At 65.9% G+C, this 226,127-nt stretch carries 219 protein-coding genes and 6 tRNA genes (1 of these 225 running past the window's edge); 112 read left to right on the top strand and 113 right to left on the bottom strand.

Annotated features, from left to right (window positions below; translation table 11 throughout):
* Window positions 1–1,381 carry the 3' portion of a 2-oxoacid:acceptor oxidoreductase subunit alpha gene (locus C447_RS01990; protein WP_007690359.1) on the top strand. 386 nt of this gene lie to the left of the window's left edge, so only the last 1,381 of its 1,767 coding nucleotides appear in the window; its start codon lies beyond the left edge, outside the window; it ends in the stop codon at window positions 1,379–1,381.
* Window positions 1,378–2,241, top strand: a complete 864-nt coding sequence (locus C447_RS01985; RefSeq protein ID WP_007690357.1) for a 2-oxoacid:ferredoxin oxidoreductase subunit beta — start codon at window positions 1,378–1,380, stop codon at window positions 2,239–2,241. The genes C447_RS01990 and C447_RS01985 overlap by 4 nt, the downstream gene beginning before the upstream one ends.
* A 363-nt stretch (window positions 2,242–2,604) precedes the next feature.
* On the opposite strand, the gene C447_RS01980 is transcribed toward C447_RS01985, so the two are convergent.
* Window positions 2,605–4,128, bottom strand: a complete 1,524-nt coding sequence (locus tag C447_RS01980) for a hypothetical protein (protein WP_007690355.1) — start codon at window positions 4,126–4,128, stop codon at window positions 2,605–2,607.
* 578 nt (window positions 4,129–4,706) lie between these two features.
* Between C447_RS01980 and C447_RS01975 the strand changes: the two genes are divergently transcribed.
* Complete coding sequence (locus C447_RS01975) at window positions 4,707–5,108, top strand: DUF4145 domain-containing protein (protein WP_007690353.1); 402 nt, start codon at window positions 4,707–4,709, stop codon at window positions 5,106–5,108.
* A 244-nt stretch (window positions 5,109–5,352) separates the two neighbouring features.
* Here the strand turns inward: C447_RS01975 and C447_RS01970 are convergent, their stop codons facing one another.
* Together C447_RS01970 and C447_RS01965 are read right to left on the bottom strand one after the other, a co-directional pair.
* Complete coding sequence (locus tag C447_RS01970; RefSeq protein ID WP_007690351.1) at window positions 5,353–6,453, bottom strand: DNA topoisomerase IV subunit A; 1,101 nt, start codon at window positions 6,451–6,453, stop codon at window positions 5,353–5,355.
* 24 nt (window positions 6,454–6,477) lie between these two features.
* Complete coding sequence (locus C447_RS01965; RefSeq protein WP_007690349.1) at window positions 6,478–8,850, bottom strand: DNA topoisomerase VI subunit B; 2,373 nt, start codon at window positions 8,848–8,850, stop codon at window positions 6,478–6,480.
* Window positions 8,851–9,048: 198 nt separating this feature from the next.
* On the opposite strand from C447_RS01965, the gene gyrB reads away from it, so the two are divergent.
* Window positions 9,049–10,977, top strand: coding sequence for a DNA topoisomerase (ATP-hydrolyzing) subunit B (gene gyrB / locus C447_RS01960; protein ID WP_029601923.1), 1,929 nt, complete (start codon window positions 9,049–9,051; stop codon window positions 10,975–10,977).
* A gap of 318 nt (window positions 10,978–11,295) precedes the next feature.
* Entirely contained in the window at window positions 11,296–13,737 is a 2,442-nt protein-coding gene (gene gyrA / locus C447_RS01955; protein ID WP_029601922.1) for a DNA gyrase subunit A, read from the top strand.
* A gap of 280 nt (window positions 13,738–14,017) precedes the next feature.
* On the opposite strand, the gene C447_RS01950 is transcribed toward gyrA, so the two are convergent.
* Window positions 14,018–14,752 (bottom strand): proteasome assembly chaperone family protein, encoded by a 735-nt coding sequence (locus C447_RS01950; protein ID WP_007690342.1) that lies wholly within the window; start codon window positions 14,750–14,752, stop codon window positions 14,018–14,020.
* An 81-nt stretch (window positions 14,753–14,833) separates the two neighbouring features.
* Here C447_RS01950 and C447_RS01945 point away from each other — a divergent pair, with 81 nt between their 5' ends.
* Together C447_RS01945 and C447_RS01940 are read left to right on the top strand one after the other, a co-directional pair.
* Window positions 14,834–15,742 carry an RsmB/NOP family class I SAM-dependent RNA methyltransferase gene (locus C447_RS01945; protein WP_007690340.1) on the top strand — a complete coding sequence of 303 codons (909 nt, stop codon included), beginning with the start codon at window positions 14,834–14,836 and terminating at the stop codon, window positions 15,740–15,742.
* Window positions 15,739–16,251 carry a DUF7122 family protein gene (locus tag C447_RS01940; RefSeq protein ID WP_007690339.1) on the top strand — a complete coding sequence of 171 codons (513 nt, stop codon included), beginning with the start codon at window positions 15,739–15,741 and terminating at the stop codon, window positions 16,249–16,251. The genes C447_RS01945 and C447_RS01940 overlap by 4 nt, the downstream gene beginning before the upstream one ends.
* 102 nt (window positions 16,252–16,353) lie before the next feature.
* Here the strand turns inward: C447_RS01940 and C447_RS01935 are convergent, their stop codons facing one another.
* Window positions 16,354–17,874: a DUF790 family protein gene (locus tag C447_RS01935; RefSeq protein WP_007690338.1), complete on the bottom strand. Its 1,521-nt coding sequence runs from the start codon at window positions 17,872–17,874 to the stop codon at window positions 16,354–16,356.
* A 41-nt stretch (window positions 17,875–17,915) separates the two neighbouring features.
* Window positions 17,916–19,493 (bottom strand): DEAD/DEAH box helicase, encoded by a 1,578-nt coding sequence (locus C447_RS01930; RefSeq protein ID WP_007690337.1) that lies wholly within the window; start codon window positions 19,491–19,493, stop codon window positions 17,916–17,918.
* On the opposite strand from C447_RS01930, the gene C447_RS01925 reads away from it, so the two are divergent.
* Window positions 19,492–20,112 carry a nucleotide exchange factor GrpE gene (locus C447_RS01925; RefSeq protein WP_007690335.1) on the top strand — a complete coding sequence of 207 codons (621 nt, stop codon included), beginning with the start codon at window positions 19,492–19,494 and terminating at the stop codon, window positions 20,110–20,112. The two genes, C447_RS01930 and C447_RS01925, sit on opposite strands and share 2 nt — an antisense overlap.
* A gap of 5 nt (window positions 20,113–20,117) precedes the next feature.
* Here the strand turns inward: C447_RS01925 and C447_RS01920 are convergent, their stop codons facing one another.
* Window positions 20,118–20,807 carry a YqjF family protein gene (locus C447_RS01920; protein ID WP_029601920.1) on the bottom strand — a complete coding sequence of 230 codons (690 nt, stop codon included), beginning with the start codon at window positions 20,805–20,807 and terminating at the stop codon, window positions 20,118–20,120.
* Between the two features lie 198 nt (window positions 20,808–21,005).
* On the opposite strand from C447_RS01920, the gene dnaK reads away from it, so the two are divergent.
* The 4 genes from dnaK (at window position 21,006) to C447_RS01900 (ending at window position 24,656) form a co-directional block, all read left to right on the top strand.
* Window positions 21,006–22,907 (top strand): molecular chaperone DnaK, encoded by a 1,902-nt coding sequence (gene dnaK, locus C447_RS01915; protein WP_007690330.1) that lies wholly within the window; start codon window positions 21,006–21,008, stop codon window positions 22,905–22,907.
* 98 nt (window positions 22,908–23,005) lie between these two features.
* Window positions 23,006–23,293 carry a DUF211 domain-containing protein gene (locus tag C447_RS01910; protein ID WP_007690326.1) on the top strand — a complete coding sequence of 96 codons (288 nt, stop codon included), beginning with the start codon at window positions 23,006–23,008 and terminating at the stop codon, window positions 23,291–23,293.
* Window positions 23,293–23,886: a VIT1/CCC1 transporter family protein gene (locus C447_RS01905; protein ID WP_007690324.1), complete on the top strand. Its 594-nt coding sequence runs from the start codon at window positions 23,293–23,295 to the stop codon at window positions 23,884–23,886. Before C447_RS01910 ends, C447_RS01905 begins: the two co-directional genes overlap by 1 nt.
* A gap of 353 nt (window positions 23,887–24,239) precedes the next feature.
* Window positions 24,240–24,656: a hypothetical protein gene (locus tag C447_RS01900; protein WP_007690322.1), complete on the top strand. Its 417-nt coding sequence runs from the start codon at window positions 24,240–24,242 to the stop codon at window positions 24,654–24,656.
* A 3-nt stretch (window positions 24,657–24,659) separates the two neighbouring features.
* On the opposite strand, the gene C447_RS01895 is transcribed toward C447_RS01900, so the two are convergent.
* Together C447_RS01895 and npdG are read right to left on the bottom strand one after the other, a co-directional pair.
* The gene (locus tag C447_RS01895) at window positions 24,660–26,522 is read right to left on the bottom strand and encodes a Rieske (2Fe-2S) protein (RefSeq protein WP_007690320.1); all 1,863 of its coding nucleotides are present in this window, start codon (window positions 26,520–26,522) and stop codon (window positions 24,660–24,662) included.
* Between the two features lie 382 nt (window positions 26,523–26,904).
* Window positions 26,905–27,567 carry an NADPH-dependent F420 reductase gene (gene npdG / locus C447_RS01890; protein ID WP_007690317.1) on the bottom strand — a complete coding sequence of 221 codons (663 nt, stop codon included), beginning with the start codon at window positions 27,565–27,567 and terminating at the stop codon, window positions 26,905–26,907.
* A 208-nt stretch (window positions 27,568–27,775) separates the two neighbouring features.
* Between npdG and C447_RS01885 the strand changes: the two genes are divergently transcribed.
* A complete protein-coding gene (locus C447_RS01885; RefSeq protein ID WP_007690315.1) occupies window positions 27,776–28,201 on the top strand; it encodes a universal stress protein in 426 nt (141 codons plus the stop codon).
* 47 nt (window positions 28,202–28,248) lie between these two features.
* Here C447_RS01885 and C447_RS01880 read toward each other — a convergent pair whose 3' ends face one another.
* Together C447_RS01880 and C447_RS01875 are read right to left on the bottom strand one after the other, a co-directional pair.
* Window positions 28,249–29,136 (bottom strand): TIGR01548 family HAD-type hydrolase, encoded by an 888-nt coding sequence (locus C447_RS01880; protein WP_007690314.1) that lies wholly within the window; start codon window positions 29,134–29,136, stop codon window positions 28,249–28,251.
* A complete protein-coding gene (locus tag C447_RS01875) occupies window positions 29,133–29,555 on the bottom strand; it encodes a UPF0146 family protein (protein ID WP_007690312.1) in 423 nt (140 codons plus the stop codon). The genes C447_RS01880 and C447_RS01875 overlap by 4 nt, the downstream gene beginning before the upstream one ends.
* 39 nt (window positions 29,556–29,594) lie before the next feature.
* Here C447_RS01875 and C447_RS01870 point away from each other — a divergent pair, with 39 nt between their 5' ends.
* Complete coding sequence (locus C447_RS01870; RefSeq protein ID WP_007690311.1) at window positions 29,595–30,113, top strand: archaemetzincin family Zn-dependent metalloprotease; 519 nt, start codon at window positions 29,595–29,597, stop codon at window positions 30,111–30,113.
* 47 nt (window positions 30,114–30,160) lie between these two features.
* On the opposite strand, the gene C447_RS01865 is transcribed toward C447_RS01870, so the two are convergent.
* From C447_RS01865 to C447_RS01845, 5 genes are all read right to left on the bottom strand, one after another.
* Window positions 30,161–31,444: an NHL repeat-containing protein gene (locus tag C447_RS01865; protein WP_007690309.1), complete on the bottom strand. Its 1,284-nt coding sequence runs from the start codon at window positions 31,442–31,444 to the stop codon at window positions 30,161–30,163.
* Between the two features lie 17 nt (window positions 31,445–31,461).
* Complete coding sequence (locus C447_RS01860; RefSeq protein ID WP_007690307.1) at window positions 31,462–33,297, bottom strand: ribosome biogenesis/translation initiation ATPase RLI; 1,836 nt, start codon at window positions 33,295–33,297, stop codon at window positions 31,462–31,464.
* Entirely contained in the window at window positions 33,297–33,605 is a 309-nt protein-coding gene (locus C447_RS01855; RefSeq protein WP_007690306.1) for an EMC6-like membrane protein, read from the bottom strand. Before C447_RS01855 ends, C447_RS01860 begins: the two co-directional genes overlap by 1 nt.
* Before the next feature lie 215 nt (window positions 33,606–33,820).
* Window positions 33,821–34,162: a type II toxin-antitoxin system PemK/MazF family toxin gene (locus tag C447_RS01850; protein WP_007690304.1), complete on the bottom strand. Its 342-nt coding sequence runs from the start codon at window positions 34,160–34,162 to the stop codon at window positions 33,821–33,823.
* A complete protein-coding gene (locus tag C447_RS01845) occupies window positions 34,159–34,530 on the bottom strand; it encodes a MarR family transcriptional regulator (protein WP_007690302.1) in 372 nt (123 codons plus the stop codon). Before C447_RS01845 ends, C447_RS01850 begins: the two co-directional genes overlap by 4 nt.
* A gap of 365 nt (window positions 34,531–34,895) precedes the next feature.
* Between C447_RS01845 and C447_RS01840 the strand changes: the two genes are divergently transcribed.
* Entirely contained in the window at window positions 34,896–35,165 is a 270-nt protein-coding gene (locus C447_RS01840) for a hypothetical protein (RefSeq protein ID WP_007690300.1), read from the top strand.
* Window positions 35,166–35,211: 46 nt separating this feature from the next.
* Here the strand turns inward: C447_RS01840 and C447_RS01835 are convergent, their stop codons facing one another.
* From C447_RS01835 to C447_RS01825, 3 genes are read right to left on the bottom strand one after another with little or no spacing between them, the layout of a single operon-like run.
* Window positions 35,212–36,168, bottom strand: a complete 957-nt coding sequence (locus tag C447_RS01835) for a mechanosensitive ion channel family protein (protein ID WP_007690298.1) — start codon at window positions 36,166–36,168, stop codon at window positions 35,212–35,214.
* A complete protein-coding gene (locus C447_RS01830; RefSeq protein WP_007690296.1) occupies window positions 36,168–36,419 on the bottom strand; it encodes a YhbY family RNA-binding protein in 252 nt (83 codons plus the stop codon). Before C447_RS01830 ends, C447_RS01835 begins: the two co-directional genes overlap by 1 nt.
* 31 nt (window positions 36,420–36,450) lie before the next feature.
* Window positions 36,451–36,726 (bottom strand): ribonuclease P protein component 4, encoded by a 276-nt coding sequence (locus C447_RS01825; RefSeq protein ID WP_007690294.1) that lies wholly within the window; start codon window positions 36,724–36,726, stop codon window positions 36,451–36,453.
* An 82-nt stretch (window positions 36,727–36,808) separates the two neighbouring features.
* On the opposite strand from C447_RS01825, the gene C447_RS01820 reads away from it, so the two are divergent.
* The 7 genes from C447_RS01820 to C447_RS01790 all read left to right on the top strand — a co-directional run bounded on the left by C447_RS01820 (window position 36,809) and on the right by C447_RS01790 (window position 48,895).
* Entirely contained in the window at window positions 36,809–37,861 is a 1,053-nt protein-coding gene (locus C447_RS01820) for a glycosyltransferase family 4 protein (protein WP_007690287.1), read from the top strand.
* Window positions 37,862–37,886: 25 nt separating this feature from the next.
* On the top strand, window positions 37,887–38,987 hold the full coding sequence (locus C447_RS01815; protein WP_007690285.1) for a glycosyltransferase: 1,101 nt from the start codon (window positions 37,887–37,889) through the stop codon (window positions 38,985–38,987).
* Between the two features lie 82 nt (window positions 38,988–39,069).
* The gene (locus C447_RS01810; protein ID WP_007690282.1) at window positions 39,070–40,092 is read left to right on the top strand and encodes an NADP-dependent oxidoreductase; all 1,023 of its coding nucleotides are present in this window, start codon (window positions 39,070–39,072) and stop codon (window positions 40,090–40,092) included.
* On the top strand, window positions 40,089–40,397 hold the full coding sequence (locus C447_RS01805; RefSeq protein WP_007690281.1) for a cupin domain-containing protein: 309 nt from the start codon (window positions 40,089–40,091) through the stop codon (window positions 40,395–40,397). The genes C447_RS01810 and C447_RS01805 overlap by 4 nt, the downstream gene beginning before the upstream one ends.
* A 248-nt stretch (window positions 40,398–40,645) precedes the next feature.
* Complete coding sequence (locus C447_RS01800) at window positions 40,646–42,361, top strand: L-lactate permease (protein WP_007690279.1); 1,716 nt, start codon at window positions 40,646–40,648, stop codon at window positions 42,359–42,361.
* Between the two features lie 100 nt (window positions 42,362–42,461).
* Entirely contained in the window at window positions 42,462–45,719 is a 3,258-nt protein-coding gene (locus tag C447_RS01795) for an FAD-binding and (Fe-S)-binding domain-containing protein (RefSeq protein ID WP_007690276.1), read from the top strand.
* A gap of 185 nt (window positions 45,720–45,904) precedes the next feature.
* Window positions 45,905–48,895, top strand: coding sequence for an FAD-binding and (Fe-S)-binding domain-containing protein (locus C447_RS01790; protein WP_007690274.1), 2,991 nt, complete (start codon window positions 45,905–45,907; stop codon window positions 48,893–48,895).
* Window positions 48,896–48,923: 28 nt separating this feature from the next.
* Here the strand turns inward: C447_RS01790 and dgoD are convergent, their stop codons facing one another.
* The gene (gene dgoD, locus C447_RS01785) at window positions 48,924–50,078 is read right to left on the bottom strand and encodes a galactonate dehydratase (protein ID WP_007690272.1); all 1,155 of its coding nucleotides are present in this window, start codon (window positions 50,076–50,078) and stop codon (window positions 48,924–48,926) included.
* A gap of 136 nt (window positions 50,079–50,214) precedes the next feature.
* On the opposite strand from dgoD, the gene C447_RS01780 reads away from it, so the two are divergent.
* The 3 genes from C447_RS01780 to C447_RS01770 are packed head-to-tail and all read left to right on the top strand — an operon-like array spanning window position 50,215 to window position 53,141.
* Window positions 50,215–51,384 (top strand): enolase C-terminal domain-like protein, encoded by a 1,170-nt coding sequence (locus C447_RS01780; protein WP_007690271.1) that lies wholly within the window; start codon window positions 50,215–50,217, stop codon window positions 51,382–51,384.
* Window positions 51,385–51,439: 55 nt separating this feature from the next.
* On the top strand, window positions 51,440–52,321 hold the full coding sequence (locus C447_RS01775; RefSeq protein ID WP_007690269.1) for an MBL fold metallo-hydrolase: 882 nt from the start codon (window positions 51,440–51,442) through the stop codon (window positions 52,319–52,321).
* 25 nt (window positions 52,322–52,346) lie between these two features.
* Window positions 52,347–53,141 (top strand): SDR family NAD(P)-dependent oxidoreductase, encoded by a 795-nt coding sequence (locus C447_RS01770; protein ID WP_007690267.1) that lies wholly within the window; start codon window positions 52,347–52,349, stop codon window positions 53,139–53,141.
* Between the two features lie 397 nt (window positions 53,142–53,538).
* Here the strand turns inward: C447_RS01770 and xacF are convergent, their stop codons facing one another.
* The gene (gene xacF, locus C447_RS01765; RefSeq protein WP_029601952.1) at window positions 53,539–55,002 is read right to left on the bottom strand and encodes a 2,5-dioxovalerate dehydrogenase; all 1,464 of its coding nucleotides are present in this window, start codon (window positions 55,000–55,002) and stop codon (window positions 53,539–53,541) included.
* 125 nt (window positions 55,003–55,127) lie between these two features.
* Between xacF and C447_RS01760 the strand changes: the two genes are divergently transcribed.
* From C447_RS01760 to C447_RS01750, 3 genes are all read left to right on the top strand, one after another.
* Entirely contained in the window at window positions 55,128–55,994 is an 867-nt protein-coding gene (locus tag C447_RS01760) for a fumarylacetoacetate hydrolase family protein (protein ID WP_007690265.1), read from the top strand.
* Window positions 55,995–56,098: 104 nt separating this feature from the next.
* On the top strand, window positions 56,099–56,500 hold the full coding sequence (locus tag C447_RS01755; protein ID WP_007690264.1) for a DUF7694 domain-containing protein: 402 nt from the start codon (window positions 56,099–56,101) through the stop codon (window positions 56,498–56,500).
* A gap of 66 nt (window positions 56,501–56,566) precedes the next feature.
* A complete protein-coding gene (locus tag C447_RS01750) occupies window positions 56,567–57,370 on the top strand; it encodes an alpha/beta fold hydrolase (RefSeq protein WP_007690263.1) in 804 nt (267 codons plus the stop codon).
* Window positions 57,371–57,430: 60 nt separating this feature from the next.
* Here C447_RS01750 and rpiA read toward each other — a convergent pair whose 3' ends face one another.
* The 3 genes from rpiA to C447_RS01735 all read right to left on the bottom strand — a co-directional run bounded on the left by rpiA (window position 57,431) and on the right by C447_RS01735 (window position 60,493).
* Window positions 57,431–58,300, bottom strand: a complete 870-nt coding sequence (gene rpiA / locus C447_RS01745) for a ribose-5-phosphate isomerase RpiA (protein WP_007690256.1) — start codon at window positions 58,298–58,300, stop codon at window positions 57,431–57,433.
* A gap of 7 nt (window positions 58,301–58,307) precedes the next feature.
* A complete protein-coding gene (locus tag C447_RS01740) occupies window positions 58,308–59,375 on the bottom strand; it encodes an NADP-dependent phosphogluconate dehydrogenase (RefSeq protein ID WP_338034815.1) in 1,068 nt (355 codons plus the stop codon).
* Between the two features lie 104 nt (window positions 59,376–59,479).
* Window positions 59,480–60,493: an AIR synthase family protein gene (locus C447_RS01735; protein WP_007690252.1), complete on the bottom strand. Its 1,014-nt coding sequence runs from the start codon at window positions 60,491–60,493 to the stop codon at window positions 59,480–59,482.
* 128 nt (window positions 60,494–60,621) lie between these two features.
* Between C447_RS01735 and C447_RS01730 the strand changes: the two genes are divergently transcribed.
* Window positions 60,622–60,882 (top strand): MarR family winged helix-turn-helix transcriptional regulator, encoded by a 261-nt coding sequence (locus tag C447_RS01730; RefSeq protein WP_007690250.1) that lies wholly within the window; start codon window positions 60,622–60,624, stop codon window positions 60,880–60,882.
* A gap of 52 nt (window positions 60,883–60,934) precedes the next feature.
* Here the strand turns inward: C447_RS01730 and C447_RS01725 are convergent, their stop codons facing one another.
* The 7 genes from C447_RS01725 to dnaJ form a co-directional block, all read right to left on the bottom strand.
* On the bottom strand, window positions 60,935–62,734 hold the full coding sequence (locus tag C447_RS01725) for a right-handed parallel beta-helix repeat-containing protein (RefSeq protein ID WP_007690248.1): 1,800 nt from the start codon (window positions 62,732–62,734) through the stop codon (window positions 60,935–60,937).
* 76 nt (window positions 62,735–62,810) lie between these two features.
* The gene (locus C447_RS01720; protein ID WP_007690247.1) at window positions 62,811–63,053 is read right to left on the bottom strand and encodes a hypothetical protein; all 243 of its coding nucleotides are present in this window, start codon (window positions 63,051–63,053) and stop codon (window positions 62,811–62,813) included.
* Window positions 63,054–63,173: 120 nt separating this feature from the next.
* Complete coding sequence (gene aceB, locus C447_RS01715; protein WP_007690246.1) at window positions 63,174–64,475, bottom strand: malate synthase AceB; 1,302 nt, start codon at window positions 64,473–64,475, stop codon at window positions 63,174–63,176.
* A 117-nt stretch (window positions 64,476–64,592) separates the two neighbouring features.
* Window positions 64,593–65,648, bottom strand: a complete 1,056-nt coding sequence (gene aceA / locus C447_RS01710) for an isocitrate lyase (RefSeq protein ID WP_007690244.1) — start codon at window positions 65,646–65,648, stop codon at window positions 64,593–64,595.
* A 233-nt stretch (window positions 65,649–65,881) separates the two neighbouring features.
* On the bottom strand, window positions 65,882–66,994 hold the full coding sequence (locus C447_RS01705) for a hypothetical protein (RefSeq protein WP_007690243.1): 1,113 nt from the start codon (window positions 66,992–66,994) through the stop codon (window positions 65,882–65,884).
* Between the two features lie 62 nt (window positions 66,995–67,056).
* Window positions 67,057–67,884 carry an MBL fold metallo-hydrolase gene (locus C447_RS01700; protein ID WP_007690242.1) on the bottom strand — a complete coding sequence of 276 codons (828 nt, stop codon included), beginning with the start codon at window positions 67,882–67,884 and terminating at the stop codon, window positions 67,057–67,059.
* Window positions 67,885–68,360: 476 nt separating this feature from the next.
* A complete protein-coding gene (gene dnaJ, locus C447_RS01695; RefSeq protein WP_007690241.1) occupies window positions 68,361–69,557 on the bottom strand; it encodes a molecular chaperone DnaJ in 1,197 nt (398 codons plus the stop codon).
* 107 nt (window positions 69,558–69,664) lie between these two features.
* On the opposite strand from dnaJ, the gene C447_RS01690 reads away from it, so the two are divergent.
* The gene (locus C447_RS01690; protein ID WP_007690237.1) at window positions 69,665–70,348 is read left to right on the top strand and encodes a helix-turn-helix domain-containing protein; all 684 of its coding nucleotides are present in this window, start codon (window positions 69,665–69,667) and stop codon (window positions 70,346–70,348) included.
* Window positions 70,349–70,382: 34 nt separating this feature from the next.
* Here C447_RS01690 and C447_RS01685 read toward each other — a convergent pair whose 3' ends face one another.
* The 4 genes from C447_RS01685 to C447_RS01670 form a co-directional block, all read right to left on the bottom strand.
* The gene (locus C447_RS01685; RefSeq protein ID WP_007690235.1) at window positions 70,383–71,114 is read right to left on the bottom strand and encodes an RNA methyltransferase; all 732 of its coding nucleotides are present in this window, start codon (window positions 71,112–71,114) and stop codon (window positions 70,383–70,385) included.
* Window positions 71,114–71,605, bottom strand: a complete 492-nt coding sequence (locus C447_RS01680) for a hypothetical protein (RefSeq protein ID WP_007690232.1) — start codon at window positions 71,603–71,605, stop codon at window positions 71,114–71,116. The genes C447_RS01685 and C447_RS01680 overlap by 1 nt, the downstream gene beginning before the upstream one ends.
* A 140-nt stretch (window positions 71,606–71,745) precedes the next feature.
* Window positions 71,746–72,390, bottom strand: a complete 645-nt coding sequence (locus C447_RS01675) for a hypothetical protein (protein WP_007690230.1) — start codon at window positions 72,388–72,390, stop codon at window positions 71,746–71,748.
* A gap of 98 nt (window positions 72,391–72,488) precedes the next feature.
* Window positions 72,489–73,511 (bottom strand): M48 family metalloprotease, encoded by a 1,023-nt coding sequence (locus tag C447_RS01670; RefSeq protein WP_237713449.1) that lies wholly within the window; start codon window positions 73,509–73,511, stop codon window positions 72,489–72,491.
* Window positions 73,512–73,676: 165 nt separating this feature from the next.
* Here C447_RS01670 and C447_RS17830 point away from each other — a divergent pair, with 165 nt between their 5' ends.
* From C447_RS17830 to C447_RS01660, 3 genes are read left to right on the top strand one after another with little or no spacing between them, the layout of a single operon-like run.
* On the top strand, window positions 73,677–73,835 hold the full coding sequence (locus C447_RS17830) for a hypothetical protein (RefSeq protein ID WP_153300719.1): 159 nt from the start codon (window positions 73,677–73,679) through the stop codon (window positions 73,833–73,835).
* A gap of 37 nt (window positions 73,836–73,872) precedes the next feature.
* Window positions 73,873–74,706, top strand: coding sequence for a dihydropteroate synthase (gene folP, locus C447_RS01665; protein WP_007690227.1), 834 nt, complete (start codon window positions 73,873–73,875; stop codon window positions 74,704–74,706).
* Complete coding sequence (locus tag C447_RS01660; protein WP_007690223.1) at window positions 74,703–75,392, top strand: 6-hydroxymethylpterin diphosphokinase MptE-like protein; 690 nt, start codon at window positions 74,703–74,705, stop codon at window positions 75,390–75,392. Before folP ends, C447_RS01660 begins: the two co-directional genes overlap by 4 nt.
* Here the strand turns inward: C447_RS01660 and C447_RS01655 are convergent.
* From C447_RS01655 to C447_RS01645, 3 genes are read right to left on the bottom strand one after another with little or no spacing between them, the layout of a single operon-like run.
* Window positions 75,389–76,357 (bottom strand): quinone oxidoreductase family protein, encoded by a 969-nt coding sequence (locus C447_RS01655; protein WP_007690221.1) that lies wholly within the window; start codon window positions 76,355–76,357, stop codon window positions 75,389–75,391. The two genes, C447_RS01660 and C447_RS01655, sit on opposite strands and share 4 nt — an antisense overlap.
* 40 nt (window positions 76,358–76,397) lie before the next feature.
* Complete coding sequence (locus tag C447_RS01650; RefSeq protein ID WP_007690219.1) at window positions 76,398–77,687, bottom strand: AI-2E family transporter; 1,290 nt, start codon at window positions 77,685–77,687, stop codon at window positions 76,398–76,400.
* A 59-nt stretch (window positions 77,688–77,746) separates the two neighbouring features.
* Complete coding sequence (locus C447_RS01645; protein ID WP_007690217.1) at window positions 77,747–78,790, bottom strand: mechanosensitive ion channel family protein; 1,044 nt, start codon at window positions 78,788–78,790, stop codon at window positions 77,747–77,749.
* A 233-nt stretch (window positions 78,791–79,023) separates the two neighbouring features.
* Between C447_RS01645 and C447_RS01640 the strand changes: the two genes are divergently transcribed.
* Entirely contained in the window at window positions 79,024–79,686 is a 663-nt protein-coding gene (locus C447_RS01640) for a helix-turn-helix domain-containing protein (protein WP_007690215.1), read from the top strand.
* 122 nt (window positions 79,687–79,808) lie between these two features.
* The gene (locus C447_RS01635; RefSeq protein WP_007690214.1) at window positions 79,809–80,255 is read left to right on the top strand and encodes an amphi-Trp domain-containing protein; all 447 of its coding nucleotides are present in this window, start codon (window positions 79,809–79,811) and stop codon (window positions 80,253–80,255) included.
* 16 nt (window positions 80,256–80,271) lie between these two features.
* On the opposite strand, the gene C447_RS01630 is transcribed toward C447_RS01635, so the two are convergent.
* Entirely contained in the window at window positions 80,272–81,645 is a 1,374-nt protein-coding gene (locus tag C447_RS01630; RefSeq protein WP_007690213.1) for an NAD(P)/FAD-dependent oxidoreductase, read from the bottom strand.
* 39 nt (window positions 81,646–81,684) lie between these two features.
* Window positions 81,685–82,554, bottom strand: coding sequence for an alpha/beta fold hydrolase (locus C447_RS01625; protein ID WP_007690212.1), 870 nt, complete (start codon window positions 82,552–82,554; stop codon window positions 81,685–81,687).
* A gap of 73 nt (window positions 82,555–82,627) precedes the next feature.
* On the opposite strand from C447_RS01625, the gene C447_RS01620 reads away from it, so the two are divergent.
* Window positions 82,628–82,942 (top strand): thiamine-binding protein, encoded by a 315-nt coding sequence (locus C447_RS01620; protein WP_007690211.1) that lies wholly within the window; start codon window positions 82,628–82,630, stop codon window positions 82,940–82,942.
* Window positions 82,943–82,979: 37 nt separating this feature from the next.
* Here C447_RS01620 and C447_RS01615 read toward each other — a convergent pair whose 3' ends face one another.
* Complete coding sequence (locus C447_RS01615; protein ID WP_007690210.1) at window positions 82,980–83,177, bottom strand: hypothetical protein; 198 nt, start codon at window positions 83,175–83,177, stop codon at window positions 82,980–82,982.
* A 72-nt stretch (window positions 83,178–83,249) separates the two neighbouring features.
* Complete coding sequence (locus tag C447_RS01610) at window positions 83,250–84,203, bottom strand: M48 family metallopeptidase (protein ID WP_007690209.1); 954 nt, start codon at window positions 84,201–84,203, stop codon at window positions 83,250–83,252.
* Between the two features lie 82 nt (window positions 84,204–84,285).
* Here C447_RS01610 and mch point away from each other — a divergent pair, with 82 nt between their 5' ends.
* The 3 genes from mch to C447_RS01595 are packed head-to-tail and all read left to right on the top strand — an operon-like array spanning window position 84,286 to window position 86,400.
* Window positions 84,286–85,218 (top strand): methenyltetrahydromethanopterin cyclohydrolase, encoded by a 933-nt coding sequence (gene mch, locus C447_RS01605; RefSeq protein ID WP_007690208.1) that lies wholly within the window; start codon window positions 84,286–84,288, stop codon window positions 85,216–85,218.
* On the top strand, window positions 85,215–85,694 hold the full coding sequence (locus C447_RS01600) for a hypothetical protein (RefSeq protein WP_007690207.1): 480 nt from the start codon (window positions 85,215–85,217) through the stop codon (window positions 85,692–85,694). Before mch ends, C447_RS01600 begins: the two co-directional genes overlap by 4 nt.
* A gap of 31 nt (window positions 85,695–85,725) precedes the next feature.
* The gene (locus C447_RS01595) at window positions 85,726–86,400 is read left to right on the top strand and encodes an HAD family hydrolase (protein ID WP_007690204.1); all 675 of its coding nucleotides are present in this window, start codon (window positions 85,726–85,728) and stop codon (window positions 86,398–86,400) included.
* Between the two features lie 59 nt (window positions 86,401–86,459).
* Here the strand turns inward: C447_RS01595 and C447_RS01590 are convergent, their stop codons facing one another.
* The 7 genes from C447_RS01590 to C447_RS01570 all read right to left on the bottom strand — a co-directional run bounded on the left by C447_RS01590 (window position 86,460) and on the right by C447_RS01570 (window position 93,252).
* On the bottom strand, window positions 86,460–88,280 hold the full coding sequence (locus C447_RS01590; RefSeq protein ID WP_007690202.1) for a hypothetical protein: 1,821 nt from the start codon (window positions 88,278–88,280) through the stop codon (window positions 86,460–86,462).
* Between the two features lie 135 nt (window positions 88,281–88,415).
* Window positions 88,416–90,014 (bottom strand): GTPBP1 family GTP-binding protein, encoded by a 1,599-nt coding sequence (locus tag C447_RS01585; RefSeq protein WP_007690200.1) that lies wholly within the window; start codon window positions 90,012–90,014, stop codon window positions 88,416–88,418.
* Between the two features lie 98 nt (window positions 90,015–90,112).
* Complete coding sequence (locus C447_RS17090) at window positions 90,113–90,325, bottom strand: KTSC domain-containing protein (RefSeq protein WP_079255001.1); 213 nt, start codon at window positions 90,323–90,325, stop codon at window positions 90,113–90,115.
* A gap of 430 nt (window positions 90,326–90,755) precedes the next feature.
* On the bottom strand, window positions 90,756–90,884 hold the full coding sequence (locus C447_RS18705) for a cupin domain-containing protein (protein WP_007690198.1): 129 nt from the start codon (window positions 90,882–90,884) through the stop codon (window positions 90,756–90,758).
* Window positions 90,881–91,807, bottom strand: coding sequence for a DMT family transporter (locus tag C447_RS01580; protein WP_237713329.1), 927 nt, complete (start codon window positions 91,805–91,807; stop codon window positions 90,881–90,883). The genes C447_RS18705 and C447_RS01580 overlap by 4 nt, the downstream gene beginning before the upstream one ends.
* A gap of 209 nt (window positions 91,808–92,016) precedes the next feature.
* A complete protein-coding gene (locus tag C447_RS01575) occupies window positions 92,017–92,715 on the bottom strand; it encodes a phosphoglycolate phosphatase (protein ID WP_007690194.1) in 699 nt (232 codons plus the stop codon).
* Window positions 92,716–92,739: 24 nt separating this feature from the next.
* Window positions 92,740–93,252, bottom strand: coding sequence for a J domain-containing protein (locus tag C447_RS01570; protein ID WP_007690192.1), 513 nt, complete (start codon window positions 93,250–93,252; stop codon window positions 92,740–92,742).
* A 72-nt stretch (window positions 93,253–93,324) separates the two neighbouring features.
* Here C447_RS01570 and C447_RS01565 point away from each other — a divergent pair, with 72 nt between their 5' ends.
* Both C447_RS01565 and C447_RS01560 read left to right on the top strand, forming a co-directional pair.
* Window positions 93,325–93,537 carry a hypothetical protein gene (locus C447_RS01565; RefSeq protein ID WP_007690191.1) on the top strand — a complete coding sequence of 71 codons (213 nt, stop codon included), beginning with the start codon at window positions 93,325–93,327 and terminating at the stop codon, window positions 93,535–93,537.
* 106 nt (window positions 93,538–93,643) lie between these two features.
* Complete coding sequence (locus C447_RS01560) at window positions 93,644–94,207, top strand: metal-dependent hydrolase (protein WP_007690189.1); 564 nt, start codon at window positions 93,644–93,646, stop codon at window positions 94,205–94,207.
* Between the two features lie 6 nt (window positions 94,208–94,213).
* Here C447_RS01560 and pyrF read toward each other — a convergent pair whose 3' ends face one another.
* A complete protein-coding gene (pyrF, locus tag C447_RS01555; protein WP_007690187.1) occupies window positions 94,214–95,002 on the bottom strand; it encodes an orotidine-5'-phosphate decarboxylase in 789 nt (262 codons plus the stop codon).
* 79 nt (window positions 95,003–95,081) lie between these two features.
* On the opposite strand from pyrF, the gene C447_RS01550 reads away from it, so the two are divergent.
* Window positions 95,082–95,732, top strand: a complete 651-nt coding sequence (locus C447_RS01550) for an HAD family hydrolase (protein WP_007690185.1) — start codon at window positions 95,082–95,084, stop codon at window positions 95,730–95,732.
* Between the two features lie 21 nt (window positions 95,733–95,753).
* On the opposite strand, the gene C447_RS01545 is transcribed toward C447_RS01550, so the two are convergent.
* Entirely contained in the window at window positions 95,754–96,203 is a 450-nt protein-coding gene (locus tag C447_RS01545) for a DUF2240 family protein (RefSeq protein ID WP_007690182.1), read from the bottom strand.
* A gap of 85 nt (window positions 96,204–96,288) precedes the next feature.
* On the opposite strand from C447_RS01545, the gene C447_RS01540 reads away from it, so the two are divergent.
* Window positions 96,289–96,660: a 30S ribosomal protein S8e gene (locus tag C447_RS01540; RefSeq protein ID WP_007690180.1), complete on the top strand. Its 372-nt coding sequence runs from the start codon at window positions 96,289–96,291 to the stop codon at window positions 96,658–96,660.
* Between the two features lie 352 nt (window positions 96,661–97,012).
* Here C447_RS01540 and C447_RS01535 read toward each other — a convergent pair whose 3' ends face one another.
* A complete protein-coding gene (locus tag C447_RS01535; protein WP_007690178.1) occupies window positions 97,013–97,606 on the bottom strand; it encodes a helix-turn-helix domain-containing protein in 594 nt (197 codons plus the stop codon).
* Window positions 97,607–97,713: 107 nt separating this feature from the next.
* Here C447_RS01535 and C447_RS01530 point away from each other — a divergent pair, with 107 nt between their 5' ends.
* From C447_RS01530 to C447_RS01510, 5 genes are all read left to right on the top strand, one after another.
* Entirely contained in the window at window positions 97,714–98,292 is a 579-nt protein-coding gene (locus tag C447_RS01530; protein WP_007690176.1) for a biotin transporter BioY, read from the top strand.
* Entirely contained in the window at window positions 98,289–99,023 is a 735-nt protein-coding gene (locus tag C447_RS01525) for an energy-coupling factor ABC transporter ATP-binding protein (protein WP_007690174.1), read from the top strand. The genes C447_RS01530 and C447_RS01525 overlap by 4 nt, the downstream gene beginning before the upstream one ends.
* Entirely contained in the window at window positions 99,020–99,727 is a 708-nt protein-coding gene (locus C447_RS01520; protein WP_007690170.1) for an energy-coupling factor transporter transmembrane component T family protein, read from the top strand. The genes C447_RS01525 and C447_RS01520 overlap by 4 nt, the downstream gene beginning before the upstream one ends.
* A gap of 40 nt (window positions 99,728–99,767) precedes the next feature.
* Entirely contained in the window at window positions 99,768–100,079 is a 312-nt protein-coding gene (locus tag C447_RS01515; protein ID WP_007690169.1) for a hypothetical protein, read from the top strand.
* A gap of 73 nt (window positions 100,080–100,152) precedes the next feature.
* On the top strand, window positions 100,153–102,321 hold the full coding sequence (locus C447_RS01510) for a (Fe-S)-binding protein (protein ID WP_007690167.1): 2,169 nt from the start codon (window positions 100,153–100,155) through the stop codon (window positions 102,319–102,321).
* A gap of 9 nt (window positions 102,322–102,330) precedes the next feature.
* Here C447_RS01510 and C447_RS01505 read toward each other — a convergent pair whose 3' ends face one another.
* Complete coding sequence (locus C447_RS01505; RefSeq protein ID WP_007690165.1) at window positions 102,331–102,858, bottom strand: DedA family protein; 528 nt, start codon at window positions 102,856–102,858, stop codon at window positions 102,331–102,333.
* Window positions 102,859–102,937: 79 nt separating this feature from the next.
* Between C447_RS01505 and hemB the strand changes: the two genes are divergently transcribed.
* Window positions 102,938–103,966 carry a porphobilinogen synthase gene (hemB, locus tag C447_RS01500; RefSeq protein ID WP_007690163.1) on the top strand — a complete coding sequence of 343 codons (1,029 nt, stop codon included), beginning with the start codon at window positions 102,938–102,940 and terminating at the stop codon, window positions 103,964–103,966.
* Between the two features lie 340 nt (window positions 103,967–104,306).
* Entirely contained in the window at window positions 104,307–106,028 is a 1,722-nt protein-coding gene (locus tag C447_RS01495) for an ammonium transporter (RefSeq protein WP_007690162.1), read from the top strand.
* 424 nt (window positions 106,029–106,452) lie between these two features.
* Here C447_RS01495 and hemL read toward each other — a convergent pair whose 3' ends face one another.
* Entirely contained in the window at window positions 106,453–107,793 is a 1,341-nt protein-coding gene (hemL, locus tag C447_RS01490) for a glutamate-1-semialdehyde 2,1-aminomutase (protein WP_007690161.1), read from the bottom strand.
* 145 nt (window positions 107,794–107,938) lie between these two features.
* Between hemL and C447_RS01485 the strand changes: the two genes are divergently transcribed.
* The gene (locus tag C447_RS01485) at window positions 107,939–108,991 is read left to right on the top strand and encodes an aldo/keto reductase (protein ID WP_007690160.1); all 1,053 of its coding nucleotides are present in this window, start codon (window positions 107,939–107,941) and stop codon (window positions 108,989–108,991) included.
* A 335-nt stretch (window positions 108,992–109,326) separates the two neighbouring features.
* Here the strand turns inward: C447_RS01485 and fer are convergent, their stop codons facing one another.
* The gene (fer, locus tag C447_RS01480; RefSeq protein WP_007690159.1) at window positions 109,327–109,716 is read right to left on the bottom strand and encodes a ferredoxin Fer; all 390 of its coding nucleotides are present in this window, start codon (window positions 109,714–109,716) and stop codon (window positions 109,327–109,329) included.
* Between the two features lie 206 nt (window positions 109,717–109,922).
* On the opposite strand from fer, the gene hisA reads away from it, so the two are divergent.
* The 5 genes from hisA to C447_RS01455 all read left to right on the top strand — a co-directional run bounded on the left by hisA (window position 109,923) and on the right by C447_RS01455 (window position 112,973).
* On the top strand, window positions 109,923–110,651 hold the full coding sequence (hisA, locus tag C447_RS01475) for a 1-(5-phosphoribosyl)-5-[(5-phosphoribosylamino)methylideneamino]imidazole-4-carboxamide isomerase (protein ID WP_007690157.1): 729 nt from the start codon (window positions 109,923–109,925) through the stop codon (window positions 110,649–110,651).
* 54 nt (window positions 110,652–110,705) lie between these two features.
* Complete coding sequence (hisB, locus tag C447_RS01470) at window positions 110,706–111,296, top strand: imidazoleglycerol-phosphate dehydratase HisB (protein ID WP_007690155.1); 591 nt, start codon at window positions 110,706–110,708, stop codon at window positions 111,294–111,296.
* 83 nt (window positions 111,297–111,379) lie between these two features.
* Window positions 111,380–111,835 carry an SHOCT domain-containing protein gene (locus C447_RS01465; RefSeq protein WP_007690153.1) on the top strand — a complete coding sequence of 152 codons (456 nt, stop codon included), beginning with the start codon at window positions 111,380–111,382 and terminating at the stop codon, window positions 111,833–111,835.
* A 32-nt stretch (window positions 111,836–111,867) separates the two neighbouring features.
* On the top strand, window positions 111,868–112,371 hold the full coding sequence (locus tag C447_RS01460) for a hypothetical protein (RefSeq protein ID WP_007690152.1): 504 nt from the start codon (window positions 111,868–111,870) through the stop codon (window positions 112,369–112,371).
* Window positions 112,368–112,973 carry an IMPACT family protein gene (locus C447_RS01455; RefSeq protein WP_007690151.1) on the top strand — a complete coding sequence of 202 codons (606 nt, stop codon included), beginning with the start codon at window positions 112,368–112,370 and terminating at the stop codon, window positions 112,971–112,973. Before C447_RS01460 ends, C447_RS01455 begins: the two co-directional genes overlap by 4 nt.
* An 80-nt stretch (window positions 112,974–113,053) precedes the next feature.
* Here C447_RS01455 and C447_RS01450 read toward each other — a convergent pair whose 3' ends face one another.
* The 4 genes from C447_RS01450 to C447_RS01435 all read right to left on the bottom strand — a co-directional run bounded on the left by C447_RS01450 (window position 113,054) and on the right by C447_RS01435 (window position 118,220).
* Window positions 113,054–114,490, bottom strand: a complete 1,437-nt coding sequence (locus C447_RS01450) for a dihydrolipoamide acetyltransferase family protein (RefSeq protein WP_007690147.1) — start codon at window positions 114,488–114,490, stop codon at window positions 113,054–113,056.
* 63 nt (window positions 114,491–114,553) lie between these two features.
* Window positions 114,554–115,579, bottom strand: a complete 1,026-nt coding sequence (locus C447_RS01445; RefSeq protein WP_007690145.1) for an alpha-ketoacid dehydrogenase subunit beta — start codon at window positions 115,577–115,579, stop codon at window positions 114,554–114,556.
* On the bottom strand, window positions 115,572–116,705 hold the full coding sequence (locus tag C447_RS01440; protein ID WP_007690142.1) for a thiamine pyrophosphate-dependent dehydrogenase E1 component subunit alpha: 1,134 nt from the start codon (window positions 116,703–116,705) through the stop codon (window positions 115,572–115,574). Before C447_RS01440 ends, C447_RS01445 begins: the two co-directional genes overlap by 8 nt.
* Window positions 116,706–116,867: 162 nt before the next feature.
* Window positions 116,868–118,220, bottom strand: coding sequence for an MmgE/PrpD family protein (locus tag C447_RS01435; RefSeq protein ID WP_007690138.1), 1,353 nt, complete (start codon window positions 118,218–118,220; stop codon window positions 116,868–116,870).
* Window positions 118,221–118,340: 120 nt separating this feature from the next.
* On the opposite strand from C447_RS01435, the gene C447_RS01430 reads away from it, so the two are divergent.
* Window positions 118,341–119,921, top strand: a complete 1,581-nt coding sequence (locus C447_RS01430; RefSeq protein WP_007690136.1) for an acetolactate synthase large subunit — start codon at window positions 118,341–118,343, stop codon at window positions 119,919–119,921.
* Window positions 119,922–120,290: 369 nt separating this feature from the next.
* Here C447_RS01430 and C447_RS01425 read toward each other — a convergent pair whose 3' ends face one another.
* A complete protein-coding gene (locus tag C447_RS01425) occupies window positions 120,291–120,578 on the bottom strand; it encodes a hypothetical protein (RefSeq protein ID WP_010612507.1) in 288 nt (95 codons plus the stop codon).
* A 116-nt stretch (window positions 120,579–120,694) separates the two neighbouring features.
* Between C447_RS01425 and C447_RS01420 the strand changes: the two genes are divergently transcribed.
* The gene (locus C447_RS01420; protein WP_007690133.1) at window positions 120,695–121,309 is read left to right on the top strand and encodes a MogA/MoaB family molybdenum cofactor biosynthesis protein; all 615 of its coding nucleotides are present in this window, start codon (window positions 120,695–120,697) and stop codon (window positions 121,307–121,309) included.
* A 1-nt stretch (window position 121,310) separates the two neighbouring features.
* Here C447_RS01420 and C447_RS01415 read toward each other — a convergent pair whose 3' ends face one another.
* Window positions 121,311–121,625, bottom strand: a complete 315-nt coding sequence (locus C447_RS01415) for a cupin domain-containing protein (protein WP_007690131.1) — start codon at window positions 121,623–121,625, stop codon at window positions 121,311–121,313.
* Between the two features lie 97 nt (window positions 121,626–121,722).
* Here C447_RS01415 and C447_RS01410 point away from each other — a divergent pair, with 97 nt between their 5' ends.
* Genes C447_RS01410 through C447_RS01400 form a run of 3 tightly spaced genes read left to right on the top strand, consistent with a single transcriptional unit; the run spans window position 121,723 to window position 123,619 of the window.
* Window positions 121,723–122,541, top strand: a complete 819-nt coding sequence (locus tag C447_RS01410) for an aldo/keto reductase (protein WP_007690130.1) — start codon at window positions 121,723–121,725, stop codon at window positions 122,539–122,541.
* Between the two features lie 37 nt (window positions 122,542–122,578).
* On the top strand, window positions 122,579–123,250 hold the full coding sequence (locus C447_RS01405; protein ID WP_007690129.1) for an MBL fold metallo-hydrolase: 672 nt from the start codon (window positions 122,579–122,581) through the stop codon (window positions 123,248–123,250).
* 42 nt (window positions 123,251–123,292) lie between these two features.
* Complete coding sequence (locus C447_RS01400; RefSeq protein ID WP_007690128.1) at window positions 123,293–123,619, top strand: hypothetical protein; 327 nt, start codon at window positions 123,293–123,295, stop codon at window positions 123,617–123,619.
* Here C447_RS01400 and C447_RS01395 read toward each other — a convergent pair.
* The 4 genes from C447_RS01395 to C447_RS01380 all read right to left on the bottom strand — a co-directional run bounded on the left by C447_RS01395 (window position 123,616) and on the right by C447_RS01380 (window position 127,348).
* Window positions 123,616–123,954: a DUF7126 family protein gene (locus C447_RS01395; RefSeq protein WP_007690127.1), complete on the bottom strand. Its 339-nt coding sequence runs from the start codon at window positions 123,952–123,954 to the stop codon at window positions 123,616–123,618. The two genes, C447_RS01400 and C447_RS01395, sit on opposite strands and share 4 nt — an antisense overlap.
* Complete coding sequence (gene guaA / locus C447_RS01390; RefSeq protein ID WP_007690126.1) at window positions 123,954–124,871, bottom strand: glutamine-hydrolyzing GMP synthase; 918 nt, start codon at window positions 124,869–124,871, stop codon at window positions 123,954–123,956. Before guaA ends, C447_RS01395 begins: the two co-directional genes overlap by 1 nt.
* A complete protein-coding gene (locus tag C447_RS01385; RefSeq protein WP_007690124.1) occupies window positions 124,871–126,511 on the bottom strand; it encodes a CTP synthase in 1,641 nt (546 codons plus the stop codon). The genes guaA and C447_RS01385 overlap by 1 nt, the downstream gene beginning before the upstream one ends.
* A 105-nt stretch (window positions 126,512–126,616) precedes the next feature.
* The gene (locus C447_RS01380) at window positions 126,617–127,348 is read right to left on the bottom strand and encodes a helix-turn-helix domain-containing protein (protein ID WP_007690123.1); all 732 of its coding nucleotides are present in this window, start codon (window positions 127,346–127,348) and stop codon (window positions 126,617–126,619) included.
* Window positions 127,349–127,482: 134 nt separating this feature from the next.
* Between C447_RS01380 and C447_RS01375 the strand changes: the two genes are divergently transcribed.
* Both C447_RS01375 and C447_RS01370 read left to right on the top strand, forming a co-directional pair.
* Window positions 127,483–128,235, top strand: coding sequence for an AzlC family ABC transporter permease (locus tag C447_RS01375; RefSeq protein WP_044956135.1), 753 nt, complete (start codon window positions 127,483–127,485; stop codon window positions 128,233–128,235).
* Entirely contained in the window at window positions 128,235–128,576 is a 342-nt protein-coding gene (locus tag C447_RS01370; protein ID WP_007690119.1) for an AzlD domain-containing protein, read from the top strand. Before C447_RS01375 ends, C447_RS01370 begins: the two co-directional genes overlap by 1 nt.
* Before the next feature lie 43 nt (window positions 128,577–128,619).
* Here the strand turns inward: C447_RS01370 and C447_RS01365 are convergent, their stop codons facing one another.
* Window positions 128,620–129,879 (bottom strand): MFS transporter, encoded by a 1,260-nt coding sequence (locus tag C447_RS01365; RefSeq protein WP_007690118.1) that lies wholly within the window; start codon window positions 129,877–129,879, stop codon window positions 128,620–128,622.
* A 119-nt stretch (window positions 129,880–129,998) separates the two neighbouring features.
* On the opposite strand from C447_RS01365, the gene C447_RS01360 reads away from it, so the two are divergent.
* Both C447_RS01360 and C447_RS01355 read left to right on the top strand, forming a co-directional pair.
* On the top strand, window positions 129,999–130,991 hold the full coding sequence (locus C447_RS01360; protein WP_007690117.1) for an ABC transporter ATP-binding protein: 993 nt from the start codon (window positions 129,999–130,001) through the stop codon (window positions 130,989–130,991).
* Complete coding sequence (locus C447_RS01355) at window positions 130,988–131,776, top strand: ABC transporter permease (RefSeq protein ID WP_007690116.1); 789 nt, start codon at window positions 130,988–130,990, stop codon at window positions 131,774–131,776. Before C447_RS01360 ends, C447_RS01355 begins: the two co-directional genes overlap by 4 nt.
* A gap of 19 nt (window positions 131,777–131,795) precedes the next feature.
* Here the strand turns inward: C447_RS01355 and C447_RS01350 are convergent, their stop codons facing one another.
* On the bottom strand, window positions 131,796–132,395 hold the full coding sequence (locus tag C447_RS01350; protein ID WP_007690113.1) for an alpha/beta hydrolase: 600 nt from the start codon (window positions 132,393–132,395) through the stop codon (window positions 131,796–131,798).
* A gap of 55 nt (window positions 132,396–132,450) precedes the next feature.
* Between C447_RS01350 and C447_RS01345 the strand changes: the two genes are divergently transcribed.
* Complete coding sequence (locus tag C447_RS01345) at window positions 132,451–133,305, top strand: PspA/IM30 family protein (RefSeq protein WP_007690111.1); 855 nt, start codon at window positions 132,451–132,453, stop codon at window positions 133,303–133,305.
* Between the two features lie 42 nt (window positions 133,306–133,347).
* Here the strand turns inward: C447_RS01345 and C447_RS01340 are convergent, their stop codons facing one another.
* Complete coding sequence (locus C447_RS01340) at window positions 133,348–133,842, bottom strand: deoxyuridine 5'-triphosphate nucleotidohydrolase (protein ID WP_007690110.1); 495 nt, start codon at window positions 133,840–133,842, stop codon at window positions 133,348–133,350.
* Window positions 133,843–133,984: 142 nt separating this feature from the next.
* Between C447_RS01340 and C447_RS01335 the strand changes: the two genes are divergently transcribed.
* Window positions 133,985–135,946, top strand: a complete 1,962-nt coding sequence (locus C447_RS01335) for an aconitate hydratase (protein WP_007690108.1) — start codon at window positions 133,985–133,987, stop codon at window positions 135,944–135,946.
* A gap of 151 nt (window positions 135,947–136,097) precedes the next feature.
* On the opposite strand, the gene C447_RS01330 is transcribed toward C447_RS01335, so the two are convergent.
* The 3 genes from C447_RS01330 to C447_RS01320 form a co-directional block, all read right to left on the bottom strand.
* Entirely contained in the window at window positions 136,098–136,967 is an 870-nt protein-coding gene (locus C447_RS01330; RefSeq protein ID WP_007690106.1) for a DUF7847 domain-containing protein, read from the bottom strand.
* A gap of 77 nt (window positions 136,968–137,044) precedes the next feature.
* Entirely contained in the window at window positions 137,045–137,338 is a 294-nt protein-coding gene (locus C447_RS01325) for a hypothetical protein (RefSeq protein WP_007690104.1), read from the bottom strand.
* A gap of 23 nt (window positions 137,339–137,361) precedes the next feature.
* Window positions 137,362–137,970, bottom strand: a complete 609-nt coding sequence (locus C447_RS01320; protein ID WP_007690103.1) for a DUF6663 family protein — start codon at window positions 137,968–137,970, stop codon at window positions 137,362–137,364.
* A gap of 74 nt (window positions 137,971–138,044) precedes the next feature.
* Here C447_RS01320 and C447_RS01315 point away from each other — a divergent pair, with 74 nt between their 5' ends.
* The gene (locus tag C447_RS01315) at window positions 138,045–138,962 is read left to right on the top strand and encodes a cobalamin-binding protein (protein WP_007690101.1); all 918 of its coding nucleotides are present in this window, start codon (window positions 138,045–138,047) and stop codon (window positions 138,960–138,962) included.
* A gap of 3 nt (window positions 138,963–138,965) precedes the next feature.
* On the opposite strand, the gene ubaA is transcribed toward C447_RS01315, so the two are convergent.
* Window positions 138,966–139,778: an SAMP-activating enzyme E1 gene (ubaA, locus tag C447_RS01310; protein WP_007690098.1), complete on the bottom strand. Its 813-nt coding sequence runs from the start codon at window positions 139,776–139,778 to the stop codon at window positions 138,966–138,968.
* A gap of 188 nt (window positions 139,779–139,966) precedes the next feature.
* Here ubaA and C447_RS01305 point away from each other — a divergent pair, with 188 nt between their 5' ends.
* The gene (locus tag C447_RS01305) at window positions 139,967–140,755 is read left to right on the top strand and encodes a DUF7282 domain-containing protein (RefSeq protein ID WP_007690091.1); all 789 of its coding nucleotides are present in this window, start codon (window positions 139,967–139,969) and stop codon (window positions 140,753–140,755) included.
* A 38-nt stretch (window positions 140,756–140,793) separates the two neighbouring features.
* Here C447_RS01305 and C447_RS01300 read toward each other — a convergent pair whose 3' ends face one another.
* Window positions 140,794–141,333: a hypothetical protein gene (locus C447_RS01300; RefSeq protein ID WP_007690090.1), complete on the bottom strand. Its 540-nt coding sequence runs from the start codon at window positions 141,331–141,333 to the stop codon at window positions 140,794–140,796.
* A 586-nt stretch (window positions 141,334–141,919) separates the two neighbouring features.
* Between C447_RS01300 and C447_RS17080 the strand changes: the two genes are divergently transcribed.
* From C447_RS17080 to C447_RS18015, 3 genes are all read left to right on the top strand, one after another.
* Window positions 141,920–142,927: a tyrosine-type recombinase/integrase gene (locus C447_RS17080; protein WP_007690088.1), complete on the top strand. Its 1,008-nt coding sequence runs from the start codon at window positions 141,920–141,922 to the stop codon at window positions 142,925–142,927.
* Window positions 142,928–143,333: 406 nt separating this feature from the next.
* On the top strand, window positions 143,334–143,654 hold the full coding sequence (locus C447_RS01295; RefSeq protein ID WP_237713420.1) for an SWIM zinc finger family protein: 321 nt from the start codon (window positions 143,334–143,336) through the stop codon (window positions 143,652–143,654).
* Window positions 143,651–143,824 carry a hypothetical protein gene (locus tag C447_RS18015; protein WP_007690080.1) on the top strand — a complete coding sequence of 58 codons (174 nt, stop codon included), beginning with the start codon at window positions 143,651–143,653 and terminating at the stop codon, window positions 143,822–143,824. The genes C447_RS01295 and C447_RS18015 overlap by 4 nt, the downstream gene beginning before the upstream one ends.
* A gap of 578 nt (window positions 143,825–144,402) precedes the next feature.
* Here the strand turns inward: C447_RS18015 and C447_RS01290 are convergent.
* Entirely contained in the window at window positions 144,403–144,636 is a 234-nt protein-coding gene (locus C447_RS01290; RefSeq protein ID WP_007690079.1) for a PadR family transcriptional regulator, read from the bottom strand.
* 113 nt (window positions 144,637–144,749) lie between these two features.
* Here C447_RS01290 and C447_RS17575 point away from each other — a divergent pair, with 113 nt between their 5' ends.
* Complete coding sequence (locus C447_RS17575; RefSeq protein ID WP_152416125.1) at window positions 144,750–145,400, top strand: hypothetical protein; 651 nt, start codon at window positions 144,750–144,752, stop codon at window positions 145,398–145,400.
* A gap of 201 nt (window positions 145,401–145,601) precedes the next feature.
* On the opposite strand, the gene C447_RS01285 is transcribed toward C447_RS17575, so the two are convergent.
* From C447_RS01285 to C447_RS18305, 3 genes are all read right to left on the bottom strand, one after another.
* Complete coding sequence (locus C447_RS01285; RefSeq protein ID WP_080505368.1) at window positions 145,602–146,963, bottom strand: phage terminase large subunit family protein; 1,362 nt, start codon at window positions 146,961–146,963, stop codon at window positions 145,602–145,604.
* 10 nt (window positions 146,964–146,973) lie between these two features.
* On the bottom strand, window positions 146,974–147,489 hold the full coding sequence (locus C447_RS01280) for a hypothetical protein (RefSeq protein ID WP_152416124.1): 516 nt from the start codon (window positions 147,487–147,489) through the stop codon (window positions 146,974–146,976).
* A gap of 284 nt (window positions 147,490–147,773) precedes the next feature.
* The gene (locus C447_RS18305) at window positions 147,774–148,112 is read right to left on the bottom strand and encodes a hypothetical protein (protein WP_193363176.1); all 339 of its coding nucleotides are present in this window, start codon (window positions 148,110–148,112) and stop codon (window positions 147,774–147,776) included.
* Between the two features lie 94 nt (window positions 148,113–148,206).
* On the opposite strand from C447_RS18305, the gene C447_RS17570 reads away from it, so the two are divergent.
* Both C447_RS17570 and C447_RS17565 read left to right on the top strand, forming a co-directional pair.
* Window positions 148,207–148,692, top strand: a complete 486-nt coding sequence (locus C447_RS17570; RefSeq protein WP_152416123.1) for a hypothetical protein — start codon at window positions 148,207–148,209, stop codon at window positions 148,690–148,692.
* Window positions 148,693–148,697: 5 nt separating this feature from the next.
* Window positions 148,698–149,333 carry a hypothetical protein gene (locus C447_RS17565; protein ID WP_152416122.1) on the top strand — a complete coding sequence of 212 codons (636 nt, stop codon included), beginning with the start codon at window positions 148,698–148,700 and terminating at the stop codon, window positions 149,331–149,333.
* Window positions 149,334–149,792: 459 nt separating this feature from the next.
* On the opposite strand, the gene C447_RS17560 is transcribed toward C447_RS17565, so the two are convergent.
* The 3 genes from C447_RS17560 to C447_RS01255 form a co-directional block, all read right to left on the bottom strand.
* The gene (locus tag C447_RS17560) at window positions 149,793–150,161 is read right to left on the bottom strand and encodes a hypothetical protein (RefSeq protein ID WP_152416121.1); all 369 of its coding nucleotides are present in this window, start codon (window positions 150,159–150,161) and stop codon (window positions 149,793–149,795) included.
* Window positions 150,162–150,452: 291 nt separating this feature from the next.
* Window positions 150,453–152,372 (bottom strand): hypothetical protein, encoded by a 1,920-nt coding sequence (locus tag C447_RS01265; RefSeq protein ID WP_193363175.1) that lies wholly within the window; start codon window positions 152,370–152,372, stop codon window positions 150,453–150,455.
* 1,349 nt (window positions 152,373–153,721) lie between these two features.
* Window positions 153,722–153,795, bottom strand: a tRNA-Val gene (locus C447_RS01255).
* A gap of 83 nt (window positions 153,796–153,878) precedes the next feature.
* On the opposite strand from C447_RS01255, the gene C447_RS01250 reads away from it, so the two are divergent.
* Together C447_RS01250 and C447_RS01245 are read left to right on the top strand one after the other, a co-directional pair.
* On the top strand, window positions 153,879–154,394 hold the full coding sequence (locus C447_RS01250; RefSeq protein WP_007690071.1) for a DUF192 domain-containing protein: 516 nt from the start codon (window positions 153,879–153,881) through the stop codon (window positions 154,392–154,394).
* A 100-nt stretch (window positions 154,395–154,494) separates the two neighbouring features.
* The gene (locus C447_RS01245; protein ID WP_007690070.1) at window positions 154,495–156,453 is read left to right on the top strand and encodes an ABC transporter ATP-binding protein; all 1,959 of its coding nucleotides are present in this window, start codon (window positions 154,495–154,497) and stop codon (window positions 156,451–156,453) included.
* On the opposite strand, the gene C447_RS01240 is transcribed toward C447_RS01245, so the two are convergent.
* A complete protein-coding gene (locus C447_RS01240) occupies window positions 156,454–156,798 on the bottom strand; it encodes a DUF5789 family protein (RefSeq protein WP_007690069.1) in 345 nt (114 codons plus the stop codon).
* 71 nt (window positions 156,799–156,869) lie between these two features.
* Here C447_RS01240 and C447_RS01235 point away from each other — a divergent pair, with 71 nt between their 5' ends.
* On the top strand, window positions 156,870–157,613 hold the full coding sequence (locus C447_RS01235) for a creatininase family protein (RefSeq protein ID WP_007690068.1): 744 nt from the start codon (window positions 156,870–156,872) through the stop codon (window positions 157,611–157,613).
* Between the two features lie 28 nt (window positions 157,614–157,641).
* Here C447_RS01235 and C447_RS01230 read toward each other — a convergent pair whose 3' ends face one another.
* Window positions 157,642–158,121 (bottom strand): DUF5790 family protein, encoded by a 480-nt coding sequence (locus C447_RS01230; protein WP_007690067.1) that lies wholly within the window; start codon window positions 158,119–158,121, stop codon window positions 157,642–157,644.
* A gap of 79 nt (window positions 158,122–158,200) precedes the next feature.
* Between C447_RS01230 and C447_RS01225 the strand changes: the two genes are divergently transcribed.
* Complete coding sequence (locus C447_RS01225) at window positions 158,201–158,506, top strand: MazG nucleotide pyrophosphohydrolase domain-containing protein (RefSeq protein ID WP_007690065.1); 306 nt, start codon at window positions 158,201–158,203, stop codon at window positions 158,504–158,506.
* A 5-nt stretch (window positions 158,507–158,511) separates the two neighbouring features.
* On the opposite strand, the gene C447_RS01220 is transcribed toward C447_RS01225, so the two are convergent.
* Window positions 158,512–158,913 (bottom strand): dihydroneopterin aldolase family protein, encoded by a 402-nt coding sequence (locus C447_RS01220; protein ID WP_007690063.1) that lies wholly within the window; start codon window positions 158,911–158,913, stop codon window positions 158,512–158,514.
* Window positions 158,914–159,321: 408 nt separating this feature from the next.
* Between C447_RS01220 and C447_RS01215 the strand changes: the two genes are divergently transcribed.
* Together C447_RS01215 and azf are read left to right on the top strand one after the other, a co-directional pair.
* Window positions 159,322–159,930: a translation initiation factor IF-2 subunit beta gene (locus C447_RS01215; protein ID WP_007690061.1), complete on the top strand. Its 609-nt coding sequence runs from the start codon at window positions 159,322–159,324 to the stop codon at window positions 159,928–159,930.
* A gap of 53 nt (window positions 159,931–159,983) precedes the next feature.
* A complete protein-coding gene (gene azf, locus C447_RS01210; RefSeq protein WP_007690059.1) occupies window positions 159,984–160,748 on the top strand; it encodes an NAD-dependent glucose-6-phosphate dehydrogenase Azf in 765 nt (254 codons plus the stop codon).
* A gap of 94 nt (window positions 160,749–160,842) precedes the next feature.
* On the opposite strand, the gene C447_RS01205 is transcribed toward azf, so the two are convergent.
* The 3 genes from C447_RS01205 to C447_RS01195 are packed head-to-tail and all read right to left on the bottom strand — an operon-like array spanning window position 160,843 to window position 162,399.
* Window positions 160,843–161,331 (bottom strand): SHOCT domain-containing protein, encoded by a 489-nt coding sequence (locus tag C447_RS01205; RefSeq protein WP_010612183.1) that lies wholly within the window; start codon window positions 161,329–161,331, stop codon window positions 160,843–160,845.
* 38 nt (window positions 161,332–161,369) lie between these two features.
* Window positions 161,370–162,023, bottom strand: a complete 654-nt coding sequence (locus C447_RS01200; protein ID WP_007690055.1) for a DUF309 domain-containing protein — start codon at window positions 162,021–162,023, stop codon at window positions 161,370–161,372.
* A 4-nt stretch (window positions 162,024–162,027) separates the two neighbouring features.
* Window positions 162,028–162,399, bottom strand: coding sequence for a DUF4112 domain-containing protein (locus C447_RS01195; RefSeq protein WP_007690053.1), 372 nt, complete (start codon window positions 162,397–162,399; stop codon window positions 162,028–162,030).
* Window positions 162,400–162,536: 137 nt separating this feature from the next.
* Here C447_RS01195 and C447_RS01190 point away from each other — a divergent pair, with 137 nt between their 5' ends.
* Window positions 162,537–162,980, top strand: a complete 444-nt coding sequence (locus C447_RS01190; RefSeq protein ID WP_007690052.1) for a MaoC family dehydratase — start codon at window positions 162,537–162,539, stop codon at window positions 162,978–162,980.
* A gap of 1 nt (window position 162,981) precedes the next feature.
* Here C447_RS01190 and C447_RS17070 read toward each other — a convergent pair whose 3' ends face one another.
* A complete protein-coding gene (locus C447_RS17070) occupies window positions 162,982–163,200 on the bottom strand; it encodes a hypothetical protein (protein WP_237713364.1) in 219 nt (72 codons plus the stop codon).
* Between the two features lie 72 nt (window positions 163,201–163,272).
* Between C447_RS17070 and C447_RS01185 the strand changes: the two genes are divergently transcribed.
* A complete protein-coding gene (locus C447_RS01185) occupies window positions 163,273–163,887 on the top strand; it encodes a YegP family protein (RefSeq protein WP_007690050.1) in 615 nt (204 codons plus the stop codon).
* A gap of 238 nt (window positions 163,888–164,125) precedes the next feature.
* Here the strand turns inward: C447_RS01185 and C447_RS17065 are convergent, their stop codons facing one another.
* Window positions 164,126–165,940 carry a DUF4209 domain-containing protein gene (locus C447_RS17065; protein ID WP_080505367.1) on the bottom strand — a complete coding sequence of 605 codons (1,815 nt, stop codon included), beginning with the start codon at window positions 165,938–165,940 and terminating at the stop codon, window positions 164,126–164,128.
* A gap of 219 nt (window positions 165,941–166,159) precedes the next feature.
* On the opposite strand from C447_RS17065, the gene C447_RS17060 reads away from it, so the two are divergent.
* Window positions 166,160–166,447, top strand: coding sequence for an SWIM zinc finger family protein (locus tag C447_RS17060; protein ID WP_079255048.1), 288 nt, complete (start codon window positions 166,160–166,162; stop codon window positions 166,445–166,447).
* A 482-nt stretch (window positions 166,448–166,929) separates the two neighbouring features.
* Here C447_RS17060 and C447_RS17555 read toward each other — a convergent pair whose 3' ends face one another.
* From C447_RS17555 to C447_RS01160, 5 genes are all read right to left on the bottom strand, one after another.
* A complete protein-coding gene (locus C447_RS17555; protein ID WP_152416120.1) occupies window positions 166,930–168,327 on the bottom strand; it encodes an ApeA N-terminal domain 1-containing protein in 1,398 nt (465 codons plus the stop codon).
* Between the two features lie 28 nt (window positions 168,328–168,355).
* Window positions 168,356–168,694 (bottom strand): hypothetical protein, encoded by a 339-nt coding sequence (locus C447_RS17550; RefSeq protein ID WP_152416119.1) that lies wholly within the window; start codon window positions 168,692–168,694, stop codon window positions 168,356–168,358.
* Between the two features lie 429 nt (window positions 168,695–169,123).
* Window positions 169,124–169,429 carry a hypothetical protein gene (locus C447_RS01170; protein ID WP_007690042.1) on the bottom strand — a complete coding sequence of 102 codons (306 nt, stop codon included), beginning with the start codon at window positions 169,427–169,429 and terminating at the stop codon, window positions 169,124–169,126.
* A gap of 522 nt (window positions 169,430–169,951) precedes the next feature.
* Entirely contained in the window at window positions 169,952–170,881 is a 930-nt protein-coding gene (locus C447_RS01165; RefSeq protein WP_007690039.1) for a hypothetical protein, read from the bottom strand.
* Window positions 170,882–171,149: 268 nt separating this feature from the next.
* Window positions 171,150–171,222: transfer RNA gene (locus C447_RS01160), tRNA-Arg, on the bottom strand.
* Window positions 171,223–171,306: 84 nt separating this feature from the next.
* Here C447_RS01160 and C447_RS01155 point away from each other — a divergent pair.
* The 4 genes from C447_RS01155 (at window position 171,307) to C447_RS01140 (ending at window position 175,028) form a co-directional block, all read left to right on the top strand.
* A complete protein-coding gene (locus tag C447_RS01155) occupies window positions 171,307–171,990 on the top strand; it encodes a hypothetical protein (RefSeq protein ID WP_007690037.1) in 684 nt (227 codons plus the stop codon).
* Between the two features lie 120 nt (window positions 171,991–172,110).
* Window positions 172,111–173,529, top strand: coding sequence for a single-stranded DNA binding protein (locus tag C447_RS01150; RefSeq protein ID WP_007690035.1), 1,419 nt, complete (start codon window positions 172,111–172,113; stop codon window positions 173,527–173,529).
* A gap of 42 nt (window positions 173,530–173,571) precedes the next feature.
* The gene (locus C447_RS01145; protein WP_007690033.1) at window positions 173,572–174,021 is read left to right on the top strand and encodes a histone; all 450 of its coding nucleotides are present in this window, start codon (window positions 173,572–173,574) and stop codon (window positions 174,019–174,021) included.
* On the top strand, window positions 174,018–175,028 hold the full coding sequence (locus C447_RS01140) for a histone deacetylase family protein (RefSeq protein ID WP_007690032.1): 1,011 nt from the start codon (window positions 174,018–174,020) through the stop codon (window positions 175,026–175,028). Before C447_RS01145 ends, C447_RS01140 begins: the two co-directional genes overlap by 4 nt.
* Here C447_RS01140 and cca read toward each other — a convergent pair.
* Window positions 175,007–176,359 carry a CCA tRNA nucleotidyltransferase gene (cca, locus tag C447_RS01135; protein ID WP_007690029.1) on the bottom strand — a complete coding sequence of 451 codons (1,353 nt, stop codon included), beginning with the start codon at window positions 176,357–176,359 and terminating at the stop codon, window positions 175,007–175,009. The genes C447_RS01140 and cca overlap by 22 nt on opposite strands.
* Before the next feature lie 84 nt (window positions 176,360–176,443).
* On the opposite strand from cca, the gene C447_RS01130 reads away from it, so the two are divergent.
* A tRNA-Asn gene (locus C447_RS01130) sits at window positions 176,444–176,516 on the top strand.
* Between the two features lie 93 nt (window positions 176,517–176,609).
* Window positions 176,610–176,682, top strand: a tRNA-Ile gene (locus C447_RS01125).
* An 89-nt stretch (window positions 176,683–176,771) separates the two neighbouring features.
* On the opposite strand, the gene C447_RS01120 is transcribed toward C447_RS01125, so the two are convergent.
* From C447_RS01120 to dapA, 3 genes are all read right to left on the bottom strand, one after another.
* Window positions 176,772–177,290 carry an FxLYD domain-containing protein gene (locus C447_RS01120; protein ID WP_007690028.1) on the bottom strand — a complete coding sequence of 173 codons (519 nt, stop codon included), beginning with the start codon at window positions 177,288–177,290 and terminating at the stop codon, window positions 176,772–176,774.
* A complete protein-coding gene (locus C447_RS01115; RefSeq protein ID WP_007690027.1) occupies window positions 177,287–178,324 on the bottom strand; it encodes a hypothetical protein in 1,038 nt (345 codons plus the stop codon). The genes C447_RS01120 and C447_RS01115 overlap by 4 nt, the downstream gene beginning before the upstream one ends.
* A gap of 314 nt (window positions 178,325–178,638) precedes the next feature.
* Window positions 178,639–179,553, bottom strand: a complete 915-nt coding sequence (dapA, locus tag C447_RS01110; RefSeq protein ID WP_007690026.1) for a 4-hydroxy-tetrahydrodipicolinate synthase — start codon at window positions 179,551–179,553, stop codon at window positions 178,639–178,641.
* 186 nt (window positions 179,554–179,739) lie between these two features.
* Between dapA and C447_RS01105 the strand changes: the two genes are divergently transcribed.
* The 3 genes from C447_RS01105 (at window position 179,740) to C447_RS01095 (ending at window position 181,363) form a co-directional block, all read left to right on the top strand.
* Window positions 179,740–180,264, top strand: coding sequence for an HTH domain-containing protein (locus C447_RS01105; protein WP_007690025.1), 525 nt, complete (start codon window positions 179,740–179,742; stop codon window positions 180,262–180,264).
* A gap of 70 nt (window positions 180,265–180,334) precedes the next feature.
* Window positions 180,335–180,958, top strand: coding sequence for a MaoC family dehydratase (locus C447_RS01100; RefSeq protein ID WP_007690023.1), 624 nt, complete (start codon window positions 180,335–180,337; stop codon window positions 180,956–180,958).
* Window positions 180,959–181,289: 331 nt separating this feature from the next.
* Window positions 181,290–181,363, top strand: a tRNA-Phe gene (locus tag C447_RS01095).
* 389 nt (window positions 181,364–181,752) lie between these two features.
* On the opposite strand, the gene C447_RS01090 is transcribed toward C447_RS01095, so the two are convergent.
* Window positions 181,753–181,824, bottom strand: a tRNA-Ala gene (locus C447_RS01090).
* Between the two features lie 185 nt (window positions 181,825–182,009).
* Here C447_RS01090 and C447_RS01085 point away from each other — a divergent pair.
* Genes C447_RS01085 through C447_RS01070 form a run of 4 tightly spaced genes read left to right on the top strand, consistent with a single transcriptional unit; the run spans window position 182,010 to window position 184,486 of the window.
* Window positions 182,010–182,471 carry a 30S ribosomal protein S15 gene (locus tag C447_RS01085; RefSeq protein ID WP_007690021.1) on the top strand — a complete coding sequence of 154 codons (462 nt, stop codon included), beginning with the start codon at window positions 182,010–182,012 and terminating at the stop codon, window positions 182,469–182,471.
* A gap of 1 nt (window position 182,472) precedes the next feature.
* A complete protein-coding gene (locus C447_RS01080; protein ID WP_007690019.1) occupies window positions 182,473–183,606 on the top strand; it encodes a hypothetical protein in 1,134 nt (377 codons plus the stop codon).
* Entirely contained in the window at window positions 183,603–183,854 is a 252-nt protein-coding gene (locus C447_RS01075) for a KEOPS complex subunit Pcc1 (RefSeq protein ID WP_007690017.1), read from the top strand. Before C447_RS01080 ends, C447_RS01075 begins: the two co-directional genes overlap by 4 nt.
* On the top strand, window positions 183,851–184,486 hold the full coding sequence (locus C447_RS01070) for a 30S ribosomal protein S3ae (protein ID WP_007690015.1): 636 nt from the start codon (window positions 183,851–183,853) through the stop codon (window positions 184,484–184,486). Before C447_RS01075 ends, C447_RS01070 begins: the two co-directional genes overlap by 4 nt.
* A gap of 21 nt (window positions 184,487–184,507) precedes the next feature.
* On the opposite strand, the gene C447_RS01065 is transcribed toward C447_RS01070, so the two are convergent.
* Entirely contained in the window at window positions 184,508–184,924 is a 417-nt protein-coding gene (locus C447_RS01065; protein WP_007690013.1) for a plastocyanin/azurin family copper-binding protein, read from the bottom strand.
* Window positions 184,925–185,025: 101 nt separating this feature from the next.
* On the opposite strand from C447_RS01065, the gene C447_RS01060 reads away from it, so the two are divergent.
* From C447_RS01060 to C447_RS01050, 3 genes are all read left to right on the top strand, one after another.
* On the top strand, window positions 185,026–185,736 hold the full coding sequence (locus tag C447_RS01060) for a protein sorting system archaetidylserine synthase (protein WP_007690011.1): 711 nt from the start codon (window positions 185,026–185,028) through the stop codon (window positions 185,734–185,736).
* A 623-nt stretch (window positions 185,737–186,359) separates the two neighbouring features.
* Window positions 186,360–187,562, top strand: a complete 1,203-nt coding sequence (locus C447_RS01055; protein WP_237713325.1) for a HEAT repeat domain-containing protein — start codon at window positions 186,360–186,362, stop codon at window positions 187,560–187,562.
* Window positions 187,563–187,604: 42 nt separating this feature from the next.
* On the top strand, window positions 187,605–189,251 hold the full coding sequence (locus tag C447_RS01050; protein ID WP_007690007.1) for a phospholipase D-like domain-containing protein: 1,647 nt from the start codon (window positions 187,605–187,607) through the stop codon (window positions 189,249–189,251).
* Between the two features lie 17 nt (window positions 189,252–189,268).
* Here C447_RS01050 and C447_RS01045 read toward each other — a convergent pair whose 3' ends face one another.
* Window positions 189,269–191,155, bottom strand: coding sequence for a DHH family phosphoesterase (locus C447_RS01045; RefSeq protein WP_007690005.1), 1,887 nt, complete (start codon window positions 191,153–191,155; stop codon window positions 189,269–189,271).
* A gap of 102 nt (window positions 191,156–191,257) precedes the next feature.
* Between C447_RS01045 and C447_RS01040 the strand changes: the two genes are divergently transcribed.
* On the top strand, window positions 191,258–191,740 hold the full coding sequence (locus tag C447_RS01040) for a Mov34/MPN/PAD-1 family protein (protein ID WP_029601709.1): 483 nt from the start codon (window positions 191,258–191,260) through the stop codon (window positions 191,738–191,740).
* The gene (locus C447_RS01035) at window positions 191,737–192,165 is read left to right on the top strand and encodes an adenylyltransferase/cytidyltransferase family protein (RefSeq protein WP_007690000.1); all 429 of its coding nucleotides are present in this window, start codon (window positions 191,737–191,739) and stop codon (window positions 192,163–192,165) included. The genes C447_RS01040 and C447_RS01035 overlap by 4 nt, the downstream gene beginning before the upstream one ends.
* A gap of 185 nt (window positions 192,166–192,350) precedes the next feature.
* On the opposite strand, the gene C447_RS01030 is transcribed toward C447_RS01035, so the two are convergent.
* Genes C447_RS01030 through C447_RS01020 form a run of 3 tightly spaced genes read right to left on the bottom strand, consistent with a single transcriptional unit; the run spans window position 192,351 to window position 198,310 of the window.
* Complete coding sequence (locus tag C447_RS01030; RefSeq protein ID WP_007689998.1) at window positions 192,351–194,159, bottom strand: hypothetical protein; 1,809 nt, start codon at window positions 194,157–194,159, stop codon at window positions 192,351–192,353.
* A 3-nt stretch (window positions 194,160–194,162) separates the two neighbouring features.
* A complete protein-coding gene (locus C447_RS01025) occupies window positions 194,163–196,178 on the bottom strand; it encodes a type II secretion system F family protein (protein WP_007689996.1) in 2,016 nt (671 codons plus the stop codon).
* A complete protein-coding gene (locus C447_RS01020) occupies window positions 196,175–198,310 on the bottom strand; it encodes a type II/IV secretion system ATPase subunit (RefSeq protein ID WP_007689995.1) in 2,136 nt (711 codons plus the stop codon). The genes C447_RS01025 and C447_RS01020 overlap by 4 nt, the downstream gene beginning before the upstream one ends.
* A 127-nt stretch (window positions 198,311–198,437) precedes the next feature.
* Between C447_RS01020 and C447_RS01015 the strand changes: the two genes are divergently transcribed.
* Both C447_RS01015 and C447_RS01010 read left to right on the top strand, forming a co-directional pair.
* A complete protein-coding gene (locus C447_RS01015; protein WP_007689994.1) occupies window positions 198,438–199,667 on the top strand; it encodes an inorganic phosphate transporter in 1,230 nt (409 codons plus the stop codon).
* Between the two features lie 106 nt (window positions 199,668–199,773).
* A complete protein-coding gene (locus tag C447_RS01010; protein WP_007689993.1) occupies window positions 199,774–202,476 on the top strand; it encodes an AAA domain-containing protein in 2,703 nt (900 codons plus the stop codon).
* Here the strand turns inward: C447_RS01010 and C447_RS01005 are convergent, their stop codons facing one another.
* Entirely contained in the window at window positions 202,477–203,937 is a 1,461-nt protein-coding gene (locus C447_RS01005) for a hypothetical protein (RefSeq protein WP_007689992.1), read from the bottom strand.
* 92 nt (window positions 203,938–204,029) lie between these two features.
* Here C447_RS01005 and C447_RS01000 point away from each other — a divergent pair, with 92 nt between their 5' ends.
* On the top strand, window positions 204,030–204,782 hold the full coding sequence (locus C447_RS01000; RefSeq protein WP_007689990.1) for an MBL fold metallo-hydrolase: 753 nt from the start codon (window positions 204,030–204,032) through the stop codon (window positions 204,780–204,782).
* 39 nt (window positions 204,783–204,821) lie between these two features.
* Here the strand turns inward: C447_RS01000 and C447_RS00995 are convergent, their stop codons facing one another.
* The 3 genes from C447_RS00995 to C447_RS00985 are packed head-to-tail and all read right to left on the bottom strand — an operon-like array spanning window position 204,822 to window position 207,905.
* Complete coding sequence (locus C447_RS00995; protein ID WP_007689989.1) at window positions 204,822–205,316, bottom strand: macro domain-containing protein; 495 nt, start codon at window positions 205,314–205,316, stop codon at window positions 204,822–204,824.
* 39 nt (window positions 205,317–205,355) lie between these two features.
* The gene (locus tag C447_RS00990) at window positions 205,356–206,237 is read right to left on the bottom strand and encodes a DUF4349 domain-containing protein (RefSeq protein WP_237713324.1); all 882 of its coding nucleotides are present in this window, start codon (window positions 206,235–206,237) and stop codon (window positions 205,356–205,358) included.
* A 48-nt stretch (window positions 206,238–206,285) separates the two neighbouring features.
* Window positions 206,286–207,905 (bottom strand): potassium channel family protein, encoded by a 1,620-nt coding sequence (locus tag C447_RS00985; RefSeq protein ID WP_007689985.1) that lies wholly within the window; start codon window positions 207,903–207,905, stop codon window positions 206,286–206,288.
* A gap of 3,091 nt (window positions 207,906–210,996) precedes the next feature.
* On the opposite strand from C447_RS00985, the gene C447_RS17050 reads away from it, so the two are divergent.
* On the top strand, window positions 210,997–212,211 hold the full coding sequence (locus C447_RS17050) for a glycosyltransferase (RefSeq protein WP_010612738.1): 1,215 nt from the start codon (window positions 210,997–210,999) through the stop codon (window positions 212,209–212,211).
* A 168-nt stretch (window positions 212,212–212,379) separates the two neighbouring features.
* On the opposite strand, the gene C447_RS00965 is transcribed toward C447_RS17050, so the two are convergent.
* The gene (locus C447_RS00965; RefSeq protein ID WP_237713490.1) at window positions 212,380–214,641 is read right to left on the bottom strand and encodes a hypothetical protein; all 2,262 of its coding nucleotides are present in this window, start codon (window positions 214,639–214,641) and stop codon (window positions 212,380–212,382) included.
* A 145-nt stretch (window positions 214,642–214,786) separates the two neighbouring features.
* Here C447_RS00965 and C447_RS00960 point away from each other — a divergent pair, with 145 nt between their 5' ends.
* The 3 genes from C447_RS00960 (at window position 214,787) to C447_RS00950 (ending at window position 218,450) form a co-directional block, all read left to right on the top strand.
* Complete coding sequence (locus tag C447_RS00960; protein ID WP_007689976.1) at window positions 214,787–215,707, top strand: glycosyltransferase; 921 nt, start codon at window positions 214,787–214,789, stop codon at window positions 215,705–215,707.
* A 185-nt stretch (window positions 215,708–215,892) separates the two neighbouring features.
* Window positions 215,893–217,107 carry an inositol-3-phosphate synthase gene (locus C447_RS00955; protein WP_007689974.1) on the top strand — a complete coding sequence of 405 codons (1,215 nt, stop codon included), beginning with the start codon at window positions 215,893–215,895 and terminating at the stop codon, window positions 217,105–217,107.
* Window positions 217,104–218,450, top strand: a complete 1,347-nt coding sequence (locus tag C447_RS00950; RefSeq protein WP_007689972.1) for an alkaline phosphatase family protein — start codon at window positions 217,104–217,106, stop codon at window positions 218,448–218,450. The genes C447_RS00955 and C447_RS00950 overlap by 4 nt, the downstream gene beginning before the upstream one ends.
* A 16-nt stretch (window positions 218,451–218,466) precedes the next feature.
* Here C447_RS00950 and C447_RS00945 read toward each other — a convergent pair whose 3' ends face one another.
* Together C447_RS00945 and C447_RS00940 are read right to left on the bottom strand one after the other, a co-directional pair.
* Window positions 218,467–219,183 (bottom strand): fumarylacetoacetate hydrolase family protein, encoded by a 717-nt coding sequence (locus tag C447_RS00945; protein ID WP_007689971.1) that lies wholly within the window; start codon window positions 219,181–219,183, stop codon window positions 218,467–218,469.
* A 71-nt stretch (window positions 219,184–219,254) separates the two neighbouring features.
* The gene (locus C447_RS00940; protein WP_007689968.1) at window positions 219,255–219,950 is read right to left on the bottom strand and encodes an SOS response-associated peptidase; all 696 of its coding nucleotides are present in this window, start codon (window positions 219,948–219,950) and stop codon (window positions 219,255–219,257) included.
* Between the two features lie 88 nt (window positions 219,951–220,038).
* Between C447_RS00940 and C447_RS00935 the strand changes: the two genes are divergently transcribed.
* The 3 genes from C447_RS00935 to C447_RS00925 all read left to right on the top strand — a co-directional run bounded on the left by C447_RS00935 (window position 220,039) and on the right by C447_RS00925 (window position 222,838).
* The gene (locus tag C447_RS00935) at window positions 220,039–220,419 is read left to right on the top strand and encodes a hypothetical protein (protein WP_007689966.1); all 381 of its coding nucleotides are present in this window, start codon (window positions 220,039–220,041) and stop codon (window positions 220,417–220,419) included.
* Between the two features lie 43 nt (window positions 220,420–220,462).
* A complete protein-coding gene (locus C447_RS00930; protein ID WP_007689965.1) occupies window positions 220,463–221,755 on the top strand; it encodes an ornithine cyclodeaminase family domain in 1,293 nt (430 codons plus the stop codon).
* A 138-nt stretch (window positions 221,756–221,893) separates the two neighbouring features.
* Complete coding sequence (locus C447_RS00925) at window positions 221,894–222,838, top strand: phytoene/squalene synthase family protein (RefSeq protein ID WP_007689963.1); 945 nt, start codon at window positions 221,894–221,896, stop codon at window positions 222,836–222,838.
* A gap of 17 nt (window positions 222,839–222,855) precedes the next feature.
* Here C447_RS00925 and cruF read toward each other — a convergent pair whose 3' ends face one another.
* The 3 genes from cruF to C447_RS00910 are packed head-to-tail and all read right to left on the bottom strand — an operon-like array spanning window position 222,856 to window position 226,104.
* The gene (gene cruF / locus C447_RS00920; protein ID WP_007689962.1) at window positions 222,856–223,704 is read right to left on the bottom strand and encodes a bisanhydrobacterioruberin hydratase; all 849 of its coding nucleotides are present in this window, start codon (window positions 223,702–223,704) and stop codon (window positions 222,856–222,858) included.
* Window positions 223,697–224,593, bottom strand: coding sequence for a prenyltransferase (locus C447_RS00915; protein ID WP_007689960.1), 897 nt, complete (start codon window positions 224,591–224,593; stop codon window positions 223,697–223,699). Before C447_RS00915 ends, cruF begins: the two co-directional genes overlap by 8 nt.
* A complete protein-coding gene (locus C447_RS00910) occupies window positions 224,590–226,104 on the bottom strand; it encodes a phytoene desaturase family protein (protein WP_010612143.1) in 1,515 nt (504 codons plus the stop codon). Before C447_RS00910 ends, C447_RS00915 begins: the two co-directional genes overlap by 4 nt.
* Window positions 226,105–226,127 lie beyond the last annotated feature (23 nt).

Below are 226,127 nucleotides of genomic sequence, written 5' to 3'. Positions count from 1 at the left end.
GCAGAACATCGTGGCGCTCGGGGCCGCGTGCGAGGTGGCGAACTTCCCGATCGAGAACCTCGACGAGGCGCTCGAAAAGCGCTTCGGCAACAAGGGCCAGTCGATCGTCGAGAACAACAAGGAGGCCGCTCGGCTCGGTGAGGAACACGTCCAGGAGGAGTACGACCGCGACGACTTCGGCTACGACGTCGAGACCACCGACAGCGACTACGTCCTCCTGAACGGCGACGAGGCCATCGGCATGGGTGCGATCGCCGCTGGCTGTCGATTCTACTCGGGCTATCCCATCACGCCCGCGACGGACGTGATGGAGTACCTCAAGGGCAAGATCGAACGCTACGGCGGCCACGTGATGCAGGCCGAGGACGAGCTCTCGGCGATCAACATGGCGCTCGGCGCGGCGCGGGCCGGCGCGCGTTCGATGACCGCTACTTCGGGACCGGGGATCGACCTGATGGCCGAGACCTTCGGCCTCGTCGCGACCAGCGAGACCCCGCTCGTGATCTGTGACGTGATGCGCTCGGGTCCCTCGACCGGGATGCCGACCAAACAGGAACAGGGCGACCTCGACATGCTGCTCTATGGCGGCCACGGCGAGATCCCCCGGTTCGTGGTCTCGGCGACCACGGTCGCCGAGTGTTTCCACAAAACCGTGGAAGCGTTCAACCTCGCGGAGAAGTACCAGACGCCGGTGTACCTGGTCGCGGACCTGGCGCTCTCGGTCACCGAACAGACCTACGAGCCGGAGGAGTTCGACATGGACGCGGTCGAGGTCGACCGCGGGAAACTCGTCGAGGAGAGCGACATCGACACGTGGCTCAACGACAAGGACCAGTTCCAGCCACACTTCCCCGCCGCCGACGGCGTCAGTCCCCGCACCCTCCCCGGAACCTCGGGCGGTGCGCACATGACGACCGGGCTCGAACACGACGAACTCGGTCGGCGGACCGAGGACACCGACGTCCGTATCGAGCAGGTCGACAAGCGAAACCAGAAGGTTCGGACCGCTCAGGAGGAAGAGGAGTGGGACTACCGCGAGTTCGGGGACGAGGACGCCGACACCCTCGTGGTCTCGTGGGGCTCGAACGAGGGCGCGATGCGCGAGGCGATCGGTTTCCTCGAAGAGGCCGACGTCTCCGTTCGGTTCCTCTCGGTGCCCTACCTCTTCCCGCGGCCCGACCTCTCCGAGGAGTTCGAGGAGGCAGAAGAGGTCATCGTGGTCGAGTGTAACGCGACCGGTCAGTTCGCGGACGTGCTCGAACACGACACCCTTACCCGCGTCAAACGCATCAACAAGTACAACGGCGTGCAGTTCAAGGCCGACGAACTCGCCGAGCGGATCACCGAGAAACTCGACACGCCACAGGAGGTCCCCACATGAGCTCAGACGTTAGATTCACGGATTTCAAATCCGACAAGCAGCCGACGTGGTGTCCCGGATGCGGCGACTTCGGGACGATGAACGGCATGATGAAAGCCCTCGCGAACACCGGCAACGACCCCGACAACACCTTCGTGGTCGCCGGTATCGGCTGTTCGGGCAAGATTGGCACCTACATGCACAGCTACGCGCTCCACGGTGTCCACGGCCGTGCCCTGCCGGTGGGCATCGGCGTCAAGAGCGCGAACCCCGACCTCGAAGTCATGGTCTCGGGCGGCGACGGCGACGGCTACTCCATCGGCGCGGGCCACTTCGTCCACGCGGTTCGCCGCAACATGGACATGACCTACGTCGTGATGGACAACCGGATCTACGGCCTCACGAAGGGCCAGTTCTCGCCGACCAGCCGCGAGGACTTCGAGACGGCGACCTCGCCCGACGGGCCGAAACAGGAGCCGGTCAACCCGAAGGCGCTCGCGATGGCCGCCGGCGGGAGCTTCGTCGCCCAGTCGTTCTCCTCGGACGCCCAGCGCCACGCCGAACTCGTCCAGCAGGCGATCGAACACGACGGCTTCGGCTACGTCAACGTCTACAGCCCGTGCGTGACGTTCAACGACGTCGACACCTACGACTACTTCCGGGACACGATCGTCGACCTCGACGAGACCGACCACGACTCGAACGACAGGGACGCGGCCCTGGAGAAGATCAGCGACGACGACACCGAGTACATGGGCGTGCTCTACCAGGACGACGAGTCGGTGCCCTACAACGAGCGCCACGACCTCGACTCCAACATGGCCGACATCCCCGACGGCGCACCCGAGGACGCGACGGACCTCGTTCGCGAGTTCTACTAGAAACCCACTTTTTTACTTCGTCCCCATTCGTTCGCTGCGCTCACTCAGGGTCCTCGCAAAAACCTGGACTAAAAACTGCCGCTCGCTCCCTGCGGTCGCTCGCGGTACAATCACTAACAGCTCCGCACAGCACCGCTCCCGCAACCGCACCGCCGAAGCCCTCGGCGCGCTCGCTTCGCTCACGGGTCACTTCGTTCCCCGTTCGCATCCGAGGTTCTCCCTTCGGTCGAACCTCGCGCCGCTCGCGGTGCTCGTTTCACTCGCACTCCCGCCTCGCCCTTCATCCGCCAGGACCGCTCCGCTGGCTGCGACGGCCACCGCCCCGCGACCGCACCGCCGGCTGCCCGGGCGGCCGTTCGTCACTCAGTCGGCGATCCAGTCGGCGAAGCTGTGGTCGCCGATCAGGGTCTCGGACTGGCGCTGGATGTACGCGCGCTGCATCCCGTGGACGGCGTCCGCGAAGCCCTCGCCGTCGTCGAGACGGGTCCGAACCTGGTCGCGTTTCCAGTCCGCCGGGGTCACTCGGTGGCGGGCGCGCTGGCGGAGCGGCCAGAGGTACTTCGCCGTCTCGCTCTCGGAGAGACCGCGGGATTCGAGGCCGTCCTTCGCGTGGGCGAAGAGGTCCGAGTAGATCTCCTCGTAGTCCCGGGTCTCGCGGCCGTCGTTGGTGATCCAGACGAGGTCGGCGTCGAGCCCGTGGTAGACCGCCTCGTAGAAGTTCTCGTGGGCGTCCTGCCAGTCGAGGCTCGCGACGGGGTGCTCGCGCCGGGTGAGGCTTTCGAGGAGGCCCGCGAAGGCCGCCTGGAACGCGATGGCATCCCTGACCGTCGGCTGGCCCGCGATGGGGCGGAACTCGATCCGGGCGTTCGCGGCCGATTCGGTCGCGCCGTCGAAGACGGGGCGCACCCAGCGCCAGTAGGTGCCGTGTTTCACCCGGAAGGTCGAGAACGCGTCGTCGAATCGGTTGGTCTCCTCGACCGGCATCGAGACCACGGTGTCGTCGTTGGCGATCCGCTCGGCGGCCTGCTCGGCCGAATCGAGGTCGTGGGGGAAGCGCACCTTCCCGGTACCTCCGTCGGGGTTGAGGACGGCCTCGAAGACGTGGACTCGATTGCTCATCCAGCCGTCGTCCAGGATGCGGTCGGCGGGGGTGTCGTCGTAGAGGTCCGGCGGGAAGAACGGGGAGTTGACGCCGAGCGCGAGCAGCGGCCCCGCGAGCCGGAGCGCGTAGGCGAAGTACTCGGGGAGGTCGGCGGCGTGTGAGACCTGGTAGTGGGGCTGGATCGAGGTGATCAGGCTCTCGGGCATCACGGTGTCGGCCGAGAGCGAGACGTGGGGCGCGTCGAGGCGCATCCCCGCGGTGTCGGCTCCTTCGGTGTTCGCCATCGCGTGATAGCGAACGGATTCGCTCATGTTCGAGGCGATCCGGATCCCGTCGTCGGCGACGCTGCTGGTGAGGTACTCGTTCGCGGGTTCGCCCTCCGGGGGGATGGTCCACATCCCGTCGCTCACCAGCCGGAGGTCGGAACTCGCCACGGCGTCGAGCGCGGTCTGGAGGCGGGCGTTGACCTCGGCCTCCTGGGCCTGGAGCCCGTAGTCGTTGAACGGTTGAGGGCTGGTACACATCTCGGCGTTGTGGAGGCCGAGCTCCTTCTCGAAGCCGATGTACTCGAGGAGCCGACGTGGGACCCGCGCGAGCGCGCTCGTCCCGCGGTTCACCCCGTAGAACTCGTACTCCAGCCCGATCATCGCCTGTGGGTTGTCGAACGTGCCCGCATCGAGTTCGCGTTTGACGACCGCGGCCTCCTCGGCGGCGCGGGCGTTGAACTCATCGACGTCGACGGTGAGCACGTCCGTGACCCGCCCCGCGAGGTCTGACCTCGACATACCCCGCAGTGAGCGAGCGACCGTCTTCAACCCCGCGACTGTCGACGGCGACGAACTCAGCAAAGCAGCTCGTCGAACGGTGGGCAACGCCCTTTCTGAGAGCGATGCCGCGCACCTGTAACGGGCCGTCGTCGTCTTAGTCGGGGCTCGCGTGCGCCACGAACCCAGAGTTCTGCTCGACTGTGAGGTCTGGTATACCCGTCGCTGGGCAGTCGAGAGCGGTACGAATGATGCAAGCGCGCGGGCGGACGCTTAGTGGTTTTTGAGCAAAAGGCTATAGGCTAAAGACAATATGTGAAAATATGGCTAAGATCACAGTACGAACCACTGAACTTGGGCGTGGGGGGAATTTTGGAGCAGAGCGGCTTGTCGGCTCTGTCGTGGGTAGAGGAAAGTGTCCTCACTGCAGCACTACAGTCGGATTGCGTCAGATGTCGGCGGGGGAGAGCAGTAGTACTATCGGGTACTCGGCGCCAGTCAGATGCGACAATTGCCATGCAGTTCTGGCACTAGCATATAGTACAGGCTCACATACAGCAAAGTTGTATCCTAGTCCCTCAGTACAAGGCGTCGATGACGTGCCTGACTTCGTGAACAGATACTATCAAGAAGCACTACGGTGCATCTCCGCCGAAGCACCGAGTGGAGCCGCGACTCTTTTCAGGAAAACTATTCACGCAATCGCAATCCACTACGACATCGCTGAAGTCGATGATAACATGAGTATCTACAAGATGCTCCAAAAGTTGAAGGACGAAGGCGAGATCAACGAGAAACTCCGTAAGTCGCTCAACGGTGTGAAAGATCTGGGGAACGACGGTGCTCACATCAACGAGAACGAGCCAGATATGGAGCAGGCAGTCAGGTTGAAAGGAATGATCGATTCGGTGCTATCAGCGACTGTAATCGCTGACCAGCAATTGGAAGCCACCCGGGAAGACCACCCCAATGAGTACACGGATGATAGCAGCGACAAGTGATCGCTACGACCTAGCCCCCGGAACCTCCGACGCCCACGAACCCATGCAGTTCGGATGTGCGGGCAGTATTCCGAGCGCCTCGTCGCGGTCGTAGGGGTTGTCGGCCACGAGTGGGGCGCAAATCTTCTTGCACGGGCTCGTGTTCTGGATTCGGACCCTGTTGATGTCGTTGCGGATCTGGGTGTTGAGCCATTCCTCGAAGTCGGTCTCGGAGCCCGTTCGAACCGCGGTCGAGACGCCCGAACTACAGGACGCCCATCGCGGTCAGCCGTTCGGGGAGATAGGTGTCCGTGACGAAATCGAGGCCACGCGCGGCCAGCGACTGCTGTTCGGCCTTCTTGCCGATGTCGAGCTGGAGTTCGATCTGTTCGCGCCAGTAGTCGGTCTGGAATCGCGGGTCGGTGAGTTCGCTCTCGAGCGCGTTGATGTCCGAGTCGCTGAGGGGGTCGGTCGGCAGGTCGTACTCCACGATGTCCGCGGGCTGGATCCCGATGAAGCGCGCCTCGGGCGTGGCGAGGTACTCGGAGAGGTGGGCGGACTTGATGGAGCCGTAGGCCACCGAGCCGTAGATCCGGTAGGACCACGGGTCGCCGTCGGTGAAGACTACTACTGGGAGATCGAGTTCGTCGTGGAGCCGTTTGATGATCCGCCGGGTCGCACGCGCGGGCTGGCCGCCGAGGTGGACCACGAGGGTGCTGAAGTCCTCGTCGAAGCCGTTCTCGACCAGTCGGTCGCGCATCCCGCCGGTCTCGACACAGAGGACGAAGTCGGTGTCGTGGTCGAGGAACTCGATCGTGTCGGGGTTGTTCGGGATCTGATAGCCGCCCTGGCCGACGTCGTCCTGGCAGTGGATCTCGCGGTCGCCGCGGTTCGTCTGCTCGCGGATGCGGAGCGGGCCCATGAGCTTCGCGCCGGACTCCTCCGGACGCATGTGGAAGTCCTCGCGGGTGACGTGGGAGACGATCTCGAGGTCCTCGATCAGCTGGTTCGACTCGTCCTGGTCGGAAAACTGGGCCTCCTTCTCGCCCCAGCTCTCCGAGAGGTAGTAGAGTTCACGCAGGGTGGACGAACGGTCCTCGTCGAGCTGCTCGGCGAGGAAGTCGATCGTGTAGATGGCCTTGAGGAGCTTGCGCGCGCCGCGAACGGAGTTCGCGCTTCGCGTGCTCTCGCGGTCGCCGTAGACCCAGACGTTCGAGTCCTCGTCGTACTCGATGTTGGATTTCGTCCGCGTCGGGAGCCGCATCTCGGGGACCTCCCCCGCGGCGAACTGGTCGTAGAACTCGGCGGCGAGGTCGATGAGCCGCTCGCGCGCCGAGGCGTCGATGTCGGGTGTGTCGGTGCTCATGGGTGGTTCTGTTTGTGGAACGAGTTAGGCGTTGACGGTGAGTTTCTCGGCTTCGATACCGGTCACGTCGAGGTCGAAGGCGGCGTCGGCGTCGGCGAGGTCGTATTCGAGCGTGGCCTCGTCGTTGCCGCTCACTTCGGGCGACCACTTGATGAACCACTCGCCGTCCATCTCGACGACGCGCGCGCCGTCCGAGACCGCCGTCGGTTCGGCCGAGACGATCTCGGTGAGCTCCGGGCTCTCGCCCGTCGAGGAGTGGTTCTCGACGACGAGTTCGACGTGGTCGTCCTCGACGCGCCGCTCGACCAGCACGTTGTTCATGATCCGCGCGAGCGAGTCGTCGATGTCCAGCTCCTCGCGCTCGGTGACGTCGGCGAGCTTCGTCGCCATCTCGGGGAGGATCGCCCCGAGCACGTCCTGCTTTTGGCGGCGCTGTTGCATCGACTGGCGCTTTTTCAGGTAGCTCTTGAGTTCGCGGGCGGCCTCACGGACCGCGAGTTCGATCTCGTCTTCGATCCCGGGGACGTTCGCTATGGCGTCCTTCGATTCGCTGGTGAAGGGCACGTTGGTCGAGGCGACGTGGACCATGATGACGCACGGCCCGTTCGGCATCCCCGACCCGCCGGGCTGGTCGAGACCGTAGTTCCGCCAGCCGATCGACTTGATCACGTCGGTCGTCGCACACGCGCCGCGCTGGTAGACCAGGGGAACGCGGTTGGCGAAGCGCATGAGCTGGACGTTCCCCTCGGCTCCGAGCTCGCCGCCGTAGGCGATGCCCGCCTCGACGATGAACGGGTCGCCGCCGTGAACGCCCGCGTCCCGCGTCGCCGAGGCGTAGAAGTCCGCGTCGAACTCCTTTTCGAGACCCGAGCGCACGAGCTCGGCGGTGATCGGCGAGAGGCAGTCGGTCGGCGGCGCGATGATGTCCGTCGCGCTCATCGCGTCCAACAGCGCGCTCGCGGTGTCGCGGTCGCCGGCCACTTCCGTGACCGTCGGCGGGTCGTCGGGCACCGCCCGACAGACCTCCCAGACGGCCTCGACGACGTTCTCGCGGGCGGTCTCGCCGAACGAGACGTCGTCGCGCTCCTCGGTCATCGCCGCCGCGCGGTCGACGTACTCGGCGAGCTCGTCGCGCCGGAGGCGGTCGCGCCCGCCCTCGAACTTCGCGGCCAGCCGGTCGGCGAACGGTTCGATGGTCGAACCGTCCTTTCGGGTGCTCGTCGCGTCGTCGGCGAGCTCGTAGAGGTCGCTCTCGCGGTTCTCCCGAATCACGTCCCACGTCGCCGCGACGGCCTTCTCACACACCGTCTCGCCGAACGTCGTGCCAGTTTCGGCGTTGGTCTCGCCCGCCGCCGTCCGCACGAGGGCGTCGAGTTCGTGATGTGCGAGTCGGTCGCGCTCCCCGACGGCCTCGGCTATGTGGGTGGCGAACGCGTCGACGTCCTCGGCGCTTTTGTTCGCCACCACGTCGGTGACCGCGGCCTCGACCGCCGCGCCGTCGTGGGGCGTTCGCCACGCCATCTCGCGACCGTAGTGGCGGTCGTTGAACGCCGCGATGACGTTCGCGGCGGTCTTCTTCCCGACCCTGGTGAACTCCTCCTGGAGGAAGCCCGAGAGGCTGTAGGAGTCGGTGTCGTCGAGCATCTTCAACAGCGTTCCGAGCTCGACCCCGTGCGGATGCGGGCGGATCTCCTCGGTCTCGGCGGGGAGGTCGTCGGTGGCGCGTTCGGCCTTGAACTCGCCGCCGGGTTCGCGGAGCTCGATCCGGGCGTGGGGGTTCACCACCGCGGTGTGTTTGATGTAGTCCCGGAGCTGGCCGCGGGCGCGCATGTTCGCGTCCATCTCGAGCTCGATCCGCGTCCCGTGAGGCCGGTCCCAGGTCGTCGTCTCCTCGACCGAGACCTCGGGTTCGTTGGTATCGGTATCGATGATGAGCTCGAAGTACTTCGCCTCGCCGCCCCCCGTGCGACTCGTGATCTTCGCGGGTTTCCCGCTCGTCAGTTGGCTGTAGAGAACCGCCGCCGAGATACCGATCCCCTGCTGGCCCCGGGCCTGTTCGCGTTTGTGGAACCGCGAGCCGTAGAGGAGCTTTCCGAAGACCTTCGGGAGCTGTTCGGCGGTGATCCCCGGACCGTTGTCCTCGACCACCAATCGATAGTAGTCGCCGACCTCCTCGATCTCGACGTAGATGTCGGGGAGGTGGCCGGCCTCCTCGGCGGCGTCGAGCGCGTTGTCGACCGCCTCCTTCACGGCGGTGACGAGGCCCCGGGCACCGCTGTCGAACCCGAGCATGTGCTTGTTCTTCTCGAAGAACTCGGCGATGGAGATCGCGCGCTGGCCCTCCGCGAGCTCCGCGGCGACCCCCCCATCGTCGAGCGTGGATTGGAGGGATGGCATTGGTGGTGGTATTTCGGGGACGGTTAAAACCCCGATGGTACCACGGTGGAAGTGGAGGGCGCGGCCGAGGCGGTGGTCGGCGAAAACCGCCCGCCGTCTCGGCCGTCAACCGGTGTATCACGGCGTCAGCGCCGGCATACCGATGGCGCGCGTGCGGGAGACTTATGCCGCCGGGACCGCTATGAATCGATAGATTATATGTCGCAAGACAAGTATGGAGCGGGGCAGATTCAGGTCCTCGAAGGCCTCGAGGCTGTCAGAAAGCGTCCGGCGATGTACATCGGGTCGACGGACGCCCGCGGGCTCCACCATCTCGTTTATGAGGTCGTCGACAACGCCATCGACGAGGCGCTCGCCGGTTACTGTGATTCGATCACCGTCACGATCCACGACGGCGAGCACCCCTCCGTGAGCGTCGCCGACGACGGCCGCGGGATCCCGGTCGACGAGCACGAGAACGGGAAGTCCGCGCTCGAAGTCATCATGACCGTACTCCACGCCGGCGGGAAGTTCGACAAGGAGTCCTACCAGGTTTCGGGGGGGCTTCACGGCGTCGGGGTGAGCGTGGTGAACGCGCTCTCGAAGTGGGTCGAGGTGACGGTGAAACGCGACGGGGCGGTCTGGAAACAGCGCTTCGACCACGGCGAGCCCGACGGCGACCTCGAACGGGTTCGCGACCTCGACCCCGAGGAGGAGACGGGCACGGAGCTCCGTTTCTGGCCCGACGACGAGGTCTTCTCGACGACGGACTTCGCCGCCGCGACGCTCGCGACCCGCCTGCGCGAGCTCGCCTTCCTCAACTCCGGGGTCGAGATCCAGCTCAGGGACGAGCGCGACGACAGCCAGGAGCGCTTCCGGTACGACGGCGGCATCCGCGAGTTCGTGGTCTACCTCAACGAATCGAAGAGCGCGCTCCACGAGGACGTGATCTACCTCGAGGACACCGCGACCACCGACGAGGGCGAGGTCGCCGTCGAAGTGGCGATGCAGACCACCAGCGAACTTCAGGGCTCGATCCACGCCTTCGCGAACAACATCAACACCCGCGAGGGCGGGACCCACCTCACGGGGTTCAAGACCGCCCTAACTCGCGTCGTCAACGACTACGCGAAGGAGAACGGCCTGCTCGACCCGCTCGACGGCGACACGCTGAAGGGGAGCGACATCCGCGAGGGGCTTACTGCTGTGATCTCGGTCAAACACCCCGACCCGCAGTTCGAGGGCCAGACCAAGACCAAACTCGGCAACGGCGAAGTCAACGGGATCGTCGCGAGCGCGGTCCACCAGCACCTCGACACCTACTTCGAAGAGCATCCCGACACCGCGAAGGCGGCCATCAACAAGGCCGTCGAGGCCGCGAAGGCCCGTCGGGCGGCCAAGAAGGCCGAGGAGCTCACCCGTCGGAAGTCCGCGCTCGAATCAACCGCGCTCCCCGGCAAACTCGCCGACTGTCAGACCCGCGACCCGAGCGAGGCCGAACTCTTCATCGTGGAGGGCGACTCGGCCGGTGGCAGCGCGAAACAGGGTCGTGACCGGGAGTTCCAGGCCATCCTTCCCCTCTTCGGGAAGGTGCTCAACGTCGAGAAGCACAGACTCGATCGGATCCTCGAAAACGAGAAGATCCGCAACCTGATCACCGCCATCGGCGCGGGTGTCGGCGAGGAGTTCGACATCGAGGAGGCCCGATACCACAAGATCGTCATCATGACCGACGCCGACGTCGACGGCGCGCACATCCGGACCCTCTATCTGACCCTGCTCTATCGCTACCTCAAACCCCTCATCGAGGCGGGCTACGTCTACGCCGCCCAGCCTCCCCTCTACCGGATCCGGAAGGGCGGCGAGACCTACGACGCGATGACCGAGGCCGAGCGCGACCGGATCGTCGAGGAGCAGTGCGACGGCAGCCCGGACCAGGTCCAGCGGTTCAAGGGCCTCGGGGAGATGAATCCCGACCAGCTCTGGGAGACCACGATGAACCCCGAAAACCGAATCCTGAAGCGGATCACCCTGGAGGACGCCGCCGCCGCCGACCGGATGTTCTCGGTGCTGATGGGCGACGCGGTCGAGCCCCGCCGGGACTTCATCAAGAGCCACGCGACCGACGCCGAGTGGGTGGACATCTAATGCACCCACCTTTCAGCCCCACCTTTTGCTGCAGTCGGCCGCTTCGCGGCCTCCCTGGCAAAATGTGGATCAAAAGCGCGTCGGGTTCCCGTTCGGTCACCCTCGCGCCCGCTCGCTCACTCCGTTCGCTCGCGGTGGGACCACTGGCGACACCGCGACCGCTCCGCACAGCACCGCAGAAGCCCTCCGGCGCTCGTTTCACTCGCGCCGTCGCCCTTCATCCGCCAGGCACCGCACCGCAACCGTACCGCGACCGTACCGCGACCGCACCGCACGGCGGCCGACCGGCAATCGACACCACGACATCACCCCTGATCCATGAGTTCTGACATTCCCCCAAGCGGTCCCGACGCGTCGATGGACTCGGTCCGTATCGAGGACGAGATGGAGCAGTCCTACATCGACTACGCGATGTCGGTCATCGCGGGTCGGGCGCTCCCCGACGTTCGCGACGGCCTCAAACCCGTCCACCGTCGGATCCTCTTCGCGATGCACGAGGAGGGCGTCACCTCCCGTGCGGGCCACCGGAAGTCCTCCTCCGTCGTGGGCGACACGATGGGCGACTACCACCCCCACGGCGACTCGGCGATCTACGACGCGCTCGCGCGGATGGCCCAGGACTTCTCGATGCGCGCGCCGCTCGTCGACGGCCAGGGTAACTTCGGCTCCGTCGACGGCGACCCGCCCGCGGCGATGCGCTACACCGAAGCCCGGATGAGCCCGATCGCGGAGGAACTCCTCTCGGACATCGGGAAGGACACGATCGACTTCGCCCCGAACTACGACGACCGCCTCGAAGAGCCGGACGTGCTCCCGGCGGCCTATCCGAACCTTCTGGTGAACGGTTCGTCCGGTATCGCGGTCGGGATGAGCACCAACGTCCCGCCGCACAACCTCGGGGAGGTGATCGACGCCACGATCCACCTCATCGAGAACCCGAACTGTGTCGTCGAGGACCTGATGGAGCACGTGAAGGGCCCCGACTTCCCGACCGGCGCGGAGATCGTGGGCCGCGAGGCGATCCACTCGGCGTACACCACGGGCCGCGGCCGGGTCCGGATGCGCGCGAGCTACGAGATCGAGGAGAACCCCAGCGGGGATCGGATCGTCGTCACCGAACTTCCCTACCAGCAGAACAAGGCCAAACTCGTCGAGCACATCGCGGACCTCGTCAACGACGGCACCCTCGAAGGGGTTTCGGACCTCCGTGACGAGTCCGACAGGGACGGCATCCGGATCGTCATCGACCTCAAACGCGGTGCCCTGACGGACGTCGTCGAGAACCAGCTCCTCGAACACTGCTTCGAGAAGACCTTCGGGGTGATCAACCTCGCGCTGGTCGACGGCGAGCCACAGGTCCTCGACCTGAAACAGCTCCTCGGCCACTACCTCGACCACCGCCGCGAGGTGGTCCGCCGGCGGACCGAACACGACCTCGCCGAGTCCGAGGACCGCGCCCACATCCTCGACGGCCGGCTGACCGCGCTCGAAAACGCAGAAGACGTCATCGAACGAATCCGGGACGCCGAGGACCGAAGCGCGGCGAAGGCCGCCCTCCAGGAGTCCTACGACCTCTCGGGGCGCCAGGCCGACCACATCGTCCGGATGCAGCTCGGGAGCCTGACCTCGATCGAGGTCGAGGAGATCGAGGCGGAGTACGAGGACGTCCAGACGGAGATCGACCGGCTCGAAACCATCCTCGGGAGCGACGCCGAGCTCGACCGGGTGATCACCGACGAGCTCCGGGAGGTCAAAGCCGAGTACGCCGACGACCGCCGGACGCGTATCGTCGAGGACTACGGCACCGTGACCCGCGAGGACCTCATCCCCGAGGAGGAGGTCGTCGTAGTGGTGACCCAGAACGACTACATCAAGCGGATGCCGGCGGCGAACTTCGAGGCCCAGGGTCGCGGCGGCAAGGGGATCATCGGCACGAAACTCAAGGAGGGCGACCGGGTGTCGGCGGTCTTCCGGGCGAACACCCACGATTATCTCCTGTGCTTTACGAACCAGGGCTACGTCTACCGGCTCAAGGTCTACGAGGTGCCGGAGATGGGTCGCACGGCGCGCGGGAAGTCCGCGGTGAACCTCGTCGACCTCGACGACGGCGAGGACATCACGGCCGTGGTGGCGACCGACGACCTCGACGACGAGGACCAGTGTCTCACGATGGTCACGCGCGAGGGGTACATCAAGCGGACCTGCGCCACCGACTTCGAGAACATCCACTCGAACGGCCTGATCGCCACCCGGCTCGAAGACGGCGACGAGCTCGTGGACGTGACCGTCACCGACGACGAGGGCGACCTGCTGGTCGCCACCGAGCAGGGCATGGCGATCCGATTCCCGAAGGAGGAGGCCCGCGAGATGGGCCGGAGCGCCCGCGGCGTGAACGCGATCAGACTCACCGACGGCGACGCAGTGGCCGGGCTGGTGGTCGCGCGGGAGGGTCACGACCTCCTCACGCTCACCGAGAACGGCTACGGCAAGCGCACCCCGGTGGAGAAGTACCGGACCCAATCGCGCTACGGCAAGGGATTGAAGGACATCAAGACCGGCGGCCGCAACGGCGACGTGACGGCGATCGAAGCCGTCACCGCCGACGACGACCTCGTGGTGATGAGCCAGGGCGGCCAGATCATCCGAACCCGCGTCGAGGACATCTCGGCGGTCGGCCGGAACACGAAGGGCGTCCGGGTGATGCAACTCGCCGACGGTGACCACGTCGCCTGTCTCGACGTCCTCTCCGAAGTCCAGTAGGCCGCCATCGCGGCGGCGGTGCGGTCGCGGCTGCGGTTGCAGCGCGGTCGCGGTCGCGGTGCGGTCCTGGTGGATGAAGGGCGAGGCCGCGAGCGAAGCGAGCGGTCGAGGGCTTCAGCGGTGCTGTGCGGTGGCGGAAGTTATTGTACCGCGAACGAGGCCGCAGGCCGAGTGAGCGGGCCGAGGAACCCCCGAGCGGAGCGAGTGGGGTGACGTGGGCTTTTGATCCACATTTTGCCAGGGAGCGAGCGCTAGCGAGCGACCGCAGCAAAAGGTGGGTTTATTGGAACATCCGGAGCGGCTCGGCCTGGGAACTCTCGTCCTCGGCCTCGGCCATCCGTTCGGCGAGGCGTTCGCGGGCCTCGCGGATCTCCTCGGCACGCTCGGTCAGGTCCTGGGTCTCGACCTCGATACCCGCGATCGGTGCGACCCCGTGTTCGAGGACGACCCGAGCGGCCTCGGGGTCGGGGAATCGCGGGTCGGTCTCGACGATGAGGCCGACGCTGTCGAGCCCCGTCCGCTCGGCCTGATAGAGCAGCGCGCCGGTCGGGCCGCTGACGAGGCCGCCCTCGGCGGGCGGGACGACCCCCGCATCGTCGAGCAGGCGGTCGCCGTCGCCGGTCGAGACGCCGTAGAGTTCGCGCGGGTCGTCGGACTGTTCGGGCAGACCGGAGAGGTAGATCGGCGTGACGTCGTGGTCGTCGAGCCAGCCGGTCACGCAGGCGGCGAAGGCGGTCGCCTCGGAGGGCGAGACGGGGACGTCGCTCTGGAGCACCACGAGGTTCCGGTCGGGGTCGGCGTGGAGGCGGACCGGCGGGCGGAGCGCGGAGCGCTCGCCGCGGTAGACCCCGACCTGCGGGACCCCGTCGCAGTGGACGCCCGCGTAGTACTCCATCCCGAAGGCGTTCACGAGGTGGTCGGCGACGGTCTTCCCGACGAGGCCGACCCCGGGGAGCCCCTCGACGAGCGTCGGCGAGTCGAGTTCGAGGTCGGCCACGACGTCGATGCGAGCCATAGCTAGAACCACTCGCCGCGCCGACATAGCTCTTCCCCGGAGTCCGAAATCGACAAGCGACCACGCCGACCACGACGACCAATGGACCCCCTCGACCGATACGAACCCATCATCGACGACTTCGCGGCGTTCCGTGCGGCCTGTGAGCGCCCGCTCGGCCACGTCGCCCGGGTCAACACCATCAAGACGAGCGTCGAGCGCGCGAAGGAGGCACTCGACGAGGAGGGTGTCGAGTTCGAGTCGTGCGAGTGGCAGCCGGGGCTCGTGAAGCTCGACGGGACCACCACCGGTCGGACGTGGGGCGCGTTCCACGGCTGGCTCCACGGCCAGGAGGAGGTCTCGGCGCTGCCCGCGACGGTGTGTGACCCGAAACCGGGCGAACGGGTGTTCGCGGCGTGTGCCGCCCCCGGCGGGAAGGCCACCCAGCTCGCGGCGCTCGCCGACGACCGCGGGCTCGTGGTCGCGAACGACCGCAACCTGGGACGGCTCTCGGCGCTCCGGTTCAACGCCGAACGCCTGGGGGTGACCTCGATGGCCGTCACGAACCGGGACGCCGGCAACTACTCGCTCGCGCCGTTCGATTTCGAGGCGTTCGACCGCGCGCTCGTCGACGTGCCGTGCTCGTGTGAGGGCACCATCCGGAAGAACCCCGACGCGCTCGACGAGTGGTCCCGCCAACGGATCGAATCGATCGCCGGCACCCAGAAGTCTATCCTCCGGCGGGCGGTCCAGGCGACCAAAACAGGGGGGACAGTGGTTTACTCGACGTGTACCTTCGCGCCGGAGGAGAACGAGGCGGTGCTGGACGCGGTCCTCGAAAGCGAGGACTGCCGGCTCGTCGAGTTCGAGTGCGGGCTCGAAACGAGGCCCGGGATCACCGAGTGGGAGGACGACCGCTTCGACCCCGGTGTCGAGCACGCGAAGCGGGTCTACCCCCACCTCAACGATACGGGCGGCTTCTTCTGTGCGAAACTGGAGGTCGCGGGATGAGTGGTCCAAACGAGAACGACGGCTCGCGGTTCGACCGCCTGCCCGCCACCGCCGCCGATCGTGCGGTCGACGGCCGGGCCACCCGCGAGGCAGTCGTGGGGTTCTGGACCGACCGCTACGGCGTCTCCCCCGCCGTCTTCGACGAGTACTCCTTCTGGGAGAAGGGTGCCGGGAAGGTCTGGGCCTTCGCGGGCGAGATGGAGGGGCCAGTCGAGATCGAGGCGCTCGGGATGACCTTCCTCCGAACCCGTCAGGAGCACTGGAAACCCACCACCGACGCGGCACAGCGCTTCGGCGAGCACGCGACCCGGAACGTGATCGAACTCACCCGCGAGGAGGCCCGGCGGTTCGTGGCGGGCGAGGACCAAGACATCGAGTGGGAGGGCGACTGGGGCTATCTCGTCGTCGCCCACGACGTCGCCGGCGAGCCCGAACCCCTCGGTGTTGGGCTCTACCTCCACGACGAACTCCGGTCACAGATCCCGAAGGGTCGCCAACGAGACCTTTAGTTATTGCCGTTCCTTTGCGTGTAAACGTTCACTACTGTCATTGCGTTGCCTGCGATCCTCATAACGCATACGGCTTATGTTGGGTGATATAACTCTAAGACGTTATCTCTTCTCTCGCACCGTGCCGCCGCTCAGCCCCTCCCACTCCACCCGATAGCCGAGTTTCGAGAGGAGGGCGCTCGCGTCGTCGACCCCGACCTCGTCGAGGCGGGCTTCGGCCGCCGAAAGCGCCATTCCGGCTTCGATAACCTCGTCGAGGTCCGCGAGCACCGCCGGCCGGACGAGCGTGCGCCCGACGCGCTTGTGCTCGGGAAATCGTTTCCCCTCGACGACGGCCTCCGAGACGCCGTAATCGGCGGCGAGGTCGGCGAGCGGGACGACGTCGGCCTCGGGAACGAGTTCGTCGGGCAGCGCCGCCGCGCGCTCGTCGTTGAGTCGCTCCTCGTACCCTCGGAGGGCGTCCCGGACGTCCTTGAGCCGGACCCGCTTCGAGTAGGGGATCGCGCGGGCGTCGCGGGCGTCGAGCTCCTCGCCCACCCCGAGCGAGTCGTCGACCGCGACGAGGAGTTCGACGGTTTCGAGTTCCTCGATCTGGGTGAGCTTCTTCTCGACGTACTCCGGGGTCCAAAAGCCCATGATCTCGAAGTAGACCCGGAACTCCCCGTACTTCCACTCGAACGCGAAGTCCGGGATCATCACCCGCGCGCCCGTTTCGAGGGGTTCGGGTTCGCGCACGAGGTCCCAGTCGAGGTCGAGCGAGGCGAACCGGGTCGCGAAGTCGGCCTCCACCGCGCTGTCGTAGCTCACCTCGACCACGGGCTCGGTTCCGGGAACCCGGAGGTCCTCGTCCGTGAGCCGGAGTTCGCGTTCGGTGCCGTGGTCGTCGATGGTCGCCGCGAACGTCCAGCGTCCCGTCCCGGCGACGCTTCTGAGGAGTCGGGCGAATCGGGTACCGTAGCGCCTCGTCCGTCGAAAGACGCTGTCGGGGCCCGTCACGACGACCTCGCGCTCCGAGAGGGCTTCACCCGTGTCACCGGCCTTTCGGATCTCGTACATCAGCCGGAGGCGTTTCACCACCGTGACGACCGCCCGCGGGTCCGAACTCCGGATCCGGACCTCGGTAGCGTCGAACAGCGCGGTCTGGGCCAACGAGAGGTCGTACTGTGTGAGCAGTCCGTCGGGGTCCCACGGGACGTCGACCGCCACGAGCACCTGCCGTTCGTCGAGGTCGGCGTAGAGCGACCGCCCGACGTCCGCCGGCGACGCATCGAGCGCGTCGGCGGCCCGCGACAGCGCCGTCTCGCGCTCGGCCTCGGTGACGACCCCGACCGACTCCGCGGCGGCGAAGGCGGTGCTTCGGGTTCGTTCGGGGTCGATGACGGCGCGCGTCTCGAAGGTCGCCGCCCGGTCGACGAGCTTCGCGAACCCGCGGACGAGTTTGAAATCGTCGGCCTCGCCTTCGAGGTCGGCGAGCGCCTCGTCGAGGTCCGCCCGCGTCTCGCCGGTGTGGCCCTGATAGACCCCGATGACCCGCGCCGCGAGCCGCCGGTCGTCCGGGGTCGAGAACCGCGGGCGGTAGCCCCCGCCGGCGCGCGACACGCGGAGGAGGTCCTTCGTGAGCACACCGAAGCTGAGGGATCACGGCATAAAAACTCCACTCGCCGCTACCGCCGCCGTTCGGCGACGCGTTCCTCGGCCGTCTCCTCCGTGACGACCTCGTAGAGCAGCGCCCGACCCCCGTCGGCCTTCGGGCGAAGCACCCGGCCGAGGCGCTGGGTGAACTCCCGTTCGGAGCCGCTGCCCGAGAGCACTACCGCGACGTTGGCGTCCGGCACGTCGACCCCCTCGTCGAGGACGTTCGCGGTGACGACCCGCGAATAGGTCCCGTCCCGAAAATTCTCGAGGACCCGGCGGCGCTCCGTCGCGCCCGTCTGGTGGGTGATCGCCGGGAGCAGGAACCGTTCGGAGAGTCGGTAGACGAGGTCGTTGTGTGCGGTGAAGACGATGACCCGGTCCTCGCGGTGGCGGTCGAGGAGGTCGGCGAGGGTCTCGACCTTGGCCGTGGCGTTCATCATCACCTCGCGAGCGCGCTGGTTGGCGAGCAGCGCCTCGCGCGCCTTCGGGTCGTTGCCCGAGCGCATCACGAGCTTCCGATAGTCGCTCCCGCTCCGCATGTCGAGGTTCGAGCGCGCGAGGTAGTTCGCGAAAATTTCCCGGTGTTCGTCGTATGTGGTGCGTTCGGCGTCCGTGAGCGAGACCGCGATGCGTTTCACGTCGTAGGCCGCGAGGTGACCCCCGGCGAGGTCGTCGGCCGCGATACGGTGAACCAGCGGTCCACAGAGCTCGGAAATCACGTCGTGGGCCCCGTCGGGCCGCTCGAACGTCGCGGTCAGCCCCAGCCGCGCGGGCGCGGCGAGCAGGCGGGCGATCTCGCGGTAGCCCTCGCCCCCGAGGTGGTGGACCTCGTCGAAGACCACCAGCCCGAACCGGTCGCCGATGTCGTCGGCCCGGAGGTAGGCCGAGTCGTAGGTCGCCACGGTGAGGGGTTCGACGCGCTGTTCGCCGCCGCCGAGCTGGCCAACCGATATCGAAAACTCGGTTTCGAGTTCGCGCCGCCACTGTGAGAGGAGGTCGATCGTCGGCACGACCACGAGCGCCGCGACCCCGAGGCGCTCGATGGCCTCGATGCCGATCACGGTCTTCCCGCTCCCGGTCGGGAGTTCGAGCACGCCACGGTCCCCGTTCGCCCGCCACGCGTCGAGCGCCTCGCGCTGGTAGCCCCGGAGCTCGTAGGTCGAGGCCACGTCGAGCCCCGGCGCGTCGAGCACCCGGTCGTCGACCGCGACCCCGCGATCGTCGAGGACGTCGAGGAGTTCGGCGTAGCGGAACGCGGGTGCCCGCGCGGTCTTCGAACGCGGGTCGGCCTCGACGGACGGCAGGTCGAGGTCGACACCCTCGACCCGGACGGTGCCGTTCTCGTAGGTCAGCGTGGCGGCCACATCGGTCCCCTGGACCGCGGGCGCTTTATACCTCCCGCGAGCCCCAAAGATGAGTTCGCGAAGCTTCCCGGTCCCGAAGTCGGTTCGGTGGCGACCGCGCTCAACCGGCACTCGGGCTCCCAGGAACACATCCAGCTCGTCTCCGACCGTCGGGTGTTCGAACAGTACGTCGACGTCCTCGATCGAGCGGCCGGCGCGGGATTCCTGAATCCTTTTGTTCGTGTGTCGGCTTTCACCGTTCATGAACGAGAACGACGGCGAGACACCGGTGGACCCGGACGATTCGGCCGAGGGGACACCGACGGAGGAGGTGCCGGTCGAGGAGGCGGCGACCGGCGACTCGACGGCCGCGGACCTCGTCGAACGCGTCGAGGAACACGCGGACGGGGAGCTGGCAAGCGAGGTGGACGACCTCCGCGAGCGCGCCGCGACGGCCGAGGAGCGAGCGGCCGAGGTCGAGGAGCTCGAAGCCCAGTTGAAACGCAAGCAGGCCGACTTCCAGAACTACAAGAAACGCGCGAAGCAGCGCCAAGAGGAGCAGGAGGCCCGTGCGACCGAGGACCTCGTCACCCGACTCCTCGAGGTCCGCGACAACCTCTCGCGGGCGCTCGAACAGGACGAGGAGGTCGACATCCGACCGGGCGTCGAGAGCACCTTAGAGGAGCTCGACCGAGTGTTCGACGACGAGAACGTGGACCAGATCGAGCCCACGCCCGGCGACGCCGTCGACCCCCAGCGCCACGAGGTCATGCTCCGCGTCGACAGCGACGAGCCCAGCGACACCGTCGCGGAGGTCTACCGCCCGGGCTACGAGATGGGCGAGAAGGTACTCCGCCCGGCGCAGGTCACCGTCAGCGAGTAGTCCGGCTACCGCTGCCGGCTCGCCGAGGCCGCGATCCTGACTCCCGGACTGTAGAAGTGAACCGGCTCGCTCTCGGGGTCGGCGAAGCCGTTGGCGCGAAAGAGCGAGTTCTCCTCGATCGTCACGTCGGCCGGCGAGAGCGGCCAACGGTCGTGGCTCACGTTCGAGTACCTCACCGAGCCGTCGGGGGCTTCGGTGTAGAACCGATAGCGCTCCGTGACGAAATCGGCGAGCGTGCCGGGGCCGGTCTCGACCTCGCCATCCGCCGGTTCGTAGCTCGCGCGGAAGTCGGCGGGACGGGCACCTGGATGACGACGATGGTTCACGAACCGGTTTCGATGCCCCCTCGACTCGTGGGTTATCCTGGCGTAGTAGTAGGGGAGATGGTGGAACAGCCGCGCGCCGAGCACACCCGCGATCCCTTCGGCGTCGAGGCTGAAGAAGTAGACGCTGGGCGTCCCATCGACGTCGACGTAGGTTCGGAGATTGAGCTCGGGGAGGTCGACCCCGAACCGCTCCGGCACCCCGCGCGGGCGGACGGCGGCGTTGGTGAAGGGGACGACCGAGAGCCACGCGTCGCCGTCGTAGGTGTCGAGGTCGAGCGCGTCGGGGAGGTGGGCGGCGACGGTTTCGGGTGGAAGGGGCCAGTTGGCGAAGAGGAGCTCCCGCCAGTGCATTTCGAGAGGGACGACCATGGTTCGAAGCGGGGCTCGGGGCGCTTTTGGCTTTCACCCGCGAGCCACGGACCGATGGCATTGTGGTCGGGGGTATACGTCGTGTGTCACACCCGCACCCGACCGGAAAACCGCAACAGGGGAGCGGTGTCGGCCTCGTGCCTCTGGCAGTTGATGTAGCAACTTTTAACCGGCGGAAACCGATAGGGGTTCCCAACAATGGCGAGCAACAAGATCCTCGGTATCGATCTGGGAACGACGAACAGCGCGTTCGCGGTGATGGAGGGTGGCGACCCCGAGATAATCGTCAACGGCGAGGGCGACCGCACCACGCCGTCGGTAGTGGCCTTCACCGACGACGAGCGGCTGGTCGGCAAACCGGCGAAGAACCAGGCGATCCAGAACCCGGACCGCACGATCAACTCGATCAAGCGCCACATGGGCGAGGACTACGAGGTCGACATCGACGGCGAGAGCTACACGCCCCAGGAGGTCTCGGCGCTGATCCTCGGCAAGATCAAACGCGACGCCGAGGAGTACCTCGGCGACGAGATCGAGAAGGCGGTCATCACGGTTCCCGCGTACTTCTCCGATAGCCAGCGCCAAGCCACGAAGGACGCCGGCGAGATCGCGGGCTTCGACGTCGAGCGGATCATCAACGAGCCGACGGCGGCCTCGATGGCCTACGGCCTCGACGACGAGTCCGACCAGACGGTGATGGTCTACGACCTCGGTGGGGGGACGTTCGACGTCTCGGTTCTCGATCTGGGCGGCGGCGTCTACGAGGTCGTCGCGACCAACGGCGACAACGACCTCGGTGGCGACGACTGGGACCAGGCGGTCATCGACTGGCTCGCCGAGCAGTTCGAATCCGACCACGGCTTCGACCTCCGGGAGGACCGACAGGCCCTCCAGCGCCTGAAGGACGCCGCCGAGGAGGCCAAGATCGAACTCTCCAACCGGAAGGAGACCACGATCAACCTCCCGTTCATCACGGCGACGGATTCGGGCCCGGTCCACCTCGAAGAGAAGCTCTCGCGTGCGAAGTTCGAGTCGCTCACCTCGGACCTGATCGAGCGAACCGTCGAACCGACCCAGCAGGCGCTCTCGGACGCGGGCTACGACGCCGGCGACATCGACGAGGTCATCCTCGTCGGCGGTTCGACCCGGATGCCTCAGGTCCAAGAGCAGGTCTCGGAGCTCGTCGACCAGGAGCCCCAGAAGAACGTCAACCCCGACGAGGCCGTCGCGCTGGGCGCGGCGATCCAGGGCGGCGTGCTCTCGGGCGACGTCGACGACATCGTGCTGCTCGACGTCACCCCGCTCTCGCTCGGTATCGAGGTCAAGGGCGGCCTCTTCGAGCGGCTCATCGACAAGAACACGACCATCCCGACCGAGGAGTCGAAGATCTTCACCACGGCCGCCGCGAACCAGACCGAGGTCCAGGTCCGAGTGTTCCAGGGCGAGCGCGAGATCGCCAACGAGAACGAACTCCTGGGTGAGTTCCGACTCGCAGGGATCCCGCCGTCGCCCGCGGGCACCCCGCAGATCGAGGTCACGTTCAACATCGACGAGAACGGCATCGTGAACGTCGCGGCCGAGGACCAGGGCTCGGGCAACGCCGAGGACATCACCATCGAGGGCGGTGCGGGTCTCTCGGACGACGAGATCGACCGGATGCAGGACGAGGCCGAACAGTACGCGGAGGAGGACGAACAGCGCCGCGAGCGCATCGAGGCGCGCAACAACGCCGAGAGCTCCGTCCAGCGCGCGAACACGCTCCTCGAGGAGAACGAAGAGCAGGTCGACGACGATCTTCGTGAGGATATCGAGGACGCCATCGGCGAGGTCGAGGAAGTCCTCGAGGACGAGGACGCGAGCACCGAGGAGCTCGAAGACGCGACCGAGAACCTCTCGACCGAGCTCCAGGAGATCGGCAAGCAGATGTACCAACAGCAAGAGGCCGCCCAGCAGGCCGCTGGCGGTGCCGGCGGTGCGGGTGCGGCCGGTGCGGGTCCCGGCGGCATGGGCGACATGGGCGGCGAGAGTGACGCGGACGACGACGAGTACGTCGACGCCGACTTCGAGGATGTAGCGGACGACGAAGACGACGACAGCTAAGCCGGAGCCCCTCCCCGCGTTCTCGAATCCCCAACGAGACCCGGATCTTCGCTGGCGGATCAACACATCCTTAGTTCGCTGACCCCCTATTCGATGTCATGGCCACTATCCGCCAGCTCGTTATCGACGTCCTCAAACCCCACCAGCCGACGATGCTCTCGGTCGCCCAGCGAGTCGCCGAGCTCGACGGCATCGGCGGCGTGAACGCCATCCTCGTCGAGATGGACGAGGAGGTCCGGAACATCAAGTTCACCATCGAGGGCGAGGACATCGACTTCGAGGCCGTCACCGAGACGATCGAGGACACGGGCGCGCAGGTCCACTCGGTCGACCAGGTCGCCTGCGGCGAGTACATCGTCGACGAGATGCCGACCCCGCAGGACTGATGGCGGCCGACTCGGACTCGGACGAGGGCTCGATACGCGCGCGGATAGGCACCGACATGGTGGGGCCGATCGCCCGGCGGTACTTCGTCTCGAACGGCTTCGACGGCGCGCTCACCGGCGTCGGGGTGACCGTCGGCGCGTACCTCTCGGGGATCGACGAGGGACTCACGGTCGTGAGCCTCGGCCTCGCCGCCGCCGTCGGGCTCTGTACCTCCGGGGTCTGGAGCGTCTGGGAGATCGAACGTGCGGAGATGCGCGCCGAGATCCAAGAGACCGAGGAGGCGATGCTCGCGGACCTCAGCGACACCCAGGTCGAGCGCGACAAGATGAGCAACCAGGTCGTGAACGCCCTGATGAGCGGTCTGGGACCGTTGCTCGGGCTCGTGCTGCCGCTCACACCCTTCCTCTTCGAAGGAACGGTCTTCACGCTGTTCGAAGCCACGCTCGCCTCCGTCGCGGTCGCGGTCGGCGTACTGTTCACCTTCGGGGCCTACATGGCCTCGATCTCGCGCCAGCGGTGGTACGTCGCGGGCGCGCGAATGGGACTCGCGGGGATCGTGGTTGCTGTTATCAACGTCTTCCTGCCGGGCTAAACACCCACTTTTTTCCGACTCGGGTTAGTTCGCTGCGCTCGCTAACCACTCGTCGCAAAAACCTGGACTAAAAACTGCCGTTCGCTCACTCCTTCTGAGTTCGCTCACGGTACAACCACTGATCAAGCCCGCACAGCACTGCTACCGCCCCGCACCGGCCACACGCCTCCCCAGCCGACTGCGCTCCTCGTTCGCTCGTTCCACTCGCTCTCTCCGGTGCTCATCCCTCGCACAGTGTTCGCGGTCGGTGCTCACTTCGTTCGCACACGACCGCGAGTGCGCGCCACAGCATCCACGTAACTTTCGCCGGGAGATCCGACCGAACTTATGAGCGCGGATCAACACAGTAGCGCATGGTCGATGCAAGCATCGTCGGATTGCTGGTCGGCCTCGCGACCCTCCTTGCTTTGGGTGGTTACTACGAGTGGCGCAGTCAGCCGAACGTGCCGCTGGTCGTACGGATCTCGTTCATGGCAGGGCTGTCCGTGCAGCTCGTCGACAGCATCGTCATCGACGGGACGTGGGGACTGGTCACGATATCGACGCCCGACTGGGTCGGTCTCTCGACGACTACGATGTCGGGCTCGTTTCTCGTGTTTCCCGGATACGCCGTCTGGCGATGGCTGCCGCGGTCGCCGGACGCACTCGACACCGACGCGAAACGGCGACTCTATCGGTCCAGGTGGTATTGGTTCGGCCTCGCTGTGGTGGTAATCGTGGCTTTCGCGCTCGTTTTCTGTCTGGTTCTCATGCAGGCCGGGATTCTCTGAGCGTTACTCCACCTCGTGGAGGCGCTCGCCACGGTGGAGCCGGGTCGCGATCGAGAACGTCTGTTCGGCCGAGCGCCGGGTCGGGAAGTGCGCCGCCATGTAGCGCGCACACGCCACCAGCGCCAGCCGTTTCTCGTCCTCCTCGTCGACCGTCTCGAACCGACGGAAGGCGGTCTCGACGTTCTGGAGGGTGTGGAAGTTCGCGTCCTCGCGGAGCAACCCCCGGCCGAGGCTGCGCTTCAGGTCCTCGGGATCCCCACCCGCGTCGAAGTGCTCGCTCACGAGGCTCGCCGCGCGGTTGACCTGGCCCTGCTCGTCGAACGCCTCCAGCAATCGCTCCCGAATCGCCTCGGGTGCATGGTCGGTTTCGCCGGGTTCCGGGACCGGCGCACGCGGCGAGTTGAGGAAGCGGTCGAGATAGACGCTCATCGCGCCGTCGAAGCAGGCCCGGTAGAGCTCGGTCGCGTCGGTTTTCTCGCTCGCGCGCCGGACCGCGTCGGCGTAGGTGAGGGTGTGATGGACCGTATTCCAGTCGCGGAACTCGTTGTTGGTCGCGAACCACGCGACGCGCCTCGTCGCGGCCCGCGCGACTACGTCGGCGAGCTGGGTCGTCGTCGCCCCATCCCGGATCGCTCCCGTGAGCGCGTCGATGATCGCCTCGGCGTCGTCCGAGAGCAACGTCTCGACGAAATCTTCGGGTTCGTCCCACTCCTTCCCGTCGCCCGCCGCCACGAGGTCCGGCAGCGACTCGTTGGCGTCGGCGCACAGCCCCGCGATGTCGACGGGCTGTCGCCACGAGGAGAGCTCCTCCGAGCGGGTGGCGTCGGTGATCTGCCCCACCGTCGAGGCGAGTGCCGTGTCCGCATGTTCGTCCCATCCTAAGTGTTCGACCGTCTCGAAGGCGGTGTTGATGAAGTCCAGGGTGTGACCCGCGTTCATGTAGCGGTGGTCGGTGGCGGCGGCGAAGACGACCTCCGCGACGTCCTCGGGCGAGAGGCACGCGATGGCGGTGAGGAGACACCGTTCGGCCCCGTCGCCGTCGCGGACCTCGCAGGTGTTCCGGAACCACGATTTGAGCCGTTCCTTCGAGAGATCCCGGTTGTCGAAGGCGTACTGCTGGAAGCGGGGCGGCTCGCCCGCGGACTCGCTCGCGACCTCGTGCACCCCCAGAAACATCGCCCGGCGCTTGTCGCGCCCGCCGACGGCGTCGTAGAGGTTCGCCATGCAGCCAAGCGTCGTCAGCCCGCGCCCCCAGCCCATCGCGCGATACTTCGTCCCGAAGTTCACCGCGGTTTCGAGCGGGGTGTAGAACCCCTCCTTTTCTTCGTCTCGCGGCTCGCTCCGCTCGCCGCTCGACCGTTCCGTGGTCGTTCGAGAGGCGCTCTGCGTCTCTCGTGATGACGAGACGGCTTCGCCGTCTCGAACCACGCTCTGCGCCACGTCGTCCAAACCGATAACCGATTTCGCCATCACGAGCGAGAGGTTCTCCTGGAGGCCGTCGGCGAGGCGGTTGCGCCAGCGGGTCGCGGGCGGGACGTCGGGTTCGGGCTCGGGGTCGAGGTAGATCTCGTCGTCTCGGATCTCGGTCGGGAAGGTCTGGAGGTCGTCGGCGAAGAGGTCGAAGGTGTCGCCCGCTTCAAGCTCGAAGCGGGCGTGATGCCAGTGGCAGGTCAGGATACCTTCGTCGATGGTGCCGCGGCTGAGCGGGAAGCCCATGTGGGGACAGCGGTTGTCGACGGCGTGGACCTCGCCCTCGTGGTGGAACAGCGCGACCGGCCGCCCGCCGGCGTTCACGACCTGCTGGCCCTCGGCTTCGAGGTCGGGCAGCGAGGCGACCCGCACGTACTCCGTGTTTTCGACTACCATGGATACAGATCCGTGTGGAACCGACAAAACCGTTCCCTGAAATCCGTATTTGTAGGATAGGTCGAATTTTCTCGCCGTAGTGAACCGGCAGTGGAGAAACCCCTCTCGGGCAGCGGGTCGGTGGCCGCTGCGGTGCGGTCAGCGGCCGCGGGGTGGTGGCGGTGCGGTCCTGGAGGACGAAGGGCGAGGCACGCGGAGCGTGCCGAGGGCTTCAGCGGTCGCGGTGCGGGAGCGGTTTCAGTGCGGGAACGGTGCGGGAGCGGTTAGTGGTTGTACCGCGAGCGACCGGCGGGAGCGAGCGGCGGTTTTTAGTCCAGGTTTTTGCAAGCGGGGGTGAAGCGAGCGCAGCGAGCGGAACCCCCTGCAGCAAAAAAGTGGGGGTTTAGTGAAACTGCACGCCGAGGTCGTGGAGGTCGTTGTTGCTCGCGAGGTTGATCAGGAGCGGCGTCAGTCCCTCGACCTCGGGGGCGGCGGCGAGCGGGCCAGCGTCGAGTGCGCGGATCCCCTCGATCTCGTTCGTGAGGTCCTCGACCGTCGATTTGGCGTCGGCATCGTCGCCGACGACGAGCACGTCCCAGTCGAGGTCGGCGTCGAGGTCCGCGAGCCGACCGGCGGCGAGGTTGTGGAACGCGCCGACCACGGGCACCCCGTCGGGGGCCGCCCCGGCGGCGAGCGCGGTCACGCTGCCCGCGCTCGGGGGGTTGTAGGTCATGGCCCCGTCCTGGTTTTTCATCCCGACCGCGGGGCTCACGAGGACTGTATCGTCGAGGCCGTCCGCTATCGACTCGATGGTGTCCGCGAGGTGGTAGGCGGGGACACAGAGCACGACCACGTCGGCGCGGTCGGCGGCCATCGCGTTGTCGAACCCGTTGATCTCGCCCTCGATGCCTCGATCGTCGAGTTCGTCCTCGTAGTTCTCGGCGTGCTCGCGGGCTTTTTCGGGGTCGCGCGAGCCGATGACCACCTCGTGGGGGGTGTCGCGGGTCCACCGGAGCGCGAGGCCCGTGCCGATGTCGCCGGTGCCGCCACAGAGCGCGATTCGCATACCGATCCCTCGACCGAACGCCGAATAAACGTTGTGTGACGCCGATGTGGCACCTCGTCGTGCACCGTGAGGTGGCGCTCGTCGTGGACCGTGGGACGGCGAGTTCGGGTGGTCGATCGACCGGCGCTCGCCGGGCGGAGCGCTATGCTCGTCGGTCGCGTCGGTCCGACCGGATAGCGACGTCGGCCACTCGAAACACGGAGCGCCAATGTACACCGACCTCCTCTTTCCGACGGACGGGAGCGACACCGCGACCGACGCGATCAACGACGGGTTCGACCTCGCGACGGGCTGGAACGCGACGGTCCACCTGCTCCACGTCGCCGAACCGACTAGCACCGTGTTCTACGACAGCAGGCCTTCGACGGTCGACGAGGTGGACCTCGACCGCTACGAGGCCGCCGAGACCGCGATCGCGGTCTTCGCCGAGGTGGCTCGGGACCGTGGCCTCGACGTCGAGACCGCGGTCCGTCGTGGCGTCGCCGCCGAGGAGATCGTTCGGTACGCCGACGACACCGGGATCGACCTCATCGTGATGAGCACGCGCGGCGTGACCGGCCTCGACCGCGTCTTCCTCGGCAGCGTGACCGAACGGGTCGTCGGGACCGCCGATGTCCCGGTTCTGGTGGTGTGACGGATCGGTCGATAGCGACCGCTGGGGACCCCCGTTTCCGCACGCGGCTACGCGGGATCGAGCAGGTCGACCACGCCAGCGACCGAGTCGAGCACCGTATCGGCCCCGATCTGCTCGAACGCCTCGCGCCCGGCCTCGCCCGAGAGCCCGCCGGTGAGCACGCCGACCCCCCGATACTCGCACTCCGGGTCGGCCTCGGCGGCGTTGTTCGCCGTGCGAACGTCGTCGAGCGTGTCGCCGACGAACACGACGCGCTCCGCCTCGAAGCGTTCGGCGAGTTCGACGAGCGCCGCTGGGTCGGGCTTTCCGGGAAGCGAACTGTCCATCGTGAAGCGGTGGTCGTCGGGGAGGTCGAGCCCCACTCGCGAGAGCGCGATCTCCGCCTCGGCGGCGGGTCGACCCGTGACGACCCCGACCGCGAAGTTTTCGGTGAGCCACGCGAGCGTGTCCGCGTCGAGCAGCACCGATTCGTCGTCGATGAACCCGGTATCGGCCGAGTCCGCGAGGTCGGGGTCGGGCTCGCCGCCCTCGATATCGGCGTAGCGCTCGGGACCGAGATAGAGGGTCTGGAAGACTTCGCGGAGGCGCTCGGGGTCCCACGTCGCGAGGACGCGCTCACGTTCGGCAGGACCGAGCGCGTCGGCGACCACCACTTCGGCGGCATCGAGCCCGCCACCGGTAGCCGCGATCCGACTGGTGAACGCACCGACGTCGTCGTCGAGCCCCTCACGGCTCGCGAGGAGGTAGAGCGCCGCGGCGTCGGTGAGCTCCCAGTCGTTGTTGAACCCGCCGGCGTTCTTGAACGCCTGCACAGCACTATCGTCGATCGATTCGCCGAGCACGACGTCGAGCGACTCGCGTATCGCCCGCCGGTAGGAGTCGGCGACGTCGACCACCACGCCGTCGATGTCGAGCACCACCGCGTCGGCCTTCATGCTCGCCTCCGTTCGCCGGCCGGTGTCGGGTGGTCCGTCGTCACCGCGTAGAGCGTCTCGCCCGGCAGGGTCTCGGGGGTCGCGTCGACGGCCGGGAACTCGCTTCCGAGGGTCGTAAAGAGGAACGTCGCGCCGGCCTCGCGGGCGACGGCACGCGCCGGGCGGTGGAGTTCGCGCGGGAGGTTGCGGGCGTAGACCGCGTCGGCTCCGGCGTAGAGACGGTGGTCGGGATCGGTGAGGTCGTCCCGCTCGAACGAGACGTTCGCGGGCACCGCTCGCGGGTGGACGTCGGTCGCGGTGACCCGCGCGCCGGCGTCGGCGAGCGCGCGAGCCAGGTCGGTTCGGCGACCGACGCCGACCTCGACGAGGGCGTCGAATCCCGCGAGTCGGTCGGCGAGCGCCGCGATGGTGGGGTTCACGTCGGGTCATTTATGATTGCCGCGACCTAATCCCTTCGTATGCACGTCGACATCGTGCCGGTCGGTGACGTCCCCGTCCGCATCAAGCGGGCGGCCTCGGCCGGATTGCGGTCGGTGTATGACTGCGACGTCACGCTCCACGACGCCTACGCGCTCCCCGACGACGCCTACGACGAGAACCGCGGGCAGTACCGCGCCGAATCGTTCATCGAGCTTGCGGGCCGGGTCGGCAGCGCCGAGAAGAACATCGCGCTCACCACGCAGGACCTCTTCTATCGCCGTCGTAACTACGTCTTCGGTCTCGCCTACCTCTCGGGCAACGGCAGCGTGGTCTCGACCTACCGCCTCCAGACCGCCGCCGACGGCGGGAGCCTCGACCGCTCCGAGCGCGACGTCTTCACCGACCGCGTCCGCAAGGAGGTCGTCCACGAGATCGGCCACACCCTCGGCCTCGAACACTGCAGCGACGAGCACTGCGTGATGAACTTCTCGCCCACCGTCCGCGAGGTCGACGTCAAACGCCAGCACCTCTGTGGCGACTGCACGCGTCTGGTCTGACCCGCGATCCCGTCTCCCCGACGTCGTCGGTTCGAACGGGAACCGTCCTACGATCGCCGCCATCGCTGGGCTTCGACGAGCGCGGCGAACCCGAAGCCCAGGCCGGCGACGAGCAGTCCCGGCCCGCCGACCAGCCACATCGGGAGGCCGTACTTCGCGAGCGTCACCCCGAAGGTCGCGGCCCGGACCGTTCGACCCGTCTCGTTGAGCCGGGAGTCGAATCGCGGCTCGTCGGCGGTCGGGTGGTCGGAACTCCCCTCGCCCGCCCCCTCCGCGGGGACCCGGTCGGCGTCGTAGGGCAGTCGTCCCGTTTTCACCGCCCAGACGGTCTCGCCGTTCGCGTCGACCTCCACTACTCGGTCGTTGTACGAGTCCGTGACGAGGGTATTTCCGTTGGAGAGGCGGTCGGCGTCGCGCGGCCAGTCGAAGCGGGCGCTCCCGCCGGCGGCCCAGACCCGCTCGCCCTCCCGGTCGAACTCCACGACGCGGTCGCCTTCGGAGTCGGCGACGAGCACGTGGCCGTTCGCGAGGCGGTCGGGGTTGTGCTGGGCGGCGAGCGGGCCGACGTAGCCCGCCGACGTGTAGCGGTTCGGGCCGAGCACGGGTGTCACCGATACCGAACCGTTCGGGGCGACGCGAAGCTCGATCACGGTATCGAAGTTCCGGAGGCTGACCTGGAAGCGCCCGTCCCCGAGTCTGTCGACGTCGTTCATGTGGGTCCAGTCGCCCTCGGGGCCGACGTTCGCGGGCCGGTCGTAGGTCGCGTTGGCGTTCCACTGCCACCGGATCGAGCCGTTCCGGTCGATGGCGAACACCCGGTCGTTGCCCATGTCGGCGAGCACCCAGCGGTCCGCGCCGTCGACGGTGTAGTGGTCGACGTCGTGGAGTTCGTGTTCGTGGCGCTCGACGTCGTACCAGCCGTACCGCCAGCGCGTCTCGTCGGTTCGCGGGTCGACGATCCGCACGGTGTTGTGTGCACACCCGGAGACGTTGTCGGTCGCGTACCGCGCGGGGCACTGGCTGTCGGGGCGTTCGTCCGACCCGGCGATCTGGATACGGTTCGGCCCGAGCGCCTCGACGTCGAAGACGTTGCCGACCGCGGTGTACTCCCAGACCACCGTGCCGTTCGGCGCGACCATCATCGCGCCACCCTCGTCCTGGTAGCCCTGGAGGCCGACGAGGGTGTTCGTCGCCGGTCGGTCCCCGTCGACGGCGAGGTGCGGGGTCGCGGCGCTCACGAAGCCAACGAGTGCGAACGCGACCAGGAAGGTCGAACAGGCGGCGAGAAGCAGCGCGCGGCGTTTCGAGGGCTGGCGAACCCGGCGTCGCACTCTCGAACGCCAGCCCATCAGGCCGTGTAGTAGTACTCGCCCTCGCGTTTCTGCTCGCGGTCGAGCTGGCTCCCGGGTTTGTTGATCCGGGGGCGACCGACGCGCTCGTCGCGCCGGAAGGTCACGTCGAGGTCCGAGAGGAAGCGATTCATCCCCTCACGCATTCCCACGGGCGGGCTGGCGTGTCCCGACTCGGCGGGCTCGCCGTCGAACACGAGGAGGCGGTCGGCGAGCAGGTCGATCATGTAGGTGTCGTGGTCGATGACGAGCGCCGTGGCGTCGTGGTTCTCGGTGTAGCGCCGGATGGCCGAGATGGCCTGGACGCGCTGTTCGACGTCGATGTGGGCCGAGGGCTCGTCGAGCACGTAGAGGTCGGCGTCCTCCGAGAGACACGCCGCGATCGCGACGCGCTGGCGTTCGCCGCCCGAGAGGTCGGTGAGGTTCTGCTCCATCACGCGACCGAGCTGGAGCGGCTGGGCGATCTCGGTGTTCCAGTAGGAGGTGCCGAAGTCGGTCGTAATGGACGAGAGGTACGAATCGACGCGCATCGGCTGGTCGAGCTGGATGTACTGGGGCTTGTAGGCCACCGAGAGCCGGGCGTCGAGTTCGCCCTCGTCGGGCGCGAGCTCGCCAGTCAGGAGTTCCGCGAAGGTGGACTTCCCGATACCGTTCGGGCCGACGACACCGAGGACCTCGTTTTCGTAGATCGTGCCGCCCTCCACCGTCAAGGAGAACTCGCCGTCGCCGTAGGACTTCGCGAGGTCGGGGTACTCGACGAGGGTATCGCCTCCCTTCGTGCTCCGCGGGGCGTGCTCCTCGAACTCGATGGCGTTCGGGCGGATCCGCATGTTCTCGTTGTCGAGATAGCCCGAGAGGTACTCATTGATCCCGTTCTTCACCGACTTCGGGTCGGTGATCACGCCGTAGGCCCCGGGTTCGCCGTAGGCGACGTGGAGGGAGTCGGCGAGCAGGTCGAGGATCGCGAGGTCGTGTTCGACCACCAGCATCGAGCGGTCGTCGCCGACGAGTTCGCCGATCAGCCGCGCCGCGGTCATCCGCTGGCCGATGTCGAGGTAGGGCGTGACCTCGTCGAGGAAGTAGAAGTCGGCGTCGCGGGCGAGCGTCGCCGCGAGCGCCACGCGCTGGAGTTCGCCCCCGGAGATCGAGTCGATCGGCTGGTCCATCACGGGTCCGATGGAAAGCCGCTCGACGAGCTCGTCGAGCACGCCACGCTCGTCGGTGTTTTCGAGTAACTCCCTGGTGTTACCGTCGAATCTATCGGGGATACGGTCGACGTACTGGGGCTTTCGGGCCACCGTCACGGCGTCGTCCTGGAGGGCTTCGAGGTAGCTCTGGATCTCCGTGCCGCGATACTCGTCCATCACCGCCTCCCAGCCGGCAGGATCGCCCCACTCGCCGAGGTTCGGGGCGATCTCACCCGCCAGAATGCGGACGGCGGTGGTCTTTCCGATGCCGTTCGGGCCCAAAATTCCGGTCACTCGTCCCTCGCGCGGCGCAGGCAGGCCGTAGAGCGCGAAGGCGTTCTCGCCGTAGCGGTGGACGGGCGTATCGTCGAGCTCCTGGGGGAGATTGATGATCTCGATGGCGTCGAACGGGCACTTCTCGACGCAGATCCCGCAGGTCTCGCCGAGACAGATCTCCTCGGAGATCGAGATCTGCTTCGGACCGCCGTCGTAGCCACCCTCGGATTCGTCCTCGCCGTAGCGCTCCTCGCGGGTGACGATACACTCCGAACCCGTGCGGTTCGGTGGGCAGAAGTTGGCACACTCGTAGTTACAGCGGTCGGGTTGACACCGGTCGAGGTCGACGACCGCGATCGAATCGTCCGCCATTAGACGGCGGTGCCGGCGGTCAGCAGGATCGTCCAGGTCACGAACCAGAAGGCGAAGGTCATGAACGCAACGTAGAGGTTGTCCTTCAGCCCGAACTCCTCGACGTCGATGCCCAGCAGCCGGAGGGCCGGTAGCTGGACCAGGATGGCGGCCGCGAGCGGATAGAGACCGACGGTGGCCTGGGCGGCGTCGCCAGCCAGCGTCGAGGAGACCAGCGCGGCGGCGATGCCCGACAGCGAGGTGAGCGCCACCACCGTGAGGCTCCGCATATGGTCGTCGGGCCGTCCATGGACCGTCTCGGTCGACATACTTCGACTCGGCCACGCGCGCTCAAAAGCCGTTCGCTCTCGTCGGCCACGGCCTGGATCGACGGGCTCGGCGCGACTCCGGCGACCGAACCGACCGTTGTCGAGAACCAATCAGATCGGATGCTTCCGTGTTTCGTGGGAACGTTAGAGCAGCGTGATATGGAGACCGAGATATCCTACCCGCTACTAATCGACCCAGAGAGCCGTGCACCACATCACGCGCTCTCTTCTGCCTCGATATACGACTCGAGCTCTCCGACTACTTCCTCAACCACGCCTACCCCAAGCCGTCCCTGAACGGTTCTCGTTTGGTCGTGCTTGATCGTTCCGACCGTCCACGGTGAGATGTAGCTCGTCCGTGGCGATCCCCCGTACTCCCAGTCACTCGCTGTGAGCCGACGATTCCCCGGGTGGGATTTCGTCGTCAGAATCATCGCTATGTACTCGGAGTCGGCGTACGGGAGCGAGTCGTTGCTGATGAGTACCCATGGACGGGAATTCGATCCGCTTCGATACGGGTCGACCGCCCATATCACATCCCCACGCTGGTACGTCATTCGTCCTCACTGTGTTCGTCGTAGGGGTTTTCCGCGTGCTGTAGCCACTCCCCCATATCCTCGTCCGGAAATCGTTCGTCGGCGGTTGCGAACGTCTGTGCCATCGCTGCATACGATGCCAGTCGGTCGTCTTCCCCGATCGTCCAATACTTCCCCTTGTGCCTCACGAGTCCCCGCTCTTCGAGCCGCGACAGCACCGGTCCGATACTTCCTGCTTTCACCTCGGTCCCCTCGATGATCTCGTTTTGCCGAAACGCTGCGTCGGGGTGTTCGGAGAGGAACGTGAGGACGATCTGGGCGTTCGACCCTTCTGTGAGGTCGAGCGCTTTCTCGGGAAGCCGGTCGAAGTCGTCAGCGGCGATCGGCATGGTCGTGTACTACAATGTATTAGAGAATATTAAAACCTATTCTACTGGATTACAGAAGGCCAATCGCGGAAGCATACGAATCCGCGTCATGAACTCACGGAGCACTAACCGACGAATAAGAGCATTTCTGGAACACTCGGTGTTGCACTGTTGCTGAAACCACGCGAGGATTTCTCACGGGCTGGCGTCGTGCTCGCGCTGTCGCACCCGGCTGGCTCGTGTTCGTCGTGTCGGCCTTCTCGACTCTCAGTAGTCCGGTGGTCTGCTAGCCCCTGGCTCGCGCTCTCGTCGGCCACGGCCCGGATCGACGGGCTCGGCGCGCGTGGACCACGGTTTTATACACGTTGCGCTCGTGGCCACGATCGATGAGTGAAGCCGATTCGGAGGCGCTCGTGGACCTTCCGCCGAGCGCGAAACTGGTGTTCAAGGTCCTCGAGTACAACGGCACCCTGACTCAGAAGGGGATCGTCGAGGAGTCGATGCTGTCGGCGCGCACGGTCCGATACGCGCTCGAACGCCTCGAAAACGTCGGGGCGATCGACGAGGACGTCTACTTCGCCGACGCCCGACAGAACCTCTATGAGATCGCACCCGAGACCTGCCCCGAAGCCGACACCGCCGTCTCCGACGACTGATATTCCTGCCAGCGACCGTCGCGCCGCCGAGCCGAGCCCCGTCCGTCTACCGCGGGTTCTCGATGTCGACGCGTCCCGAGAGGTCGACCTGCGGGTAGGGGATGTCGATCCCGGCGGCGTCGAAGCGGTCCTTGACGTTGGTGACGTACTCGCCACGGGTCTTGAGGAAGTCCGCCCGGTTCGGGTCGGCGATCCAAAAGCGCGAGACCAGTCCGACGTAGGAGTCGGCGAGCGGGTTCTCGCTCATCCGCACCGTGGGTGCCGGGTCGCCGAGGATATCGGGGTGGCGTTCGGCCTCGTCGAGGATGATCTCCGTGGCCTGCTCGATGTCGTCCTCGTAACCGATCCCGAAGGTGAAGCTGATCCGGAGTTCGTCCTTCGCGACCGGATTCTTGATCACGTCGCCCGTGAGCACCGCGTTCGGCACCGTGAGGAGTTCGTTGTCGAAGGTCCTCACGCGGGTCACTCGGAAGGAGATGTCCTCGACGACGCCGGAGTAGCCGTCGCTCGGGCCGCCCCACTCGATCCAGTCGCCGATCCGGAAGGGGCGGTCGGTGTAGATGAACACCCCGGCGACGAAGTTCGAGAGGGTGTCCTGGAGCGCCAGCCCGATCGCGAGGGTCGCGGCGGCCGCGATGGCGGCGATCGAGGTGAAGAAGCCGGTGAGCCGTCCGGCCTTGAACGCGACCGCGAGCGCGACGAAGCCGATGAGGATCCGGAACAGCCGCTGGAGCGGGCGCTGCTCGTGGGCGTCGAGCCCCTGGCGGCCGAGCGCGCGGCCGAACAGCGGGACCGCGACGGCCCGTCCGACCAGGTAGACCGCGACCAGCGCGACCACGAACGAGATCGCCGCCCCGAGCGGTTTCGCGTACGCCGCCTCGACGCCGACGTCCCGGAGGGTCCGTCCGACCACGCCCATCCCCTCGATGTTGACCTCGGGCACCGAGCTGTTGTTGCCGGTCGCTGTTCCCGACTGGAGTACCACCGACGAAAGACCGGCCATCAGTGATAGGTGGCGGTGTTGCCGCGCGTCTCGATCACCTCGGCCCCCACCCGGTCACCGAGGTCGGCCGCGAGTTCCTCGGTGGTCGTACCGCCGCGCGCCGACCGCAGGAACTTCACCTTCACGAGGTCGCGCTCTTTCAACTGGCTGTCGAGTTCGTCCGCGACGCTCTCGATCCCGGCCTTCCCGACCCGGAGGGTGGCGTCGACGCCGTGGGCACGCTCCCTGAGCGTCTGCTCGTCGCTCGTCATGTCACGGCGTCGTCGCTCGGCGGAGGTAAGCCTATTCATACGGGTAGCGGGCCTGTGAGCCACACTCACACGTGATCACGACGTGCCCGCTCCGCGTGCGGACCCGACAGTTTCGGCCCGGCAGGAGGTACCGGTCGCAGGCGTCGCAGGTGAACCGCTTGAACTGTCGTGGGAGCGAGAGTCGGTTTCGCTCGCCGATCCGGCGCGCCCGCCGAACGTACTCGCGCGCCCGATCGTCGTGGCCCTCGCTGGCGGCCTCGCGGGCGAGGTCGGCGAGCCGGTCGATGCGTTCGTCGGCGAGCGTCATCGAGGGTCGGGGATCCGGGGGGCGGACATATGTCGGCTTCGCGTTCCGGTGGAGTTATTCGGCCCGCCGGCGCGCTCCCGCTGTGCGCGCGCTCAACTACCTCGAACTCGAAGGCCCGCTCCAGCGCAGCGGGTGGGGGACCGCCGCCGCCCAGCAACGCAAAGCGCTCGCGACGACGGACGTCGAGGTGCTCACGTCGCCGTTGCGCGGCGATACGCTCGACGGAACGGTCCGCTCGCTCCTCGCGGGCGAGGGTCTCGTCGCCGACTACGACCTCGCTCACTGCAACGCGCCGGGGCCGGCGAGCCTCGCGGTGGCCCGTCACGCGAAACGCAACGGGATTCCCCTGGTGCTCCACGCCCACATGACCGCCGAGGACTTCGGGGAGTCGTTTCGCCTCTCCTCGGAGATAGCGCCCCTGCTGAAACGCTACCTCCGGTGGTTTTACTCCCAGGCCGACCTCGTGCTCTGCCCCAGCGACTACACGAAGGGGATCCTGGAGGAGTATCCGGTCGAGGCTCCCATCAGGACGATCACGAACGGCGTCGACGTGGCGTCGCTCGCGGGTCACGAGGACCGCCGCGAGGAGTACCGCGCGCGCTTCGACCTCGACGGCATGGTGGTGTTCGCGCTCGGCAACGTCTTCGAGCGCAAGGGGCTCACGGACTTCTGCCGGCTCGCCGAGACCACGGAGTACGATTTCGTCTGGTTCGGCCCCTACGATACGGGTCCACAGGCCTCGGAGACGGTGCGGCGCTGGACCCAGCACCCACCCGAGAACGTCCGATTTACGGGCTGGGTCGAGGACAAACGCGGCGCGTTCGGCGCGGGCGACGTCTACCTCTTCCCGACGAAGAACGAGAACCAGGGCATCGCGGTGCTCGAAGCCATGGCCTGCGGGAAGGCGGTCGTGCTGCGGGACATTCCGGTGTTCGAGGAGTTCTTCACCCACGGCGAGGACTGTCTCAAGTGTGAGAGTCGAGCGGAGTTCCAGGCGGCGCTCGACCGGTTGGCCGAGGACCCCGACCTCAGGGAACGACTGGGCGAGGGTGCGCGCGAGACCGCCGCCGACCACAGTCTCGAACGGGTCGGTCGTGAGCTTTCGCGGGTCTACCGGGAAGTCACAACGGCTTAGTTCGCGCTCCCAGAATCGACGGGAAATGCCGCCCCACGTCGTCGCCTTCACCGACACCTATCTGCCGACGGTGAACGGCGTCACCTACACCATCCGGGCGTGGCGCGACCGCTGGCTGGCGCGGGACGGCCGGATGGACGTCGTCTATCCCGCGGCCGACGGCTACGAGCCGGACCCCGACGAACACCCCGTTCGGAGCCTGCCGTTCCCGTTCTACGCGGACTTCCGTGTCGGCGCGCCGTCGGTTCCCGAGGCGGTCGAGGCGGCCGACGTCGTCCACGCCCACACCCCGTTCGGGGTCGGGCTCGGCGGGCTCCGACTGGCCCGGCGGATCGACGCGCCGCTGGTGGCCTCCTATCACACCCCGGCGGCGGAGTACGCGGGCTATCTCGCGGAGGGCTGGCTGATGGACGCCGTCGCGCGCGCCGGCAACGCCTACGAGCGGTGGTTCCTCGGCCGCGCCGACCACGTCATCGCCCCGAGCGAAGTCGCCCGGGCCGAACTCGAATCGCGCGGCATCGGGCCGGTCTCGGTGGTCTCGAACGGGGTCGATATCGAGCGGTTCGCGCCGACGACGACGGACTTCCGCGCCCGCCACGATCTCCCCGAGGACCGCCCGCTGATCGGCTACACCGGCCGCCACGGCTTCGAGAAGAACCTCTCCGACCTCCTCGCGGCCGCGGCGGGGACCGACGCGACGGTCGTGCTCGGCGGCGACGGCCCGGCGCGCACGACCCTCGAAGCCGAGGCGGCGGAGCTCGACGCCGACGTCCGGTTCCTCGGCTTCCTCGAACGTGCGGAGCTCCCCGGGTTCTACAACGCGCTCGACGTCTTCGGCTTCCCGAGCCCGGTCGAGACCCAGGGGCTCGTCGCGCTCGAAGCCATGGCGTGTGGCACCCCCGTCGTGGGGGTCGACGCCGGGGCGCTCACCGAGACGATCGACGAGGGGGAGACGGGCTATCACTACCGCCCGGGCGACATCGCGGGCTTTCGCGACGCGCTCGGGCGGGCGCTCGACGACCGCGACCGGCTCGCCGAGACCTGTCGTTCGCGCCGCGAGGGGATGGGGGTCGACCACGCGGTCGACGCGCTCGCGGACGTCTACGACGCGGTGGGGGTCGAGTAACGGGGTTCGACCGCCGGGACGGTGGGAGGCCGACGGTCCTCGAAACCCGAAGGTTCTGAAAGCTCCGTCCCCTCCGATCGGTATGGCAACCACCAACCGCCAGTTCGTGCTGGGCAAGCGACCGGAGGGAACCCCCGACCGCGACACCTTCGAGCTCGAAGAGATCGAAGTACCGGAGCCCGAGTACGGCGAGGTGCTGGTTCGAACGCTCTCCCTCTCGGTCGACCCCTACATGCGCGGCCGGATGGACGAGGCCGAGTCCTACGCCGAGTCGTGGCAGGTCGGCGAGCCGATGGAGGGTGCGGTCGTCGGCGAGGTCGTCGAGTCCGAACACGAGGCGTGGAGCGCGGGCGCGTTCGTCACCGGTAACCTCACCTGGAGCGAGTACGCGACCGCCCACGGCGACCGGCTCTCACCCGTGGAACCCGGCGAGAACCTCGGGCTCGAAGCCCACCTCGGCGTGCTCGGGATGCCGGGCCGAACGGCGTACTTCGGGACGCGCGACGTGCTCGACCCCTATCCGGGCGATACGGTGGTCGTCTCGGGCGCGGCGGGTGCGGTCGGCTCGACGGTGGGCCAGATCGCGAAGCTCGCCGGAACGCGCGTCGTCGGCTTCGCCGGCTCCGAGGAGAAGGTCCGATATCTCGAAGAGGACCTCGGCTTCGACGTCGGGATCAACTACACGGAGACCGACGATTATCGGGAGGCGCTCGACGAGGCCGCACCCGATGGCGTGGACAGGTACTTCGACAACGTCGGCGGGCCGATCTCGGATGCGGTCTTCACGCGGCTCAACGTCGACGCGACGGTCGCGGTCTGCGGCCAGATAGACACCTACAACGCGACCGAAGCCCCGACCGGGCCCCGAAAGCTCCCGATGGTCATCGCGCCGCGTGCGACCGTCCAGGGCTTCCTGGTGTTCGACTACGAACCCCGCTTCCCGCAGGCCACCGAGCACCTCCGCGAGTGGGTGGAAGCCGGCGACATCGAGCACCGCGAGACCGTCGTCGAGGGGTTCGAGAACGCGCCCGACGCCTTCCTCGGGCTCTTCTCGGGCGACAACATCGGCAAGCAGGTCGTGAAGGTCGCGGAGCCGGACTCGTGAAGCACGTCGACACCCGCGAGACGGGCGAGTCCTTCGACGTGGTGGGCGGAACCGAGCGCTCGCAGGCCGCGACGATGAGCCTCGACCCCGGCCAGTCGACCGGCGGCCCCGAGAACCGCCACGGGAACGCCGACCAGTGGCTCTACGTCGTCTCGGGCGAGGGATCGGCGGTCGTCGACGGCGAGTCCGCCGCCCTCGAACCCGGTTCGCTGGTCTGCATCGAGGCGGGCGAGACCCACGAGATCACCGGCGAGGGCGACGACCCCCTCCGGACGGTCAACGTCTACGCGCCGCCGACGTACTGAGCTGCTGGTCCGCTCACCGTCGTTCGAGTTCGACTCCGTCGTTTCCAGTTGTCCTGGCCCCTCTCTCGGCGCTCGAACGGGTTCGCCGACGACCGCGGGACCCGGCCGGCACCAAACTTTATTATCGTTCCTTATCAATAGCTGCGGGTGATGACCGGACACCGGACCGACCGTCGGATCGGGGAGCCAGTTCGTGCACGTCGCCGCCGCCGACCGATCAGTCCGCCGGAACCGAACGGGGCCCATCGATGAACGGTATCGCCGGTGTTCTGGTCGCGGTGTTGCCGCTGGTGGCCATCGCGGTGTTGATGGTCGGCCTCTTCTGGCCGGCGACGCGCGCGATGCCGGTGGCGTGGCTGGTCGCCGTCGCCGCCGGGGTCGTCGGCTGGGGGATGAGTCCCCGCTGGGTCGCGGCGGCGACCATCAACGGCTTCATCACCGCCACCCAGATCCTCTGGATCGTCTTCGGCGCGATCCTGTTGTTGTACACCCTGAAACAGACCGGGGCGTTCGACGCCATCAGCGGGGGGTTCGCCGCGGTCAGCGACGACCGCCGCGTCCAGGTGGTGTTGCTCGTGTTCCTGATGGGGTCGTTCATCGAGGGCGCGGCGGGCTTCGGGACGCCGGCGGCGGTCGTCGGCCCCCTCCTCGTCGGGCTGGGGTTCCCGCCGCTCGCCGCGGTGGTGGTGGCGCTCACGGGGAACCTGATGGCGATCACCTTCGGCGCGGTCGGCACGCCGCTGATCATCGGGCTCCAGGACACCTTCGCGTCGAGTGAGGCGATCCGCACGACGGTCACGGCCGAGACGCCGTACACCATCGCGAGCTGGGTCGCCGAGATCGGGGCGTGGGCGGCGACCTACCACGTCATCGTGGGTATCGCGGTACCGTTCATCGGGGTCGCGATGATGACGCGCTTTTTCGGCGCGGAGCGCTCCGTGCGCCCGGCGCTCGAAGTGTTGCCCCTCTGTCTGTTCTCGTGGGCCTCGTTCGCGGTGCCGTACTGGCTCACCGCGATGTTCCTCGGGCCGGTCTTCCCCGGCCTCGTCGGCGCGATGGTCGGGCTCGCGCTCACCGTTGGCGTGCTCAGGCTCGGCTACCTCCACCCCGACGAGGAGTGGGAGTTCGACGACCGCTCGGCGTGGCCCGACCACTGGGTCGGCGAGATCGAACCCGGCGAATCCTCGAACCGAAGCGGGGCCATCGCGGCCGACGGCGGCACCGCCCAGGCGATGCCGCTCTGGAAGGCGTGGGCACCCTACGCGCTGCTCGTGGTCGTGCTCGTCGCCACCCGAACGATCGACCCGATCGCCTCGTTCCTCCAGGCCAACGGCGTCCTCGTCTGGTCGGACATCCTCGGAACCGGCCTCACGAACGACGTCGCGGTGCTCTACCTCCCCGGCGCGGCGTTCGTCCTCGTCTCGTTGCTCACGGTCGGCTTCCACCGGATGAGCGGCGACGAGGTCCGGGGCGCGTGGCGCGAGACGGGTGAGAAGATCGCCCCGCCGGTGGTCGCGCTGCTGTTCGCGGTCGCGACGGTCCAGGTGATGCTCCAGTCGGGGGCGGCGACGGGGTCGGACAGCATGTTGATCGTGCTCTCGCAGGCCACCGCCGACCTCGCCGGCGGGATCTACCCGTTCTTCGCGCCGCTGGTCGGCGCGCTCGGGGCGTTTCTCGCGGGGTCGAACACCGTGAGCGACATCCTGTTCGGCACCTTCCAGTACGGCGTCGCGACCGACATCGAGACCTCGCGGACCATCATGCTGGGTGCACAGGCGGTCGGTGGGGCGATCGGCAACCTCATCGCGGTCCACAACGTCGTCGCCGCGCTCGCGGTCGTCGGCCTCGTCGGCGAGGAGGGCCGGGTCATCCGGCTCGAACTCATCCCGCTCGCGTACTACGCGGCCTTCGCCGGCCTCCTCTCCCTGCTGTTCAGCTACGTCCTCTTCCCCGGGACGTTCTGACCGCTGCCCGTTCTCCCTCCGTTCTCCCGAACCCGGCCACGACCCCCAGGGGTCGGATAGCCGACGCGAGTTTATGCCTCCACGGTGAACGTGTGGTACCGTGACAACCGAGTTCGCCGCGCTTCCGCACGACGACCCCGCCGAGCACGATGCGAGCTACGACTACCAGGGGAACGAGGTCGAACGACCCGACCTCCTCGCGGCCCTCGACTCCCGGACCGCGGGCGACGTCCGCTTCGACACCTACTCACGACAGCTCTACGCGACCGACGCGAGCGCCTACGAGGTGACCCCGGTCGGGGTGGTCTTCCCGGAGTCGACCGCCGACGTTTCGGCGGTGATGGCCTACTGCGCCGACGAGGGGATCCCGGTGCTCCCGCGCGGCGGCGGGACGAGCCTCGCGGGCCAGGCCGTCAACGAGGCGGTCGTGCTGGACTTCACGCGGCACATGGACGGGATGGTCGACATCGACCCCGAGGGCCGCACCGCCCGCGCCCAGTCGGGGATCTACCTCGGCGACATCGACGAGGCGCTCGGGGAGTGGGACCTGAAGTTCGCGCCCGACCCCGCGTGGGGCGACAAGAGCTCGCTCGGCGGGGCGATCGGGAACAACTCTACTGGGTCCCACTCGCTGAAGTACGGCAAGACCGACGCCTACATCGAGTCCTCCGAGGTCGTCCTCGCCGACGGCAGCGTGACGGAGTTCGGTGAGATCACCCTCGACGAACTTCGCGAGCGCGCCGACCCGGAGGGGGATCTCGAAGCCCGTATCCACGCCGCGGTCGCCCGGATCGTCGACGAGGAGGCTGACGCGGTCGAGGAAACCTATCCCGACCTCAAGCGGAACGTCTCGGGCTACGACCTCGATATGCTGGTCGCCGACGCCGCCGACGGAACGGTGAACCTCGCGCGATTGTTGGCGGGGAGCGAAGGGACCCTGGGCATCGTCACCGAGGCGACCGTCTCGCTCGAATCCGTCCCCGAGACGAAGGCGGTGGCGCTGTTGACCTACGACTCGCTCGTCGACGCGATGGAGGACGTGGTGGCGATCCTCGACCACGACCCCGCCGCGGTCGAGGTGATGGATTCGGTCCTCCTCGACCTCGCGCGCGACACCAGCGAGTTCGCGGACGTGGTGGGGATGCTCCCCGAGGGAACCGATTCGGTTCTCCTCGTCGAGTTCTACGCCGATTCCGACGACGACGGCCGACGGAAGACCGCGGACCTCATCGCCGACCGGGTGGGTGGCGAATCCGAAATCGAGCCGAGCGACGGGGCGGCCGAAACCACGGAAAAGAAGCGGTACGCGAACGCGGCGATGGAGGCCCACGACGCCGGGACGCGTACCCAGTTCTGGAAGATGCGGAAATCCGGCCTCCCGATCCTCCTCTCGCGGACCACCGACGCGAAACACATCTCGTTCATCGAGGACTGCGCGGTGCCCGCCGAACACCTCCCCGAGTACGTCTCGGGGTTTCAGGAGATTCTCGACGAGCAGGACACCTTCGCGAGCTTCTACGCTCACGCGGGGCCCGGCGTGCTCCACATCCGGCCGCTCATCGACACCAAGACCGTCGAGGGGCTCGACCGGATGGAGGCCATCGCCGAGGGCGCGACCGACCTCGTGGTCGAACACGGCGGGTCGGTCTCGGGTGAACACGGCGACGGCCGCGCGCGGACCCAGTGGAACGAGAAGCTGTACGGCGAACACCTCTGGGGCGTCTTCCGCGACCTCAAGACCGCGTTCGACCCCGACTGGCTGTTGAACCCCGGCCAGGTCTGTGGGCTGCCGCCCGCGGCGGAGTCGGACGACGCGGATGGGCAACGTGAACTCCCCGACCTCACCGAGAACCTCCGGTTCGACCCCGACTACGAGTTCGAGGCGGGCTTCGAGACCGAACTCCGCTGGGAGAACGAGAACGGCTTCCAGGGGATGGCCGAACTCTGTCACGGCTGTGGTGGCTGTCGGGGCCACCAGTCGACGACGGGCGGAGTGATGTGTCCGACCTATCGGGCCTCCGAGGAGGAGGTCACCTCGACGCGCGGTCGGGCGAACCTGCTCCGGCAGGCGATGAGCGGCGACCTCGACGACGAGGCCGTCGACGTCGAGTTCATGCACGAGGTGATGGATCTGTGTATCGGCTGTAAGGGCTGTGCGAACGACTGCCCGAGCGAGGTCGACATGGCGAAGCTGAAAGCCGAGGTCACGAACGCCTACCACGAGCGCCACGGCGCGAGCCTCAGGGACCGCCTCTTCGCCAACATCGACGCGCTGTCGGCGCTCGGCAGCGCCCTCGCGCCGCTCTCGAACCGGGGCACCGACCTCCCCGGCGCGCGCACCCTGCTCGAAAAGACGGTCGGGATCGCGAGAGACCGCACGCTCCCGACCTTCCATCACGAGAGTTTCGAGGAGTGGTTCGAGCGACGGGGCGGCGCGCAGGTCCCGGCGAGCGAGGCCGAGCGCCGAGTCCTGTTGTTCCCCGACACCTACACCAACTACAACCACCCCGAGGCCGGGAAGGCAGCGGTACGAGTTCTCGAAGCCGCCGGGGTCCACGTTCGACTGCCCTTGGGGGTCACGGACAGCGGCCGCCCCGCCTTCTCGAAGGGCTTCATCGGCCAGGCCCGCGCAGCCGCCGAGCAGAACGTGTCGGCGCTCGCGCCCTTGGTCCGGCGGGACTGGGACGTGGTCGTCGTCGAACCCTCCGACGCCGTGATGTTCCAATACGACTACCCCGACCTGCTCCCGGCCGCCGATCGAAGCGTCCCCTCGGGGACCGTGCCGGCGGGCGAGGGCGGCGACCAGGCGGTCGCGGACGGAGGTGAGCGAATCGACGGTTCGCGAGCCTCGTCGGTCGAGCGAAGCGAGGCGCGACCGGAGGGAGTGCCTCGAAACAGCGAACGACGAAGCCGTGAGCGAAGCGAGTCCGACGGCGGAAGCCGTGACGTGGAACTCGTGGCCGGGAACTCGTACGGCGTCCTCGAATACCTCGACCGGTTCCGGCTCGACGAGGCGGTCGACTTCGACGAGCCCACGGAATCGCTGGTCTACCACGGCCACTGCCACCAGAAGGCCACCAAGAAGGACCACCACGCGGTCAGCGTGCTCCGACGCGCGGGCTACACCGTGGACGCACTGGATTCGGGCTGCTGTGGGATGGCGGGTTCGTTCGGCTACGAGGCCGAACACCTCTCGATGAGCCGGGCGATCGCGGACGTGCTCTACGACCAGGTCGAAGAGAGCGACGCCGAGCGGGTGGTCGCACCGGGAGCCTCCTGTAGAAGCCAGCTCGGCGAGCACGAGGCCGAGGAACCCCCACACCCGGTCGAGAGCCTCGCCGACGCGCTCGCCGAGTAGGGAACCCCGGCGATAGCCGGGCTCCGAGCCCGCGATACAGCCGAGACCCGGAAAAGAACATATTCTATATGATAAGTGCCTTCGATGAGGGTACTGCCTCCGCGAGTTCCCGAAATATAATCAATGTTAGGAATGTTGTTATCTATCGTCATAGAACTTAACCGCTTCAACCACGGAGCGTGGCCATGGCCGTCGAAGACGAATACTACGACCCTCCGGAGTTCGAGACCTCGGTCGAGGCGCTCGGCCACGACCACACCGACGTCGCCGAGTACCGCGCCCTCGCCGACGACCTCCGCGAGACCGTCCGCGGCGAGGTCGACTTCGACGAGTACGCGCAGGTGCTCTACGCGACCGACGGCAGCATCTACCAGGCCCGACCCGCGGGCGTGGTCTGCCCGCGCGACATCGAGGACGTCCGGGCGGCGGTGCGGGCCGCCGCCGACCACGACACCCCCGTGATCCCGCGCGGCGCGGGGTCGTCGCTCGCGGGCCAGGCCGTCGGCCCGGGCTGTGTCGTGCTCGATATGACCCGCCACATGGATTCGATCCTGGACACCGACCCCGACGAGCAAACCGCGACCGTCGAACCGGGGGTCGTCCAGGACCACCTCGACGACCACCTCGCGGAGTGGGACCTGAAGTTCGCGCCCGACCCCGCCTCCTCGAACCGCGCGACGATCGGGGGCGGTATCGGCAACAACAGTACAGGAGCCCACTCGGTGCGCTACGGGATCACCGACGCCTACACCGAGGAGCTCCGGGTGGTGCTCGCCGACGGCTCGCTGATCCACACCCGCGAGATCGTGCTCGACGGCCCCGAGTGGGAGTCCGTGGCCGGCGGGGACGACCGCGAGGCCGAACTCTATCGCGAAGTCAGAAAACTGGTCGAGGAGAACGCCGAGGAGATAGCGGAGCAGTACCCGACCCTCAAACGCTCCGTCTCGGGCTACAACCTCCAGAAGGTGATCTACGAGAACGACGCCGGCGAGGAGGTCATCAACCTCTCGAAGCTGTTCGTCGGCGCGGAGGGCACGTTGGGGGTCGTCGTCGAGGCTACCCTCGACCTCGTGAGCAAACCCGACACCACCGCACTCGCGCTCTATTGCTTTTCCGACCTCGTGGACGCGATGGAGGCGGTGCCCGAGGCGCTCGATTTCGACGTCAGCGCCGTCGAACTGATGGACGACGAGGTGTTCCGGCTCGCCAGCGAGTCCACGGAGTTCGCGGAGTACGCCGAACCGATCCCCGAGGGGACCGCGGCCGCGCTGATGCTGGAGTTCGACTCCGAACTCTGTGACGAGTTCGAGGCCGCCATCGAGGGGACCAACGAGTTCTTCGTCGAGAACGGCGCGGCGTTCGACGTTCTCGAAGCCTATCTCCCGGACGAACAGGCCGACATCTGGAAGCTCAGGAAGGCCGCCATCCCCCTCCTGATGAGCCTCGAAGGCGACCCGAAGCCCTACCCGTTCATCGAGGACGCGACCGTTCCGCCCGAGGAGCTCGCGGTCTACGTCCAGGAGTTCGAGGACGTGCTGGAAGACCACGGTACCTCGGCTGCGTACTTCGCCCACGCCGGGTCGGGCACGCTCCACATCCGGCCGATCCTGAACCTGAAGGGGAGCGAGGGCATCGAGACGATGCACTCGATCTCGGAGGACGTCACTTCCTTGGTGCTGAAACACAACGGCGCGTTCTCGGGCGAGCACGGCGACGGCCTCGCGCGCACCGAGTTCAACCCTAAGATGTACGGCGAACAGCTGTGGGGCGCGTTTCAGGAGCTGAAACTCGCCGCCGACCCCGACCGGCGGATGAATCCTGGAAAAGTAGTCTACTGGGACGACGAGGCGGACATGCGCGAGAATCTCAGGTACGGGGCCGACTACTCGTCGCTCGAACCCCGGACGGAGATGGACTTCGGCGAGGACGGCTTCTCGCACGTCGTCGAACTCTGTAACGGCTGTGGGACCTGCCGGCAGACCGACTCCGACACGATGTGTCCGACCTACCGCGCCTCGAAGGAGGAGATCCAGGCCACCCGGGGCCGGGCGAACATGCTCCGGGCGGCTATCTCGGGCGAGCTTTCGGAAGAAGAGATGTACTCCGAACGTTTCCAGGAGGAGGTGCTCGACCTCTGTGTCGGCTGTAAGGGCTGTATGAGCGACTGCCCGACCGGTGTGGACATGGCGAAGCTCAAGGCCGAGGTCAAACACGACTACCACGAGCGGGAGGGAGTCGGCCTGCGCGAGCGCGTGTTCGCCAACATCGATTCATTGTCGGCGCTCGGGAGCGCGCTCGCGCCGCTCTCGAACTGGGGGCCGAAGCTCCCCGGCGCGCGTACCGCGATGGAGCGAACGCTGGGGATCGCCAAAGAGCGCGAACTCCCCCACTTCGAACGGGAGAGCTTGGAGGACTGGTTCGATTCTCGGGGTGGGTCGAAGGTCCCGCTCGCCGAAGCCGAGGACGAAGTCCTGCTCTTTCCCGACACCTACACCAACTACAGCAACACCAAACCCGGCAAGGCCGCGGTCTTGACCCTCGAAGCCGCCGGGGTCCACGTCGAGATCCCCGACGGCGTGGTTTCGAGCGGCCGGCCGGCCTACTCGAAGGGGATGCTCGACCTCGCCCGCGAGCGGGCCGAGACCAACGTCGACGCCCTCGACCCCTACGTTCGTGACGACTGGTCGGTGGTGTTCACCGAACCCTCGGACGCCGTGATGTTCCAGGACGAGTACCTGAGCCTGCGCCCCGACGACGAGGCCACCCACCGGGTCGCGAGCGCGGCCTACGGCGTCCTCGAATACGTCGACGTGATGCGCCTCGACGAGGCGATCGAGTTCGACGAGCCGAAGGAGCCGGTCTCCTACCACGGTCACTGCAACCAGAAGGCGACGAACAAGGACCACCACGCGGTGGGCGTGATGCGGCGGGCGGGCTACGCGGTCGAACCCCTCGATACGGGCTGCTGTGGGATGGCGGGTTCGTTCGGCTACGAGGCCGAACACTACCAGCTCTCCCAGGCCATCGGCAACATCCTCTTCCGGCAAGTGGAGAAGAGCGACGCCGAGGGCGTCGTCGCGCCGGGCACGTCGTGTCGCACCCAACTCGGCGACCGGCCCGGCGAATCGGCACCACGACATCCGATCGAGAAGGTCGCGCTCGCCATCGCGCGCTGAGGAGGAGGGGAATTTCAGCCGTCCCGACTCACCACTCGGCGACGCTGCCGTCGTCGTGTCGCCAGATCGGGTTGTGCCAGTCTACGGGCTCCTCGGACTGGGCCTCGATGTACTCCTCGTCGAGGTCGATCCCGAGGCCCGGTTCGTCGAGCACGTCGACGAAGCCGTCCTCGTACTCGAAAACGCTGGGGTCGGCGAGGTAATCGAGGACGTCGCTGGTCTCGTTGTAGTGGATGTTCAGGCTCTGTTCTTGGATCAGCGCGTTCGGCGAGCAGGCGTCGACCTGGATGCAGGAGGCGAGCGCGACCGGCCCGAGCGGGCAGTGGGGCGCGAGCGCGACGTCGTAGGCTTCGGCCATCGCGGCGATCTTCTTGACCTCGGTGATCCCGCCGGCGTGCGAGAGGTCGGGTTGGATGACGTCCACGGTACCGTCCTCGAAGACTTCCTTGTAGTCCCAGCGGCTGAACATCCGCTCGCCGGTCGCGATCGGGGTCGTGGTGTGGCTCGCGATCTCGGCGAGCGCGTCGTTGTGCTGGGGGAGGACCGGCTCCTCGACGAACATCGGCTCGTGGGGTTCGAGCGCCGCCACGAGCCGTTTGGCCATCGGTTTGGTGACCCGCCCGTGGAAGTCCACCCCGATCTCCACTTCGGGGCCGACAGCCTCGCGGACGCTCCGGAGGCGCTCGACGGCCGCCTCGACCGCCGCGGGCGAGTCGACGCGCCGTATCTCGGGGGTGGCGTTCATCTTGAGCGCCGAAAAGCCCGCCTCGACCTGCTCGGCGGCGGCCTCGCCTACGTCCGCCGGTCGGTCGCCACCGATCCACTGGTAGACTCGAATGCGGTCCCGCGCCCGCCCGCCGAGGAGTTCGTGGACCGGCGCGCCGAAGCGCTTGCCCTTGATGTCCCAGAGCGCCTGGTCGATGCCCGCGATGGCGCTCATCAAGATTGGGCCGCCGCGATAGAACCCGCCGCGGTACATCGCCTGCCAGTGGTCCTCGATCCGGTTCGGGTCCCGTCCAAGTAAGTAGTTATCGAGCAACTCCTCGACGGCGGCCGCGACGGTCTTCGACCGGCCTTCCACGACCGGCTCGCCCCAGCCGACGAGGCCGTCGCTCGTCTCCAGTTCGAGGAACAGCCACCGCGGCGGCACGTCGTAGAGTTCGTAGTCGACGATCTCGGTCATACCTCTTGAGAGGGTCCGGCGGCCCGAATGAGCGTTTCGAGTGACCACGGCTCGCGCCTCCGTGCGTTACGGTAGCACGTTCGCCGACGGCTCGAACTGCCCGGCTTTTTACCCCCGGCTTTCGTAGCCGGCGACCATGGCACCGGAGATCACCCGAATCGAGACCACCGAGTTCAGCTATCCGCTCGAAGACGTGGGGTCGGACACCGGCTTCAACCTCGTCTACGACCCGGGCGAGACCACGAACCGACGGCTGTTCTCGATCCGCATCCACACCGACGACGACGTCACCGGCGAGTTCATCGGCGGCAACTCGCCCGCATTCGCGGAGTTCCACGAGGTCGCCGACTACCTCATCGGGAAGAACGCGCTCAACCGCGAGCGCCACTGGTCCGAGATGAAGCGCGGCCTCCGCAAGTACGACCGGATGGGGATGGGGCCCGTCGACGTCGCGCTCTGGGACCTGGCCGGGAAGTACTACGACGCCTCGATCTCCGAACTCCTCGGCCGGTATCGGGACCGGCTCCCGACCTACGCCTCGACCTACCACGCCGACGACAACGGCGGGCTCGACTCCCCCGAGGCCTACGCCGACTTCGCGGAAGAGTGTCGCGAGATGGGCTACGGCGGGTTCAAGATCCACGGCTGGGGCGGCAGCGACGAGCGCCGCGACGTCGACCGCGAGGTCGAGACCGTGACCGCGGTCGGCGAGCGCGTCGGCGACGACATGGACCTGATGATCGACCCGGCCTGCGAGCTCGAGACCTTCGGTGACACCATGAAGGTCGGCCGTGCGTGTGACGAACAGGAGTTCTTCTGGCTCGAAGACCCCTATCGCGACGGCGGCATCTCCCAGCACGGCCACCGGAAGCTCCGCCAGAACCTCGATACCCCGCTGCTCCAGACCGAGCACATCCGCGGGCTCGAAGTCCACACCGACTTCGTCGACGCCGAGGCCACCGACTTCGTTCGCGCCGACCCCGAGTACGACGCGGGTATCACCGGCGCGATGAAGATCGCCCACATGGCCGAGGGCCACGGGCTCGACGTCGAGATCCACTCGCCGGGGCCCGCCCAGCGCCAGTGCATGGCGGCCATCCGGAACTCGAACTACTACGAGATGGCGCTCGTCAACCCCGAATGCGACAACACCCAGCCCCCGATCTACGAGGGCGGCTACGAGGACCAGCTCGACACCGTCGACGAGGACGGAACGGTCCCCGTCCCCGACGGCCCCGGCCTCGGCGTCGAGTACGACTGGGAGTTCATCGACGAGCAGAAAGAAGGCGGCCGAACCTACGAGTAATCGAATCCACCCGCCCGGCGAATTTTAGTAGGCGGGCGTACGAACGTTTCGCGGTATGGTCCACTCCACCTGGGGCGACTGGTTCGTTCGCGACGAGGTCGAGGCCGTCGAACCCGACGGGCTCTCGATATGGTATCTCGGCTGTAACGGCTACGTCCTCCGCACACCCGAGACCACGGTCTACCTCGACCCGTACTTCGGCGACGGAACCCCGCCGCGCACCATCCGGATGATCCCCGTGCCGATGGATCCTGCCGACGCCACGCAGTGTGACGCCGTCTTCGTGACCCACGAACACATCGACCACATGCACCCGCCGTCCTACGGCCCGCTCGTCGAGGACCTCGGTGCGGACGTCTACGCCCCCGAGGCCTCCTACGACCAGGCCGACTACGACGGCGAGATGCGCGTCCCGGACGACCGGAAGCACGTCGTCGACGTCGGTCAGGACGTCGAGGTCGGCGACCTCTCGATCCACGTTCGCGGGTCGAACGACCCGGATGCCATCGACCCCGTGAGCTACGTCGTCGAACACGACTCGGGCACCTTCTTCGCGGCGGGCGACTCCCGGCCCGCCGAGGCCTTCTCGGACATCGCCGACGAGTTCGACATCGACCTCGGGGTGCTCGCCTACGGTACCGTCGGGAACATCTACCACGACGAGGACGACCCGACCGCGACCTACCCGACCGACTGGTACAACGACGGCGACCAGGTCGTCGAGGCGGCGAACGACCTCGAACTCGACCGCCTCGCGCCGGTCCACTGGGATATGTGGAAGAACGTGGGTGCGGACCCGAAGGCCATCGCCGAGTACGCGGCCTCCTACGCCTTCCCGCGCGTGGTCGAGACCATCAGCATCGGCGACCGGCTCGATATCGACCGCCCGGGCGTCGTGGGCTTTCGCGACCTCAGGGAAAGCCAGCATCGGACTTAAGCCGGCGACGGTCGCAGGGGGTGACATGGGAACCGCGAACTTCGATTTCAGCGACGAGACCGTTATCGTCACCGGCGGCAGTGCGGGGATCGGCCGGGCCATCGCGCTCGAATTCGGCGCGGCCGGGGCCACGGTGCTCACCGCCGACGTCCGCGAGGACCCGAAGATCGAGGGCGAGGACGTCCCGACCCACGAGCTCATCGCCGAATCCGGCGGCACCAGCGAGTACGTCGAGACCGACGTCTCGGACCCCGCGGCGATCGAGTCCGTGGTCGAGGCCGCCCGCGACTACGGCGGCGTCGACGTGATGGTGAACAACGCCGGCGTCCAGCACTCGGAACCCTTCCTCGACGTCGAGCAGGAGGACTTCGACCTGCTCCATCACACCAACGTTCGGGGAGCGTTCTTCGGCACCCAGGCCGCCGCCCGGGACATGATCGACCGCGACGAGCCGGGGAGCATCGTCAACACCGCCTCGATATCCTCGGAAGTCGCTCAGTTCGGTCAGGTCCAGTACGACTCGACCAAGGGCGCGATCAAGATGGTCACGCGGGGCGCGGCGCTCGAACTCGCCGAGCACGACATCCGTGTGAACGCCATCGGCCCGGGCCAGATCGCCACCGAGTTCACCGAGGGCTGGTCCCAGGAGGCCCAGGAGGCCGCGAGCGAGGGCGGTGAGGGATTCATCAAACCCGTCCCGCTCGGCCGCGAGGGCCACCCCGACGACAACGCGGGCGCGGTGCTCTTCCTCGCGAGCGAGGACGCCTCCTACATCACCGGCCAGCTCCTCTTCGTCGACGGCGGCTGGACCGCTATCTAACCCCCCACCTTTTGCTGCGCTTCGCTCGCTAGCGCTCGCTCCGCTGGCAAAATGTGGATCAAAAGCCGTCGTCACCCCACTCGCTCCGCTCGGGGGTTCCTCGGCCCGCTCGCTCCCTCCGTTCGCTCGCGGTACAACTACTCACCTTCCGCAACCGCTCCACAACCACCCAACACCGCCTCCGCCGAAGCCCTCGACCGCTCGCTCCGCTCGCGGTCTCGCCCTTCACCCGCCAGGACCGCACCGCCACCACCGCCGCCACCGCCGCTCCCGCACCGCGACCGCGGCGGGCCGCCCGCCGCGCGAGCGATGGGATTCGATGGGACGGGGCCTCTGCTACTGACCGTGAGAAAAAGCGGCGCACGAAGCGCCGGAAAACGGCGAGAGAACGCGCTATCTAGTACGAGTCGTAGACCGTCTTGATGATGGTGAAGTAGTCCATCCCCTCCTCGCCCTGCTCGCGGTAGGTCTCGCTGGAGGAGGCGTTCATCCCGCCGAACGGGACGTGGAGTTCGAGGCCGGTCGTCGCCTCGTTGACCTTCACGATACCGAAGTCGATCTCGTCGACGAAGCGGTTGGCCTGGGAGTGGTCGTCGGTGACGATACTGGCGGCGAGGCCGTACTCGACGTCGTTGGCGAGTTCGATGGCCTCGTCGATCTCGGAGTAGGTCATTACGCCGGCGAACGGCCCGAAGACCTCCTCCTGCATCACGGTCGCGTCACTGTCGAGCCCGGAGACGACCGTGGGCTGGACGAAGTAGCCGTCCTCGTACTCCTCGCCATCGGGTTCGTCGCCGCCGTACTCGATCGTCGCGCCCTCGTCCTCGGCGGTCTGGAAGTAGTCGAGGGTGTTCTCGAGTTCGCTCTCGCTGGCCTTCGGACCCATGCCGGGGTCCTCGACGCCGTGGCCGATCTCGGTGTTCTCGGCGCGCTCGACGAGCGCGTCGACGAACTCCTCCTCGACCGACTCGTGGACGATGACCCGCTCGGTCGCGGTACACGCCTGGCCGGTGACGCCGAAGGCCCCACCGGAGACGATGTCGGCGGCCTGCTCGACGTCGGCGTTCTCGGTGACCACGGTGGGATTCTTCGAACCCAGCTCGGTCTGAATGCGCTTGTGGGCGTCCGTGGCCTGCTCGTAGATCATGTCGCCGACCTGGCGGCTCCCGGTGAACGAGACGGCGTCGACCTCGTCGTGGGTGACGATGGGCTGGCCGACCTCCTCGCCGCTCCCGGTCAGGACGTTGACGACGCCGTCGGGGACGTCGTGTTCCTCGGCGGCCTCGGCCATGCACTCCATGACCTTGAGGTAGACCGTCGGAGCTTCTTTCGAGAGCTTGCAGACGACGGTGTTGCCGGTCGCGAGCGCGGGGGCCATCTTCCAGGCCGGGATCGCGATGGGGTAGTTCCACGGCGTGATCAGGCCGGCGACGCCCATCGGCTCGCGTACCGTGTAGAGGTTCTGGCCCTGGGCGCTCGGGTTGTAGCTCTCGCCGGCGTAGTCCATCGCGCGCTCGGCGTAGTAGTAGAAGATGTCCACCGCACGGCCGGTCTCGCCGGTGGCCTCGGAGAGGGTCTTGCCCTCCTCGCGTGAGAGCGTCTCGGCGAGCTCGTCGCGGCGCTCGTCCATCTTCTTCGCGGTCGTCCGCAGGAACGCCCCGCGGTCGGGACCGGGGGTGTTCTTCCAGGCGTCTCGCGCGGCCGCGGCGGCCTCGATGGCCCCGTTGGCGTCGGCCTCGCTCGACTGCTGGCACTCGGCGACGACCTCGGTGGTGTCCGAGGGGTTGACGACCTCGAAGGTCTCGCCGGTCTCGCTGGCGCGCCACTCGCCGTCGACGTAGTTCTCGAAAGTCTGTGTCATCACCTCCCCTTCGGAGCCGACCACCCCTTTTCTTTTCGGTTGTGTTGGCAAGCGAATCGATCGATCGTGAACGACTCGCGAGGTCAACCGGGGTGACTTTTGTGCAGGGGGGCCGTACCGTGGCCATGCGATACTACCGAACCGCGGTCGACGGCGAGACCAAGTTCGTCGTCCGCAACGACGAGAAGGCCTACGACCTGACGGCAGCCCGCGACGGCCTCACCTCGTTCGTCGACCTCGCCACCGTCGCCGAGGTCGAGGGAACCACCGTCGACGAGGTGGCCGAAGGGGTCATCGACGACGCGCCGCTGCTCGACGCCGACGCAGTGACCGACGGCGCGGCGATCCCCGCGATGCCCGACGAGGTCTGGGCGGCGGGCGTGACCTACCAGATCAGCAGCGACGCGCGCGAGGAGGAGAGCGGTCGCGGCGAGATGTACCAGGGTGCCTTCGAGAACGAGCGCCCCGAGATCTTCTTCAAGGCCACCCCCGAGCGCACGATGGGTCCCGGCGAGGCCGTCGGGATCAGAAACGACTCGGACTGGGACGTCCCCGAACCCGAACTCGCGGTCGTGGTCTTCGGCGGCGAGATCGTGGGCTACACCATCGGGAACGACATGTCGAGCCGGTCGATCGAGGGCGAGAACCCGCTCTACCTCCCGCAGGCCAAGATCTACGACCGGTGTGCCGCGATCGGCCCGTGCATCGCCTCGCCCGAGACGGTCGGCGACCCCAACGACCTCGAGTTCTCGATGACGATCGAGCGCGACGGCGAGACGATGTTCGACGGGGCCACCTCGACCGACCAGATGGTGCGCACCCCCGAGGAGCTCGTCTCGTACCTCACCCGCCACAACGCGGTCCCCGAACTCTCGGTGCTCATGACCGGTACCTCGTTGGTTCCCGACGACTTCACGCTCGAAGAGGGCGACCACGTCTCGATCGACATCGAGAACATCGGGATGCTCGAAAATCCCGTCGTCGAGGTCTGATCCGACGAGCACGTTCTCCGACCTTCTCTCACTGTTCCACGCTTCGCCGTACGATCGGCCGACCCGCCGAAACGCTCTATTCCGTCGACGAACACGAAGCCTCCATGAATCGAGACGAGGGTCGATCGAACGACGATTCCCCGATGACGGGGATGAAGGTCCCGCCGGGGGTCGAGACGCACGGCGACTACCACGTCGTCGACCGCGGCGACCACGAGACCTCGTGGGGGCGATTCACCCATATCGAGGTCCACCGGATCGACGACTCGCCGACCCACGACTGGTACGACCTCTTCGAACTCAAGAACGAGCTCTTCGGCGAGGACCGGGCGGCGCTCGAAGTCTACCCGCCCGCCGAACGCCTCGTCGACGACACCAACTCCTATCACCTCTGGGTGCTCGAAGAGGGGGCGACGCTCCCCTTCGGGATCCACGACCACGACGACACGAACCGGGGGACCGTCGTCCCGCGAGAACGGCCGGATACCGACGAACCCGACCGATAGCGGACCCGCTCACGCCCTGACCGCTCGGATGGAAAACGCCTTCTCGCCGACGGACGAACCGCTCCCGTGAACCTTCCCGAGCGCTGGACGACCGAGACCGTCTCGGCCAACGGCGTCGGCCTCCAGTGTTATCGGACGGGTAGCGGCCCACCGATACTCATGGCCCACGGCCTCTACGACAACGGTCGGCGATGGCTCCCGCTCGGCTCGGACCTCGCCGACGACTTCGAGGTAATCGCCTACGACGCCCGCGGCCACGGCCGCTCGGACGCACCCGAGACGGGCTACGACATCGATACTCGCGTTTCGGACCTCGTCGCGCTCGTCGAGGAACTCGGTCTCGAAAACCCGACCCTCCTCGGGCACTCGATGGGCGCGGCGACGGTCGCGTGGGCGGCCACGACCCACCCCGACCTGCCGCGCGGGCTGGTGCTCGAAGACCCCGCTCGATTCCGCGACCTCCCGGACGTGAACACCGACGAAACACGCGAACGCGCCCGTGAACACCTCCGCGAACGGCAGGCGCGTCCGGTCGAAAAACGGGTCGCCGAGTACGACGACGCGCACGACACGGATCACGTCCGACGGCTCGCCGAATCGATCGACGAGTGTCACCCGAACGCCGTGAAGGTCGCCGAGGACCACCCGCCGGTGGCCGAGGCGTTCGAGTCCATCACCTGTCCAACCCTCGTCTTCCGACGCGACCTCGGCATCGAGGAGCGGCGAGCCGACCTCGACGTCGCGACCCGCCTCCGGGATGGGCGGCTCGTTCACGTCCCCGACGCCGGCCACTACGTGTTCCTCGACGAGTACGAGGCCGCGTCCGCCGAACTCCGGACGTTCCTCCGGCGGGTCTCGACGATCCGGTAGACGAGTGGCGGACCTGGCGCTATCGAGTCGGTCGCCGCGAAGAAATGTCGGGAGGTCGTCTTAGAACTCGAGGACGTCGACGTCGTCCTCGGTGCCGAGGTAGACCGTATCGACCATGTCGAGGAAGATGCCGTGTTCGAGGATACCCGGGATCTTCTCGAGGTCGCGCGCGGTCCCCGCCGTATCGTCGAGGCCGCCGAAGTCGACGTCGAGCACGAGGTTGCCGTTCGCGGTGAAGACGGGGCCGTCCTTCTTGACCGCCATCCGGAGTTCGGGTTCGCCGCCGACCTCGCGGATGTCCTTCGAGACGACCTCGCGGGCGTCGGGCATGACTTCCACGGGAACCGGAAAGTCGAGCGGGTCGGTGGCCTTCTCCTCGTCGGTGGCGATGACCAGTCGGTCGGCCATCGCGTCGACCACTTTCTCGCGGGCGTGTGCGCCGCCGCCGCCCTTGATGACGGTGGGTTCGTCCTCGGAGTACTGGTCCGCGCCGTCGATGGTGACGTCGAGTTCGGTGACGGCGTCGAGGTTCACGAGGGGAATGCCGGCCTCCTTCGCGAGCTCGTGGCTCTGGAGCGAGGTCGCGACCCCACGAACGTCTTCGAGTTCGCCGTGGCGGATCATGCGACCGACCTCGGCGACCGCCCACGCGGTCGTGCTCCCGGTCCCGAGGCCGACGTCCATGCCGTCCTCGATCAGGTCCTGGGCCGTGCGGATGCCGCCGCGGCGGCGGCGGGCGTCGAAGACGCCGTCCGCGCCGGATTTGATACGGTTCGGCGAGGGGATGACCTCGATGTGGTCTCTGATCTCCTCGTCGCTCATCTCGACGCCCGCCGCGTCGAGTTCCTCGCGTGCCGTTTCGATGGTGTCGGCCTCGCTCTCGGCCCACACCTGGATGTCGTTGTCGTCGTCGGTGAATTCTTTTGCCATGGTTGGATCAGGCGTCTTCGTCGGCCAGCGGGCCGACCGGGTCCATGTCGTCGGCGTCGCGGAGGTCGTGGCGCGCCTCGTTGTCGACCCGGCCCGAGAACCGCTCCTGCCGGATGGCGTCGTCCTCGCCGAACGGGTGGGTCCCGAAGCCGTGTCGCATCAGCGCGATCGCACGATAGGCGTGGCGTTGTTGGCCCCGCGATTTGAAGAGTTCGGTCACCGACTGGGAGATCACCGGGATGGGCGTCTCGCCCTTGTAGGCCTCGCTCACCAGCCAGTTGACCTCGCCGGTGTCCTCGATGTAGTTCGGGATGTCCTCGAAGTCGGGGGCGTCCGACTGCTGGTCCTCTTTGCGCAGGCCCAGCTCCATCAGCTTGACGAGCCAGCTCTCGATCACCGCGCCGTTCGACCAGTTGTGGAAGACGTCGGCCATGTCGACGTCGAACTGGCCGGATTTGAGGAGCTCGACCCCCTCGGCGATCGACTGGAGCATCCCGAACTCGATGCCGTTGTGGACGAGTTTCACGAAGTGGCCGCTGCCCGGCGGGCCGACGTGGAGGAGTCCCCCATCCACCGAGAGCGTATCGAGGTAGGGTTCGGCGATCTCGAAGCCCTCCTCCCGACCCCCGACCATGAAGCAGGCCCCCTCGCTCGCGCGGGGCGGGCCGCCGCTGGTCCCGGTATCGAGGTAGTAGACGCCCTCGTCCCAGGCGCGCTCCTCGCGGCGCATCGAGTCGCGCCAGAAGGAGTTGCCGCCGTCCATCACGACGTCGCCCTCGTCGAGCACTTCGAGGAGGCTGTCGAGTTCGCTGTCGATCAGGTCGCCGGCGGGCAGCGAGAGGTAGACCACCCGCGGCGTGTCGAGTTCCTCGACGAGCGTGTCGTACTCGCCGGCGTCGTGGACCTCGACGCCTTCGTCCGCTAGGTCCGAGCGGTCCTCCGTGTCGAAGCCGACCACCCGAATGTCCTTCTCGACGGCCTGTTTCGCGAGGTTGCCGCCGATCTTCCCGAGTCCGACGATCCCCAACTCTTGATTGTGTTCTGACATAGTTGAATTCCTGCGATGACTCGTCACCGTCCGAGGTGGTGACGGTCGCCCAGCACGGGCGCTGAGTCATCCGTCGGAGCACTGGAGTATAGAAGTGTCGCCTGCATTCGTTGGCGAACCCGAGCGTGCCGTCAGTTCGCTTCGTCGGCGTAGTCGGCGTAGACGTCCCACGAGCGGTCGACCTGCGGGTGGTCGAGGCGGTTCCCGTCGACGACGGCTCCCTCACCCTCGTCGACGTGGCCGATGACCGCGGCCGTCGTCCCGCGGTCGGCGAGCGCGTCGAGCACCCGGTCCGTCCCCTCGGGCTCGACCGCGACCAGGAGGCTCCCGGAACTCGTCACGCGCCACGGGTCGAGGTCGTGGTACGCACAGACGGGTTCGACGCCGGGGCGCACCGGGACGGCCTCGCGCTCGATGTCGAGTCGGACACCCGCGCTCCCGGCGAACTCGCAGAGCGCGGCGTCGAGGCCGCCTTCGGTGACGTCGTGCATCGCCGTCACCGGGCCGGCGGCCGCGGCGGTGAGCGCGTCGCGCACGCCGCGCGCCTCGTCGAACCGGTCGCGGGCGGCGTCGAGAACGGACTCGGGGAGGTCCATTTTCTCCCCGAACAGCGTCGTCAACAGCCCGACGGCCTCGACCCCCGGTCCCGTAGTGAGCAGGAGGTCGTCGCCGGGCCGTGCGCCGTCGGGCCGAACCAGGTCCGCGGGGTCGCCGACCGCCATCACGGTAGCCCCGCCGACCCACGGGTACGAACAGCCCGCGTAACGAGCGGTGTGGCCCGCGACCACACTGGCCCCGAGGTCACGGGCTTCCTCGTCGATGGCCTCCCAGACCGCCGCGAACTCCGCGTCGGTCATCCCGGGTGGGAGGGTGAAGTTCATCGAGAGGTATGCCGGCGACAGTCCCGAGACCGCGACGTCGGCACAGACCACGTCGAAAGCGAACCGGGCGGCGCGCTCGAAACCGAGGTCCGGGACGATCGATATCGGGTCCGTGGCCACCACCAGCGAGCGCTCGCCGACGTCGACGACCCCGAAGTCGACGCCGTGTCGTGGTCCCAGTCGGACCTCCTCTCGCTCCGCGCCGAGATGGGGATAGATCCGCCGGTCGAAGAACCTCCCGTCGACCTTGCCGGAGTCGGGCATGGCCCGCCTACGAACCCGGCCGCAAAACCCGATCCGATCCCCGGAACTAGTCAGACGAGTTTATAATCCAGCTTTCAAGTTATTGGATCTCCGATACGTTTATTCGCGCTCCAGCCCTACGTCTTGCGATGAGTGGATCCGAATCGGGATGGACGGACGGTCTCTCGCCGAGCGCGAAACTCGTCGTGAAGGTCCTCGAATACCGGGGGTCGCTCACTCAAAAGGAGATCATCGAACAGTCGCGGCTCTCGGGACGAACGGTGCGAAACGCGCTCGAACAGCTCCAACGTGCCGGAACGGTCGAGAAGGGGATCTGTATCGAGGACGCCCGTCAGAACCGGTACAAACTCACGCCGCCGGTCGCCGACCGGATCGCCGGCGGCGACTGATCGGGGCCGGTGGTACAGCGCTCAGGGACAGCACCGCCACGAACCGGATGACTTACTCCTCGCCGATACGGCCGTACGGCTTCCAGCTACCCGGCGACCCGGCCGCGACGCAGACCCATCCGAGATGGCCGCCCGCGGCGGGTGCGGTGTTGCGAACCCGGCTCCCGACCGCGAACGCGCCGTCCTCGGGCGGTCGGTCGCCCTCGAACGTCGCGCGAACCCCCTCACAGTCCCCGCCGACGACGAGTCCGGCATCGGGCACCTCGGCTCGAACGTTTCCGGAGGCTCCGTCGACCACCGTCGACTCGTCGACCCTCGTCGCGTCGTTGTCGCGCACTACCGTGTCCGTACAGTCGCGAACCCGATAGCCGATGGCTCCCGGTTCGTCCCGATCCCCGACGACGTCGTTGCCGGTGAGATGAAGGTCCGTCGCGTCCGCCACCGCGACACCGAGCGCTACACCGGTGGCCGCGTTGTCGTCGATCCGATATCGAACCCCGGCTTCGGCCCACACCCCGCCGCGAGCCTCCGGCCCGCCGACGACCGTGTTGCGGTCGATCGCCACCCCTTCGAGCGGTCCGGCGTCGGCGAAGCAGCCGATCCCCCACGGCGCGTCGGCGATGTCGTTGCCCGATATCACGACGTCCGTCGAGCCGGCGCGACAGACCACGCCGGTTCCGCCGAGGTCCCGGAGGACGTTTCCCCTGACGCTCACGCCGTCGCAGCCCTCGACCGTGACCCCGGCGTGGGTCGAATCGGGGGAGCCGGTACCGTCGCGTTCGTCCGCGCCGTCCGTTCCGCCTCCACGGGCGACGTCGTAGACGTAGTTGTCGCTGACCTCGCCCGCCGCGCCGTCGAGCGCGATCGCGGTTCCCGCGACCCGTTCGACCGTGTTGTCCCGGACCGTGACCCCCCGCGGGATCGAGTCGGGTTCGTCCTCGCCGGGGTGGACCGCGATCCCCCACTCGTCGTGGTCGCGAACGGTGTTGTTCGCGACCGAGAGGTTCGTGTACTCGCCGTCGAGACGGATCCCGCTCGAATCGCCGTCCCCCTCGACGACGTTGCCGGCGACGACGACGTCGTGCCACGTCATCTCCGGGTCGCCGAGGATCCCGACCTCGGTACAGCCTCGGATCCTGTTGTCGCGAACGGTGAGGTCGTGGCCGCCGTCGCGGTGGAGGTGGACCCCGCGCCCGCAGTCCTCGGCGACGTTGCCGGCGATGTCCACGTTCCGGTTGTTGGTGTCGTCGACCACCGCGCCCTCGGTGGTGCCGTCCTCGTACTCCACGACGAGGCCGCCGTCGGAGGTGAGGTTGTCGGCCTGATAGGCGGCGGTGTCGAGGTTCGCGGCGTAGCAGTCGGCGACCAGCACGTCCGTCGCGCCCGCGATATCGACGAGATGCCAGTGGAGACCGTGGGTCTGACACGCCTTGACCGCCATGTCCGCGGCCTTCGCCATCCCGATCCCGTTGCCCTTCGCCGGGTCGACCGACTCGACCGTGAGCCCCTGGATCGTGACGCGCGAGGTCTCGACGGAGCCGTCGAAGCTCTTCGAGACCAGCGCCGTGGCGTCCTCGTGGCTCGGTTCGAACGCGACCGTGGCCGCCGGACCGTAAACCACGAGGTCGGAGCCGTAGAGCAGGCTGTAGGTGGTGTAGTAGGTGCCGGCAGGGAGGTAGACGACGCCGCCACCCCCCTCCGCCGCGGCGTCGAGCGCGGTCTGGATCGCGGCGGTGTCGTCGGTCGTTCCGTCGCCGGTCGCGCCGTGAGCGGTGACGTCGTAGGTCGGGTGGCGCGTGGTGCGCACCCGCTCGGCCGTCAGGCTCTCGAAGATGTCCTCCTCGTCGTCCATCGGTTCACCACCGACCCCCTCGAAGTCCCATCTTACGACCGAGGTCCCATCGTGACTTGTCGCTTTCGCGCCCCGGTCACACCCAGTCCGGCGCGTCGAGGCTCTCGGCTTCGTCGATCGGGTGGAGGCGCGCGCCGTACTTCGTCGCGAACAGCGCGTGCGGCACGTAGAAGTCGGTCTCGCCGTCGTACAGCCCCACCCCGTGGTCGTCGATGCTGGAGACCTCGAAGTACGAATCGTGCTGGCGGTCGCGGAGCACGTCCCCGACCGCGAGGTCGTCGAGGCCGGGCGGCAGGTCGGGCTTCTCGTTCGAATCCATGGAAGTACCCCTCTCGACCCTCGTATCCGGTCGGTCGTTGTACGTCTATCGGCGGGTGCCGGGGATCCGCCGCACGACCGAGGAGCCGCTTCGCCGTCGGCGAAGCGGGGAGGCGGGGGTCTACGCCCCGACGTCCATCGCGCGATCGACGACGTCCTCGCCGTACATCTCCGCGAGGTCGTCGTGCTGGTCCGGGCGGTGCTCGTAGACGTCCTGGAACAGCGTGACCGGCGTCATCGCGGCCTGGTAGGTCGCCTCGTCCCACATTCTATCCGTACTCAGGTCGACCTCGACGCCGTCGATCCTCAGTGTGGTGGCGCGCTCCATCGCGATCGCGCCGGTGCCGGCGTCCCGCGCTTCCTCGAACTCCTCCATCGAGTCCACGATGTCGTCCATGCTCGGGACGTACTGGGCCATCCCGAGGAGCTCCTCGCGGAGGTCGTCCTCGTCGAGGTGTTGTTCGTCGCCGCCCACACGGAGGACGTACTCCCCGCCGCTCTCTTCGAGCGAGACGCGGTCGCCCTCGTAGACTTGGGTGTCGCCCTCGTCGGTGAGCTCGACCTGGTCGCCCCCGTCGTCGAGCAGCCAGCTCCCCTCCTCGGGCGGGAGCGGGGACGTGTTCGCCTCGACCACCTGACCGGGGGTGAGCGACCAGATGCCGAGCATCCCCTTGGCCTGGTTCTCGGTCATGCGCTCGCGGTAGCCCTCGACGTCGCGGATGTCGTCGTAGGGGCCGTCGACCGCGATACAGCCGTTGGCGCTCGCCCCTCGGGAGGTGTTGTGGCGGAGTTCGGGCCACGGCGGGAGGTCGCCCGCGGGCGTGATGGCGCGCATGTCCTTGGTGTAGTCGACCTCGCCGTCGACGAACAGGAACAGCCGTTCGAGGTTGTTGGTGGCCTTGCCCATCTCGTCGCGGAGCTTCCCCATCGCGAGTTCGGATTCACCCGCTTCGATGATCACCGACATCGCGATGCTTCCCTCCTCGAAGCCGTACTCGTTCTCGACGATGGTGAGGAACTCGTCGGCCTTCTTCCAGTCGTCGATGTCGCCGACCTCGGGGATCACGAAGCCGTCGAGGTGTTCGATCGCGCCGTTCGCGGGGTCGGCGAGTTCGAGGAGGTGCTGGAGGCACTGATACCTCGTCTCGGGGCTGTCGCGGTGCCAGACCACCCGGGGGTGGATCTCGCCGGGGAAGTCGGCCCCGTTCTCCGAGACGACCTCGATGATGTTCTCGACGCCCTCGTCGCGCATCGAGGGCGCGGTGGCGTCCTCGTTGTCGGGCACCCAGACGTCGGGGGCCTGCATTCCCCGGAGCCCGCTCGCGCTCCGGATCATCTTCGCGGAGTCGTCCTCGCCTTCGAGCGCGGTCGGCGAGGTGAAGAACGTCCGGACGAACTTCCTGTCGTGTCTTCGTTCTGTCATTGTTTTGGTGGTGGGAGTGGTGTAGCTGCTGTCTCGGCGCGGTTCGACTACCTTCTTGGTCGATCGACTACTTTAGGGTTCGGGACACCGGCAAGATCGGGCGACGGGAGCGCCCGGTCAGTCGTCGCCGCCGTCGGCCTCCGCGGTCAGCGGGTCGCGTTCGTCCTCCGAGAAGCCCTCGGAGCCCTCGATCCGCGAGCGGGCCTCGGGGTCGAAGCGCATCTCGATGTCCTGGAACTTGTCCACGAACGAGAGTTCGTGGTGGGACTCGGTCTCGTGATCCATGTACTTCTCCTCCAGGTCGAACTGGCCCTGTTCGGCGTTCTCCGCCAGGTTCTTCATGTCCTCGTAGGCGGCGTGGGCACCCGAGTGGAGCGCGAACAGCGTGATGAACTGGTACTTATAGCCCAGGTCCCCGAGCTCCTGGAAGGTGAGGGGATCGTCCTCCTCTGACCACGCGAAGCTCGACGAGTAGTTGAACGCGAGCTTCAGGTCGGGGTGGGTCTCGTGGATCGTCTCGGCGTAGTTCACCGCGTCCTCGCGGCTCGGGTCGGGCATCTCGGGCCAGACGATGTCCACGCCGGCGTCGGCGTAGATCCGCCCACGTTCGAGGTGTTCCTCCCAGTCGCCGTTCGCGGAGCCGTAGGCGTCCGTCCGGGCGATAATGACTGTGTCCTCGGACTGTTTGGCGTCGACGGCGGCCTCGAAGCGCGCCTGGGCGTCCTCGCGCGGGATGATCTGCTTGCCCGCGATGTGGCCACACCGCTTGGGGGTGACCTGGTCCTCGATGTGGATCGCGGCGACGCCGACCTTCTCGTACTCCCGGACCGCGCGCTGGACGTTGTGGATCCCACCGTAGCCCGTATCACAGTCGGCGATCACGGGGAGGTGGGTGGCCTCGACCATTCGTTTGGCGTTCTCGACCATCTCGGTCATCGTGACCATCTCTAGATCGGGAAAACCGAACTGGCCCAGAACCGTGGAGTAGCCGCTCATGTAGGCGGCGTCGTGGCCGGCCATCTCCGCGAGCCGGGCGTCGAGCGCGTGGTACATCCCGGGCGCGAAGACGTAGTCCTGGGTGTTCAGCATCTCGCGCAGCTCGCGGGCTGCGGGGTTGTCGACATCTTTCGTGAAGACGTCCGTGTCTCCGATGAGTTCTGCTGGGGTTTTCATGGGTCGTGTGTTCGGGGCGAACGGACCTGCGGGCACTGGGGCGCGTTCGCCGTTCGCATCGCCACCGACGACCGAGGTCTACAAAACTATTATGAATTATCATGATAATATTCTTTAGAAGGTTTCGTGTCTCGGGTCGTGACTAACGAGTATATATGACGATCGATCACGCGGTAGGCGGTGGCACGGGCACGGACGACGACTCCAGCTACCTGGAAGGGGGTGCGGTTCGGTCAGTCCTCGTCTCGACCCGTCGAGACCCCGCCGAGCACGTTCGAGATCTGCTCGCGCCAGTCCTCGATCGCCTCGACGTCCTCGCGGAGTTCGGCGACCGACTCCTGGGCCTCGGCGACCTCGGCGTTGGTGTCGGCGACGCCCTCATCGAGCGCGCCGATGTCGTCGGCGTTCGATTCGGTGTGGTCGTCGAGACGTTCGATCGCGGTCTCGTTCTCGGTGGTGCGCTCGTCGAGCGCCTCGACGTCGGCCTCGATGGTTTCGAGCCGGCCGGTCATGTCCTCGATCAGCTGGCGCGCCGGGCCGTTCTCGTCGATGAAGTCCTCTAGGGCGTCGGTGTAGGCTTCGAGGTCGCTGATCCGCGACTGGAGGTGTGAGACCCGAACCTCGTGCCCGGCGTCGTCCTCGCCGAGTTCGTTCGCGAGGAGCTTCCGGTCGGACTCGCCGAGGTTCCCATCCCGGAGTTCGGCCGCGAGCGCCGCGCCGACACCGCCCTCGGGAAGCCTCGCCCCCGTTCCGTCGCCCGCCGAACCCGCCGGGTCCGCGGCGGTGGTTTCGGTCGCCCTCCCGGAGTCGCCGTCGCCCGAGAGGTCGACCGCCTCGACGCCGTCGCGGTCGTCTTCGAGGCCGGAGACCGATCCCTCGCCCGAGATGACGTCGCGGGCGGCCTGGCTGGTGTCCCGGCCCGGTGTCCCGGCGTTCGATCCGGTTTCGGTACCCGCCGTGGGTCCGTCCTCGGGCGTCGACCCGTTCTCGTCGATCCCGTCGACGGTGAGGGTCGGTTCGGTCATGAACGCCGCCGGGTCGATGTCGGTGTCGCGGACCCCGTAGACGGTTCTGAAGGTCTCGTTGGGTTCGATCCGGCGCTCGAAGACGGCGGTGCCGTCCCCGGCCGACCAGTGGTCGCCGCCGTAGTTGGGGTTGAAACCGAGGTCCGTGGCGGCCACCGCGTCGGGAACTGGGTCGACCAGCCTGAACCTCGCGGCGTCCTCGCGTTCCGAGTCGACCTCGAACGAGACGACCTGCACGGGGAACTCGTCGGGTTCGTACGATTTCCTGACCGAGACCCCGTCCGCCGCGCGGTCCAGTGGCGTCGTATCAGCGTTGCTCATCGTCGTTCGATCGGGTACGACGCCCTTAAGCTTTCAGCGGGGTCGAGCCGGGCGATACCAGGTCAGTAGTCGATCCGGTCGCCGATCTCGACGATCTCGAGGTGTGCGGGGTAGTCGTAGGTTCGGGCGTGGGGGTGGAGGGCGGCGGGGTCGGCGGTGAGGCCCTTCCACATGTCCCAGTGGGTGGGGACGAGGGTGTCGACCTGGAGCTGGTTCGCGACCTCGATGGCCTGGTTCTCGTCGGCGTACCACCGGGTTCGTTTCGGTTCTCGTGTCTCCTTGTCGAGGATCATCCCGACCGCGCCGAACGCACAGACCGCGTAGTCGATGTCGTACTCCTCGCCGATCGGTTCGAGTTCGTCGCCGGGTTTGGTGTCGCCGCCGTGGAAGAAGGTGCCCGCGGGGTGGTCGATGAGGTAGCCGACGGGGTGGGTCGCGTCGGGGTCGTTCGCGTCGGTGACCGTCACGGTGAACTCGCCGAACTCGTTGGTGTCGCCCTCCGAGACCTCGACGAGTTGGTCGTCCGCGAGGTCCCACTCGTCGGTCCAGTCGTTCTCGCGCGCCACGGCGAGGCTGTCGTCGGGCGCGTAGTAGGTCGCCCCGGTGCCCGCGAGGATCGGGGCCTGGGAGGGCCCGTCGACGTGGTCCGAGTGTTCGTGGGTGGCGAAGACCGCGTCGGCGGATTCGACGTCCTCGGGGTCGAAGGGTATCGGGACCATCCGCACCGTTCGCGGTGGGTCGCCAGTACCCAGATAGGGGTCGACGAAGAGCGTCGTGTCGCCGTCGGTGAGCACGAGGCCGTTGCAGCCGAGATACCAGGCCGCGACACCCTCGGGGTCGGCGTTCTCGATCGCCTTCGGGAGCCAGTCGCCCCAGTCTGAGTGTACCATTGGCGAATCCTCGCCCGCCCACCGCCTAAATTCCCCGGTTGGTGTCGTGGTGCGGCGGGTGCGGCGGTGCGGCCGCCGCGCGGCGGCGCGGTGGCGGTTGCGGTGCGGGCCTGGTGGATGAAGGGCGAGGCACGCGAAGCGTGCCGAGGGCTTCGGCGGGGGCGGTTGCGGTGGCGGAGAAGTCAGTAATTGCACCGCGAGCGACCAGCGGGAGCGAGCGGGCCGACGACTGACCATCGTTCTCGCGAGCCGGAGGCGAGCGAGGGCACGGAAGAGCGAAGCTCTTCCGGTGGGAAGGAGGAGGCTTTTGATCCACATTTTGCCNCGTTCTCGCGAGCCGGAGGCGAGCGAGGGCACGGAAGAGCGAAGCTCTTCCGGTGGGAAGGAGGAGGCTTTTGATCCACATTTTGCCAGGGAGCGAGTGAGCCGAAGGCGAACGAGCGACCGCAGCAAAAGGTGGGGCTTGAGGTGGGGTCCTAGAGTGAGTTCTTGATCTTCTTGAAGAAGCCCGCCTCCACGTCGACCTCCTCGCCGCCGGCCTCGGCGAAGGCTTCGAGCGCCTCGCGCTGCTCTTCGTTGAGTTCGTCCGGAGTGACGACCTGGACCTTCACGAAGAGGTCGCCCTTTCCGCGCCGGCGCAGGCGGGGCATCCCCTTGCCGTCGAGTCGGAAGGTCTCGCCGCTCTGGGTGCTGGCGGGGACGTCCATCTCGACGGTGCCCGAGAGGGTGGGGACCTCGATCGAGGTGCCGAAGGTGGCCTGGGGGAAGGAGATGGCGGCGCGGTGGGCGAGGTCGTCGCCGTCGCGCTCGAACTCGGGGTGCTGGCGGACGCTGACCTCGATCAGGAGGTCGCCCTTGGGACCGTTGTTCTCGCCGGGTGCGCCCTCGCGCTCCATCCGGAGAGTCTGGCCGTCGTCGATACCCGCCGGGATGTCCACCGAGAGCGTGGCCTCGTTGCGGACCCGCCCATCGCCGCCGCAGGTGCCACACGACTCGGAGTAGAGGGTGCCGTCGCCGCCGCAGCGCCGACAGGTCTGGGTCTGCTGGACCCGCCCGAGCGCTGTCTGTTGGACCTGTGTGGTCTGGCCGCGGCCGTCACACTCGGGACAGGTCTCGGCGTCGGCGCTCTCGGGATGGCCCGAACCGTCACAGTCGGGGCAGGTCTCGGGTCGGGCGACGGTGAACTGCTTTCGGACGCCCTCGGCGGCCTCTTCGAGTTCGATGGTGAGGCTCGTCCGGAGGTCACGACCCTGCTGTGGGCCGTTCCGCCCGCCGCCGCGGCCGCCACCGCCGCCGAAGAACTGCTCGAAGATGTCGCCCATACCACCGCCCATGTTGCCCCCCATTCCGCCGAACGGGTCGCCGCCGCCCATCCCGCCACCCATGCCACCCATCCCGCCAGCGCCGCCCCGCCCGCCCGCCCCGCCGTCGAACCCGCCGCGTTTCTCGGCCTGCTCGAAGCGGTCGTGGCCCATCTGGTCGTAGGCCTGGCGTTTCTGGTCGTCCGTCAGGACCTCCTTGGCCTTCTTCGCCTGTTTGAACTTCTCGTCGGCGTTCGGGTCGTCGGAGACGTCGGGGTGGTACTCGGAAGCCTTCTCGCGGTAGGCCTGCTTGACCTCGTCCTCGCTCGCGTCGCGCGAGACGCCGAGCACCGAGTAGAAATCCTCGCTCATTGGTTGACGACACTATCGGCTTGAGACACTTCAACAGAACGGCTCCCCGGCCCGTGCCTCCCGCCCAGCAAAACGGTTATACGAGCTACTATCCCATCTCCGGACGAATGAGTACCATTAGCGAGATCTCGATTCCCGCCTCGACGTTCGTTCTGGGCGAAACGCTCGAAGCGGTTCCCGAGGCCACCTTCGATATCGAGCGGGTGGTCGCCCACGACACCGAGCGGGTGCTGCCGTTCGTCTGGGCGAGCGCCCCCGAGCGCGAGGCGCTCGAGGACGCCCTCGACGCCGACCCGAGCGTGGAGGACGTCGAACTCCTCTCGGACCTCGAGGACGAGTGGCTCTACCGGATGGCGTGGATCGACCACGTCGAGTTCGTGGTTCACGCCCTCCTCGAAGAGCAGGCTACCGTCCTCAACGCCCACAGCGAGGAGGGACAGTGGCATCTCCGACTCCTGTTTCCCGACCGGGAGTCGCTCTCGCGGACCTACGAGTTCTGCGAGGAGCACGACATCCGCCTCGACGTCAAGACCATCTACGAGATGGACAGCGAGCGCCACGGCCGGTTCGGCCTCACCGAAGAACAGTCCGAAGCCCTCAGCGCGGCCTTCGAGAACGGCTACTACGAGGTCCCCCGCGGCGTCTCGGTCGAGGCACTCGCCGAGAAGCTCGACATCTCCCACCAGGCCCTCTCCGAACGGTTCCGACGCGCCCACGGCAACCTCATCGAGAACACGCTGATCATCGGTGCCGACAAGGAGACGGATTCGCGACCCACGCCCGAACTGTAGTCCGCTTCCTCCCGACGCCTCGTGCCCCCTCTCGTTATTCCTCGTCCCGCGCTCGTTCGATCGCCGACATCGCACCCCGGAGCACGCCGCGAAGCGTCGCGACCTCCCGACCCGTCGGATGGGCGCGTCCGAGCAGCCGGCGGAACAGCCGGGCGGTCTTCGCGCGTTTCTCGGGCGGGTGGTCGATGGTCTCCAGCAGCGTCCCGAACTGGTCGTAGAGTCCGCCGAGCGCGGCTTCGTCGGCCCGGATGTGACGGTCGGGGTGGTGGACCTCGGCGAGCCCCAGCTCCCGGAGTTCGTAGAGGGCGACCGTCGCGGCCTGGCCGAGGTTCAGGACGGGATAGTCGGGGTTCGCGGGGATCGAACACACCTCGTCGATCCTCGCGAACTCGGCGTTCGACAGCCCCGTGCCCTCGCGACCGAACACGAGCGCGACGTCGGCATCGAGGCCGGCGAGATGGTCGCGGAGTTCGGCGGGGCTCTTGAACGGGTACCGGACCGGATGGCCGTCGTCCTCGCCGGTGATGGCGGTGAAACCGACGGTGTAATACTCCGAAACCAGGTCGTCGAAGCCGAGCACCTCGTGGTTCGGGAGGACGTCCTCGCGGGCGTGTCCCGCGAAGCCGTAGGCCTCGCCGTCGGGGTCGAGTTCCGGCGGGTCGACGAGCAACAGGTCCGAGAAACCGAAGTTCTTCATCGCCCGCGCGATGGTGCCGACGTTGCCGGGGGTCTCCGCACCGACCACCGCGACCGATAGCGACCCCATTACTCGAAGTCCAGCTCGTCGAGGTCGACCGCAGTAGCCTGGCGCTCGACGTCGGCCGCCGACCCGCCGACCGCCGCCGGCACCCCCGACGGGTCGGTGTCGACGTGTTCGATCCCGCCGTACTCCTCGGGCGCGCGGTTCCCGTCGGCGAACCACTCGTGGAAGGCGTCCTGGAGTTCGTCCTCGCCCCGGTAGCTCGCCCCGCCCCGCTCGCGAAACCAGTAGAGGAAGTCGGGTTCGTGGTGTTCACAGAGCACCACCTCGTGGAGGGGCTCGCCGTAGACCGACGCGGCCTCGTGGCACGCGTCGAGGTCGTCACCGTGGATCAGCCAGCACGCGTGACACGGCGAGCCGACGAGCTGGCGAAGCCGGACGACGCGGTGTCTGGTGTCGTGGTCCATGGCTTCGAGCGGCTTCAGGTCCCCGTCGGTGTCGAACACCGCCGTCTCGTCGAACCGCCAGCCCCGCAACCCGATGCTGACTTTCCCCATACGCCGGATCGGTCGTTCGGGGTGAAAAACCACGCGTATCCCCGTCCGTACCCGGTCGTCGGTTCGAAGGGAGAGTGGGAGATGTGAGCGGAGCGAACCGTGAGCAGCGAGCGACGTTCGCGTGGTTCGAATCCGCCCGGTCAGTTCCCGCCGGTGCCGGCGATCCCGCCGACGCCGCCGTTGCCGCTGTCGCCCTCGTGGCCACCGAACTCGACCTGCTGGTTGGTGACGTCGACGCTGAACTCGGCTTGGTTCGTGTCGGTGTGTGTCGCCCCGTCGGCCGTTCTGAGTTCGGCCGTGATCTTCACGCCGATCGGGCCGACGGTCTCGGTCTCGCCGTCCTCGTTCGCCTGGAACTCCCATTTGGTCCAAGAACGCGAGTTGTCGAGCAGACTGAGTTTGTCCTCGAAGGTGTACTCGCCCTCGCCGGACTCCCCGGCGTCCGAGAGCTGTTCGGTCTCGCTTCCCATCGTCTCGTACCAGCCGCTGAGGTTGTTGCCCTCGGCTTCGAGGGTGAACGCGATCGATTCCGGCGGCGAATCGAGCGCCGACCACGAGTAGGTGGGTTTCGGCTGGAACCAGACGTCGTTTATCGACCCGTCCGCCGAGGTGATGCTCACGTCGTCGGCGGTGAAGGTCTGCTCTTCGAGCGCGAAGACCGGTTCGGCCGCGAAGTACTGGAACCCGCCGACGCCCACCACACCGGCGACGCCGAGCGCCCCCGTCCTCCGAAGTATACTTCGCCGGGTCAGTCCGCCTTCGTCGTTGCCGTCGTCTTTGGACATATACCATCGTTGGTGATGTCCGAATATATTCCGATCGTCTAGCCATCTAGACTGTTGGTGAACGATCGTGATGACCTCGTGGCGGTAGTCGGCGAGCTTCATCGTATCGCCCGCTGGAGTGCGCGAAGTCGCTCGATCCGGTCGTCGGTGTCGGGGTGGGTGCGCAACACGTGCGCCGCGAACTCGCGGAATCGTTCCGTTCGGTTGTAGAGGTAGGGCGTCCGGTCGCCCTCCGGCCCGAGCATCACGGGTCCGTCGGCGGTCTCCGCCGCCTCGAAGGGGACGATAGAGAAGGCCGCCACGCTCGCGCTCGATCGCACGTCCTCGCTCGGGAGGCTGACCGACGTCTCGTCGAGCGTCGAGAGCGCGCTCGCGAGGGTCGCCGGCGAGCCGGTGATGGCGACCGCCCCGCGGTCGGCCGCGACCTCGCGATACCGCGAGAGGAGACTGAGGAGAACGCGTCCGAGACTCCAGAACGCTCCCGCGACCGCGAACACGACCACCCCGACCAAGGGGCCGAACCCGTTCGACGATTCTCCGTTGTTCATCGCGCGCTCCGCCCGTTCCATAATGGCGTTCGCGATCACCGTCGGGAGCGACAGCGCCATCATCACCGCGACGTCGCGGTTCTTGACGTGGGCGAGTTCGTGGGCGACGACGGCTCCGAGTTCGTCCTCGGTGAGGCCGTCGAGCAGTCCGGTCGAGACCACCATCGTCGCGCCGGTCTGGGTGTAGCCGACGGTGAACGCGTGCGGTGCGGCGGTCTCTATCACCGAAACCGTGGGAACGGGGAGGTCGGCCTGCTGGGCGGTCCGGCTCACTATCCGGTGGAGGTCGGGATAGCGCTCCGGGGTCGTCCCGCGAACGTTCACGTGTCGGAGGACGAGCGTGTCGCCGAAGACCCACTCGACGGCGACGATACCCGCGACGAACACCACCGCTGCGGCCGCACCCATCGTCTCGGCCAGCGACGGTGGAAAGTAGCCGTTTGCCGCGAAGAACGCAGCTAGATACGAGAACACGCCGAACAGCACGCCCGCGAAGGCCGCCGCGACGACGCCCAGTGCGACGGTCGCGAGCGCCATTCGGGCCCGGAGTTTCCATTCTGCTCTCCAGTTCATCTACTGTAAACCCGAACCGATTCGAAATATAGCTATCGCACCGACGGCTTCCGATTCGTTCCCCAACGCTCCGAGCGCTCACGAGCGGTACGTCGTTCTCCCGAGCGCTCCCCGGTCTCCGGACGCAAACGGTATCGAGACCGGGTCCGAGTCTCGCGGTGTCCGATGAACACCTGTGAGGTCTGTGACGCGCCGCTTCGTGGCACCGCATCGACCGACCCCGTCAGCCACGGGGTCGCGAACTATCACGTCTGCTCGTACACCTGCGAGACGGTGCTCCACGACCGATTCGCGCCGAACGTCGGACGCGAGCCCCGTCCGTAATCGGGCCGTCTTTGTGGCTCCACCCCCGATATCGACCATGCAGACCGTCGAGGCCGCCGGACTCCCTATCGGCGACGACCATCCGCCGCGGGTCATGGGCGTGCTCAACGTCAGCGACGAGTCGACCTACGACCCGAGCGTGTTCACCGACCCGGACGAGGCCGCGAGCTACGTCGATGGCCTCGTCGAGGAGGGTGCGGACATCGTCGATATCGGGCTCGAATCCGCCAACAAGCGCTTCGAGGTGCTCTCGGCCGACGAGGAGCTCGACCGGCTCGACACCGCGCTCGAAACCCTCGACCGGACCGCGCGCGACGCGGTGTTCTCGATCGAGACCCGGTATCACGAGGTCGCCGCAGCCGCGCTCGATGCGGGCTTCGACATGGTGAACGACATCTGTGGCTTCGCGGACCCGGAGATGGCACCGACCTGTGAGGCCCGCGATGCCGCAGTGGTGAAGATGGCAAGCCCGCCCGATCTCACTAGACCAGGGGCACTCACGTCCGTCGACGAGATCCACGACGCGCTCGCCCGTGACCTCACGGACGAAACGATCGTCGACCCCGCCTTCGGCGGCTGGAGTGAGGCCAAGACCCTCGACGACGACCGCGAGATCTTCCATCGGCTGGGGGAGTTCCGCGACCTCGCTCGCCCCATGCTGGTCTCGATAAATCGGAAGAACTTCCTCGGCGAGGTCGTGGGTCGGGAGACCGACGAGCGCCTCCCCGCGAGCCTCGCGGCGACCGCCCTCGCGGTCGAGCGCGGCGCGAACGTGATCCGGACTCACGACGTGGCCGAGACCCGCGACGCCGCCCTCATCGGCGACGCGCTCGGCGCTTCCGACCTCGCGGACCCGACCGCCCAGCGATGAACTTCGCCGAATGGGAACCCGTCTACGAGGCGGTCCTCGCGGACTTCGGCTTCCAGCGCGCCGCCGACGAGGCGGTTCGCGACCGGCTCGCCGAGTTCGCCCAACCGTTCGACACTGCTCGTCTCGATGTCGCCGGCGAACCCGTCGTGGTCGCCGGTGCGGGCCCCTCGCTCGAATCGGATCTCGATGAACTCGACGAATTCCACAGGATATTCGCCGCCTCGACCGCCGCCGACCGCTGTCTCGACTGCGGCGTCGGGGTCGACTGCATGGTGACGGACCTCGACAAGAACCCCGAAACCGCGAAACGGCTCTCCCACGATGGAACCGCGGTCGCGGTCCACGCCCACGGCGACAATCGGGATTTGGTCGAGCGCGTGGTCCCCGACCTCGATACCCGGAACGTGCTCGCGACCACCCAGGCCGCGCCGATGGAGGCGGTGGGGAATTTCGGTGGGTTCACCGACGGCGACCGCGCGGCCTTTCTCGCCGACCATTGCGGGGTGAGTGAGTTGCAATTCGCCGGCTGGGATCTCGACGACGATTCTGTGGATGCGACGAAACGTCGAAAACTGGCCTGGGCCGAGCGGTTGCTCTACTGGCTCGAACAGCGCCGTGGCGAGCGGTTCTCGGTGCTCGACGGTCGGCGCGAGGGGATCGATACCAGCGCGTTGCCGGTCGGTTAGGGTTCGAGGACGACTTTTCCCGAACTCTCGCGGTTCTCGATGTACTCGTGGGCGGCCGCCGCCTCCGAGAGCGGGAACGTCTCGCCGACTACGACTTCGAGGTCCCCACCGGTGAGCAGCTCCGTGAGGTGGTCGACCGCGCCGAGCACGCGGCCCGGGTCGCGCTGCATCGCCTGGCCGAGGTGGTAGCCGTAGATGCTGAAGTTGTTGAACAACAGCGTGCTCGTGTCGAGCTGGCCCGGTTGACCGCTCGCCGCGCCGTAGGCGACCATCCGCCCGCCGTGGGCGAGGCAGTCGAGGCTCTGCTGACTCGTCTCGCCGCCGATGCCGTCGAGCACGAGGTCCACACCCTCGCCGTCGGTCTCCTCGTTGACCGCCTCGGCGAAGTCCGTCTCCGTGTAGTCGATCAGGTGGTCCGCGCCGAGGCGTTCGGCGAGGTCGCGTTTCTCCTGGGTGCTCGCGGTGCCGAAGACCTCCGCACCGGCCTCGCTCGCGAGCTGGACGGCGGCGGTCCCGACCCCGCCCGCGGCGGCGTGGACCAGCACCCGCTCGCCCTCCTCCAGCCCGCCCCACTCGAAGAGGGTGTTGTGCGCCGTCAGGAACTGGACCGGAAAGCCCGCCGCCTCGGCGAACGCCATCGATTCGGGCACGTCGAACAGCCCCGCGGCGTCCGCGGTGACCGACTCGGCGTAGGCCTGGTTGGTCATCGCCACGACGCGCTCGCCGACCTCGCGCTCGACGTCGTCGCCGACGGCGTCGATAGTGCCCGCGGCCTCCATCCCGGGGACGTAGGGCGGTTTCGGCCCGCCGTGGTAGTGGCCGCGGCGCTGCATGATGTCCGCGAAGTTCACCCCGACCGCCTCGACCGCGACCCGGACCTCGCCCGGACCCGGTTCGGGCGCGTCGCGCTCGGTTGCCTCGATGACGTTGCTGTCGCCGAACTCCGTCACCTCGATGGCCTTCATCGCCGAACCGTTCGCCCTCCGTTCGGATAACGCTGCGCTCTCAGTCGTCGGTGTCGGACGGCCCGCCCGAGGCGGTGTTGCGGTCGTCGGCGGATTCGCCGTCGTCGGTCGCGCTCGAATCTCGCTCCACCTCCGCTTCGTCGGGGTCGACGGGTGCGGGGTCGGGCGAGTAGACGTTGTCGTTCGGGTCGAGCGGGTTGCCCGCGGTCGCGCTCGCGGTGACGGGCTCGCCGCGGACGAGTTCGGGCAGCAGGATCCGCGCGAAGTGGACCACGAGCACCAGGATCAGCGGCCCGAGGAACAGACCGTACCACCCGAACAGCAGCGGCCCGATGATGTAGGCGATCATCACCGCGCCGGTGTGGAGGTCCCGACCCGAGACGTACGGCCGGAGGATCAGGTCGGGGATGGTGTCCACGATCACCAGCGAGACCGCCGCGAACACGAGGGGGAACCAGATCAGTGCGGGGTTCTGGAGCAGTGCCTCGACCGCGAGCAGGAGCGCGACCGGGACGTAGACGATCTTCATCCCGACGACCGGTATCAGGCTGCCGACGCCGGTGAGGACGCCGAGCAGGGTCGGGGCGGGGACGGCGATCTCGGCGGGGCTGAAGACGTTGAGGCCGTTGTAGAAGGCCACCGCGAGGATCGCCGTGGCGAAGGCGTTGAGGATGTTCCCGAAGTAGATCGTCATCAGGTTGTGGTCGACCTCCTTCAGGTAGGCGTGGACCGGCGAGCCCTCGCCCGCGAGCTCGTTGCGGAACCACGCCGCGAGCTTGTGGTCGTCGCGGAGGAGGTAGAAGGCGAACGCGAGCACCACGAACAGCTGGATCAGCCCGTTACCGAACGCACCGAGGTAGCCGAAGACGGGGGCGAGCGCTTGGTTCGCCGTGTCCACCGCGCCGCCGCTCAGGAACTGCTGGGGGTCGTTCGTCAGCGACGACAGCACCGCGTCGGGGTCGGTGCTCGATGCGCTCGTCGTGCTCAGGTCGCCGACGTAGGGCTGGAGTGCGTCGAGCACGGGCTGGAGGTCCGCGCTCTCGGCGAACGTCGCGAGCTGGATCGCCCCGACGTAGACCGTATAGCCGATCAGGAAGATCACCGGGACCGCGATCGTGAGCAGGGAGACTATTGCGCTGAGGCTCTGGTTCCGGATGACCATGTAGAGCCGGCGATGGATCGGGCGGGTGATGTAGTAGACGAACAGCCCGAGGATGAACGTGCCGATGTACTTCCAGACGATGAACGAGAGCGCGAAGACCAGCACGACCGCCGCGATCCACATCGGGATCCGCGAGCGGTCGTAGTCGCCGAGGGGAGAGGAGGCCATGTCACGCGAAGGTCGGGAGACCGTAAAAAGTCGTTGTGCGTCGATACAGGGACCGCGACTCAGTCGCTCGGCGGCGAGTCGAAGCCCTCGTCGGTCCCCGAGTCCTCCTCGGCGAGGTCGGCGGCGCTGCCGCGTGCGCGCCGCATCCAGTCGTCGATGTTCTCGGCGACGTAGTCCTTGCTGCCCCAGCCGACGCCGATGCCGACCGCGAGCGCGAGCGCGACCCCGAGCGCCCCGAAGAACGCTATCACGACCGTGTTGAGCAGGGTGAGGAGCACCGTGGTGTCGAAGCCCGCGGTGTCGAGCGCGAACACGACGACCACGTAGTAGACGAACAACTGGACGACCATGCCCACGATGTCGGTCGCCCGGCTCCGGTCGATGCCCGCGACGAAGTCGCCGATCACGTCGGCGAGGTAGATCCCGACGACGAGCACGAGCAGTCCGGCGACGATGAGCGGGAGCTGGCCGACGAACGCGCCCAGGGGACGCGCGAGCGCCGGGAACTGGAGCGCGTCGACCGCGGCGACCACCGCGAAGTAGTAGACCAGGAGCTCGACGACCACGCCGACCGCCCGCCCGACGCCGCCGACCGACGCCGTCACCGTGGCGAGCGGCGTCCCACGGAGGTAGCTGTCGAACCCGAACCCGTCGACGATGCCCGTGACGACATCGCCGACGAACCGGCCGACCGCGAACCCGGCGACCAGGATGGCCGCCGCGACGACCACGCGAAGCCCGGCGGTGGTGATGTCCGAGAGCACGTCGCCGGGGATCGGGAGGTTGACCTGGTCGAGCGCCAGCAAGAGCGCGAGGAAGTAGACGATGTACTTCGCGAGGTCGCCGAGCGCTTGCGCGACGTCGCCGTCGACGTCACGCCGGGCGAGCGGGGTCCCCTGGGTGTACTGACCGGGGTTGATCCGTCTGACGACCCGCTCGACCACGCCGCCGAGGATCCGCCCGACGACGAGCCCGATGACCAGGATGACTATCGCGGCGACGATCGCGGGGAGCGCCCCGATGATGTTCGCGACCGTGTCCTGGAGGTACTGGGGGACCTGCTGGAGAACGATACCGTCGTTGACTGTGTACGAGTATTTCATAGTTGTCTCGCGGGTCGCTCACGGCGATACCGCCGCTGTGAGCGCCCGACACCAGCGAATACACTGCCACGAACGATAAGAACGCACGCTGGACATACAGGCCCGACCCGAAGATATTCCCCGACGAACCCGATGTACCTGAAAGTACAGGCTCGGGGTCGAACGGAGTGCGGTCGACGACCGCCCAACACCGGGCGGGGAAATTATACGTCGGCGTCCGCCGTCGGTCAGGTATGACGACGATCGCGGAACTCGAACTCCCCGCCGACGAGTTCGCGCTGTGGGAGACCCTCGATACGCTGCCGGACGCCCGTTTCGAGGTGGTTCAGGTGGTCGCCCGCAATCGGAACTCCGCGATCCCGTACCTCTGGGTGCGGTGTGACGACCTCTCGGCGCTCTCGGACGCGCTGGAGAACGACCCGAGCGTCGAGCACGTCACGCTGCTGGAGGAACTCGACGGGGAGTTCCTCTACCGGATGACGTGGACCTACCGGATCCGGGTGCTGATCCACATCCTCGTCGAGGAGGAGGCGACGGTGCTCGACGCCCGCGGCGGCGACGGCCGATGGCGGTTTCGCGTGCTGTTCCCGACGCGGGACTCGCTCGCGACCACCCACGACTTCTGCGAGGCCGCTGATTTCTCCATCGACCTCAAGCAGGTCTACGAACTCGACAGCACCCGTCACGGTCGCTTCGGGCTCACCGAGAGCCAGTACGTGACGCTCGTCACGGCGCTCGAACTCGGCTACTACGACATCCCCCGCGGGATCGACCTCCAGGGGCTCGCCGAGGAGTTCGGGATCTCGTATCAGTCCGTCTCCGAACGACTCCGCCGGGGCCACCGCAACTTCGTCCGGAACGCGTTGGGGTGGGGCTCGCTCGACGAGGAGGACTGAGACCGACGAGGCGGATGCGGTGAGAACCCGGTGGAGGAGGGTGCGGCGAGGACCCGGTGGGGTATAAACCCCAGGCGAGCGCGCGGGGAGGGGCTACGTCGGTCGGTACCCGGAGGGGTGCCATGGCGGACATCAAAACCGAACGCGAGATGAGCCGGACGGACGTCGCGACGTATCTCCACCGGTTCGCCGACAAACTCGGTGGTACCGACGACGCGACACGGACGATCGGGGACGACGCGGCACAGACAACCGAGAACGATGCGGCACAGACGACGGGGAACGACGCGGCGTCGTCGTCGTCGGGGTCGGAGACGACGGCCGCGACGGACGAGGTGGACGAGACCACTCGACGTGATCAGGCGGAATCGGCTGGCTCCAACGAGCGCGTGACGTTCACGCTCGGCAACGACAGCGCGACGGTCAACCCGCCCGAGACGATCCAGTTCGAGGTCGCGGTCGACTCCACGGCCGGCATGCTCGAATCCGGCAGCCACGAAACCGTCGCGTTCACGCTCCAGTGGGACGCCGAGCCAACGGACGACGAGGGCGAACTCGACATCCACTGAACCGGCCCGTACCCCGTTATCGACCCCCGTCGCCGACCGCCCCGACCCCGTCGCTCGTTCGCGGCCGGGGGCCGGGTCCGTCCCCCTCGGCGATCCGGTCGGCACAGGCGAAGCCGGCGAGGATCCCGCCGTTGAGACTGCGTTCGGGGTACTGCGCCCGGCTCGCCATCCCGGCGTAGTAGACGCCCTCCGCGACCGCGTCGCCGAGGTCGTAGGGCACCACCATGTCGAGGTAGCCGCGCTCGTAGACCGGTGCCGTCCGCGGGTTTCTCGCGGTTTTCACCCAGTTCACGGAGCCGCGGTCGAAGTCCGGAAAGAGGTCCTCGATGCCCATCAGCCAGGTCTCCTCGACGGCCGCGTCGTCCATCCGCCAGATCGGCTCTTCGGGGTCCTGTACGTAGCTCACGGCGTAGAGGAGGTGTTCGTCGCCGTAGCGCTCCGGCGGGACGAAGTTGGTGTGTTCGATCAGCGCGCCGAAGGGAGCCTCGTCGGCGATGTTGAGCCAGTAGGTGTCCATCACCGGCTCCGAGAGCGAGAGCACCGAGCAGACGGTACCCTGGAAATCGATCTCACAGGCGTATCCCGTGAGGTCTTCTAGTACGTTGGGCATCGCCGCCACCACGACGTCGTCGACGGCGTGGGTCTCGGTGCCCGTGTCCGTCTCGGCCGTCAGCGACTCGACCGCGCCGTTCTCGATGGCGAGGTCCGTGACGCGCGCGTCCGTCACGACGTTCTCGCGCCCGACGGCGGCGACCAGCGCGTCGACGAGCCGGTGGAAGCCCCCCTCGAAGTAGCCCAGGAACTCGCCGCGCAGGAGGTCGCGCTCGCCGCGGAACTTGATCCGCCCCAGCAGCCAGGCCGCACTCACGTCGTCGCGCCGCGAGCCGAACTTGGCCTCCAGGAGGGGTTCGAAGAAGTTCTCGTAGACCCCGCGGGTGGTGTGGTCGAGCAGGAACTCCGTGATGGGGACGTCCTCGTAGTCCCGGAGGTCCTCGTAGCTGTCGAACGTCGGGACCCCGCCGCGGACGTCGATGTCGAGGGTCAACATCCCGAGCCGGAACGTGTCGTAGAGCGAGAGATGAGGGTAGGCGAGGATCTCCCAGGGGGTGTCCATCGGGTGGACCGTTCCATCGACGTAGTAGGCGTTCTTCCCGAGCCGCCACTCGACCGCGTCGCCGAGCCCGAGTTCCTCGGCGAGGTCGACGATGGTCTCCTCGGACTTCGAGAGGTGGTGGTAGAACGCCTCGATCCGGTCGCCCCGGGTCTCGTAGGTCGCGGCGAGACCGCCGACGTCCCCGCTCGCCTCGAACACGCGCACCTCGTGGCCCGCCGTCTGGAGCCGATAGGCCGCGGCGAGCCCCGAGATGCCGCCGCCGACGATGCCGATCATATCCCGACTCCTCGACCGGCGCGAATGTGTGTTGTGGTCTCAGCGCCCGACGAAGCTCGTGACCTCCTCGGCCACGACCGCGGGGCGCTCGCGATGCACGAAGTGGCCCGCCCCGCGAACCGCGACCGCCCGACTGTCGGCCGCGAAGGCGTCGTCGACGTCGGCGAAGAGTTCGGAGCCGATGCAGCCGTCGTCCGCGCCGGCGACCACCAGCCCCGGCACCTCGATACCGCTGCCGTCACGGTCCGCGAACGGGTTCCGCGCCACCAGCCCGCGGGCGAGCTGGCGGTAGTACGCCAGCGCGGCCGCGACGGTTCCCGGCGTGCGAAACGTCTCCCGCACGCTCTCGATGCGCGCTTCGGGGTAGTCCCAGGTCGGGCTCCAGAGCCCCCAGAGGAGTTCGACCAGCGCGAACCCCTCGGCCCGGAGCGCGCGTTCGGGGAGGTCGGGAAGCTGGAAGAAGCCCATGTACCAGCTCCGGAGCCACTGGCGCGGGTGGCCGAGGGCGTTCGTCGGGAAGCCCGGCGGGACGGCCATCCCGACGAGGTGGGTGAACGCCTCGGGGTCGATGGTCGCCGCGGCGTAGGCCGCCACGGCACCCCAGTCGTGGCCGACGACGATGGGATCCACGAGGTCGAGATCCCCACCGAGCGCGTCGGCGAGCGCGAGCGCGTCGCGGCCGAGCGCGCTCGCCGAGTAGTCGCCGTCGGGGGCGGGGCCGGTGGAACCGTAGCCGCGCATGAAGGGCGCGACGACGGTGAACCCCGCATCCGCGAGCCGCGGCGCGAGCGTGTCGAACGTCCCGGCGTCGTCGGGGAAGCCGTGGAGGCAGAGCGCGAGCCGGTCGCCGTCGCCCCACTCGTGGTACGCGAATTCGATGCCGTTGGCCGTCACGCGGGCCGATTCCATGACCCGTGTGTGGCCGTCGAACCCATAACGGTGGTGGCGGCAGGGTTAGGTGGCGCGCGCCCGTTCGGCCCCCATGACAGTGGTCGCACTCCTCAGCGTGGCCCCGGTTCGGGAGGGAAGCATGGCGGGCGAGGTCGCGAAGGCCGTCGCGGCGCTCGACGAGTTCGACGTGACCTACGAGACCAACCCGATGGGTACGGTGATCGAAACCGACACCGCGGCGGAGCTGTTTGCGGCCGCGCGCGCCGCCCACGAGGCCGTCGACGGCGACCGCGTGAGCACGGTGCTCAAGGTCGACGACAAGCGCACGGCGACCACGACGGCCGGTGAGAAGGTCGACGCGGTCGAACGCGAACTCGGTCACGCCGCCCGGAGCGACCGCGAGTAGACGCGATACGGGGTTTCCGAGCCCGCCGACCGCCGCGCTATCGGTTGACGAGGAAGTAGCCGCCCGCGATTACGGCGCTCGCGATGATCGTCACGAGGAACCCGAGGAGCAGGTTGACCCCGAACAGGAGATAGAGCGCGAAACTGACGGCGATCCCGACGACGTCGAGCCCCATGTTTATCAGCGCGACCCGCGAGCTCAGTGGCCGCTCCGAGAACGAATCGAGTCTCCCCATCGGTTGGCCGGACATCGACCGTCGGTCCCTTCAACGTTCGCGTTGGCGGTCCCGGAAACCGCGATCGATTCCTCAGTTGACCTCGATACGGCCGCGGCCCGTTTCCGACCCGCCGCGCGTCCGGGCGGCCTCGCGAACCCGCTCGATCCGGTCGTCGGTCGGCGGGTGGGTCGCGAACGTGCGTTCGAGCGGGCTCCGTTCGCGTTCGACGTCGCCGAACAGCCACGAGAACAGCCCGAAGCCGGGTTCGGTGGCGCGCTGGATCGTCCTGAGCGCCCGCGCGAGCGCCAGCGGGTCGTCGAGGACGTCGACCGCGCGTTCGTCGGCGGCGTACTCACGGCGGCGCGAGTACGCCCGGAGCGCGACGGTCGGCCCGGTGACGAGACCCACGAGGAGCCGCATCGCCGCGCGGCGCGGCCCGCTCGCGACGCTTCCGGCACCCCGCATCGGCCGGCCGAGCAGGAGTGAGAGCCCCCAGCAGGCCACCCCGAAGACCGCGACGAACGGCGCGAACAGGACCAGCGCGAGGCCGGTCACGGTTCTGAGGAGGCTGTTGGCGAGCGTCTGGACGAGCGTGTCGCGGCCCGCGAGGTGGGCGAGTTCGTGGGCGAGGATGGCTTCGAGTTCGGCCGGGCCGAGGAGGCGAAGCAGCGAGCGGTCGACCACAAGCGTGTCGCGCCCGAGCGCGAACGCGTTCGGCTGGCCGAGACGCGCGACGTAGAGCGCGGGCGCGTCGACAGCCATCCGGTCGGCGAGGCGGTCGAGGCTCGCGTGGACGCCCGGCGCGGCCGTCGTCGACAACGGCGTCGCGCCTAGACGACTGAGAAGGCGCTGGCTGCCGGAGCGGTAGCTCAGGTAGCCGAGCGCGAGCGCCGCGCCGATCGCGACGACGAGCACCGTCCCGAGGCTCCCGTCGAGCACGAGCGCGCGGAGCAGCCCGTAGCCCGTCGCGGCGGCGAGGAGCGCGGTGACGAGGAGCCACGTGCCCGCCCCGATGGCGAGCACGCGGCGTCCGAGGTGGGCCATAGGCCGTCTACGGGCCGCGGACGCAAAATCCTTCGCGCCCGGGACCGACAGAGGGTTGAGAGCCCCGGGCGAACGCGTCGCCATGGAGAGCCTCAATCGAATGGCGCTCGAACTCGTCGACGAGGCGCTCGACTTCGCCGACGAGCTCGGGATCGCCGCCGACGAACTCGACAACGGGACGACGGTGTTCGACTTCGGCCACGGCGTGGCGGGCGGCTACGAGGCTGGGCTGTTGCTGGCGGAGATCCAGACCGCCGGCCTCGCCACCGTCGGAACCCGGATGGGGACCGTCGCCGACGCGCCGCTGCCCCACGTCGAACTCACCACCGACCGGCCCGCGCTCGCGTTGCTCTGCGCCCAGAAGGCGGGCTGGGAGCTGAGCGTCGAGGACTACGAAGGGCTCGGGAGCGGGCCGGCGCGCGCCCTGGTCGCCGACGAGGACGTCTTCGCGCGGATCGGCTACGGCGACGACTTCGACTTCGGCGTGCTCGCGCTCGAAGCCGACGCCCTCCCGACCGAGCAGGTCGCCGAACACATCGCCGACCGGGCCGCGCTCCCCGCCAACTCCCTCTTCCTCCTCAGCGTGCCGACCGCGAGCCTCGTCGGGAGCGTCACGGTCGGCGCGCGCGCCGCCGAACTCGCGACCGTCCGGCTCGTGGATCTCGGCTACGACCCGCTCGACATCCGCTCGGTGGCCGCCGACGCACCGATCCCACCGGTCGCCGGCGACGAGACGACCGCGCTCGCAAGGACCAACGACGCGCTCGCCTACGGCGGCCGGGTCCACTTCACCGTCGCCGAGGACTTCGAGCGGTTCGCCGACCTCCCCTCGACCGCCGCCGACGAGTACGGCACGCCGTTCGAGGCGATCTTCGACGACGTCGACTGGTCGTTCGCGGACCTTCCCGATGGCTTGTTCGCGCCCGCCCAGGTCACCGTCGACGTGGTCGGCGGGCCGACCCACACCTTCGGCGCGACCGACCACGCGGTCCTCGCCGAGTCGTTCGAGCTGTGAGGTTCAAGGTCGCCCCCGAACCCCGGTCGCTGGCGTTCGTCCGCGAGGCGAGCGCGGCGCTCCCGCTGGTGCCGGGGAGCGAGGACGACTGCTGTGCCCGCGTGGTCGAGGCGACCGACGTCGGTTCGCGCGAGGTCGCCCGCGAGTGGATCACCTTTCTCCGGGCGCTCGGCCTCGTCGAGGAGACGGGTTCGGGCTACCGTCGCCTCCTCGACGCGGCCGACGACGCGGCGCTCGCCCGCGCGTTCCGCGAACGCGTGTTCGCGGCCGGTACCGTACTCGACGCCCTCGAAACCGATGGCCCGCGCGACGTCGACGGGGTTTTCGAGCACGTTCGCGGGACGGTGCCGACGTGGGAACGCAATCGGTCGCCGGGCTGGCGGTCCGACTGGCGCGAGCGCGTCCGGCGGCTCCTCGAATGGGCCGTCGTGTTCGGGCTCGCCGAGCGGGTCGACGCCGGCTACCGCGCCGTCTGACTTTTGGTCGCGGCGCGCCTTCGCTCACCGCATGACCCCGCCGGTCGACACGGTTCTATTCGACATCGACGGCACGCTCTGTGAGTACCGTCGGCCCGGCAACGAACTCCTCGCGGCCTCGTTCGAGGCTCGGGACGTGACGCCCTTCTTCGGGATCGAGGACTACTACGCGCGATACGACGAGTTCACCGCGACCACGGATTCGGCCGACGAACTCCGCGCGGCGTGTTTCGCCGCGCTCGCCGCCGACCGCGGGTACGACCCCGAACTCGGCCGCGCGGTCGCCGAGGCCTACACCGCCGAGCGCGACCACCGCAACGTCCGGTTCCTGCCGGGGGCGCGCGAGGCGGTCGCGGCGCTGGCCGACGAGCATCGCGTCGGGGTCGTCACGAACGGCGCGCCGGCGATGCAGGCCCAGAAACTGGCCGGCCTCGACCTCGACGACGCGTTCGAGGTCGTGGTCCACGCCGGCTACGACGCGCCCGCCAAACCCGACCCCGAGCCGTTCCACCGGGCGCTCGACGCGCTCGACGCCGACCCGGGATCGAGCGTCCACGTCGGCAACTCGCTCGCCGCCGACATCGCCGGCGCGCGGGCCGCCGGCCTCCGGAGCGCGTGGCTCGACGACGGCTCGGTTCCCGACCCGGAGCCCGACTACGTCCTCGACTCGATGACGGACCTAGCGTCGCCGCCGTGGCGGCGATAGGGTCGGCGTCCGGCCCGAGGGACGTGCAGGCCCGATACCGGCGGGTCGTTCCGGCATCGCTACGGCCCGGTTACGACCTCGTCCCTCCCCATCGACCCATCGTGCGCTCCCACCCGCCACTCCGGACGGAACGTGTCCCGTGGAACGGCCGATTCGTCGCCGTCGCCGTCGCTCGTCGGCACGTGCCCGTGCCACGCCGAGGTCCGCAGTCGGAGCCACGCCGCCACTGAGTAATCGCTCAGACGCCCGATCGAGGACGCCATCGGACCGGTTTCGTCCTCGGGGTCCGAGCGGCCGTCCGCCGAGACGGCGGCGGTCAGCGCGAGGGCGTCGGCACCGTCCTCGAGCTCGGTGAGTTCCTGCTGGTTCATCTCGCCCTTCTCCTCCCACTCGGGGTACGGGTGAACGAGCGGCGAGGTCACGACCAGCGAAGCGACCAGCGCGGCGGCGAAGCCGACGGCAACGAGGTTCGCGTCGGGGCGGAGCGCGTTCGAGCGACCGGCCGCGACGACCCGCTCGCCGGCCGCGACCGCGACCAGCGAGAGCCCCGCCATCGCGGGAACCAGACAGAGGTAGCCCGTCTGGATCTGGTCGCCCAGTTCGAGGGGGGTCCCCAGCCCGGCCCCCGTCACGACGAGGAGGCCGGGGACCGCGACGAGCCAGCTCGCGAAGAAACCGACCAGCCGCCGGGTCGCGGCGTCGAACGGGTCGGCGGTGCGCGCCGCCGCCAGCAGCCCCGCGAGACAGCCGCCCACGAACAGCGAGTCGACGAGGTACCGGGCCACCGTGCTCGACCCGCCGTCGACCAGCGCCGCCGTGCCGGACCGCTCGGTGAGCGCGAGCGCACAGCAGAACGCGGCGAACAGCGCGAGGCAGACCCGCCACGAACGGAGCGCGGACGGATCGAGGTGGCGGCGGGCGCGCCGAACCAGCAGGGCCCCGACGAGCACCCCGCTCGCGACGAGGACCAACGCGACCCCCCGAAGACCGCTCGGCACGGTTTCGACGAGGCTCGTCGGCTGGCCGAGCCACAGGAGGAGCTTCAGGGGGAGGAACGCGATGGAGCCGCCCGGTCCCGAACCGGTCCCGCCCCGGTAGCCGCCGAGGCCGCCGAGGACGGCGAGGCGAACGGCGACGTAGACCGCCGTCACGCCGACGAAGGGGAGCGTCGCCGGGATCGCGTGCCGGACGCGGGTCCGCCAGGGCCCCGCCCGGTCGATGGCCACCCACGCGAACACCACCAGCGGAACGGCCAGTGCGGTCTCCTTCGCCCCCAGTGCGAGGGCGTACGCGACCAGCGCGCCCCCGAGCAGTCGGGGGCGGTCCTCGCGCCGACCCCGAACGAAGAGGCCCACCGTCACGAGCACGAAGATGGTGAGCAGAACGTCCTGGCGTCGGGGGATCGCCGGAACGAGGCCCACGGTGAGCGGGTGAACGGCGAACAGGCCACCGCCGAGCGTGCCGACCGCGAGCCGTGAGGTCAGGTCGGCGACGACGAGCGTCACGAGCGCCGCCGCGACGGCGTGCAGGACGACGTTCGTGAGGTGGTAGCCCGCCGGTCTGAGCCCCCAGAGGGCGTAATCGGCCGCGTACGAGAGACTCGATACCGGACGATAGAAGAGGGCGATGTCGGTGAACGACGAGCCGTGCATCAGCGGCTGGGTGAAGAGGTCGACGAGGTCGGCGAGGCTCCGGACCCGGCTCGTCTCGATGAGCGTGAGGCTGTCGGCGGCGACGAACCAGTAGCCGGTCGTGCCGCGGTAGGTCCCCGCTGCGAGCAGGACCACCGCCGTAAGACACAGCACGGTGTGTCGGACCGGCGTCGTTCGTCGCCCCGGTGATGGGGTTCCGGCGTCGCTACCGTGCTTCGAATCACTCATCGCATCGATGTTCGACCGCCCGTTCGACGCCGACGGTCAAAGCGACGACGGATCGGATCGCCGCGGCCCACGGCTGCCGGTCGTCCGTCCCACCGACCCGAGGTGGCTTCGGACTGGGGCGGTCGCCTGCGAGCGCTACTCGTCCGGGGTCACGCTCGTCACGGTTCCGACGCCCTTGGACTGGCCCTCGCGGAAGACGAACCGCTGGCCCTCCTCGACGAGATAGGGTCGGAACTTGAACTCGACGGTGGTCGAGCCGGTGTCGCCGGGGAGGAGTTGCCCCCCAGTGGGGTGGAAGGCGGCGGCCTCGCTCACGGTCTCGAGGTGGACGACGGGTTCGTAGCCGTCGTCGATCCGGGTGGGGTGGTTGAGCACCATCACGTCGGCCTCGAACCTCCTGACTGGGTCGGGGTCGGCGTCGCGCGGGAGGAGCACCATCCCGCGTTCGAGGTCCGCCTCGCGAACCCCTTTCAACGCGATGCCGACGATCCGACCGGCCTTCGCCGAATCCACTCGGTGGTAGTGCATCTCGATCGAGCGGACCTCGACGGGTCGAAAGACGCCGTCGCGGAAAGGACCTAAGAGGAGTTCGTCGCCCGCCTCGACGGTGCCCGAGCGGACAGTCCCGGAGGCCACCGCGCCGACGCCCGTGACCTGGTAGCTCCGGTCGATGTACATCGAGAACTCGCCGGCGGCGCTCCCGGTCTTCGGGAGGCGCTCGAACAGCTCGTCGAGCGCGTCGAGCCCGTCCATCGTGACCGCGCTAGTCCTGAGGATCGGGACCACCGTCTCGCTGATCTCCTCGACCGCGGCGTCGACGCCGTGGCGGGCGACGGAGAGGGGGGTCTTGCCGACCTCGCGGAGGAGGCGTTCGACCTCGCCCTCGACCGCGGCGACGCGTTCGTCGTCCACCATGTCGGTCTTCGTGATGGCGACGAGTGTCGGGAGTTCGGTGGCGAGCAGGACCCCGAGGTGTTCGCGAGTGGTCTTGGTGGGGCCGTCGTCGGCCGCCACGGTGAGCATCCCGTAGTCGAGCTTCTGTCCGACGAGCCCGCGGATGGTGGTTCGGAGCCAGGGCTCGTGGCCCACCGTATCGACGAACGAGACGAGTCTATCGGCTTCCTCGACGACGGTAGCGCGGTCGGCCTTGCGGGTTGGGTTGCGGGTGTGGACCGCCTCGCCGTCGCGGAAGCCGTAGACCGCGTAGGACAGATCCGCCGAGAGCCCGCGCTCGACCTCGTGGGGCTGGACGTCGAGGTAGCTTCGCGTGCCGCCATCGCCGTCGTCGGCCTGGCCGGTGACAAGGCTCCCGACGAGGGTGCTCTTGCCGTGGTCGACGTGGCCCGCCGTGCCGACCACGATGTGGCCGTCGTCCTCGATCATCGCGCCCTCGTGGATGGTCGCGACGCCGACGAGTCCGCCCTCGATCCCCCAGGTGTCGACGGACTCGATGTGCGCCTCGGCCTCCTCGCTCAGCAGCGAGAGCACGTCCATCGTCTCGGAGAAGACGTCGGGTTCGATGCCCGCGAGTCCTCCATCGTCGGTGACGCCGACGACGTAGATGGCCTCGCCGTCGCCCGAGAGCACGCGGTGGCGGAGCTGGGCGGCGAGGCTTTCGAGTCTGCCGTCGGCGAGATGGAGGTCCTTCGTGAGCCGTTCTTTGAACTCGACGTTGCCACCCTCCTGCTCGCCCGTGGCGAGCGCCCGTTCGAGGATGGCCTGGTCGGCGGCCATGTGAGGTGATGGCGTGGCGAGCGCAAAAAGCTTCGTGCGGTGGGTTAGGGGTGGTGGCTATTCACATTGTGATTGGTACGTAGGCGATTCTGTACTTCTTATCGAATTTGTGTATATCGATACTGATCCCGGATGTGCTGGTGGTGGTAGCTTCCGTGCGAAGCAGCATTCATCAATCGTTGGTAAATTCGTTCTGGGACGTTGTGATATTGATAGACGTCCCCGCTGTGGAATTCGATCTCAAGGAGGGACTGCTGTGGGTCATAACCGACACTTTTCAGGTTGCTTGACGAGACTGATGTTCGCTTCATAGTGGATATGACAATCAACCCGTTCTAACAGTCGACATACTCCGTGTCGTGACTTTTAGGGCAGCTGTTATTATTGCATGGAGGGAGTCTGTCCGTCGAATCATCAAGCTCAGCTTCCCAATCGCAATTGGTGCAGCAATACGTTCCTACACCTGGTTTTCACCGACATCGTACGTCATGATTAATTTGTGATCTCTGATCCTATATATCTGCTGTCTGGAGTAGGACAATACGATACAAATATGCGGTTTCACACTATCTAAACTCAGCCTGTCCCGATCACGTTAAGCGCTTCAGAAAATCTTCGATATACCTAGCCTCCGTCACATAATCTGCCGCCCGTTTCGCAGTCTCGTCGCCGTTTCGCCACCGCGCATGACTTGGAACCGAAATCGTTGGAAAATAGCGCCAGCCCAGTCGCCACGATAACTCACCTATCCAATACCGACTCGTACTCCTCGTCGGTGATGTGCTCCATCCACGTCACAGCCGCGCCGTCCTGTTCCTCCTGAATCGCGATGTGGGTCATCGCCGTGTCCGGTCGTGCCTGGTTCCTCACCAGGGCTTTCGATGTCGCATCGCCGCCCAGAACGGTCGGCGTTCGACGAGCACGAACCCTACGACCACGACCGCGAACCCCACGAAGACACCGAGAGCGACCCGCTCCCCGAAGAGCAGCCATCCGAATACGGAGGCGACGATCGGTTGCAGATAGAAGGTAAGACTCGTTCTGGAGGGGCCGATCCGATCGATGAGTTCGAAGTGGACCGTGTACAGTACCCCCGTTGCGAGGACGCCCAGCACGAACAGCGCGGAAAGGGTCCCCGTCGTCCACTCGATCGAAGCGACCGACTCACCGACGCCGAGGCTCACGACGTGGTTGAACGCCCCAGCGAGAAGCGCCCCCCACGCGGTGAGCGCGGTTCGAGGTATCGAGGGATCGAGTCGCTGGGTCAGGACGCTCCCGAGCGCGAAAATGGCGACGCTCGATACCATGATACCGATCCCGACCACACGCGCCGTCAGGAGGTTCGAGGGGGTAGGGCCGATCACGACGATCACGCCGACCAACCCGAGGCCGATGCCGACCGCATCGACCCAGTCGCGCGATGCTGTCGGGAGAACGAGAACGGCGAAGCCGGTCATGAGAAGGGGCATGAGGCTGTACGCGATCGACCCGACGACACTGCTCACGTGTTGTTGCCCAGTCAAAAGGAGGGTGTTCATCAGGCCGAGGGTGAAGACGCCGGTGAGCACGACCCCGAGTACGTCACGGCGAGTGCGAGGGAGCCGATACTCCTCGAACATCCCGACGACGGGGAGTAACACTATCCCCGCGATGTCAAGCCGAAGGGCCGCGAGGAGGACGGGTGGAACGTACGGGAGCCCGAGTTTCGCGCCGATGAAAACCAGTGCCCCGAACACGCAGTACAGCCCGAACAGTCCGACGTTCCAATACTGTACCCGGGTTCCTCTTACCACCGGGGGAGTGGTCTTGTAGACGCTCCTGATGGAGTGTACTCCGTACGAGGGTATCCGATGATCAAGGTCATCGTACCCCGGTCTCGGGTGTCGTAGCCGAAAAATACGTCGAAAGCACCCTCTCTCGATGTGAAACGCCTGACGAAAGACCCATCATCGATAGTGGTCGGCATCGCTTCCACGATAGTGTACGTTCCGCTATCCCGACCTCACTTCGGACCAACCGCTTCAAGCGCTTCCAAGAACCCCTCGGCATACCCACTCTCCATCACGTAATCCGCCTCCCGTTTCGCCGTCTCGTCGGCGTTCGCCACCGCGTACGATTCGCCTGCCACGCGGAACGTCGCGGCGTCGTTCTCCGAATCCCCTATCGCGACGAAATCGCCGGGCGCACGGCCAAGCCGGTCGGCGGCGGTCTTCAGACCCTCGCCCTTGTCGACGTCGGGAGAGGTAACGTGGTAGGCGTAGCCGGTGTCGAAGACCCGGAGGCCCTCGTCGGCGGCCAGTTCCCGAAGGGGTTCGAGCGGTGATTCCCTACTCACCGCGAGTTCGGTCTCGCGCCAGCGGTTGGTGAGGTCGAGGTCGCCCCAGCCGAGGTCGTGGCCCGCCTCCCGATACCGCTCGGCCACGCGTTCGGCCCCCGCGCGGTCGCCGACCACGACGAACTCCTCGCACTCCTCGGTGTCGAAACACACTACGCCGCCGTTCTCGGCGATCACTCGCACTGGGATCCCCACGAACTCACAGAGTGCGACGGGGTAGGGCGCGGCCTTGCCGGTCGCCACCACCACGGGCGCGGGCCACTCCCGGAGGGCGTCGAAGACCCGCGGGTCGACCGCACGATTTCGGTTGGTGAGGGTGCCGTCGATGTCTACGGCGAGCGGCGGAGCGGGGTCCGATTCGGGCATGGCTCTCCTCGGCCCAGGCGGGGCTTACGGCTTTCCACTCGTGAGGCGCTCGTAGGCTTCGTTGACCCGCCTGAATCGCCGTTCGTCGCCGTCTTCGGTATCCGGGTGGACCTGTTTCACCCGCTCGCGGTAGGCCGACCGGACCGCCGCCTCGCCCGCACCGGGGTCGAGCCCGAGCACCTCGTAGGCCTCGGCAGCGCTCGGACCGTCGGTTCCCCCGCCCGGACCGCGCGCTCCGCCGACCCGCTCCCGTCGACCACCGGTCGGTCCCTCGCGAAAGCCCCGCGGCCCAGCCCCGAATCCCCCGCCGGCCCGTCGGTTCGCGGTCGTCTCCCGAAACCCAGGGGCCCGGGCCTGCCGGCGGACGCGCTCTCCCAGCCGGCCGCTGACGTGATACCAGAGAACGTAGGTCACGACCCCGAACGGGACCGCGACGGCGAGCACCACGGGACTGTAGACGAACCCGAGTATCGCGAGGACGACGGTCAATCCCGCGAACACCGACGCGAGACCGACGAGGAGCCGCGGTGCGCTCACGGCCGGCCTTGGGTGTCGAACGGCCTAAACGTCTCGCCACAGATTCAAGGCGCTCGACCCCCAACTCGAACCATGAGCGTCGCCTCCCTGTGTGCAGTGTGCGAGAGCCGGGAAGCCGAGCGCACCTGCGACCGCTGTGGCCGCGGCGTCTGCGCGCAGCACTACGACGACGCGTTCGGCCTGTGTCTCGACTGCACCGACAGCGCCGGGTCGGGGGGTCCCGGCGGCCCCAGCGACCCCGATGGAACCGGTCGGGACGACGTCGACGACAACGTCCAGTTCTAGCTTCACCTGAAAGCGACCGTCTGTTCGCCCGTCCGCGCACGGTAGCCCGGCGTTTCGATGGTTTCGCAGGCAGTAGCCTTTTACTTTATCTCCGCTGGGGGTACGTATGACGGAAACCCTCGGCCATCTCGGGATGGCGTTGATCTTCCTCGCCCCGGCGTGGCTGTTCATCGACGAGAAGCGGACGGCGGCCCTCTTCGTCGCCGTCGGTTTCTGGTTCGGCCCGGTACCGGACGTCGACACCTACCTCTCGAACTGGTTCCCGAATCAGATCCACCACCACGGCATCGTTCACACCCTCCTCGCCGTCGTCGTCATGACCGCGATCCTCGGCCCGGTCCTCGGCTGGTTGCTCAAGCGCGTCTTCGGCGGGACGAGGTGGTTCTCGAAGAAAGCGAGCCAGCGCGCCACCTGGATGGGCGTGATCGCCGTCGGGGCCGCGCTGACCTCCCACCTGTTCGCGGACATCCTCTCGGCCCCCGACATCTCGACCCGGATCGAGCCGCTCTGGCCGGTCGTCCAGGGACCGATCGCGTACGTCGACGTGCTCTACTACGATTCGGTCTGGGCCACGATCGGGCTGTTCGTCCTCGGCTTGCTGGCCAACGCCGTCTTCTTCGCCTGGCGAACCCAGCGCGGTGCCTCAATGGGGTCGGCGACCGAGAGCTGATCCGCGCTATCGGAACTCGTTGAGCCGGCGTTTGAGTCGCTTGGCCGCCTCGCCGGCCGCCCCCGCGAAGTCCTCGCCCTCGCCCGCGAAGGTGATCCCCCGCGAGGAGTTCACGAGCCCGACGCCGTCCGCGAGCCCGTACTCGACGGCGGCTTCGGCATCGCCACCTTGTGCACCCACGCCGGGGACCAGGAACGGCAGGTCGGGCGCGACCTCCCTGACCCGTTCGAGCTCGTCGGGCGTCGTGGCTCCCACGACGAGTCCCACGTTGTCGTGCTCGTTCCACCCGCTGGCGAGGCGTGCGACCCGCTCGTAGAGGCGCTCGTCTGTGGCGAGTTCGAGGTCCTGGAGGTCGCTCCCGCCTGGATTCGAGGTCCGACACAGCACGAACACGCCGGCGTCCGTGCGCGAGAGGAACGGGTCGAGCGAATCCCGGCCGAGGTAGGGGTTGACCGTGATGGCGTCCACGGTGTCGAGCACGCGGGCGTACTGGCGGGCGGTGTTGCCGATGTCGGCGCGTTTGGCGTCGAGGAGCACGGGTACGTCCTTGCCGTGGGCGTAGGCGACGAGTTCGCGGAGCGCGCGCCACCCATCCGGGTCCTCGTAGAAGGCGGCGTTGGGCTTGTAGCACGCGGCGTGCTCGTGGGTCGCGTCGATGATCCGGCGGGCCCAGGCCCACCGTGGGAGGTCGTGGTCGGCGAGGTGGTCGGGCAGCCGGTCGGGGTCGGGGTCGAGACCCACCGAGAGCACGCTGTCGGCGGTCTCGATGCGCGCGCCGAGCCGTTCGAAGAACATGGTCGATACTCGAAACCGGTCGGCCTACCGTTTTCGGCTCGTCCGCCACACTGATACCCCCCGCCTCCATCCTGTGGGTATGCCAGTCACGGCGGTCGCGTTCGACCTCGATTACACCCTCGCGGTTCCCGACCGCGACCGCCAGACGCTCCTCGACGACGCCACCGAAGCGGTCGGCGCGCCCCGGTTCTCGCGCGAGGCCTACCTCGACGCCCACCGCCGGCATCTCACCAACGAGACGCGCGAGGCGATCTTCGCCGACCTCCTCGGCGAGGATAGTACTGTGTCGCCGGCGGCGCTCGCCGACGCCTACCGCGACGCGATCGAGGAGGCGCTCGTCCCCGTCGAGGGGGCCGAAGCCCTCGTCGTCGACCTCAAGGAAACCTATCGCGTCGGGCTCCTCACCGACGGCCCGGTCCGCGCCCAGCAGGCCAAACTCGACGCGCTCGGCTGGGCCGACCTGTTCGATACGGTGGTGATAACGGGCTCGCTCGCTGCGGGTAAACCCGACGACCGCACCTTCGCGGCGATCCTCGACGGGCTGTCGAGCGCGCCCGACGAGACGGTGTACGTCGGCGACCATCCCGAGGCCGACATCAGGGGTGCCCACGCCGCGGGGCTCCGGACGATACAGATCCTCGACGGGAGCGACGCCGTCCCCGAGGCCGACGCCGGCATCGAACGCGACGCGCTCGCCGCCGACCTCCCCGGACTCATCGGGGACTTGTAACTTCCCGCGCCGTCCCTTTCCTCAGCCTTCGTGGAGTTCGGAGAGCGCGTGTTCGGCCACCTCGCCGACGTCGACCCCTCGGCGGCGGGCGTAGACCACCGCGGCGGCCTCGATGGTGAGCCCGAGCGAGCCCTGGAGCCGGTTTATCTCGGCGACCGCGGTGCGTTTCTCGGTGCCGTCGGCCACCACGCTGTCGAGCACGCGCTCGAACGTCGAGCGCTGTCGGAGGAGGTCCTCGCTCGGGACGAACCCGTCGGGGATCGTCACCTCGTCCGGGTCGAAGCCGGGTTCGAGGCCGGCGTCGGTGCGTTCGAGGAGGCCCTCGCCGACCGCGACGTCCGCGAGGCGTTTGGCCTGGTCGGGCGAGAACCAGTCCCGGTCGAGCGAGAGCGCTACCACGAACTCGCTCTCGGCGAGTTCCATCTCGCCACGACCCAGAAACGGTGCGGCGACGGCGCTCCGGAGACTCACACGGGAGGGCCACGGTCGAGCGGCCTAAAGGCTCCGATAGACCCGCATCGAGCGATTCAAATAGCGCGCTCGTCGTGTGGGAGGTATGAAAGACCAGGGACGCTCGACGAAGAAGCGAACGGGCGGGCGACGACGACCGACGCGCGGCAAACGCAAACACCAGCTCGGCAGCGAGGGCACCGAGACCCGCGTCGGCGAGCCGAAGCTCAAGACCGTCACCTCGCGCGGCAACACCACGAAGGTCCGGGCGATCGCGACCGACCGCGCCACCGTCGCCGTCGACGGCGAGACCCGAAGCACGACCATCGAGAACGTGGTCGAGAACCCCGCGAACCCGAACTACGTCCGACGGAACATCGTCACGAAGGGCGCGCTCGTCGAGACCGGCGAGGGCACCGCGCGCGTGACCTCCCGCCCCGGCCAGGACGGGCAGGTCAACGCCGTCCTCGAAGAGTAACTCGATTCTTGCGGCTCGCGGCCGTGGCGGTGCGGCCGCTGTGCGGTTACGGAGCGTCTCGGCGAGCGATAGCGAGCCGAGGCTCAGGAGAACTCGTCTCCTGGTGGATGAAGGGCGAGACTGCGAGCGGAGCGAGCAGTCGAGGGCTTCAGCGGTCGCGGTGCTGTGCGGGGTTGATTAGTGGTTGTACCGCGAGTGAGCCGTCAGGCGAACGAGCGGCAGTTTTTAGTCCGCCGGAAGACGCGAAGCGTCTTCCGAGCCTTGCTTCGCGATGCTTAGCAAGACAGGTTTTGGGGCGGGGGAATCGCGCTCGCTTCGCTCGCGCTCAACCCCCGCCCCAAAAAGTGGGATCTTAGAACGAGAGGTTGTTCTCCATCCCCTCGGTGGCCTCGTCGAGGCCGTCGCGGGTGGCCTCGGTCGTGTGGTCTTCGAGGTCGGCATCGAGGTAGATCTCGTCGAAGACCTCCCGGAAACGGTCGCCGACCGCGCGGCGCTCGGCCCAGGTTTCGAGCACCCGGCCGTAGCGCCGGACCGTCGGCTCGTCGACGTCGAACTCCTCGGCGACCGCCGCGACCTCGGTCCCGTCCTCGAGCCGCTCGCGGAGGGTATCGAGGTCGAACGGGGCCTCGACGTCGTCGTTCCGAAAGAGGTGGAGGTCCATTCGGGCCTGGAAGACGGTGTGGCGCGACTCGTCGACCGCGTCGGCGAGTTCGGCGTCGGCGTCGTCCTCGTAGAACCCGCGGACGATGGCGACGAGCCGCTCGCGGTCGAGGTCGGTCGTGAACTCGTAGCGCTCGTCCATCGCCGCGATCACGTCGGCGGTACGCTCGTCTGGCGAGCCCTCGGGTGCGATCGCCCCCCGCTCGTCCTCCTGGCGCTCGGTGACGCTCGACGCGTCGGTGACGTCCATGAAGATGTCTCGGAGCTCCTCGGTTTTTTCGTCCATTGCCACGCGAACGAAGCGTCTGACACCGGCGAATAAAAACCCACCGGCGACCCGAACCCGGGTTCGTCAACCAGACTTATTAGAGGGGTTGACGAAAGGTCGCCATCATGAGCACGGAGACCACCGACACCGAGCTCGTCGGCGACGAGACCGCGGCCAACCTCGCGCGGGCGGCGCTGTTCGCGGCGCTGCTGGGGGCCTTCGCCTACGTGGCGTTCCCGTATCCCCTCTCGCCCGCGCCCGTGACGCTGCAGGTCCTCGGGGTGTTCCTCGCGGGCCTGTTCTGTGGCCCGGTCTGGGGGGCGGCGGCCTGTGGGCTCTACCTCCTCGCGGGCGCGCTCGGCGCACCGGTCTTCGCACTCGGTACCGCGGGACTCGGGGTCCTCCTCGGCCCGACCGCTGGCTATCTCTGGTCGTACCCCCTCGGCGCGGCGGTCATCGGCGGCCTCGCCTACGGCCGGTCGGCGGTCGAACCCGGTCGAGTGGGCCTCGTTCGGCTCGTCGTCGCACTCGTCGCCGGCATCGTCGTGATCTACACCTCTGGAACCCTCGGGCTGATGGTGACCCAGCAGCTCGGACCCGTGGAAGCGTTCCTGACCGGCGCGGCGGCGTTCCTGCCGGCGGAGGCGCTGAAGGCCGCCGCCGCGGTCGGGATCGTCAGAAGCGACGCGCTCGTGACCGAATGATCGAGACCCGCGACCTCGTCCATCGCTATGGCGACGGGGAAGACGGAAGCGCTCGACCGGCGGTCGACGGCGTCTCGATCTCCATCGACGACGGCGAGTTCGTGGCGCTCGCGGGCCCTAACGGCTCGGGGAAGACGAGCCTGGTGCGGCTGTTCAACGGGCTGCTCACACCCGATTCGGGCTCCGTCGCGGTCAACGGGGTCCCGGTGGCCGACGACCTCGTGGCCGCCCGGAGCACGGTGGCGATGACGTTTCAGGACCCGAAGGACGGTTTCGTCGCTGCGACGGTCGGCGCGGACGTCGCGTTCGGGCCGGAGAACCTGGGGCTCCCGAGGGAGACGATCGACCGGCGGGTCGAGCGGGCGCTCTCGGCGGTTCGGCTGGCGGGGCGCGAGGACGACCGGATCGACCGGCTCTCGGGCGGCGAGCAGGCGAGAGTCGCGATCGCTGGCGCGCTCGCGATGGATCCGGATCACCTGATACTCGACGAGCCGTTCGCGGGGCTCGACGAACCCGCACGGGCGTCGGTCCTCGACAGGTTGGCCGCGCTCTCGGCCGACGGGACGAGCATCGTTGTCGTGACTCACGACCTCCGTGATCTCTTCGGGCTCGCCGATCGGGTAGTTGTCCTGCGTGACGGTCGGGTCGCGCTCGACGCCGCACCCGAGAGCGCCCGCGACCGACTGGCGAGGCTCGACGTGCGGGTTCCGGTCCGCGGAGCGGACCCGTGACCCTGGCGTACGAACCCGGCGACTCGGTTGCTCACCGGCTCGACCCGCGAACGAAGCTCGCCGTTCAGGTGGGGTTCGCGGTCGCGGCGTTCGCCCACACCACCCCGCGTGGGCTCGTCGTCGCGACCGGCATCGCGGCCGTCGTCCTCGCCGCCGCGTCGACCTCACCGGTCGACTCGCTCCTCGAGGTGCGGTACGCGCTCCCCTTCCTCGTCGCCGGGCCGGCGGTCGCGGCGCTCACGCTCGGCCCGCCGTGGGTCGCCCTCTCCGAGGCCAGCGGACCGGCGCTGGCGAGCTACCGGGTCCTGCTCGTGCTGGTGGTGAGCACGGCCTACGTCCGGACGACGCCGGTCCGGGATTCGCGCGCCGCGATCCAGCGGACGATCCCGGGGCGGACGGGCCGGCTGCTCGGGGTCGGCGTGGCGCTGGTCTTTCGGTTCCTGCCGGTGTTGTTGGCCGACCTCAGGGGCGCGCGAACGGCGATGCGGGCGCGTCTCGGCACCGAACGTCCGCTGGTCGAACGGATGCGGATCGTCGCCGCCGCGGGCGTCGGGCGGGCGTTCGGGCGGGCCGATCGGCTGGGACTCGCGCTCCGTGCCCGGTGTTTCGCGTGGAACCCGACGCTTCCGGCCCTCCACCTGTCCAGGCTCGACGGCCCCGCCCTCCTCGTCGCGGGCGGCTTGCTCGCGTGGGCGGCGGTCTGACGCCCACTGGATATATGCCCGTCGACCCCGAAGCCCGCGCATGGTGCTCGACGCAGCTGACTGGGAGGCCGCCGACCCGACCAGCGACGTCATCACGCAGGTCCGGGACGTCCTCACCGACGACGAAACCCACGCCTACTGCGTCGACGACTTCTTTCGCGACGCCGGCCCGGAGCCCGAGGGGTTCGAACCCCTCGCCGCGCTGCTCGAAGCCCTCGACTGGCAGGTCTCGAAACAGCGCTCGGAGATCCTCGTCGAGATGGCGCTCGAAACCCTCGTCTCGCGCGACGTGGCGGAGAAACGCGTGCGCCACGAGGACGGCGACGCGGTCGCGTACTACCGCGCCGCGTGATGGGTCGTGTGGGAGCCGTCCCTCAACTGTTGCCAAGATTTAACCCCGACGGTCGATACGCTAACAGTAGTAAATGATACTTCCACTCCAGGCCGGAACCGTCACCCGGGAGACGTTCTGGCTGGTGGGCCCGGTGGGGAAGGCGGTGTTTTACTTCCTCGCGGCGCTCGCGGTCGTGCTCTTCCTCTATGGGGTCTACGACCGGTTCGCGCGCTACGCCCGGGGGCCCGACGACGCGTTCGAGCGGCTCGACGACCTCCCCGGCCGGGTGGCGAGCGCCGCGAGTACGGTGCTCTCGAACCGCAACCAGTTCGACCGCGACCTCTACGGCGGGCTGATGCACACCTTCATCATGTGGGGCTTTCTCACCCTGCTGATCGGCACCACGATCCTCGGGATCGACATGGACGGCTACCGGCTCGTGACCGGGCTGCTCGGCGAGGAGCAGTCGTTCTTCGTCGGCGATTTCTACCTCTCCTACTCGTTGATAATGGACGCGCTCGGCTTCCTGTTCGTGGTCGGACTGGGGATGGCGATCTACCGCCGACACGTCGTTCGGACCGACCGGCTTTGGGGTCGTCACACCAGCCTCGAGGACGGCGGCTTCGTCTGGGTGCTCTTCTTCCTCGGCGTGGGTGGCTACCTCCTCGAAGGCCTCCGCATCCTCGCGACCGGCTTCCCGAGCTTCGAGACGGTGAGCTTCGTCGGCTGGTTCGTCGCGGACGCCCTCCGCGCCGCCGGCGTCTCCCAGAGCCTCGCGACCGCCCTCTACCCGGCGGCGTGGTGGTCGCATTCACTCTTGGCGCTCGGGTTCGTCGCGTGGGTCCCCTACGCCAAACCCTTCCACATGATCTCGAGCTTCGCGAACGTCGTGACCCGCGACGAGAAGGCCGGTGTTCGTCTGCCGGGGGTGCCCGCAGACGCCGCGCCCGACGAGATCGGCTTCACCGAAGTGGAGGACATGTCCTGGCGACAGCGCCTCGACCACGACGCCTGCACCAAGTGCGGCCGGTGTTCGTCGGTCTGCCCCGCGAAGGCGGCGGGCCGGCCGCTCGATCCACGGAACGTGATCCTCGACCTGAAGAACTACCGCGAGTCGGTGGACGCGGGCGGCGAGACGAAGGACATCGTGGCCGACGGCGGTACGAGCGTGATCGACTCCCGGACGATGGAGTCGTGCATGTCGTGTATGGCCTGCATGGACGCCTGTCCCGTCGACATCGAACACGTCCCGCAGTTCACGGAGATGAACCGCCGGCTGACCGAGATGGGCGAGATGGACGACAACGTTCAAGAAACCATGATGGACGTCTTCCAGCAGGGCAACTCCTTCGGCGACCCCGAACGCAAACGCCCCGACTGGGTCGAGGCGCTGGATTTCGAGGTGCCCGACGCCCGCGATCAGGAGGTCGAGTACCTCTGGTACGTCGGCGACTACCCCTCCTACGACGAGCGCAACAGACGAGTGGCACGCTCGCTCGCGACCATCCTCGAACACTCCGGGGTCTCCTACGGGATCCTCTACGAGGACGAGCAGAACGACGGCAACGACGTTCGGCGAGTCGGTGAGGAGGGCCTCTATGAGATGCTCGCCGAGGACAACGCCGCCGCGTTCGAGGCGTGTGAGTTCGAGAAACTCGTTTGTACCGACCCCCACAGCTACAACACGTTCGAGAACGAGTATCCCGAACTCGACGGCGTCGAGTGGAACGCCGAGGGCGAGATCGACGTCCACCACTACACCCAGGTGGTGCAGGAACTCGCGGAGACCGGACGGATCGACCTCTCCGGAACCGAACTCGACTATACCGTCACTTACCACGACCCGTGCCACCTCGGCCGGATGAACGACGAGTTCGAGGCCCCGCGCGACCTGATCCGCCGAACCGGGTGTACGCTCGACGAGATGCCCAGGAACCGGGCGAACTCGTTTTGCTGTGGTGGCGGCGGTGGCGGGCTCTGGATGGACTTCGACGAGGAGCCCAAACCCAGCGAGGAGCGCCTCCGGGAGGCCCTAGAGGACACGGATGCGGGGTCGGGAGTCGAGAAGTTCGTCGTCGCCTGCCCGATGTGCATGACGATGTACGAGGACGGTCGCAAGACGGGGAACTTCGAGGAGGAGATCGAAGTCGTCGGGCTCTCCGAACTCCTCGCCGAGGCGATCGAGGCCGGTGGACGAACGGGACCGAACTCGGGGACGGGAACCGACTCGACGGCGGGGACGGCACCGGCCGACGACTGACCCGTTCCGTCAGAGCAGCCACTCGATGACGCCGAGCGAGAGCGCCGCGAGCGCGCTCTCGAAGACGAGGGTGCCGACCGCCGAGAGCACCACGAACTGCCGGGTTCGCATCTCGGCGAAGCCCGCGGGGACGGTGAGCATCCCGCGCGTGAACAGCAGGGAGTTGCTCACCGGGACGACGAGGGGGCCCCAGCGGTCGAACCACCCGTCGAAGGTCGCGAGGCGTTCGTCGCTCACCCGGAACCACCGCTTCTCGAGGAGCCACTCCCGGCCGCCGCGCTTCGCGAGCGTGAACAGCGCGGTCTGTCCGATCGTCGCCCCCACCACGGCGACCCCGATGATGGCGGCGATCTCGGGGACGGTCCCCCCCAGCAGCCCGATCGAGATCGGCACGATCGCCTCGCTCGGCATGAAGTACATCAACATCGCGCCTTCGAGCACGAACACGCAGAGGAGTGCCACGAACGCGTACTCCGAATCGAGGAGATCCCGCAGGAGTTGCGGCATCTCGGCTATCTGGAGGGCCGGCCCGAGCATCGCCGGAGCTACTTCGGTGGCTCCTAAATCAGTTCCGTCACGCCGCGGGGGTTTTGCCGCTCGCGGTCGTCCGTTCGACATGGACCTCACCCATCGCCCGCGGCGGCTTCGTCGGGACGGCCTCCGCGGCCTCGTTCGCGAGACCGACCTCCGACCGACCGACCTCATCGCGCCGGTGTTCGTCGATGCGACGACCGACGAGCGGGTCCCGATCGAGTCGATGCCGGGTCACGAGCGCGTCCCCGTGAGCCAGGCCGCCGAACGCGTCGCCGAGGTCGAGGCGACCGGCGTCGAGAGCGTGATGGTCTTCGGCATCCCCGAATCGAAGGACGAACGCGGCACCCGGGCCTGGGCCGACGACGGCGTGGTCCAGCGCGCGCTCCGGGCGATCACGGACGAGACCGACGTCTTCGCGATCACCGATGTCTGTCTCTGTGAGTACACCCAGCACGGTCACTGCGGGGTGCTCACCGACGAGGCGTACGAGCGGTGGGAGGGAACCGCCACCGACGGCGGGACGACGATGGGTGACGGGCGGCCCGACCTCACCGTCGACAACGACGCGACCCTCGACCTCCTGGGGAAGGTCGCCGAGAGCCACGCCGCGGCGGGCGCGGACATGGTCGCGCCGAGCAGCGCGACCGACGGCATGGTGGGTGCCATTCGGGGGGCGCTCGACGGTGCGGGCTACGAGGCCGTCCCGGTCATGTCCTACGCCGCGAAGTACGAGAGCGCGTTCTACGGTCCCTTCCGCGACGCCGCGGACGGTGCCCCCGCCTTCGGCGACCGCCGGCACTACCAGATGGACCCCGCGAACGCGCGCGAGGCGCTCCGGGAGGTCGACCTCGACGTCGAGGAGGGCGCGGACGTGCTGATGGTCAAACCCGCGCTGCCCTACCTCGACGTCGTGCGGCAGGTCCGCGACCACACCGACTACCCGGTGGCGGCCTACAACGTCTCCGGCGAGTACGCGATGCTCCACGCCGCCGCCGAGAAGGGCTGGCTCGACCTCGACGAGGTAGCGCTCGAATCGCTGTTGTCGATCAAACGCGCCGGCGCGGACCTGATCCTCACCTACTTCGCCGAGCGCGTCGCCGAACGGCTCTGACTTCCGACTGTTCGATAACGCCACGAAACACGTCGTGTCGGGGCGCGCGCGAGGCCGGCACGATAGGTCACGATCGAATCGACGAATACGGATCACAAGTTTTCGCGAACGGAGCGCGGGCGTTTCCGACCGGACGGAACCTAATATGGTATAGATACACTTCAATATTGAACACATGTTTACCGTATGTGGCTTGAACACTCCCTCGACAGGTGGAATATTTATATACTATCACTTCCAGACGTCTTCGCGTGATGGGGACCACGAACATGGTCAAAACGACGAATAATCCGAACGAACAGCTACCGATTTACGATGTATCTGGGCAGGTGATCCGGAAATGACCGACGTGCTGCTCCAGTCCGGGCTCGACGTCGGGGTGCTCGCCGACGGGGTGAACAACGTCTGGGTGTTGACGGTGACCTTCCTGATCTTCTTCATGCACGCGGGCTTCGCGATGTTGGAGGCCGGTCAGGTCAGGGCGAAGAACGTCGCCAACCAGCTCACGAAGAACATGCTGACGTGGTCGATCGGCGTCGTGGCCTTCTTCCTCGTCGGCGCGGCGGTCTCGACGGTCGTGGCCGGGCTGACGGGCGGCGGCGGGGTCGATATCGGCGGGGCGTTCGGTAGCGTCATCGCGCCCGCGGACCCCACCGCGTGGGTCGGCTGGCTGTTCAGCGCGGTGTTCGCGATGACCGCCGCCACGATCGTCTCGGGTGCGGTCGCGGGGCGGTGTAAGCTCCGGGCCTACGTCACCTACACCTTCCTGCTCGCTGCGGTCATCTACCCCGTCGTGACGGGCGTCACCTGGGGCGGCGGCTTCCTCGCCGACTTCATGGGCGTCGGTTTCCACGACTTCGCGGGCGGCATGATCGTCCACGGCATGGGTGGGGTCGCCGGTCTCACCGCGGCGTGGGTCATCGGTCCCCGGATCGACCGCTACAACGACGACGGCAGCGCGAACGTGATCCCCGGTCACTCGATGACGTTCGCGGTGCTCGGCACCCTCATCCTCTGTTTCGGCTGGTACGGCTTCAACGTCGGCACGGCGGCGACGGTGTTCACCGCCGAGAACGACACGCTCGCGCTCGGCGCGTTCGCGAGCACCGTCGGTCGGGTCGCGCTCACGACCACGCTCGCGATGGGGACCGGCGCGCTCGGTGCCGCCGGCGTCTCGTTGCTCAAGAGCGAGAAGGTCGACACCCTCTTCGTCGCCAACGGGATGCTCGCGGGCCTCGTGGTCATCACCAGCGTCACGGACGCCGTGACGTGGTGGGGCGCGATGGTCCTCGGGCTGCTCGCGGGCGGTCAGCTCCCGATCGTCTTCTCGTTCGTCGAAAAACGCCTCAAGATCGACGACGTCTGTGCGGTCTACCCGGTCCACGGCTCGGCCGGCGCGATGGGCGCGGTTCTCTTCCCGTTCTTCGCGGTGGGCGGTTTCTCCGTCACGCAGCTCATCGTCCAGGTCGTCGGCGTCACCGTCATCGGCGGCTGGACGATCCTCGCGACCGCGGCGGTCTTCTACGCGTTCAAGGCGGCCGGCCAGGCACGCGTCACCCCCGAACACGAACGCAACGGACTCGATAGCTCCGAACACGGCGTCGACACCTACCCCGAGTTCGGCTTCGGCGACTCGGGCGGTCCCGTCGCCGACGGTGGGATGGTCCGCTCGATCGACGACGAGACGATCCGGACCGACGGAGGCGAACCCAACGACGGGGAGCTCAAGATGATCACCGCCGTCGTCCGCCCGGAGAAGCTCAACGCAGTCAAGAGCGCGCTCTCGGAAGCCGGCGCGCCCTCGCTCACGGTGACGAACGTCTCCGGCCGGGGCAGCCAGCCGGTCACGAAGGGCCAGTGGCGCGGCGAGGAGTACACCGTGGACCTCCACCAGAAGGTCAAGATCGAGTGTGTGGTCGCCGAGATCCCCGCCGAGGACGTGGTCGACGCCATCGTCGAGCGGGCTTCGACCGGTGAACCCGGCGACGGCAAGGTGTTCGTCACGCCCGTCGAGGACGCCGCCCAGATCCGGACCGGCACGCACGGGCCAGACGCGGTCTAAGAACCCACTTTTTTACTTCGTCGGGTTCGCCTCCGGCGAACCACTCCTCGCAAAAACCTGGACTAAAAAGGGCCGCTCACTCGGCTTCGCCTCGCTCGCGGTACAACCACTAACCATCCCCGCAACCGCCGAAGCCCTCGGCGCGCTCGCTCCGCTCGCGGTACTCGTTTCACTCGCACTCCCGCCTCGCCCTTCATCCACCAGGGGAGCACCGCTCCCCTGAGCCTCGGCTCACATTCGTTCGCCGAGACGCCAGGACCGCACCGCCCCCGCCACCACAGTCTCGGCTCGCTACCGCTCACGGTTCACTCCGTTCACCGTTCACATCCGAGGTTCGACCGGAGGGAGAACCTCGCTCCGCTCGCCGAGACACAGCACCGCAACCGCACCGCAAACCGCGACCGCACCGCCGCCGCACGGCGGCTCACTCGAAGTAGGCCTTGTAGGCTTCGAGGGTCTCCTCGACGTCCTCCTCGGTGTGGGCGTCGCTCACGAACTGGGACTCCATCTGGTTCGCGGTCAACAGGACTCCCCGATCCCGCATTGCAGGCCTGAACAGCCGGTCCCAGCGCTCGGTCTCGGCGTTCGCGACGTCCGCGCCGGTCTTGGGACACCGCTCGAACCGCGCGCAGTCGGGCTCCTGCCGACAGCCCGCCCGACAGGAGTCGCCGACGCCCTCCGACCCGCCGCGGGTGAAGACGAGCTTGAACATGCTCTCGGTTCCGAGGACGGTGTAGCCCGGCGCGCGCTCGTCGACGATGTCGGTGATACCCGATCGCAGCTTCTCGCCCAATCGGTTCACGTGGTCGTAGACGTCGTTCTCGGCGGCGTAGCGCAGGGTTTCGAGCCCCGCCGCCATCGCCATCGGGTGCCCCGAGAACGTCCCGGACTGGAAGACGTCCCCCGCCGGCGTGAACGACTCGACGATCTCGGCCGGGCCGCCGACCGCACCCGCCGGAAGCCCGCCGCCGATGATCTTCGCGAACGTGGTGAGGTCGGGTTCGACGTCGAACTTCCCCTGGGCGCACTGCAGTCCGCCGACTCGAAAGCCCGTCATCACCTCGTCGAACACGAGCAGCGCGCCGTGGTCGTCGCACAACTCCCGAAGGCGCTCGTGATAGCCCTCGACCGGCAGCACGCTCGCGGTGTTCCCGAGCAGGGGTTCGGTGAGCACCGCCGCGATCTCCCCCTCGTGGGCCTCGAAGACGCTTTCGAGGGTCTCGGTGTCGTTGAACGGCACCGGGATGGTCTCGGCCGCGAAGGACTGCGGTATCCCCGGCGAGGAGGGCCGTGGCGCGTCCGGCGAGCCCTCGACCAGCGTCGACTCCTGGGCCCCGTGGTAGCCCCCTTGCATCACGACGACCTTGTCACGGCCGGTGTAGCCCCGCGCGAGCCGGACCGCCGACACGGTGGCCTCGGTGCCCGAGTTCACGAACCGCAGCATCTCCACGCTCGGCACGTGGCGGGCGACGAACTCCGCGAGTTCGACCTCGACCTCAGTTGGCGCACCGTACATCGGCCCCGCGCTCATGTGGGATTGGACTGCGGCGCGCACCGACTCCGGGAGGTCGTGGCCGAGGAGGAGCGGGCCGTAGCCCATCACGTAGTCGATGTAGCGGTTGCCGTCGGCGTCGATGAGGTGGGCTCCGTCGCCGCGCTCGGCGAACGCGGGGTAGGGCTGGGTCGCACGCACCGAGGAGTTCACGCCGCCCGCGAGGACGGAGAGGGCGCGGTCGTAGAGGTCGCGCGAGCGCTCGCGATTCATGAACCGGGGTACGACAGGGGACGGAATGTAACTGTCGAACGGCGATACGTTCCAACCCGTCGCCGCGACGCCCTCCCCCTTTCGACCGATCCATCCAGTGGACACTGACCGCGCCCGATAAGTGCGGCCGGGCCCAACCGCGACCATGCGACACCGGAAACTCGGGGGCTCGGACGTCGAGGTCAGCGAGGTCGGTTTCGGCGCGTGGACCGTCGGCACCGACTGGTGGGGCGACCGGAGCGAGCGCGAGAGCATCGAGATGCTCCGTCACGCCGCCGACCGGGGGATCACCTTCTTCGACACCGGCGACGTCTACGGCCACGGCCGGAGCGAGGAGCTCGTCGGCCAGGCGTTCGCCGACCGCCGCGACGAGGTCGCCATCGCCACCAAGGTCGGCTACGACTTCTACAACAACCCACAGGCCGGCCACGGCGAACTCCCGAAGGTCATCACGCCCGAGTACATCCACGAGGCGGTCGAGGAGAGCCTCGATAGGTTGGGCACCGACCACGTCGAACTCCTCCAGCTCCACAACGCGAACGTCGACGAGGTGAACAGTGATATTCTCGAAGCCCTCGACGAACTCAAGGAGGAGGGCAAGGTCGAGGCGCTCGGCTGGGCGCTCGGCCCCTCGATCGGCTGGCTCGCGGAGGGCGACGCCGCGATCGAGAACGAGTTCGACGCCGTCCAGGTGGTGTTCAACCTCTTCGAGCAGGTGCCGGGCAAGCACTTCATCGAGACCATCGAGGACCTCGACGCCGAGACCAGCCTGGTCCCGCGCGTGCCCCACTCCTCGGGGATCCTCAACGAGCAGGTCACCCCCGAGACCGAACTCGACGCCGGCGACCACCGGGGCTTCCGGCCCGACGAGTGGTACGACACCGGCTGGGAGAAGGTGGAGCAGCTCCGATTCCTCGAACGCGATGGCCAGCGCACGATGGGCCAGGCCACGATCCAGTGGCTCCTCGCCCACGACGCGGTCGCCTCGGTGACGCCGACCTTCCGCACCGCCGCCGACATCGACGAGTGGGCCGCCGCGCCGGAGACCCCCCGACTCTCGGACGAGGAGTTCGAGCGCGTCGCCGAACTCCACGAGGACGGCTACGGCATCACCCGCGACGACGGAATGCACGGCTTCCGGTCGTCGGTCGATGGAGCCGATCTCGACGCCGTCGGCGCGAAGTACGCTGGCGACTGACCTTCGGATTCCGATGGCCGTCTTCGGCCGGTGTGGTGCCCAGCTTCTCGGCGAACGAATGTGAGCCGAGGCTCGGGAGAGCCGTGCTCTCCTGGTGGATGAAGGGCGAAGGAGCGAGTGAAACGAGCGACTGAGGGCTTCGGCGGTGCTGTGCGGAATTGGTAGTGATTGTACCGCGAGCGAGGCCGTTAGGCCAAGCGAGCGGCAGTTTTTAGTCCGCCGGAAGACGCACAGCGTCTTCCGAGCCTTGCTTCGCATTGCTCAGCAAGACAGGTTTTTGGACGGGGGAATCGGGCCGCTTCGCGGCCCTCAACCCCCTGCAAAAAAGTGGGCCTCTATATGACGCGGTTCTGGAGGTAGTCGAGGTGTTTCGCGTTGTAGACGATCTTGACCTCGTCGGCCGCCGGCGACCCGATGCAGGTCAGGCGGACGTTGCGGTCCTCGACTTCCTCGTCCGAGAGGATCTGCTGCATGTCCATGTCGATCTCGCCCTCTTTGAGGATCGACGCGCAGTTCGCACACGCGCCCGCCCGGCACGAGAAGGGCCAGTCGTAGCCCTGTGCTTCTGCGGCTTCGAGGATGTACTCGGACTCGTTGACGTCGATCTCGCCGTAATCCTCCTCGTCGAGTCCGGCGTCCGCGGCCTTCTCGAAGAGGTCGTCGTCTTCAACGTTCCAGCCCTGGTCGTCGACCACTTCGTAGTTGACGTATTCTACGGTAGGCATCAACAGCCCGTTCTCCCCCGAAGGTGTTAGATGTTTTCGTTCCCGAATTCGGCTCGCCCAAACCTCAGCGTGGAGATCGACGGCGGTTCCAGTGACCGGGAAACAGGCGATGGGGATCGCTGCTATCGCTGCCGTATATTCATTCCGTCCGGGATCACTCGCCACGTTTTCAGTGCGTTTAGGCCGCCCGACCGTGTAGACGAACCATGTTCGAGACGTTCGAGGTCGTTCCCGCGGTCGACATCGAAGGCGGGCAGGTGGTCCAGCTCGTCGGCGGCGAGCGCGGTAGCGAGAGCGCCTACGGCGACCCGGTCGAGGCGGCCGAACGCTGGGTCGCGGCGGGGGCGCGTACCCTCCACCTCGTCGACCTCGACGGGGCGTTCGACGGCGAGCGGCGCAACGCGACCGCGATCGAGCGGGTCGTCGAGACCGTCGATATCCCTGTTCAGCTCGGCGGCGGCATCCGAACCGCGGCCGACGCCCGCTCCCTCCTCGATGCCGGCGTCGACCGGGTAATCCTGGGCACGGCCGCGGTCGAGAACCCCGAGGTCGTCGCGGCGATCAGCGACACCCACCCCGGGAGCGTGGTCGTGAGCCTCGACGCCAGCGACGGCGAGGTCGTGGTCTCGGGTTGGACGGAGGGCACAGGAATAGATCCCGTCGAAGCCGCAGCGGGCTACGAGGAGCGCGGCGCGGCCGGAATCTTGTTCACCGACGTCGACGTCGAGGGGCGGCTCGCGGGCGTCCGCGCCGACCGCGTGAGCCGGCTCGCCGAGGCGGTCTCGATCCCGGTGGTCGCGAGTGGGGGGGTCGAGACCCTCGACGACGTCCGGACCCTCCGCGACGCCGGCGCGAGCGCGGCCGTCGTCGGCACCGCGCTCTACGAGGGCCGGTTCACGCTCGGGGACGCCATCACGGCGCTCGCCGAGGACTGAGCGCCACGTCCCGCCGAACAAAACCGCCTTATGCCCGCTGCGCCGAGGGCTCACATGACCAGGCGTGCGACCGTGGCGCGCGAGACGGCCGAAACCACGATCGAGGTGACGCTCGCGGTCGACGGCGACGGCGAGTCGACCGCGGACACCGGGATCGGCTTCCTCGACCATATGCTGGATTCGTTCGCGAAACACGGCTTGTTCGACCTCGAGGTCTCCTGTGACGGCGACCTCCACATCGACGACCACCACACGACCGAGGACGTCGCGATCACGCTCGGCGAGGCCTTCGACGAGGCGCTCGGCGACCGCACCGGAATCGCTCGCTTCGCGGACCGGAAGGTCCCCCTCGACGAGGCGGTCGCCGGAGTGGTGGTCGACGTCTCGGGTCGACCGCTGTTCGAGTTCGAGGGGGAATTCTCCCAGGGCCGAGTGGGCGAGTTCACGAGCGCGATGGCCCCCCACTTCTTCCGGTCGCTCGCGACGAACGCCAACTTGACCCTCCACACGGAGGTCTCCGGCGAGAACGCCCACCACGAGATCGAGGCGCTGTTCAAGGCCGTCGCGCGCGCGCTCGACGACGCCACCCGGCCCGACGACCGCCGCGAGGGGGCCCCGAGCACGAAGGGCACCCTCTCCGAGTAGCGGCTCGACCCCTGCCGACGGGTTCGGTCATCCGGGGGGAACCAGTGGAAAGGTACTTTTCGGTGGGCCGTCAGTCGATCGCCGTGCCGAAACCGACCGACCACACAGCGTTCGAACGTTCGTTGACCGTCGGGACCGGCGGGGCGGTCGCGGTGGGGCTGCTCTTCCTCTCGCTCTCGATCCTCGGGCTCGCGCTGGCGGACGTCGTCATCGCCGTCGGCATCCTCCTCGTGCCCTTCCTCGCCGTGCTCACGTACTATCGGCATGGGGGGCGGACGGCCGATCTCGGCTACTACGCCGACCAGTACTGGCGCGATCGGTACCCTCACTGGTACGGCGAGGAGACGGCCGACCAGAGCAGCCGGAATGCCGATAGCCTCGCGACACTCCGCGAACGCTACGCCCGTGGCGAACTCACCGAGACACAGTTCGAGCGGAAGCTCGACGTGCTCCTCAACACCGAAACCCGCGAGAACGCAGCCGAATGGCGGCGATCCGGGACCGAGCGCACGCTGGAGGAGGCCGACCAGTTGAATTAACCCTCCGGATGCGATACGGAGGTGTAGAGACGATGTTCGACGAGATCATGGCGAAGTTCGCCGGCAGTCCGGGCCAGCAGGCCGTCGTCCGGCTCCTGCTCGAACGCGGCTTCTCGGTGAACGAGAGCGGTCGGGTGGTCTCGGGGGGCATCGAAATCCCGAACACCCAGGTCGCCGCGGAGGTCGGCGTCGACAGACGCGTCGTGGACTCGACCACCGACGCGCTGCTGGCCGACGACGAACTCCGACCCATCTTCCACAACATCTCGGCGGTGCCGAGCCTCCGGGACCTCGCGCCGGTGCTCGATCTCTCGGTACTCACCGTCGAAGTCGCCGACGCCGAAGCTTCGGGGATCGTCGCTGCGATCACGGGCGCGATCGCCGACCACGGGGTGTCGATCCGCCAGACGATCAGCGAGGACCCGGAGTTCACCGACGTCCCGACGCTCTCGGTCATCACCGACGACCCGCTCCCGGGCGAGGCCCTCACCGAGATCCGGGAGATGGCGTTCGTCCGCCGGCTCGAACTGGAGTGAACGAGACCTACCGAACCGTCGGGACCCGCGGCGAGGCCGCCTTCGAGGAGCGCGGCTCGCGGTTCGTCGGTCGCATCGCGCCGGTCGAGTCCGTCGCGGAGGCGGAGACGTTCGTCGAGGAGATCACCACTCAGTACGCCGACGCGACCCACAACGTCCCCGCCTACCGGGTTCGGACCGACCCGCTCCGTGAGTACTCGAACGACGACGGCGAACCCGGTGGCTCGGCGGGCAAACCCACGCTCACCGTGCTCCAGCGCGAGGCGCTCGAAAACGTCGCGGTCGTCGTCACGCGCTACTACGGGGGGACGAACCTCGGGGTGGGCGGCCTCGCGCGCGCCTACGCCCGCGCCGTGAAAACAGCGGTCGAGGACGCGGGGGTCGTCGAATCACGACCTCACGAGACGGTCGTCGTCGAGGTCGAGTACGACGATTCCGGGCTCGTTCGGGGGATCCTCGAGAGCGCGGCCGTCGAGTTCGAGGCGCGCTACGACGAACGCGTCGGGTTCCGGGTTCGGGTACCGACGGCCGAGAGCGACGACCTCCGTGACCGACTCCTGAGCGCCACCAGCGGCCGGGCCGACATCGACGCCGACGAGTAGTTCGGCCGGACGTTCGGTCGACCGTCGCGTTCGATTCGGACCGTGCACCGACCGCACCGGGATCCGTTCGAGAAGCCGGCTCAGAGCCGCGAGAGCAGGATGTCGGGGTCCTCGATCCCCTCGATGAGTCGCTCCATGAACCGGTTCGCGGTCACGCCGTCGATGAGGCGGTGGTCGAACGAGAGCGAGAGCGGGATCCGGGTCTGGACCTCGACCTCGCCGTCGACCGCGACCGGCTTGTCCGCGATGGGTTCGATGCCCAAGATCGCGGCTTCGGGGTGGTTGATCACCGGCGTCCCGCCGGTACGGTGCTCCCCGTCGAGCGCGAGGTTGGTGACCGTGAACGTCCCGCCCTGGAGGTCCGCGACGTCGATGGATCGCTCGCGGGCCTGCTCGGCGAGGTCGTTCAGCTCCGTCGCGACCTCCACCAGCGACTTCTGGTCGACGTCCTCGATGACTGGGACCATCAGCCCGTTCTCCGTGTGGGTCGCGAAGCCGACGTTGTAGTAGTGTTTCTCGACGATCTCTCCCGTCGTATCGTCGATGCTGGCGTTCATCAGCGGGAACTCCTTGAGGGCTGGCACGATCGCCTTCAGGAGGATCGGCGTGTAGGTGATGTGGACGTCGTGTTTCTCGTCGAGCCGCTCTTTCAGCGCGACGAGTTCCGTGGCATCCGCCTCGAACTCCGAGGTGAGGTGGGCGGTGACGGTCTTCGAACGCGTCATGTTCTCCGCTATCCGCGCCCGCAGCCCCGAGAGGTCGTAGCGCTCGGAGCGCGACTCGTCCTCGTCGACCGCCGTGGGTTCGATGTCGACGCTCGGGTGGAGGTCTCCCGTGCCGTCCGACTCGGGGGACTCGGCCTCCGCAGTCTCGCCGCCGTCGCCACCCTCCTCACCCGCGTGCGCGTCGATGTCCTCGCGGAGCACCCGCCCGTTGGGGCCGGAGCCGTCGACGTCGCCGAGGTCGACGCCCTCCTCGCGAGCGTAGCGCCGGGTGCTCGGCGCGGCGAACACCCGTCCGTCGCCGGTTTCGGGTTCCGACTCCTCGTCGCCCTCGTCCTCCGTCGATTCGGATTCCTCTGGTCCGTCACCCTCACCGACCTTCGTGACGGCCTGTTTCGGCTCGTCGCCCTCGCTCCCCTCGTCCGCTTGGTCTCCGTCCTCCTCCTCGCCCGCTTCTTCCTGACCGTCCTCGGGTTCCGCCTCCCCGCTCTCGTCCTCGGAGGCTTCCTCGTCCTCTGCTTCGTCTTCGGCTTCTCCGTCGGCCGACCCGTCCTCGTCGTCGCCATCGAAGACGACGATGACCGTGCCGACGTCCACCGTCTCGCCCTCCTCGGCGGTGATCTCCGTCACCGTCCCCGCGACCGGCGACGGGACCTCGGTGACGGCTTTGTCCGTTTCGACCTCCGCGAGCACGTCGTCCTCCGCGACCTCGTCGCCCTCCGCGACCTGCCAGGAGACGATCTCGGCCTCGGTCAGCCCCTCTCCGGGGTCCGGAAGTTCGAACTCGTAGCTCATCGCTCGTCCCCAGCGATTCGGGTCGTGGCGGTCGCCGTGCGGTTCGTGGGTCGTCCGTGTGATTCAGAATTCATAGTTCATCACCGCCTCGATGGCGTACTGCGCGCGCTCTGCGTCCGGCAGGTAGTCGTCCTCGATGTCGTGGCCCGGGAAGTGGACGTCGTAGCCCGTCGCGCGTTTCACGGGCGCTTTCAGCCGGTCGAGCGCGTACTCGTTGACCAGCGCCGAGAGCTCCGCGCCGAGGCCGAGGCTCCGGCGCGCCTCGTGGAGCACGACGCATCGCCCCGTCTTCTTCACCGATTCGAGCACCGTCTCGACGTCGAGCGGGGCTAGCGACCGCATGTCCACGACCTCGACGTCCGCATCTACCTCGTCGCTCGCCGCGACCGCGTGGCGCACCATCGCGCCCCACGTTAGTACCGTGACGTCCTCGCCCTCGCGAACCAGTCGGGCCTCGTCGAGCGGCAGGGTGTACTCTTCTGTAGGTACGGCCTGACTCCCGCCGCGGTAGATCCGTTTGGGTTCGAGGAAGACGACGGGATCGTCGTCACGGATGCTCGCCGCGAGCAACCCCTTCGCCTGATAGGGCGTGCTCGGGCAGACCACCCGCACACCCGGCGTGTGGGCGTAGTAGGTTTCGGTGGACTCCTGGTGATATTCGAGGGCTTTGACCCCGCCGCCGTAGGCCATCCGGAGGGTCATCGGGAGTTCGATGTCCCCACCCGTTCGGTCGTACATCTTCGCCATCGCGTACATGAACTGGCCGAAGGCGGGGTAGGAGAAGCCCATGAACTGGATCTCGGGGACGATCCGCTCGCCCGCCATCGCCATTCCCACTGCGGTCCCCAGAATACCGTTCTCCGCGAGCGGGGTGTCGATCACGCGCTCCTCGCCGTACTCCTCCAGAAGACCTTGCGTCGCCCGGAAGACCCCGCCGATGGGGCCGATGTCGTAGCCGATCATCCGGACCGACTCCTCGCGCTCCATCTCCTGGTGGAGGGCGTAGTTCACCGCGGTCACGAGGTCGACCTCCTCGGCCTCGTCCCCGGTGTCGTGGTCGGCTTCGGGGGCCGGGTAGATCTCACTCATCGAACCCCTCCCCGGTGAAGTCCGTGAACGGATTCTTCCCGCTCTGCTCGCGTTCGAGCTCTTTTCGCTGGTGGGCCTGGGCCCACGAGTCGCCGTGGAGGTGGTGGTCGAACATCCGCTCGGGCTCCGAATCGGGAACCCCGCGTGCCGCCTCGACCGCCGCCGAGACCTCCTCGTCGAGTTCGGCCTCGATCTCCTCGGCGAGGTCGTCGTCGAGCACCCCCTCCTCGCGGAGGTAGGTCTCGTACCGGTCGAGCGGGTCGCGCTCGGCCCACTCCTCGCGTTGTTCCTCGGGATCGCGGTAGACGTCGGGGTTGTCGGAGGTGTTGTGCTCCTCCATCCGGTAGGTCACGCACTCGATGAACGTCGGCCCATCCCCGTTGCGGGCGCGTTCGACGGCCTCCTCGGCCTTCTCGCGAACCGCGAAGATATCGTTGCCGTCGACGCGCTCGTGGGGGATGCCGTAGGCCTCCCCCTTCTGGGCGAACGTCTCCGAGCCGGTCTGGCGGTGGGAGGGTTCGGAGATCGCCCACTGGTTGTTCTGACAGACGATCACGACCGGCGGCTCGAACACGCCCGCGAAGTTCATCGCGTCGTGGAACGAGCCCTCGCTGGTGGAACCGTCGCCGATGAACGCCATCGAGACCGTCTCACGGTCGTTGAACTTGTCGGCCATCGCCATCCCGACGGCGTTGGTGGTGTTCACCCCGACGGGGGTGTAATCCGGCGAGAAGTTCACCTCCGCGTCGAGGTCGCCGAGGTGTTCGTTCATCGTCTCCGGTTCCGCGCCCATCGTGCTCGCGATGATGTGGGCCATCGGGTAGTCCCAGTAGAGCAGTGCGGGGTTCTGTCGATAGGTGTAGAAGACCCAGTCGTCGGGCGCGAGCGCGGCGGCACAACCGAGCGGGGTCGCCTCCTCGCCCAGCGACCGCGCGATGAGGCTGGCCTCCCCGCTGCGCTGCATGTTCAACATCTTCTCTTCGAGGGTGCGGGTCGCGACCATCGTGCGGTACATCCCCACGAGTTCGTCCTCCTCGAACTCGGGCGGGTCGCCGTCAAGCGCTCCCTCGGCATCGAGAACCTGATACTGTCCCTCCGGCGGCTCGTGTTCCGTCCATTCTACCATGATTCGATCACGTACTCCGCTCGCGGCTCGTCGACCCTCCTGCCGGTCGTACGCACTCACCGACCGGAAATCGATGCTCGCCAACACCGGACACACCGACGCCAGCGGCTAAAAGCGACTCCCGGCACATTCAAGCCGACCATATACCGCGACCACCGCCGCTCAATCGAGGAGGTCGACGAGGTCCGCCACGTCGTGGGTTTCGAGGTTCCTGACGACGTCGACGATCTCGGCTCGCTGGTTCTCGTCGTAGCGCTCCCTGGTCATGGTCTCGAACTTCTCCTCGACCTGCTCCCACGTCATCGGCTGGGTGGGGTGGCCGCTGAAGGCGTCCTTCTCGACGTGGCGCGTCGAGTCGTCCCCGAGTTCGATGTCGACCACGGCGGGCATCTCGCCGTTCTCGAAGCGCTCGGTGAGGTCGTCGTCCTCCTCGACCTCGACCTTCCGAAGGAGCTGTTGTACGTCGTCGCGCTGGATGCGCTCCTCGTCGTAGGCGTCGTTGGTGAGTTCGCGGTCGATGAGCGCCGCCGCGAGCATGTAGGGCAGGGAGTGGTCGGCCTGGGCCTTGGTCTCGACCTCGTAGCGGCTCCCCTCGCCGCCGCCGATGATGAGCTTCGCGCCGTGGAACGTATCGAGGTGGATCGAGTTCACCTGGTTGGGGTCGATGTCCGCGGTTTCGGCGAGTTCGATGACACCCTCGACGGCGGACTGAGCGTAGGTCTCGGCGACGTAGCGTTTCGTCATGGTGTCGAAGACGCGCTCGCAGGACGGGTCGAGGTCCACCTCGAACCCGCCCGAGATGGTCTGCTTCCAGCCCTTCTGGCCCTCGAAGAGGTCGATGGGACCTTCCATGCCGTTCCCGGCGAGCAGCGCCGAGTAGACCGCGTTCCGGGCGGCGTTCGCGCTCGCGATGCCCTTCCACTCGTTGATCCCGCCAGTCCTCGTCACCCGGAGCGCGTTGTGGGCGGTTCCAGCGATCCCGACGGCATTTCTGAGTTGCTCGTGGTCGAGCCCCAGAATTTTGCCCGAGCCGGCGGCCGCCGAGATAACGGTGTGGGTGACGTGGTCCCAGCCCTTGTCCCGAACCGGCGCGTTCCAGGCGAGTTCGGCCTGGAGTTCGTAGGCCACCCCGACGGCCTCGATGAGCTCCCGACCGGTGGCATCGGTGTACTCGCCACAGGCCACGAGGCTCGCGATGTTGTCGCTCGGATGCGGGGTCTCGCCCGGCGCGAGGAACGAGTCCATGAAGTCGAGATAACGCGTGAGCGCGGTGTTGTACATCGCCGCGCCGGTCGGGCTGGCGCGGGTATCGGAACCCCAGAGCCGCGCCGCCTCGCCCGACGCGGTGGTCTCGACGGTGTCGCGAACGATTCGCGTCGCGTCGGCGTCCATCGCGCCGACCGCGATGCCGACCGAATCGAGCACGCGCTTTTTCAGCTCCTCGCGGACGTCCTCGGGGAAGCCGTCGTCGTCGACCGACCCCACGAACCCCGCGATCTCGTCGGTGGTTGTCATACCTGGGGCTACTCCCGGACGGGGGAAAAGGATTGTCGCGGCTGCGTCCGCTGCGAGGCGGTCCTGTCCGTCTTTCGTCGGTCCGGTGGAGTCTTGTGAGTCGCACCCGTCGAGTTTCCCATGCAAGCTTCCGACCTGCTCGTCAGGTGTCTCGAAGTCGAGGGCGTCGACAGGGTGTTCGGCGTCCCGGGCGAGGAGCTGGAGGACATCCTGTTCTCGATGCGCGAGTCGACGGTGGAGTTCGTCCCGGTCCGCCACGAACAGGGCGCGGCGTTCATGGCGGACGTACACGGTCGGCTCACCGGCGAGGCCGGCGTCTGTCTCTCAACCCTCGGTCCGGGCGCGACCAACCTCCTCACCGGGGTCGCGGACGCCCAGCTCGACAAGAGCCCGCTGGTCGCGATCACGGGACAGGGCGGCCTCGAACGCCTCCACCAGGAGAGCCACCAGCGCCTCGACGTGGTGGACCTCTTCGAACCCGTCACGAAGTGGAACACCCAGATCACCGAACCGGAGATCATCCACGAGTCGGTGCGGAAGGCGTTCAAACTCGCCGAGTACGAGAAACCCGGCGCGACCCACATGGAGTTCCCCGAGGACGTCGCGGCCGAGGACGCCGAGGGCCGCCCGATCCGCCCCCGCGAACGCGTGCGCCGACCCAGTCCCGACCAGAAAGCCGTCGAACGCGCCGCCTCGCTGCTCGCCGACGCCGACCGCCCGATCGTTCTGGCCGGCAACGGCGGCATCCGGACCCGCTCGTCCGAACGGCTCCGGTCGTTCGTCGAGGAGACGAACATCCCAGTCATCGGAACCTACATGGGCAAGGGCGCGGTCTCGGACGCCGACGACCACTCGCTGTTCACCCTCGATTCGGGCGACGACGACCAGGCCCAGACCGCGATCGAACGCGCCGACGTCGTCTTCGCCGTGGGCTACGACATCGCCGAGCACGACCCCGAGAACTGGAACCCCGACCTCGAAAAGCGGATCGTCCACCTCGACTTCGAACCCGCCGAGGTCTACGAGCACTACAACCCCCAGGCCGAGGTCGTCTCGGACGTCTCGGCGGGCCTCCGGGCGATCCAGGAGTACGACGAGGCGATCGCCACCGACACCGACTGGTACGCCGACCTCCGGGAGTCGATCCTCGACGATGTGACCCGCGACCCCGAGGACGGTGAACCGTTCAGCGTCGAGCGCACCCTGCCCCTCCTCCGGGAGGCGATGGACGATTCCGACGTTTTGCTCTCCGATACCGGCAGCCACAAGATGCGGATCGCCCAGAACTACCCGACCTACGAGCCGAACACCTGCATCATCTCGAACGGGCTGGCGACGATGGGGATCTCGGTTCCCGGCGCGGTGGCCGCCGACCTCGCCGTCGACTCGAACGTGGTGGCCGCAACCGGCGACGGCGGCTTCCTGATGAACGGTGCGGAGATCGAGACCGCGACCCGACTGGGCTGTGGCTTCACCATCCTGCTGTTCAACGACAACGACTACGGGCTGATCTCCGAGAAACAGGAGGACCACCGGAGCGAGAGCACCGGCACGAAACTCTCGAACCCCGACTTCACGACCTTCGCCGAGAGCTTCGGGATCGAGGGGTACCGGCCCGAGACGTGGGACGAGCTCGGCGAGACGCTCGAAACCGTGGTGCCGAACGACGAGATGGCGCTGGTGGAAGTTCCCGTCGAGTAACGAACGCACCGTTCCGGCAAATCATCGGTTGCCGTCGCTCGTTTTTAGAACCGCGCTAACGGTGATACACTCTCAGTTGTTTCTGGACCGCGCTGACGGTGATACGATATCGTTCGCTACCGAGGCCACGTCTTCGCTCGTTTCAGGACCGCGCTGATGCTGGTGCAAATGAGAACCGCAAACCGCCCAGCACCGGCCACACGCCTCCCCAGCCGACTGTGCTCCTCGCTCGTTCGTTTCACTCACTCCCTGCGGTGCTCATCCCTCACACGCCGATCCGCGGTCGGCGTTCGCTATCGCTCACGCACGACCGCGAGCGCGCGCCACCCCACAGCAACCGCACCGCACGGCGGTCGACCGGGAGCCGATTCAGGCGCGGGCGGTGGCCCAGATGGCGGTGAGCCCGAGCACGAGCGCGGGAACGAACGGTACCACGAGGAAGGTATCGCGCCAGGTCAGACCGAGCACGGCGAGGCTCTCGCCCGAGGCGGCCAGCCAGTAGATCGCCGCCGGGGCGACGATGAAGGCGAGGATCACCATCCCCACCAGCGTCCAGCCCCGCCAGTCGAACTCGCGGTCGGCCGCGCCGGCGGCGACCTCGTCGTACTCGCTTCGGGGCCGGTCGGCCACGGGGTCGCGAACGGACTCGTCGCTCATCGCGCGCGACCACACCCCGTCCGACCCCGGCGTCGGCCCCAGTTCATACCGATTCGACGAGCGGGCCGGACAAAAGCGATGCGGGACGTTTTATTCGCGACGACCGATCCGAGCGCATGGCGGACTCAGACGATCACGACGACCACCATCACCACGACCACGGCGACGAACCCGACCACGCCCACCACGACTTCGACCCGGTCGCCGTCGCGCTGATCACGGTCTCCACGTCCAGACACCTCGACGACGACCCCGCGGGCGACGCCATCGTGGCCGCGATCGAGGACGACGGTGGCTCGGTCGCCACCCGCGAGCTCGTCGACGACGATTACGACGGGGTGCAGGACCGCGTGAACTCCCTCGTCAATCGCGACGACGTGGACGTGGTCGTCACCACCGGCGGCACGGGAGTAACGCCCGACGACGTCACCGTCGAGGCGGTCGGCCCCCTCTTCGACAAACGACTCCCCGGCTTCGGCGAACTCTTCCGGGCGCGCTCGCGCGAGGAGGTCGGCACCCGCGTGGTCGCCACCCGTGCCACGGCCGGGGTCATCGAGGGCGTCCCGGCGTTCTGTCTCCCCGGGAGCGAGAACGCGGCGAGCCTCGGGGCCGAGATCGTCACCGCGGAGGCGGGCCACCTCGCGGGCCTCGCGAAACGCGACGAGGACGTCGAGGACGAGAACGCGGACGACGGCGATACGGACTCCGATTCGGATTCGGACGGGAACTGAGTCAGGACGGCAGCGGACAGAGGCTCGCCGTCAGCACCGCCACCGCGTCGGTCTCGTTGCGCGCGCCGTGGACCGCGCCGCGCTCGTTCGGGACCACGCCCGGTGCCGAAACCGTCTCCTCGTCCTCGTCGCGGGTCACGACCACCGTCCCGTCGAGCACGTGGAAGACGTTGGTAGCGTCCTCGTGGGCGTGTGGCTCCACGGCCGCGCCGGGGCCCAGCACGAACGCCTTCACGAGCACGTCGTCGGTCACGAGGAGTTCCTCGGTCAGCACCTCGCCCTCGTCGGGGTCGAGGTCCGGATAGGTATCGAGCACACCCCGAACGCAGGGTGCGGACCGGGTAGCGCTTTCGCCGATCCGCGAAACTCTCCGCCGGGCCACAGTATATACGCCGGCCGGCCGTCGTCCGGACATGGAGTACGTTACCGTTCAGGACACCGAGATCCCGGCGCTCGGCCTCGGCACGTGGCGCATGAAGGGCCCGACCTGCCGGCGTGCGGTCGCGACCGCGCTCGATTGTGGCTACCGCCACATCGACACCGCCCAGATGTACGGCAACGAGCGCCAGGTCGGCGCGGCGATCTCGGGTGCGGCCGTCGACCGCGACGACGTCTTCCTCACCACGAAGCTCGCGATGGGAAACCGCGACCACGATTCGGTGATCGAGTCGACGGAGACCAGCCTCCGGAAGCTCCAGACCGATTCGGTCGACCTCCTCCTGATCCACCAGCCGAACCGGGGCGTCGAACTCGGAGAGACCCTCGGCGCGATGGACGAACTCGTCGACGACGGACTGGTCGACCACATCGGCGTCTCGAACTTCGGGGTCGAGCGCCTCCACGCGGCCCGCGAGCTCGCCGACGCGCCGATCCTCACGAACCAGGTGATGTACCACCCCTTCTGGGACCAGTCTACGGTGCTGGATTACTGCCAGATACACGATATCATGCTGACGGCCTACAGCCCGCTGGCCCACGGCGGCGCGGCCTCGGACCCCCTGCTGAGCGAGATCGGCGCGCGCTACGACAAGACGTCGGCTCAGGTCGCCTTCCGGTGGCTGATCCAACAGGAGAACGTCTCGACGATCCCGAAGTCCACCTCGCCGGAACACATCGAGGCCAACCTCGCGGTCTTCGATTTCGAACTCACCGACGAGGAGATGCGGGCGATCCGGCGGCCCTCGACCACCCGCACCGCATCGAGCTTCGTCCGGGCGCGGCTCCCGTTCTGACCCCGGGAGCTTTCCGCTCGCCGGTCGAAGGCACGGTATGGCGACCCAGCTCGCGGACGGCATCTGGTGGTTCGAGCTCTCGGGCGTGAACGCCTACCTCGTCGAGGACGACGTGCTCACTCTGATCGATGCCGGCACGCCGTTCGACGCCGCGACCATCGAGGCCGAGGCCGAGGCGACGGGACACCGGGTGGGGGAGATCGAGCGCGTGCTGCTCACCCACTACGACTTCGACCACGTCGGCGCGCTCTCGAAACTCGACGACCTCGACGCCACGGTCCACGCCGGGCGGGCGGACGCGGCGCTTCTCACCGGGGACGAGAAACCCCGACTCGGCAACCGAAAGGGCGCGTTCCAGCGCGCGGCGGGCCCGTTCGTCGACACGCCCGACCTCCCCGTCGAGGTCGTCGCCGACGGCGACACCGTGGGAACCTTCACGGCCTACCACACCCCGGGCCACACCCCCGGCCACATCGCGTTCGTGAGCGAGGAGCGCTCGGCGGGCTTCTTCGGCGACCTCGTCTTCGAGGGGTCCGGACGGCTCACCCCCTCCGGCTGGGCGATGAGCCACGACACCGACGCCGTCGCCGAGAGCATCCGGTCGGTCGACGACCGGGTCCCCGACTTCTCGGTGCTCGGGATGGGCCACGGCGTACCGTTCGTCCGCGAGGGCGACGCGCGCCTCGCGGACCTCGCCGCCGATCGCTGAAGAACGGGGACGCTTTGGTCCCGGGCGGCGAGGGATGGGACGATGAGCACCGACGACCTGCCGAACGGCTGGGATCGAATCGAGGATACCGACCAACAGGGTGGCCAGTACAACCCACAACAGCCGATCCAGTACGAGCGCGACGCCCTAGAGCTCCACCTCCAGCCCGCGACGAACGCCGCCGACACCGACCAGGACGTCTGGCAGGTGAACGCGATCCGGACCGAAGGCGACGGGCCGGAGGTCCTCCGCGAGGAGATCGAGGGCCGCGATGCCGCCATCGGCACCGCTCGCGAGTTCATGGAGGCCTACAACGAACGCCACGTCGAGGGCGACGAGAGCGTCGACGACCTGATCTCGTCGTTCTAGCCGTCCGCAGTGAGTTCTTCGGCCACGGTTTTCGCATCGAGCAGGGCCGGATCCACGAGGAGGTCGGCCTGGCCCTTCGCGAACTCCGGCAGCGAATCGCGCGAGTAGACGACGATCCTGATCCGTCCCACTAGGTCCACCACCACCGGGATCGAGGTGGCCTGGCCGACGTCGGTGAGGACGAAGACGTCGGCCTCGTTGATACCGGCGTCCTCGAGCGCCGGGCGGTTGGCGAGGCCGTCGACGCGCGAGACCGCGACCCCCTCGGCTTCGAGCGCGTCGCCGAGACCGTCGAGGTCCGGACCCGCGACGACCGCGTTTCGTTCCCCCGCCATCACTCGTACTCGATGGTCGCGGGCGGTTTGTGGGTCACGTCGTAGACGACGCGCGAGACGTTGTCGAGCGATCCCGTGATACGACTCTGGAGGCGCTGGAGGGTGTCCCAGTCGACTTCGAGGGCGCGGGCGGTCATGCCGTCGCGGGAGTCGACCGCCCGGACGGAGACGACCCAGCCGTGGACCCGGTTGTCGCCTTTCACGCCCGTGGCCTTCCCGATGACCGCCGCGAGCGCCTGCCAGGGCTCGTACTCCTCCAGTTCCTCCTCGACGACGTGGGTCGCCTCGCGGGCGACGTGGAGTTTTTCTTCGGTGACCTCACCGAGCACCCGGACCGCGAGGCCCGGACCCGGGAACGGCATCCGTTCGGCCACGAGGTCGTCGAGACCGAGTTCGCGGGCGACCTCGCGGACCTCGTCCTTGTAGAGGTCCCGGACGGGTTCGACGATCCCCTCGAAATCGACTCGGTCGGGGAGGCCGCCGACGTTGTGATGGGACTTGATGTTCCCCTCCGACTCGATCCGGTCGGGGTAGATGGTCCCCTGCACGAGGTAGTCGGCGTCCGTCTCGCGCGCCTCGGTTTCGAGTTCGCGGATGAACCGCTCGCCCACGACGTGGCGTTTCTCCTCCGGGTCCGTCACGCCCGCGAGCGCGTCGAGAAAGCGCTCCTGGGCGTGGACGATCTCGAGGCTCTCCATGTAGGAGAAGGTCTCCGCGACCTGTTCGGTCTCGCCTTTGCGCATCAGACCCGTGTCGACGTAGACGGGCGTGAGTCGGTCGCCGAGCGCCTCGTAGGCCAGCGCCGCCGCCACGGACGAGTCCACACCACCGGAGAGCGCGATCACCGCGCTCGCGTCGCCGACCGCCGCTTCGATCTCCGCGACCGCCTCGTCGATGAACTCCGCTGGGTCGACCATCAGGCCTCGACCTCGGTCGTTTCGGTCGGCTCCTCCCGATCGATGGCGGCGTCGAGCAGCCCGACGAACGGCGGGCTCGCCCGGCCGGGCCGCGACCGGAACTCGGGGTGGAACTGGGTCCCGAAGAAGAACGGGTGGTCGTCGAGTTCGAGGACCTCCATCCGGTTGTTCGCCCGGCCCGAGAAGGAGAGCCCCGCCGCCTCCAGCTCGTCGATGTACTCGGGGTTGACCTCGTAGCGGTGGCGGTGGCGTTCGGTACACGACTCGCCGTAGAGCTCGGCCGCGAGCGTGCCCGGCTGGATCTCGGTCGCGTGGGCCCCGAGACGCATCGTCCCACCCAGATCCTCGACGTCGTACTGTTCGGGCAGCAACCCGATCACGGGATGGGGGGTCTCGGGAACCATCTCGGTCGAGTGCGCGCCCTCCAGCCCGAGGACGTTGCGCGCGTACTCGACGACCGCCATCTGGAAGCCGAGACAGAGGCCGAGGTAGGGCACCTCGTTCTCGCGGGCGTACCGGGCGGCATCGATCTTCTCGCGCGTGCCGCGCGTCCCGAACCCGCCGGGGACCACGATGGCGTCGGCCTCCCGAACCCGGCGCTGGTGGGTGTTCGCCATCTCCTCGGCGTCGACCCAGAGCACCTCGACCTCGACGCCGTGTTCGAGACCGGCGTGCTTCAGCGCCTCGTGGATCGAGAGGTAGGCATCTTCGAGCGCGTACTTCCCGACGAGCGCCACTTTGACCGTCCCGGACTTCTCGCGGGTCACGACGTCGCGCCACCAGCCCGCACGTTCGGCGGCCGGCTGTGCCGCGTCCTCGATCTCCAGGCGCTCCATGACGTGCTCGTCGAGGCCCTCCTCCTCGACGACCAGCGGCACGTGGTAGATGTCCTCGACGTCGGGATTCGAGAAGACGGCCTCCGTCGGGACGTCACAGAACAGCGCGATCTTCTCCTTGGTGTCGGGGTCGAGTTTCTCCTCACACCGCCCGACCACGACGTCGGGCTGGAGCCCGATCGACCGGAGCTCCTTCACGCTGTGCTGGGTGGGTTTGGTCTTCTGCTCGCCGTTCTTCGAGAACGGGACGAGCGTGACGTGTGCCAGCAGGACGTCCTCCTCGTTCTCCTCGTGGGTGAACTGCCGGATGGCCTCGTAGTAGGGGCCGCCCTCGATGTCCCCGACCGTGCCGCCGACCTCGATGAGACAGACGTCGTGGCCCGCGGCGGCCTCCCGCACCCGGCGCTTGATGTCGTCGGTGATGTGGGGGATGATCTGGACCGTCTTCCCGAGGTAGTCGCCGGCGCGCTCCTTCTCGATGACGTTCTTGTAGAGCTTTCCCGTGGTTATGTTCTGGTCGAAGCTCATGTCCTCGTCGAGGAAGCGTTCGTAGTTCCCCAGATCCAGGTCGACCTCGCCGCCGTCGTTGAGGACGTAGACCTCGCCGTGCTGGTAGGGGTTCATCGTCCCGGCGTCGACGTTGAGATAGGGGTCGATCTTGACGGCCGTGACGTCGAAGCCGGCGTTCTCGAGGAGTCGGCCCGTGCTCGCCGCGGTGATTCCCTTCCCGAGGCCGCTCATCACGCCCCCGGTGACGAAAACGAATTTGGGTCCCCCGTCGGGACTCGTGGAGTTTGTCGGCATAGCAACGGTCTGCAACCGGAGGACAAAATGGTTTCGGAGGTTCGTAGCGACCCCCTCGACCGCGGGGGTACGACCTCGTCGACGAACGACGGACGTCGGGAGCCGCTACGGTTCGGCATCGTCCGGCTCCGACCGGTCCAGGAGCTTCTGCTCGGCTTTGTAGAGGTGTTCGTGGAGCGTCGAGGTGGTGATACCCAACTCGTCGGCGAGCTCCTCGGCCGGCGTCTCGGTCGGCCAGCGATAGTAGCCGCGGTCACGAGCGAGCCGGAACACCTCCCGCTGGCGGTGGGAGAGCCGACCGAGGGGGAGCGGTTCCGCGCCGCCGTTCGACGGGTTCGTCGCTCGTTCTATCCCCTGAACCGCGATCTCCGCGCCCTCCTCCTTGCGGATCGCCGCGAAGTGGTCCTGGATCGTCTCGCGGTCGTCGTTCGAGAGGAGCGTCCACCGTTCGCTGCCGTCGTGGATGTCCGTTCGTTCGGCGTGCGCGAACCCCCTCGCGAAGAACGCCTCGCTGATCTGTGTCTCCCCGTCGTGCTCGACGAGGAGGTCGCGGCTCGCGTTGCCCGGCGGTGTGACCGCCGGCCGACGGTCGTACCCGCCCTTCATCCCCGACATCCGATACACCGACTCGAACCCGTCGACCACGTCGAGGGCCCGCTCGATCGTCGCCCGGGTATCGCCGTAGACCGTGACGTGCGTCGTCGCCCGTCCGTCCACCCGCGAATACACGCCGTAGGCGAGAAACCCGACGTCGACTCGCTCGGTCGTTCGTATCGTCCAGCAGTTCGGATGCCAGACGTCCAACGTGACTCGGAGCGCACTACCGGAAGCGTTCATACACCTGTTCGAGGGGTGGGGGGCCGTCGCATATAGCGTTTGTTCGACACACCTGCTATCGTTGGTCGTCCATCTATCGCCGTCCCGTTCGTTCGTCCGTTCATGACGAATCTCACGCATGGACGGTGGACGGGATGAGCGCCCGATACGACTTCGTCGCCGGCGCGAAGGCCACTGCCCCGCTTCTCCTCGGGGTTCTCCCGTTCGGGCTGATCGTCGGGGTGACCGCCTCGAACGTCGGGCTCTCGCCCGTCGAGATGGTCGGGATGTCGGTCCTCGTCTTCGCCGGCGCGGCCCAGCTCGCGGCCATCGACCTCATGGGGCAGGGCGCGCCCGTCGCGGTGGTGGTCATGACGGCCGTCGTCATGAACGTCCGGCACACCATGTACAGCGCGTCGATCGCGCCGTACTTCCGGCGGTTCAGCGGTCCCGCCAAGTGGGTGAGCGCGTACTTCCTCAACGACGAGACCTACGCGGTCGCCATCACCGAGTTCCGGAACTCGGGCCCCGACGCCCGACATTACAAACGGTTCTACCTCGGCTCCGGGGTCGCGATGCTGACGACCTGGGTGGCGAGCACCGGGCTCGGGATAGTCCTCGGGGCGAACCTCCCCGCAGGGCTCTCCCTCGAGTTCGCCATCCCGCTCACCTACCTGGCGCTGCTGTTCACGACGCTCGACGACCGCTCGACCGGGGTCGCCGCGCTCGTCGCGGCGGTCGTGAGCCTCGTCGCCGCCGTCCTGCCGTTCAACCTGAGTCTCGTGGCGGCGGCGCTCGTCGGGATCGCCGCTGGCGTGGCGGTCGAGGTCCATCGAGGGACGTTCCCGACGGTCGACCGTGAGCCGCGTTCGGACGGCGGGGACGCCACGAACGGGGGGTCGGGGTAATGGCCGAGTACACCACAGCGGCTGTCTGGTTGGTCATCGCCGTCGTGGGGGTGGCGACGTACCTCTTCCGGCTCTCGTTCCTCCCGTTGATCGGCCGGCTGGAGCGGGTGCCGCCGCGTCTCACGGGGACCCTCCGGTTCATCCCGGTGACGGTGTTCGCCGCGCTCGCCGTCCCCTCGATACTCTCGCTCTCGGCCGCACCGACGCCACACCTCGTCTACGAACCGGCGAAGCTCCTCGCGGCCGGGCTCGCCGTGGTGGTGGCGTGGCGAACGAGGAACATGTTCGCGACCATCGGTATCGGGATGGTCGTGCTCTGGACCGTGCAGCTGCTGCTCTGAGCCCCGGTCCACCGAGGTCGATTCCGATGTGCTATCGGGATGGCTACCACTCGGTGAGCGCGCCGCGGCCGTGGGCGCGCACGAGGGCGAACAGGAAGCTGAGGGAGCCGCTGACGGCGACCAGCCCGCCGAGGTAGAACACCCACGCCATCCCGACCGAGCTCATGAGCCAGCCGCCGACGACGGGTGCGACGAGGCTCCCGGGTCGCCAGACGAGGTCGCGGATGCCGAAGCTCGCGGCCACGCCGCTCTCGTCGTCGTCGCTACCCTCGTCGGCGAACAGCGCCATGCTCGCTGGTTCGCGGAATGCCTCGGTGACGCCGAGCAGGGCGTTGAGTACCAGAAGGGGCACGAACGCGGCCGAGACGTAGCCGACCGCGGGGATCGCATCGGGGAGGCCGAGCGCCGTCCCGACGGCCGGGGTGAAGGGTACGGCGAGCGCGACGATCCCATACGTACCGCCGCCGACGAAGACGAACAGCGCCCGTCCATATCGATCCGAGAGCGACCCGATCGTCGGTTGGAGCACGAGGTTCGCGAGCTTCTCGGCGGTGATGACCAGTGTGACGGCGATCGGGACCATTTCCAGGCCGCCGCGGGCGGCGACCACGCCCGCGAACAGTGGCACCCACGTCCGGACGAGGGTGACGGCGACCGAGTACTGCGCCCGGAAGACGCTGAGGGTGCGGATGCGGCGGTTGAACGCGAGGCCGGTGAAGGGGATCCCGCGGATGGTGGTCTCGTCGGATTCGAGCACGAAGACGACCGCGAGGAAGGTGAGGACGTAGAGCCCGACGAGGGGCCAGAAGACGAACGCGAAGCCCGAATGCTGGTAGACCACGCCGGCGGTGAGACTCCCCGCGATGGCGGCGGCGAAGCGCGCGGCGTTGGACTTCCCGATGACGTTCGCGCGGGTCTCCTTGCTGGCGAGTTCGCCGACGAACGCCAGCGTCAGGAGGCCGATCCCGACCACCACGATGCCTTGGAGCGCGCGGATGCCGACGAGGGTCGCCGGCGAGACGACCTGCGTGAAGAGCGCGTAGACGACGGCCCCGACGGCGAGACAGCCACCCAGCACGACGCGTTTGTCGTAGCGGTCGCCCGCCCACGCCAGCGGCACGACCGCGAGGAACTGGGCGGCGGTGAAGCCCGAGTAGAACAGCCCGGTCGTCAGCCCGGAGGCGTGGAGCCGGTTGACGTAGTAGGGGAGGAGAACGATGAGCGTCGAGTAGCCAAAGCGCCCCGCGAACCGAACGAGATAGAGCGCGAGAAACTGGCTTCGACGTTCGGTGGAGGCGGACACTCCGTCCCGTTACCCAAGCCCGGAAAAGCGCGTTTCGCTTTTCGTTTGTCTCGGTCTGTGCCCGGTTCGATTCGCCGTGGTCAACACCCTTAATCGACTCCCACGCCTCCGTTCGCGTAGTGCCATCTGCCATCTCGACGACCGATCTCACGAAGAACTACGGCGACGTGCAGGCGCTCGACGGCCTCTCGCTCGACATCGAGCAGGGCGAGTTCTTCGGGCTGCTCGGGCCGAACGGCGCGGGCAAGACCACCTTCATCAACATCCTCGTCGGGCTGGTCTCGAAATCCGGCGGCGAGGCGCTGGTGTTCGGCAACGACGTCGAGGCCGACTACCGCGAGGTGCGCTCGCGGATCGGGCTCGCACCCCAGGAGTTCAACGTCGACCGGTTCTTCCCGGTTCGCGAAGTCCTGCTCCACCAGGCGGGCTACCACGGCATCAACGGCGAGGAAGCCCGCCGCCGCGCCGACGAGGCGCTCAAAACGGTGGGCATCTACGACAAGCGCGACTCACGGTTCGACTGGCTCTCCGGCGGGATGAAGCGTCGGTTCATGCTCGCCCGCGCGCTGGTCTCCGAGCCCGACCTCCTGATCCTCGACGAACCCACCGCCGGCGTCGACGTCGAACTCCGCCACGACCTCTGGGAGATCATCACCGACCTCAACGAGGACGGATTGACTGTGCTCCTGACGACCCACTACATCGAGGAGGCCGAACAGCTCTGTGACGAGGTCGCCATCATGGACGAGGGCCAGAAAGTCACGGTCGCGAGCCCGGCCGAACTCATGGCGAAGGGCGACGACACCGTCCGGCTCCGGCTCCGCGACCCGCCGGCCTCGACCCCGACCGTCACGGACGACCGCGTCACCGACGTCGGCCTCGACGGCGACCTCCTCACCGTCTCGGCGGCCTCGGGCGGCGAAGTCACCCCAGAACTCGTCCGGGACCTCGACCGCCAGGGCCACACCGTGGTCGACGTCGATATCTCGCGGACCTCGCTCGAAGAGGTGTTCATCTCGCTGACGGGCCACGACGACGAGGAGACGGCGAACGGCGATCCCGACGACTCCGAGCGGGACACCGAGGCCGCCGCGCCGGAGGCCTCGCTGTGAGCGTGGTCTCGACGGGCGCGCGAACCCTGCTCCGGCGCGAGGTGCTCCGGTACGTCCGGCGACCGTGGAACACGTTCCTGCCGCCCGTGATCACCAACGCGCTCTACTTCGTGGTCTTCGGGGTGATCCTCGGCGGGCGGATCGACGCGACCGGCGGGACGCCCTACATCCTCTTCATCCTGCCTGGACTCGTCGTGCTCGGCGCGACCAGCGACGCCTTCCAGAACGCCTCCTTCACCATCTTCCACGGTCGCTGGAACAAGTACATCCACGAGGTCCAGACCGCGCCGCTGTCGTACGTCGAGATGGTCGGCTCGTACATCTCGGCGAGCGCGCTCCGCGGGATCGTCATCGCGGCGCTCGTCACGCTCGTCGGGGTGGTCTTTACGAACCTCGACCCCGGCGTGCCGCCGGTGAGCACGACCCATCCGGTCTACGCCGTCGCCTTCGTGCTCGTGATAACGGTGCTCTTTGCGGCCTTCGGCGTTCTCGGCGGTCTCTGGGCGGAGGACTTCGACTACCTCACGGTGATGAACCAGTTCATCATCCGGCCGCTGGTGTTCTTCGGGGCGGTCTTCTACCCGCTCTCGGCGCTGCCCCCCATCTGGCAGACCGTCTCGCTCCTCAATCCGATGGTCTACATGGTCGACGGGCTGCGCTATGGCTTCCTCGGGACCGCGGACATCGACCCGACGGTCTCGCTCGTCGTGCTCGCCGTCGCGGCGGCGGTGATGGTCGTCGTCGACGTCCTGCTGTTCAAACGCGGCTACGGGCTGACGGAGTGAGGGCGCGTTCCGGAGCGGTTCAGCGCTCCTCGAAGAACGCCACGACCCGCACCGCGACCTTCCCCGCCTGGCCGAGGAAGAAGTGGTCGGCCGACAGTCCCTCGACAGCGATGTCGAGGTCGCGGGCGCGCTCGACGACGGGCTCCCAGTCGGCGGTCGTATCGCGCTCGGCGTAGAGGACCGTCACTGGACAGTCGATCCCGTCGAGCGCGGCCACCGCGTCGCTCTCCCCCTCGCCCCGGTCGGGCGCGAGCGCACACACTCCCCAGAGCCCCTCGATATCGCTCGCGGCGCACAGCGCCATCGTCGCGCCGAAACTGAACCCGAACAATCCGACCTGACCCGCGCGCTCGCGTGCCCACTCGACGGCGTTTTTGGCGTCCTCCTGTTCGCCGCGGCCCTCGTCCCAGGCTCCGTAGTCGAATCGGAGGCAGGCGATTCCCCGCTCACAAAGCGCGTCGCTCACGGCGGTGAGCCGCTGGTCCGAACGGGTGCCGCCGTCCTGTGGGTGGGGCGGGCACGCCACGACGAGCCGGTCGAGGCGGTCGTTCTGGTTCGTGCCCTCGGGCGTGTCGAGCGTTCCGCGGACGTCGCGCCCGCCGGGAATAGCCACGGTCATCGGCCTCGTCTGCGAACGGGCGGTGTTTTAAGATGGCGGGACGCTAGGGGCCGGTATGGGCATCCTTTCACGCGCGTCGTACGTGGTCCGGTCGCGGCTCAACGCGATCCTCAACAACGCCGAGGACCCCGGCGAGGCGCTTGATTACTCCTACGAACAGCTCCGCGACCAGCTACAGGACGTGAAAGGCGGGATCGCGGACCTCACCACTCAGAAGAAGCGCCTCGAGATCCAGAAACGCCGTCTGGAGGAGAACGTCGACAAGCACAACGAGCAGGCCCGGGAGGCGGTGCGCCAGGACCGCGACGACCTCGCGCGGCAGGCCCTCGAAAAGAAGAAACAGAAGATGACCCAGATCGAGGACCTCGAAGGCCAGATCGCGGACCTCCAACAAACCCAGGACCAGCTGGTCGAGAAGAAGAACACCCTCCAGGGCCGGATCGAGGAGTTCCGGACCCAGAAGGAGACCATGAAGGCGCGCTACGAGGCCGCCGAGGCGAGCACCAGGGTGTCGGAGGCGATGACCGGGGCGGGCGACGAGATGGAGGACGTCGGGCGGTCGATCGAGCGCGCCAACGAGCGCACCGAGGACATGGAGGCCCGCGCCGAAGCGATGGACGAACTCGAGGAGTCGGGGGCCTTCGAGGACGCCCTCTCGGACCAAGACAGCATCGACCGCGAGCTCGAATCGCTCAGCACCGACAGCGAGGTCGAGGCCGAACTCGAAACCCTCCGGGGAGAGATGGGTGAGGGTGGATCGTCGAGCAGCTCCACCGAAACCGAAACGGAGACCGCCGAGGCCGAGACCACCGACACGGACGACGGCAGCTCGAACGCGGGCGGCGACGAACCCGCCGACCCCGAGGTCGAGGCCGAACTCGAAGAGCTCCAGAACGAGGACTCGAACTAACCCGCCCGCCGCCGACCGTCCGGACCCTCCTTCGTTCGCCGTTCACTCGACGTTCTCGCCCTGATAGCTCCCGTCGTAGACGTCGTCGTGGTCGGCCTCGCAGAGTACCAGTTGTGCGACCCGCGCGCCGCGTTCGATCTCGATGTCGTGGTGGACCTGGAGCAGCCCCTCCCCGCGGCCCTCGTAGCCCGCGTCCCAGACCGCGGTGTTCAGCATGCACGAGTTGCGCAGCAACGACGACCGGGGATAGATGAAGCCCACGTGCCCCTCCGGGATCCGGACGATCTCGGTGTAACGGGCGACGTACCCACCCGGTGGGAGGTAGTAGGGGTCGGTGGCGTCGTTTTCACCGAAGCCCTCGACGACGTGTTCACGTCGGCGGTGGCGCACACCGACCTCCTTGCCCTCGATGCCGATACGGCCGGGTTCGCGCTGTTCGAAGACGGCTTCGAGCGTGAGGTCCACCCCGTTGGGTTGGACCTGTTCGTCGGTGACGGGCGTGACGTGCTCGGCGACGAACGCGCCGCTTTTGTACATATCGCCCCGTTTCTATCCGCACACAAAGCCGTATCGGAGTCGACGTCGGCGGCGAGCGGAGCGGCAAGACTTGCGATGTATGGCGGTCTTTCGTGCGAAACGCACGGGATTTATACCGATGGGTGGCGGATGAGTACGTGCTATGGGAAAAACGCTAACGGAGAAGATCCTCTCCGACCACCTCGTCGAAGGTGAACTCGAAACCGGCGAGGAGATCGGGATCGAGATCGACCAGGTCCTGACCCAGGACACGACGGGGACGCTCGTCTGGCTCCAGTTCGAGGCGCTCGGCCTCGACGAGGTCCAGACCGAACTCGCGGCACAGTACTGCGACCACCAGACCTACCAGTTCGACTTCAAGAACTCCGACGACCACCGCTTCCTCCGGTCGGCGGCGGGCACGTTCGGCGCGCACTTCTCGCGCCCGGGCAACGGTATCTGCCACCAGGTCCACAAGGAACGCTTCGCCGCACCCGGCAAGACGATGCTCGGTTCGGACAGCCACACCCCGACGCCCGGCGGCATGGGCGAGCTCGCTATCGGTTCGGGTGGACTGGACGTCGCCGTCGCGATGGGCGGCGGTCCCTACTACATCGAGATGCCGGAAGTCGTGAGCGTCCGTCTCGAAGGCGAACTCCCCGAGTGGGCGACCGCCAAGGACGTCATCCTCCACCTCCTCGGCGAGCTCTCGGTGAAGGGCGGCGTCGGCAAGGTGCTCGAATACACCGGCCCCGGCATCGAGAGCCTCTCCGTGCCCGAGCGGACCACCATCACCAACATGGGGACCGAGCTCGGCGCGACCACCTCGATCTTCCCGACCGACGACAACACCAAGGAGTTCCTCTCGCGGCTCGAACGCGAGGACGAGTACGTCGACCTCTCGGCGGACGACGACGCCGAGTACGCCGACGAGATCGTCGTGGACCTCGACGACCTCGAACCCCTGATCGCCACGCCGTCGATGCCCGACAACGTCGTCCCCGTCAGTGAAGTCGCCGGGACGGACGTCGACCAGGTCATGATCGGCTCCTGTACCAACGGTGCCTACGAGGACATCCTGCCTGCGGCGAAGATGCTCGAAGGCCGCGAGATCGACAAGCGCACCGACATGATCATCGCGCCCGGTTCGAAGCAGTCCTCGGAGCTCCTCGCCCGTGAGGGCTGGAGCGCCGAACTGATGGCGGCCGGCGTCAACTTCTCCGAGGCGACGTGTGGGGCCTGCATCGGCATCGGTCACGTCCCCGCCTCCGACTCGGTGAGCCTCCGGACGTTCAACCGGAACTTCGAGGGCCGCTCGGGTATCGAGGACGACTCGGTCTACCTCTGCTCGCCCGAGGTCGCCACCGCGGCGGCGCTCACCGGCGAGATCACCGACCCGCGCGACCTCGACGACGTCGAGGACCCCGGCTTCGAGATGGCGGACGTCTACGACGGCTCGACCGCCGACCTCATCGCCCCCGACAACGCGGTCGACGACGGCCTCGTGAAGGGCCCGAACATCGGCGACGTGCCCCTGAAGGACCCGCTCGAATCCCATCTCGGCGGACCGGCGCTCCTCAAGATGGACGACAACATCACGACCGACCACATCATCCCCGCGACCCAGGACATCCTGATGTACCGGTCGAACATCCCGAAGCTCTCGGAGTTCACCCTCTCGCGGGTCGACGAGGAGTTCGCCCAGCGCGCACTGGATTCCGACGGTGGCTTCCTCGTGGCCGGCGAGAACTACGGCCAGGGCTCCTCGCGCGAGCACGCGGCGCTCTGTCCGATGTACCTCGGCGTCGAGGGCGTCCTCGCCCAGAGCTTCGCCCGGATCCACAAGGCGAACCTCTTCAACTTCGGGCTCCTGCCGCTGGAGATCGACGAGGACACCTACGGGAAGATCGACCAGGGCGACGACATCGAGATCGTCGACGACGTCGACGAGGCCGTCCGCTCCGGCGAGACCGAGTTCACGATCCGCGTGAACGACGACTGGGAAGCGACGGGCACCCTCAAGGCCTCCGAACGCGAGCGCGAGATCCTCGCCGACGGCGGCAAGCTGCCCCACACGAAGGCCCAGCAGGAAGGGAGCTCGGGCGCGGCCCCCGCCGACGACTGACCGGCTACCCGAACTTCGAATTTTTTAGCGAACCGCGGTACCGCTGGCACTCGAATCGAGACAGCCCTGAGAGAACGTCTCGTGACCTACACGTCGACGGTTCGCCGTCCGGTTCGCGTCGACCTCGCTCACCGACCGGTGCGTTCGTGGTTCAGGCGGTGGGTTCGGGTCGTCCCTCGGTTCTATCCGTGTAGTAAGCCACGTAGTAGGTTCGCAGGAACGCACCGATCAAGAACGACAGTACGCCCCAGGCGACGAAGAACACGAGTCCGCCGGACGGCGACGTTCCGAGGAATCCGTTCGCGGCGGCGTTCGCCGGCGCGTCCGAGACGGACACTTGGGTAACGACGTAGTAGAGGATCGGGATGACGGAAACGAGGTTGACGAGCAGGGCGATGACGTTGTAGCCGAGGGTCTTCGCGAAGTTCGCTCGAACCAGCCCCGCGCTCCGCCGGAACGAGTCCGTGACGCCGGCGTCGTCGACGACGATCGCCGCCTGGTAGAACTGGAGGAAGAACGGCACCAGCAGGAGTCCGATGATGAGGAGCGCCGAGATGCCGGTGAAGACGAGCCCCGCGCCGAGCCCCACACCGCCCGCGAACCCGCCGCCGCCCCCGCCACCCACCGCGAACCCGGCGACGAGCGCGATCACGACCGAGACGATGAGGTAGACGATGCCGGTCGCGATGAAAATCGCGAACAGCAGTATGTTCGCGAGCAGGAGCCCGACGTAGTTCTCACGGCCTTCACTGAGGAACGTCCCGAAGCCCGTGCGGCCGACCACGCCCTCGTGCGCCATCCCGATGATCCCGCCTTCGACGAACGGGTAGACGAACACCGTGACGACGAGCGAGATGGCCATGCTGAGCAGGCTGGAAACGAGGGGGTCGTTTGCTATGGGGAGGAACTGGACGACGGTCGAGAGTAAGCTGACTCCCACGACGACGACCATCGCCGCGAAGATGATAGGATTCCGACGCAGTGCCGCACCGGCGCTCGAAACCGCGGAGATCGTACCCATATAAATTTCCACACCCAAACCTCAAATAACACTATCCATTTCGACCGCGAATTTTCCGACCGTAGTCCTTCCCGCCCTCAGTCGTCCGTGCGTTCGCTGTAGGCGGCGTAGCGGAGGAGGTTGAGGCTCCAGTCGGCGGGGAGTTCGGAGACGAGGTCGTTGATCCCGGCTTGTTCGTACTCGCCGTCGAGCACCGCCGCGATGTGGTCGGCGGCCTTGCCGTAGGCGACGCTTTTCCCCTCCCGCTCGGCCGCTTCGCGGTCGGTGAGGTCGTCGGCGTGTTCGATCGCGTCGAGCTTGTGCATCCCGCTCAGCACGCGGAGCCGCAGCCGAACGTTCTCCAGGTCCGTGCGGTCTGCCTCGTCGAGCATACCGCGCCCTTCACCGGCCCGTCCTATAAACCGTGCGTCGTTCGGGCGGCCCCGGCGTAGGTCTCGCGGATGGTCTCGGCGAGCGGCCCCGCCCGGTCGATCGCGAGCGCGACGAGGACGAACGGTTCGTCCGCCGGCCGGATGACGAAGCCCGCGAACGGCGGCTCCGCACCCTCCGCGAGCCGGTCGACGAGCGGTTCGAGCGGGGTGATGCCGTCCCGAAACTCGGCGAAGAGGTCGCGTTCGCCCGACTGTTTCGCGAAGGTGTAGACCACCCCGTTCGGTTCGCCGTCGGTGTCCCTGGTCACTCGGGAGTTCATCGCCTGCCCCTCCCGACGGGCCTCGTCCCACGTCTCGCGTGCGGCCTCGAAGATCCCCGTCGCGCCGTCGACGAACTCGACGGTCGTTTCGGTCTCGACCGTCACGGCCGCGAACCGTGGCCCGTCCGCCCAGTCGATCTCGGCCGCGACACGATTCCCGGGTTCGAGTTCCGCCACCCGCGCCGCGAGGTCGCCCTCGTAGCCGGTCGAGGGCACGTACGTCGGGTCCTGGCTCTCGACGTCGAGCAGCAGGAGTTCGTCGGGGTCGCGTGGACTCCGGAGGACGCGGTAGGTCCCGGCGGTCGTCTGCATGGTCGGCCTTACGCCGTCGCGGTGAAAACCCGTTCGACCACGAAGGCTTTGGCTTCGCCGCCCCATCTCGACCCATGCGCGTCGTCTCGCTGCTCCCGTCGGCGACGGAGATCGTCTACGCGCTCGGGGTCGACCCCGTCGGGGTCTCCCACGAGTGCGACTACCCGCCCGCGGCGGCCGAGAAACCCGCCGTCAACCGCTCGCGGGTGGACCCCGAAGCGTCGAGCGCCGAGATAGATCGACAGGTCCTCGAAGCCGAGGACGGCGAGGGCGTCTACGACATCGACCTCGCGACCCTCGATAGACTCGACCCCGACCTCGTGGTCTCCCAGGGGATCTGCGACGTCTGTGCCGTGGATTCGGTGCTCGTCCGCGACGCGATCGACCAGCTGGATCTCGACTGCGAGGTGCTCACGACCGACCCCCACTCCATCGACGACGTGCTCGACGACATCCGGCGCGTGGGACGGGCGGTGGGCCGAGAGGAGCGCGCCGACGAACTCGTGGCGGCCCTCGAAGCCCGCGTCGCGGCGGTCGAAGCGGTGACGGACGCCATAGAAGAGCGTCCGCGCGTAGCGGTGCTCGACTGGACCGACCCCGTGATGACCGCCGGCCACTGGGTCCCCGAGATGGTCGACCTCGCGGGTGGATCCGAGGGCTTCACCGAGCCGGGGGCTGCCTCGCGTCCGCGCGAGTGGGACGAGATCCGCGAGTACGACCCCGAGGCGCTCGTGGTCGCGCCCTGTGGTTTCGACCTCGACCAGACCGCCGAGAACCTCGCCGACCTCACCGAGCGCGAGGGCTGGCACGACCTCACCGCCGTCCGGGAGGGCCGCGCCTACGCGCTCGACGGCCATTGGTTCATGAACCGCCCCGGGCCGCGGCTCGTGGACTCGCTCGAACACCTCGCCGGACTGATCCATCCCGACCGGTTCGACGCGCCCCCGGCGGACGTCGCCCGACCGCTCCGGCCGGCACGCGCCGAGCTCTGATCCCTACTCCGCGACCGCACACGACCCGACGTACTCGACCTCGTCGACCGATTCGATACCGTTCTCGCCGCAGACCGAACATTCGGGGTTCGGCCGGATCGGGAGTTCCTCGAAGTTCATCCCGAGCGCGTCGTAGTGGAGCAGCCGGCCGTCGAGGCTCTCGCCGACCCCGACGAGGTGTTTGACGGCCTCGGTGGCCTGTATCGACCCCACGACTCCCGGGAGGACCCCGAGCACACCCGTGGTCGCGCAGTCGGGGACCGTGCCGGCGGGCGGGGCCTCGGCGAACAGACAGCGATAGCACGGTGATCCCTCGGTGAAGGTCGTGATCTGCCCCTCGAAGCGGTAGATCGCACCGTGGGAGAAGGGGATCCCGGCGAGCGTACACGCGTCGTTGACGAGGTATCTCGTCCGAAAGTTGTCGGCCCCGTCGACCACGAAGTCGTAGTCGGCGACGAGGTCGGCGACGTTCTCTGGCCCGACGCGGACGTCGTGGGGTTCGACCGCGACGTCGGGGTTCAGGTCCTCGACGAACGCGGCCGCGCTCTCGACCTTCTTCCGACCCACGTCACCGTCGCCGTGGATCACCTGTCGCTGGAGGTTGCTCCGCTCGACGACGTCGTCGTCGGCGATCCCGAGCGTTCCGACGCCCGCGGCCGCGAGATACTCGATGACGGGCGAGCCGAGTCCACCGGCCCCGACGACGAGCACACGCGAGTCGAGGAGTGCCGACTGGCCGGCGGGTCCCACGCCGTCCATGATGATGTGACGCGAGTACCGGTCGAGCTGGGTGCCGTCGAGACTGAGATCGCTCATACCGAATCTACGCGCCCGGCGGAATAAGCCCGCGGGTGACTCCCGTTTCGGCGGTCGCGGGATTCCGGTTCGGTCGCACCGACCATGGACAGCCATGCAACCGACACGGTCGTCGTCCCCGTGTTCGGGTCGCCACGCGAGCGCGGATGTCTACTTTTATGGTCCATGGCTTTCTACCGATGTCCAACATGCGAACGAATACTCTCGTCGTGGCCCTCGTGTCGGCCCTGTTGATAGCGGGTGCCGGCGCTGGCGGCGCGCTCGCGGCCACGGGCCCCCTGCATCCACAACAATCGACGACCGACACCGGGAACACCACGACGGCGGAGAGCACGACGACGACCGAAAGCGGCTCGGCGACCGAGGCGGCGACCGCCGGCGGGAGCGCGGGAACCACCGGCGCGTCGGACGGACCGAGCATCACGTTCGACGACCAGGAGTCGAGCGGTGAGACGGTCCTCGTCGACTCAGCGACGCTCCCCACCAACGGGTTCATCGTCATCAACGGCACCAGCGGCGGGGACGAACGGGTCATCGGGTCGTCGTACCTCCTCAACGGCGGGATCGCCGACAACATCCGGATCGAGCTCAACCGCCCGCTGAACGGTTCGGAGTCCCTGACCGCGGTGCTCTACGCTGACTCCAACGGCAACGGCGCGTTCGACGCCGACGCCGACGAACCGGTCTACCAGGGCGACTCCGACCGCCGGGTCGTCGACATCGCGGACGTCACGGTTCAGGACAGCTCCGGTACCGCGACCAGCGGTGAGAGCGACGCGACGAGCGCGGCCACCCAGGCCGACGCGGGCGGTGCCGAAACGACCGCCGCGAGTGACGGCGGGGCCGAAACGAGCGGCGAGGCGAACGGAAGCGCCGGGAACGAGAGCGGTGGCAGTGGCGGGAGCGGGCCCGGCTTCGGACCCGTGGTCGCCGTGATCACGTTGCTCGGGGTCGCGTTCCTCGTCCGTCGGCGCTGAACCCGTCGTATCGATACGTCTCCGAGACGCTCAGTAACTCACTCCTCGTTTCGTGCGTCGGCGATGAGGTCGCGGAGCCTCGTCGCGACCCGCTCCGTGGCGGTGATGTGGAGCGGCGCGGCATCGACCCGGTCGAGTCGAACGTGTTCGACCGACGCCTCGATCGTCATCATCCCGCTCCCGCTCCGGAGGTTTCGGAGCACGTCGAGGAGCAACAGCACACCGATGAGTGCGACCACGACACCGACCGACATCCCGATGATCCGGTCCGCGACCACCAACGCCCCGAGCCCGGCGGCGGTGAACACCACCCCGCCGACCGCGAGGTCGCGGTAGCTCCCTCCGGCCGACTCGTCGGTTTCGGACCGGGTTTCGACCCCGGCGATCCGGGTGTAGTCCACGATCTCCTCGCCCGTCCGCGTCACGCAGACCAGCCGTCGCTCGGTCGCCGCGAACAACGCCTCCGCCGACCCGTCGTCGTGTTCGACCTCGCCGCTCCACTCCACCACTGGAACCTCGTCCGGCGCGAAGGGGTAGTCGTCCCGGGGACCGGGTCGGGCTTCACCCTCGGTCGCCATGCGGCCCCTCACGACCGGCCGCTATATGAAATCGTTCACATCGGTCGCAAGCCGACCCATGGCCTCACCTACCACGCGATGATGCGTCGGCCGGCGTCCTGCTCCGCCGACGAGGGTTCGTCGGTAGTGCCCCGTAGCGCCCCGTCGGACACGTTGGAACGCCATACGGCAGCGGATCGGTGTGTGAAACCTTCCCCTCCCGAGAGTACGGACGGTAGTTTCAATCCACGCCCTCGTTTCGAGTCGACCGCGGTCAGCTACCAAGGGCTGCCATCGCTTGCAAGACTTGCTTTCGGAACGGTCCCGTGCCTTGCTTCACGGGACCCTCACTCGCTCCATCGCCCGTATATGACGACTGTAGCCATCGAAAAACGACTCGGACGACCGAGTTTCCCGAGTGGGCTCGGGCGGATTCGAACCACGCGAACGTCGCTCGCTCCGATCGCTCGTCCTCTCCTTCGAACCGCCCTCACATCCTGAATTCACTGCTCGCTGTCGCTCGCAGGAATTCATGGGCTCAGGCGGATTCGAACCACCGATCTCGGCCTTGTATTAAAAATCTGTCAGGTGTGGCGATGTCAGACCAATGCTCGAAGCAATATCGCCAGCCGATGCTGTAGAACAGTACCTCAACTACCGACGAACAGAGATCTCTGATTCGTCGTTGCAGAGCCAAGAGTACCGACTAACTCGCTTCCTTGAATGGTGCGAGAAGACGAATCTGCAGAACATGAACGATGTCACTGGTAGGCGTATCCACGAATTCACTCAGTGGCGTAGTATGAACGTCAATAACATGACCCTCAGAACCCAACTGAGCACGATCCGAGTTTTCCTCCGGTTCTGTGAACAGATCAACGCCGTAAATGATGGTGTCTCTCACAGGGTGTTACTCCCGAAGGTGAGCCGTCATGAGCAAACACGTAAAGACGATCTGCTCTCCGAGCCAACGGCAGATCGAATTCTCGAATATCTCACTAAGTTCGAATACGCAACTCTCAGGCACGCTCTCTTTGCTCTTATCTGGCATACCGGATTTCGGATGGGGACTGCTCGCGGGCTTGATATAGAGGACTACAACCCCGATCAGCAGTACGTGAGAATCCGGCACCGGCCAGAAACAGGAACCCCGCTCAAGAACAAGCAGCAGGGGGAGCGTGAGGTCAATCTGAACCCCGACGTGTGTGAGACCCTATCCAACTACATCGCCATGCACAGACCCGATGTGACCGACGAGAACGGACGTGAGCCACTGTTCGCTGTCCGATCAGGGAGAGCAGGTAAGACTGTGATTCAAAAGCACTTCTACGCTCTCACACGCCCTTGCCATCACACGAATGAATGTCCACATGGCCGTGATCCTTTGGAGTGTGAGGCGAGCACTCAGTACGATGCGGCTTCAAAATGTCCCACTTCTACGAGTCCTCACCCGGTTAGGCGTGGGGCTATCACCGCTCATCTGAACGCCGACGTGCCGAAAGAGATCGCTTCAGACCGGATGGATGTCTCAACAGACGTTCTTGACAAGCACTATGACGGACGCACTCAAGCGAAACGTAGAGAACAACGCCGATCCTATCTCGACAGGCTATAACTACTCTCGACTCGAAACTGTGGGGTCAGTTTTCACATACCACTTCTCGAAGTTCACTCAGTAGATCTGGGCGGTGCTCTCTTAGAACAGCAATGTCCTCCGGTAGTTCCTCGTTGATCCGCTTCCGAACCCGATACACAGATTGATCCACCTGTTGGTCCGTTGGCTCTCCTTTCTCTGCTATGTGTTCTCTATCAGTGTCAGTCATGATGGCACGGTAGCGACCCATGTGAGTAGCACTATGCACCAGTGCCTAATAAGGACCATGCACTGACGCACACTATGCACTAATGCATAGATTTAATAGAGTAGGGGTTGTTGACTGTAGTAAGCACTGAGGGGCGTAGTCCCGAGGAAAAGGACCGTGCTCTAACACGGCCCTTCAGTGCTGGCAATCCAACCAGCAATGACCCGAAGCAACTCCGATAACGAAAGCGGTTCGGTTGATGAACAGCGTGCACAGTGGGAAGCATTCGAATTCCGTGTGCCTGTGCCGGGTGCAGTGCGCGTTGAGAATACCTCTTACGGCGACGACTCCGGCGAGCACGTTTACGTCGTCAGTGTCGAGAGCGGCATCCCGTTCGATTGCACCTGTCCTTCGTGGAAGTATCATAACCCCGAGGACGGATGCAAGCACATGCTCGCCGTCGAGAACCAGCCCGCCGTTCTCATGGCATCAAGCTCCGATGAGAGCCCTGTCCTGGCCGATGGGGGCGAGCGCCAATGAACGATACCCTATCGTGCTCCCGGTGCGGCCACGGCTGGGGGCTTACGATTACGACCGGCTCGCACAACGGTGACCGGGCGTTTGAGGTCTACGAGTGCGAGTGTGGTGCGACCGGGACGCTGACTCACGACGAGATAACCGGGACCGCGCTCACCGGCTGTCTTCGGTAAGCCGAGTCGCGTTCCGCAAACTTGTCAACGCTCCGGTGGCAATCAGGGAGGTCTAATCATCCGGTTATAGCAGAGAAACAATTGAGACTTCTAATTTTTGTAAGGGGTATCTGGCACCCCCTAGGTAGGGGTAACATCCTCGAAAGCCGGCTGCACGGGGATAACGTCAGTTGTAATCCACTCAAATCCCTGAAATCAGGCAATAGAAGATTCCGACCACGCTACTTGAGTATCCTGCTTTTGACTATATGGAGTGACAACCACCCGGCCATGATATATATTAACTAACATGACTTGAGGGGTGCGGTCGGTGTCCATCACATAAGAGTTTCAAGTTGCTGGTCGAGAGCTTCTATCCCATGTTTCAGGGCTAAGGAAATCGCTGTCAACGCATTCCTTAGCCTTTTTATTGCTCTTTCTATTCTGCTCGCGGTGCCACCGATTAGCCGAATGACAAGTCTTACCTAACATCGAATGGAAAGCGTCGTTTGAAGTTTGGTAAGATAAGAAGTGGTACTCCTACTCATCATCTATTCTTCTGGCGGTAGAAACCTGAGTAAGACTCGTTTCCCTCCCATTTAATCGCTAATGAGAGCGCGTAGAAGTAATTGACCACTATCAGTCAGAGCATAGATCTTCTTGCCATCTCTTTCATCAGTGATTTCGATCATCCCCTCCTCACTAAGTTCGCTAAGATGGGTGTAGATGTACCCGTGTGAGATCTCCAATTCGTCAGCGAGAGCATATCCGTGGGACGGCTGCTCTCCAAGCTCGGAGAGAATATCCAATTTCGTCTGACCGATTAGACTCATTCGCTCAGTAGTTTCTGACCCAACCGACGAAAATGATATAATTGGTAGAGCTGACCGGTCAGATAGAACTAATATGTAGAAAATTATTTAATGCTTGTCTCTGATACAGTTACATGGATAAAAAAGGCACCCGGAGACAATACATTATAGGAGCTACCGCCGTCGGTATGTTTGCTCTTGCTGGTTGTTCATCGGATTCAGAAAGCGGAAATGCTTCACAAAACTCTCAAGACGATACTCAGGGACGCACTGAAAAAGTAACACAGGAAGTTGTGGGAAGAACGACACAGGAAACTTCTACAGATACATTGTCTATCGAAGAGACAGGAACGACCGGACTCAGTGACGCAATGGATGTCCAGAATGGAAACAAGAGCGCTAAGGCAGGAGTCAACGCACTTCGCACAGCTATGGGCTATATTAGTACTGGTGGTAGTAGCGATATATATATACTGCCTGAGGATAACGAAGGACCTTCCAACGATATTGGACTTGAATATATTACTACAGCTACTTCCTCAGATGAGTTATCAAGCGAAATCGGAAAAATAGCAGCAGCTTATGCTGCTGGGGTAGAGAAAGGCTACAAATATGGAAATATGTATGTTGTTATTAGTGATACTGAAACAGAGATTGGCGAGTGGTACGTTCTTAGAGAGTGGGCGGCAAAGTATGCAAACAATAACGAAAATTCAGAATGGTATTTAAATAAAATTGATACAACTCTCAAAGCATATGACACTACCACACAAGCGAGCATCTGATAGTCATATGGAAAAAAAGTTTATTTGTCTTCGGATGGCCGTCTCAGTAACTTAGGCAGGCAAATTCCGAGCTAATGTAGTCTTTATCAGGAAAAGCTTAAAACCAGAGATCTGGCCTCTCCTAAGAGGTGGTGGGGTGGGGTGATTTCAACCCTCGAAACACCCCCCTTCAAGGAGCCGTATATAGAGCACTATCACCCGTCACTGCTTCATCAACGTTTCAAAAGAGCGCGTCTCTCGCTTCTTGATGGTTCCCAAAACCGGTTTGGTTGCTCCACGATAGCGATCCTGTTCACCAGTGGATCTGGCTTCAAGAGCAAGGCACAAGCTATCACTCATATCATCGTGGCTACCACTAGAGTGTGATATTTGCAAGAGTCCCGAGCTTGTGAAATCGTACGTCAAACTCACTAATTCGTTGACAAGCCGATCATTATTCGGCAAGCTCAGTTCCTCACCTTCGAGCAGGCGCTTGAGCCGCTGATACATGGTTGCCTTGGTTCTGCTCGTGAACTTCACTGGTTCAACGTTTGTGAGGTTTGTTGACGCTGATGTGACTGCTTCCCCTAAACCTGTAGCATCAACGGCGATCCCAGCGTAGCTGTGAGCCTTTTGTAGCCGTTCTAATCTGGATATGATGGCCGGGGTAGTATCATCTTCAACGACACTCTCGACTCTCGTATGGCCCTGAGAATCCACTGCTATGATCACTGTGGCGTCGTCGCCTGATAGAGCCATATCAACTCCGGCGAACACACTACCAGTAAGTTCAGGCTGATCTTGTTGAACACATGACGTTACGGTGGCACGAGGGAGAAATGGATCCCCTACCTCAGCAAATTGCCCCATAAATTCTGTTAGCCAGACCGGATCGTTCTCGTCGTATTCCTCTGCCTTGTCGGCAAGCCACTCTGCCGCCGTGGGATCGACTACTCCGGCATCAACGGCGAGGGGGATGAAATCGGGGGTTGCTGCTGTGAACGACTCAAATGAATCGTCATGAGTGAATTTGCGATAGTGATAGCCGCTCTTTCCTCGCGGCGTGCTCATCACGATCAACTCGTGATTATAGCCCCATGTCACGAACATCGGCTCTATAACTCGACTGAACACTTCCTCGCTCACAAGCGCCCCTTCATCTACAACTACGACCTTCGGCAGTTTGCCTCTGAACGAATCAGCGTCTTGCGGGAGGGGGCGGCAGATAGCCCGTGTTCCATTGTCGAGCTTCTTTTCTCTGGCATTATCGGTGACGATCCCCAGCTGCTCATTCGAAAGTCCTGTATTGCGAAAGTGCCTCTCCATACGTTCCCACATCTCATCGGCAGTATCCTGCCATCGTGCAAGAACTGCTACTGTGATGCCTGACTCATTCAGACAGGCATCTGCCGCAATTAACCCGCCCGTCTCAGACTTTCCCACTTGCCGACCACAATTCACACTCTTATCGGCTGAGTCACTTTCGAGCAAGTCCCTCTGCCAACCAACTGGATTGAAATTGAAGATACGCTTGGCACGCTCAATACGGGAGAGCGACTGAAGTTCGTTGGTGCTTGCGCTCATCTTGCCATTCTTACTCTCCTTTCCCGGCAAGCACCTGAGCAAGTGATTCTGTAGCCTCTGCTTGTTGGCTATCGGGGTCAGGGAGACAGCCGAGATCCTTCAGCGAGAGCCGAATGTCCTTCGAGAGCCGTGATGTGAACTTGGCAAGGTAGTGCTCATCCTTCTCGACAATAGGAGTCCCATCTTCCTGCTTTCCTACTACTTTCTCGACTGTCGGCCCGTCACGAGCGATCTCACGCTCTCCTCGGCGTTCTTGGACGATCTTGACGCAAACAGTTGTGAGAATAGTTGCGAGCGGAGATTCAGGACCGAACGACGCGGTCTCAAGGAATGACCCGGCCAAGCGTTCTACGAATTCCTGTTCCTCCGGCTCAAGTTCATCCATCAAATGGGTCGGATCGGCGGTCACACCGTGAGTGAGAGCGTTCGTGTTGCCTTCCGGTGGAGATCCCCCGGAGTTACCCACGGCAAAATCGTTGCCCTCCGGTGCGGAGTAGCGGTTGAGTGTTTGTTTTTCGTCGGTCATTGACTCCGATCACCCCTCTCAGAATTCTCGGAGTTATGGAGAGCCAACAGCCGATTCACTGCACAATCATAACTGTCGTTCCCCCGCTTAAGAGCACGAACCTCGTCTCTCGTTTCCTCGTGTACGTTTAGAGTGACCCTTGTTTGCGACATATGTTAGATTACTCTCCTGTTTGTATATACCAGTTTTCGGAGGGTTTTGTTGACGGTATGGGCAGAACAGGTAATTACCTCACTATCTAAACTCTGAGCCTGATTGTGGGGTAACTACGTCTGTAAAACGCACTACGGATGAGGGGGTGAGAGTCCACGCTTCAGCCAGACCTGATTTTGCACATGATCCAACCGCTCTTTGAAGAAAGCAGGGTCATTCCCGCACTGCATTTCATAGTAGTCCACCAGCTCCTCTCCGTAATCACGCTGGCTCAAAAACACGCCTCCACTATCTTCAGTGATAAACCTAAATTTGTCAAGCATCTCATTCAGAGCATCCTCAACAGTATCCCAATCCTCCCCACTGGACGCATCTTTTAGAACGTCAAACCGCTGTATTTTGCTCCCAACATGGGTATGTCCGTGAATTAGCTTTCCTAATATCTGGCAGTAGAGATAGCTATTACACACTGACAAACACTTTGCGTGTAATCACAATAAACATTGAGGAATCTGATTTCGGGATTTCGGAAACTGTTTTCCGAGAGGATATCGAAGAGGGGGTATGGCAGACGAATACACCAGAGAGGAGGTTAAAAATATGAGTATGAAAGAATATCGAAAAAATATCCCCTCAGGTTGGATGGAGGTCACACGGTATGATAGTCTTGTGCTAATGATAGACGCTCTGCTCTCTTCACCGCCGAACAGAGAATTCAAGACCAACGAGTTGGCAGACAAATCCGGTATTACACCCAAGAGTGTAGAGTCTCACATCGGCTCATTAGTGGGTCTCGGGGTAGTCGAAAAGATGACAAAAAATCGGGATAGACCACGGTACACTATAAACGAAAAAAGCCCAATTACGCAAGAGATATTCAAGCTAAATCGGATCGTTGAGCAGGTAAAGTCTAACGAAATGCCGAAATCCCTCCCAGACAAACAAGAAATCAGTAGGTCTAACACCAGTGTTAGCACCGCTGAACCAAATGAGCACAATTCGCAAGTTCAGCCTGGTCATAATTCCCTAAAAAAGATGGCAAACGCATAATAAAAATGGTTTCTGAACAACAACTAACTCAAAAGCTTGAATTGATCGGAAATTATATCGAGATCATCGATGACGAGATACTTGGAAGAAATGAAGAAGAAGTGACAATTGAAGGTGTCTATGATGAAGTTCTTCGCGGACATCGAGCGATAAGCGACCAGACTCTATACATTGTTGGAGGTCGTTCTGACCGAGAATACCTGAGCGTATTGTATTTTTACACAGTCACACAATCGGTAGCAAATCAAATTCCAGAAAATAGCGCAAGATCAATTATAGACCATTATGATCATCCAGAAGATGTGGAAGACGCCTCATTTGAAGCAGCCAAACTACTATTGAACGACACTTCAAGTGAAAAGATGAATGAGTTTGAAAATAAGCTATACGCCACAATGTCCCATGGATCTGTAGAGGTTTCTCTAAACAGTGAACATAGTGGTTTTCTGAGCGGCTTTTATGTTGAACACAAAATATTCCCGTTTGGTACCTCATACGATTTGAGCGAGTTCAACAGTGTAGTTCAATCCGTAAACAACGCTGGCTCAAGAGGTGCAACTTTAGTTAGAGGAGATATAACTGTAAATGTTGATAGGAACAAACCAGAGAACACTAATGTGACCATTAACAACGTTCGTTGATAAGCATACTTCCACTGATACTCGGATCTGATGGCAGCGCATATTCGCGCTGGTAGCAGGGTAAAGGGGTCAATCATCCTCCTAAGCTACGGCCAACCAGAATCCATGCAACCGGTAAGCTATCCTGAACGATAAAAATCTGAATCGCACATATCCCTTACCGCTGCACAACTACTGTTGCTGCTCGTTAGTGATCTTTGGGATACCGCACGATATGCTACCGGTGCCCTTGCATGCTACATACTATTGTATGGTGGAATAGCTTTGCAGACTCACCGGTGGCATTGAGAGGAGGAAAGATTCCCTCCGGTGTAGCATACCATTACCTAAGGTTAAAGTAGACTGTATTTAGTCCGCTGCATGTATTATGAACACATATGCCGGAGTTAACAGGTATTTGCTACTGATAGAACAGTTAACACACTAATCAATCCGTAATAGAGGGGCACCCAAAAAGGTCTATATCGAAACGATCTTATTACGGTTGCGATCGATTAATATACCGTTCCTCTCCGGTTTCCCACCTCTCGGGGCCTTCTCAACCGAGAATTTGGCGAGACCGTTAACATCGTTTTCTATTGCTCTGGCAGAAGCGTGCCCTGCTCCATGCAAAAGACCACTTCCATCGTTGTATCCTCTTATCGCTCTATGTTCAAGTTTGTCTTCATTACCTTTAACCCGATGCCAAAGAATCTCAAATTGTTCTGTAGCATGATTAGGAAGCCCCCTGTTATTGCTACCCGTATCAACATATGCGTTCACATCTATCTTCACTACACCATCATTCTCGCTGAATCCTCGCACGTAGTATTCGATTGGGTCACTCATGTGTAGTCTGTTCTCTGTCCTTTTTCCTCTTTATCTATAAAGCACGGGGAGAGAGTTCTTAGTGCCGTCTTAAAACCACGACTTGAATCGTTGGGCTGATGCAGAACCAAGTTGATCGCTCTCAAGCCATGGCTCCAGTGCGATGACGCGATGGTGGCACAGATCGAGAAGGTTGCTTACGAAAAAGATGACGCCATTGCTAAGAATTATCGTAGCTTATCTTACATACCTACCGATTTTACGTATTGTATATTAATAGGGGAAACCGGTAGGTGTGTAAGAAATCCTACACTATTGGCTTGATATTTTTTCACCTTCTTCAACCGCGTCCTGTAATCCATGATCGGTAGTCGGTAGGCTCGGAGTCTCTGTGTGTACCAACGTGAGATCAACGAATCCCTTTGGATCGAACTTCTCAAGCTCCTTGTCCCGCCAGATGTTTGTTTGCAGGCTTGTCTCAACCTGTTCGATGAACCCCGCTCTGGAAAGCTCTCTTAGACATTTGTTGGTCTGGCTCTGTTTGATCTCCGTCTGATTGCGTATCTGTGGCTCTGTATGTCGGTCTCCGTCAAGCTCTCTAAGTACTTCAACCACGTTTCTGGCTCCTTTGGACCATGCTCGGAACACCTCACCAGTCCCGTTGATCGGCAACCATTCGGGTGTATGGGCGGTGTAGACGTAGATTACGGACTTACTACGGTCCCGTCCAATACGGAATAGCTCTTGGGCGGTAAGTGACTCTCGCATCCAACGGACCACCCGATTTCCGAGCGAGCCATAGTCCGGGTTTCTCACGTCTTTGTTTCTGCTGGCAGACTCCCCGCCGAGAGCAGACCACATTTTCACGTAGTCGTCTCCGAAATGATTTGAACCCCAGATCAATCCGAGGTTATGGTTTTCAAACATCCCTGAGCCGATTACGTCTTCTCTATTATGGCTGTCTTTAGGGAGAACGTCGGCCTCTGCTAAATTGGTTTCGTGCTTGTACATGTCTCCATACGACCCTATGAACGCTAAATCCGTATCGTATGTGTCCTCAATGGTCTCACGTATCAGTCGAACCCGCTCAGGATCGGTGTACCTCCCGCCGGATGTTGGACGGCTGTGGATACTGATACGGTAGATGTGATACCCGAGTGTGTCCTTAATGTAGCTTTCACGCCGCTTCTCGTCAAGGACATTCTCAACCTCAAACTCAATCCCTGTTGCAAGCTTCCACATCGTTTTGTCAAACGTGCCATCAAGGGCTACTACCTGCTCCGCTGCATCGAAGTTCGGGCGATTCAGCAGATAGAACGTTAGCTTGCCTTTCCTGCCAACACGGGGATTATAGACTCCTGTTCGACCGTTCCCCAGTTCACAGTATTTCAGTCCGTTATCAAGGCGCGTACCATTCAGCAGAGTGTACACGGCAAGTGGTGTATCAGCGAACAGGCGTCGATTGTGTGTGAGACCGGTTGAATCGCGTTGGGGGTATCCTGAGCCAAACCATTTGTTGCTAGCAGCGATGTCGTTCTCGCTGAGTGCTCCACCGGTAAGCTCATCAAGACTGTCAAAGGGTAGCTCTGGATTATCCTTTGCCCACTGAAAGACCGACTCTCGGAGAACGTCGCCCGCCAGAGAGTTGACGTAAGCACCGGCAGGAAACTCATCGATCACAACGATACGGTCCTCAACAAACCGCTCAACGAAAGCGTGGCTATAGTGCCCTATCAACACATCGTAGTTCTCAGGCTGAAGCTCCCGCATAGCCCGAAGGTAGGGGCAATCTCTATGCTCTTGACAGGGAATCGGATACCCATGTTCGTCCTCAAAGTTCTCGTGGATCTCTATGGGGCTTACCCCTCTTGCTCGTTGATTTTTGACCTTCTCCGATACTGGTGTTTCAGCATCCGGATTATCATACTCACCGCTGGCGGTCGGGCAATATGCCCTCTCGACCTGCTCGTTCTTCCCATCGAATGCAGGGAGGACCTTGGCGGATAATCCTATGTGCTCACAGTCTTCCACGAGATCAGCGTATTTCTCCGTGCGTGGCTCACATATCGTTACTTCTTTTCCAGCGTTGTGTGCCGCTTTCACTGCTCCATAGGTCTTCCCCATGTTCATCAGGGCGGGGATTGCAAAGTTTCGCTCCTTACCATACACGGCTGTTATCAGCGATTCCGTGCAACCCTGTTGGATCAAATCGAGCGGCAGTCCACCGCTCATGGCCGTGATACCGGACCAATGGTTTCATACTTCCCAAACCCATAAGATCGGTAGGAACTGACCTCTTCGGGTTGGTTTCCATCGATCCATCTCTCGTGGGGGCAATGCCCATCAAGCTCGCCCCTGCTTCCTTCGATCAACATTCTCTATAGCTACGTCTTATTCTTGTCATATCATGGATCCATTGACTGATAAGCCCATCGTTAGCAGGAAATACTAACAGTCTCTTAGCGAAGGTAGAAGCTCTAAGTGTAACGATTACAGCTTTGCCTGACCGTAGATTATAAGCATAACACTGCCGGTAATGTCAAAACAAATATAACATATACGCCCACTAAACATAGTATGGGAAACACTAACGAGGAAGGACGTGCTCGAATCCAGCACCAGATAGACCAATATATTGAGAACCATCCGCTGAACGACTCCATCCCCAATGAACGACCCTCTGCTTTCAAGTACGAATCTCGGAGTCCCACAGAACAGGAACGCGCTGAGTTCTTTGCTGCATTCGGAGTGAAAATGTCTCGTCCAAAACCCCGGTTCACCTTCTAATGATATATCAGAACTCTTGCCCGGTCTGCAGTGGGTCTTTAGTTATCGAGCATTATAATTCACAGTGGGGCGAGTACGAATGCCGAGAATGCGGGAACCGGTGGACTAATTGATTGACAGAATATGTTCCTTCGCGTGATGTGCCACCGAAACCCATGGATGGTGATATCGATGGCTCTATCCGTAAATCTCGTTGTAGATGGCGATAGCCTCCTTATCGGTTAACGGACCGTATTCACCCAATATTGTGAGCATCCGCATTTCTACTGTGCTAAGTCCTTCTGCTATTTCTTTTGGTATCTTATTCGACATCGCAAACTATCATAGTGGAGCGAAGATTATAACACTTGTTGGAAAATTTTCCTATATTATCTAATAGGATAGGGCGGTTTATGAGCAGGAGTGAAGAGGTCTATGTTGCCTTGAATCTCTGCCACCGGAACGTTAGCAAGCGATCGGCCTACTCTAAGCAAACTACGGGACTTGACTTCGGCAAGTCATAGCCGAATCCCGCACCGAAAGGTCTATGATACAACAGGTTCGAATATAGCTAATCGCCAGACGTGATAGACTTGACCCCATCAACTGGTTCGAATCAAACCGTAGCACGCTTCCAGAGCTACTGGTTCGAATCTACCGGAGATGGTGGTCAGCGGGGCGGTAGCGGTCCGCTGGTGAAGGTGGGTGAAACCCGCCGGAAGCAGCGTGACGCGGCCCTTTACAAGGCAAGGTGCGTGAGAAGCCGACCGGCTCTGAAGGAAACGGAGGTCGCGCCAGCGACCGAGTATCCTGAATGGGCTCAGGCGGATTCGAACCACCGATCTCGGCCTTGTAAAGGCCGCGTCATAACCAACTAGACCACGAGCCCCGTATGGGCGAACCGGGGCGCGGGAAATAACCCTTTCCGTCGGCCGTCGGAACGGTTTAGGCTCCACGCGACCAGCCTCGGATATGTCGCTCCAGCGCGTCGTGAACATCGTCTTCGGCCTCTCGGTGGTCGCGCTGGTGGTGACCTCGGCGGTGGTCGCCGGCGTGGTTCCCTCGCCGATGTCGCTGATGGGCACCCCCCAGGAGTACGACCGCGCCGAGGTCACGATCACGAACAACTGCTCTCGGACCCTCGGGACGGTCGACGTCCGGATCGCCGACACCTACCAGAAGAAGTACACCGGGCTCTCCGAGACCCCCTCGCTCGCGAACGGTTCCGGGATGCTGTTCACCTACGAGAAGCCCTCCGAACACACCTACGTGATGCGCGAGATGGACTACCCCCTCGACATCGTCTTCATCGGGGCCGACGGCCGGATCAACGCGATCCGGGAAGCGCCGGCACCCGGGCCCAACGAAAACGGCGAGTCGATCGAACGTACCGGGGAGGGGAAGTACATCCTCGAAGTCCCGCGCGGGTGGATGCGGAGCCACGGGATCCACGTCGGCCACCGGGTCGCGATCGGGAACTCCGAGTGAGGAGTTCGTCCCCGTGGACACCGAAACCCGGGGATTTTCGCCGGAGAGCGGTTCTGTCCGTTGGGAAGTGTTTTAAGCGAGTACCCGTTTCGATCGTCCAATGAGTTTTTCTTTCGATGAGGACGACCCTTTTGAAGAACAACGGGAGGGAACGGACAACGCGATGCGCCAGCTCTTCTCGGAGTACGGTCGCGAGAACTGGTTTTCCTTCGCGGTCGGGACGGTCGCGAGCCTGCTCGCCCGGATGCTCGACCTCCTGCCGCCGCTGTTGCTCGGGATCGGCATCGACTCGGTCTTCCGTGGCAACCAACCGTTCTCCCTCTACCCGTTGCCAGTGCCCGAGGCGTGGCTCCCGACGACCCAGACCGCACAGTTCTGGGTGCTCGTCGGGCTGATATCGTTCGCCTTCTTCGGCGGCGCTATCTTCCACTACGGTCGCAACTGGGGCTGGAACTCCTTCTCACAGAACATCCAGCACGCCGTCCGGACCGACACCTACGACAAGATGCAGCGGCTCAACATGGACTTCTTCGCCGACAAGCAGACCGGCGAGATGATGTCGATCCTCTCGAACGACGTCAACAGACTCGAACAGTTCCTCAACGGCGGCATGAACTCCGTCTTCCGGCTCTCGGCGATGGTGCTCGGTATCGCTGCGATCATGCTCGTCCTCAACTGGCAGCTCGCGCTGATCGCGCTGATCCCGGTGCCGCTGGTTGCGCTCTTCACCTACTACTTCATCAAGCGTATCCAGCCCAAGTACGCCGAGGTCCGGTCGTCGGTCGGCCAGGTCAACTCCCGGCTCGAGAACAATCTGGGGGGCATCCAGGTCATCAAGTCCACCAACACCGAGTCCTACGAATCCGACCGCGTCGACGACGTCTCACAGGCCTACTACGACGCCAACTGGGGGGCGATCCGGATCCGGATCAAGTTCTTCCCGATGCTCCAGGTCATCTCGGGGATCGGCTTCGTGTTGACGTTCGTCATCGGCGGCTACTGGGTGTTCACCGGCACCGCTCCGGGCCCGCTCTCGAACGGCCTGAACGGCGGTCCCCTCCAGGTCGGGACGTTCACGACGTTCATCCTCTACACCCAGCGGTTCATCTGGCCGATGGCGCAGTTCGGCGAGATCATCAACATGTACCAGCGCGCCCGCGCCTCCGCCGAGCGGATCTTCGGGCTGATGAACGAACCCAGCCGGCTCGCTCAGGACCCCGACGCGACCGACCTCACGGTGACGGAGGGACGGGTCGAGTACGACGACGTGACCTTCGGGTACGAGTCCGAACGCGGCGAGGGCGGACCCACGATAGAGGACGTCTCCTTCGACGTACAGGGCGGCGAGACGATCGCGCTCGTCGGCCCCACTGGCGCGGGGAAATCCACCGTTTTGAAACTCCTGCTCAGGATGTACGACGTCGACGAGGGCGAGATACGGGTCGACGGCACCGACATCGACGAGGTCACGCTGTCGAGCCTCCGGCGGGCGATCGGCTACGTCTCCCAGGAGTCGTATCTCTTCTACGGGACGATCAAGGAGAACATCGCCTACGGCACCTTCGACGCCACCGACGAGGAGATAATCGAGGCCGCGAAGGCCGCCGAGGCCCACGAGTTCATCACCAACCTCCCGGAGGGCTACGAGACGATGGCGGGCGAGCGTGGGGTCAAACTTTCAGGCGGCCAGCGCCAGCGCATCACGATCGCGCGGGCCATCCTGAGCGACCCCGAGGTCATGATCCTCGACGAGGCGACCTCGGACGTCGACACCGAGACCGAGATGCTGATCCAGCGCTCGCTCGACCGGCTCACCGAGGAGCGAACCACCTTCTCGATCGCCCACCGGCTCTCGACGATCAAGGACGCCGACCAGATCGTGGTGCTGGAGAACGGCCGGGTCCGCGAACACGGGACCCACGAGGAACTCATCGAGGAAAACGGGCTGTACGCCAACCTCTGGGCGGTCCAGGCCGGCGAGATCGACGAGCTCCCCGAGGAGTTCATCGAACGCGCGACCCAGCGCCAGGCCCAGACCGCCGAAAGCGGCGACGATTGATCAGAGCGACTGTTCTTCGTCGTCCCCGCCCTCGCCCTCGTCGGGTTCCTCGCCGATACCCGCCGAGTCGCGGTCGGAGTAGTTCTCCCGACCGATCGCGTCGTCGCCGACCATGTTCATGATCATGGTCTCGAGTTCCTCCTTGTCCTGGTAGGTCTGTTCTTCGTCCTGGAGGGGCTCGAGCACCTCTTCGAGCGTCTCGGTGCCGTTCGGGAGTTCGAGTTCGGCGTCGCCGTGGTCGGCGACCAGGTCTGCGTGCTCGACCGGGTAGTCGAGCGACTCCATCGTCCCCTCGAACTCGCCGAACTCGATGCCCTGCTGTCGGGTCTCGTCGCTGTCACTCATCGAGTCGCCCGACGGCGGGCGTACTCAAATGGGTTATGCCTGCTTAAGCCGCTGGCCCCGTTCGCCCCCCTATGGACCTCACCACGGCGACCTGGACCGACGTCGCGGACGTCGAGACCGACCTCGCGGTCGTGCCCGTCGGAAGTACCGAACAGCACGGCCCGCACGCACCCCTGGGAACCGACCGTCTCACCGCACGCGCCGTCGCCGACGGTGCCGTCGAGGTCTACGAAGGGACGAACGACCGGGCGGTCGCCCTCGCGCCGACGATCCCCGTGGGGATCGCCGAGGAGCATCGGGGGTTCCCGGGCACGCTCTGGGTCACGCCCGACACCTTCCGACGCTACGTCCGCGAGGTCGTCGCGAGCCTCGCACACCACGGCTTCGATCGGGTGGTGCTCGTCAACGGGCACGGCGGCAACGTCGACGCCCTTCGAGAGATCTCGGCGACCATCACCCGCCACGACGCGGCGTACGTGGTCCCGTTCACCTGGTTCGACGCGATCGATGCCGAGGGAATGGGCCACGGCGGGCCGGTCGAGACCGCGCTTTTGCGAGCCACCCATCCGGATCTCGTTCACGACGACCGGATCGAGACGGCTCGCGAGGATGCGAGCGAGCGCTGGGGCGAGTGGGTGTCGGGAACGAACCTCGCGGTCGATTCGGCCGAGTTCACCGAGAACGGCGTCGTCGGCGACCCCTCGGACGGGACCCTCGACCGCGGCGAGGACTTCCTCGAACGTGCGACCGCGTCGCTCGTGGACCTGCTCGACGCCGTCGCCGAACGCGACGTGGACGGCTCGACGACCGGGTGAGTGTCCGACGACCGGGTGAAGACCGGGGCTACTCGGCGGCTTCGGCCTCGCCCTCCTCCGCGTCGGCTTCGTCCGACTCCTCGTCGGCTTCGCTCTCCTCTGCGTCCCCCGACTCGCCGTCGTGCGTCTCGTCGAGCGCACCACGGAGTTCCGGGACCGTGCTCGCCAGCCCCGACGCCTGCTCGTGGGCCTCCTCGACGTCCGTGAGCACCCCGTCGAGGGTCTCGATGCGGGCTTCGAGGTCGTCGCTGTCGTCGAAGACTTCGGCGCGCTTGCCCATCGCGTACCACTTCTTCGCCTCCCGGAGGTCGGCGGCGGCGTCGTCGACGTCGAGCGCCGACCGCAGCGAGTTGAGCACCCCGAGGGTGTTGTCGGCCTCGACGGACCAGATCGCGTCGCCGTCGGGGAGCGCGTCCGCCACCGCGTCGAGGCGCTCCTCGACGTCGCTTCGGATGTCGTCGGCGGCCTCGTCGAAGAGGTCGTCGTCCTCGAACGTCGATTGACTCATGCGTGGGCTTCGCTGCCACGGGGTTTAAAAGCGTGCCCGAAAGCGAAAGTGAAACCCGGCTCCGCTTTCCCACCTCGCCATGGAGGCACAACGACGGGTCGCAGCGTTCGTCGCCGACCACGACCTCGACGCCCCGCCCGAACACCGGATCCTCGACCTCGCCGCCGAGGTGGGCGAGATCGCGGCCGACGCGACGGAATCGTCGAACTACGGAGCCGATCCAGCGGGTCTCTCGGTGAATCCCGACGAGATCGGCGACGCGCTGTTCTCGCTGCTCGCGCTCGCGGATTCGCTCGATATCGACGCCGGTGATGCACTCGACGAGGCGTTCGAGAAGTACGAAACACGGATCGACGAGACGGGGAGCGCGTCGTCCGAGGGCTGATCCGGCTACTCGGCTTCTTCGACCGACTCGATCGCCATCAGCGGGTAGCCGTCCTCCATCGCCATTCCCGCCGTAACGCGTTGCCCATCGCATTCGACGACGATCTCGACCTCGATGAACCTCCCGGTGAGCTCGGTGTAGCCGTGGTCGATGGCGGCCGCGAGTTCGTCTTCGAGGATCTCGACCGCGACGGATTCGCAGTGTGGCTGGTTCTCGATGGACTCCTCGATGGCGCGTGCGAGGCTCGTGGCGCTCTCGGGGCTCACCGGCGTGCCGGCGAACTGGTGGTAGAGCGAGCCGAACTTGATGCCGGTCTCGAAGCAGGCGCGTTCGGCGGTTGAGGGTTTCGTGGAGTCGGTGGTGTCGGTAGTGTCGGATTCGGTGGCTGTATCGGAGTCGTCGGTCATGGGGGCGATTTCGTGTCGGGCGGGCAAATAGACTGTTCAATAGTATCCTGTCTCGAAGCCATCCTGCTTTGACGGCTGATTCGTCGGCGACGATTCCCGACTCAACTGAGAACCGCAAACCGCTCCGCATCAGCCACACGCCTCCCCAGCCGACTGCGCTCCTCGGTCGTTCGCCTGCGGCTCACTCCCTGCGGTGCTCATCCCTCGCACAATGTCCGCGACCGGCCCTCACTATCGTTCGGACCGGCCGCGAGCGCGCGCCACCGCGGTCGGTTACGTCTCGGCGTTCGATACGCGAGCTGCGATACCGGCCTGGCGTCTCTCACGAAATATCCGGTGAGAGAGGGCGAGGAACCCTGCTCCGGTCTCTCACGGAATTCCTTTAGGTCGTGAGCCGTCAGTTCGGGTATGGATTACGAAGCAAGTCTCGACCGCGCGATGGATTCGGTCCCCGACCTCGACACCGGCGATTCGCGCCTCGATGTCCCAACCGCCGAAGCCCAGAAGGACGGTGCCTTCACCCGCCTCACCAACCTCGGCCGTATCGCCGACGCGCTCTCGCGCGACGCCGAACACATCCACAGCGTGATCCAGCGCGAACTCGGGACCAACGGCCAGTTCGACGCCGGCCGCTCGCGGTTCAACGGTACCTTTTCGAGCGACGACTTCGACGAGGCGATCCGGAGCTACACCGAGGAGTTCGTGATCTGCTCGGAGTGCGGGCTGCCCGACACCCACCTCGAAACCGAGGGCCGGACCCAGATGCTCCGGTGTGAGGCCTGTGGGGCCTTCCGTCCCGTCGAGAAGAACACCGGCTCCCAACAGACCCACCAGCGCCCCGACGTCGAGGAGGGTCGAACCTACGAGGTCGAGATCACCGGTACGGGCCGAAAGGGCGACGGCGTGGCCGAACGCGGCGAGTACACCATCTTCGTCCCCGGCGCGCAGGAGGGCGACGTGGTCGAGATCTACATCGAGAACATCAGCGGGACGCTGGCGTTCGCGCGGCTCGCCTGAGGCGGAACCCGAACCGCACGTTTCTTATCGTCCCCTATCCGAGGCCCACTCGAATGGGGGAGAGGGTACGGGAGTCGAGCGTACTGCTTACCGGCGCGTCCGGACGGGTCGGCCGTGCGATCCTCGGCCGGCTCGGCGACGCCTACGACTGGCGACTCCTCGACCGGGACCGACCGACCCACGAGTTCGACCACGAGTTCGTGGTGGCGGATATCACCGACGAGGAAGCGGTGGCCGAGGCGATGGTCGGCATCGACGCGGTGGTCCACCTCGCGGGCGACCCTCGCCCCGAAGCGCCGTGGGACAGCGTGCTCGCCAACAACATCGACGGCACCAGGACCGTCCTCGAAGCCGCCGTCGAGGCCGGGGTCGAGCGGTTCGTCTTCGCCTCCTCGAACCACGCCGTCGGGGGCTACGAAACCGAAGACCGGGTGCCCAAACTCTACCGCCCACCCGACGAGTTCCGGCTCGACGGCACCGAACTCCCACGGCCCGGCAACCTCTACGGCGTGAGCAAGGCCGCCGGCGAGACTCTCTGTCGGTACTACCACGACGAATCCGGGATGGGAGTCGTCTGCGTTCGGATCGGCAACCTCACCGAGTCCCACCCGCCGAAGGACTACGAACGCGGCCAGGCGATGTGGCTCTCCTACCGCGACTGTGCCCACCTCTTCGAGCGGTGTCTCGACGCCGACTACGGCTTCGAGATCGTCTACGGCATCTCCGACAACGACCGGAAGTACTACTCGATCGACCGCGCTCGCGAGGTGCTGGGCTACGACCCGCAGGACAACTCCGCCGACCACATCGACGACTGATTACCGTTCCCGTCACCGAACCCATACGATCTTGAGAGCATCACCAGCCGTGACGTTGGTTTCCTCACGGCGGTGCTCGATGAGTCGTGGCGAGTCAGTCGATCTCCCGCAGGAGGCCCTTCGTGTCGTCCGAATTGGCTATCGAGTCCATTCGGGCATCGGTATCGAGGAGGGTTCCGACTCGCCGCTCGAACTCCGTCTCGGAGATGGTTCCGGCCGCGTACTGCCGTTTCACGACGGTGAGGGGGTCGTCGTGATCCGTCCCTGTCGTCGTTGTCGTATTCGTTTTCGAGTACGCCCTCGTCGATTCGAGGTTCCCGATGAGTGAGAGGTAGACCGGCCAGAGCATCACGACCGAGAGGAGGACGGCCCCGGAACCGACCGCGGCGAGCACGAGAGCGATGGGCGTCCAGAGGATCCCCAAACTCACGACGATACCAGCAGACCAGAGGAGGGTAAATGCACCGAGCGGGCCAGCGGGGATCCCGAGGAGGAGTCGACCGGCAGCACCGTCCGGTGTGTAGTGTTCGACCCGTTCGTGCCACCGGTGTCGCGTCGTTAGTGGTGACGTATTGGTGACCATCGAAGAAAGATCACACGAGAACGACAACAATCTTTCCCTCAACGTACCTCGAACAGGCCGTCGACGCTCTCGTCGCGTGCCCGTCGTCGGCGGGTGTGCTCCGCGAGGCGCTGGTAGACGATCCCCCTGTTCTCCTCGCGTGCGAGGTCGTAGACGAGGGTGACGAAGGGGCTGGTCTCCCGGCCGTCGTCCAGGTCCGTTTCGGCGTAGTCGATGGCGCGGTCGAGTTGCTCGACGTCGAACCCGTCGGCCTCGGCGAGCGCCCCCGCGACGACCGCGCTCGCCTCGAAGTCGAGGGCCGCCACGCGGAGTGCGGTCCCCCGATGGGTCAGCTCGACCGGCGGGGTGTGTTCGACGTCCGGCTCGGCGGCGAACCGTGTGAGGAACCCTCGGATGTCGTCGACGTTGACGTCGCGGTAGTCCTCGGGGAGCGCTTCGAGGTACTCGTGGGCGCTCTCGGCGAGCCCCGTCGCGCCCGCCCGGTTCTCCTGAGTTGCGTGGTGGACCGCCGCGGTGAGTTGGATGAGGCCGTGGAGCAGCCGCTCGTCCTCGCCCGTCCGGTCGAGCCAGCACTCCTCCCAGGCGTCGTGGGCGGTGTGGTATCGACCCGAATTGTAGACGGCGATCCCGGCCCGGAGCGCGGGGACGACCGGGTCGGTGGTGGGGTCGTCGGTGCTCGCGGGGCGGGTCACGGGCTCACTCGCCGGCGAGGTACTCTTCGATCAGTTCGACGTTTCGCCGGTTGGCCTTGAACGCGGCGTCGGCGATGGTCCCGAGGACGGGTATCGAACCGCTCGCCGTGTCGATCGAGATGTTCACGACCATCTGGGCCAGCGTCTTCCTCGGGACGCCGATCCGGACTGCCTCGCCGACGATGTACATCGAGAGTATCGCCCCCGCGACGTCGCCCGAGACCGGCACGATGCTGAGGATCGGGTCGGCACCGACCCGGTAGTTGGTACCGGGAACCTGAAACGCCTCGTCGAGGAAGGTCGCGGCGGCACGTGTGCGCTTGAGCGCGGCGCGGTCGGCACGGTCGAGGTCGTCGAGGTCGAGGTCGTCAGCCATACCGTTCCCTGTTCTCCCAAACGGATAGATGCACCGCCAGCACCTGCCGACCCGAACGCGCCGTCCGTCGACCTGTCCATCGGACCTCCGGTCGGGGCACGCGAAGGGCTATACCCGACCGGGGACCACGGGGGGACATGCGAGAGTGCTTCGAGGACATCGAGGTGGGCGACGAGCAGTCGTTCGGGAGCCGCGACGTGACCCGCGAGGAGATACTCGAGTTCGCCGAGCGCTACGACCCGCAGTCGTTCCACACCGACGAGGCGGCGGCGAGCGAGTCGCTGTTCGGCGGGCTGATCGCGAGCGGCTGGCACACCGCCTCGATGACGATGCGGATGCTGGTCGAGAACGTCTTCGAGGACTCGGCGGCGACCGGCGCGGTCGGCGTCGACGAGCTTCGGTGGCCGAACCCCGTCAGACCCGGGGATACCCTCTCGGTACACACCGAAGTCGAGGGCACCGAACCCTGGAACGAGGGCCTCGGTCTCGTCCGGAGTCGGACCACGACGCTGAACCAGGACGACGAGGTGGTGCTGTCGATGGTCGGACTCTCCCTCTACGAGCGACGCGACGCGGCCTGAGCTACGACCCGAGGACGAACAGCCCGAGCCCGGCCGTGAGGAGGCCGGCAACCCCGAGCACCGTAAGCGGGATCGAACAGACGCTCGCGCCGCCGTCGCGGCTGTACTGGAGGTCGCCGTCGGTCCGAGCACGGCCACGCTGACGACGACCGCGAGGCCGAGCGCCACGACGACGAGACCGGCCGCGGTTCTGCGCTGCAAACCCGGCCCGTGCTCGCACGGGGGGTCAACCTCCGGGTGGTTGCGAGCGCGTGATGAACATTCATAAGCATACGGCGAACGAGTAGGTGGTATGAGCGACCACGAGTACACCCTCACCGTGCGGCCGAACGCCCACCTCCGAGTTGCGTACAACGCCGACCGCGAGGGGCTCGAACGATTGGTGCTCGCCTTCGAGTACGGCCGTGACGGCCTCGACCACGACGACGCGGCCAGTGGGGTCGACTGGCACGGCTACGAGGTCGCGCTGGCCCGCGATGGCCACACCCTGCTCGGCGACAACGGCGAGGCCTCGCGCGCCATCGAGCGCGCGTTCGACCGTGGCTTCGACGACGACCGGGTCAAGCGCGGTGTCGACGCCGCCAAGGGCTACGGCCAGCGGCTCCGCAACCGCGTCGAGACCCTCCGCGGGTCGGCGGACGTCGGGATCCCCGGTGATTCGGTCGAACCGCCCGAGACCATCGAGGTGCCGGGTCCCGGCGGGCGGTCGATCGACGTCTCGCTGACCGAGACCGCAGCGACGTTCGAACTCTACGAGGACGGCGGCGGCAACTGGCGCTGGCGGCTGATGCACGACGACGGCCGCACCCTCGCCGTCAGCCCCTCGGGCTACGACTCGCGCGAGACCGCCGAGGAACTCCTGACGGCGCTCAAGACCAACGCGCTCGGAGCCGAAGTCAAGGAGTAATTAGCGGTTTTCTTGCGATACGGGAATCTTCGACTCAGCCTCCGATTATTGGTTCCGCAGGCCAGTAGGATAGTCCACGCAGAGCGCCGGGGGCGCTCAGCGTTAGATACCCGGATAGGACGCACTTCTGTCCTCACAGTGCAATTCGACGAGACGACTACTGATAAAGACGCGCGTCATTGGCTGTTGGCCGATGAATGTAAAACTACTATACTGATACATCACAGATCGGAAATGACTATTCTTCAGACTTATCCTGTTCTTCTCTTGACGATTCGTCCTCGTCATTCATTCCTGCGACTATGGGTCGGAATATCAGATGAAGAATAAGCCACCAAGTGTAGATCCCTATAGTCGACCCAAATTGGCTACTGTCAAGGAGTCCATGGGCGATTCTATGTCGGAAATTTGAACCAAACTTGGAATTGAGGAGGCTGTTCAATGTAAAGACCGTATCTTCTCCGAGGATCTCTTCAGTTTCATCCATATGGAGCAATGTGTTTAGTGGAAATTCTTCTTGAGTTCCATCGCTTTGAAGAGAAGATGTAGTTACTCCCTCTTGCATCAATAGGTATCGAAGAAAATGCTCTATCTGAGGCACCAGTACGCTACATGCACTAATGTAGTCTTTTTGAAATCCATGATACAGCCCGCGAGCAAAAATGAGCTCACGACCAGGCGGAACCATTGGATCATACTGACACACATTTACCAGATCTCGAAGCGTAATCCGATGATCTCTGGCTATTTGCTCAAACGCTGGAACAATACCTGCATAAACAGCAAGACGATACCATCTTTGTGAAGCTCTTATCACCTCAGCTTTGATTACTTCCTCTTCTGCATCTGGATCTGTCACTGAGCCACGTTTTGCGACAATTTTACCGTTCCCATCAAGAATCGTGTTGGGAATCACAGCGCTCAGTGGATGATTCTCTATGAGATCTTCGGCTTCCTGCTCCAAGTTCTGCTTCTTTGGAGGGGCTGTAATTGTCGAGAATGTTCTCAAAGCGTTGATTAACTTATCACCAGATACAGCTTCCCGAGCTTCCGTAGCCGCATCTGTCAAATCAACCTCGGTCTCAATAAGGCCCATCTCATCCGTAGATTTTTCTTGGTCTTTGAGCATTGCCTCATGCGCGCTTTCTGCTTTTTCACTCTTGCCTGCTCTTCTGAACACCTCTACTGCATCTGCTAAATGAGATGCAGCTACTCCATGTGACCTATCCCGAGCCGCATTTGCTTCTTCTATAATTGCCTCTCCAGCTCGTGTTTCCGCGTTCACTACTTCCCCTGCTTCTCCGCGGCTTCGCTCCATTTTGGCTTTAAGCATCCAGAGTTGCTTAGCTTTCCGCCACTTTTCTTCTGTCTCAGCAAATTCTGCAGCTTTTTCGGAACGTTGAGCAAGGTCTGCAAGGTTATCATAGTCCTGGTCCGCCAACAATCCTATTGAACTAAGTGTGAAGAATTTCGGATCCTTTCCTTCGTGTTCATCAAGCTTCTCAATTGCAAAGTCCTCAGCATTGCTTTTCAGCTCCTCATTCCCAAGCATAGCGGCGATTTCAAACGCTCTCCTCATTCGTTCAAAACCGATGTACCACGACTCGGGATCATGTAGAATATCTGATGAATCAAGGTAAGATCTGAAGGCTTTCTCCCCAGCCTTGTGGTCCCTCTGGGTCGTCCAAAGGATATCGGCAATACGAGCCTTCAATTCTGGTTCTGTTGTTTTTTCAAGAAGATAGTTCAACAGCTCGACGTGCTCATCAGTAAAATCCTCAAGTATTGCAGTTCTACCGTTGGCTGTTACTATCTCCGGTCCAAAGGGCTCATTGGGATCGTTATCCTTCAGATACATTGAGCAGATATCTCCTAAAAATCGGTAGGCTCTGGCGGATTTAGTATCTTCTTTTTCCTCTAATTCGTTCGATTTCTCGAAAAAGAGCCTAGAATATTTATCAACGCTCTGCTCATCTGCGGAGTCAATCTCGTCCTGCCAAGACACGTCTTCAAAATCCTCTCTGCTAACAGTCTCTTGTAATTCTTCTGTCATTATTTGCTCTTATTGTATCTGATAGCCAATTCCATTCATTATGATTAATGCTAGCGACTGGTATAGTATTATCCGATCATCAAAGCTAACCGTCATTAATACATGACTAGAAATCTATATATTCCTGCTATGTATATCTATATATGAGAAAGCCATAGACGCTGAAAAGTCCGGGCGTTGCAGCGCCCGAACGTGGCTTTCTCATGGAACTGAAAGCCCATGGAACTACACAGCAGCGACGGCAATGAAAGTTTGGTAGAGAAACGCGCACGATGGGAGACCTTCGCGTTCACCGTGTGCAGAAACGGCGTCGTCAACGTTCGCAACGAGTCGTACGGCGATGACGGGAAGAAACACGCCTACAGCGTCCAGCTCACTGATGGTATCCCGTCGAAGTGCTCATGCCCGTACTTCAGCCGACGAAACGAGGCCTGCAAGCACATGGCGGCAGTGCGAAACGCGCCGCTCGTTCGATCCTACGCGGCAGCGACTAAGGTGGCGCGATGAACGAGTACTGCAACGGCTGCGGGCTCGATATGTGGGAGTACAGTGACGCGGCGAAAGAAGACGGGTGGTGTCTCCACTGCGCGCCTGAGTGCTACGTCGGCGGCGTTCACGTCGATGCGAGGAGGGCATAATGGTACTCCGATGCGCTCGGTGCAAATCCTACGCACTCGAATTTACTGCACAATCGTACACGGAGACGAGGCTCTTCGAGGGATATAGATGCGAACACTGCGGCGCTGAAGGGTCCTATTCCGTCCACGACACGACTGGCGTCTCGTCGTTAGATGGCGACATTGAGGACGACTTCGAGTGAGCTAGACCGCACTCTCTGCATTTCATTTGTTTCCAATAGAAACCACATCCATTGGTGTGTTATGGATCTGAGACATGCTCATACCTCTCTAATTGAGACTCCGCAGCAGACCACGAGATACCCTCTTTTTGTTGTATCTAGTAGTTAAAGTTGTAGATTTTGCATTCTTCTACGATCTCATGAGCTCAGAGTAGCGCTGTTGGAGACGCTCCGTAATCTGATCTTCTGGTATTCCAAGATTTGACAGAAGTACAGCTTCAAGGATAGCTCTCAACCGTAGAATTAGAGGATGAAGTTCGTCTGTGTCAGCACGGGGGGAGATGCTCTCGTCATAATGAGTCAGATAATTCCGAGTGTTTACGATCTCATTCACGCTTGCTGCAATATCCATATGTAACTCCTCAAAGATATTCTCCTGCTCTGAAACCAATTGGGACAATCTCTTTCTGAGCGAATACTCGTTTGCATATCTGAATGTCCCTCGTTCCAAGTGATCTTGAAAACTCTCATCAAACCGATCAGGGATATTCTCACAGAGCTCATCATAAAACTCCTCAAACTCGTCATCAGAGAGATACTGACCACCGATTTCTCTCCGGTGATAGGTCTCTATCGCCTGTGTGAGAGAGAGGAATTGGTTTTGAAGGTACATCTCCGAGTTATATTGGATGCTGAAATAGAGGTTATAAACAGGCTCTAACTCCTTGTAGTGCTCAAACCAATTGTTCATAACCTCTGAGAAGTCCTCAGTGATATCCGCAAGGACAAAATTCGCTTTCAGCGGATGAAGACTATCAGGTAGCTTTAGATCGCCACTTGTAGAAAACAATATTTCCACATCATCATATCCTGGCCGTTCGTCTCGTTCTAAACGCCCAATCATCATAGACGATTGAACTTCTTTGCCTGTTGCTAAGGTAATAAAGTCCTGCAACATTCTAGAATAGTTGAACGAAGTATCATATGACATCTGACCTGAATCAGGGACAATATCAAAGTAGACATCTTCATCAATTGACGCACCACCTACTTGACTCATGTTGAAATCAGCGTTGAAGATCAGCTTGAGCTCCACATCGTCCAGGTCCGCAGTAATTGATTCTGGAAACTCATAGGTGATCTCAAACGTATCACCTGCAGATACTTCTCCTCCTTCTAAAACAGATCCTGAATAGCTGACCCCGGTGACCCCTGACCATTTTGTGAGAAGGGGAAATTGGACACGGAATCTATCGAAATTGATCTGCTCTGTGAAATGTGCCCCTGAGAGAAGAGCGATTGCTTGGTAGGTGGAACTAGTCGCTCCTATTCCCTGCGAAGAAGACATGGAATAATTTCCACGAATGCAGTTTTTGAGCGTAATTTTCTCCCCATCTGTTGTAATACCATGGATAAAGTCCGGTCGATATACCGTGCCACTGCCCATATATCTTGTATCATCATTTAGAGCAGAGAATAACTCTAAGGATACACCATCGGAAGGTGAGAATGATGCTATTCCGCCAACTTTTTCATCAGGATTCTCCGGGAGCCACCAATAGCCCCAGTATTCTCTTTCCTCAATCATGGTTCTGAATTGTGCTTTGTCTCATAATTTACTCTCGGTCAAACTCTAGTACGTATCTTCCTTCAGCTTCATTCACGTCTACTTCTTTTAAGTCACCTGCGTTGCTATCACTCAATAGGTCTTGTACTTCTCTCGCAGTACGAGTTTCTTGGGAATTGTTGACTTCCATTCCAAACAAATCTATCACTGTGAATTTGATATCCTCATAGCCTCCGCTGATTAGTAATCCGCACACTAAAACGAGCGTGAAAAATAGTAATGATTGCCACCACACTCCAATTGTGACCGCATTATGCAGAGAAAACAGAGCAACTGACAGGAAGAGAATTTTGGCTACCAACGTGTCTAGATCAGCCTCATCGAACATCTTCCGCAAAGAGTCAACCATCAATATCTATATTGTGAGATGTGATGTTGAGGTGTCTTGAAGGTGTGTGTTTCCTCATGCACCTAGTTGATCGAACTCTGAATCGAGTAGTTTGGATATTCAACTTTGTATGACCTATGATATATCTTCTTTACTTAATAGCTATAGATGGTTCTATAGTCTTAGCCTCAGCACTCACAGTGTTTGTCTCGATCAAAATGGGCTAAAGACGCACTCTCTATTCAGGATAACCGTTGAAGCCTAAACTAATCATGAGTTTCAACTCGTGGCAATTAGCGCGCGCGTAGCGATGACGTAGGCACTATACTATTCTTTATAGGATTTATATACTCCGCACAGGCATCTTAGGGACGAATACCATGGGGTTGCAGCCCACAAACCGCCGCGCAGGCGGTTCTATACGCCCGATTACGAATGTAGCAGCTCTTCTTCTACTTCTTCGGCTTCGATGTTGTGCACTGTCGAGCTCCCAAGCAGACGCTCACCCTCGTCTGTGAACGTGACGTGGGAATAGGTGTCGACGACCTCACCATCGATACGCTGTGTGCCTGGGTCGTAGTACATGTCCGAATCCATGAACTCGTCTACGATCTCGTGCTCTTCTGGAGGGGACTCTCCTCTCTCTTCGTAAAATTGCCTACAAGCCGTGTAGACTTGCTCCTTTAGCAGCGATGAATCAGTACTTCGACGTAGTGCTGTATCAAAGAAACTCATGGGTATCGTTGCCTGTGCTCTTTCGTGTAGTCACACCCATTAGGACATCCCATCACAATAGTGTGTGGCATATGCTCCCACCCTTTATCTGCTTGCTCATCGATTTTGACTAGATCAGAGAGACAAGAGTTGCACTTGCCTTTGACATCACGATACCCACACTCAGGACACTTCTCATCACCTGCACGAACTAGGAGAATGTTGCTGTCACAATGTGGGCATCCCCCAAAAGAGAGGTTGTCCTCACTCGACACCCGTGTATACTCGTGATGATTGCTAGAGTCAACGAGTGTCGAGTGTACCATGTATATATGTAAGCCTTCTACTGCTAAAGGTATTTCTACTGCCATAAGATGCTTGAGATGACATCTCGATGTTTTGAGGCAGATCGTAGTATGTCACATCGTTAACTTGTGGAATACAATCCCCTATTCTATTCACAAGGGGTTGAGTATACGACATGTTCTGTGGTTAACTTGTCTTCTGTCGGACCCCTAGTTACTGCGTCTCTTCAAGGAATGTCTATTCTAATATCGATGTGTACTCTGGTTCGTCCTCAAGCGCCGACAGTGACACATAGCGATGTCCTTGGACGAACGCAACACGCCGATCGGAATCTGACGCCGTCTTGTTGTTCTCTACGACTCTCTCGAGTTCGATGCCCTCACCCAAGAATGCAACCTGTTGTTCTTCGCCGTAGCGTTCAGCGCCGTTTTCGCGCATCTCTTCGACAGCAGCTATGAGCCGCTCTCGCTGCTCATCGGTGAGATCTGCTTGTTCGACGCCATCCTCAGTCAACACGATGTCGTCTACGAACTCCTCGATGTGAGGGATCTCCCGTTTGACTTCGCCATCTGTATAGAACGCTAGGTGGCTCGCATTGCGAAACGAGCGACCCGGTTGGCAGAAATAGAGTCCATGGTCGTGGAATTCAGGCCACGCTTTTCGCGCTGCGACGACGAGCACGCGATCCTCGCTGCCCCCGGTCAGATCCTCGTCGTAGATGAATCGCACAAGCTCACGCAGTAGGAACGCCTCTCGCTCAGTAGGAATGACTGTCGACGTCTCTGTGTTCCCGCGTACGCGCTCGAGTAGACTCTCGACGGCATCGACGAGCGCATCGAAGTTCACCCACACAAGCCGTTCGTCGCTTGCACCCTCTACTTCCCGTGGAAGCTTCTCATCGGGTGTGAGCACGACAAGCCGTTGGAGTTCTGCGCCATCGCGTTCGAGTTCCGCAAGATGCCGTTCGAGCTGACCTTGGTTCACGGCATCGCGCTCGGTTTTCGTCTCGAACCACACCGACACGGAGCTTCGGATCGCCGCATCGGGAACTGATTCGACGCCCACAACTTGATTGTCGAACGAGAGCAAGGACAGGTCCGATTCGTCGAGTAGTACGCCCAAGATGTCCTCCGTGAGTGCATTGCTGATGTGCTCGAACACGGCCATGATCGTAGACGTAACACGATTCTCACCTTGCCGATATGTCGAAAACAATGGGCTCGTCATTCTCTCATCTGCTTCATCTGACGTATTAGCTCTAGCTGCTGGCTGGCTATGTCTCGCCGTTATCTGTTTGCTCCTTTGAACTGGGAACTCCCAGCACGGACGAATCGCTTCGCTTGTTACGTTGTGGCACGAAAACGTCCTGGCGGAGTCCTGCGCGAACGGAGTGAGCGCAGGGCACGCCAGGTCGTGAACGAACGAAGTGAGTGAACGTCCTGGCGGAGATTTGAACTCCGGTCACCGGCTCCGCAGGCCAGTAGGATAGTCCACTACCCAACCAGGACTCACCCTCACTACAGGAGTTCCGGTTAAACCCGTTACGATCCACCCGCCACAAGAGCCATGCCCCCACCACCCAACCCGAGGGCATGAACCGTCGACGCGTGCTCGCGAGTGCGGGTGTCGCCTTTGCCGGCCTCCTCGGCGGCTGTAGCGGCGACGACGGGGCGGGCGCGAACGGCTCCGAAGCGACGGCCGGCTCGACCGGAACCGACGGACCGGGCGGGACCGACGGATCAGGCGGAACGAGTGACCGGACCACGACCGGCGGGACGACGGACGGGAGCGAAACGTCGACTCCTGAATCGACAGAGACCAGCCGGTCCATCCCGACCGACGACGAGCTATCCACGCAGACGACGACCGCACCCGCGACCACCCCATCCGCGACCACCGGCGGGCCAGCGACCGCGACAACGGACGGAAGCGGGACGGCGGTACCGCTTCCCGACCTGCAATCGACCCAGTCGGGGGACGGGGCGACCGTCGCCTTCGAGGAGGGCGGGTCGCGGGTCGTCGTCACTGGGACGATCGTCGCCCAGGACGGCTGCCGGCGGGCAGTGCTCGACTCGGCTCAGTCGGATGGCGGGACCCTCGTGGTCTCGGTGGGCACCGAGCGCGACGCCGGCACCGATATGCTGTGCACCCAGGCGCTCACGCCCGTCGAGTACCGCTTCGTCGTCACCCCCGACGACCCGACCGACTCGGTGAGGGTGGTCCACGGCGGCGCGGGCGACCGACGGACCGTCGTGACGGCCGACCGGACCGACTGATCCGCTCGGGCCCCGAAACCCGTCCCGAACGGGGGTTCGTCGGCGTCGCGAAACCGACGGACTGAGGCGGTATCGGCGGTGACGACAACGCTTAAGCGCACACCGGCTCTGGATTCGGCAATGGGTGCGATAGAGGATATCTACGCGGATCTCGATGCCGACGTGCCCGAACCCGAGTTTCGGGAGGCCGTCGAGCGGAAGGTCGAGGAGATGGGGGGCCTCGCCGACGAGGAGACCGCCGCGATGTTGATCGCCCACGAACTCTCGGACGACGAGGTCGAGGGCGTCGCCGACATCGAACCCGGCATGGAGGAGGCGGCCTTCGCGGCGAAGGTCCTCCGGATCGGCGACCTCCGCACGTTCGAGCGCGACGACGAGGACCAGGAGGGCCGGGTGGTCAACCTCGACGTCGCCGACGAGACGGGCCACATCCGGGTGGCGTTCTGGGACGACCGCGCCGAGGCCGCCGTCGAGGAGCTCGAAGCCGGCGACGTCCTCAAGATCGCGGGCCAGCCCCGCGAGGGCTACAACGGGCTCGAGGTCAGCGCGTCGGACGCCCAACCCGCCGACATCGATATCGACGTCGACCTCGACGAGGCCGACTCGATCGGCGGGCTCTCGCTCGGCCAGTCGGACGTCTCGCTCACCGGCATCGTGCTCGACACCGACTCCGTTCGCACGTTCGACCGGGACGACGGCTCGGAGGGCCGGGTCTCGAACCTCACCCTCGGCGACGAGACCGGGCGCGTCCGGGTTACGCTCTGGGACGACCAAACCGAACTAGTCGAGGAGCTCTCGCCCGGCACCACCGTGGAACTCGTCGACGGCTACGTCAGGGAGCGAAACGGCGACCTCGAACTCCACTTGAACGACCGGAGCACACTCGACGAGGTCGAGGCCGACGTCGAGTACGTCGCCGAGACGACCCCGATCGCGGCATTGGAGATCGACACCACCGCCGACATCGGCGGCGTGGTTCGCTCGGCGGACCCGAAACGGACCTTCGACCGGGACGACGGCTCCGAGGGCCAGGTCCGAAACCTCCGGATACAGGACGACTCCGGCGACATCCGGGTCGCGCTCTGGGGCGAGAAGGCCGACCGGGACCTGGGCCCCGGCGACGAGGTCCAGTTCACCGACGTCGAGATCCAGGACGGCTGGCAGGACGACCTCGAAGCCTCGGCGGGCTGGCAGGCGAGCATCATCGCGCTCGGTTCGGAGTCGACGACCCGCACGACCGAGGCCGACGCGGCGGAGGAGTCGGGGAGCACGGGTCTCGACGCGTTCTCGGGGGATGGGGACCCCTCGTCCGAAGCGGACGAACCGGCGGCCACCGACGAGCAGCCCGACGACGACGCCGAACCGGGCGAACCGATCGAGTTCACGGGGACCGTCGTCCAGGCTGGCGACCCCGTGGTGCTCGACAACGGAACCGAAACGATGCGGGTCGAGACCAGCGTCGACGTCCACCTCGGCGAGGAGGTCACCGCCCGTGGGCCCGCCACGGACGGTCGGCTCGACGCCGACGACATCGTATAGCGTCACGGAACGCTTATGAGTGAAACAGTCGCCCGTACTGCTATGAGCGTCGAGCTTCCGTTCGCGCCCGTCGATGCCGTGATCCGGCGACGGGCGGGCTCGCTTCGGGTCAGCAGCGAGGCCACCGAAGCCCTCGCCCGCCGGATCCAGCGCCACGGCGCGGGGCTCGCCCGCGAGGCCGCCGACCGGGCGACCGACGACGGGCGCAAGACGCTACGAACCGACGACTTCGACGCCGAACCGCCCGACGACGACCCCGAACTCCCGGTCGCGCCGGTCGACCGCATCGCCCGTCTCGAGATCGACGACCGCTATCGCGTCTCGATGGACGCCCGGGTCGTCCTCGCGGCGCTCCTCGAACGGTACGCCGAGCGGGTCGCGGCCGCGGCGGCGGTGCTCGCACACCACGCCGGCCGGCGCACCATCACGCTCGCCGATGTCGAGACCTACTTCGAACTCGAACCGTACTACACCTCCCACCACACCGGATGAGATTCGGCTACTCCAGCGACTGCCTCCGACACGACCCCGGCCCGCGCCACCCCGAGAGCCCCGACCGGCTCCGGGCGATCCGACGCGGCCTCGCGCACCGCCACGGCGTCGAGTACGTCGACGCCGACCCGATCACCGCCGAGGCCGCCCGGCGAGTCCACGACGACGACTACGTCACGGAGTTCCGGGAGTTCTGTGACTCGGGCGGCGGCCAGTGGGACCCCGACACCGTCGCGGTCGAGGCGACCTGGGAGGCGGCGTGCAAGAGCGCTGGCCTCGCGGTGTGGGCCGCCGAGGAGGCCGTGGCAGGCGCGACGGGACGCGACACGCCGTTCTCGCTCGGCCGCCCGCCGGGCCACCACGCCGTCGCCGACGACGCGATGGGGTTTTGCTTTTTCAACAACGCCGCGGTCGCCGCCCAGGCCACCCTCGACGACGGGCTCGACCGGGTCGCGGTGATCGACTGGGACGTCCACCACGGCAACGGCACCCAGGACATCTTCTACGACCGCGGCGACGTCTGTTACTGTTCGATCCACGAACACGGGCTCTATCCCGGCACCGGCACCGTCGACGAGACCGGGGCCGGCGAGGGAACGGGGACGACGGTCAACATCCCCTTCCGGGCGGGCAGCGGCGACGCGGCCTACGTCGAAGCGCTCGAAACCGCGTTCGCGCCGGTGCTCGCGGGCTTCGACCCCGACCTCCTCCTGATCAGCGCGGGCTTCGACGCCCACGTGAACGACCCGATATCGCGGATGTCGGTCTCGACGGAGGGCTACGGCGTCCTCGCGGCGCGCGCCCGCTCGCTCGCCGACCGCCTCGACGCGGCGCTCGGGTTCGTGCTCGAAGGCGGCTACGGCCTCGAAACCATCGCCGACGGCGTCGAGATGACCAACGAGGTCTTCGACGGCTACGAGCCGGTCGAGCCCGACGACGATGTCGACGACGACGCCCAGAGCGTGATCGACGACGCCCGCGCGGCTCACGGCCTCGGCGAGAAGTAGGCCGCGAGCTCCCGCCCGAACTCGTCGGCGAGCACGCCGACCTCGTCACCCGCTAGAACCTCGTAGCCCTCGGCCAGCGCGGTCTCGATGTCCGCCCCGAGCGCGACGTCCTCGAACGCCCCGGCGTCGAGGAACGCGCGGGCGGTGCGATACTCGCGCTCGCGCTCGACGACGTACCGCTCGCCGTCGACGAACGGGCCGTCGCAGTCCCGGTCGGCGTAGGTCTCGTAGAACCGCGCGGCGTGCTCGCGTGCGGCCACCGGCGGGCCCTCGTGGCGCTCGATCGCGGGTCGGCGGGCGACGGCGAGTTCGACGAACAGCACCGCCGTGTCGTCGGCGAGGGCGACCTTCCGGAGCACGTCGAATCCCCGTCCTTCCAGTGCGGTCACGATGCCCGATACCGACTTTTCGAGCTGGGGGTAGAGCTGGTCGTCGACGATGTCGGGTGCGTCGAACCGCACCGCGAGCGGGGTGGTTCCGCGGCGCTCGACCGCTCGCTGCACGCCGTCGGTCGAGAGCGGAACCCGACTTCCGGCTGTAAAGAGCGCCTCGCGCGGGTCGGCGAGGAGGTCGCGGGCGTAGTGCTGGAAGCGCGCGAGGTTCGTGGTCGAGAGCACCGCCGCGACGTTGCGCCCGGGGTCAGTGGGGTCGACCATCGTCAGCGGGTCGGCAAACGAGCGGATGCCGTGGTCCTCGGGGTCGAATTCGAGGGGTGGGTGCCAGTCGGCTGCGGCGGTCACGAGCGAGCGGAAGTCGCCGTGTTCGACGACGAGGAGTTCCGTGAGGTAGCCCGAGAACCCCCGCGTGCGGAGGTCGCTGCCGTAGACGCCGATGGCGTCGAGGAAACGCTTCGCGAGCCTGACCTCGCCGGCGAGCGCGTCGTCGAGACGTGTTTCGAGGTAGCGGGTGTGAAACGGCGTGCGGTCGACCGCGGACCGGATATCGCTCGCGCGCTCGACGCGATAGCAGGGCACGAGGTCGACCGCGAACCCGTCGAACTCGCCGACGACGTAGGGGTGCTCGGCGTACTCCTCGTGGGCGTCGGGAAGGACGTCGTGACCCACCGCGAGCCCGTAGCGTTCGAGGTCCGTTCGTGGGAGATCGGGCGGGAACCGAACGAACAGGTCGATATCGCGGTCGCCGGGGAGCCAGGTCCCCCGGGCCGTGGAACCGACGTGGAGGGGGTCGGCCGCGACGGGGAGGGCGTCGAGCGCCGCGGCGGTGCGTTCGGTGAGCCGGGCGACGGCCCCGTCGAGGCGCGCGCGCTCGTCGTCGTCGGGCGTGACGCGGTCGCGAACCCGCGCGAGCACGGCGTCGAGGGCGTCGCTCATGGCCGGGCTACCCAACCCGCGGGCGAAAACGTGTCGGTCGAAAGCGAAACGGCTATGAACGAACTCCCGCTTCCCACAAACAGGGCCGCCGTAGCTCAGCTGGTAGAGCACCTGGTTGTTACCCAGGTTGTCCCAGGTTCGAGCCCTGGCGGCGGCGCTTTCTGCGGCGAACACGACGGCGAGCGGAGCGTGGCGCGACGCGCCACAACAGAAGCGATTTTATGGATTCACTGACGAGTGGTTCGTGAACGGGCCCTTAGCTCAGTGGTGAGAGCGCTCGGCTCATAACCGAGTGGTCGTTGGTTCGAATCCGACAGGGCCCATCCGAAATCTCAGTCGATTTCCAGCCGACAGCAGCCTTCACTTCTTGCGATTTCGTCCGTATCCTGCCGAGTTCGACAGCACCGTTAGCTCATGCCAACGAGCCGAGTACGGCCACGTCGTACGAAGCGATGTCCGCCGGGTCCTCGAGGACGACGATCTCGAAGCTCCACGTCGAACCCGCGGCGAGGTCGTCGGTACTGTCGAGGTACCGGCCCAGTTGCTCGCCATCGCTGTTGTAGACCCGCGCCCGGACTTCGACCAGCTCGATCCGCTGGTGGCCCGTGTTCTCGATGCTCCCTTGGACCACCGCACCCCGGTAGTCGTCGCGGACGACCATCCCGTGGTCCCGGAGGGCCAGCGCGTCGAGCTGCACGGCGTAGGCGTCGCCCTCGAGTTGGGCACTCGCTGCCGCGGCGCTCGCCGCGCTCGCGTTCGACGCGTTCGTGTCGACGGTCGTCGGGAGGTCGACGCTCCGCTCGTCGCCGTATCGCACGTCCCCGCTCCCGGTCCCGCACCCGGCGAGCCCGACCGACCCGCCCGCGCCGAGGAGGGCGAGGACCCGTCGTCGGCTGAATCGACGGGACCCGCTCTCGGGTGGGTGGGTCACTGGTCTTCCCCTGTCCCGATGTCGTCGGAGCGCTGTGAGTCCCGGAGGATGAACGGGCCGACCGCGAGCGTTCGCTGGGCGATCGTCCCGAGACGGAGGATGTACGACACGAGCACGAAGAACGGCATCGACGCGATGGCCACCGCCGCGCTGATGGCGAAGACGAGGTTCGCCATCCCCAGGGTCGACCCCACGAACGAGTTGGGATCGAGGTAGACGAGCCCGAGGATCGATATCGCGAGCGCCGGGACGCCGGCGTAGAGCATCTTCCGGGAGAAATCGACCAGCTCCCGTCGGAAATACAGCGTCTTGAAGTGCTCGCGAGCGGGCGCGAAGAGGCTCAGCGCCTGGATCAGCTCGTCGAACGCGGTTCGTTCGTCCTCGGAGAGCGACTCGCTGTGCTCGGATCGGAGCCGCCGTGCGGTGTATATCTTCCAGGAGTAGTCGTAGTTCAGGATCGCCGGAATGACCTCGAACTCGCCGAACTCCGCCTCGGAGAGCTGCCCCCCGATGTCGTCCGCCTGCGTTCGTATTCGATCGCCGAGCGCGTTCACGCTGTCGCGGAGTTCCGCATCGGCGTCGTCCGCCACCGCCTCCTTGAGGCCGTCCGCCCGGTCCGTGCTCAGCTGCATGAACGTCCGCATGAACGAAGCGGGTTCGGGCGGGGCGACCGACCCGGTGAGCTCCTCGATGTGCTGGCGGAACTCCGTGGCGTCGGCCATCTCGTCGCGTTTCTCGCCGAGCGGTCCCAGCTCGCGCGAGAGCACGAGCTGATTGAGCGTGACGACGAGCGTGATCCCGGTGATGATCGACATGATGAACGCCTGGAAGAGGCGCTCGATGTGCGTCCCGTTGCGGACCGTCGTCCGTAGCGGGTAGACGTTGACGACGCCGACGGCGACCAGCACGACGAAGAGACCGAGCGTCAACAACCCCGCGACGAGGGCTCGGTTCGCAGTGAGCAACACCCAGAGGCGAACGCGACTGTCGCCGGTTCGCTCGCGCATGGTGGTCGCGGGTCCGGTATCACTCATGCCGACGACGTCGCTCCCTTCCCGGTCGGCTTCGGCCCACGGCCTCGTCGTCGACCGTGAGCGCGTGCGTATCGAGTGTCATACCGGTCATCGTCTCGTCTCCTCCGCCCCCTAGGGGGGAAAGGGGACTGCTTGCAGTTACGGGCTCGGCTGGACCAACGAGTCGTCCCGTCCGGTTCACGATCGACTCGCGCCGAAAGACTCCGAAATTGACCGTGTTCCGACACCACCCCCACGGGTTCGGGTTCGGTCGCACAGGGCCGATCGACGCTGCATTCGAGGTAAAGTCGTGGCCGCGGGAGGTTCGACGTCGCTCAGGCGCTCGCTTCGACGGCTGTGAGAACGTCGTCGATCGCGGTCTCGACGGCGTCGCGCGCGTCCCCGTCGAGTTCGACGAGCGGCGGTCGGACGGTCGCCTCGGGGAGCACCCCCCGAACGGCGAGGCCGGCCTTGGCCGTCGGGGCGAACCCGTGGGCGACGCAGGCTTGAAACAACGCGGTGATCCCCGCCTGGAGGTCGGTCGCCGTCTCGATGTCGCCACGTTCGACGGCGGCGACGAGCTCCGCGAACGCCTCGGGGACGACGTTCGAGAGCGCACAGACCCCGCCGGCAGCGCCCCCGAGCAGGCCCCACGCGAGGAGGCTGTCGGAGCCCGGATAGACCTGAAAGTCCGCCGGTGTGCGCTCGACGATATCCTGGAAGTAGGTGAAGTCACCGCCGGAGTCCTTCAGACCGACGACCGAGTCGTGGCCCGCGACCGTCGAGACGGTCTCGGGGGCGATCGGCGCGCCCGTACACGACGGGATGTTGTAGAGGTAACAGGGGAGGGCGGCTTCGTCGGCGACGGCGGTGATGAAGGCCTCGTTGCCCGCCTCGTCGTTCGCGGTGTGGAAGTACGGCAGCGTGATCAGCGCCGCGTCCGCCCCCGCCTCCGCGGCGAACGCGATGTTCTCGACCGTCCCGGCGACGCTCGTCCCCGCCGTCCCCGCCATCACGGGAACCCGTCCGTCGGCGACGTCGACCGTGGTTTCGATCACGGTTCGGTACTCCGTCGTCGAGAGGCTGGCGAACTCGCCGGTCGTCCCGCACGGAACCAGCCCCTCGATGCCGCCCTCGATCACGTGCTCGATGAGGGTTTCGAGACCGGCGGTACTCACCTCGTCGTCCGCAAACGGGGTGATCGTCGGACACAGCGCGCCGCCGAACCGGTCGGGAGCGGTCGTGGTCATCGTTCGAAACGCGCGGGGCGACCCGCATAACGATACCGCCCTGACGATATCTCCGCCGTCCGCTGACCTCGGTCATCCTTTCGCCTCCTCGGTGTCCGTTCACCGACACGGCGAACGGCCGATAACTACAATCCCGTCAGCCGCCTACGGAGGGATGTATCGAGCGAGGACACGAGGTGACACACGATGGCAGTTACACGAACACCGGCCGAGGCAACGACCGACGAACACCGACGGGACTACACCCTCGAACTGTTCGTCCGTTCGTTGGCACCGGCGGGCGCTCGGCCGGAGCAAGAGGGGGTGGTCGACCGGATCGAGGCACTCCAGCGGGCGGGACGTATCGCCGCCTCGACCGTCACCATCTGGGGCGGGGGTATCGCCCCGGGGTCGGCGTTCGCCGGGACCGAACCCGGTCGGACCATCCTCGAAACGGTCGAGGAGTTCACCGACTGGGCGTCGGCGAACGACCTCCGGTTCCCGTCGGCGTTCGAGGAACGCGAGTGTACCTCGATCGCCGGCGACGACTGCCAGGGGGTGATCGCGTTCCCGCTCATGTGTCTCGCCACCCGCGAGAACGGCGAGCTCCGGTGTGTCGCCCCGTGGTCGAACGACGCGCTGACGCACACGATCCACGACTGCCTCGACGAACTCGCCGACGAGGACGGACCGACGGTCCACGACTGGGACTCCGACGAAGATCCGGTCTGAGCCGTCACGACGCCGCTGGACACGGATTCGTGGCAAGGGCTATCTCCTCGCCGGCCCTATCCCGTGTATCATGGGCTCCGCTTCGGGTACCGACTTCCCCGCCGTCAGCGACGCGTGGTTTCGCCTCTGGTCCGACCTGTTCACCTCCACGCTCGAAGCCAACCGTGCGGCCATCGGCGCGTTCGAGCGGAGCACGGCGACCACGCCGCGGCTCGACCCGGCGGTCCCCGAGGTGGCCTACCGGGAACCCGACTGGGTGGTCGAGCGGTCGGTCGACTCGGCCGCCGACCTCGCGGTCGGCGACTGGGTTCGGTTCACGAAGCGGATCACGGACGAGGAGGTCCGGGCGTTCGCCCGGATCAGCGGTGACACGAACCGACTCCACCTCGACGAGGGGTTCGCCGAGGACACCCGCTTCGAGGGACGGATCGCCCACGGAACGCTGCTGTCGGGACTCATCAGCGCCGCGCTGGCGCGCCTGCCCGGGTTGACGATCTACCTCTCACAGGAGCTCGAGTTCCGCCACCCGGTTCGGATCGGCGAGACCGTCACCGGGAACTGCGAGGTCACCGAGTCCCTCGGGGGCGACCGCTACCGGGTCGAGACGACGCTCCACAACGAGGACGGCGAGGTGATAATCGCCGGCGAAGCCGTGGTCCTGATAGACGACCTCCCGACAACCGCCCGTCAGTAGCTTCGGATCACCGGCCCGTCCCCCGCTGTCGCTGGGTCGAACGGCGGTCGTGGTCCCGTCCGCGAACCGATACCCGGTGGGTGCGTTAGCTCGCGAGGGCGATGACGACGAACGTCAGGGTGAAAATCAGGAGGGCGACCGCCGCGAGCACCGCGAGGAACTGCTCGGTCGTCATGGCTCGTTTTCGGCTCCGAGGCGGAAAAACCTGCGCGAGCCAGCCAGATCCGTCGGTTCCCGCCTCCGTCGGCGGCACACCCCGACGGGGATGAGACGAATTCGACGCGCGGGCTTTCGAAATCCTTTTTCCGTCGGTCGGCCTCGGTCCGAGCGGGCCGCCTTAGCTCAGACTGGGAGAGCACTCGACTGAAGATCGAGCTGTCCCCGGTTCAAATCCGGGAGGCGGCATGCTTCGAGACCGTGAGCAACGCGAACGGTCGAGGGGAAGACCCGGACGGATTCCGAGTTCTACGACCGATCTGTGTATTTTCACACTCCGTAGCAACGAGAGCGTGACCCCGCGGCCGCCGCAAATCGACGGTGATAGACGTCGTCGGGAGACGGAGTCGACCCGCCCGTCGCTCGACGGATCGTATTACGAGAAGTCCACGCTCTCCGTCGATCGTCGTTCGAACGCTCGGCTCGCCAGTTCTTCACGTCGTTCAGAACTGGACTCACCGGGATTTGAACTGGGCGAGACGGTCGCGCTTCGCGCGCTGCGACTCGCGTGCTCGAATCCACGCGTTCGCGAAGCGAACGCTCGGCTCACCCATTCTCGCTCGTAGGACTCGCTCCGATGGACTCACCGGGATTTGAACCCGGGGCCTTTCCCCTGCCAAGGGAACGATCTACCACTGATCTATGAGCCCGCATTCCCGACTTGTTCGGTCCGTCGGTTAAACCCATCGAACCCCTCTCGAAGTCGAAACGGTTTAACCCCGCGCACGGTTCCCGTCGATGGGAACAGCACGGCCACGAATCCGACTCGTCCGGCGGTGGACTCCGAGATCGTGGTAGTGTTCGATAGCGATTCGTGTGATTCCTATCCTCAACAATGGCACGGATGCATACACGACGCCGCGGCTCGTCGGATTCCGACAAGCCCGTGGCAGACGAACCACCGGAGTGGAGCGACGTCGACGCGGACGCGGTCGAGAGCCGCGTCGTCGAACTGGCAGAGCAGGGCCACAGCCCGAGCGAGATCGGGCTCAAGCTCCGCGACGAGGGCGTCCAGGGCACCGCGGTCCCGAACGTCCAACTCGTGACCGAGAAGAAGATCACCGAGATCCTCGCCGACAACGACGCCGAACCGACGCTTCCGGAGGACCTCCGGAACCTGATGGAGCGGGCCGTCCGGCTTCGCGAGCACATGGCCGCGAACCCGAACGACGCCCAGAACAAACGCGCCCTCCAGAACACGGAGGCGAAGGTCCGCCGGCTCGTCGACTACTACCGCGGCGACGCGCTCGACGAGAACTTCAAGTACACCTACCAGAACGCACGGGACATCGTCTGAGATGGCCGTCGCCGGTCGTTCCACCGGGGCCGAGGACATCGCGTCGACGCTCCGCGAGGCCGGGTTCGCCCGACTCCTCGTGGCCGCCGACGCGGACGCGCTCGCGGCCGCCGGACTGCTCGCGAACGCGCTCGCCCAGCGTGGCGTGCCGTTTCAGGCGAGCGTCCACGCCGAGCGCCCCGGTGTGGAGACGGCCGACGACACGACGACGGTCCGGATCGGTATCGACGGGCCCGCAGACTGCTCGCTCGACGCGACCGAGCGACCGGCGAGCGAGACCGCCTTCGCGGCGGCACGCGCGCTCGACGCCGACCCCGACCCGCTGCTCGCGCTCGCGGGACGGTTCGTGGTCGGCGACGAGACGGGCGACCTCGACGGGAGCGACGCCTTCGAGACGGCCACCGAGCGCGACCTGGTCGAACGACGACCCGGCGTCGCGGTTCCGGTGGCCGACCTCGACGACGGGCTCGCACACACCACGCTCGTCCACACCGACTTCTCCGGCGACCCCGACGCCACGGCGACGGCGCTCGCCGGCTGCGGCGACGACGGCCGACGGACGGCATCGATGCTCGCGCTGTCGGCGTGTACGGACGCGACGCCGCGCGGTGCATCGGCCCTCGGTTGTGCGCTCAATCCCTACGCGGTCACCGAGCGCGGCCGGGAGGAAACCACGGTGAGCGGACGGTTCGAGACGGTGGGCGGGCTCGCGGACGTCCTCTGTGCGGCCGCCCACGAACGACCCGGTATCGGGCTCGCGCTCGCGCTCGGCCACGACGTCCGCGAGGCGGCGCTCGAGGCCTGGCGGACGCACGCCGAACGCGCCCATAGCGCGGTTCGGACCGCGACGACCGAGCGCCACCGCAACGTCTTCGTCGCCCGCGCCGACGCGGGCGCGTCGCTCCCGACCGCCGCCCGACTCCTGTGTGACTTCCGGTCGCCGGAGTCGATCGCGGTGGTCGTCGGCGACGGACGCGCGGCGGGAGCGGCCCACGACGACGCGGACCTCGGCGAGCGGATGGCCGAGGCAGCCACCGCGGCTGGCGGCGACGGGGCGGGCGACGACCGTCGCGGCTGGGCGCGGTTTTCGGACGCGGACGGGTTCGTCACCGCGTTCCGGGAGGCGGTCGCGTGAAGCGCGCCCGTGTCCGGACGCGCTCGGCGGCCCCCGAGACCGTCGCGGCGGCGCTCGTCCCGGACAACACCCCGGAGATGGACACCACGGTCGACGGATGCGTGGTGGAGACGACCCTCGAACGCGAGACGGTCGGCGGGCTTCGCGCGACGCTCGACGACTACGCGGTGAACCTCTCGGTTGCCGAGCGGATCGCGACGGCGGCACAGGACGGTACGAACGACGACACGAACCAGACACACTCATGAGCGAACGATCAGTTTCACGACAGCAGCGACAGAAGCGGTGGTACACCGTGCTCGCGCCCGAGTCATTCGACCGGGCCGAACTCGGGACGACCCCCGCGAACGAACCGAACGCGGTGCTCGAACGCACCATCGAAGCCACCCTCGGCGACCTCACGGACGACGCCGGGGCCAACAACGTCAAACTCACCTTCCGGATCAACGACGTCGGGAGCGACACGGCCTACACCGAGTTCGAAAAGCACGAACTCACCCGCGACTACCTCAACAGCCTCGTGCGGCGCGGGGCCTCGAAGGTCGACGCCTACCTCACGGTGCGAACCAACGACAACTACCGGGTTCGCATCCAGCCCGTCGCGTTCACAACCCAGAAGGCAAACGACAGCCAGGAGAAGGCCATCCGCAAGCGGATGGTCGAACTCGTCCGCGAGGCCGCGCACGACCGGAGCTTCCAGGAGCTCGTCGACAGCGTGACCCAGGGTCGGCTGTCGAGCGCGATCTACGGCGAGGCGCGCACCATCTACCCGCTCCGCCGGGTCGAGGTCGCGAAGCTCGCCCTCGATGCCCACCCCGAGGAGATCGCCGAAGAGGAGGAGACCGCGGTCGACGTCGACGAATCCGACGTCGAGGTCTGAACCGGCCCTTCGAACCGCGTTCTACTCGACGACCTCGAACGAACCGACCATCCCGCCCGGCTCGTGTGGGATGCAGAAGTAGTTGTACGTCCCCGGCACCTCGAAGGTGTGTTCGTAGGTCTCGCCGCCGTTGATAGCGCCGCCGCCGTTCCGGTTCCAGGCCCGGCGGGCTTCGGCCGTGGTCTCGAACCCGCCGGAGGCGAAGAAGGCGGCGTCGTCCGGGATCCCCGACCCGTAGGCGGTCACGGTGTGCGCCCGCATTCCGGTGTTGCGCCAGACCACGGGTTCGCCGACACGGGGCTCGAAGTCGTCCTCCGGGAGGAACGCGCTCGCGGACATCCCGATGTCGTAGTCGGACTCCCCCTCCGCGGCCCCGAGACAGCCCGCGAGGCCGACGGCGACGCCCGTGCTCGCAGCCAGAAACGCACGACGGTCCATAGTTCAGGCTACCGTCCGGAGCGGTATAGCCGCCGCGGTACGCGTCGCGGTTCCTGCCGACGAGTATGAACACCTAAATCGCCCGCCGGCAACCCCGGCATATGCCGCCCCGTCCCCGGTTCGTCGCTCGGCTCGGTCTCGCCGACGCGGTGACGGCGACGAACGCCGGGCTCGGCTTCCTCGCGGCGGCCGCCGCCCCGTTCGCCCCCGCGATCGCCGCTCGGTTGATCCTCCTGGCGGCGGTCGCCGACGGGCTCGACGGCGTGCTCGCGGCACACACCGGCGGCACCCCGCTCGGGGAGTTCCTCGACTCGCTCGCCGACGTCGCCTCCTTCACCGTCGCGCCCGCGCTGCTCGTCTTCGGCGTGGTGCGCGCGGAGTGGGAGCTCTCCTTCGTCGCCCCGACACCGGCGCTCGCGCTCGCGCTCGCCGTTCCCGCTGCGTTCGTCGTCGTCGGGGTGGTCCGACTGGGGCTCTACACCGCCTACGACATCGACCGTGGAACCACCGAGGGGGTCCCGACAACCCTCGCGGCGACGGTGCTCGCGGCGGCGTTCCTCGCCGGGATCCGAAGCCCCGTCGTCGTGCTCCTCGGACTGTCGGCGTTCGTCGCGTTGATGGTCGCTCCGGTGGGCTATCCGGACCTCCGGGTGCGCGACGCGCTCGTGATGGGGGTCGTCCAGGCGGGCGCGATCCTCGTTCCGGCCCTCTTCTTCCGGGTGTTCCCGCGGCTACTCTGTGGGTTCGCGCTCGCGTACCTCGTGCTCGGGCCGCGATACTATCCCTTGCTCGTGGAAGGGAAACGCACTTAGGCGATTCACCCGAAATCGGATTCATGAGCGACGGTGACGAGCCTCCGGCCGACGACGACGCCGACGCGCCCGCCGAGGGCCCCGACGGCGAGCCGGTCGACGAGGAGACGTCGGCCGAAACGGCGGACGAAGCGACCGAGGAGACCGTGGACGCCGAGGAGAGCGACGCGGACGAAACGGCGGAAGAGAAGCCGTCCGAGGACGCGGAGCCCGACGACGGCGACGATGCCGACGAAAACGATGCGGACAGCAACGACGATGTGGACGCGGAGGACGGAACGGACGCGGCGGACGAGGCCGATCCGGAGGACGAAGCGGCCGAAGACGACGATGAGGAGACGGAAGACGAAGCGGATTCGGAAGCGGATGTGGAGGACGAGGGAGAGGCAGAAGACGAGGTGGATACGGACGAAGACACAGACACGGAGGAAGAGGCAGAGACGGAAGAGGAAAAAGCGGACGCGGAGGACGGCGAGGAAACGGAGGAGGATCAGGAGACGGAGGACGGCGAGGAGGCGGAGGCCGAACCCGACGACGGGGACGGCGACACGGACGACGAGTCCGAATCCCTCCCGGACACGACACCCGAATCGCTGGACTCGCGGCTCGACGAGGTCGAGGGGATGGTCGACGAGGCCGAGACCGAAGCCGACCTCGACGAGGCGGAAGCGCGCCTCGACGAGGTCGAGGCGGACATCGAGGCCGCCGACCTCCCCGAACCCGACGAGGACGACGAGGACGAGGACGCCACGGACCCGCGCGACGAACTCGAAACCACCGTGACGGGAATTCGCGACGCCATCGAGGCCGAGCGCGGGCCGTACGCCGAGGACGCGGTCGAGACGATCGAGAGCGCGAAGGCGACCATCGAGGACACCCGCTGGACCGAGGACGGCGAGCCGGAGGTCGTCACCGCAGTCGAATCGTTCCTCGACTCGGTCGGGGAGGTGCTCGACGAGTCGTTCGCCGCCGAGGGCGAGACGATGACGGACCTCACGGCGGCGCTCGACGACGTGGTCGGGACCATCGAGGCGCGCGACCTCGACCCCGACGACGACGCCGAGACGGTCGCCGAGCTGTGTGCGGTGGCCGACGACCTCGAAGCCGACCTCGCCGACGCCGAGGAGTGGGACGACCTCTCGGTTCGCGAGAAGCTCGGCGCCGAGGGGTTCTACGACGTGCTCACCCCCGAGAACCGGAAGGACTTCCCGCCGGAGTGGAACGCGATCAAGGTCTACGAGAAGCAGAACGACCCCGAGCCGATCCTCCACGGCCTGGAGATGTTCGGCTCCGAGTTCATGCAGGGCCACTGTATCGAGTCGCTGAAACGAATGGGTTCGCCCGAGGCCTACGACGCGATGGAACAGCGCGCCCAGAAGCGAAACAAGCCGCCGATCGAGGTGCTCGGGAAGATCGGCGACGAACGCGCGCTTGACACCCTCCACGACTACATCGAGGGCGACAGCGACCCCGCGCTCCAGACGGTCACGATCAAGGCGATCGGCGAGATCGGCTCGACCGACTCGACCCAGGCGGTCGCGGATAGGCTGGTCGCCGAGAACGACACCGTGCGCTCGAACGCGGCACGCGCGCTCGGTCTGATCGGCGACACCCGCGCCATCGACCCTCTCGCCGACGTGCTCGCCGACGACGACTCCAACCCCGTCCGGGCGAGCGCGGCGTGGGCGCTGAACCAGATCGGGACGTCGGAGGCGCTCGACGCCGCCCGCGAACACGCCGACGACCGCTCGTTCCTCGTCCAGACCGAGGCCGAGAAGGCCGAGGGTGCGATGACGGACGAGGACAGCGCCGAAACGCCGGCCTGAACGGGCGAGGGTTTACATACTGGAAGGCGACCACCGACGGGCGTGTCCGTCCGGCTTCTCCCGGTCGTCGCCGTTCTCGCGGTCGCACTGGTCGCGGGGCCGGTGGCGGCTGGACCGGGGACCAGTCCATCGACGACGAACGGGTCGGCGACCGGCCCACACATCGAGTCGGTGTATCCGAACCCGCTCGCCGACGAGGACGCCGGCGAGTACGTCCTCCTCGATTTTCCCCGTTCGACGAACCTCTCGACGTGGACGTTGACCGACGGCGAGACCAACGTCTCGCTCTCGAACACCACCGTCTCTGGACGGGTCGCGGTTACCGCCGAGCCGAACGCGACGCGCAACGCGACCGACGCGTCGGTGCTCGCCCTCGACGAGTCGGTGAGCCTCGCCAACGCCGGCGACGAGGTGGCGCTGGTTCGCGACGACCGCGTCGTCGACGAGACGACCTACGAGGACGCCCCCGACGCCGAACGCTGGAATCGGAGCGCCGACGGCTGGGAGTGGGAGCCCCTCGGCGCGACCGCGTTCGCGCCGGTGCGGACCGACGCGGCGACCGCGACCGCGTTCGTGCTCCCCGACGACCCGGACGTGGCGGTCGAGACCATCGAGGTCGCCGACCATCGGGTCCTGCTCGCGGGCTACACCTTCAGCTCCGAGCGGGTCGCACGGGCGCTGAAGCGCGCGAAGCAGCGGGGTGTTCGGGTCCGCGTGCTCGTCGACGACGCACCGGTCGGCGGGATGAGCGAACGCCAAGCCGCGGCACTGAACGGACTCGTCGCGGCCGGGATCCCGGTCGACGTCGTCGGCGGGGACTGGGCGCGATACGACTACCACCACGCCAAGTACGCCGTCGTCGACGACCGCGCCCTCGTCACGACCGAGAACTGGAAGCCGTCGGGGGTCGGCGGCCACTCGAATCGGGGCTGGGGTGCGGTGGTCGGGGGTGAGGCCGCCGACACGCTCGCCGCGGTCTTCCGCGCCGACGACGGCTGGCGCGATACCGTCCCGTGGCGCGCCTACCGGGCGAACCACACCTTCGAACCCGACGGCGTGGCGAACGGGACCTACCCCTCGAACTTCGAACCGAAACGGGTCGACGTCGACGGGGTGCAGGTGCTCGTCGCCCCCGACAACGCCGAGCGCGCGCTGGTCGCCCGGATCGACAACGCCACCGAATCGGTCGACGTGGTTCAGGCCGCCATCGGGAGCCGACACCAGCCGTTCCTCGAAGCGGCGATCCGGGCGGCGAGGCGCGGCGTGCGGGTCCGGGTCCTCCTCAGCAACGCGTGGTACTCGGCGGACGAGAACGAGGCGATGGCCGAGTGGATAAACGCGCAGGGGAAGACGGGAGACCTGCCGCTCGAAGCCAAAGTGGCCGATCCGGAGTCGACGTTCGAGGACGTCCACGCCAAGGGCGTCGTGATCGACGACGACACCGCGGTCGTCGGCAGCATGAACTGGAACAACAACTCCGCTCGGGAGAACCGGGAGGTCGCGGTGGTGCTGGAAGGTGAAGAAGCAGGCGAGTACTACGGCCGGGTGTTCGAGGCCGACTGGACGGAGGACGGCGGGTCGGGGATCGACCTCGGGTTCGACTCACCGCTTCCGATCGGCGTTCTCGTCGCCGTCGTCGGCGTGCTGGTGCTCGGGTTCGTCGTGGCGCGCCGGATCGAGTTCGAGTAGCCTTCGGCCGTCCGCTCTCAGTCCTCGAAGCCTGCCACGGTGGCGCTGCCGAGCTCCTCGTCGATCTCGGCCTCGCCCATCTTGGTTTCGAGCGCGTCGAGGACGTCCTCGCGCATCCCCTTCACGAACTTGATCGAGCCGACCACGAGGTGGCCGCCGCCGCTCACGCCGCCGTCGACCTCGTCTTCGAGCTCCTCGACCATCCGCGGGATGTCGAGCCGGACGCCGTCACTCCGGAGGACGGCGAAGTCGGGGCCGTAGCCCACCGTTATAACGGGGTCGCCGGTCTCCTCGACCTTCGCGTCGTGGATCGCGCCCGTCGTCTTGCCCGGTGCGGGGTAGGTGAAGCGGTGGGCGTGGCGCTCGACGTCGAGCCGGTAGAGGTGGGCTCCGTTGTCGAGGTCGCGCTCCTCGACGTGGGGCATGGCGGCGTCGAGCTGTTTTTCGGTGTCGTGCTCGGCGCGTTCGGCGAGGAACTCGACCAGCTCCCCGTGTGGCGAGTCCCCGCCCGTGCCGACGTCGAGGACGTCCGCGAGCAGCGACTCGCCCGCGCTGTAGCGCAGCCAGTGGGCGGCGTAATCCAGCGCGTCGCCGACAGCCTGGAGGTCGTTCTCGTCGTAGCCCTTCTCCTGTGCGAGCGCGAGATAGTCGTTCATCGCGTCGGCCTCCGAGCGGTCGGTGAGGCCCGCGACCGCGGGGACGTGGGCGAGCTCCTCGGTGAGCGACGGGTCGATCATCCGGGCGAGCTCGACACAGAGCATCCCGGTCGTGATCCGGTAGTCCTCGCCGTGGAGGTAGGGGTTGACGTGGGCCGCGAGGAGGTCCTCGACCGCTTCGGGGTCCGGGTGGTGATGGTCGACGACGAGCACGGGGATGTCGTACTCGGCGAGTGCCTCGTAGGCCGGGACGTCCTCCTCCGTGCTGCCGTTGTCGAGCATCACCACGAGCGGGAGCTTCTGGCCGTGGCGCTCGCGGTCGCCGAGCGCGAAGTTCAGATCACGAGTCACGTCCTCCATCTCGTAGTAGGGTGCCTTGCTCGGGAGGCGCTTCACGAGGTGGCGACCCGCGTCGGGGTCGTCGTGGACCTCCTCGGCGAAGCGGGAGAGCGCGAGCGCGACGGGGATCGACGCACACATCCCGTCGCCGTCTGCGTGGTGGCGGATGCGGATCGGGCGGTTTTCGAGCACCGCGCGCCGGAGGCGGGTGGCGACGCCTTCGAGGTCGGACACGAGGTCGGCGAGCGCCGGCCACTCGACCATCGGGTCGACGTCGTTGGCCGCCGCCCGCTCCGCCAGCCCCTCCTCGACCGCCTCGTGGAGGTCGTCGGGGTCGTCGTGGGGGTCGAGCGATTCGACCTCGATCTGGAGCCCGCCGTCGCGCTTCTCGACGGTACCGGAGACCCGGACGGCGTCGCCGAGCTCGACCGCGGGGTAGGCTCGGACCCCCGCGGCCTCGAAGGCCGCACACGCCACGGAGCCGGCGGGGGCGCGGAGCGTGAACACCGTCGGGCCGCCGGTCTGGTTGATCTGGACGACCTCGCCGTCGACCGTGACCTCCTCGCCCACGTGGTTCCGGAGGTCGTTGGCCGGCGTGATATCGGGTTCGTACTCGACCCGGACCGTTTCGCCAGTGGCATCGGCGCTCTCGAACCCGAGGTCGCCGTTCTCGCGCGCCTCGATCAGACGGACGGTCATCTCGTCGCCCACCTCGTACTCGCCGTCGAGGTTCGATTCGTGGACCAGCCCGGAGACGGTGGTCGAGAGGTCGACGAAGACGCCGTACTCCACGACACCGTTGACGGTGGCGGCGTAGCGTCGCCCGACCTCGACGTCCTCGGTCGTACACTCGGGGGCGAGGTCGTAGACCGCATCACCGGGGGCCGCAGATTCGGATGGTGAAGACATTCTTGTGCGGCGTTTGCCGCCGCCGACTTTAACGCTTGGCAAACAGGTTTTCGGCGCTTCGGTGTTCGGAACCCTTAGATGGACGCCAGCCGGATCCCACGCATGGGGCTGTTCGGTTCACCGACTCTCCTCGGGATCGCCGCCGAGACGCTGGATTTCGCGCGGTCGGCGGCCGCCGAGACCCACCCTGACGAGTACATGGGCCTCCTCAGAAGCCAGAACGCGAGCGAGCTGGGGCTCGACGACGCCGGCATCGTGATCACCGACGTGCTCGTCATCCCCGGAACCAGATCGAACCCCGTGAGCGCCACCGTGAAAACCAGCCTCGTCCCCAACGACATGCGTGCCGCGGGCTCGATACACTCCCACCCGAACGGCGTGCTCCGCCCGAGCGCCGCCGACCGCGCCACCTTCGGCCGCGGCGAGGCCCACGTCATTCTGGGCGCGCCCTACGGACCCGACGACTGGCGCGCGTTCGACAACGAGGGCGAACCACGCGATCTAGAGGTGCTCGACGTCTCGCTCCCCGACGACGAGGAGTTCTTCGATTTCACCCAGGCCGACATCGACGAGGAGCTTCGATGACGACGGTCGTCGCCCAGGGCACCTTCGACATCCTCCACCCGGGCCACCTCCAGTACCTGGAGGAGGCGGCGGCGATGGGCGACGAACTCCACGTCATCATCGCCCGTCGCGAGAACGTCTCTCACAAACGGACGCCCGTGCTCGCCGACCGCCAGCGCCGCGACATGGTCGGCGCGCTCGACCCCGTCGACAGCGCGGTGCTCGGCGACCGCGAGGATATCTTCGTTCCCATCGAACGGATAGACCCAGACGTGATCGTGCTCGGTCACGACCAACACCACGACGAGCACGCGATCGAGGGGGCGCTGGACGAGCGCGGTATCGACTGTTCCGTCGAACGCGCGGCGGGTCGAACCCCCTCCTACGACGACGAACTCCTCTCGACCGGTCGGATCGTCGACCGGATCTGTGAGCAGCGCTGCTGAGACCCGTCCGACGACCGTCTGACGAACCCTTTTCTTGTGGCTCTCGATACGTGATACTATGTCCACCTCCGCCGCCGGGACGCCGAACACCCGGGCGGTCGTCGAAGCCCTCTCCTACGAGTCGAGCCCGCTCGACCGCACACCCGCCCGTGACGACGCCCTCCTCGCGGCCTACAAACACCTCATCACCCACCGGACCGCCTCGCGGCTCGGCCTCGTGGCAAACGTCCACCCGCGGCGCGACGCCGGGCTCGCGCCGACCGAGTGGTACGAGGCGCTGGTCTCGCCACTGCTTCGCGAACTTCCGGGCGTCTCGGAACCCGGGCCGGGAACGGCCGTCTGGCGGTACGCGCCCGAGTGAGGGATTCGGCCGTGGTCGTCGTCCCGTCGGGTGTCGTCGCATCGATGTACACCGGCCGTCTCCTGCCGTCCGCGAGCACGAGGTAGACGACGACGTCGGCTTCGTCGTAGGAATCGACGACGCCCGTCGCCTCGACACCCGTCGTGGTCGGCCACGAAGAAAGGGAGACGGTCGAGGAGTCGACCCGTCGGGGTCCGTTCTCGAAGACGTACGTCTGCCCGTCGAAACGGATCGGTTCCCGTGATGCGTATCGGAGCGGGCCGTCGCCGGAGTCGCCCTCGATAGCCGTCGCGTCGGCGATCCGAAACCGATTCGGCCCGCCCGTTCCGTTCAGCGCGGCGGCGTCGCCCTTCGTGACGACCGCGAACCCGGCGACCGCGAGCGACGAGGACCGCACCTCGAACGCGAGCCGGTTCACCGTGCCCGTGTTCGTCAGGTTCGCGTCGAGCGGCGCACGGTTCGCCGACGTTTCGTTGGCCGAGCCGTCGTCACCCGCGGGGTAGTTCAGGCCGAACGTCTCCGACCGGCTCTCGTCGTCGGCGAGCGCGACCGTCACGCCGACCGTCCGTCCGCCGTCGTCGCCTCCCGGCGTGTAGACGAACGACGCCTTCCCGTCGTCGCCGGCGTCGGCGCTGGCCGGTTCCAGCGTTCCGGAGCCGTTGGTGGTCGCTTCGAGATCGACATCCCCGAGCGGCCCGCCGAACTCGTCGACCGCCCGAACGACGACGGCTCGGTTGCCATCGGCGTTCACCGCCGGCGCGTGCGAGGTGACGTTCGTGAGGTACGGTTCGAGGTCGAACCCATCGTCGGTCCCCTCGCCGATGGACACCTTCTCCGCCGCGAGTCGGGTTCCGCCGTCGATGTGAACTCTGACCCTGCTGGTCCCCGGCGAGTCGTCGTAGTCGAGAAGCCGGGCGTAGCCGTGCTCGTCGAGGATCGTTTGCCACTGCGAGCGTGGGAGCGTGGTCGGGAGGTCGACGGTCGCGCCGCCGGACGGGACGGTCGTGTTCCAGTGACCCGTCCTCTCGGTCGTGACCACGGTCGAGACCGCCCGCTCGTCGAGGTCGCCGCTCAGGAGGACCAGCCGAACCGCGTCGTCGCCGAACGTTCCGTCCGTGGCGTCGGCCAGCACGGTGTCGGTCCCCGAATACCGTTCGAGCAACATGCTGTATTCGAGCGCGATCTCCCGTCGCTCGCTGAACTGGTTGTAGGTCGGACGGTAGGTGACGAACGTGGTGTTGAAGGTCTGGGTCCCGTCACCTCTCTCGGCGTCGAGACCGGAGACGACGACCGACCGTGGCTCCGTCGATTCGAGCGACCCGACCGGGGTACCGGGGTCGACCGCGAACGGCCGCGTCGGATACCGAACCCCCAGCTGGACGGTCGTCCGCCGAGTCGGACTGGCTCCCTCCGGGGCGGTCGCGGTGTTCACCACCGCCGCGCTCAACTGCTCCAGTTGGCTCTCGATCGTCCGGCTGTGTTCGAACTCCACCGCCCTGTTCTGGGCGGGGACGACGCTCGATTGGTAGACCGTGAAGACGATCATCACGAGCGCGAAGATCAGGACGAACCCCACCACGGGCGAGACCGCACGGTCCTCGTCGGATCCCGCTCGTTGGGTGAATCGCCCCATGGGTTAGATCACCGCGAAGACCGCGAGCGCGACGGTCGGGAGTACCACCGCGAACTTCGTCCCGGTGAGGAGGGTGCCGCTCCGGATGTAGCCCGCGATGAACCCCGACGTGACCGCCTGGATCGTCACGGCGTGGAAGAACAGCATTCCCATCAGGTCGACGTCGATGGTGGCTCCGAGCCCTGCCGACGCCGCCCCGCTTGCCCCCGTATCGAGCCCGGCCACCGTATCGAGGAAGTTCACCTTCAGGACCGCCATCACCGCGAGCAGGGTGAGGAAGGTCAACACGACGATCACGACCTGCATTCTGGCCTGGGAGCGCCGTTCGCGCTCGACAGCGTCCTGGTTCTCGCTCGCGCGCGCCGCCGTCGAGAGCACCTCCGTGATCTCCGAGGAGGCCTCCTGTGCCTCGCCGATGACGTTCACCGTCCGCGCGAGCCGCGGGACGTGATACTCGTTGTTGAACGCGACGAGCGCCGTCGTCAGGCTCGTCCCGTAGTCGACCTTCGTGGCGACCGTCCGAAGCTCGTTCGCGAGCCGCCCCGAGGAAGTCTCGGCGACGACCCGGAGCGATTCGAGGAGAGTCAATCCGGTACTGTTGGCGCTCGACAACTTCCGGAGCGTCTCCGAGAGCTTGCCCGTGACCCGACGGCGCGACCGGACGTTCCACTCGTAGAACACCGCGAGCGGCAGACCGTTGACGTACAGCGGCACGTAGACCCAGAGGACGGTGCCGACCACCGAGCGCTCGACGAACCCGTCGAGCGACGTGGGGGCGCGTCCCGAGCGCACCGCGAAGGCCAGCAAGACCACCGAGGCGGGCACCGTGAGCGCGAGCACGGCGAGCGGGCGGTCCCGGAAGAAACGGTGTGGCCTCGCGAGGAGTTCGGCGGTCCGATGGGTCCCCTCGCGGTCGCGGATCCGATCGAACACCGCGTGTCGACCGGTGTACTCCCCGACCAGGCCGGGGTCGGTGAGCCGAGAGCGACCCGTCCTCGGGGTCGGTGCGTCCGCGACCCCGTCGGGTCGGAGGTAGCCGTCGCCGACCTCGTCCTGTTTCACCGTCGAAACCAGCACCGTAAAGCCGACACCGATCAGGGGGATCAGCCCGTAGACCGTCAGATAGAGCAGGAGCGTCCCTGAGCCGCCGATCATGCTCATCACGACGAGGATCACGACCAGGAGGAGGGGAAACACCGAGAGCGTGACGTACATCTCGCCGAACAGTTCGAGGGTTTCGAGCACCAGCGACTGCTCCTGTTTCGAGGTGCGGAGGTGTTTGTCCTTCTTGTCCCGGAGGAACGTCGTCATATCGCCCCCGGAGTCGATGACCGAGAGCATGTCGGTCAGGAACTGGCTCAGCTCCTCGCTCGGGGTTCGGATCGACTGCCGCCGGATCGCGGTCCGGTAGTCGGTGTCGAAGTACTCGGTTTCGCGGTGGATCGACTCGAACTCCTTCGCGACCGCGCCGTAGGTGTCGTCGGCCCCCGCCATCGCCTCGAAGATTTCGAGCTGGTTCAGCCCGCCGAGCGAGAGGGCGTACATGAACGAGACCGAATCCGCGAGCAGCACGTTGATCTCGCGCTTCCTGGCGTTCGCCCGGACGTAGGGGATCGTGACGAGCGTGCCGAACCCGATCGTGAACCCCACGAACCCACAGACGAGCCCCGACGTTCCGACCAACAGCGGGAGCTCCGCGGCCTCGAAGAGTTCGAGCGCGGTGCCGTGGAGCACCCGGAGGTCGGTGAGCTTCGGAACGCCGTTCACGAAGCGCTCGACGAGGAGGAAGCCGACGACCGTGGCGAGCATCCACAACAGCGCGCCGACCGCGACCCCGACGCCGAGCGCACGCGAGAGGTAGATCTCGACGGTGTCCGGCATCCGGGCCGCCGCCAGCGTTCGCTCCATGTCGTCCACGAAGTCGCCGTCGTCGTCGAACAGCCGTCGGTAGAGGCCGTAGAACCGGTCGCCGAACGTCCGTGCTCCGCCCGCGTAGCCCCCGCCGATCCCGTGGCTCACGGTTCGTCCTCCGGCCCCGTCGGTGCTCCCGACCCCTCATCCGCGCGGCCGCCGTCGGCGACCGCGGCGGCGACGCTCGGCGTGGACCGATCGTCGTACTCCTCGAACAGCTCGGCTTCGGCCGCTTCGAGTATCGACCCGGTGAGCCGTCGCAGCTCGTCGGAGGGCTCGGGGCGGGGGACCATCGCCTCCTTCGCGGGGTCGGTGTCGATCCGTACGCTCTCCATCCCGCGCAAGTCGTCGAGACTGGCTTCGAGCCGGTCGTTCGCGATCAGCGAGAGGATCGTATCGGGGTCGTTGATGAACGCCTGGAGCGTGGCGGCGGCCTGGGTGTAGGTGTTGAGCCCGCGGTCGACGAGGTAGGCCAACACGACCTTCCGCTTGAAGACCTCGGCGGAGAGCCGGTCCTGGGACCAGCCCCGGTCGAACCGGATCGATTCGAGGGTGTTCGAGCTCCCGAGTCGGAGGTAGTCGTCGGTCTCGGCCTGCCACTGGTAGACGTCCTGGACGTTGATCTCGTCGTGCTCGGCGTCGTAGTAGTTGATCTCGGTGAGCGCCCGGTTCCGGCGGACCTTCTTCCCGCGAACCCGCGTCGCGGTCTGGACGCTCACGAGGTCGAGCGCCGTGAACAGCGTCTTCGAGACGTTGATCGGGTCGGTCGTGAACCGCTTGATGACCTCGCCGACGTTGTCGGCGTGGAACGTGGTGAGCGAGGTGTGGCCCGTGCTCATCACCTGAAAGAGGGTTCGGCCCTCCTCCCCCCGAACCTCGCCCATCACGATGTAGTCGGGGCGCTGGCGGAGCGCGGCTTCGAGGAGCGCGAACTCGTCGACGTCGCCGACGTCGTCGGCGCTGAAGGAGGGCCGCGTCACCGAAGCGACCCAGTTCCGCTGGGGGATCTCGAGCTCTCTGGTGTCCTCGATCGAGACTATCTTGGCGTTGCTCGGGATGAACAGCGAGACGGCGTTGAGGCTCGTCGTCTTGCCCGAGGCCGTCCCGCCGGCGAACAGCATCGACCGGCCGTTCTCGATGCAGAGCCAGACGAAGGCCATCTCCTCGATGCTGAACGTGTGCCAGTTGATGAGGTCGACCGGGGTGTAGGGGACGTCCTTGAACTGCCGGATGGTGTAGTTGGTGCCGTGGTCGGAGACCTCGCGACCGAGGGTGAGCTGGGCGCGCGAGCCGTCTGGCAGGGTGGCGTCGACCTGGGGCTGGCGTTTCGAGATCCCCTTCCCCGAGCGCTGGGCGAGTTTCACCACGAAATCGTCGAGGTCGCCCTCGCCGTGGCGGACGTTGGTGATTAGCTGTTCGCGGTCGGTGTGATAGACGAACACCGGCGAGTCGTAGCCGTCACACGAGATGTCCTCGACGTTGACGTCGTGTTTGATGCCGTCGATACGTTCGTAGCCGACGAAGTCCCGCCGGAGATAGTAGCCGAGCTTCTCGACTTGGTACTCCGAGAGCGTCTTCGCGTCCTCGTCGAGCACCGCGGGTTCGGGTCGGGCCGAGACTCCCTCGTAATCGTTTCGTCCGTCGGCCGTTCCAGCCGCCCCGCTCGCTCCCCGCCGAAGGAGGCGTTTCAGCCCGCCGAGAACGCCCGAACGTCCCGCGTCCGTGACGGCCCCCTCGTAGAGGTCGTAACGTTCGAGCAGTCGCTCCGTCTCGGTCTCGATGACGGCCGCACGCTGGGACCCGTCGCCATCGGCCACGGACTCGTCGTCCGAGTAGGTGATCCCGGTCCTGAGCTTCCGGGTCAGGAACGCCTTCAGGTCGGCCTCGATCCGGGTGAGGTGGGGTTCGACGAGGTAGTACTTCCGCTCGTTTTCGCGCGTCGAGTGGAAGATAACCACGAACGAGTAGGGCTCGTTGACCCAGTAGCGCGTGACCTCCCGGAAGTGGGGTTTCAGGTCGAGCGGCACCGCCTTTTCGAGGTCGTACCGGTTCGCGACCGTGGTCCGCCCGTCGACCGCCGTGAAGAAGTCGTCCTCGTCGACCGCGTCGTCGACCAGCACCGTTCTGGCGTCCACGACGCGGGCGAGCCCACCGGCCATCTCGGCCGCGGCGGCGATACGGTCCGCGAAGTCGGTGCTCGCGGGCGGGTCGCGAGCGAACGAACCATCGGACTCCGACATTGGCCGGCCTGGCCTCCTTCTCGAATAAAAACTCTCGCAGGGACCGAGTCATTCCGACCGTCCGGTCGAGGAACCAGGGTCGGGCGGAACGATACCTTTTACCGACCCCCATTCACATAAGTTACACGTGATTTCGATACTCCTTCTCGTTGGGATCGGCGTCGCGGTCTTCGTCGGTTTCAACATCGGTGGCTCCTCGACCGGCGTCGCGTTCGGGCCGGCGGTGGGGAGCCGGCTGGTCTCGAAGAACGGCGCGGCGGCGCTCTTCACCCTCTTCGCGCTGGTCGGTGGCTGGACCTACGGCCGGGAGGTGGTGAAGACGATGGGTGGCGATATCGTTCCGTCGAGCCAGTTCACCCTCGGGGCGAGCGTCGCGGTGTTGTTCTTCGTCGGCCTCGCGCTCCTCATCTCGAACCTCTTCGGCGTGCCGGCCTCGACCTCGATGACGGCGGTCGGCGCGATCGCGGGCATGGGTCTCGCCAGCCACACCCTCGATTGGGGTGTGATGGGTGGGATCGTCTCCTGGTGGCTCGTCGCCCCCGTGGTCGCCTTCTGGGTGTGTGCGGTGATCGGTCGCTACCTCTATCCCTATCTCGACGCGTGGTTCGCGCTCGACCAGTCCGACAGCGAACTCCTGACGGTCGACCGGACCGGCCCGGTTCCCGTTCCGCGACCCGCACCGGGAACGACATCGAAGGAGGTGTTCTGGAGCGCCGTCGTGCTCGCGATCAGCTGTTACATGGCGTTCTCGGCGGGCGCGTCGAACGTCGCCAACGCGGTCGCCCCCCTCGTCGGCGGCGGTACGGTCACGGCCGACCAGGGGGTCCTGCTCGCGGCCGCCGCGATCGGCCTCGGCGCGTTCACGATCGCCCGGCGGACCCTCGACACCATCGGCAACGACCTCACCGACCTCCCCCTCCTGGCCTCCCTCATCGTCGCGAGCGTGAGCGCCACCATCATCACCGTGCTCTCGCGACTCGGGATCCCGGCGAGCCTGGCCGTGAGCGCCACGATGTGTATCGTCGGCCTCGGCTGGGGACGGGCCACCCGAACGACCACCATCGCGGACGCGGCGTCGGCGGCCTACCGTGGCGAGGAGAGCGCGACCCTCACGACGGGTGCGCTCGCGGCCGACTCGCCCGAGGCGATCGACGCCGACGGCACGCCCGACGGCGGCGACGTTCCGGAGTCCGACGTCCCCCGGATCGGCGACGAGGACCCCGCGGACTTCACCTCCCAGGAGCTCTTCGACCCGTCGGCGACGGGCCGGGTCGTGATGCTCTGGATCCTCACGCCCTCCCTGTCGGCGGCCGCCTCGTACGTTCTCTTCAGCCTCTTTCCGATCTACGGTGGCTGAGCCGCTCGCGATGTGGGTGATCGATAGCGTTTTTCGCCTCCCTGCCCCGTCTCCGATGTGACCGAACTCCGGGGCGTACTGGTCGAGNCCTCGCGCCATCAGAGATGTGTATAAGAGACAGGTCGAGACCCGGTACGGCGAACGCGACCTCGCCGAACTCACGCTCCGACCGGACGGGGGTCGTGCCGACCCCGTGACGCTGACCTGCTGGGGGAAGTGGGCCGAAACCGCGGACTACGCCCGAGCGGGGATGGACGTGCTCACCGTCGGCGTCGAGGCGAACGACTACGACGGTGAGGGGGGATACGCCACGACCGGCGATTCGCGGGTGGTGCTCCAGCCCGACTACCTCGTGAACGTCACCGACGTTCGCTCGTGGGTCCAGTGTCCCAGGTTGGAGTACCTCAACTCGATGTCCGGAATCCCGCTCAATTACCCGGTGGTGAAGGGAACCATCGTCCACGAGGTCTTCTCCGACCTGCTTCGGGGGAGCGAGGTCGAGGCTTCGATCGACGACCGGGTCGAGGAGGCGGGTCTCGACCTCGGGCTCCTCGGCCGCGACCCCGAGCAGGTCCGGGCGGACGTGGCCGACCACGCCCGCGCCATCGACGGCTGGCTCCGGCAGGGCACGCTCGACGACGAGGACGAGTGGCGCTCCGAGCAGACCCTGATCAGCGAACGCTACGGCCTCAAAGGTCGGGCCGACGCGGTCCGTCGGGGTTCCCCCGTAGAACTGAAAACTGGGAAGAACACGAAGAGCGAGCCGCGATTCCAGGACAAGATCCAGGTCGCCTGTTATGCGCTTCTCCTTGGGGAGCGCGGACCCGCACCCGATACGGGTACCCTCATCTACACGAAGAACGCCGCGCTCGACAGGAGCGAGGAGGACGGCGACCTCTCGCCCGCGAAGGACTTCTCGCTCAACGACGGTTTGCTCGGCTACGTCGTCCGCCAGCGCAACCGGCTGGTCGCGATGGCGCTCGATTCGACGGTACCGACGGGCTACGAGGCCAACGCGCGGTGTGAGTACTGTTTCGAACAGGACACCTGCATGGTGGTCTCGGGCCGGCTCGACCAGGAATCGAAGGCGGGGGGGATCGGGAGCGCGCTGCCCGCCGAGGAACGCGCGTACTTCGCGCGGTTCTATCGGGCCATCGAGGCCGAGCGCCGTGCGGTCCACCGGGAGTACGCGAAGCTCTGGACCCAGACCCCCGAAGAGCGCGCCGACGCCGACCGGGCGCTCATCGACCTCGAACCAGTAGGCAAAACCGAGGTCGACGGCGGCTGGGAACTCCGTGCGCGGTGTGACGACCCGGTCTCGAAGATCCGCGAGGGCGACGTGGTGCTCGCGAGCGACGGCGACCCCGTCTACGGCACCGCCGAGATGGGTCGGGTGCTCGAACTCGACGACGAGGTCGTGGTGAGCACGGAGGAGCCGGTCGACCTCCGCCGGCTCGACGTCTACCCCTCGGAGATGGGGGTCGACGGGATGCTCACGGCGCTCCACAACGCGGTGCTGGCCGGCGACCCCGACCGGAAGGACGTGCTCTTCGGACGGCGCGAGCCCGAATTTCGGGAGGTCGACGAGGAATTCATCCCGAACAACCCCGCCCAGAACCGGGCGGTGCGGCTCGCGGTCGGGGCCGACGACTGCGCGCTGGTCCACGGCCCGCCGGGCACCGGGAAGACCTACACCATCGCGCGCACCATCCAGGCGTTGGTCGAGCGCGGCGAACGCGTCCTCCTCTCGGGATTCACGAACCGCGCGGTCGACAACGCACTGGAGGCGCTCCGCGAGCAGGGGTTCGAGGAGTTCGTTCGCGTGGGGACCGAACACGGGGTCCGTGCGGACATGCAGGGCTTCAGACTCGAAACCCGCGGCGACCCCGAGGCGCGGGCACGGGAGCTGGAGGACGCGCCCGTGGTGGCGGCGACGACGGCGAGCTGTGGCTCGCGGGTCATGCGCGAGGAGTCCTTCGACGTCGCGCTGGTCGACGAGGCGGGCCAGCTCACCGAACCCGCGACGCTCGCGGCGGTCACGCTCGCCGACCGATTCGTGCTCGTCGGCGACCACCAGCAGCTCCCGCCAGTGGTCCAGGCCGCGGACGCGGCCGACGAGAGCGATATCGAGATCGAATCGACGACCGATCCGGCGTCCGCGCGGTCGGATGGCGGCGTCGCCACGGATGCAGCCGACCTCTCGCGGTCGCTGTTCGAGCGGCTGGTCGACGCCCATCCCGACGCGTCGGTGCTGCTCGACACCCAGTACCGGATGGCGCAACGAATTCAGGCCTTCCCGTCGAGCGAGTTCTACGACGGCGCGCTCAGGCCCGCCTCGCCTGACGTGGCCACCCAGCACCTCACGGACCTGCCGGGCGTGGACGACGACGCGCTCCCCGAACACCTCCGCGACCGCGTGGCGTTCGTCGACCCCGACGGGACGGCGCGGGGCAACACCAACCCCACCGAAGTCGAGAGGGTGGGCGAGACGGTCGACGCGTTCGTCGCGGCGGGTCTCGCGCCCGACGACGTCGGCGTCATCGCGCCGTTCCGCGCCCAGGCCGCGGCGATCCGCCGGCGGGTGCCCGACGTGACCGTGGACACCGTCGACCGGTTTCAGGGCTCGGCGAAGGAGGTCATCGTCGTCTCGTTCGTCGCGACCGGCACGCTGGACTCGCCGGTCTTCGAGGACCCGCGGCGGGTGAACGTCGCGCTCACGCGGGCGAAGAAGGCGCTCGTGCTCGTCGGCGACCGCGAGGCGCTCACGTCCGACGAGCGCTACGCCCGGATGGTCGAGTGGGCCGAGTAGTCAGTTCGCACCACGTTCGATGACCGTCCCGCCCGTCCCGACGGCGATATCGAAGCCGCTCGACCCATCCTTGGCGACGGCCCCAGCCAGGTCGGCGTCGACCGGTGTCTCGATTCCCTCCCAGCCTCCGTTCACGAGTTCGACGACCGTTCCGGCGTCGCCCGCCGCGAGCCCCGACTCGCCCGCGAGGTCGATCGCCGAGAGCGTCGTCTCGGCGGCGTGCAGCCGCGTCCAGACCGAACCGTCGTACCGGAACACCGCGCCGTCGTCACACGCCACCGCGACCGTCGACCCGGCGGCGTCGACCCCGGTGAAGGCGGTGTTCGCGTCGTCGATGCCGACCCGTTCGTAGTTCTCGCCGCCGTCGGTGGTCCCGTAGACGCCCTGGCTGGTATCGCAGAGATAGCCGCGGTCGTCGTCCACGAACGAGACGGACGAGATGCTCGACCCGCTGCCGGGTTTTTCGACCTCGCCCCACGAGACGCGGCCGTCGTCGTATCGCCCCCGGAGGAGTTCGCCGGAGCCGTTCACGAGGTGGACCCGTTCGTCGCCCGCCCGCCCCGTGACCGCGACGTCGGTCCACGTGCTCGTCTGGTCCTCCGGCGCGGAGTGGTCGGTGAGTTTCCCCTCAGCGTACCGCCCGAGCACGCCGCTGTCGCCCGCGAACCAGACCCCCCCGCCGTCGGCGGTCGCGTCGACGCCGCGGAGCGGGTTCCCGTTCGCCGTCGGACCGCCCTCGACCGCGGCCGCCCAGCCGTCGTCCTCCCGGGTGAGGACGATCCCGTTCTCGCCGACCGCGTACGCGCCGTCGGGGGTCGCGACCACGTCGAGCAACGACTCCTCGGTCGGCGTGTCCACCGTCTCCCAACCGGGTTCGACCTCGGGATCCGCACCTCCTCCGTCGGCCGGTTCGTCCTCGTTCTCGTCCTCCGGCCCGGCTTCGGGCTCGTCGTCGGTCTCCGGGGTTTCGGATCCGTCCTCCGATTCGGCTGCCGTCGTCGTCGGTTCCGAGTCCCGGTCTCGACTCCGGTCACGAGTTCCGGCCGTCGAATCCCCGTCGTCGGAACCCGCGTCGAACTGGGTTCCTGCGTCGTGTTCGTCGGGTTCCGCCCTCCGATCCGTGACGGTGTCGTTCCCGACGGCGTCACCGCCGGTACCGGTCTCAGTTTCGTGGGTGGTTCGCCCGTTCTCGCCATCCCCCGACCCGCGTCCGTCGTCGGATCCACCGGTGTCCTCGCCGACGACCGACGGCACTCGCTCACCCTCGCCGGTGGAGTAGAGGAACACCGGCGGGAGGACGTAGACCGCGATCGCGACCAGGACGAACCACCGGATGCCCGTGAAACTCGCGATCCCGATCAGCGCGGTCAGCGCCGCCGCGCTCGCCGCGTGGAGCCCGGACTTCGCGTACTCACGGTAGTACGCGAAAAAGCCCCGGCGCTCGCCCTCGGAGGCTGTCATTGTCCGTTGTGCATCGGTGAGAGTCATGAGCCTTCGGCTTGAGCACGACGCCGGCGAGCAACGCTTTTGCCCGCTCCGTCCTCCGATTCGCTATGCAGGTGACCTTCCTCGGGACGGGGGCCGCGATGCCGAGCGGCCGGCGCTCCCAGACCGGACTCCTCCTCGACGCCGACGACGATTCGCTGCTCGTTGACTGCGGCAGCGGCGTGCTCAACGCGCTCGCGCGAACCGAGACGGGCTACGAGGGGGTTTCGACGGTCCTCCTGACCCATCACCATCTCGACCACGTCGCGGACCTCCTCCCGTTGGTGAAGGCCCGGTGGCTCGCGGGCGCGGAGCATCTCGAAGTCGTCGGCCCGCAGGGCACGAAGGACCTGATCGACGGCCTCCTCGACGTCCACGAGTACCTCGACGGCCGGCTCGACCTCCGGGTTCGCGAGGTCGTCGCGGAGTCGTTCTCGCTCGCGGGATTCGACGTCGACGCCCGCGAAACCCGGCACTCGATGTACTGTCTCGCCTACCGCTTCACCCACGACGACGGGCCGGCGTTCACCTTCAGCGCCGACAGCGAGGCGTTCGCGGGGCTGGCGAACTTCGCCGACGGCTCGGCCGTGCTGGCCCACGACTGTTCGTTTCCCGACGACGTCGACGTCTCGGGCCACCCCACGCCGAGCCAGGTGGGCGAGACGCTCGCCGAGTCGGGGGTCGAGGTCGGGCGGGTCTACCTCACCCACCTCTACCCCCACACCGAGGGCCGCCACGAGGAGATGCTCGCGTCCGTGAAAACGCACTACGACGGCGACGTCAGGTTCGCCCGTGACGGCCTCGCGGTCGAGGTCGAGTGACCGGTTACGGATCCCCGTTCGGCCCGTCGATCGGATTCGTCAGTTCTCGCGTGTGGCCTCGCGAATGGTCGCGACCTCGTCCCCGTCGTAGCCGATCAGCCGGACGTCGGTGAGCGACGCGGGTTCGTACTCGGCGATGACCTCGCCGATGATCCGTGCCCCCTCGCGGAGGTCGAAACCCGCGATCCCGCACCCGAGCGCCGGGAGGACGAGCGAGGTACACCCGAGTTCGTCGGCGCGTTCGAGGCTGTTTGCGGTGGCGTCGCGGATGCTCTCGGCGGTCGCGCTCCCGCCCCGGGGCATCGCGGCGGCGTGGATCACCCACTCGGCGTCGAGGTCGTATGCGTCGGTGACCGCCACCCCGCCGAGGTCGACCGGTCCCTTCGAGACCGCCTCGTCGTCGATGCCCGCACCGGCCCCGCGCCGGAGCGCGCCCGCCACGCCCGACCCCATCGCCAGCCCCGTGTTGGCGGCGTTGACGAGCGCGTCGGCCCGCTGGGCGGCGATGTCACCCCGAACGACGTCGAAGTTCATGTGCTGCCTTGGCCGTCCCGGTGCAAAAACCCGTGCCGGTCAGAGTGCGTTTCGCCGACGGAGGACGAGGTAGCCGACCAGCGCGAGGGGGACCCCGAAGACCAGGAGGTACGGTGCGGCGTACGCGAATCCGACGACGAGCGCCCGAATCGCGGTGACCACACCCTCCATCGACGAGACCAGCGCGCTGACCACCCCGACGTCGTACCACTGCTCGGGCGGCGCGCTCGGGCTGGATTCGGCGTACGTCACCGTGATGGTCGAGTAGGCGACCCGGTCGTTGAGCGACGACAGCCGGCCTTCGAGGCGTTCGATCCGCGACTGCACGGTCGAGAGCCGCTTTTGGACCGCGAGGGTCGCCTCGGTGTCGCTGGCGTTGTCGTAGAGCGCGCGGAGGCGGTCGCGCTGGGCGCGCGAGTTGTTGAGCCGGGCCCGGAGGTCGACCAGCTTTCCGGAGACGTCGGTGGTGTTGCTGTCGGCGTTCTGCACCGTTCCGAGGCTCTTGACCTGCGAGAACAGTCCCGTGAAGTTTCGACTGGGAACTCGGAGGACGAGTTCGCCGCGGGTGACGTTCTCGCCGGACTCGGTGTAGGTGCTTTCGCTCGACGCGCTGACGTAGCCGCCCGCCTCTCGGGTCGCCCGCGTCAGGTTTCGCTGGGCCACGCTGAAGTTCTCGACCCCGAGCTGGACGCGGCCGGTCTTGATGATGGCCTGTGGGACCTGCTGTGCCCGCTGGGCCTCGCCCGCTCCACCGCCACCGGCGCTGGCACCCCCGCCACCCATCCCGGCGCTCGCGTTCCCGCCCCCACCGCTCGCACCGCTCGCCTGGTTTCCGCCAGCGCCTCCCGACCCGCTACAGCCCGCGAGAACGACCATACAGAGCATCACGACCACCGCTACCGTGCGAATATGGGAGGGCACAGCATGCGTCGCCCGACCGCCGGCATATGTTTTTTGGCCGATATTTTCTTACTCCGCCAACGCGGTGAAGCCGTTGACGTCCTCGTCGGTCCCGACCACGACCACCTCGTCGCCCGTTCGGAGTTCGAAGTCGGGGCCGATGTCGGTGAGCATCTCGCCGTCGCGCTCGACCGCGACGACGGTACAGCCGGTTCGGGCACGGACGTCGGCCTCGGCGAGGGTCCGACCCGCGAGGTTCGGACAGGTAGTTTGAAGCACCTCGATCTGGCTGTCGAAGTCCATGACGTCCTCGTCGAGGATCGTCGAGGCCAACATCCGGCCGCTCACGGTGGCGAGCGCGAGCACGTAGTCCGCGCCGGCGCGGTAGAGTTTCCCGACGCTCTCGGTCTCCTTCGCCCGCGCCAGGATCTCGATGTCGGGGTAGAGCTCCCGGATGACGAGCGCCGCGAACACGGTTTGGGTGTCGTCGGGGAGCGCGAGCACCACCGCGAGCGCGTCGTCGAGGCCGGCGGTCTTCAGCACGGCCTCCTCGGTGGCGTCGCCCACGATGTCCACGCCGGGTTTGTCGGCGAGGTCGACCACGACCGACGCCAGCCCGTCGGCCGCGATCGCCGCGTCGACCGTCGACCCGACCTCGCCGCGTCCCGCGATGACGACGTTCCCACGTCGATAGGGTCTGGTTTCGGCCGTCGTCATCCGTTTGAGGGCTTCGAGCTGTTCCTCCCGGCCGGCCACGAGCAACAGGGAGTGTTCGTCGAGACGGGTGTCGGGGCCCGGCGGGCTGACGAACGCGCCGCGGAGCCACGCCCCGATGACGTGCGCGCCGGTGTTCTCGGTGATCCGGCTCTCGGCGATCGTGACGCCCGCGAGGTCGCTCCCCGGCTGGATCGTGAGCTCGGCCACCTCGAACTCGTCGCTGATCTCGATCGCGTCGCGGAGCTCCGGCGAGACCGCCGTCGTGACCTTGTCCGCGAGGCTCTCGCCGACGAGCCGCCGCGGCGAGAACACGTCGTCCGCGCCGGCGTAGGTGAGATAGTCGGCGACGTCGGTGTCCTCGACGAACGCGATGACGCGGGTCCCGCTCTCGCTCGCCGCGAGCGCGATCGAGGCGTTCGACTCGTCGGTCGAATCGGCGACCAGCGCCCGCGCGGCATCCAGATTCACCCGTTCCAGGGTCGCTTCCGATTCGGGGTTGCCGTAGACGACGCTCACCCCGTCCTCGTGGAGGTCGTCGGCCCGGTCGCGGTCGGGTTCGACCACGACGTAGGGGATCTCCCGCCTTTCGAGCTCCTCGATCAGGGTCTCGCCGCGTGGGGTGTACTCACAGACGACGACGTGGCCGTCGAGGTCGGCGTGGGTCGGCGCGCTGGTCGAGAAGGTCTCTTCGAGCAGCGGGAAGACGATCGCCGGGAGCGCGAGGAAGATCAGTGCGACCCCCGTGAGGTCCATCACGATCACGATGACGTTCATCGCGGGGCTGGTCCAGCCCGCATCGGAGCCGAAGCCCGTCGTAGTGAACGTCTCCACGACCACCTGCAGGGAGTGGAGAAACGTCGTCGGTTCGCCCTCGAACGTCGCCATCCCGTAGTCGTAGACCACCGCGTAGCCCAGGATCAGGAGTCCGAGCGAGACCGCCGAATAGAGCGCCCGACGCTGCCAAGTGTTCATCGTCCCCCTCCGTCCGGACGACGAACCACCGTTCCGGGAGCTCCGTCCATCGTTCGGGTTCGCCAACGGACCCTCATGAGCGGTTCGGTTCGCCGGCCGTCACGCGCGCTATCGACCGCTACCGCCCGTCTCACGACACGAGAATCGATCGTTTCAGAACGAGCCGACTCGACATAACGACGATCGACGAATGGTTCCATCATGGTGTTGATCTTGAAAAACATTTTTTACGGTGCGAGTTTCTTTATGTGATGATGCCACGGAGTGATGGGGAACTATGGGGAGGGGGAGCGGGGCTATCGGTGAACCGACGTTCGTACTTGAAACTCGCGGGTGCCGCGGCGGGGTCGGCGGGACTCCTGTCGGGGTCGGCGAGCGCGGCGTTCACGCGTCGGGGGATCCAGNATCCAGTTCAATCGGACCGTGAACATGGTCGAGGACGCGGGGTGCGACCCGTCGGGAAACGAACCCTGCGACGACCAGATCACCGCGGCAGCCGACGACTACACCCTGCTCAAGTTCCCGGAGGGTGAGTACAAGATCACCGAGAAGAACGCGGTTCTCGGCCTCACCAACGTCGGGTTTCTGGGTGTCGGGGACGCTCGCTTTACGGTTCCGGAGGACTTCAACGAGAAGGTCCTGGTGGTCGACCGGGGCGAAGGGGTGCTGTTCGAGGGTATCGACATCGACCAGCGGGCCGACGGGGCGACGCCCGCCCTCCACATCGCGGGCGACGACGACATCCGGGTCCACGACGTCGAACTCATCGGTCAGGGGATACACAGGGATTCGATCCCGAAAGGGCAACCGGGATACTCGCCGGGTGTCGGGTCCGACAAGGGCAACCCGCGGGTTCAGGACTTCTTCTATCCGATCGTACGGTCGGAGAGCGGGACGGGACTGGTGACGAACCTCAGAGCNCTACCGCAACAACGACAACAACCAGATCCGCCTCGGGAGCGAGAACAGCTACATCGACGGGGCCAGTCTGGAGGTGGACGCCGATGCCAGCGAAGCGCCGAATCCGTACGAGGCGCTCAACTACCGTGGGGTACGCATCGAGATGGGCCACAACTACACGCCAGTGGACGTCTCCATCCGCAACTGTGAGATATCCGTGCGCTCGACGTCCCAGACCAGCGGCGGGATCGTCGCGGAGTCGACGGCGGGCCACTTCGAGGTGCGGAACACGCGTATCGGGGTCGACCCGGACGGGGTTCGGGCCGTCCTCGGGAAGGAACCCGACGGCGGCGCGTACGAACCACCGGCCGAACCCCACTCCGCGGTCTTCCGGAACGTGAGCATCACGGGTAGTGCCAGCAGTAAGGGGGCGATCAAACTGGTCGACCGCCCGGACTCCCTCGTCGATGGTTGTTGCATTCATCACGACGGTTCCGACCGCGACGGCGTCGTCGTCGTGAACTCCGATGGCTGTCGGGTGAGAAACAGCACCATCGACGTAACGAACCGACAGGTCGTCGAGGACGGGTCGTCCGTCTCCCAGTCCAACCTCTCGGACAGCGGTTCGTGCCCGGTACCCAACGAGGATTCCGGTAGCGACCTCTCGAACCAACTTACGATCGCGAGTGACGGGGGGCGATTCTCGTACACGGTCGCGGCGAGTGGCGAGCTGGAGAAATCGAGCGCGAACGGTGCGAGCATTGACCCCAACGACGATATTTCGGGGAGTACGGCGACCGGTCAGGGGGGTGATGGAGGTATCGATAGTTACGGATTCTCGGGTGCGCTGGTCGTTCTCGACGTCGAGGGTGATGCAACGGTGAGACTCAACGGCGATCGGATCGATCCGGACGACTACTACGACAGCGTGGTGACGATCGATGGTGGGGACGTCCAAAGCGAGTACACGTTGGCGTCGAGCGGGAGGTTGAGTCGAACGGGTGCGAACGGTGCGTCTGTCGATAGCAATGACGAGCTGGTTGGTTCGACGGCGATCGGCCAGGTCCACGGTGGCGCTGACNCGAACGGTGCGTCTGTCGATAGCAATGACGAGCTGGTTGGTTCGACGGCGATCGGCCAGGTCCACGGTGGCGCTGACAGCTACAAGTTCGCCGGGCAATTGGTAGCACTGAACTTGGACGGGGATGCGACAGTAAGAATCAACGGTGAAGTAGTCGATCCGGACGACTACTACGACAGCGTGGTGACGATCGATGGTGGGGACGTCCAAAGCGAGTACACGTTGGCGTCGAGTGGGCGGTTGAGTCGAACGGGTGCGAACGGTGCGTCTGTCGATAGCAATGACGAGCTGGTTGGTTCGACGGCGATCGGCCAGGTCCACGGTGGCGCTGACNCGAACGGTGCGTCTGTCGATAGCAATGACGAGCTGGTTGGTTCGACGGCGATCGGCCAGGTCCACGGTGGCGCTGACAGCTACAAGTTCTCGGGCGCACTGGTCGTCCTCGATGTTGAGGGTGATGCGACAGTAACTCTCAACGGCGACCGGATAGACCCGGACGATTACTTTGGCGACGTGGTGACGATTGAAGATGGCGGATCCGGGGGCGAGTACACGTTGGCAACGAGCGGGCGGTTGAATCGAACGGGTGCAAATGGTGCATCGATCGATAGTAGCGATGATCTGGTTGGCTCAACGGGGACCGGGCGGGTCAGCAACGACACGGATAGTTACAAATTTACAGGAGTATTGGTGGTTCTCAACACCGAAGGTGATGTAACAGTGAGGCTCAATGGCGACCGGATAGATCCGGACGATTACTTTGACAACGTAGTGACTATTGGAGGAGCAGGCTCGGACGCGAGTTACACCCTCTCAACTACAGGCTCAATCGAAAAGACCGGCGCGAACGGTGCAACTGTTGATCCAAATGACAATACCCAGGGGTCATCAGCATCCGGACAGGTTCGAGGTGGATGGGACAGTTACAAATTCACAAATGATCTAACAAATATAGACCTCAATGGGAACGCTGACGTTTTACTGAACGGGAATAGAATAGATACTGACAGATATTAGTTCATAGACGTAAAACACTCTACGAATCTTGGTAGATGCGGGTAGCCGACTGAAAATCGGATATCATATATGCGTATGGTGGAACCAAAAGGCATGAAGATCGGTGTAATGGCGAACGAATTTCCAAAGACGTCTAAGACGTTCATTCTAAATCAGATCACTGGTATGATCGACCGTGGTCATGACGTCCCTATATTTGTTCCCACTATCTCCGACGAAGCCGTCCATCATCCCGAGGTAAGTGATTATAACATATTTAACCGCTTAGTTCGAACTGGTTCTCCGAAATCCCCACTCGCATCGCTTATCGGGGCAGTCCGCAACTCCGCCGACCTCCTGCAGTCCGGGCCCGCAGACGCTCGACGGACGCTTGTAGATATCGCAGTTAGTGACGGGATACGAAACGCAGGGCGATTTAGCTATCAGGCACGTCCAATACTTGATTCGGATCTGGATGTACTACACGCTCACTTTGGGCACATCGGCCGTCAGGCTGCCAAACTCGACCAAGCCGGTGCGTGTGATGCGTTTGTCACGATGTTTCATGGGTGGGGCATACGCGAGGGGGAGAAGCACGGAGGTGATATCTATAACGAATTATTCGAGCAGTGTGACTGCCTTTTAGCGAATACGGAATACACACGTCAGAAACTGATAGAGTTTGGTGCTGATCCGTCTCAGGTTCGCGTTCATCACGTCGGCATTAACCCTTCCTTGTTTAGGACGAATGACAACGTGAATGACCAGAATGAGACGAATACGATAACAATAACTACAGTTGCCCGCCTTGAGAAGGTAAAAGGCATCGAATACGGCATTCTCGCCATCAAAGATCTCTTGCAACGTTTGCCCGACACGGATATCGAGTACCGAGTCGTTGGTGGGGGGTCATCTGAGGAAGACCTTAGAGAATTGATACAGGCAAACGATCTATGTGACACTGTAACTCTCTGCGGAAACAAAAGCAGGTCGGGCGTCGTCGATGAACTATCATCTTCGGATGTCTTTCTGCTTCCAAGCTTGCAGGAGGGGTTCGGGATGGTACTATTGGAAGCCCAGGCGAGTCAACTACCGATCGTGGCATCGGACGTTGGTGGCATTCGGGAGGCTGTATCCCCTGGTGAGTCGGCGTTCCTTGTTCCTGCACGGAATCCGTTCGCAATAGCTGATCGGCTTGAACAACTCATTTTGGATCCGAAACAGCGTTCTGACATGGCTAATACGGGGCTTTCGTACGTTCGCAAAAACTTCGACATATCTGACCTGAATGACGATCTAGAGCATCTCTATCTTGACCTGCTTCAGTAGCGACTACTACGTTGCTACCCCAAAATACGGAGATTGATCGGTACAATTTTTCATATAAATTCTTTGACATGAATACCCTCTCGTGATACCAGTAGGGAAATTCAAAATATTTTATATAAATATGCTGGGAAATTCTGCAAGAGGCCGTACGATTTGGCTACTCTCGTCTCATATCGGCTTGCCGTTCACCAACACATCTGCACTACCACTGATGTTGTAATCTGTGATTTCGCCGACGAATTTGTAGCTGTCGATACCACCATGTACCTGTCCGCTGGCGGTGGTTTCCGAAACTGTGTCGTTGGTGTCGACGGTAGCACCGTTCGCTCCGGTTTTGTTGAGGACACCGCTCGTGGTGAGTGTATACTCCGCGTGCGAATCGCTGCCATCGATCGTCACTACGTTGTCGAAATAATCATTCGGATCTATCTGTCTACCATTGAGCGTTACGTTTACTCCACTACTGACATCAAGGACGACGAGTTCACCCGAGAACTTGTAGCTGTCTACGTCATCGTTTACTTCGCCAACGGCGGTCGAGCCCCGTACTGTGTCGTTGTTGTCGACGGTGGCCCCGTTAGCCCCGGTTTTGTTGAGGACACCGCTCGTAGCAAGCGTGTATTCACTCCTTGAATCTTCTCCATTGACCGTCACTACGTTGTCGAAATACCCGTTCGGTTCGACCCGTCTTCCACCGAGCGTTACTGTTGCGTCTCCCTCGATGTCTAGCACGACCAACTCGCCGGACAGTATGTAACTATCGGGATCATTCTCTCCGGTTCGACCGACTGCGACGCTTCTCGAAATAGTATCGCTGTCCTCAATTGAGGCTCCATTCGCGGTGCTCTTTTCGATCCCCTCGCTCGCTGCAACCGTGTATTCAACCTGTGACCCGCCGCTATCGATCGTGAGTACGTCCTCTCGTGGTTCCGTTTCGCCGCCACCACCGACCGGACTCGGACCGTAGATCGAATCGCCGTTGCTTCCATCCGGCAACGGGTTGTCGCTGTTCGTCGAGACGTTATCGATACTGGCTTCCGTGCCCCAGAGCACTATCGGCCGACCCCCACCGTATCGCGAGTTGATGGTCGTGTTCTCCACCGTCGAGTCGTCGCATTCGGCGAGCACGATCCCGTTGCGATAGCCGATATCGAACTCACACCCTCGGATCACCGATCCCGGCCGTTCCTCGATCTGGACGGCCGCCCAGTCGTTGGCGGACCCCTCGACGGTCACGTTGTCCATCACGACCCGATAGGGCTCGGGGAGGTCCGACTGAAGCGGCCCTTGGGCGTGTATCGCCGGGCGGGGCGTGATGTCCATCCGAACCGTGGAATCCCTGATCGTGACGCCACCGGAAGGGATCAGAATGCCGGCCGAGGAGTTGGGCGAGGTCTCTTCGAGGGGCGGCGGCCCGGCGTTTCGCATCACGACGTCCGTATTCCGGATCTCGCCGCCGCTGCGGAGGGGCGTCGTGTTCTTGGTCTCCCACCAGATCCCGCGGGCGTTCTCGATCTGCTCGCCGTACTCTCGGGGCATCTTCGAGATGTCGAGCTCGACGGTCGCGCCGTCGACGTAGCTCCCTTCACCCGAGAACCGAAGCTGGGAGGGCTCGGAGTTTCGAAACGTCCCACCCTCCACTTGGATCGGGCCGCCGGAGGCGGCGGCGTAGATACCGTTGTTCGAGAACTCCTCGAGGTGGCAGTCGATGAACCGGAGGGTGCCGTTGTTTCGTCCGGACGCTACGAGCACGCCGTTCCGTTCGACGCTCCCGATCTCGCACCCATCCGTCGCGGAGAAGTTCTTGATATATCCTTCCCCACTGGCGTTCGCGATCCCCGGTTGAAGAGTGAAGCCACCGTTCTTGTCCTGACGACCGCGGACTGCGAGGTTTTCGATGTGGAGGTGGTCGCGGGCTCGAACCGCGAAGCCCGGCGCACAGTCGTTCGCCGTGATGTCCCAATCGATGTTTTCGTAGACGAAATTCCCTATATTGGTGACGTCAATATCTTTGTATCCATCAGTCCCACTGGTGAACTTGAACGTGACGTTGCTGTTCTCGCCAACGAGACCGAGTGCGTCGTACTCATCGAGCTCGATATGTGTGTTTGGACCTGTATTGAGACGATACGTTCCTTCCGGGAACTTCAACAGCGTATCGTCAGCGGCGTATTCCATGATCTCGTCGTGACAGGAGCTTCCGCCAGTAGGGTCACACCCCGCATCCGAGACCATGTTTACGACCCTATCAAACTGGGCACCACCCACTCTGGCTGCGGCGACCTGCCCGGATGCCATCGATAAGCCAGACACAGACACCGCGGCCGTGCTCGCCAGTTTCAGGTACTCGCGCCGTCTGGTCGGATGCCGAGAGACGACCTGGTCCCTCCCCTCGGAGTCATCACTTTCGCCCACGCCTGCACCGTCCATTATTTAAACACCATGGTGGGAGACGTAATCGTCGTATAAGTCCTCAACGATGTTGAATGACGTTTCACGAACCGCCGCCCTGATTCATTCGAACCCGGCGGCGTTCTCGACAACTTAAGTCGTCCCTGGTCAACAACCGAATATCATGCCTTCCTCATCCCGACACGCGGCGGATCCGCCACGGCTCTCCGTCGTCGTGCCGGTCTACAACGACCCGGGCGGGATCCGAACGACGCTCGAATCACTGGTCGCACAGACCTACCCGACCGCCCGCTACGAGGTCGTCGTCGTGGACAACGGCTCCGACGACACGACACCGGCGGTCGTCCGGGAGTACTGCGAGCGGTACCCGGAGCTCGTCACCCTGCTGATCGAGGACGAGATCCAGAGCTCCTACGCCGCCCGGAACAGAGGTATCGAGCACGTTCGTGGATCCCTCGTCTCGTTCATCGATGCGGATATGACCGTCGAGCCGACCTGGGCCGAGTCGGTCGTCGCGTCGGCCGAGGCCAACGACTGGGATTACATGGGCTGTGACATCGAGACGTACGTCGTGGGCGACGACTCGCTGACGGCGACCTACGACCGCGCCCTGGGGTTCACGGTCCAACGATACCTCGAAGAGGCGCACTTCACGGTCACCGCCTGCCTGACGGTCAGACGGTCCGTCTTCGAGCACGTCGGGGGATTCGACTCACGCCTGATCTCCGGCGGCGATGGGGAGTTCGGTCAGCGTGTTCACGACGCGGGGCTCACACAGTACTTCGAGCCGGATATCACCGTCTACCATCCGGCACGGACGACGCTCGGGGCGTGGCTTCGAAAGCAGTTCCGGGTCGGCCGCGGGTCGATCCAGCGACGGCGCTATCACCCCGAACGGTCCGGGAGCTCACACCCGCTCGACCCGCGGAAGTTCCTCCCGCTCCGGCCACGGGAGTTCTACGGCCGACTGAGCAACGCGATGACACCGACCGCTCGCGAGACGGTGGGGCTCTACGGAGTCGGTTATCTCAGCAAACTCGCCCGTGCCGCCGGTGGGTTCTACGAGCAGTATCTCCATGAGTAACGCCACGACGTGACCCTCGGACCACCGCTTACGAAGGCGTCCGCTCGGAAGTCGGACATACGAAGCGGTAAATGCGCTCCTGACCGATCATCGAACGTGTTCGTAACGCCGCTCCGGAACGATGCAGTGGGACTCGAAGGATGTGAACCCCAGGTCGGTGTTCCGTCGCCTCGGGGGCGATACCGGTGACCACCGGCGTCTGGCTCGTCGGCGCACGCGGCAACGTCGCCACGACAGCGATGGTGGGTGCGCGGGCGATCGCAAACGGCGTGACCGGCACCGAAGGAATGGTGACCGAGCGCCCGCCGTGCGACGCGCTCGACCTGCCGTTCGTGGACTCGTTGGTCTTCGGCGGGCACGACGTCCAGTCGGGGAGCGTCGTCGAGCAGGCCGAAGCACTCCACGAGCGAAACGGCGTACCCGGTCGCGCGGCGCTCGACGCGGTTCGCGACGACCTCGCAGCCATCGACGACCGGATCGAGGTCGGGACGGCGCGGAACTGCGGGACGACGGTCGAACGCCTCGCCGACGAGGCCGCGGACGAAGCGGATTCCCTTCGGGAGATCACGAACCAGATCCGAACCGACTACGACGCGTTCGCCGAGGCGGAGGACCTCGACCGGGTCGTGGTGGTGAACGTCGCCTCCTCGGAGCCCGTTCCGCACGACCCCACACAGTACGACACCGTCGACGCCATCGAGGCCGCACTCGACGACGACGACCCGCTGCCCGCGAGCTCGCTCTACGCTTACGCCGCGCTGAGTGCGGGCTACCCGTTCGTGAACTTCACCCCGAACGCCGCGAACGCGCTCCCCGGGATCCGGGAACTCGCCGAACGCGAGAACGTCCCGCACATGGGGCGCGACGGAAAGACCGGCGAAACCCTCATGAAGTCCGCGCTCGCGCCGATGTTCGCCGACCGCAACCTCCGGGTGGAGTCCTGGGAGGGCCACAATATTTTGGGGAATGGCGACGGCGAGGTCCTCGAAGACGAGGAGAACAAGGCCGGAAAGCTCGACAGCAAGGGCGGCGTGCTCGACGGGATCCTCGACGAGCCGTTCCACAACCGCGTCCGGATCGACTACACGCCCGCGCTCGCCGACTGGAAGACCGCCTGGGACGACGTCCGATTCCGTGGTTTTCTGGATACGCAGATGAAACTCCAGTTCACCTGGGAGGGCTCGGATTCGGCGCTCGCCGCGCCGCTCGTGCTCGACCTCGCGCGGCTGGTGGCCTACGCCGACAGGGAGGGTGAGGGCGGGCTCCAGCCCCACCTCGCCTCGTTCTTCAAGGCCCCGCTCGGCGTCGACGAACACCGCCTGGCCGCACAGTTCGACATGCTCACCGAGTACGTGGCACGACACACCGACGCCAGGGCGGACGCGGAGGGCGGAGCATGACCGACGCGGGCCGGGCGGTGGTACTCGACGTGATCGGGCTCGAACGCGAGCACGTCGACGCGGGCCTCGCGCCGAACATCGCCGAACTGGTCCCCGAACCCGCCCGCGCCGACCTCGGGATGCCCTTCCCGGCGGTCACGCTTCCCGCTCAATCGACGCTCGCCACCGGCCAGTCGCCCGCGGCTCACGGGGACGTCGCGAACGGCGAGTACGACCGGGAGACCGATTCGGTGGCGCTCTGGGAGCGCGACCGCGAGAACAGGAATCGACTCTGGGAGACCGCGAGCGAGGCGGGGCTCACCACGGGCGTGTTCTGTTTCCAGCATCTCATCGGGACGAGCGCGGACGTCGCGCTCACGCCGTCGCCGATCGAGGACGAGGAGAACACCATCCTCGAGATGAACTGCTGGACGAACCCCGACGAGTTCTACGACGAACTCGAAGCCGACTACGGCCACTTCCCGCTCCACACCTACTGGGGTCCGGGCGCGAACGAGACCTCCTCCGAGTGGATCCTGAACGCCGCCCGCGAATCCGTCGAGCGCTACGACCCCGACCTGCTCTGGGTCTACGTCCCCCATCTCGACTACGCCGGGCTCGCCCACGGCCCGAGCAGCGACGAACTGGCGGAAGCCATCGGCGTGGTCGACGAACTGGTCGGGGAGTTCCTCGACTCGCTCCGCGGCGACGACCGCTGGGACGAGACCGCGGTCCACGTCGCGAGCGAGTACGGCTTCCACGACGTCGACACGCCGGTGTACCCGAACCGCGCGCTTCGTGAGGCGGGACTTCTGCAGGTACGGGACGACGGCGAGGGCGGCGAGGAGGTCGACCTCGAAAGCTCGACCGCGTTCGCGATGGTCGACCACCAGGTCACGCACGTCTACGCCGACGAGGGTGCGGTCGAGGCGGCGCGCGAGGCGCTCTCGGGGCTGGAGGGCGTCGAGCACGTGCTCGGCGAGAGCGGGAAGGAGGAGTGGGGTGTCGCCCACCCCAACGCTGGCGACCTCGTGCTCGTCGCCGAGCCCTCGGCGTGGTTCCAGTACTACTGGTGGCGCGACGATGCGGACGCGCCGTTCTACGCCCGTGACATGGATATCCACGCGAAACCAGGCTTCGACCCGTGCGAACTCTTCTTCGGCGACGAGGGACTGGTCTCGCTCGACGCGACGAAGGTCGGGGGCTCACACGGGCGCGGGGACGTCGACGGATTTTACGGAGTGGGTGGTCCGGCGGCCGACGCGTCGATTCCGGACACCGTCGACGCGCGTGCCGTCGCGCCCACGCTCGCCGACCGCCTCGGGGTCGACGTCGACACGGACTTCGAGCACGACCCGCTCTGAGGGCGGTATCGAGGGTTCACTCGGCGACGGTGTTTCTGAGGGTGCCGACGCCCTCGTAGGTGATCGCGATCTCGTCGCCGGGCTCGATGAGGCCGGGGTTCGCCGGGCTGCCGAAGGCTATCACGTCGCCCGGTGCGAACGTGAACCGTTCCGAGAGGAACGAAACAACTTCGTTGGGGGAGAACAGCATCTGCTCCGTCGTGGCTTCCTGGCGCACCTCGTCGTCGATCACGGTCTCCATCTCGATCCCCGACGGATCGACGTCGGTCTCGATCCACGGGCCGAGCGGCGCGGAGCCGTCGAAGGCCTTTCGCGCGGTGCGGCCGTCTTGGTCGAGCGCGTCGAGGTCGTTGAGGACCGTGTAGCCGCGCACTGCATCCGGAACGTCTTCGGGCGCGAGGTTGGTACACGGCTCGTCGATGACGGCGGCGAGTTCGCCCGCGTAGGTGAGTTCGTCCGTAAATTCGGGGTACTCGATCGGACGTTCCGGCGGGTGGCGCGAGACGGGCGGCTTGATGAAGAAGTCCGGCCGGTCGGGTTTGTCGTAGCCCATCTGGTCGATCGTGGCCGCGAAGTTCCGGCCCACGCAGAAGAAGGCGGACGGCTCACAGGGTGCGAGGAGTTCGACGTCGGCCGCGTCGAGCGGATAGCTCGTGTCGTTCGCCATCACTGTGCCGTCGTCGTATTCGCCGGCGACGACCCCGTCGGTCGTCCGAGCGCGTGCGAGTCGCATACCGACTCCCCTCCCGAGGCGGACATAGCGCTTTCCCTCGCTACGAAATTCGCGAGCCGGGGGCTGGAGAGCTACGCCGGTGTGGGGTCGACGAGGGCGGGCGTGTCGTTCGCCGGGTTGTTGACCGCCGTCGAGACGGGGTAGGCCTCCATCGCGCCCTCGTAGGGGTGGAGCACGTCGGTGCCGCCTTCGGCGAGCCAGTGCCCTTCGTCCGCTGGATCGAGCACGACCGCCATCCGGTGGTGGAGGTCGCTCACGACTTCGTTCGGCTCGGTGGTGATGATCGTGAACGTCTCGACGGTGTCGGTCTCGCGGTTCGGCTCGTCGTCACCGCCGAACTCCGCGAGCCCGGTCTGTTTCTGTGGTGGCTGCCAGCGCTCGTAGAGGCCGGCCATCGCGAACGGGGCCTCGTCTTCGAGCCGCACGCGGTAGGGCTGTTTGCCGTCGTCGGTCTCGGTCCACTCGTAGAAGCCGTCGGCGAGCACGAGACACCGCCGCGACTCGTAGGCACCACGGAAGCTCCGTTTCTCGTCGATGGTCTCGGCGCGGGCGTTGATGAGGCGATTCCCGATCGACTCGTCGTCGGCCCAGCTCGGCACGAGCCCCCAGCGGAGCTCCTGGATGGCCTCGGGCGCGTCGTTCGTGATCACCGGAAGGTGCTGGCCGGGTGCGGCGTTGTACCGGGGTTCGGGCGAGCGCTCGAATCGCGCGCCGAAGCGGTCTTCGAGGTCGTCTGGCGGCGTGAAGAGGGTGTAGCGTCCGCACATAGTGGATGGAGGGTTGCGACGGGAATAACCCCGTCGGCCGGCCACAGATATAAGGCTCAGAATCCCGTAGACTGCCCCGTCAGTCGCCATGTCCAACGAACCCTCGTTCACGATCCCCCGTCGTCCGGAACGGCGCTACTCGCGCCACGCGGGGCTCGAATACGAGGGCACCACGGTGTTCTCGCTCTCGCCCGCCGCCGACCACACCGACGACGACCTCGACGACCTCCTCAGGGGTGTGTTCGACGACGGGCCCTACACCTACGGCGACTGGTTCGACCTCCCGATGGCGCTCTACCTCGTCCACGACACCGGGACGAGCGACGTCTTCCGGGTGGCGGTCCGCGACGGCCGGATCGAGTTCCACGTCCTGCCCGAGACCGATCCGGCGGGGCTCCGGAACCTCTATCGCCGGTTGAGCGAGCGGACGGGCCACCGCTGGACCGTCGAGCGCCACGTCGAGGGCTGACCGGACCCACAATCGACTTATTCACCCCCCGGAATGGATGGGTATGACAGTCTCACGCGAGGTCGAGCTCTCGGGGCACATCATCGACTCGGGGATGATGCAGTCCTGTTTCGTCGCGATCATGGATCTGGGAGGGTCCTTCGAGGTCGAGGAGTTCCGGGTCGGTCGAACCGAGGTCGAGGAGTCCTACGCCCGGCTGACGGTGCTCGCCGACACGGAGGACGACCTTCGGTCGATCGTCCACGAACTCCACCAGAACGGCGCGAACCCCTCCCATCCGGTCGACGCGAGCCTCGACCCCGCGCCCGACGACCAGGTCGTTCCCCCCGACTTCTACTCCACTACCAACCACCCGACCGACGTCCGTCACGACGGCGAGTGGGTCACCGTCGAGCGCATCGAGATGGACTGTGCGGTGGTAGTGGAGGAGAACGAGTCGCGGAGCGACTCGACGGCGAGCGGGGAGCGAAGCGAGCCGCGAGCGGCGGACGACAGTTCGGACGGCGTTCGGGCGTACACCAAGGTCCTGAACGCCATCGAGGAGGGGGACCTGGTGGTGACCGGTGAGACCGGCATCAGGGTCCGGCCGCCCGAACGACCGCGGGGCAGGGAGGGCGCGTTCGGCTTCATGCAGGGCGGGGTCTCCTCCGAGCGCCCCTCGAAGTCCACCATCTCGAAGGTCGCCGACGCCATCGCCGAGACCAAGCGCGAGGGCGGCTCCGTGCTCGCGGTCTGTGGTCCCGCGCTGATCCACTCCGGAGCGCGAGAAGCGCTCGCGCGGCTGGTCCGCGAGGGCTACGTCGACATGCTCTCGGCGGGCAACGGCTTCGCGGTCCACGACCTCGAACGCGACGTCTACGGCACCTCGCTCGGGATGGACACCGAAACCTTGGACCACCCCCGGAAGGGCCACAAACACCACATCTACACCATCAGCCAGGTCATCCGCGCGGGTTCGATCCGCGACGCGGTCGAACAGGGGCTGGTCGAGTCGGGCGTGATGTACGAGTGCGTGACCAACGACCGGCCGTTCGTGCTCGCGGGCTCGATCCGCGACGACGGCCCGCTCCCCGACACCATGACCGACGCGGTCGAAGCCCAGAACGCGATCCGCGAGCAGGCCCACGAGGCCGACATGGTACTCATGCTCTCGACCCTGCTCCACTCCGTCGCGGTCGGCAACTGCCTGCCCTCCTCGACCCGCGTGATCTGCGTCGACATCAACCCCGCCACCGTCACACAGCTCCTCGACCGCGGCTCCGCCCAGGCGGTCGGGATGGTCACCGACGTGGGGACGTTCGTGCCGATCCTCGCCGAACAGTTGCTCGACGAGTAACCTCGGATCCGGCCCGGAATCGTTCGCCGGCGTGCGAAAACCCGCGCCGAACGAAGTGACGTATGAATTATAATTCCTGCTTAGATGTTACAACGTACAAACACATAAGTCGCTCTCGCCCGAACGGAACACAACGACATGGTTGACGGAACCCAGCTCGCCGAAAGCAAGGCGATCCATCGGCGGACGGGGACGACGTTCTACGTCGCGACGCGGCTCCTCCCCGAGCGCGTTCGCCACGCGACCTACGTCCTCTACGCCTTCTTCCGGGTCGCCGACGAGGTGGTCGACGATCCCGACGGCCCGCCGCCCGACGAACAGCGCGACCGGCTCGAAGCCATCCGCCGCGCCGCGCTCGGCGAGGACACCGACGACAGCGTGCTCGCGGCCTTCAGCGAGCTCCGCGACCAGTATCGGATCCCCGAGGCCGCCGTCGACGAGTTCGTCGACGCGATGGCGACCGACATCACGAAACGCCGCTACGCCGACCACGACGAACTCGACACCTACATGGGTGGCTCCGCGGCCGCGGTCGGCGAGATGATGACCGCGGTGATGGACCCGGACGACCCCGACACCGCCCGACCCCACGCCCGCACGCTCGGCGAGGCCTTCCAGCTCACCAACTTCCTGCGCGACGTCCGCGAGGACGTGATCGAGCGCGACCGGATCTACCTCCCGCAGACCGTGCGCGACGAACACGGCGTCACCGAGGATCAGATCGAGCGCTTCGAGATGGACGACGACTTCGCGACGCTGATGGCGAGCGAGCTTCGGCGCACGGAGGAGCGCTACCGCGAGGGCGTCGCGGGCATCAAGTACCTCCCGCAGGACTGCCAGTTCCCGGTCCTCCTCGCCGCGGTGCTCTACGCCGACCACCATCGGCTGATCCGCGAGCGCGACTACGACGTGCTCTCGGCGACGCCCGAACTGAGCACGGCGCGGAAGCTCTCCTTGCTCGCGCGCACCCGGTGGCACTGGCTCTGGAACAAGGACCCCGACGCCGTCTTCGCGAAGGTCAGCACGGTCGCGCACGTTCCGACGCGCCACCACGGGCCCGAGGGCGCGGCCCCGATGCGCTGACGAACGAGGCTCTTTTCCTATCCTTCGGCCGTCGACCGGACCGGAACGTCGAATCGATCGGTCACCACGAGACCCGCCCCGAGGGCGACGGCGACCAGCAGGGGGATCCAGTTGCCGAAGACGGCGTTGACCGACCCCCAGAGCACCACGAAACTCACGAGGTCGTCGAGCATGAACTCGCAGTCTTCGAGCCGGCGGGTGAGGCGGGCGCGGTCGAACGAGAAGTCGAGGACGACGACCGAGACCGTCGCCGAGAGCACCCACCCGAGGTAGTTCGAGACCGGGACGCCGTAGAAGACTCCCCCGGAGTAGCTCCAGAAGCCGACCGCGACCGCGCCGGGGTCGAGCACCACGTCGACCAACAGGACCGTGACGATGACCGCGACGAGTCGGACGGCGCGGTTTCGCGCCCGCTCGCCGAGCAGGAGCAGACAGAGGAGGTAGCTGTTGAGCACCAGCGGGAGGAAGAAGACCGGGAGGCCGAGCGGCACCTGCCCGAACAGCATCGGCCCGAGCTCGACGAGGTACTCGAACTCGCCGTAGGGCCAGCCGGTCGTCACGCCGACGAGCTCGATGCCGAAGGCGTAGGCCACGAGCGCGCCGATGCCGACGGCGGCCTGGCGGTCGACCAGCGGCGCGACCCCCGCCACCAGCGGGAGGCGCATCACGAGCGTTCCGAGGAGGATGAGGCCGGGGTTGAACTGGAGCGGCGGGCCGACGAGGTCCGCGGCGCTCGCGAGCAGGAGGACTGCGCCGACGGCCGGGAACACCACCGCGATGGTGAACCGGTTCTCGGCGACGAGCCGGTCGAGCCGCGCCTCGATGCGCTCCCGGGCCGTGGCCGTCCCGAGGGAGGACTCAGCCACCGACCACCAACACCCAGACGCCGCCGAGGCTCAGTATCATTCCCACGACCGTGTTCACGACCGGATACCACCAGTAGGCGCGCTCGACGTCGACCGCCGAGCGCGCGATGGCGGCCACCAAAACGGGATACGCGAGCAAGAGCGCCCCGAGCAGGACGTGGACGAGGGAGAAGGCGACCGCAGCCGCGAGCCAGCACGCGCCACAGTAGGCGTAGGTCCGGCGCTCGCCGAGCGCGGTGGCCGTCGTCCGGATCCCCGCTCGCCTGTCCGGGCCGATGTCGGGGATCGCCGAGAAGGTGTGCATCCCCATCGCCCAGAGCCACCCCCCGAGGACGGCGGCGAGCGGCGGGAGGTCGCCGGCGAGCGCGGCGTAGGCCACGACGCCGGGCAGGATGTAGAGGCCGTTCGAGACCGAATCGAGCAGCGGGGTCGTCTTGAACCGGAAGGGTGGGGCACTGTACTCGACCGCGAGGAAGGCGAAGCCCGCGAGCGCGACGAGCGCGGGGAAGGGGAGGACGGGCACGAAACCGAGCATCAGCAGGCCGCTCACCGCGACGGCGGCGAGCACGGCTCGGTCCCCCGTGTAGCGAACCTCCCGACCTCCCTTCTTCGGGTTCTCGGCGTCGATGTCGGCGTCGAAGACGTCGTTGACGCCGTAGAGGAAGACGTTCGCGGGGACCAGGAAGTAGGCGAACAGCGCGAGGGCCGTGGGAGAGAGGAGGTCGGCGGGCGCGGACGCGGCGTAGACCGCGCCGACGGCCACCGGCCCGGCCAGATAGAGCCAGAAGCGCGGGCGCGAGAGCCGGAGGAGGTAGCCGGCGAGCGAGTCCGGTGGCACGGCTCGCCCGAGGCGGCTCACCCCCCGGCGGACGCGCTCCGCGACGCTCATCGGGCGTGGTCGTCGATCACGGCCTCGGCGGCGTGCTCGCCGCTCACGAGGCACATCGGCACGCCGATCCCGGGGGTGGTGTACCCGCCCGCGAAGTAGAGTCCGGGAAGCGCCTTCGACCTGTGAGGCGGGCGGAACAGCGCGGTCTGGCTGAGGGTGTGGGCGAGGCCGAGGGCGGTCCCCCGAAGGCTGTTGTACCGCTCGGCGAAGTCGTCGACCGAGAAGGTCTCCTCCACGACGATCCGCTCGGTGAGCTCGACGCCGGTGTTCTCGGCGATGTCGTCGAGGACTTTTTGCCGGTACTCCTCGCGGATCGCGGGCGTGTCGTCGAGGCCGGGTGCTATCGGCACGAGCGCGAAGAGGTTCGAGTGCCCATCCGGAGCCACGGTGTCGTCGGTCTGCGAGGGCACACACAGGTAGTAGGCCGGGTCGTCGGGCCACGCCGGTTTCTCGAAGATCTCCGCGAAGTGGCCGTCCCAGTCGGTGGGGAGCACCAGTGTATGGTGGGCGAGCGGGTCGACGTCGCCCTCGACGCCGAGGTAGAGCAGGAAGGCCGAGGGCGCGAGGGTTCGCTTCTCCCAGTAATCGGCGGAGTACTGGCGTTCGTGCTCGGGGAGGAGGTCCTGCTCGGTGTGTGCGTAGTCGGCATCCGACACTACGAGGTCGGTCGTGTGGTCGCCGGCGGCGGTGTCGAGGACGAACCCGTCGCGCTTGCTGGTGATCTCCGCGACCTCCGCGCCCGTCTCGAATGTAACCCCGAGTTCACGCGCGAGGTCGGTGATGCCGTCCACGACGCCGCCGTAGCCCCCCTCGGGGTAGTAGACGCCGAGGTTGAAATCCACGTGGCTCATCATGGTATAGAGCGCGGGCGTGTTCTTCGGGGAGCCGCCCAGAAAGACGAGGGTGTACTGCATGACCTGCTGGAGCTTCGGGTGATCGAAGTACCGCGAGACGTGTGACTCCATCGAGCGCAGCAGGCTCAGCCCGATCGGGGCCGAGCGCATCACGTCGGGATCGACCCAGTCGCGGAACCGGGGTCGGTCGGTGTAGACGAACCGCTCCAGGGCGGTCTCGTAGGTCCGTTCGCTTCGTTCGAGGTAGTCGTCGAAGGCCGCCGCGCCGCCGTCCTCGTAGGACTCGAACACCGCCCGGACCTGGTCGCGGTCGGGCGTGAGGTCGATCCGGTCGCCGTCCTTGAAGAAGACTCGGTAGTGTGGGTCGAGGCGCTCGAGGCCGTAGTAGTCGGTCGGCTCCTTCCCGAACGCGCCGAAGAAGCGCTCGAAGACGTCGGGCATCAGATACCACGAGGGTCCCATGTCGAACCGGAAGCCGTCGCGTTCGAACTGCGAGGCGCGCCCGCCGACCTGGTCGTTCTTTTCGAGCACGGTGACCGCGGCCCCCGCGTCGGCGAGGTAGCACGCCGCCGACAGCCCGCCGAACCCACCGCCGACGACCGCGACGTCCCGTCCCGCGAGCGACCGACCCTGCCGCTGCCCCGAAGGCGATTCCATGGCTCGAATCGGGCCGCCGTGGG

The organism is Halococcus hamelinensis 100A6, assembly GCF_000336675.1.
Lineage (GTDB): Archaea > Halobacteriota > Halobacteria > Halobacteriales > Halococcaceae > Halococcus > Halococcus hamelinensis.
The sequence above is the reverse complement of the archived record's forward strand: the minus strand, read 5'-3'. Positions and strand labels throughout refer to the sequence as shown.

Bases quoted from the DNA above. Each gene is read 5' to 3' on its own strand.
- C447_RS01330 (WP_007690106.1), bottom strand. From the start codon at position 136,967: ATGGGTACGATCTCCGCGGTTTCGAGCGCCGGTGCGGCACTGCGTCGG.
- mch (WP_007690208.1), top strand. From the start codon at position 84,286: ATGGAGAGCCTCAATCGAATGGCGCTCGAACTCGTCGACGAGGCGCTC.
- C447_RS00910 (WP_010612143.1), bottom strand. From the start codon at position 226,104: ATGGAATCGCCTTCGGGGCAGCGGCAGGGTCGGTCGCTCGCGGGACGG.
- guaA (WP_007690126.1), bottom strand. From the start codon at position 124,871: ATGGTCGACCCAGCGGAGTTCATCGACGAGGCGGTCGCGGAGATCGAA.
- C447_RS01775 (WP_007690269.1), top strand. From the start codon at position 51,440: ATGGTCCACTCCACCTGGGGCGACTGGTTCGTTCGCGACGAGGTCGAG.
- C447_RS17050 (WP_010612738.1), top strand. From the start codon at position 210,997: ATGAAGATCGGTGTAATGGCGAACGAATTTCCAAAGACGTCTAAGACG.
- C447_RS01205 (WP_010612183.1), bottom strand. From the start codon at position 161,331: ATGGTCACCAATACGTCACCACTAACGACGCGACACCGGTGGCACGAA.
- C447_RS01385 (WP_007690124.1), bottom strand. From the start codon at position 126,511: ATGCCGACAAACTCCACGAGTCCCGACGGGGGACCCAAATTCGTTTTC.
- aceA (WP_007690244.1), bottom strand. From the start codon at position 65,648: ATGAAAACCCCAGCAGAACTCATCGGAGACACGGACGTCTTCACGAAA.
- C447_RS01060 (WP_007690011.1), top strand. From the start codon at position 185,026: ATGCCGCCCCGTCCCCGGTTCGTCGCTCGGCTCGGTCTCGCCGACGCG.
- C447_RS01185 (WP_007690050.1), top strand. From the start codon at position 163,273: ATGAGCGACCACGAGTACACCCTCACCGTGCGGCCGAACGCCCACCTC.
- C447_RS01815 (WP_007690285.1), top strand. From the start codon at position 37,887: ATGCCGCCCCACGTCGTCGCCTTCACCGACACCTATCTGCCGACGGTG.
- C447_RS01895 (WP_007690320.1), bottom strand. From the start codon at position 26,522: ATGGTAGTCGAAAACACGGAGTACGTGCGGGTCGCCTCGCTGCCCGAC.
- C447_RS01590 (WP_007690202.1), bottom strand. From the start codon at position 88,280: ATGAGTGATTCGAAGCACGGTAGCGACGCCGGAACCCCATCACCGGGG.
- rpiA (WP_007690256.1), bottom strand. From the start codon at position 58,300: ATGGCAAAAGAATTCACCGACGACGACAACGACATCCAGGTGTGGGCC.
- pyrF (WP_007690187.1), bottom strand. From the start codon at position 95,002: ATGTTCTTCGAACGGCTCGGCGCGCGCATCGAGACCGCCGACAGCGTG.
- C447_RS00940 (WP_007689968.1), bottom strand. From the start codon at position 219,950: ATGTGCGGACGCTACACCCTCTTCACGCCGCCAGACGACCTCGAAGAC.
- folP (WP_007690227.1), top strand. From the start codon at position 73,873: ATGCAGACCGTCGAGGCCGCCGGACTCCCTATCGGCGACGACCATCCG.
- C447_RS01550 (WP_007690185.1), top strand. From the start codon at position 95,082: ATGCCAGTCACGGCGGTCGCGTTCGACCTCGATTACACCCTCGCGGTT.
- C447_RS01045 (WP_007690005.1), bottom strand. From the start codon at position 191,155: ATGTCTTCACCATCCGAATCTGCGGCCCCCGGTGATGCGGTCTACGAC.
- C447_RS01265 (WP_193363175.1), bottom strand. From the start codon at position 152,372: ATGAGCGGTGGACTGCCGCTCGATTTGATCCAACAGGGTTGCACGGAA.
- C447_RS00935 (WP_007689966.1), top strand. From the start codon at position 220,039: ATGTCCAACGAACCCTCGTTCACGATCCCCCGTCGTCCGGAACGGCGC.
- C447_RS01315 (WP_007690101.1), top strand. From the start codon at position 138,045: ATGCGCGTCGTCTCGCTGCTCCCGTCGGCGACGGAGATCGTCTACGCG.
- C447_RS01240 (WP_007690069.1), bottom strand. From the start codon at position 156,798: ATGAGTGACAGCGACGAGACCCGACAGCAGGGCATCGAGTTCGGCGAG.
- C447_RS01145 (WP_007690033.1), top strand. From the start codon at position 173,572: ATGAGCGTCGAGCTTCCGTTCGCGCCCGTCGATGCCGTGATCCGGCGA.
- C447_RS01420 (WP_007690133.1), top strand. From the start codon at position 120,695: ATGGCGGACTCAGACGATCACGACGACCACCATCACCACGACCACGGC.
- fer (WP_007690159.1), bottom strand. From the start codon at position 109,716: ATGCCTACCGTAGAATACGTCAACTACGAAGTGGTCGACGACCAGGGC.
- C447_RS01165 (WP_007690039.1), bottom strand. From the start codon at position 170,881: ATGGCCGTGTTCGAGCACATCAGCAATGCACTCACGGAGGACATCTTG.
- C447_RS01040 (WP_029601709.1), top strand. From the start codon at position 191,258: ATGGGGCTGTTCGGTTCACCGACTCTCCTCGGGATCGCCGCCGAGACG.
- C447_RS01705 (WP_007690243.1), bottom strand. From the start codon at position 66,994: ATGAGCAACGCTGATACGACGCCACTGGACCGCGCGGCGGACGGGGTC.
- C447_RS00915 (WP_007689960.1), bottom strand. From the start codon at position 224,593: ATGAGCGTCGCGGAGCGCGTCCGCCGGGGGGTGAGCCGCCTCGGGCGA.
- C447_RS01445 (WP_007690145.1), bottom strand. From the start codon at position 115,579: ATGAGTGAGATCTACCCGGCCCCCGAAGCCGACCACGACACCGGGGAC.
- C447_RS01730 (WP_007690250.1), top strand. From the start codon at position 60,622: ATGAGTGGATCCGAATCGGGATGGACGGACGGTCTCTCGCCGAGCGCG.
- C447_RS01825 (WP_007690294.1), bottom strand. From the start codon at position 36,726: ATGACGCTCGCCGACGAACGCATCGACCGGCTCGCCGACCTCGCCCGC.
- C447_RS01910 (WP_007690326.1), top strand. From the start codon at position 23,006: ATGGCCACTATCCGCCAGCTCGTTATCGACGTCCTCAAACCCCACCAG.
- C447_RS01305 (WP_007690091.1), top strand. From the start codon at position 139,967: ATGCGAACGAATACTCTCGTCGTGGCCCTCGTGTCGGCCCTGTTGATA.
- C447_RS01080 (WP_007690019.1), top strand. From the start codon at position 182,473: ATGGCCGTCGCCGGTCGTTCCACCGGGGCCGAGGACATCGCGTCGACG.
- C447_RS01030 (WP_007689998.1), bottom strand. From the start codon at position 194,159: ATGGGGCGATTCACCCAACGAGCGGGATCCGACGAGGACCGTGCGGTC.
- C447_RS01300 (WP_007690090.1), bottom strand. From the start codon at position 141,333: ATGGCGACCGAGGGTGAAGCCCGACCCGGTCCCCGGGACGACTACCCC.
- dgoD (WP_007690272.1), bottom strand. From the start codon at position 50,078: ATGACCGAGATCGTCGACTACGAACTCTACGACGTGCCGCCGCGGTGG.
- C447_RS01155 (WP_007690037.1), top strand. From the start codon at position 171,307: ATGAACCGTCGACGCGTGCTCGCGAGTGCGGGTGTCGCCTTTGCCGGC.
- C447_RS01515 (WP_007690169.1), top strand. From the start codon at position 99,768: ATGGTGCTCGACGCAGCTGACTGGGAGGCCGCCGACCCGACCAGCGAC.
- gyrB (WP_029601923.1), top strand. From the start codon at position 9,049: ATGTCGCAAGACAAGTATGGAGCGGGGCAGATTCAGGTCCTCGAAGGC.
- C447_RS00995 (WP_007689989.1), bottom strand. From the start codon at position 205,316: ATGAACTTCGACGTCGTTCGGGGTGACATCGCCGCCCAGCGGGCCGAC.
- C447_RS00985 (WP_007689985.1), bottom strand. From the start codon at position 207,905: ATGAACACTTGGCAGCGTCGGGCGCTCTATTCGGCGGTCTCGCTCGGA.
- C447_RS17575 (WP_152416125.1), top strand. From the start codon at position 144,750: ATGGATAAAAAAGGCACCCGGAGACAATACATTATAGGAGCTACCGCC.
- aceB (WP_007690246.1), bottom strand. From the start codon at position 64,475: ATGACAGAACGAAGACACGACAGGAAGTTCGTCCGGACGTTCTTCACC.
- hemB (WP_007690163.1), top strand. From the start codon at position 102,938: ATGGACCTCACCCATCGCCCGCGGCGGCTTCGTCGGGACGGCCTCCGC.
- C447_RS01880 (WP_007690314.1), bottom strand. From the start codon at position 29,136: ATGAAGGCCGACGCGGTGGTGCTCGACATCGACGGCGTGGTGGTCGAC.
- C447_RS01035 (WP_007690000.1), top strand. From the start codon at position 191,737: ATGACGACGGTCGTCGCCCAGGGCACCTTCGACATCCTCCACCCGGGC.
- C447_RS01735 (WP_007690252.1), bottom strand. From the start codon at position 60,493: ATGCCCGACTCCGGCAAGGTCGACGGGAGGTTCTTCGACCGGCGGATC.
- C447_RS18015 (WP_007690080.1), top strand. From the start codon at position 143,651: ATGAACGATACCCTATCGTGCTCCCGGTGCGGCCACGGCTGGGGGCTT.
- hisB (WP_007690155.1), top strand. From the start codon at position 110,706: ATGACCAGGCGTGCGACCGTGGCGCGCGAGACGGCCGAAACCACGATC.
- C447_RS01560 (WP_007690189.1), top strand. From the start codon at position 93,644: ATGACGGAAACCCTCGGCCATCTCGGGATGGCGTTGATCTTCCTCGCC.
- C447_RS01645 (WP_007690217.1), bottom strand. From the start codon at position 78,790: ATGAAATACTCGTACACAGTCAACGACGGTATCGTTCTCCAGCAGGTC.
- C447_RS01905 (WP_007690324.1), top strand. From the start codon at position 23,293: ATGGCGGCCGACTCGGACTCGGACGAGGGCTCGATACGCGCGCGGATA.
- C447_RS01630 (WP_007690213.1), bottom strand. From the start codon at position 81,645: ATGATCGGCATCGTCGGCGGCGGCATCTCGGGGCTCGCCGCGGCCTAT.
- C447_RS01430 (WP_007690136.1), top strand. From the start codon at position 118,341: ATGCAAGCTTCCGACCTGCTCGTCAGGTGTCTCGAAGTCGAGGGCGTC.
- C447_RS01370 (WP_007690119.1), top strand. From the start codon at position 128,235: ATGGCCGAGTACACCACAGCGGCTGTCTGGTTGGTCATCGCCGTCGTG.
- C447_RS01425 (WP_010612507.1), bottom strand. From the start codon at position 120,578: ATGAGCGACGAGTCCGTTCGCGACCCCGTGGCCGACCGGCCCCGAAGC.
- C447_RS01650 (WP_007690219.1), bottom strand. From the start codon at position 77,687: ATGGCCTCCTCTCCCCTCGGCGACTACGACCGCTCGCGGATCCCGATG.
- C447_RS01530 (WP_007690176.1), top strand. From the start codon at position 97,714: ATGAGCACGGAGACCACCGACACCGAGCTCGTCGGCGACGAGACCGCG.
- C447_RS01920 (WP_029601920.1), bottom strand. From the start codon at position 20,807: ATGGTCGTCCCTCTCGAAATGCACTGGCGGGAGCTCCTCTTCGCCAAC.
- C447_RS01620 (WP_007690211.1), top strand. From the start codon at position 82,628: ATGACAGTGGTCGCACTCCTCAGCGTGGCCCCGGTTCGGGAGGGAAGC.
- dnaK (WP_007690330.1), top strand. From the start codon at position 21,006: ATGGCGAGCAACAAGATCCTCGGTATCGATCTGGGAACGACGAACAGC.
- C447_RS01020 (WP_007689995.1), bottom strand. From the start codon at position 198,310: ATGTCGGAGTCCGATGGTTCGTTCGCTCGCGACCCGCCCGCGAGCACC.
- C447_RS00925 (WP_007689963.1), top strand. From the start codon at position 221,894: ATGGTTGACGGAACCCAGCTCGCCGAAAGCAAGGCGATCCATCGGCGG.
- C447_RS01790 (WP_007690274.1), top strand. From the start codon at position 45,905: ATGGCCGTCGAAGACGAATACTACGACCCTCCGGAGTTCGAGACCTCG.
- C447_RS01660 (WP_007690223.1), top strand. From the start codon at position 74,703: ATGAACTTCGCCGAATGGGAACCCGTCTACGAGGCGGTCCTCGCGGAC.
- C447_RS01000 (WP_007689990.1), top strand. From the start codon at position 204,030: ATGCAGGTGACCTTCCTCGGGACGGGGGCCGCGATGCCGAGCGGCCGG.
- C447_RS17565 (WP_152416122.1), top strand. From the start codon at position 148,698: ATGGTTTCTGAACAACAACTAACTCAAAAGCTTGAATTGATCGGAAAT.
- xacF (WP_029601952.1), bottom strand. From the start codon at position 55,002: ATGACACAGACTTTCGAGAACTACGTCGACGGCGAGTGGCGCGCCAGC.
- C447_RS01830 (WP_007690296.1), bottom strand. From the start codon at position 36,419: ATGACGAGCGACGAGCAGACGCTCAGGGAGCGTGCCCACGGCGTCGAC.
- C447_RS01585 (WP_007690200.1), bottom strand. From the start codon at position 90,014: ATGGCCGCCGACCAGGCCATCCTCGAACGGGCGCTCGCCACGGGCGAG.
- C447_RS01845 (WP_007690302.1), bottom strand. From the start codon at position 34,530: ATGCCGATCGCCGCTGACGACTTCGACCGGCTTCCCGAGAAAGCGCTC.
- C447_RS01870 (WP_007690311.1), top strand. From the start codon at position 29,595: ATGCACGTCGACATCGTGCCGGTCGGTGACGTCCCCGTCCGCATCAAG.
- hemL (WP_007690161.1), bottom strand. From the start codon at position 107,793: ATGAATCGCGAGCGCTCGCGCGACCTCTACGACCGCGCCCTCTCCGTC.
- C447_RS01625 (WP_007690212.1), bottom strand. From the start codon at position 82,554: ATGGAATCGGCCCGCGTGACGGCCAACGGCATCGAATTCGCGTACCAC.
- dnaJ (WP_007690241.1), bottom strand. From the start codon at position 69,557: ATGAGCGAGGATTTCTACTCGGTGCTCGGCGTCTCGCGCGACGCGAGC.
- C447_RS01835 (WP_007690298.1), bottom strand. From the start codon at position 36,168: ATGGCCGGTCTTTCGTCGGTGGTACTCCAGTCGGGAACAGCGACCGGC.
- C447_RS01970 (WP_007690351.1), bottom strand. From the start codon at position 6,453: ATGAGCACCGACACACCCGACATCGACGCCTCGGCGCGCGAGCGGCTC.
- C447_RS01945 (WP_007690340.1), top strand. From the start codon at position 14,834: ATGGACCCCCTCGACCGATACGAACCCATCATCGACGACTTCGCGGCG.
- C447_RS01005 (WP_007689992.1), bottom strand. From the start codon at position 203,937: ATGACAGCCTCCGAGGGCGAGCGCCGGGGCTTTTTCGCGTACTACCGT.
- C447_RS01190 (WP_007690052.1), top strand. From the start codon at position 162,537: ATGCGAGAGTGCTTCGAGGACATCGAGGTGGGCGACGAGCAGTCGTTC.
- C447_RS01725 (WP_007690248.1), bottom strand. From the start codon at position 62,734: ATGGACGACGAGGAGGACATCTTCGAGAGCCTGACGGCCGAGCGGGTG.
- C447_RS01085 (WP_007690021.1), top strand. From the start codon at position 182,010: ATGGCACGGATGCATACACGACGCCGCGGCTCGTCGGATTCCGACAAG.
- C447_RS17080 (WP_007690088.1), top strand. From the start codon at position 141,920: ATGCTCGAAGCAATATCGCCAGCCGATGCTGTAGAACAGTACCTCAAC.
- C447_RS01460 (WP_007690152.1), top strand. From the start codon at position 111,868: ATGTTCGACGAGATCATGGCGAAGTTCGCCGGCAGTCCGGGCCAGCAG.
- C447_RS01985 (WP_007690357.1), top strand. From the start codon at position 1,378: ATGAGCTCAGACGTTAGATTCACGGATTTCAAATCCGACAAGCAGCCG.
- C447_RS01535 (WP_007690178.1), bottom strand. From the start codon at position 97,606: ATGGACGAAAAAACCGAGGAGCTCCGAGACATCTTCATGGACGTCACC.
- C447_RS17065 (WP_080505367.1), bottom strand. From the start codon at position 165,940: ATGACAGAAGAATTACAAGAGACTGTTAGCAGAGAGGATTTTGAAGAC.
- C447_RS01615 (WP_007690210.1), bottom strand. From the start codon at position 83,177: ATGGGGAGACTCGATTCGTTCTCGGAGCGGCCACTGAGCTCGCGGGTC.
- C447_RS17550 (WP_152416119.1), bottom strand. From the start codon at position 168,694: ATGTTCGATGAGGCTGATCTAGACACGTTGGTAGCCAAAATTCTCTTC.
- C447_RS01410 (WP_007690130.1), top strand. From the start codon at position 121,723: ATGGAGTACGTTACCGTTCAGGACACCGAGATCCCGGCGCTCGGCCTC.
- C447_RS00965 (WP_237713490.1), bottom strand. From the start codon at position 214,641: ATGGACGGTGCAGGCGTGGGCGAAAGTGATGACTCCGAGGGGAGGGAC.
- C447_RS01690 (WP_007690237.1), top strand. From the start codon at position 69,665: ATGAGTACCATTAGCGAGATCTCGATTCCCGCCTCGACGTTCGTTCTG.
- C447_RS01760 (WP_007690265.1), top strand. From the start codon at position 55,128: ATGCGATACTACCGAACCGCGGTCGACGGCGAGACCAAGTTCGTCGTC.
- C447_RS01575 (WP_007690194.1), bottom strand. From the start codon at position 92,715: ATGCCCGAATCGGACCCCGCTCCGCCGCTCGCCGTAGACATCGACGGC.
- C447_RS01610 (WP_007690209.1), bottom strand. From the start codon at position 84,203: ATGGCCCACCTCGGACGCCGCGTGCTCGCCATCGGGGCGGGCACGTGG.
- C447_RS01635 (WP_007690214.1), top strand. From the start codon at position 79,809: ATGGCGGACATCAAAACCGAACGCGAGATGAGCCGGACGGACGTCGCG.
- C447_RS01225 (WP_007690065.1), top strand. From the start codon at position 158,201: ATGGAGGCACAACGACGGGTCGCAGCGTTCGTCGCCGACCACGACCTC.
- C447_RS01950 (WP_007690342.1), bottom strand. From the start codon at position 14,752: ATGGCTCGCATCGACGTCGTGGCCGACCTCGAACTCGACTCGCCGACG.
- C447_RS01345 (WP_007690111.1), top strand. From the start codon at position 132,451: ATGGGCATCCTTTCACGCGCGTCGTACGTGGTCCGGTCGCGGCTCAAC.
- C447_RS01885 (WP_007690315.1), top strand. From the start codon at position 27,776: ATGTACACCGACCTCCTCTTTCCGACGGACGGGAGCGACACCGCGACC.
- C447_RS01290 (WP_007690079.1), bottom strand. From the start codon at position 144,636: ATGAGTCTAATCGGTCAGACGAAATTGGATATTCTCTCCGAGCTTGGA.
- C447_RS01230 (WP_007690067.1), bottom strand. From the start codon at position 158,121: ATGAGTCAATCGACGTTCGAGGACGACGACCTCTTCGACGAGGCCGCC.
- C447_RS01495 (WP_007690162.1), top strand. From the start codon at position 104,307: ATGACCGACGTGCTGCTCCAGTCCGGGCTCGACGTCGGGGTGCTCGCC.
- C447_RS01930 (WP_007690337.1), bottom strand. From the start codon at position 19,493: ATGAACGGTGAAAGCCGACACACGAACAAAAGGATTCAGGAATCCCGC.
- C447_RS17560 (WP_152416121.1), bottom strand. From the start codon at position 150,161: ATGAGTGACCCAATCGAATACTACGTGCGAGGATTCAGCGAGAATGAT.
- C447_RS01325 (WP_007690104.1), bottom strand. From the start codon at position 137,338: ATGCTCGACGAGGCAGACCGCACGGACCTGGAGAACGTTCGGCTGCGG.
- C447_RS01840 (WP_007690300.1), top strand. From the start codon at position 34,896: ATGAGTGAAGCCGATTCGGAGGCGCTCGTGGACCTTCCGCCGAGCGCG.
- C447_RS01770 (WP_007690267.1), top strand. From the start codon at position 52,347: ATGGGAACCGCGAACTTCGATTTCAGCGACGAGACCGTTATCGTCACC.
- C447_RS01435 (WP_007690138.1), bottom strand. From the start codon at position 118,220: ATGACAACCACCGACGAGATCGCGGGGTTCGTGGGGTCGGTCGACGAC.
- C447_RS17090 (WP_079255001.1), bottom strand. From the start codon at position 90,325: ATGAAGCGAACATCAGTCTCGTCAAGCAACCTGAAAAGTGTCGGTTAT.
- C447_RS01720 (WP_007690247.1), bottom strand. From the start codon at position 63,053: ATGGATTCGAACGAGAAGCCCGACCTGCCGCCCGGCCTCGACGACCTC.
- C447_RS01195 (WP_007690053.1), bottom strand. From the start codon at position 162,399: ATGGCTGACGACCTCGACCTCGACGACCTCGACCGTGCCGACCGCGCC.
- C447_RS01655 (WP_007690221.1), bottom strand. From the start codon at position 76,357: ATGAAGGCCATCGAGGTGACGGAGTTCGGCGACAGCAACGTCATCGAG.
- C447_RS01170 (WP_007690042.1), bottom strand. From the start codon at position 169,429: ATGAGTTTCTTTGATACAGCACTACGTCGAAGTACTGATTCATCGCTG.
- C447_RS01380 (WP_007690123.1), bottom strand. From the start codon at position 127,348: ATGAACGCTTCCGGTAGTGCGCTCCGAGTCACGTTGGACGTCTGGCAT.
- C447_RS01235 (WP_007690068.1), top strand. From the start codon at position 156,870: ATGGACCTCACCACGGCGACCTGGACCGACGTCGCGGACGTCGAGACC.
- C447_RS17830 (WP_153300719.1), top strand. From the start codon at position 73,677: ATGAACACCTGTGAGGTCTGTGACGCGCCGCTTCGTGGCACCGCATCG.
- C447_RS01215 (WP_007690061.1), top strand. From the start codon at position 159,322: ATGGATTACGAAGCAAGTCTCGACCGCGCGATGGATTCGGTCCCCGAC.
- cca (WP_007690029.1), bottom strand. From the start codon at position 176,359: ATGAGCGACGCCCTCGACGCCGTGCTCGCGCGGGTTCGCGACCGCGTC.
- C447_RS01800 (WP_007690279.1), top strand. From the start codon at position 40,646: ATGAACGGTATCGCCGGTGTTCTGGTCGCGGTGTTGCCGCTGGTGGCC.
- C447_RS17570 (WP_152416123.1), top strand. From the start codon at position 148,207: ATGGCAGACGAATACACCAGAGAGGAGGTTAAAAATATGAGTATGAAA.
- C447_RS01285 (WP_080505368.1), bottom strand. From the start codon at position 146,963: ATGAGCGCAAGCACCAACGAACTTCAGTCGCTCTCCCGTATTGAGCGT.
- C447_RS01925 (WP_007690335.1), top strand. From the start codon at position 19,492: ATGAACGAGAACGACGGCGAGACACCGGTGGACCCGGACGATTCGGCC.
- C447_RS01280 (WP_152416124.1), bottom strand. From the start codon at position 147,489: ATGACCGACGAAAAACAAACACTCAACCGCTACTCCGCACCGGAGGGC.
- C447_RS01900 (WP_007690322.1), top strand. From the start codon at position 24,240: ATGGTCGATGCAAGCATCGTCGGATTGCTGGTCGGCCTCGCGACCCTC.
- C447_RS01140 (WP_007690032.1), top strand. From the start codon at position 174,018: ATGAGATTCGGCTACTCCAGCGACTGCCTCCGACACGACCCCGGCCCG.
- C447_RS01295 (WP_237713420.1), top strand. From the start codon at position 143,334: ATGACCCGAAGCAACTCCGATAACGAAAGCGGTTCGGTTGATGAACAG.
- C447_RS01685 (WP_007690235.1), bottom strand. From the start codon at position 71,114: ATGGGGTCGCTATCGGTCGCGGTGGTCGGTGCGGAGACCCCCGGCAAC.
- C447_RS01940 (WP_007690339.1), top strand. From the start codon at position 15,739: ATGAGTGGTCCAAACGAGAACGACGGCTCGCGGTTCGACCGCCTGCCC.
- C447_RS01105 (WP_007690025.1), top strand. From the start codon at position 179,740: ATGGCAGTTACACGAACACCGGCCGAGGCAACGACCGACGAACACCGA.
- C447_RS01115 (WP_007690027.1), bottom strand. From the start codon at position 178,324: ATGAGTGATACCGGACCCGCGACCACCATGCGCGAGCGAACCGGCGAC.
- C447_RS17060 (WP_079255048.1), top strand. From the start codon at position 166,160: ATGGAACTACACAGCAGCGACGGCAATGAAAGTTTGGTAGAGAAACGC.
- C447_RS01540 (WP_007690180.1), top strand. From the start codon at position 96,289: ATGAAAGACCAGGGACGCTCGACGAAGAAGCGAACGGGCGGGCGACGA.
- C447_RS01405 (WP_007690129.1), top strand. From the start codon at position 122,579: ATGGCGACCCAGCTCGCGGACGGCATCTGGTGGTTCGAGCTCTCGGGC.
- C447_RS01670 (WP_237713449.1), bottom strand. From the start codon at position 73,511: ATGAACTGGAGAGCAGAATGGAAACTCCGGGCCCGAATGGCGCTCGCG.
- C447_RS01595 (WP_007690204.1), top strand. From the start codon at position 85,726: ATGACCCCGCCGGTCGACACGGTTCTATTCGACATCGACGGCACGCTC.
- C447_RS01755 (WP_007690264.1), top strand. From the start codon at position 56,099: ATGAATCGAGACGAGGGTCGATCGAACGACGATTCCCCGATGACGGGG.
- C447_RS01220 (WP_007690063.1), bottom strand. From the start codon at position 158,913: ATGACCGACGACTCCGATACAGCCACCGAATCCGACACTACCGACACC.
- C447_RS01245 (WP_007690070.1), top strand. From the start codon at position 154,495: ATGAGTTTTTCTTTCGATGAGGACGACCCTTTTGAAGAACAACGGGAG.
- C447_RS01065 (WP_007690013.1), bottom strand. From the start codon at position 184,924: ATGGACCGTCGTGCGTTTCTGGCTGCGAGCACGGGCGTCGCCGTCGGC.
- C447_RS01375 (WP_044956135.1), top strand. From the start codon at position 127,483: ATGAGCGCCCGATACGACTTCGTCGCCGGCGCGAAGGCCACTGCCCCG.
- azf (WP_007690059.1), top strand. From the start codon at position 159,984: ATGGGGGAGAGGGTACGGGAGTCGAGCGTACTGCTTACCGGCGCGTCC.
- C447_RS01855 (WP_007690306.1), bottom strand. From the start codon at position 33,605: ATGTCGACCGAGACGGTCCATGGACGGCCCGACGACCATATGCGGAGC.
- C447_RS01440 (WP_007690142.1), bottom strand. From the start codon at position 116,705: ATGGTAGAATGGACGGAACACGAGCCGCCGGAGGGACAGTATCAGGTT.
- C447_RS01350 (WP_007690113.1), bottom strand. From the start codon at position 132,395: ATGACCGTGGCTATTCCCGGCGGGCGCGACGTCCGCGGAACGCTCGAC.
- C447_RS01980 (WP_007690355.1), bottom strand. From the start codon at position 4,128: ATGTCGAGGTCAGACCTCGCGGGGCGGGTCACGGACGTGCTCACCGTC.
- C447_RS01965 (WP_007690349.1), bottom strand. From the start codon at position 8,850: ATGCCATCCCTCCAATCCACGCTCGACGATGGGGGGGTCGCCGCGGAG.
- C447_RS01400 (WP_007690128.1), top strand. From the start codon at position 123,293: ATGAGCACCGACGACCTGCCGAACGGCTGGGATCGAATCGAGGATACC.
- C447_RS01485 (WP_007690160.1), top strand. From the start codon at position 107,939: ATGCGACACCGGAAACTCGGGGGCTCGGACGTCGAGGTCAGCGAGGTC.
- C447_RS01150 (WP_007690035.1), top strand. From the start codon at position 172,111: ATGGGTGCGATAGAGGATATCTACGCGGATCTCGATGCCGACGTGCCC.
- C447_RS00945 (WP_007689971.1), bottom strand. From the start codon at position 219,183: ATGCGACTCGCACGCGCTCGGACGACCGACGGGGTCGTCGCCGGCGAA.
- C447_RS01505 (WP_007690165.1), bottom strand. From the start codon at position 102,858: ATGCTCGGGCCGGCCCTCCAGATAGCCGAGATGCCGCAACTCCTGCGG.
- npdG (WP_007690317.1), bottom strand. From the start codon at position 27,567: ATGCGAATCGCGCTCTGTGGCGGCACCGGCGACATCGGCACGGGCCTC.
- C447_RS01250 (WP_007690071.1), top strand. From the start codon at position 153,879: ATGTCGCTCCAGCGCGTCGTGAACATCGTCTTCGGCCTCTCGGTGGTC.
- C447_RS01450 (WP_007690147.1), bottom strand. From the start codon at position 114,490: ATGAGCTACGAGTTCGAACTTCCGGACCCCGGAGAGGGGCTGACCGAG.
- C447_RS01700 (WP_007690242.1), bottom strand. From the start codon at position 67,884: ATGGTACACTCAGACTGGGGCGACTGGCTCCCGAAGGCGATCGAGAAC.
- C447_RS01055 (WP_237713325.1), top strand. From the start codon at position 186,360: ATGGTCGACGAGGCCGAGACCGAAGCCGACCTCGACGAGGCGGAAGCG.
- C447_RS00930 (WP_007689965.1), top strand. From the start codon at position 220,463: ATGACAGTCTCACGCGAGGTCGAGCTCTCGGGGCACATCATCGACTCG.
- C447_RS01680 (WP_007690232.1), bottom strand. From the start codon at position 71,605: ATGGGGAAAGTCAGCATCGGGTTGCGGGGCTGGCGGTTCGACGAGACG.
- ubaA (WP_007690098.1), bottom strand. From the start codon at position 139,778: ATGAGCGATCTCAGTCTCGACGGCACCCAGCTCGACCGGTACTCGCGT.
- C447_RS01810 (WP_007690282.1), top strand. From the start codon at position 39,070: ATGGCAACCACCAACCGCCAGTTCGTGCTGGGCAAGCGACCGGAGGGA.
- C447_RS17555 (WP_152416120.1), bottom strand. From the start codon at position 168,327: ATGATTGAGGAAAGAGAATACTGGGGCTATTGGTGGCTCCCGGAGAAT.
- C447_RS01780 (WP_007690271.1), top strand. From the start codon at position 50,215: ATGGCACCGGAGATCACCCGAATCGAGACCACCGAGTTCAGCTATCCG.
- dapA (WP_007690026.1), bottom strand. From the start codon at position 179,553: ATGACCACGACCGCTCCCGACCGGTTCGGCGGCGCGCTGTGTCCGACG.
- C447_RS01675 (WP_007690230.1), bottom strand. From the start codon at position 72,390: ATGTCCAAAGACGACGGCAACGACGAAGGCGGACTGACCCGGCGAAGT.
- C447_RS01860 (WP_007690307.1), bottom strand. From the start codon at position 33,297: ATGGCGGACGATTCGATCGCGGTCGTCGACCTCGACCGGTGTCAACCC.
- gyrA (WP_029601922.1), top strand. From the start codon at position 11,296: ATGAGTTCTGACATTCCCCCAAGCGGTCCCGACGCGTCGATGGACTCG.
- C447_RS01335 (WP_007690108.1), top strand. From the start codon at position 133,985: ATGGGAAAAACGCTAACGGAGAAGATCCTCTCCGACCACCTCGTCGAA.
- C447_RS01850 (WP_007690304.1), bottom strand. From the start codon at position 34,162: ATGACGTACCAGCGTGGGGATGTGATATGGGCGGTCGACCCGTATCGA.
- hisA (WP_007690157.1), top strand. From the start codon at position 109,923: ATGTTCGAGACGTTCGAGGTCGTTCCCGCGGTCGACATCGAAGGCGGG.
- C447_RS01100 (WP_007690023.1), top strand. From the start codon at position 180,335: ATGGGCTCCGCTTCGGGTACCGACTTCCCCGCCGTCAGCGACGCGTGG.
- C447_RS01340 (WP_007690110.1), bottom strand. From the start codon at position 133,842: ATGTACAAAAGCGGCGCGTTCGTCGCCGAGCACGTCACGCCCGTCACC.
- C447_RS00950 (WP_007689972.1), top strand. From the start codon at position 217,104: ATGACCGACGCGGGCCGGGCGGTGGTACTCGACGTGATCGGGCTCGAA.
- C447_RS01070 (WP_007690015.1), top strand. From the start codon at position 183,851: ATGAGCGAACGATCAGTTTCACGACAGCAGCGACAGAAGCGGTGGTAC.
- C447_RS00960 (WP_007689976.1), top strand. From the start codon at position 214,787: ATGCCTTCCTCATCCCGACACGCGGCGGATCCGCCACGGCTCTCCGTC.
- C447_RS01640 (WP_007690215.1), top strand. From the start codon at position 79,024: ATGACGACGATCGCGGAACTCGAACTCCCCGCCGACGAGTTCGCGCTG.
- C447_RS01320 (WP_007690103.1), bottom strand. From the start codon at position 137,970: ATGCAGACGACCGCCGGGACCTACCGCGTCCTCCGGAGTCCACGCGAC.
- C447_RS01525 (WP_007690174.1), top strand. From the start codon at position 98,289: ATGATCGAGACCCGCGACCTCGTCCATCGCTATGGCGACGGGGAAGAC.
- C447_RS01565 (WP_007690191.1), top strand. From the start codon at position 93,325: ATGAGCGTCGCCTCCCTGTGTGCAGTGTGCGAGAGCCGGGAAGCCGAG.
- C447_RS01510 (WP_007690167.1), top strand. From the start codon at position 100,153: ATGATACTTCCACTCCAGGCCGGAACCGTCACCCGGGAGACGTTCTGG.
- C447_RS01395 (WP_007690127.1), bottom strand. From the start codon at position 123,954: ATGGCGGGGGAACGAAACGCGGTCGTCGCGGGTCCGGACCTCGACGGT.